Source organism: Nitrobacter vulgaris (assembly GCF_031453995.1).
Taxonomy (GTDB): domain Bacteria; phylum Pseudomonadota; class Alphaproteobacteria; order Rhizobiales; family Xanthobacteraceae; genus Nitrobacter; species Nitrobacter vulgaris.
In genome coordinates, this window is the sequence record NZ_JAVDPZ010000007.1 from 1 (window position 1) to 177,416 (window position 177,416).

The 177,416-nt window shown below is 60.3% G+C and carries 164 protein-coding genes, 1 tRNA gene, 2 pseudogenes and 1 riboswitch; of the genes and pseudogenes, 110 read left to right on the forward strand and 57 right to left on the reverse strand.

The genetic code is table 11. The annotated features are described in order from the left end of the window. The first annotated feature begins 126 nt into the window (after positions 1 to 126). The 3 genes from GGQ85_RS05955 (at position 127) to GGQ85_RS05965 (ending at position 4,045) form a co-directional block, all read left to right on the forward strand. Positions 127 to 405, forward strand: a complete 279-nt coding sequence (locus GGQ85_RS05955) for an RNA polymerase sigma factor (RefSeq protein ID WP_309773770.1) — start codon at positions 127 to 129, stop codon at positions 403 to 405. A gap of 111 nt (positions 406 to 516) precedes the next feature. Further along, a complete protein-coding gene (locus tag GGQ85_RS05960) occupies positions 517 to 1,479 on the forward strand; it encodes a FecR family protein (RefSeq protein WP_309773771.1) in 963 nt (320 codons plus the stop codon). Positions 1,480 to 1,591: 112 nt separating this feature from the next. Continuing rightward, positions 1,592 to 4,045: a TonB-dependent siderophore receptor gene (locus GGQ85_RS05965; RefSeq protein WP_309773772.1), complete on the forward strand. Its 2,454-nt coding sequence runs from the start codon at positions 1,592 to 1,594 to the stop codon at positions 4,043 to 4,045. A 208-nt stretch (positions 4,046 to 4,253) separates the two neighbouring features. Here GGQ85_RS05965 and GGQ85_RS05970 read toward each other — a convergent pair whose 3' ends face one another. Continuing rightward, positions 4,254 to 4,460: a hypothetical protein gene (locus GGQ85_RS05970; RefSeq protein ID WP_139372897.1), complete on the reverse strand. Its 207-nt coding sequence runs from the start codon at positions 4,458 to 4,460 to the stop codon at positions 4,254 to 4,256. A 466-nt stretch (positions 4,461 to 4,926) separates the two neighbouring features. Here GGQ85_RS05970 and GGQ85_RS05975 point away from each other — a divergent pair, with 466 nt between their 5' ends. Next, on the forward strand, positions 4,927 to 5,379 hold the full coding sequence (locus GGQ85_RS05975) for a MaoC family dehydratase (protein WP_079447316.1): 453 nt from the start codon (positions 4,927 to 4,929) through the stop codon (positions 5,377 to 5,379). After that, positions 5,376 to 6,293, forward strand: a complete 918-nt coding sequence (locus tag GGQ85_RS05980) for an HpcH/HpaI aldolase/citrate lyase family protein (protein ID WP_309773773.1) — start codon at positions 5,376 to 5,378, stop codon at positions 6,291 to 6,293. Before GGQ85_RS05975 ends, GGQ85_RS05980 begins: the two co-directional genes overlap by 4 nt. Positions 6,294 to 6,344: 51 nt before the next feature. Here the strand turns inward: GGQ85_RS05980 and GGQ85_RS05985 are convergent, their stop codons facing one another. Continuing rightward, positions 6,345 to 7,607: a serine hydrolase domain-containing protein gene (locus tag GGQ85_RS05985; protein WP_309773775.1), complete on the reverse strand. Its 1,263-nt coding sequence runs from the start codon at positions 7,605 to 7,607 to the stop codon at positions 6,345 to 6,347. A gap of 226 nt (positions 7,608 to 7,833) precedes the next feature. Between GGQ85_RS05985 and GGQ85_RS05990 the strand changes: the two genes are divergently transcribed. From GGQ85_RS05990 to GGQ85_RS06040, 11 genes are all read left to right on the forward strand, one after another. Then, entirely contained in the window at positions 7,834 to 9,054 is a 1,221-nt protein-coding gene (locus GGQ85_RS05990; protein ID WP_309773776.1) for an NAD(P)/FAD-dependent oxidoreductase, read from the forward strand. Between the two features lie 265 nt (positions 9,055 to 9,319). Further along, on the forward strand, positions 9,320 to 10,579 hold the full coding sequence (locus GGQ85_RS05995) for a Glu/Leu/Phe/Val family dehydrogenase (protein WP_079447312.1): 1,260 nt from the start codon (positions 9,320 to 9,322) through the stop codon (positions 10,577 to 10,579). Between the two features lie 136 nt (positions 10,580 to 10,715). Further along, positions 10,716 to 11,417, forward strand: coding sequence for a TetR/AcrR family transcriptional regulator (locus GGQ85_RS06000; protein WP_309773777.1), 702 nt, complete (start codon positions 10,716 to 10,718; stop codon positions 11,415 to 11,417). Between the two features lies 1 nt (position 11,418). Beyond that, positions 11,419 to 12,630: an efflux RND transporter periplasmic adaptor subunit gene (locus tag GGQ85_RS06005; RefSeq protein ID WP_079447310.1), complete on the forward strand. Its 1,212-nt coding sequence runs from the start codon at positions 11,419 to 11,421 to the stop codon at positions 12,628 to 12,630. A 98-nt stretch (positions 12,631 to 12,728) separates the two neighbouring features. Further along, positions 12,729 to 15,824, forward strand: a complete 3,096-nt coding sequence (locus GGQ85_RS06010) for a multidrug efflux RND transporter permease subunit (protein ID WP_079447309.1) — start codon at positions 12,729 to 12,731, stop codon at positions 15,822 to 15,824. Positions 15,825 to 16,018: 194 nt separating this feature from the next. Next, positions 16,019 to 17,272 carry an NAD(P)/FAD-dependent oxidoreductase gene (locus tag GGQ85_RS06015; RefSeq protein ID WP_309773778.1) on the forward strand — a complete coding sequence of 418 codons (1,254 nt, stop codon included), beginning with the start codon at positions 16,019 to 16,021 and terminating at the stop codon, positions 17,270 to 17,272. Positions 17,273 to 17,370: 98 nt separating this feature from the next. Then, positions 17,371 to 17,619, forward strand: a complete 249-nt coding sequence (locus GGQ85_RS06020) for a DUF6489 family protein (protein WP_079447350.1) — start codon at positions 17,371 to 17,373, stop codon at positions 17,617 to 17,619. Between the two features lie 200 nt (positions 17,620 to 17,819). Then, on the forward strand, positions 17,820 to 20,606 hold the full coding sequence (gene ppc / locus GGQ85_RS06025) for a phosphoenolpyruvate carboxylase (RefSeq protein ID WP_079447307.1): 2,787 nt from the start codon (positions 17,820 to 17,822) through the stop codon (positions 20,604 to 20,606). 33 nt (positions 20,607 to 20,639) lie between these two features. After that, on the forward strand, positions 20,640 to 21,989 hold the full coding sequence (locus GGQ85_RS06030; protein ID WP_309773779.1) for an amidase: 1,350 nt from the start codon (positions 20,640 to 20,642) through the stop codon (positions 21,987 to 21,989). 246 nt (positions 21,990 to 22,235) lie between these two features. Further along, positions 22,236 to 23,819 (forward strand): B12-binding domain-containing radical SAM protein, encoded by a 1,584-nt coding sequence (locus tag GGQ85_RS06035; protein WP_309773780.1) that lies wholly within the window; start codon positions 22,236 to 22,238, stop codon positions 23,817 to 23,819. Between the two features lie 324 nt (positions 23,820 to 24,143). Beyond that, complete coding sequence (locus GGQ85_RS06040; protein WP_309773781.1) at positions 24,144 to 26,510, forward strand: efflux RND transporter permease subunit; 2,367 nt, start codon at positions 24,144 to 24,146, stop codon at positions 26,508 to 26,510. A 41-nt stretch (positions 26,511 to 26,551) separates the two neighbouring features. Here the strand turns inward: GGQ85_RS06040 and GGQ85_RS06045 are convergent, their stop codons facing one another. After that, positions 26,552 to 27,052 carry a hypothetical protein gene (locus GGQ85_RS06045; protein WP_309773782.1) on the reverse strand — a complete coding sequence of 167 codons (501 nt, stop codon included), beginning with the start codon at positions 27,050 to 27,052 and terminating at the stop codon, positions 26,552 to 26,554. A 582-nt stretch (positions 27,053 to 27,634) separates the two neighbouring features. Between GGQ85_RS06045 and GGQ85_RS20815 the strand changes: the two genes are divergently transcribed. From GGQ85_RS20815 to GGQ85_RS06070, 6 genes are all read left to right on the forward strand, one after another. Next, complete coding sequence (locus GGQ85_RS20815) at positions 27,635 to 27,904, forward strand: hypothetical protein (protein ID WP_374708853.1); 270 nt, start codon at positions 27,635 to 27,637, stop codon at positions 27,902 to 27,904. A gap of 183 nt (positions 27,905 to 28,087) precedes the next feature. Continuing rightward, positions 28,088 to 28,966, forward strand: coding sequence for a squalene synthase HpnC (gene hpnC, locus GGQ85_RS06050; RefSeq protein ID WP_309773783.1), 879 nt, complete (start codon positions 28,088 to 28,090; stop codon positions 28,964 to 28,966). Further along, positions 28,963 to 29,796 carry a presqualene diphosphate synthase HpnD gene (gene hpnD / locus GGQ85_RS06055; protein ID WP_309773785.1) on the forward strand — a complete coding sequence of 278 codons (834 nt, stop codon included), beginning with the start codon at positions 28,963 to 28,965 and terminating at the stop codon, positions 29,794 to 29,796. The genes hpnC and hpnD overlap by 4 nt, the downstream gene beginning before the upstream one ends. Beyond that, the gene (gene hpnE / locus GGQ85_RS06060; protein ID WP_309773786.1) at positions 29,796 to 31,049 is read left to right on the forward strand and encodes a hydroxysqualene dehydroxylase HpnE; all 1,254 of its coding nucleotides are present in this window, start codon (positions 29,796 to 29,798) and stop codon (positions 31,047 to 31,049) included. The genes hpnD and hpnE overlap by 1 nt, the downstream gene beginning before the upstream one ends. Positions 31,050 to 31,062: 13 nt before the next feature. Further along, positions 31,063 to 33,027 (forward strand): squalene--hopene cyclase, encoded by a 1,965-nt coding sequence (gene shc, locus GGQ85_RS06065; protein ID WP_309773787.1) that lies wholly within the window; start codon positions 31,063 to 31,065, stop codon positions 33,025 to 33,027. Next, positions 33,024 to 33,911, forward strand: a complete 888-nt coding sequence (locus GGQ85_RS06070) for a phosphorylase (RefSeq protein ID WP_309773788.1) — start codon at positions 33,024 to 33,026, stop codon at positions 33,909 to 33,911. Before shc ends, GGQ85_RS06070 begins: the two co-directional genes overlap by 4 nt. A 168-nt stretch (positions 33,912 to 34,079) precedes the next feature. On the opposite strand, the gene hpnH is transcribed toward GGQ85_RS06070, so the two are convergent. Together hpnH and ispH are read right to left on the reverse strand one after the other, a co-directional pair. After that, positions 34,080 to 35,249 carry an adenosyl-hopene transferase HpnH gene (gene hpnH, locus GGQ85_RS06075; protein ID WP_079447298.1) on the reverse strand — a complete coding sequence of 390 codons (1,170 nt, stop codon included), beginning with the start codon at positions 35,247 to 35,249 and terminating at the stop codon, positions 34,080 to 34,082. Between the two features lie 45 nt (positions 35,250 to 35,294). After that, positions 35,295 to 36,221: a 4-hydroxy-3-methylbut-2-enyl diphosphate reductase gene (gene ispH, locus GGQ85_RS06080; RefSeq protein WP_309773884.1), complete on the reverse strand. Its 927-nt coding sequence runs from the start codon at positions 36,219 to 36,221 to the stop codon at positions 35,295 to 35,297. Positions 36,222 to 36,688: 467 nt separating this feature from the next. Here ispH and hpnN point away from each other — a divergent pair, with 467 nt between their 5' ends. Then, positions 36,689 to 39,277, forward strand: coding sequence for a hopanoid transporter HpnN (gene hpnN / locus GGQ85_RS06085; protein ID WP_309773789.1), 2,589 nt, complete (start codon positions 36,689 to 36,691; stop codon positions 39,275 to 39,277). Here the strand turns inward: hpnN and GGQ85_RS06090 are convergent. After that, the gene (locus GGQ85_RS06090; RefSeq protein WP_244553505.1) at positions 39,245 to 39,874 is read right to left on the reverse strand and encodes a DUF2147 domain-containing protein; all 630 of its coding nucleotides are present in this window, start codon (positions 39,872 to 39,874) and stop codon (positions 39,245 to 39,247) included. The two genes, hpnN and GGQ85_RS06090, sit on opposite strands and share 33 nt — an antisense overlap. 133 nt (positions 39,875 to 40,007) lie before the next feature. Here GGQ85_RS06090 and hpnO point away from each other — a divergent pair, with 133 nt between their 5' ends. Together hpnO and GGQ85_RS06100 are read left to right on the forward strand one after the other, a co-directional pair. Beyond that, positions 40,008 to 41,399 carry an aminobacteriohopanetriol synthase HpnO gene (gene hpnO, locus GGQ85_RS06095; protein ID WP_079447295.1) on the forward strand — a complete coding sequence of 464 codons (1,392 nt, stop codon included), beginning with the start codon at positions 40,008 to 40,010 and terminating at the stop codon, positions 41,397 to 41,399. A gap of 60 nt (positions 41,400 to 41,459) precedes the next feature. After that, positions 41,460 to 42,629, forward strand: coding sequence for a M20 aminoacylase family protein (locus GGQ85_RS06100; RefSeq protein WP_079447294.1), 1,170 nt, complete (start codon positions 41,460 to 41,462; stop codon positions 42,627 to 42,629). 45 nt (positions 42,630 to 42,674) lie between these two features. Here GGQ85_RS06100 and GGQ85_RS06105 read toward each other — a convergent pair. Beyond that, positions 42,675 to 43,161: pseudogene (locus GGQ85_RS06105) on the reverse strand (UdgX family uracil-DNA binding protein); the annotation flags it as partial. A gap of 118 nt (positions 43,162 to 43,279) precedes the next feature. Between GGQ85_RS06105 and GGQ85_RS06110 the strand changes: the two are divergent. The 3 genes from GGQ85_RS06110 to GGQ85_RS06120 are packed head-to-tail and all read left to right on the forward strand — an operon-like array spanning position 43,280 to position 48,967. Then, the gene (locus GGQ85_RS06110; protein WP_309773790.1) at positions 43,280 to 44,092 is read left to right on the forward strand and encodes an ImuA family protein; all 813 of its coding nucleotides are present in this window, start codon (positions 43,280 to 43,282) and stop codon (positions 44,090 to 44,092) included. Continuing rightward, a complete protein-coding gene (locus GGQ85_RS06115; RefSeq protein ID WP_309773791.1) occupies positions 44,001 to 45,608 on the forward strand; it encodes a DUF6504 family protein in 1,608 nt (535 codons plus the stop codon). Before GGQ85_RS06110 ends, GGQ85_RS06115 begins: the two co-directional genes overlap by 92 nt. Next, positions 45,605 to 48,967 (forward strand): error-prone DNA polymerase, encoded by a 3,363-nt coding sequence (locus GGQ85_RS06120; RefSeq protein WP_309773792.1) that lies wholly within the window; start codon positions 45,605 to 45,607, stop codon positions 48,965 to 48,967. The genes GGQ85_RS06115 and GGQ85_RS06120 overlap by 4 nt, the downstream gene beginning before the upstream one ends. A 131-nt stretch (positions 48,968 to 49,098) precedes the next feature. On the opposite strand, the gene GGQ85_RS06125 is transcribed toward GGQ85_RS06120, so the two are convergent. Next, a complete protein-coding gene (locus GGQ85_RS06125) occupies positions 49,099 to 49,386 on the reverse strand; it encodes a hypothetical protein (RefSeq protein WP_079447291.1) in 288 nt (95 codons plus the stop codon). A 258-nt stretch (positions 49,387 to 49,644) separates the two neighbouring features. Here GGQ85_RS06125 and GGQ85_RS06130 point away from each other — a divergent pair, with 258 nt between their 5' ends. Then, positions 49,645 to 50,892 carry a threonine ammonia-lyase gene (locus GGQ85_RS06130; protein WP_079447290.1) on the forward strand — a complete coding sequence of 416 codons (1,248 nt, stop codon included), beginning with the start codon at positions 49,645 to 49,647 and terminating at the stop codon, positions 50,890 to 50,892. A 93-nt stretch (positions 50,893 to 50,985) separates the two neighbouring features. Continuing rightward, positions 50,986 to 52,833: an acetyl-CoA hydrolase/transferase C-terminal domain-containing protein gene (locus tag GGQ85_RS06135; protein WP_309773793.1), complete on the forward strand. Its 1,848-nt coding sequence runs from the start codon at positions 50,986 to 50,988 to the stop codon at positions 52,831 to 52,833. A gap of 42 nt (positions 52,834 to 52,875) precedes the next feature. Here GGQ85_RS06135 and GGQ85_RS06140 read toward each other — a convergent pair whose 3' ends face one another. From GGQ85_RS06140 to GGQ85_RS06150, 3 genes are all read right to left on the reverse strand, one after another. Beyond that, positions 52,876 to 53,655: an enoyl-CoA hydratase gene (locus GGQ85_RS06140; RefSeq protein WP_309773794.1), complete on the reverse strand. Its 780-nt coding sequence runs from the start codon at positions 53,653 to 53,655 to the stop codon at positions 52,876 to 52,878. Positions 53,656 to 53,866: 211 nt separating this feature from the next. Beyond that, positions 53,867 to 54,724, reverse strand: coding sequence for a hypothetical protein (locus GGQ85_RS06145; protein ID WP_309773795.1), 858 nt, complete (start codon positions 54,722 to 54,724; stop codon positions 53,867 to 53,869). A 157-nt stretch (positions 54,725 to 54,881) separates the two neighbouring features. Beyond that, positions 54,882 to 55,991, reverse strand: coding sequence for a DUF2336 domain-containing protein (locus tag GGQ85_RS06150; RefSeq protein WP_309773796.1), 1,110 nt, complete (start codon positions 55,989 to 55,991; stop codon positions 54,882 to 54,884). A 368-nt stretch (positions 55,992 to 56,359) separates the two neighbouring features. On the opposite strand from GGQ85_RS06150, the gene GGQ85_RS06155 reads away from it, so the two are divergent. The 5 genes from GGQ85_RS06155 (at position 56,360) to GGQ85_RS06175 (ending at position 60,829) form a co-directional block, all read left to right on the forward strand. After that, positions 56,360 to 56,929, forward strand: coding sequence for a sigma-70 family RNA polymerase sigma factor (locus tag GGQ85_RS06155; RefSeq protein WP_079447286.1), 570 nt, complete (start codon positions 56,360 to 56,362; stop codon positions 56,927 to 56,929). Then, on the forward strand, positions 56,926 to 57,618 hold the full coding sequence (locus GGQ85_RS06160; protein WP_309773797.1) for a hypothetical protein: 693 nt from the start codon (positions 56,926 to 56,928) through the stop codon (positions 57,616 to 57,618). The genes GGQ85_RS06155 and GGQ85_RS06160 overlap by 4 nt, the downstream gene beginning before the upstream one ends. A gap of 60 nt (positions 57,619 to 57,678) precedes the next feature. Beyond that, complete coding sequence (locus tag GGQ85_RS06165; RefSeq protein WP_309773798.1) at positions 57,679 to 59,535, forward strand: S8 family serine peptidase; 1,857 nt, start codon at positions 57,679 to 57,681, stop codon at positions 59,533 to 59,535. Positions 59,536 to 59,915: 380 nt separating this feature from the next. Beyond that, complete coding sequence (locus GGQ85_RS06170; RefSeq protein WP_079447284.1) at positions 59,916 to 60,119, forward strand: CsbD family protein; 204 nt, start codon at positions 59,916 to 59,918, stop codon at positions 60,117 to 60,119. Positions 60,120 to 60,430: 311 nt separating this feature from the next. Next, on the forward strand, positions 60,431 to 60,829 hold the full coding sequence (locus GGQ85_RS06175) for a TIGR03809 family protein (protein ID WP_309773799.1): 399 nt from the start codon (positions 60,431 to 60,433) through the stop codon (positions 60,827 to 60,829). Positions 60,830 to 60,934: 105 nt separating this feature from the next. Here GGQ85_RS06175 and GGQ85_RS06180 read toward each other — a convergent pair whose 3' ends face one another. The 14 genes from GGQ85_RS06180 to GGQ85_RS06245 all read right to left on the reverse strand — a co-directional run bounded on the left by GGQ85_RS06180 (position 60,935) and on the right by GGQ85_RS06245 (position 73,343). Then, positions 60,935 to 62,302: a TIGR03808 family TAT-translocated repetitive protein gene (locus tag GGQ85_RS06180; RefSeq protein ID WP_309773800.1), complete on the reverse strand. Its 1,368-nt coding sequence runs from the start codon at positions 62,300 to 62,302 to the stop codon at positions 60,935 to 60,937. Between the two features lie 113 nt (positions 62,303 to 62,415). After that, complete coding sequence (locus GGQ85_RS06185; RefSeq protein ID WP_309773801.1) at positions 62,416 to 63,678, reverse strand: multidrug effflux MFS transporter; 1,263 nt, start codon at positions 63,676 to 63,678, stop codon at positions 62,416 to 62,418. A gap of 117 nt (positions 63,679 to 63,795) precedes the next feature. Next, positions 63,796 to 64,431, reverse strand: a complete 636-nt coding sequence (locus GGQ85_RS06190; protein ID WP_309773802.1) for a pyroglutamyl-peptidase I — start codon at positions 64,429 to 64,431, stop codon at positions 63,796 to 63,798. A gap of 55 nt (positions 64,432 to 64,486) precedes the next feature. Beyond that, positions 64,487 to 65,467, reverse strand: coding sequence for a methylmalonyl Co-A mutase-associated GTPase MeaB (meaB, locus tag GGQ85_RS06195; protein ID WP_309773803.1), 981 nt, complete (start codon positions 65,465 to 65,467; stop codon positions 64,487 to 64,489). A 9-nt stretch (positions 65,468 to 65,476) separates the two neighbouring features. Then, positions 65,477 to 65,875: a HepT-like ribonuclease domain-containing protein gene (locus tag GGQ85_RS06200; RefSeq protein WP_309773804.1), complete on the reverse strand. Its 399-nt coding sequence runs from the start codon at positions 65,873 to 65,875 to the stop codon at positions 65,477 to 65,479. Next, a complete protein-coding gene (locus GGQ85_RS06205) occupies positions 65,868 to 66,173 on the reverse strand; it encodes a nucleotidyltransferase family protein (protein ID WP_079447277.1) in 306 nt (101 codons plus the stop codon). Before GGQ85_RS06205 ends, GGQ85_RS06200 begins: the two co-directional genes overlap by 8 nt. Positions 66,174 to 66,210: 37 nt before the next feature. Continuing rightward, entirely contained in the window at positions 66,211 to 68,376 is a 2,166-nt protein-coding gene (gene scpA, locus GGQ85_RS06210; protein WP_309773805.1) for a methylmalonyl-CoA mutase, read from the reverse strand. Positions 68,377 to 68,382: 6 nt separating this feature from the next. Then, positions 68,383 to 68,847, reverse strand: a complete 465-nt coding sequence (locus tag GGQ85_RS06215) for a GFA family protein (protein WP_079447276.1) — start codon at positions 68,845 to 68,847, stop codon at positions 68,383 to 68,385. Then, positions 68,832 to 70,736 carry a methylmalonyl-CoA mutase family protein gene (locus tag GGQ85_RS06220; protein ID WP_309773806.1) on the reverse strand — a complete coding sequence of 635 codons (1,905 nt, stop codon included), beginning with the start codon at positions 70,734 to 70,736 and terminating at the stop codon, positions 68,832 to 68,834. Before GGQ85_RS06220 ends, GGQ85_RS06215 begins: the two co-directional genes overlap by 16 nt. Before the next feature lie 151 nt (positions 70,737 to 70,887). Beyond that, a complete protein-coding gene (folK, locus tag GGQ85_RS06225; RefSeq protein WP_309773807.1) occupies positions 70,888 to 71,379 on the reverse strand; it encodes a 2-amino-4-hydroxy-6-hydroxymethyldihydropteridine diphosphokinase in 492 nt (163 codons plus the stop codon). 8 nt (positions 71,380 to 71,387) lie between these two features. After that, positions 71,388 to 71,753 (reverse strand): dihydroneopterin aldolase, encoded by a 366-nt coding sequence (gene folB / locus GGQ85_RS06230; RefSeq protein ID WP_309773808.1) that lies wholly within the window; start codon positions 71,751 to 71,753, stop codon positions 71,388 to 71,390. Next, positions 71,750 to 72,625 carry a dihydropteroate synthase gene (gene folP, locus GGQ85_RS06235; RefSeq protein ID WP_374708851.1) on the reverse strand — a complete coding sequence of 292 codons (876 nt, stop codon included), beginning with the start codon at positions 72,623 to 72,625 and terminating at the stop codon, positions 71,750 to 71,752. The genes folB and folP overlap by 4 nt, the downstream gene beginning before the upstream one ends. Before the next feature lie 83 nt (positions 72,626 to 72,708). Beyond that, the gene (locus GGQ85_RS06240; RefSeq protein ID WP_079447272.1) at positions 72,709 to 73,116 is read right to left on the reverse strand and encodes a DUF4332 domain-containing protein; all 408 of its coding nucleotides are present in this window, start codon (positions 73,114 to 73,116) and stop codon (positions 72,709 to 72,711) included. Beyond that, the gene (locus tag GGQ85_RS06245) at positions 73,113 to 73,343 is read right to left on the reverse strand and encodes a hypothetical protein (protein WP_309773810.1); all 231 of its coding nucleotides are present in this window, start codon (positions 73,341 to 73,343) and stop codon (positions 73,113 to 73,115) included. The genes GGQ85_RS06240 and GGQ85_RS06245 overlap by 4 nt, the downstream gene beginning before the upstream one ends. A gap of 313 nt (positions 73,344 to 73,656) precedes the next feature. Between GGQ85_RS06245 and GGQ85_RS06250 the strand changes: the two genes are divergently transcribed. The 8 genes from GGQ85_RS06250 to GGQ85_RS06285 all read left to right on the forward strand — a co-directional run bounded on the left by GGQ85_RS06250 (position 73,657) and on the right by GGQ85_RS06285 (position 82,021). After that, positions 73,657 to 75,222 (forward strand): helicase HerA-like C-terminal domain-containing protein, encoded by a 1,566-nt coding sequence (locus GGQ85_RS06250; RefSeq protein ID WP_309773811.1) that lies wholly within the window; start codon positions 73,657 to 73,659, stop codon positions 75,220 to 75,222. A gap of 98 nt (positions 75,223 to 75,320) precedes the next feature. Further along, positions 75,321 to 76,652 (forward strand): glycosyltransferase family 87 protein, encoded by a 1,332-nt coding sequence (locus GGQ85_RS06255; protein WP_309773812.1) that lies wholly within the window; start codon positions 75,321 to 75,323, stop codon positions 76,650 to 76,652. 23 nt (positions 76,653 to 76,675) lie between these two features. Next, positions 76,676 to 78,082: a M20/M25/M40 family metallo-hydrolase gene (locus GGQ85_RS06260; RefSeq protein WP_309773813.1), complete on the forward strand. Its 1,407-nt coding sequence runs from the start codon at positions 76,676 to 76,678 to the stop codon at positions 78,080 to 78,082. 295 nt (positions 78,083 to 78,377) lie between these two features. Then, positions 78,378 to 79,163 (forward strand): hypothetical protein, encoded by a 786-nt coding sequence (locus GGQ85_RS06265; RefSeq protein ID WP_309773814.1) that lies wholly within the window; start codon positions 78,378 to 78,380, stop codon positions 79,161 to 79,163. Between the two features lie 129 nt (positions 79,164 to 79,292). Beyond that, on the forward strand, positions 79,293 to 79,706 hold the full coding sequence (locus GGQ85_RS06270; RefSeq protein ID WP_079447268.1) for a Ros/MucR family transcriptional regulator: 414 nt from the start codon (positions 79,293 to 79,295) through the stop codon (positions 79,704 to 79,706). A 275-nt stretch (positions 79,707 to 79,981) separates the two neighbouring features. Then, positions 79,982 to 80,863, forward strand: a complete 882-nt coding sequence (locus GGQ85_RS06275) for a hypothetical protein (RefSeq protein ID WP_309773815.1) — start codon at positions 79,982 to 79,984, stop codon at positions 80,861 to 80,863. Between the two features lie 170 nt (positions 80,864 to 81,033). Then, entirely contained in the window at positions 81,034 to 81,417 is a 384-nt protein-coding gene (locus GGQ85_RS06280; RefSeq protein ID WP_309773816.1) for a helix-turn-helix domain-containing protein, read from the forward strand. Then, positions 81,404 to 82,021, forward strand: coding sequence for a DUF6456 domain-containing protein (locus GGQ85_RS06285; RefSeq protein WP_309773817.1), 618 nt, complete (start codon positions 81,404 to 81,406; stop codon positions 82,019 to 82,021). The genes GGQ85_RS06280 and GGQ85_RS06285 overlap by 14 nt, the downstream gene beginning before the upstream one ends. 119 nt (positions 82,022 to 82,140) lie before the next feature. Here GGQ85_RS06285 and GGQ85_RS06290 read toward each other — a convergent pair whose 3' ends face one another. Together GGQ85_RS06290 and GGQ85_RS06295 are read right to left on the reverse strand one after the other, a co-directional pair. Continuing rightward, on the reverse strand, positions 82,141 to 82,572 hold the full coding sequence (locus GGQ85_RS06290) for a SufE family protein (RefSeq protein ID WP_309773818.1): 432 nt from the start codon (positions 82,570 to 82,572) through the stop codon (positions 82,141 to 82,143). Between the two features lie 76 nt (positions 82,573 to 82,648). After that, a complete protein-coding gene (locus GGQ85_RS06295; protein WP_309773819.1) occupies positions 82,649 to 83,065 on the reverse strand; it encodes a DUF5330 domain-containing protein in 417 nt (138 codons plus the stop codon). Positions 83,066 to 83,483: 418 nt separating this feature from the next. Between GGQ85_RS06295 and GGQ85_RS06300 the strand changes: the two genes are divergently transcribed. Continuing rightward, entirely contained in the window at positions 83,484 to 85,313 is a 1,830-nt protein-coding gene (locus GGQ85_RS06300; RefSeq protein ID WP_309773820.1) for a PAS domain-containing sensor histidine kinase, read from the forward strand. 22 nt (positions 85,314 to 85,335) lie between these two features. Beyond that, positions 85,336 to 85,899, forward strand: coding sequence for a peptidoglycan-binding domain-containing protein (locus GGQ85_RS06305; protein ID WP_309773821.1), 564 nt, complete (start codon positions 85,336 to 85,338; stop codon positions 85,897 to 85,899). A gap of 199 nt (positions 85,900 to 86,098) precedes the next feature. Here the strand turns inward: GGQ85_RS06305 and GGQ85_RS06310 are convergent, their stop codons facing one another. The 3 genes from GGQ85_RS06310 to GGQ85_RS06320 all read right to left on the reverse strand — a co-directional run bounded on the left by GGQ85_RS06310 (position 86,099) and on the right by GGQ85_RS06320 (position 90,720). Continuing rightward, a complete protein-coding gene (locus tag GGQ85_RS06310; protein ID WP_309773822.1) occupies positions 86,099 to 88,183 on the reverse strand; it encodes a TonB-dependent receptor plug domain-containing protein in 2,085 nt (694 codons plus the stop codon). A gap of 113 nt (positions 88,184 to 88,296) precedes the next feature. Beyond that, positions 88,297 to 88,491: riboswitch (cobalamin riboswitch) on the reverse strand. 225 nt (positions 88,492 to 88,716) lie between these two features. Next, positions 88,717 to 89,418 (reverse strand): ribulose-phosphate 3-epimerase, encoded by a 702-nt coding sequence (gene rpe, locus GGQ85_RS06315; RefSeq protein WP_079447256.1) that lies wholly within the window; start codon positions 89,416 to 89,418, stop codon positions 88,717 to 88,719. A gap of 303 nt (positions 89,419 to 89,721) precedes the next feature. After that, a complete protein-coding gene (locus GGQ85_RS06320; protein ID WP_309773823.1) occupies positions 89,722 to 90,720 on the reverse strand; it encodes a P1 family peptidase in 999 nt (332 codons plus the stop codon). A 149-nt stretch (positions 90,721 to 90,869) separates the two neighbouring features. Here GGQ85_RS06320 and GGQ85_RS06325 point away from each other — a divergent pair, with 149 nt between their 5' ends. Beyond that, entirely contained in the window at positions 90,870 to 91,604 is a 735-nt protein-coding gene (locus GGQ85_RS06325) for a cytochrome c biogenesis CcdA family protein (protein WP_079447254.1), read from the forward strand. Between the two features lie 101 nt (positions 91,605 to 91,705). Here GGQ85_RS06325 and GGQ85_RS06330 read toward each other — a convergent pair whose 3' ends face one another. The 5 genes from GGQ85_RS06330 to GGQ85_RS06350 form a co-directional block, all read right to left on the reverse strand. Continuing rightward, positions 91,706 to 92,821 carry a branched-chain amino acid ABC transporter substrate-binding protein gene (locus tag GGQ85_RS06330; protein WP_079447253.1) on the reverse strand — a complete coding sequence of 372 codons (1,116 nt, stop codon included), beginning with the start codon at positions 92,819 to 92,821 and terminating at the stop codon, positions 91,706 to 91,708. A gap of 181 nt (positions 92,822 to 93,002) precedes the next feature. Then, positions 93,003 to 93,746 (reverse strand): ABC transporter ATP-binding protein, encoded by a 744-nt coding sequence (locus GGQ85_RS06335; protein ID WP_309773824.1) that lies wholly within the window; start codon positions 93,744 to 93,746, stop codon positions 93,003 to 93,005. After that, entirely contained in the window at positions 93,743 to 94,579 is an 837-nt protein-coding gene (locus GGQ85_RS06340) for an ABC transporter ATP-binding protein (RefSeq protein ID WP_079447251.1), read from the reverse strand. Before GGQ85_RS06340 ends, GGQ85_RS06335 begins: the two co-directional genes overlap by 4 nt. After that, positions 94,576 to 95,901: a high-affinity branched-chain amino acid ABC transporter permease LivM gene (gene livM, locus GGQ85_RS06345; protein WP_173815991.1), complete on the reverse strand. Its 1,326-nt coding sequence runs from the start codon at positions 95,899 to 95,901 to the stop codon at positions 94,576 to 94,578. The genes GGQ85_RS06340 and livM overlap by 4 nt, the downstream gene beginning before the upstream one ends. A 70-nt stretch (positions 95,902 to 95,971) precedes the next feature. After that, a complete protein-coding gene (locus GGQ85_RS06350; protein ID WP_079447250.1) occupies positions 95,972 to 96,886 on the reverse strand; it encodes an ABC transporter permease subunit in 915 nt (304 codons plus the stop codon). Between the two features lie 453 nt (positions 96,887 to 97,339). Here GGQ85_RS06350 and GGQ85_RS06355 point away from each other — a divergent pair, with 453 nt between their 5' ends. Beyond that, positions 97,340 to 97,867 carry a hypothetical protein gene (locus GGQ85_RS06355; RefSeq protein ID WP_309773825.1) on the forward strand — a complete coding sequence of 176 codons (528 nt, stop codon included), beginning with the start codon at positions 97,340 to 97,342 and terminating at the stop codon, positions 97,865 to 97,867. Positions 97,868 to 97,920: 53 nt separating this feature from the next. Here the strand turns inward: GGQ85_RS06355 and pcaD are convergent, their stop codons facing one another. Continuing rightward, on the reverse strand, positions 97,921 to 98,703 hold the full coding sequence (pcaD, locus tag GGQ85_RS06360; protein WP_309773826.1) for a 3-oxoadipate enol-lactonase: 783 nt from the start codon (positions 98,701 to 98,703) through the stop codon (positions 97,921 to 97,923). A 179-nt stretch (positions 98,704 to 98,882) separates the two neighbouring features. On the opposite strand from pcaD, the gene GGQ85_RS06365 reads away from it, so the two are divergent. The 12 genes from GGQ85_RS06365 (at position 98,883) to GGQ85_RS06420 (ending at position 109,724) form a co-directional block, all read left to right on the forward strand. Further along, entirely contained in the window at positions 98,883 to 99,329 is a 447-nt protein-coding gene (locus tag GGQ85_RS06365; protein WP_309773827.1) for an SRPBCC family protein, read from the forward strand. A 129-nt stretch (positions 99,330 to 99,458) separates the two neighbouring features. Beyond that, on the forward strand, positions 99,459 to 99,944 hold the full coding sequence (locus GGQ85_RS06370) for a (2Fe-2S)-binding protein (protein ID WP_309773828.1): 486 nt from the start codon (positions 99,459 to 99,461) through the stop codon (positions 99,942 to 99,944). A 44-nt stretch (positions 99,945 to 99,988) separates the two neighbouring features. Further along, positions 99,989 to 100,795, forward strand: a complete 807-nt coding sequence (locus GGQ85_RS06375) for an FAD binding domain-containing protein (RefSeq protein WP_309773829.1) — start codon at positions 99,989 to 99,991, stop codon at positions 100,793 to 100,795. 33 nt (positions 100,796 to 100,828) lie between these two features. Beyond that, positions 100,829 to 101,734 carry an AAA family ATPase gene (locus GGQ85_RS06380; RefSeq protein WP_309773830.1) on the forward strand — a complete coding sequence of 302 codons (906 nt, stop codon included), beginning with the start codon at positions 100,829 to 100,831 and terminating at the stop codon, positions 101,732 to 101,734. A 13-nt stretch (positions 101,735 to 101,747) separates the two neighbouring features. Beyond that, positions 101,748 to 102,977 carry a vWA domain-containing protein gene (locus tag GGQ85_RS06385; RefSeq protein ID WP_309773831.1) on the forward strand — a complete coding sequence of 410 codons (1,230 nt, stop codon included), beginning with the start codon at positions 101,748 to 101,750 and terminating at the stop codon, positions 102,975 to 102,977. Then, complete coding sequence (locus GGQ85_RS06390; RefSeq protein WP_079447244.1) at positions 102,961 to 103,284, forward strand: XdhC family protein; 324 nt, start codon at positions 102,961 to 102,963, stop codon at positions 103,282 to 103,284. Before GGQ85_RS06385 ends, GGQ85_RS06390 begins: the two co-directional genes overlap by 17 nt. A 235-nt stretch (positions 103,285 to 103,519) precedes the next feature. Beyond that, positions 103,520 to 104,212, forward strand: a complete 693-nt coding sequence (locus tag GGQ85_RS06395) for an XdhC family protein (RefSeq protein WP_309773832.1) — start codon at positions 103,520 to 103,522, stop codon at positions 104,210 to 104,212. Further along, positions 104,209 to 105,813: an NTP transferase domain-containing protein gene (locus tag GGQ85_RS06400; RefSeq protein ID WP_309773833.1), complete on the forward strand. Its 1,605-nt coding sequence runs from the start codon at positions 104,209 to 104,211 to the stop codon at positions 105,811 to 105,813. The genes GGQ85_RS06395 and GGQ85_RS06400 overlap by 4 nt, the downstream gene beginning before the upstream one ends. A 308-nt stretch (positions 105,814 to 106,121) precedes the next feature. After that, positions 106,122 to 106,844: a TetR/AcrR family transcriptional regulator gene (locus GGQ85_RS06405; RefSeq protein ID WP_309773834.1), complete on the forward strand. Its 723-nt coding sequence runs from the start codon at positions 106,122 to 106,124 to the stop codon at positions 106,842 to 106,844. Beyond that, on the forward strand, positions 106,841 to 107,629 hold the full coding sequence (locus GGQ85_RS06410; RefSeq protein WP_079447240.1) for an HlyD family secretion protein: 789 nt from the start codon (positions 106,841 to 106,843) through the stop codon (positions 107,627 to 107,629). Before GGQ85_RS06405 ends, GGQ85_RS06410 begins: the two co-directional genes overlap by 4 nt. Beyond that, positions 107,626 to 108,570 (forward strand): ABC transporter ATP-binding protein, encoded by a 945-nt coding sequence (locus GGQ85_RS06415; RefSeq protein WP_079447239.1) that lies wholly within the window; start codon positions 107,626 to 107,628, stop codon positions 108,568 to 108,570. The genes GGQ85_RS06410 and GGQ85_RS06415 overlap by 4 nt, the downstream gene beginning before the upstream one ends. Beyond that, positions 108,567 to 109,724 carry an ABC transporter permease gene (locus GGQ85_RS06420; protein ID WP_309773835.1) on the forward strand — a complete coding sequence of 386 codons (1,158 nt, stop codon included), beginning with the start codon at positions 108,567 to 108,569 and terminating at the stop codon, positions 109,722 to 109,724. Before GGQ85_RS06415 ends, GGQ85_RS06420 begins: the two co-directional genes overlap by 4 nt. Before the next feature lie 18 nt (positions 109,725 to 109,742). Here the strand turns inward: GGQ85_RS06420 and bcsS are convergent, their stop codons facing one another. Next, positions 109,743 to 110,468, reverse strand: coding sequence for a cellulose biosynthesis protein BcsS (gene bcsS, locus GGQ85_RS06425; protein ID WP_309773836.1), 726 nt, complete (start codon positions 110,466 to 110,468; stop codon positions 109,743 to 109,745). A 148-nt stretch (positions 110,469 to 110,616) separates the two neighbouring features. Then, positions 110,617 to 111,420, reverse strand: a complete 804-nt coding sequence (locus GGQ85_RS06430) for a DUF72 domain-containing protein (protein WP_309773837.1) — start codon at positions 111,418 to 111,420, stop codon at positions 110,617 to 110,619. A 272-nt stretch (positions 111,421 to 111,692) separates the two neighbouring features. On the opposite strand from GGQ85_RS06430, the gene GGQ85_RS06435 reads away from it, so the two are divergent. From GGQ85_RS06435 to GGQ85_RS06460, 6 genes are all read left to right on the forward strand, one after another. Continuing rightward, complete coding sequence (locus GGQ85_RS06435) at positions 111,693 to 112,823, forward strand: glycosyltransferase (protein ID WP_309773838.1); 1,131 nt, start codon at positions 111,693 to 111,695, stop codon at positions 112,821 to 112,823. 7 nt (positions 112,824 to 112,830) lie between these two features. After that, entirely contained in the window at positions 112,831 to 114,327 is a 1,497-nt protein-coding gene (locus tag GGQ85_RS06440; RefSeq protein ID WP_309773839.1) for a glycosyltransferase family 39 protein, read from the forward strand. A 192-nt stretch (positions 114,328 to 114,519) separates the two neighbouring features. Beyond that, entirely contained in the window at positions 114,520 to 115,113 is a 594-nt protein-coding gene (locus tag GGQ85_RS06445) for a DUF4142 domain-containing protein (protein ID WP_309773840.1), read from the forward strand. An 870-nt stretch (positions 115,114 to 115,983) separates the two neighbouring features. Beyond that, a complete protein-coding gene (locus GGQ85_RS06450) occupies positions 115,984 to 116,811 on the forward strand; it encodes a hypothetical protein (protein ID WP_309773841.1) in 828 nt (275 codons plus the stop codon). Positions 116,812 to 116,820: 9 nt separating this feature from the next. Then, entirely contained in the window at positions 116,821 to 117,684 is an 864-nt protein-coding gene (locus tag GGQ85_RS06455; RefSeq protein WP_309773842.1) for a hypothetical protein, read from the forward strand. Between the two features lie 362 nt (positions 117,685 to 118,046). Further along, positions 118,047 to 118,430, forward strand: a complete 384-nt coding sequence (locus GGQ85_RS06460) for a hypothetical protein (RefSeq protein WP_309773843.1) — start codon at positions 118,047 to 118,049, stop codon at positions 118,428 to 118,430. A gap of 209 nt (positions 118,431 to 118,639) precedes the next feature. On the opposite strand, the gene groL is transcribed toward GGQ85_RS06460, so the two are convergent. Both groL and groES read right to left on the reverse strand, forming a co-directional pair. Next, on the reverse strand, positions 118,640 to 120,283 hold the full coding sequence (groL, locus tag GGQ85_RS06465; RefSeq protein ID WP_079447229.1) for a chaperonin GroEL: 1,644 nt from the start codon (positions 120,281 to 120,283) through the stop codon (positions 118,640 to 118,642). Between the two features lie 40 nt (positions 120,284 to 120,323). Beyond that, on the reverse strand, positions 120,324 to 120,641 hold the full coding sequence (groES, locus tag GGQ85_RS06470; RefSeq protein WP_079447228.1) for a co-chaperone GroES: 318 nt from the start codon (positions 120,639 to 120,641) through the stop codon (positions 120,324 to 120,326). 400 nt (positions 120,642 to 121,041) lie between these two features. Between groES and GGQ85_RS06475 the strand changes: the two genes are divergently transcribed. The 5 genes from GGQ85_RS06475 to GGQ85_RS06495 all read left to right on the forward strand — a co-directional run bounded on the left by GGQ85_RS06475 (position 121,042) and on the right by GGQ85_RS06495 (position 124,284). Next, positions 121,042 to 121,341: an usg protein gene (locus GGQ85_RS06475; protein ID WP_309773844.1), complete on the forward strand. Its 300-nt coding sequence runs from the start codon at positions 121,042 to 121,044 to the stop codon at positions 121,339 to 121,341. 192 nt (positions 121,342 to 121,533) lie between these two features. After that, positions 121,534 to 122,274, forward strand: coding sequence for a competence/damage-inducible protein A (locus GGQ85_RS06480; protein ID WP_309773845.1), 741 nt, complete (start codon positions 121,534 to 121,536; stop codon positions 122,272 to 122,274). Positions 122,275 to 122,374: 100 nt separating this feature from the next. Beyond that, positions 122,375 to 122,881 carry a xanthine phosphoribosyltransferase gene (gene gpt, locus GGQ85_RS06485; RefSeq protein ID WP_079447225.1) on the forward strand — a complete coding sequence of 169 codons (507 nt, stop codon included), beginning with the start codon at positions 122,375 to 122,377 and terminating at the stop codon, positions 122,879 to 122,881. 62 nt (positions 122,882 to 122,943) lie between these two features. Continuing rightward, a complete protein-coding gene (locus GGQ85_RS06490) occupies positions 122,944 to 123,573 on the forward strand; it encodes a hypothetical protein (protein WP_309773846.1) in 630 nt (209 codons plus the stop codon). Between the two features lie 105 nt (positions 123,574 to 123,678). Beyond that, entirely contained in the window at positions 123,679 to 124,284 is a 606-nt protein-coding gene (locus tag GGQ85_RS06495; RefSeq protein ID WP_309773847.1) for a 2-hydroxychromene-2-carboxylate isomerase, read from the forward strand. A 19-nt stretch (positions 124,285 to 124,303) separates the two neighbouring features. Here GGQ85_RS06495 and GGQ85_RS06500 read toward each other — a convergent pair whose 3' ends face one another. Beyond that, a complete protein-coding gene (locus GGQ85_RS06500) occupies positions 124,304 to 124,702 on the reverse strand; it encodes a hypothetical protein (RefSeq protein WP_309773848.1) in 399 nt (132 codons plus the stop codon). 155 nt (positions 124,703 to 124,857) lie between these two features. Here GGQ85_RS06500 and GGQ85_RS06505 point away from each other — a divergent pair. The 4 genes from GGQ85_RS06505 to GGQ85_RS06520 all read left to right on the forward strand — a co-directional run bounded on the left by GGQ85_RS06505 (position 124,858) and on the right by GGQ85_RS06520 (position 127,070). Continuing rightward, positions 124,858 to 124,946, forward strand: a tRNA-Leu gene (locus GGQ85_RS06505). 127 nt (positions 124,947 to 125,073) lie between these two features. Next, positions 125,074 to 125,256 (forward strand): hypothetical protein, encoded by a 183-nt coding sequence (locus GGQ85_RS06510; RefSeq protein WP_079447182.1) that lies wholly within the window; start codon positions 125,074 to 125,076, stop codon positions 125,254 to 125,256. Between the two features lie 45 nt (positions 125,257 to 125,301). Continuing rightward, a complete protein-coding gene (locus tag GGQ85_RS06515) occupies positions 125,302 to 126,558 on the forward strand; it encodes an aminopeptidase (RefSeq protein ID WP_309773849.1) in 1,257 nt (418 codons plus the stop codon). Continuing rightward, positions 126,555 to 127,070 (forward strand): twin-arginine translocation pathway signal, encoded by a 516-nt coding sequence (locus GGQ85_RS06520; RefSeq protein WP_309773850.1) that lies wholly within the window; start codon positions 126,555 to 126,557, stop codon positions 127,068 to 127,070. Before GGQ85_RS06515 ends, GGQ85_RS06520 begins: the two co-directional genes overlap by 4 nt. Positions 127,071 to 127,122: 52 nt before the next feature. Here GGQ85_RS06520 and GGQ85_RS06525 read toward each other — a convergent pair whose 3' ends face one another. After that, the gene (locus GGQ85_RS06525) at positions 127,123 to 128,331 is read right to left on the reverse strand and encodes an FAD-dependent monooxygenase (RefSeq protein WP_309773851.1); all 1,209 of its coding nucleotides are present in this window, start codon (positions 128,329 to 128,331) and stop codon (positions 127,123 to 127,125) included. Between the two features lie 7 nt (positions 128,332 to 128,338). Next, complete coding sequence (locus GGQ85_RS06530; RefSeq protein WP_079447202.1) at positions 128,339 to 128,584, reverse strand: zinc-finger domain-containing protein; 246 nt, start codon at positions 128,582 to 128,584, stop codon at positions 128,339 to 128,341. 308 nt (positions 128,585 to 128,892) lie between these two features. Between GGQ85_RS06530 and GGQ85_RS06535 the strand changes: the two genes are divergently transcribed. Next, a complete protein-coding gene (locus GGQ85_RS06535; protein ID WP_309773852.1) occupies positions 128,893 to 130,002 on the forward strand; it encodes a hypothetical protein in 1,110 nt (369 codons plus the stop codon). Positions 130,003 to 130,058: 56 nt separating this feature from the next. Next, on the forward strand, positions 130,059 to 130,811 hold the full coding sequence (locus GGQ85_RS06540) for an alpha/beta fold hydrolase (RefSeq protein ID WP_309773885.1): 753 nt from the start codon (positions 130,059 to 130,061) through the stop codon (positions 130,809 to 130,811). Here GGQ85_RS06540 and GGQ85_RS06545 read toward each other — a convergent pair. Next, positions 130,769 to 132,190, reverse strand: a complete 1,422-nt coding sequence (locus tag GGQ85_RS06545; RefSeq protein WP_309773853.1) for a hypothetical protein — start codon at positions 132,188 to 132,190, stop codon at positions 130,769 to 130,771. The two genes, GGQ85_RS06540 and GGQ85_RS06545, sit on opposite strands and share 43 nt — an antisense overlap. Positions 132,191 to 132,446: 256 nt before the next feature. Between GGQ85_RS06545 and cysE the strand changes: the two genes are divergently transcribed. Next, entirely contained in the window at positions 132,447 to 133,277 is an 831-nt protein-coding gene (cysE, locus tag GGQ85_RS06550; protein WP_079447178.1) for a serine O-acetyltransferase, read from the forward strand. A 320-nt stretch (positions 133,278 to 133,597) separates the two neighbouring features. Next, positions 133,598 to 133,816 carry a DUF3126 family protein gene (locus GGQ85_RS06555; protein WP_079447176.1) on the forward strand — a complete coding sequence of 73 codons (219 nt, stop codon included), beginning with the start codon at positions 133,598 to 133,600 and terminating at the stop codon, positions 133,814 to 133,816. Between the two features lie 9 nt (positions 133,817 to 133,825). Here GGQ85_RS06555 and GGQ85_RS06560 read toward each other — a convergent pair whose 3' ends face one another. After that, positions 133,826 to 134,533 carry a hypothetical protein gene (locus GGQ85_RS06560; protein WP_309773854.1) on the reverse strand — a complete coding sequence of 236 codons (708 nt, stop codon included), beginning with the start codon at positions 134,531 to 134,533 and terminating at the stop codon, positions 133,826 to 133,828. Between the two features lie 202 nt (positions 134,534 to 134,735). On the opposite strand from GGQ85_RS06560, the gene GGQ85_RS06565 reads away from it, so the two are divergent. The 3 genes from GGQ85_RS06565 to GGQ85_RS06575 all read left to right on the forward strand — a co-directional run bounded on the left by GGQ85_RS06565 (position 134,736) and on the right by GGQ85_RS06575 (position 136,206). Next, positions 134,736 to 135,065, forward strand: a complete 330-nt coding sequence (locus GGQ85_RS06565) for a DUF6949 family protein (protein WP_309773855.1) — start codon at positions 134,736 to 134,738, stop codon at positions 135,063 to 135,065. Between the two features lie 42 nt (positions 135,066 to 135,107). Continuing rightward, on the forward strand, positions 135,108 to 135,638 hold the full coding sequence (locus GGQ85_RS06570) for a gamma carbonic anhydrase family protein (RefSeq protein ID WP_309773857.1): 531 nt from the start codon (positions 135,108 to 135,110) through the stop codon (positions 135,636 to 135,638). A gap of 103 nt (positions 135,639 to 135,741) precedes the next feature. After that, positions 135,742 to 136,206, forward strand: a complete 465-nt coding sequence (locus tag GGQ85_RS06575) for an FKBP-type peptidyl-prolyl cis-trans isomerase (protein ID WP_079447173.1) — start codon at positions 135,742 to 135,744, stop codon at positions 136,204 to 136,206. Between the two features lie 172 nt (positions 136,207 to 136,378). On the opposite strand, the gene GGQ85_RS06580 is transcribed toward GGQ85_RS06575, so the two are convergent. The 3 genes from GGQ85_RS06580 to purB all read right to left on the reverse strand — a co-directional run bounded on the left by GGQ85_RS06580 (position 136,379) and on the right by purB (position 139,594). Then, entirely contained in the window at positions 136,379 to 136,999 is a 621-nt protein-coding gene (locus tag GGQ85_RS06580) for a transglutaminase-like cysteine peptidase (RefSeq protein ID WP_309773858.1), read from the reverse strand. A gap of 446 nt (positions 137,000 to 137,445) precedes the next feature. Then, on the reverse strand, positions 137,446 to 138,054 hold the full coding sequence (locus tag GGQ85_RS06585; protein WP_079447171.1) for a PilZ domain-containing protein: 609 nt from the start codon (positions 138,052 to 138,054) through the stop codon (positions 137,446 to 137,448). A 232-nt stretch (positions 138,055 to 138,286) separates the two neighbouring features. Further along, positions 138,287 to 139,594, reverse strand: coding sequence for an adenylosuccinate lyase (gene purB / locus GGQ85_RS06590; protein WP_309773859.1), 1,308 nt, complete (start codon positions 139,592 to 139,594; stop codon positions 138,287 to 138,289). A gap of 699 nt (positions 139,595 to 140,293) precedes the next feature. Here purB and GGQ85_RS06595 point away from each other — a divergent pair. Further along, positions 140,294 to 140,638: a DUF1491 family protein gene (locus GGQ85_RS06595; RefSeq protein WP_079447168.1), complete on the forward strand. Its 345-nt coding sequence runs from the start codon at positions 140,294 to 140,296 to the stop codon at positions 140,636 to 140,638. A gap of 126 nt (positions 140,639 to 140,764) precedes the next feature. Further along, the gene (locus GGQ85_RS06600; protein ID WP_309773860.1) at positions 140,765 to 141,718 is read left to right on the forward strand and encodes a Tim44 domain-containing protein; all 954 of its coding nucleotides are present in this window, start codon (positions 140,765 to 140,767) and stop codon (positions 141,716 to 141,718) included. A 148-nt stretch (positions 141,719 to 141,866) separates the two neighbouring features. Here GGQ85_RS06600 and GGQ85_RS06605 read toward each other — a convergent pair. The 4 genes and pseudogenes from GGQ85_RS06605 to GGQ85_RS06620 form a co-directional block, all read right to left on the reverse strand. Continuing rightward, positions 141,867 to 142,227: pseudogene (locus GGQ85_RS06605) on the reverse strand (GFA family protein). Positions 142,228 to 142,259: 32 nt separating this feature from the next. Beyond that, entirely contained in the window at positions 142,260 to 142,952 is a 693-nt protein-coding gene (locus GGQ85_RS06610) for a methyltransferase family protein (RefSeq protein WP_309773861.1), read from the reverse strand. A gap of 89 nt (positions 142,953 to 143,041) precedes the next feature. Next, positions 143,042 to 143,509 (reverse strand): hypothetical protein, encoded by a 468-nt coding sequence (locus GGQ85_RS06615; RefSeq protein ID WP_309773862.1) that lies wholly within the window; start codon positions 143,507 to 143,509, stop codon positions 143,042 to 143,044. A gap of 131 nt (positions 143,510 to 143,640) precedes the next feature. Continuing rightward, complete coding sequence (locus GGQ85_RS06620) at positions 143,641 to 144,573, reverse strand: class I SAM-dependent methyltransferase (RefSeq protein WP_309773886.1); 933 nt, start codon at positions 144,571 to 144,573, stop codon at positions 143,641 to 143,643. 222 nt (positions 144,574 to 144,795) lie between these two features. Between GGQ85_RS06620 and GGQ85_RS06625 the strand changes: the two genes are divergently transcribed. The 8 genes from GGQ85_RS06625 to GGQ85_RS06660 all read left to right on the forward strand — a co-directional run bounded on the left by GGQ85_RS06625 (position 144,796) and on the right by GGQ85_RS06660 (position 153,504). Next, entirely contained in the window at positions 144,796 to 145,386 is a 591-nt protein-coding gene (locus GGQ85_RS06625; protein WP_079447163.1) for an SET domain-containing protein, read from the forward strand. 386 nt (positions 145,387 to 145,772) lie between these two features. Beyond that, complete coding sequence (locus GGQ85_RS06630) at positions 145,773 to 146,942, forward strand: acetyl-CoA acetyltransferase (protein WP_309773863.1); 1,170 nt, start codon at positions 145,773 to 145,775, stop codon at positions 146,940 to 146,942. Positions 146,943 to 147,037: 95 nt separating this feature from the next. Further along, positions 147,038 to 148,531, forward strand: a complete 1,494-nt coding sequence (locus tag GGQ85_RS06635; RefSeq protein ID WP_309773864.1) for a CoA-acylating methylmalonate-semialdehyde dehydrogenase — start codon at positions 147,038 to 147,040, stop codon at positions 148,529 to 148,531. Positions 148,532 to 148,547: 16 nt separating this feature from the next. Then, entirely contained in the window at positions 148,548 to 149,693 is a 1,146-nt protein-coding gene (locus GGQ85_RS06640; RefSeq protein WP_309773865.1) for an isobutyryl-CoA dehydrogenase, read from the forward strand. Continuing rightward, positions 149,690 to 150,760, forward strand: a complete 1,071-nt coding sequence (locus tag GGQ85_RS06645; RefSeq protein WP_309773866.1) for an enoyl-CoA hydratase/isomerase family protein — start codon at positions 149,690 to 149,692, stop codon at positions 150,758 to 150,760. The genes GGQ85_RS06640 and GGQ85_RS06645 overlap by 4 nt, the downstream gene beginning before the upstream one ends. A gap of 33 nt (positions 150,761 to 150,793) precedes the next feature. After that, entirely contained in the window at positions 150,794 to 151,693 is a 900-nt protein-coding gene (mmsB, locus tag GGQ85_RS06650; RefSeq protein WP_309773867.1) for a 3-hydroxyisobutyrate dehydrogenase, read from the forward strand. Positions 151,694 to 151,764: 71 nt separating this feature from the next. Next, entirely contained in the window at positions 151,765 to 152,241 is a 477-nt protein-coding gene (locus GGQ85_RS06655) for a MaoC family dehydratase (protein ID WP_079447157.1), read from the forward strand. A gap of 30 nt (positions 152,242 to 152,271) precedes the next feature. After that, positions 152,272 to 153,504: a BaiN/RdsA family NAD(P)/FAD-dependent oxidoreductase gene (locus GGQ85_RS06660; protein WP_309773868.1), complete on the forward strand. Its 1,233-nt coding sequence runs from the start codon at positions 152,272 to 152,274 to the stop codon at positions 153,502 to 153,504. An 8-nt stretch (positions 153,505 to 153,512) separates the two neighbouring features. Here GGQ85_RS06660 and GGQ85_RS06665 read toward each other — a convergent pair whose 3' ends face one another. Together GGQ85_RS06665 and GGQ85_RS06670 are read right to left on the reverse strand one after the other, a co-directional pair. Next, positions 153,513 to 155,324, reverse strand: a complete 1,812-nt coding sequence (locus GGQ85_RS06665; RefSeq protein WP_309773869.1) for an ABC-F family ATP-binding cassette domain-containing protein — start codon at positions 155,322 to 155,324, stop codon at positions 153,513 to 153,515. A gap of 4 nt (positions 155,325 to 155,328) precedes the next feature. Continuing rightward, positions 155,329 to 155,802, reverse strand: a complete 474-nt coding sequence (locus tag GGQ85_RS06670; RefSeq protein WP_079447154.1) for a YaiI/YqxD family protein — start codon at positions 155,800 to 155,802, stop codon at positions 155,329 to 155,331. 354 nt (positions 155,803 to 156,156) lie between these two features. Between GGQ85_RS06670 and GGQ85_RS06675 the strand changes: the two genes are divergently transcribed. The 10 genes from GGQ85_RS06675 to GGQ85_RS06720 all read left to right on the forward strand — a co-directional run bounded on the left by GGQ85_RS06675 (position 156,157) and on the right by GGQ85_RS06720 (position 165,862). After that, positions 156,157 to 157,260 (forward strand): Ppx/GppA phosphatase family protein, encoded by a 1,104-nt coding sequence (locus GGQ85_RS06675; RefSeq protein WP_374708852.1) that lies wholly within the window; start codon positions 156,157 to 156,159, stop codon positions 157,258 to 157,260. A 119-nt stretch (positions 157,261 to 157,379) separates the two neighbouring features. Continuing rightward, positions 157,380 to 157,751, forward strand: coding sequence for a DUF2946 domain-containing protein (locus GGQ85_RS06680; RefSeq protein ID WP_079447197.1), 372 nt, complete (start codon positions 157,380 to 157,382; stop codon positions 157,749 to 157,751). Between the two features lie 92 nt (positions 157,752 to 157,843). Further along, the gene (locus tag GGQ85_RS06685; protein ID WP_309773870.1) at positions 157,844 to 160,228 is read left to right on the forward strand and encodes a TonB-dependent receptor family protein; all 2,385 of its coding nucleotides are present in this window, start codon (positions 157,844 to 157,846) and stop codon (positions 160,226 to 160,228) included. Between the two features lie 16 nt (positions 160,229 to 160,244). Beyond that, on the forward strand, positions 160,245 to 161,453 hold the full coding sequence (locus GGQ85_RS06690; protein ID WP_309773871.1) for a sialidase family protein: 1,209 nt from the start codon (positions 160,245 to 160,247) through the stop codon (positions 161,451 to 161,453). Further along, positions 161,450 to 161,944 carry a TlpA family protein disulfide reductase gene (locus GGQ85_RS06695; protein ID WP_309773872.1) on the forward strand — a complete coding sequence of 165 codons (495 nt, stop codon included), beginning with the start codon at positions 161,450 to 161,452 and terminating at the stop codon, positions 161,942 to 161,944. Before GGQ85_RS06690 ends, GGQ85_RS06695 begins: the two co-directional genes overlap by 4 nt. Positions 161,945 to 162,003: 59 nt before the next feature. Further along, positions 162,004 to 162,375, forward strand: a complete 372-nt coding sequence (locus tag GGQ85_RS06700) for a DUF2946 family protein (protein ID WP_309773873.1) — start codon at positions 162,004 to 162,006, stop codon at positions 162,373 to 162,375. A gap of 57 nt (positions 162,376 to 162,432) precedes the next feature. Next, positions 162,433 to 164,607 (forward strand): TonB-dependent siderophore receptor, encoded by a 2,175-nt coding sequence (locus GGQ85_RS06705; RefSeq protein WP_309773874.1) that lies wholly within the window; start codon positions 162,433 to 162,435, stop codon positions 164,605 to 164,607. Then, positions 164,489 to 164,755 carry a TonB-dependent receptor gene (locus GGQ85_RS06710; RefSeq protein WP_309773888.1) on the forward strand — a complete coding sequence of 89 codons (267 nt, stop codon included), beginning with the start codon at positions 164,489 to 164,491 and terminating at the stop codon, positions 164,753 to 164,755. Before GGQ85_RS06705 ends, GGQ85_RS06710 begins: the two co-directional genes overlap by 119 nt. Before the next feature lie 212 nt (positions 164,756 to 164,967). Then, the gene (locus tag GGQ85_RS06715) at positions 164,968 to 165,327 is read left to right on the forward strand and encodes a PepSY domain-containing protein (protein ID WP_309773875.1); all 360 of its coding nucleotides are present in this window, start codon (positions 164,968 to 164,970) and stop codon (positions 165,325 to 165,327) included. A 13-nt stretch (positions 165,328 to 165,340) separates the two neighbouring features. Further along, positions 165,341 to 165,862 (forward strand): copper chaperone PCu(A)C, encoded by a 522-nt coding sequence (locus GGQ85_RS06720; protein ID WP_309773877.1) that lies wholly within the window; start codon positions 165,341 to 165,343, stop codon positions 165,860 to 165,862. 6 nt (positions 165,863 to 165,868) lie between these two features. On the opposite strand, the gene GGQ85_RS06725 is transcribed toward GGQ85_RS06720, so the two are convergent. After that, entirely contained in the window at positions 165,869 to 166,204 is a 336-nt protein-coding gene (locus GGQ85_RS06725) for a copper-binding protein (protein ID WP_309773878.1), read from the reverse strand. Between the two features lie 248 nt (positions 166,205 to 166,452). Here GGQ85_RS06725 and GGQ85_RS06730 point away from each other — a divergent pair, with 248 nt between their 5' ends. Further along, the gene (locus GGQ85_RS06730; RefSeq protein WP_079447145.1) at positions 166,453 to 166,893 is read left to right on the forward strand and encodes a four-helix bundle copper-binding protein; all 441 of its coding nucleotides are present in this window, start codon (positions 166,453 to 166,455) and stop codon (positions 166,891 to 166,893) included. Positions 166,894 to 166,951: 58 nt separating this feature from the next. Then, positions 166,952 to 167,656: an RlmE family RNA methyltransferase gene (locus GGQ85_RS06735; protein WP_309773879.1), complete on the forward strand. Its 705-nt coding sequence runs from the start codon at positions 166,952 to 166,954 to the stop codon at positions 167,654 to 167,656. Positions 167,657 to 167,686: 30 nt separating this feature from the next. On the opposite strand, the gene GGQ85_RS06740 is transcribed toward GGQ85_RS06735, so the two are convergent. After that, complete coding sequence (locus tag GGQ85_RS06740; RefSeq protein WP_079447143.1) at positions 167,687 to 169,159, reverse strand: MFS transporter; 1,473 nt, start codon at positions 169,157 to 169,159, stop codon at positions 167,687 to 167,689. 115 nt (positions 169,160 to 169,274) lie between these two features. Between GGQ85_RS06740 and GGQ85_RS06745 the strand changes: the two genes are divergently transcribed. From GGQ85_RS06745 to GGQ85_RS06775, 7 genes are all read left to right on the forward strand, one after another. Continuing rightward, positions 169,275 to 169,523: a hypothetical protein gene (locus GGQ85_RS06745; protein WP_309773880.1), complete on the forward strand. Its 249-nt coding sequence runs from the start codon at positions 169,275 to 169,277 to the stop codon at positions 169,521 to 169,523. Positions 169,524 to 169,702: 179 nt separating this feature from the next. After that, complete coding sequence (gene guaB, locus GGQ85_RS06750; RefSeq protein ID WP_079447195.1) at positions 169,703 to 171,199, forward strand: IMP dehydrogenase; 1,497 nt, start codon at positions 169,703 to 169,705, stop codon at positions 171,197 to 171,199. A 209-nt stretch (positions 171,200 to 171,408) separates the two neighbouring features. Then, positions 171,409 to 172,026 (forward strand): hypothetical protein, encoded by a 618-nt coding sequence (locus tag GGQ85_RS06755; RefSeq protein WP_079447141.1) that lies wholly within the window; start codon positions 171,409 to 171,411, stop codon positions 172,024 to 172,026. 48 nt (positions 172,027 to 172,074) lie between these two features. Beyond that, positions 172,075 to 172,494 (forward strand): MAPEG family protein, encoded by a 420-nt coding sequence (locus GGQ85_RS06760; RefSeq protein WP_309773881.1) that lies wholly within the window; start codon positions 172,075 to 172,077, stop codon positions 172,492 to 172,494. 28 nt (positions 172,495 to 172,522) lie between these two features. Continuing rightward, positions 172,523 to 173,824, forward strand: a complete 1,302-nt coding sequence (locus GGQ85_RS06765) for an RsmB/NOP family class I SAM-dependent RNA methyltransferase (RefSeq protein ID WP_309773882.1) — start codon at positions 172,523 to 172,525, stop codon at positions 173,822 to 173,824. A 102-nt stretch (positions 173,825 to 173,926) separates the two neighbouring features. Beyond that, positions 173,927 to 175,546, forward strand: coding sequence for a glutamine-hydrolyzing GMP synthase (gene guaA, locus GGQ85_RS06770; RefSeq protein ID WP_309773889.1), 1,620 nt, complete (start codon positions 173,927 to 173,929; stop codon positions 175,544 to 175,546). A gap of 294 nt (positions 175,547 to 175,840) precedes the next feature. Next, positions 175,841 to 177,097, forward strand: coding sequence for a tyrosine-type recombinase/integrase (locus tag GGQ85_RS06775; RefSeq protein ID WP_309773883.1), 1,257 nt, complete (start codon positions 175,841 to 175,843; stop codon positions 177,095 to 177,097). Here GGQ85_RS06775 and GGQ85_RS06780 read toward each other — a convergent pair. Next, positions 177,063 to 177,350, reverse strand: coding sequence for a helix-turn-helix transcriptional regulator (locus tag GGQ85_RS06780; RefSeq protein WP_309773890.1), 288 nt, complete (start codon positions 177,348 to 177,350; stop codon positions 177,063 to 177,065). The two genes, GGQ85_RS06775 and GGQ85_RS06780, sit on opposite strands and share 35 nt — an antisense overlap. Between the last annotated feature and the right edge of the window lie 66 nt (positions 177,351 to 177,416).

The following is a 177,416-nucleotide window of genomic DNA, read 5'->3' on the forward strand; positions in this document are numbered from 1 at the left end:
ACTTCCGCCGCTTCGCCACCCGATACGACAGGCGAACAGAACACTTCACAGGCTTCATCAAGCTCGCAGCAGCCATGATATGGATGCGATGAATGTCGATCGGTTCTAGCACGCAGGCAGCGGCTCATGCCGCTCGTCGATAGCAGTGACGATGTCCTCAAGCATATTGTCGACGAATCGCCATCCCCGGAGCGCGTGCTGCTGTCGCGTCAGGAGTTGGCGCTCTTGCAGGCAACTCTCAATCAAATCCCGGAGCGGCCGCGCGAGGTGTTCCTGGCACGCCTCGAAGGCAAGACATTCGCCGAGATTGGCCGAACCATGGGCATCTCGCCGCAATCGGCGTTCAGCCAGATGCTCAAGGTCATGATGCACCTCAAGGCGGCGCTTGATCGGACGCACGAATAATTTTCTGCGTGCGTGAGATATCTCGCTCTCCAAATCGTCTCCAGATAATAGGAGCGCTATAGTTCAGCCGGTCCTGGGTCGTGTCCCAGGCCTGCCAAAGGAGCGTGTCTGATGGGGCCGGATCCCAATTGGACCGACGACAACGACTTCGGCGGAAATCTCGATCCGATATCGCAGGAGGCCGTGACGTGGTTCGCGACCATTCATGCTGACGAGGTGGCCAAGGCTGATCAGGTCGCTTTCCGCGCCTGGCTGCGACGGGACGAGCGCCATCGCGCCGCCTATGCGGAGGTCGAACGTCTATGGTCGGGAGCCGCAGAACTTCCGATCGTCCAGGCGCGCCGTCGCGCAAGACAGATGGCCATCACGCGCCGGACCCTCGGCAAAGGCGTGCTCGCTGCCATGGTCGGTGGGGGCGGCTGGGTCGCCTACCGACAGCATCCATTCGCGGACTACCGCACCGGCACCGGCGAACGCCGGACGGTAACCCTCGCCGACAATTCGACCGTGGAAATGGCCGGCGCGACAGCCCTGTCTGCCGATTTCAGTTCGCACCTTCGCCTGGTCACCTTGCATCAAGGCGAGGCTTTCTTCTCGGTTGCGCCCGAGAAATCGCGTCCATTCGTGGTTGAGGCGGCTGCAGGCCGCACGATGGCTGTCGGAACCTCATTCAATGTGGACTATATCTCCGACGACGACGTGCGCGTTACTGTCGCCCGGCATGCTGTAAACATCCGCGTCGGCGCGGCAGACGCGCGGTTGGACGCAGGATCGCAGCTCACATACAACCGCGAGAGCATCGGCGTTCCTCAGAGTATCGACCCGGCCTCGGAGCTTGGCTGGCGCGACGGCCGCTTGATATTTCTTTCGCAGCCGTTCGGACGGGTCATCGCCTCACTCAATCGCTGGCGGCGGGGCAGGCTGATGGTAATGGGAGCGGCCTTGGCCGCTCGTCCAGTCACGCTGATCATAGACCTCGAGAAATCAGGGAATATTCTCGCCACCCTTGAGGAGGCCCTTCCGATCCAGGTCGTCAATGTGACCCCCTATCTGACCCTTGTATTCGATGCCTGACGCCGCTCAGAAAAAAAGTTCGCGCCCAATCGGATAATCGCAAGTCTGCTTCGTCTAACCCAGTGGGGACGTCGGCATCATGCCGGCGTTAATCTGATGACGGAGCGCGACGATGGCGGGGCGGACTATTTCGAGGGTCAAGGCGACCAGGCTGATGACTTTGCTTGGGTCGTCGTCGATCGCCGTCCTGCTGCTGTCAGCTCCATCCGCATTTGCGCAGACTGCGTCTGCACCCGCTGTGGACACCATGCAACGGTCGATCACTTTCGCGATCCCGTCGCAGTCCTTGGCGACCGGCATCGTGGCCTTCTCGCGCGCCGCCGGCGTCGATCTCGTATTCGATGGCGCGGTGCCGAGCGGAGCGCGCACGCCGGGCGTCTCGGGCACACTCACCGTGCGCGAGGGCGTCAACCGATTGCTGGCCGGCACCGGACTGACCGCGCGGCTCACTGGCGCCCGCACGGTCCAGATCGTCAATCCTTCATCGGCTAGCGTTGGCGCGATGCCGGCCGGTGCGGTTGCGCTCGACACGATCGACGTGCAGGGCGAGAACCCATTGGGCCCCGTTAACGGGTATGTTGCCAATCAGAGCATGACCGGCACCAAGACCAACACCCCGATCATCGAGACGCCGCAGTCCATATCGGTGATCGGTAGGGAGCAGATTCGGGATCAGAACATCAACGCCAAGTTCGACGAAACGCTGCGCTACACGGCCGGTGTTTTCGGGGGTACGGCCGGCAGCGATCCGCGCAACGACTGGTTTCAAATTCGCGGATTCCAGGTGCAGGAACAAAGCACGTTTCTGGACAGTTTGCAGCTGACGTCCATGTCTTTCGCTACCTGGAAAATCCAGCCGTTCGGTCTGGATCGCGTTGAGGTTCTGCGCGGCCCCTCAGCCATCCTTTACGGCGGGTCCGGCCCTGGCGGCATCGTGAACGCCGTCAGCAGGTTCGCTGGTGAAGAGCCCACTCACTATATCGAGGCCGGCGTCAACAATTTCGGCAATGCCTACACCCAGTTCGATGTCGGTGGTCCTCTAAATGCAGGAAACGACGGAAAACTCTTTTATCGGATCGTCGGTCAGATCCGCGGCGGAGGCACGCAGGTCAACTTCATCAACGACGATAATTATTTCCTCCAGCCGTCGCTGACATGGATGCCGGATATCGATACGCGACTGACGATCTACGCTCAGGCGTCACACAACGTGACGCGCGGTCTGAACTTCCTTCCCTATGAAGGTACGGTGGTGAACGCTCCATTCGGTCGGATACCTACCAATCTCTTCGCCAGCGAACCAAGCATGGATACGCAACGCCGCGATCAGGCGATGGTCGGCTATCAGTTTGAGAAGCATCTGTCGGAAAACGTGACGTTCCGTCAGAATGCCCGTTATGGGTATGTGGACCTTTATAACGCGACGATGTTCGGAGGTGGATACTTAACCACGCCCGCCGCCGCAGATCTCTATCGAGATAGTTTTCTGGTGCGCAGCAAAGCGAGCCAGGCCAATATGGACAGTCAGCTCGAATCTCGATTCGAAACCGGCCCGGTGTCTCATAAGGTTCTCGGCGGGTTCAACGTGAAGCGCTTCACCCTTGATGATATGCAGGGTATTGAAGAGGGCTTGCCCATAAATCTGGTCAATCCTGTCTACACTCCGACCGCACCATTTAGCGGTGCGCCATATCGCGATGCGCATGTAACTCAGAACCAGGTCGCACTCTATCTTCAGGATCAGATCAAGTTCGATCGCTTGACGCTCGTCCTGTCGGGCCGCAACGATTGGGTTGGCACAATCGATAACGATCTTGCCAGGTCGTATCAGACCCGAGAGGACAGCAAGTTTTCCGGTCGCGGTGGCATTATTTATAATTTTGACTTCGGCCTGGCTCCTTACGCTTCGTATGCAACCAGTTACAATCCGATCATCGGCATCAATGGCGCCACCGGAAATATCCTCCTGCCGCAAACGGCCGTGCAATCTGAAGTTGGATTGAAATATCAACCGACGGGGCTTAACGCACGTTTCGGTGTGGCGCTATTCGATCTGAAACGCCAAAACGCGCTGACGACCGATCCGAACAACCCGCAACTGCAGATTCAAAACGGCGAGGTCACGTCCCGCGGCCTGGAACTGGAGGCCGTTGCCAACATCACGCGCGATTTCAAGATCACGGCCAGCTATACCAATTTCAATTTCTTTGTGAGCAGGGACCTGGACGCATCGCTGATTGGAACAGTGCCGGTCAGCACTCCGCGTGAACTCGCGTCGCTGTGGACTGACTACACCTTCCGCGAAGGAGCGCTAAGCGGCTTTGGCTTGGGAGGCGGCGTCCGATACGTCGGATCGTCTTTTGCGAATACTGCGAATACCCTTACCGTGCCAGCCGTGGTCCTTGGTGATCTGGCGGTTCATTATGAATGGGGGGATAACTGGCGGGCCGCAGTTAACTTCATCAACGTCGCCGACACGATCTATGTCGCGACATGCTCGAGTTCGGATTCGTGCTTCTACGGCGACCGGCGCCGCATCACGGGAAGCCTCTCGTACAAGTGGTAGCAGGCAGACGACCACCAGAAGCTGGACCTTTTGTCCGAAAAACCGGCAGCAGGCCACGAGAGTCCTTCACCGCTTCACGGAAACGGTGAGGCTCCATCTTTTGATCTGAGGCGTTTTCATCACGCGAACCGGTATCTCGGGGTCAAGCCCGAGGACATGCTTCGCTCGAAACGCTATAACACCAGCCGAGAGTGAAGGTTTCCGATGATTACCGTTCCACAGCGGGCGACGGGTTGATCGCGCGTTTGACCCACTGACCAAGGACATATGACACCACGAATATGGCCGTAGCGATCAACGCGATCGTTAAATCCGCGGCCTCGTCTTTAAGCGCCTTGGCCAGAATGTAGACGCCGGCGAGCCCGACTCCAAAGACAGCTAGCGAGGCGACTTCGGCAATAAATTTCCGGGTCAATTTTGTTTCCATGGGGATAGACTCTGGATTTGTGAGAACAATGCGGAATTGCCATCGCGCAGGGTCATGAGCCGATCGGGCTCCCCAATATAGAGCCTTTCCGCTCCTTACGGAATCAGAAGCAGAGCTCTATGAGTTGATTTGGCGCGTTTTCTTCATGCGAACCGGTAACCACTTCGCTCGAAAACGCTATAGAACATCACCGATGAAATATCGACGCCATTCTGGTTCGTAATCTCAAATAGCAATGAGATGAGTTGAGCCTGGCATGGCAGGTTCGCCTGCATCTATTCGTTTGATCGACGCCGTAATTCTTGATTGCCGGTCCGCTTACCTCTCATCCCCGGCGAAGCCATAAGTCCGACTCATTGCAGCCGATGGTAGCGGATGGCAAACTCCAGGCCAGCAGCAATGTTGATTCCGCTTGGTCGCGCGTTCAAATCCGATGGCGGGAGAGGAGAGCTGAATGGCCGGACTGTATTTCGAGCAGTTTTCCGTCGGGCAGAGGTTCGTTCACGAAATTCGGCGAACCGTCACCGACATGGACAATGTTCTGTTTTCCTCGCTCACCTGCAATCCGGCTGCGGTGCACATTGATCACGAATATGCCAAATCGACTGAATTCGGTAAACCTCTGATCAATTCCATCTTTACGCTGGGTCTCATCATTGGCCTTTCAGTGCAGGACACAACTCTCGGAACCACGGTCGCAAACCTCGGTATGGAGGAAACCAGGTTTCCGCGTCCGGTATTCGCGGGCGATACGTTGCGCGCGGAATCGAAAGTGGCTTCGGTTCGCGCCAGCAAGTCGCGTCCAACGCAGGGTATCGTCACGTTCGAGCATCGCGGATACAATCAGCGAGATGAGGAGGTGGTGTTTTGCCGCCGCAACGCGCTGATGATGCGGAGGCCGGCATGAAGTGGCGCTCGCTTCTTTTCGTCCCGGCCGACAGCGATCGCAAGTTGGCGCGGGCCAACACCTGCGGCGCGGATGCGCTTGTCCTTGATCTGGAAGACTCTGTCGCGCCCGGCCGCAAGGCGGTCGCGCGTGACGCAGTGAAGAGCTTTCTCGGTGCGACTGCTCGAGATTGGACGTTTCTGGTGCGGATCAACGCGCTCGGAACGGGCCTGACGCTGGCTGATCTTGCGGCTGTCGTCCGCCCCGGGCTGGACGGCATCCTGATTCCGAAGGTCAACGGCATTCAAGACGTCGAGCAGATCTCGCACTATGTCGATGTTCTGGAGGTGGCCGCGGGCATTCCGCCAGGGCATGTGAAGCTGCTGGCTATCGCCACCGAGACGCCGGCTGCGATGCTTGGCTTTGCCAGCTACGTCAGGCGGAATCCAGGTGCGAGCGCAAGGCTTGCGGCCATGACATGGGGCGCTGAAGATCTCAGCACCGCGCTTGGCGCGCTGACCAATAAAGAGCCGAACGGCGATTGGACATCTCCTTATCAGATTGCACGTGCCCAATGCCTTTTTGCGGCTAACGCGGTCGGCGTTCTTGCACTTGATACGCTGTACAGTGATTTCAAGGATCAGGCGGGCCTCGCCGAGAGTTGCCGTGTCGCCCGCCGCGACGGATTCGTCGGGCGACTTGCGATCCATCCGGACCAGGTTGCCACGATCAACGCCTGCTTCACTCCATCCGAAGCCGATCTGGCGCACGCCCGCCGCGTCGTCGCTGCCTTCGCCAGTCAACCTGATGCCGGCGCGGTGGGTATCGAAGGCAAGATGTATGACATTCCGCACCTGATCGCGGCGAAGCGGGCATTGGCCTCGGTCGGCGAGGCCGTCGACGATCCAAGCGTCAAGACTTGCAATCGTATTTGACGGTGTCTCTTCTAGCTTATCTGGAATGCTGACGCCGGGATGGTTGCAGCATCAAAGATTGGCGTCGGTAATGGCGGCGTACACCATGGTGCGAAGCTCTCGGCGGATCGGATACGCGCTCGAGGGTATCACCTGCGTCATGAAGATAGTGATCAGGTCTTCCGCTGGGTCGATCCAGAACGAGGTCGTTGCAGCGCCGCCCCAGGCGTATTCACCGGGGCTGCCGGCTATTAGCGTCTTTGCCGGGTCCATGGTGACGGAGAAGCCGAGGCCGAAGCCGATGCCGGCGTAGGTCGCTTCCGCAAACATCGATCGTGACATGTCCGGCAGATCGCGGTTGCCGGGCAGGTGATTGGTCGTCATCAGCGCCAGCGTTTTCGGCCCGATCAGCCTGACGCCGCCGTTGAGCAGCGCCTGGCAGAACGTGAGATAGTCGGCAGCCGTCGAGCACAGGCCGCCGCCTCCCGAGATGAAGCTGGGCAGCGAGAGAAAAGGGCTCTTGGCGGGATCATCCTGCAACGTCAGTCCGCTCTTCGCATCCGGCGAATGAGCCGACATCATGCCGCCGACCGTCGCATTGTAGCAGGCCGCGAGCCGTTGCGCCTTGTCAGCCGGCACGAAGAAGTCGGTGTCGGCCATTCCTAACGGATCAAAAATGCGCTCTTTCAGGAATTGTTCGAAGGAAATGCCGCTGATCTTGCCCACGAGGTAGCCGATCACGTCCGTGGAGACCGAGTAATTCCAGGCTTCGCCCGGCGAGAATTCCAGCGGAATGTCGGCAAGGCTTGCGATCATCGAATCAAGCGTGCCCGCAGGGTCGAGCGTGCCGATCTGCTTGTCGCGATACGCCGCGTCGACGTTGGTTCGCTGCTGGAAACCGTAAGTCAGCCCGGATGTATGACGGAGCAAGTCAATGATCTGCATGGGCCGCGTCGGCGGTTTGGTCATGAAGGCAGGCGCGGTGCCCGCCTGAAACACGCCAAGGTTCTTCCACTCGGGAATATACTTGTGAACCGGCTCGTCGAGCGCAACGAGGCCTTGCTCCACCAGCATCATGAAGGCGACCGACGTGATCGGCTTGGTCATGGAATAGATGCGGAAGATGGTGTCGTCCTTCAGCGCCACCCGGCGTTCGAGATCGGCAAAGCCCTGCACAGAATTGTGCACGAGGTTGCCGCGGCGATACACCATCAGCTGTGTGCCCGGAAACCGGCCGGCATCGATATATCGCCGCTTCAGATGGTCATCGATGCGCTGGAGCGCGGCGCCGGACATCCCTGAAGCTTCGGGAGAGCCGGGATTGAGGGCTGTCATCTGGGATTACTCCGGGGCAGGGGGCAAATTGGATAGCTCACGGCGTTCTACGGACGCAATGTGTCGCATTACCCGATCGTTTGCGAACCGCGGATCCGTGAGGAGTGGCAATCTGCGGCAGGTTCGTGCAAGAAAACGGCGCGGAGCGAAGCTCGCGGCAGAAAGATAACACTTGGGAGGCGATATGACGGACGTTCAGATCATTCCAAGCTGGTCGGTTTGACGAATGGTAGAAGCACCGATTCTGATCGTCGGCGCCGGCCATGCCGGCTTTCAATTAGCGGCGTCGTTGCGTCAGGCCGGGTACGAGGGACCCGTCAGCCTCATCAATGACGAGCCGCATCTGCCCTATCAGCGGCCTCCGCTCTCGAAAGCCTATCTGAAAGGCGGCGGTGGTCCTGATACGGTGATGTTCAGGCCGGAGAAATTCTATCACGATCAGCGCATTGAGCTGATTTCCGATCGCGTCGTCGCCATCGACCGCAGCGCACTTCAACTCGTCTGCGCCTCCGGTGCTTCCCGCGCTTACAAGCACCTTGTACTGGCAACGGGCGCGCGCAACCGCCTGCTCGACATCCCCAACGCCGGTCTGAAGGATGTCCTCTATCTCCGATCGCTCGACGAAAGCGAGATGCTGCGGCAGCTCTTTCCTACCAGGCAGCGAGTGGTGGTTGTCGGGGCGGGCTTTATCGGTCTCGAATTCGCGGCGACCGCGCGGGCGAAGGGCCTCGAGGTCGATGTCGTGGAGCTTGCGCCTCGCGTGATGGCGCGTGCGGTCACGTCGGAGATTTCGGAGTTCTTTCAGCGCCGCCACAGCGAGGCAGGGATTCGGATTCATTTCGGAGTGCAGGCGACGAGCATCACCAGCAACGAAGGTCGTGTGACAGGCGTTACCCTGAGCGACGGCAGGCCGATCGCAGCCGATCTCGTGGTCGTCGGCGTCGGCGTTTTGCCCAACGTCGAATTGGCGGCAGAGGCTGATCTTCCGGTGGCCTCCGGCATCATTGTCGATGAGCACCTGCTCACGGCCGATCCTAATATTTCAGCGATCGGCGATTGTGCGTTGTTTAAGAGCGTGCGCTTTGGTGCGCCGCTGCGGCTCGAATCCGTGCAGAATGCGGCCGATCAGGCTCGCTGCGTGGCGGCGCGGCTGACGGGTGATATGAAAAGCTATGACGGATTCCCGTGGTTCTGGAGCGATCAGGGGCCTGACAAGCTGCAGATCGCGGGCCTGACGACCGGCTACGATCAAGTCGTCGTGCGTGGCGACGCCGGGCAGGGGTCATTCTCCGCCTTCTGTTACAAGAACGGTCGCCTGATCGGAATCGAATCGGTCAATCGCGCCTCGGATCACGTCTTCGGCCGCCGCTTTCTGGCTGTGAACGGTTCGATCCCGCCGGAGCAGGCTGCCGATCCTGCTTTCGATCTGAAGCGGGCGCTTGCGTGAAATTCTGCCGACAATGGGGACATCGCCTGTCCCATGACAGGCTCGATAACCGGAGTGTCTATTGAACCATCGCACCATTCATCGAGCGGCAGTGATACTTTTATACGGCCTATATCTGGGTGGCGGATGTTATCGTTTGGTGGCGTGGCTATACTGTTCACAATCATGAAGTCATAGCAGACGGCAACTCGTCTCTCGGCGAGGCATATCCCGCAAATCAAAGGCCTGGGCACAGTCGCGAACCAGGATCACGAAGGAGAGAACGATGACGGTTTACGCCGGCCCGGTCTTCGACATGGCGGTTCAGCAGTTCGGAGTCATCGCCAATCATCTCTCCATCCCGATGGACGAGCGAGAGCGTATCCTGATGCCGAAGCGGGCCATCACGATTTCCTGCCCGGTTCATCGCGATGACGGATCGATTGCGGTCTTCGAGGGATACCGCGTGCAGCATCATCTCACGCTAGGTCCGACAAAGGGCGGAACGCGCTTTGCGCCGTGCGTGGATATCGGCGAGGTAGCGGCACTCGCCATCTGGATGAGTTGGAAATGCGCGCTGGTCGGATTGCCTTATGGCGGAGCCAAAGGCGGCGTCAGGGTCGATCCCCAATCGATCTCAATCCGCGAATTGGAAGGGCTATCGCGCCGTTACATGCAGGAGATGATTCCGTTCGTCGGGCCGCACACCGATGTAATGGCCCCGGACATGGGCACTAATGAGCAGGTGATGGCTTGGTTCATGGATACCTACTCCATGTATCAGGGCCGCACCGTCACGGAGATCGTCACCGGAAAGCCCGTAAGCTCGGGCGGCACGCTGGGGCGTCGCGAGGCTACGGGCCGCGGCGTCGCCCATCTCACCCGCCGCGTCATGAACGAACTCGGCATCGCGTTCGGTAGTGCGACCGCCGTCGTTCAGGGCTTTGGCAACGTTGGATCCCATGCGGCTCTCGAGCTTTACAACTCGGGCGTCAAAATCATCGCGGTGAGCGATCACACCGGTGCGCTTTATGACAGGAAGGGTCTGGATATTCCCGCGCTACTGCGCCACGCCGGGACGCATGGAAGTATCGCAGGATATTCCAATCAGCTTCAGTACGATCCCGCGGCGATCCTGACGCTACCGTGTGATGTGCTCGTTCCCGCCGCGGTGGAACGCGTGATTGATGCACATATCGCCGAGAACCTGAAATGCCGCGTTTTGGCCGAGGGCGCCAACGGGCCAACGACGCCTGAAGCGGATCTGATCCTGGAGACGCGTCAGCATGAGATTTTTCTGATTCCCGACATCCTCTGCAATTCCGGTGGCGTGGTGGTGAGCTATTTCGAATGGGTTCAGGATCTACAGCAACTGTTTTGGGAAGAAGACGAGGTGACGCGCCGCGAATATCAGATCCTGGATCGCGCCTTCGGGCAGATGGTCGATCGTGCGAAAAAGGACAATATCTCGCATCGCACCGCGGCAATGGCGCTCGGCGTAGAGAAAGTGCGGGCTGCGAAGGCAACGCGGGGACTTTTTCCGTAAACCTCTGACCGGACAGCCGCATCTACAGTTCTCCGGTATCGGGGGACCAAGCCCCTCGATCATTTTCGTTTTAATTGAAATGATGCGATGCAACATTTCTCTTGACTAAGATAGAGTGAGTGCTTACTCACGTCCCATGAGCAATCTGCGAATGACCAGCGATGTACGGCGGGAGTTGATCCTGAGCGCTGCGAAACGGTGTTTCGCGCATAACGGGTTCGCCGGTACGACAACCAAGAGCGTTGCGACCGCCGCCTCGATTTCCGAGGCGTTACTGTTCAAACACTTTCCCACCAAGGCCGCGCTCTATGCCGAAATTCTGGCTGAAGCCTGCCAGGCCGATCCGGCGCTGCATCGCTTGCTTGATCGCGAGCCTTCAACCGAGACGCTCGTCATTCTTATCCGCGGCATGGTCAAGCACTTCCTGAATGCCTCGGCTTCGCCGGATCAACAGGAGGCGCAGCGTCTGCGTCTCATGGTTTCAAGTCAGCTTGACGATGGTGAATTTGCCCGATTGCTATACAAAAAAATCCGAGACCTGATTGGCCAAGCTTTCACGGCCTCACTTGAGCGCGCGATTGCCGCCGGGGATGCGGTGCCGGTCGGGCGCGAGCCGCTCAATCTGTTTTGGTTTGCGCATCATACCGTTCTCATGATGGTTCTAACTGACCTTCCCTCCGTTCCAACCCTGTCATACGGCAGCGGACCCGACCTGGAGCGGCAGATTTGTGAGTTCATTCTTCGAGGGGTTGGTCTGAATGCAGCGGCAATTGCCTTGCATCTGGACCGGGAAGCTGTATTCAACGCCGCCCAAACGTCGGCCGCAGAAAGTGCATGACATGACGGTAAGAAGGGAAGGCAATACCGGCGACAAGACCATCGCACCGCCGCGTGAACTGGACGAGAAGCCTCGCACGCGCCCGGTGCGCATGATGCGCTGGTTTGTCATTGTAGGCGTACTGCTCGCGTTGCTCGTCGGCGGGTTGGTCGGATTCAACGCGTTCCGCGCGCACATGATCGCGCAGTTCTTCGCCAACAACAAGCCGCCGGCGGTGACGATCAGTGCGGTCGAGGCGAAGTCCGAGGTGCTGCCGAACCTGCAGCGTGCGGTCGGCAGTCTGGCCGCGGTGCATCAGGTCAACGTCACCTCCGACGTCAGCGGCCGTATCACCGACATCCTGTTCACCGCCGGCAGTCGCGTCACCAAGGGCACGCCGCTGGTGCAACTGTTCGACAAGCCGGAGCAAGGCGATCTGGCCAATTACAAGGCCCAGGCGACGGTGGCCAGGCTCGCGCTGGATCGGGCGAAGCAACTCGCTGCACGTCAGGTCGGCGCACAGGTAACGGTGGACACGACGCAGGCCGCGTTCGACCAGGCCAATGCCGGCATAGCCAAGACCGAGGCGATCATTTCGCAGAAGCTGGTGCGCGCGCCGTTCGATGGCGTGCTCGGCGTGCGTCAGGTGGAGGTAGGACAATTCCTCACTGCCGGCACACAGGTCGTGTCGCTGACCGATCTGTCGACGCTGTTTGCGAACTTCACCGTCACTGAAAAGGAAAGTGGACGGCTTTCCGTCGGCCAGACGGTGCGGGTGTCGGTCGATGCCTATCCGGGCAAAAAGTTCGAGGGCAGGATCACGACCATCGAGCCTCAGATAGCCACCGAAACCCGCAACATCCGTGTCCAGGCCACTATCGCCAACCCCGACGACATCCTTAAACCCGGCATGTTTGCCGATGTCATCGTGGTGCTGCCGGAGAAGCCGCCGGTTATCACGGTCGCGGAAACCGCAGTCGAGTACACCCTGTATGGCGACTCCGTCTATCTCATCAAGGAGAAGAAGGAGGATGACGGCAAGACCAGCTTGACTGTCGAACGCACCTTCGTGCGCACCGGCGATCGGATCGATGGCCGCGCTGTCATTGAGAAAGGGCTGCAGCCGGGCGACAAGGTCGCTGCGGTCGGCCAGCTCAAGCTGCAGTCGGGCGCCGCGGTCGAGATTTCGAAGGATCCGCTGCCGCAGATTCCGGAGAAACCGCCGCTGAACTGATTTCAGAAACGGGTCCGCCAAGGCGGCCCCGCATCGATTGAACGTCTCGCGGTTGTGCTTCGATCCACGGAGCGGCCACGCGTCAACGGAGCGCCTGCATGGCATTCACGGACATCTTCATCAAGCGGCCGGTATTGTCGGTCGTCGTCAGCCTGCTGATCCTGCTGATCGGCATGGCGGCGGCCTACAATTTGCCGGTCCGGCAGTATCCGAAGCTGTCCAACACCGTGATCACCGTCACCACGGCGTATCCGGGCGCGTCGCCGGATTTGATGCAAGGTTTTATCACCACGCCGATCGAGCAGGCGGTCGCGTCGGCCGAGGGCGTCGACTACATCACCTCGTCCTCGACCCAGAGCCAGAGCCAAATCAAGGTCTACGTCAAACTGAACTTTGATCCGAATGCGGCGCTCACTGAGGTTTTGTCGAAGGTCAATTCGGTGAGATACCTGATCCCGAAGGAAGCCAACGACCCGGTGATTTTGAAGTCCACCGGTGAAACTACGGCGGTGATGTATATCGGCTTCTCGAGCGACGAACTCTCTGGTTCGGCTATCTCCGATTACTTGACGCGCGTGGTGCAGCCGATCCTTTCGACCGTGGACGGCGTGGCTTCGGCCGACATCCTCGGCGGCCAGACCTTCGCGATGCGGGTGTGGCTCGATCCGATAAAGATGGCCGGACGCAATGTGACCACCACGGAAGTCGCCCTCGCGATCGCCGCTAACAACTTCCAGGCGGCGGCGGGGCAGACTAAAGGCTACTATACGATCTCCAACGTTTCGACCAATACCGACCTGCAAAGCGTCGAGCAGTTCAAGCGCATGACGGTGAAGGCCAAGGACGGCGGCTTTGTGCGCATGGAAGACATCGCCCAGGTGGAGCTTGCGGCGCAAAGCACGAACGCCAGCGTTGCTTTCAGCGGACAGCGCGCGATCTTTATCGGCGTGCAGGCAACCCCGCAGGGCAACCCGCTGAATATCGTCTCCGGAGTGCGGGCGCTGTTTCCGGACATCGAGCGGAATCTTCCTCCCTCGATGAAGATGAAAGTGGCTTACGACTCGACCAAGTTCATTACCTCCTCGATCCATGAAGTGCAGAACACGCTGATCGAGGCGGTTCTCATCGTTATCGTCGTGATCTTCCTGTTTCTCGCCTCGCTGCGTTCGGTCATCATTCCGGTGGTAACGATCCCGCTGTCGCTGATCGGCGTCTGCGCACTGATGATGGTGGCGGGATTCAGCTTCAACCTGTTGACGCTGCTGGCGATGGTGCTTGCGATCGGCCTCGTGGTCGATGACGCCATCGTGGTGGTGGAAAACATCCACCGCCATCTCGAGGAGGGCAAGACGGCGGTTCAGGCGTCCTTGCAGGGCGCGCGCGAAATCGTCGGCCCGGTCATCTCGATGACGATCACGCTGGCCGCGGTGTATGCGCCGATCGGCTTCCTCGGCGGTCTCACCGGCGCGCTGTTTCGCGAATTCGCTTTCACCCTGGCGGGGGCGGTGATCGTCTCCGGCGTCATCGCGCTGACACTGTCGCCGATGATGTGCTCGGTGCTGCTCAAGCACGGCGGGCAGGGGTGGTTCGCCACCAAGGTCGACAGGATATTCAGCTCGGTTACCGATTGGTACGGCCGGAAGCTGGATCGCGCGCTCGACTACCGGCCGGTGACGGCGCTATTCGCGGTGACGATCCTCGGGCTGGTCGGCTTTCTCTACATGAACACCTCGACGGAGCTGGCGCCCGAAGAGGATCAGGGCATCGTGTTCGCGGTCATCAAGGCGCCGAAATACGCCAACATCGACTACATGGATTTTTACGGTAACAAGCTCGATAAGGCATATGCGGAGTTTCCCGAGACCGACCTGCGCTTCGTGATCAACGGCACCAACGGCATCAACGATGGCATCGCCGGCATGTTGTTGAAACCGTGGGACGAACGCAAGCGCTCCGCAATGACCATCAAGCCGCTGGTGCAGGCTGAAATCAGCAAGGTTGAGGGCGTGAACGCTTTCGCCTTCAACCGGCCGCCGCTGCCGGGCGGTCCGGGCGGTCTGCCGGTCCAGATGGTGCTCTACAGCACATCCAGCTTCCAGACGGTCTATGAGGAGATGATTAAACTCAAGGAGGCGGCGAAGAAGAGTGGCCTCTTCATCGTCAGCGATAGCGACCTCGACTACAACCAGCCGGTAGTGCGCGTCGCTATCGATCGGACCAAGGCGAACGACCTCGGCGTCACCATGCAGCAGCTCGGCGGGACGCTGGCGACGTTGCTCGGCGGCAACTATGTGAACCGGTTCAACCTCCAGGGGCGCTCCTATCAGGTGATCCCGCAGGTGCCGCGCGGCGAGCGCCTGTCGCCGCAATCCCTCGATGGGTATTACGTGCCGGGAGCCGGCGGCCAGCAGATTCCGCTGTCCACGCTGGTCTCGATCAAGACTGAAACCGATCCCAATGCGCTGACCCACTACAACCAGCTGAATGCGGCGACCTTCCAGGCCGTGCCGATGCCGGGCGTGACGGTGGGCAAGGCCGTGGAGTTCCTCGAACAGCAGGCGAAAAACCTGCCGAAGGGATTCAGTCACGATTATCTCGCCGACGCACGACAATACGTCACGGAAGGCAATCAGCTCGCGATTGCCTTCGGCTTCGCACTCATCATCATCTTCCTGGTGCTGGCGGCGCAGTTCGAAAGCCTGCGTGATCCGCTCGTCATCATGATTAGCGTGCCGATGGCGATTTTGGGTGCGCTGATTCCGTTGTTCTTCGGTATCGCGACGATCAACATCTATACTCAGGTAGGCCTGCTGACGCTGATCGGCCTAATCAGCAAGCACGGCATCCTGATGGTCGAATTCGCCAACGAGCTTCAGCTCAACGAGAAGCTCAGCAAACGGTTGGCCATCGAGAAAGCGGCGCGGGTCAGGCTGCGTCCGATTTTGATGACGACCGCGGCGATGGTTACAGGTCTGCTGCCGCTGCTGACGGCGTCGGGAGCGGGCGCGGCGAGCCGGTTCTCGATTGGCCTTGTCGTCGTGGCCGGCATGATGATCGGAACGCTGTTCACCCTGTTCGTGCTTCCGGCTGTCTATGTCGCGATCGCGACCGATCATCTTAGCGGCACCAAGTCTGAACGTCGCAGGCAGATCGCTGAATTCGACATGGAGTCGAACGCCCTGCGACCGACGTGAGGATCGAAAATGTATCAGCGGTCATGATTTGCCGCGTTCACCGTGTCAGTCCCATCATCCCCGGCTCTTTGCATGTTCGCGAGGTCGGAGAACCACTGGCCACAACCGGGCGGTTTGCGCACCTGAACTTCAATACTTAAGTCTGAAGGACAACGTTCGGCAAAGCCGTGCGATTTTTGCGTTCGGAGAGCCGCGTGGCGCTAATCAAATCCGATGTTCTGGTCTTGGGTGCGGGAATTGTCGGCGTTTCCGCGGCGCTGCATCTTCAGAAGCGCGGGCGCGATGTCATCCTTGTCGACCGGCATGAAAGGGCCGGCGAGGAGACGAGCTACGGAAACGCTGGCTTGATCGAATGCGCGTCGGTTTTCCCGTACGTGTTTCCTTACGATCTGCGGCAGGTTCTGCGCTACGCGCTGAACCGGTTTCCCGAGGCGCATTATCGGTTTCGCGATCTGCCTGCTTTTTTGCCGTGGTTGATTCGTTATATTTTTGCATCCTCGCCTGAACGCGCGTTCCGCAGCGCAATGGCGGCGTTACCGCTGATTCAGCGCAGCCTTGTCGAGCATGAAACTCTGATCGCAGAAGCAGGCGTGCCCCAGCTTCTGCGCCGGACCGGCTGGATCAAGCTGTTCCGCTCGAACGCGACGCTGGACAAGGGCATCGCGGACCTCGAGCGCGTTCGTCGGTATGGCGTCGAAGGAGATGTTCTCGATGCCAAGGGGATCGCCGCACGCGAGCCGAATTTGTCGGGAACGTTCGCCGGTGCGATTCACTGGCCGGCGCCGGGCTTTATCCCGGATCCGGGCGCGCTGACGAAAGCCTATGCGGCGTTGTTCATGCGCCGAGGCGGCCGTTTTGTTGCGGCCGACGCGCGTACGCTGACGCAAAGTCAGGCGGCATGGCGCATCGAGGGCCCGAACGGAGCGCTGATGGGGCGCGAGGCCGTGATTGCCCTGGGGCCGTGGTCGGATGATGTCTTCCGCGGATTCGGCTACAACATGCCGCTCGGCATCAAGCGCGGTTATCACCTGCATCTGGCGCCGCGCGGCAATGCGGTGCTCAATCGTCCTGTTCTCGATTCGGATCTCGGCTATCTGTTGGCGCCGATGAATCAGGGCATCCGCCTGACGACCGGTGCGGAGTTCGCGCGGCGCGACGCTCCTCCGACCCCGGTGCAGATTGAACGGGCGCTGCCTCTGGCGCGCGAGTTGTTTCCCCTGGGTGAGGCGATCGATGCGACGCCCTGGATGGGGAGACGTCCGTGTATGCCTGATATGCTGCCGGTGATTGGAAAGGCGGCCCGCCATGCCGGATTGTGGTTCAATTTTGGACACCAGCATCACGGTCTGACCCTGGGTCCGGCAACAGGCCGGCTGCTGGCCGAAATGATGACGGGTGCCGCGCCGTTTGCAGACCCGAGACCGTTTGCCGCGGAACGCTTTCGCTGAATATTGGTCTGCGCCGCCGCACCGTTGCCGTGATGACTTGCGCCACAGGCGTCTCCATAGCGATACTGCGCCGCGTCGGCACATCTAAGGAGCGCTCCATGAAGGTGAATATAGAGTTCGAGTGTACACCCCTTGAGGCCCGTCAGTTTTTGGGGCTTCCGGACGTCCAGCCGATGCAGAATGCCGTGATGGACCAGCTTCAGCAAAAGATGGCGGAAAACATCGACAAGTTCTCGCCCGAAGCAATCATGCAAAACTGGTTTGATCCCAAGATGGCGGAGCGCTTCCAGGATATGTTCGTTAATATGTCGGGACTCGGGGCCGTACGGACAAAAGATAAAAAGTAGAGAAGCTTATCGCATTGGTTTCATTATAATATCGACTGTTGCGACTTCCGCACGCGCCACCATGCCGGGTGAGCATCCTCTCAGTTCGCCGGTCGGACTTAAGATCTGGCCGCTCATCTTTTGTGCATCGAACGGCCAGCATTTCTTGCATCGCAGCACGAAAATTGCGACTGAAGAACCGACTTTTCAGGAGCAGCGCGATGTCCAGTCTGATGCCGTTACCTCGTGCAGGTCAGCCGGAGTCTGACGCCGCCGTCCTTGATGCAAGGCTGCGCGACGATATCCGGCTGCTCGGGCGCATTCTCGGCGATACCGTGCGCGATCAGGAAGGACCGGATGTGTTCGATCTTGTCGAACACATCCGGCAGACTTCGATTCGTTTTCACCGCGATGACGATAAGCCCGCGCGGCGCGAACTGGAAGCCATCCTCGACGGCATGTCGACGGAGGAGACAGTCCTCGTCGTCCGCGCCTTCAGCTATTTTTCGCATCTTGCTAACATCGCCGAAGATCAGAACAATATTCGCCAGATGCGCAGTCAGACCCTTGCAGGCGGGGAGCCGCACCAAGGTCGGCTGTCGCACACGCTTGCTTGCGCCCGTGAGGCCGGGTTCAGCGGGGAGGAATTGCGAGCCTTTTTCGACAGCGCTGTGGTCAGTCCGGTGCTAACCGCTCATCCGACCGAGGTTCGCCGTAAGAGCACCATCGATCGCGAGATGGAGGTCGCGGCGCTGCTCGACCGGCGCGAACGGATGCAGCTCACTCCAGACGAATACGAGGCTAGTGAAGAACAGCTGCGCCGCGCGGTGCTGACCCTGTGGCACACCAATCTTTTGCGGCGAACCAAACTGACGGTGCTCGACGAAGTTGCTAACGGCCTGTCGTTCTACGACTATACGTTCCTGCGCGAGGTGCCGCGGCTGCACTGCATCCTGGAAGATCGTTTGCAGGATCCCTCCGACGGCAGCGCCACGAACGAGATTGCGTCGTTCCTGCGGATTGGAAGCTGGATCGGCGGTGATCGCGACGGCAATCCCTTCGTGACGGCGGACGTTATGCGCGGCACTCTCCAACGGCAGGCCTCGCGGATATTGCGTTATTATCTTGATGAACTGCACGAACTTGGCCGCGAGCTGTCGCTGGCCGCAGATCTCACGGATGTCTCGCCGGAACTACGCGTGCTGGCCGAACGAACGGCCGACACGTCGCCGCATCGCCGCGGCGAACCCTACCGCCTCGCGGTGTCCGGCATCTACGCGCGGCTTTCGGCCACGGCCATAAAACTGAAAGCGGACACGCTGCGCCCGCCGTATGGCGCGGCTCCGCCCTATGCGAGCGCCGCCGAATTTAGTGCTGATCTTGACGTTCTCCACCGCTCACTGACCGAAAATAACTCGGAGGTGATCGCGCGCGGGCGGCTGCGTTATTTGCGCCGTGCAGCCGACTGTTTCGGTTTCCATCTCGCCTGTCTCGACTTGCGGCAGAATTCCACCGTTCATGAACGAACGATTGCCGAACTACTCGATGCCGCCACGCCGGGCACGTCCTATCTGACCCTGGACGAGGAGGCCCGCATCGTCGTGCTTCTGCGAGAACTGCGCAGCGCGCGCCCGTTGACGTCCCCGTTCATCACATACAGCGACGAGACGCTGGGCGAGCTCGCGGTGTTTCATGCCGCCGCAGAGGCGCACAAGACGCTCGGCCCCGATGCGATCCCTCAATGCATCGTCTCGATGACCAAGGGCGTTTCCGACCTGCTCGAAGTCGCGCTGCTGCTTAAGGAATCCGACCTCGTCGACCCCGCGGGACATAGCGCCATCAACATCGTGCCATTGTTCGAGACCATCGAGGATTTGCAGGCCTGTGCCGGCATCATGGACCGGTTGCTATCGCTGCCGGTGTATCGCGCGCTGGTCGACAGCCGGGGTGGCTTGCAGGAGGTGATGCTCGGCTATTCCGACAGCAACAAGGACGGCGGCTTCGTCACGTCGGGTTGGGAGCTTTACAAGGCAGAGATCGGCCTGGTCGATGTGTTCGAGCGCCACGATGTGCGGCTTCGCCTGTTTCACGGCCGCGGTGGATCGGTCGGCCGCGGTGGCGGGCCGAGCTACGACGCCATCCTCGCGCAACCCGGTGGTGCAGTGAACGGCCAGATCAGGATCACTGAACAAGGGGAAATTATCTCCAGCAAGTATTCCAACGCCGAGGTGGGCCGCAACAATCTGGAGATCCTCGCCGCTGCAACGCTGGAGGCCAGCCTGTTGCAGCCGCGGCAGAGCGCACCGAGCCTTGAATACCTCGACGCGATGGAGTCACTTTCATCGCGTGCCTACACGGCTTACCGCAACCTCGTCTACGAGACGCCGGGTTTCGAGGACTATTTCTGGGCCTCCACCGTCATCAACGAGATCTCCACGCTGAACATCGGCAGCCGGCCGGCGTCGCGCAAGAAGACGCGCAAGATCGAGGACCTTAGGGCGATTCCGTGGGTATTCAGTTGGGCGCAATGCCGTGTGATGCTGCCGGGCTGGTACGGGTTCGGCAGCGCGATGGAGTCGTGGATAGCGGATCATCCCGACAAAGGCATGGCATTTCTGCAAGAGCTTTACGGAGAGTGGCCGTTCTTCCGCATGTTGCTCTCCAACATGGACATGGTGCTCGCGAAAAGCTCGATCGCGATCGCGTCGCGTTATGCCGATCTGGTGCCAGACGTGGAACTTCGCGAGGCTATCTTCGGACGCATCCGACGTGAGTGGCATCTCACCATCGACATGCTGCTCGCCATCACGGGGCAGGAGCGGTTGCTCGCCGGTAATCCGTTGCTCGAGCGCTCGATCCGCAACCGCTTCCCGTATCTCGATCCGCTCAATCATGTGCAGGTCGAACTCTTGAAGGACCACCGCGCGCAGTGTGGGGATGAGCAGGTGCTGCGAGGTATCCAGATCACCATCAACGGACTTTCCGCAGGCCTGCGCAATAGCGGCTAAGACACCATCCATCTATCCGTCTGCGAGTTTCGCATGTCAAATCACCCGACTCTGGCGACGCTCGCCGCCGATCTCGCGGCGGGCCGCACCACGGCACGCAAGCTGGTCGACGATTGCCTTGCGAAGATCGCCGACGAAGCGGGCGAGGGCGCGCGCGTGTTCATCCACATTGATGCGGACGGTGCAGTAGCTTCCGCCGAGGCCATGGACAGACTGCGCAGAGTCAATGCCGAGCCGTCGCCGTTCGCCGGCATTCCGGTATCGATAAAGGACTTGTTCGATATCAAGGGACAGGTGTCGCGTGCCGGCTCGCGCGCGCTCGACGATGCGCCGCCGGCGGCGAACGATGCGCCGGTGGTGGCGCGTCTGCGCCGCGCCGGCTTCGTGGTGATCGGGCGCACCAACATGACCGAGTTCGCCTATTCGGGTCTGGGCATCAATCCGCACTACGGCACGCCGAAGAACTGCTGGCGGCGCGACGTCGGCTATGTGCCGGGCGGATCGTCGTCAGGTGCGGCGGTATCGGTCACTGATGGCATGGCGCATGGCGCGCTCGGCACCGATACCGGCGGTTCTTGCCGGATCCCGGCGGCTTATGGCGGCATCGTCGGCTACAAGCCGACCGCGCGCCGGATTCCGCTCGATGGCGGTATCCCACTGTCGGTCACGCTGGACAGCTACGGCCCGATCGCGCGCTCGGTCGGCTGCTGCGCCGTATTGGACGCGGTGCTGGCGGCCGAACCCATCGCGCCGGTCGAGCCTCGCCCGATCAAGGGGATGCGGCTCGGGGTGCCGACCACGGTGATGCTGGATGATCTTGATTCCGCGGTTGCGCGGGCTTTCGAGCGTGCTCTGGACCGACTGGCCGGGGCCGGCGCCGCGATTGAACGCATTGCCGTTCCCGAATTCGCCGAGATCGCGGCGCTGAACGTCGGGGGCGGGTTCTCGGCGGCGGAAAGCTGGGCCTGGCACCGCGCTCTGATCGCGGAAAAGGCCGAGCTCTACGATCCACGCGTCCTCAGCCGCATCCTTCGCGGCGAAAGCCTCAGCGCCGCGGATTATGTCGATCTGCTCCGTATCCGCCGCGCGATCATCGCAGGCTTCGAGCGCCGCGTCACACCCTACGACGCGCTGATCGCGCCGACGGTAGCGATCACGCCGCCGATGATCGCCGATCTCACCCACGACGCGGCTTACACGAAAGCTAACATGCTATCGCTGCGCAATTGCGCGCTGATCAATACCCTCGATGGCTGCGCGATCTCGCTGCCCTGTCATCGCGAGGGCGATGCGCCGGTGGGGTTGATGCTGGCCGCAGCCGGTGGCTCGGATCGCCGGATTTTCGACCTTGCTGCGGGTATCGAGAAGATCGTTCGCGCCTAAACCACTCTGTCTCGTTCCCGCAAAACGCGGAACGCATTTTCGCGGATATCGCAGACCCTGGCTGGCATGGTCGGTAAGCCAGTCTTGGCCTTTTCAGCTTCGTCACATTGTTGAAGAAATTGTCGCTCACGTTTCGTGCAGCGCATTCCGTTAGCTCCACCTGGAACCATTGCGAGCTCCAAGAGTTAGTGAGGGTTCTTGCTTGATGCGCATTTGCAGGACGGGGAGATGCGCGGGGAAGGTGCGATGAGGGGCGTGAGTCAGTATGGCAATCGGCGCATTCTTTGCGTTTTCCCCCGCTACACGTCCTCGTTTGGGACATTTGAACACGCCTATCCGCTGACCGGTGGTGTCCAGGCCTTTATGCCGCCGCAGGGGCTTCTGCTGATCGCCGCCTATCTCCCCGCCGACTGGAAAGTCCGTTTCATCGACGAGAATATTCGCTTTGCCACGAATGAGGATTTCGAGTGGGCCGAAGCGGTGTTCGTCAGCGGCATGCACATCCAGCGCCAGCAGATGAACGATATTTGCCGCCGGGCCCACGCCTTCAATCTGCCGGTCGCGCTCGGTGGCCCGTCGGTCAGCGCCTGTCCCGACTACTATCCAACCTTCGACTACCTTCACGTCGGTGAACTTGGCGATGCCACGGACGATCTGATTGAACGACTGGCGCGAGATCCGTCACGGCCCGGGAGTCAGGTCGTCCTCAAAACCGCCGATCGGCTGGACATGGATAAATTTCCCATTCCCGCTTACGAACTGGCGGACATCAAGCGTTACTTCCTGGGAAGCATCCAGTATTCCAGCGGCTGCCCGTATCAGTGCGAATTCTGCGACATTCCCGGCCTGTATGGCCGCAATCCGCGTCTCAAACGTCCCGAGCAGATCACGCGCGAACTCGACAAGCTGCTGGAATGCGGCATCACCGGGTCAGTCTATTTCGTCGACGACAATTTTATCGGTAACCGGAAGGCCGCGCTGGATCTTTTGCCGCACCTGATCGAATGGCAAAAGAAGACCGGTTTCGTGCTGCGTTTCTCCTGCGAGGCGACGCTGAACATCGCCAAACGCCCGGAGATACTTTCGCAAATGCGTGAAGCATTCTTCGCCACGATCTTCTGCGGCATCGAGACGCCGGATCCCGTCGCGCTAAAGGCGATGCACAAGGATCACAACATGATGGTCCCCATCATGGAGGCCATCCAGACGCTGAACGACTACGGCATGGAGGTAGTGTCCGGAATTATCCTCGGACTCGATACCGACAAGCCCGAAACCGGACAGCATTTGCTGGATTTCATCGATCACTCCCAGATACCGCTGTTGACCATCAATCTCCTGCAGGCGCTGCCGAAGACGCCGCTGTGGGACCGTCTGAAACGCGAGAATCGCCTGATCGAGGACGAGGGCCGCGATTCCAACATCGATTTCCGGTTGCCTTACGACCATGTCGTGGCGACATGGCGTGATTGCATGGGGCGCGCGTACGAACCTGAAAAGCTTCTGGAGCGCTACGAGTACCAGATCCGCGAAACCTATCCGAAGCGAATCCAGCCGCGCACGCCGCAGCAGAGGTCATGGCGGAATATCAAGCTCGGTCTGACCATGCTTCGCAACATTTTCTGGAAGGTCGGCGTGCGCGGCGATTACAGGCGCGTGTTCTGGAAATTCGCGCTACGCAGGCTGGCTCGCGGCGAGATCGAATATCTCATCAGCTCGGTACTGGTTGCTCATCACCTCATCATGTTTGCGCGCTCGGCCTCTCGCGGCAAAACCAATGCCTCCTATTATTCTTTGAAACTGCGGGAAGCCGCGGTTCCCGCGGAATAAGCGACAGCGATCGCGCCGACCCCGCAGGCTGACAGCTCGAGCGTTCAGCAGGCCACCGAACGCTTCCCCGGTCTAAGGCGATGCCTGCGATGGCCACAGCGCTCGCTTGGAAGGCCCGCCCTTTCGACATCATTTCGCCGTGAGCGGCGCGGATGGGAGCATAATCGGCCCTTGCTTGTAGTCTATCCGGGAAACGGCTAAACGTTGCGCCCGAAAACCGGTGCATGCTGTCAAGATCGAGCGGATTGCCCGTGGTTTCCGTCAGCTCCAAAGTCTTTCTGGAAATTTGCTAGACGATGGTTTTCACGACAGGACGGACAGCGCATGCATGAGCGAAATCCCGATGCTGCCGATCTGACCAAACCGGCCAAACGGACGCTTAGCATCGCTTTCGGATTCGAGCGGATCGGGCTGCTTGCCATGCGCGCGCCGATCCTGTCCTGCATCGTTCTGCTGGCCATGGTCGTCGGCGCGGTGTTCGGAATCCAGCGGATCAAAATTGACGATTCGCTTAGCCAGTTGTTCCGTTCCGATACCAGGGAGTATCGTCAGTACGAGGAAGTCACCAAGCGTTTTCCGTCGACCGAGTTCGATGTGCTGGTGGTGGTCGAGGGCAAGACGCTGCTCGAGCGGGACAACCTCGAAAAGCTGCGGGATCTGGTCACCGATCTGCAACTGGTTGATGGCGTGCGCGGCCTGATCTCGTTGTTCTCGGCGCGTCAGGCGCCGGAGCCTGGCAAATTGCCTGCGGCGCTGTTTCCATCTGAATTGCCGGAAGGTGCCGATTACGACAAGTTCATCGAGACGGTGAAGTCCAACGAGATCATTCGCGGCAAGCTGCTGTCCGAGGATGGCACGCTGGCGCTGGTCGTGCTGTCGCTGCAACCGTCGATCGTCGGCGATAGCAAGTTGAAAACGACCGTTGGCCAGATCCGCAAGGTCATGGACGACGATCTCGCCGGCACCGGACTCACCAAAGAGCTGTCCGGCGTGCCGGTGATGCAGCTCGAAATCCGCAACGCGGTGGAGCGCGACGGGATTATCTATAATGTCGCCGGCATTCTGGCTGGCTGCCTGATCGCGATCGTGTTTTTCCGCAAAGTATCCTTCATGGTGATTGCGGCCTTTCCGCCGCTCCTTGCCATCCTGCTGTCATTGGGCGTTCTGGGTTGGGCGAATTTCAGCCTCAACATGTTCCTCAATGTGATGACCCCACTCATCATGGTCATCAGCTTTTCCGATTCGATGCAGTTGACGTTCGCGGCGCGCGATCGCTTGATCGCCGGCGAGGACAAGTATTCCGCCTTCCGCAATGCTGTCCTCGTGGTCGGGCCGGCCTGCGTCCTGACCCATGGGACCGCCGGAATCTCCTTCCTCGCGCTACAGTTTTCCAACTCGGATTTGATCCGCAGCTTCGGCGAGGCCGGCCTGATGGCGACGATCATCGCGCTCCTGGCGGTGCTGCTGCTGGTGCCGGTGTTCGGAGTTTTGCTTGTTCGTGACGAGCGGCGTTTCGCGGAGAAATTCAAAACGGCGGACTGGGGTGTGCAAGCGCTGCGCCGATTCTGTGCCTGGGTCGCGGTGCGGATGGTGGGGCGCCCTGGTTTCTTCAGCCTGCTGGCCCTGCTGGTGGTCGGCGGTCTTGCGGTGGTCTACGCCAACCTCGAACCGCGCTATCGGCTCGCGGATCAGGTGCCCGACAAGCAGCAGGCGGTGGCGGCCAGCGGCCGTCTCGATGCAAAGCTCACCGGCGCCAACCCGATCGATATCCTCATCGAATTTCCCAAGGGCGAGACGCTGTATTCGCCGCAGACGCTTGCCACCATCGCCGAAGTCCATAGGCTGGTGGAAGAACAGGCCGGCGTCGGCAACGTCTGGTCGCTTGAAACGTTGCGGCGCTGGCTCGCCGAAAAGGCCGGCAGCCACGACGTCGCGACGCTCAAGGAATATGTCAGCGTCATTCCCAAGCATCTGGTGCGCCGCTTCATCTCGGAAGACCAGACTGCAGTCGTGGTCTCAGGCCGTGTGCCCGACAAGGATTCCAGCCAGATACTGCCGGTGGTGGAAAAGCTCGACCACGCCATGGATGCGGTCAGGACAGCGCATCCCGGTTATGAAATCGCTGTCACCGGCCTGTCGGCCATCGCCGCTCGTAACAGCGCTAGCATGATCGAGAAACTCAACCACGGTCTGACGATCGAGTTTGCCCTGGTCGCGGTGTTCATTGGACTCGCATTCCGTTCGGTTGTCGTGATGTTTGCCTGTGTTCTGCCCGGGATTTTCCCGGTCGTGCTGTCCGGCACGGTGCTGTGGGCACTCGGGGAGGGGCTGCAATTCGCCAGCGTGGTGGCTCTCACGGTGTCGTTCGGCCTGGGGCTTAGCGCAACAATCCATTTCCTCAACCGCCTGCGATCGGAGAGCCAGCCGGGTATCGGCGCTGGTAAGGCGGTTGAGCGCGCAACCGTGCTGATGGGACCGGCGCTGATCCTCACCACCGTGGTGTTGGCCTGCGGTCTGGTCGTGACAGTGTTTTCGGATCTGCCGTCGCTGCGCCTGTTCGGTTGGCTCAGCGCCTTCGCCATGGTCGCCGCTCTTGTGGCGGACTTCCTGATCCTTCGCCCGACGGCGATGTGGTTGATTACCTTTGCTGAGCGTTTCCGCCGCGACAGCCAGGCGAAGCCGGCGAAATAAGTTTAAGGTGGCGGATCCAGACACTCTATCAGGTTACGGCCTCAGCTGCGTACCATGGTGATGGAAACGTTTCTGATTTCACCTTTAGAGGTGATCCAGACCGATTGCCTTTTGCCCTGGGTGCGTATCGTCAGGTTTGCGGCATAGCCGGCGGCTTGCGCGAACACTTCGATCTCGCCGCCTCCCGCGCGGCCGCGCATGGAGCCGAACAGATTGCGGCTGGCTTCGCTCCATTGCCCGGTAATCTCACTGCCATGGCTGACAACATTGCTGGAGAGATCGAACCTGTAGCTGTCGCTGGCGCAATGCAGGTTCTGGTTCATGGTCGTGCCTGTGCGGTCCACTCTGTAAGACGCTTTGCAGCGAATGTTCTCTTTCGATCCGTCTGACAGCGTGACCGTGCCTTTTCCAGACCAGTTTCCCCCGAAGCCTGCAAACGGAGCAGACTGGCCGAAGCTAGCCGGGGTGGACAATGCAAGGCCCGCGACAAGGCCCGCTGCACTCGCCGATCTCCGAATCAGCTTGATGGAAAACAGCTTCATGCCCGGTTTCCTATCAAAAGGTGCTTGGCAATGATTTCGTACTGTATCTTTAGTCTTACCGCGCCTCACGAGGTTCAATCTTCAAAGCCGAAGTTGCCGCAGTGTAGCCGCTATGAGCAGATTTGAACCGTCACCAAACTGAGCGGATGGCACTTGACTGACCATCGGCAAACCTGCCACGTGATTTTAGTCGATTATTTCAGGCGTGTTAGAAATTATCATTGGGAAAACTGTTGGGCTGCAGCGGTATCCGGCGGTCGCCGCAATTTTAGCCGCATTCGCAGCGCTTTTGGCATGAGGATGTGCTCAGGAATGGCTCAGGTTGATCGTGATGTGTGCCGCAGCAGACAGACGTTGGCAGCGTTGGCAGCGTCAACACGTTCGTATCCTCTTGCGAACTCTTTCGATATGGTATCGATAAAGGGTTTGTGACGTGATTGCCCTCCAAGATTTGAAATGCCTGTCATCCGGTATGCGCCGCGTTGTGCAGGATCGAACTCTCCCTCGTTGCAGTGAAGGATTATGATGTCCAAGATTTTATTCTCGTTCGCCCTCCTTTTATCATTCGGCTCGACCGTGGCGATGGCGCAGGTCCGAGGGCAACCGTATGGCGGGCAGTTCCAAGGACAACCGTACGGTGGGCAGTTCCAAGGGCTACCGCCCGGCGGGCAGGTCCAAGGGCAACCGCACAGCGGGACTGAAGCGGAACACCGCGCCTGCGCGCGGGACGTCAGCCGTTTCTGCCGTCCAGTGATGGATCAGGGCGATTTCGCGGTTCTCGCGTGCTTGCAGCAGAATCGCCCGAAAATCTCAAAGACGTGTAACCAGGTTCTGGCGAACCACGGCCAGTAAAGCATATCATCTCGCTTTATCCGTTCCCTTTTGTCGCAGCGCCGGACACTGGGGCTAAAAAGCGAAAGATAGCATTGGTTTAGCCCGCAATTTCCCCTATATGGAGCGCGGGCGACTCTCTGCCCGCCGGTTTCCGAACCGGCGGGAGGCCCGATTGCGATTCAGTCAACGTAACCGGTCCTGATGCTTGCCGCGAACCAACTGCGATCCGGAAAGACCCATCGCGACGAGAATTTTCCCGTCGCGTCATGGGTTATTCATCCGCGTCACCGCGGACTGATCCTCGCGTTCTACAATTTCGTCCGGACGGCGGATGACATCGCCGATCACGCTGAGCTTGGCGAAAAGGACAAGCTTGCCTGGCTCGATTTGTTCGAAAGTGAGCTTCTGGGGCAGGGGGATAGCCAGCCCGAAGCCGTGAACCTTCGCAAGGCGCTGGCGCAACGGTCGATGCCTCCGCGCCACGCCGTTGACGTGCTAAAGGCGTTCCGGATGGACGTCACCAAGCTGCGCTACGAGACCTGGGACGACGTGATCGACTACTGCCGCTATTCGGCGATGCCAGTCGGACGATTCATGCTCGACGTGCACGGCGAGAGCGAAGAGACCTGGGTCGCGTCGGATGCGCTGTGCGCGGGCCTGCAGATCAACAACCATCTTCAGGATTGCGCCAAGGATTACAGAAACCTCAACCGCGTTTATCTGCCGCGCGATGCGCTTGCTGCATCGGGCGCCTCCGTGGAGATGCTCGGGGACGACAAAGCCCCGCCGGTGCTCCTGCGATGCTTGCAAGCGCTTGCCGGACGAACCGAAGCATTGCTCAACCAGGGCCGGCCGCTCGCGGGTGAGATCAGGGATATGCGGCTAGGACTTGAAGTCGCCGTGATCCAGATGTTCGCCGACAGGATCGTCGCGCTGCTGAAGGTGCGCGATCCCTTGAGCGAGACGGTTCATCTGAAGCCCCTGCAATTGCTCGGCTACAGCGTCGCTGGCATCACCACGGAAATGCTCCGCCGTTCGGTTCGGCGGCGGCCGATGTCGAACCCGGCTGCTGGCGCATGACAATCGAGACGACAGATGCTAGTTCGGGAGCGACTGCCTCCAGCAGCTCGTTCTACGCGGCGATGCGTATCCTGCCGCGCACGCAACGCGAGGCGATGTTCCAGATCTACACGTTTTGCCGTTACGTGGATGACATTGCCGATTCGGATCATCCGCGGCCCGAACGGCAGGCCGCGCTTCAGCAGTGGCGTGACGACATCGATGCGCTCTATCAGGGGCAGGCCCCAGCGCGGTTGCGCGATTACGCCGCCTCCGTTCGCGCCTTTGGCCTGCGCCGCGAGGATTTCCTCGCCGTCATCGACGGCATGGAAATGGATGTGCTGGCGGATATCCTTGCGCCCGACGATGCCACGCTCGATCTGTATTGTGATCGCGTCGCAAGCGCCGTCGGGCGGCTATCGGTCCGGGTGTTCGGATTGCCAGAGCAGGACGGCATTCTGCTTAGTCACCATCTTGGCCGTGCACTGCAGTTGACAAACATCCTGCGTGACGTCGACGAGGACGCGGCGCTTGGACGGTTGTATCTTCCGCGCGAAGGCTTGCTTCAGGCCGGTATCAGCAGCTTCAATCCGGCCGCCGTGATATCGAACCCGGCGCTCCCGCAGGTCTGTGCCAAGCTGGTGGAGCGGGCGCGGGGACATTTCGCCAAATCGGACGAAATCATGAATCGCAACTCGCGTCGTGCCGTGCGCGCGCCGCGCATCATGTCGAGATACTATCACGCCATATTGGATCTGCTGGAGGAGCGCGGCTTTCAGTCGCCGCGGTTACCCGTCCGCGTAAGCCCCGCGGCGAAGATCGCCATTGTTCTCCGATACGCGTTGATCTGATGCAAAGAACCGTTCATATCGCCGGTGGCGGCATTTCCGGTCTTTCAGCGGGTGTGCGTCTGGCCGATGCCGGCTATCGGGTTCGCGTGTACGAGGCCGCGCAACAGGTGGGCGGCCGTTGCCGTTCCTATTTCGACGGCGCGACCAATCTCACGATCGATAACGGCAACCATCTGGTGCTTTCCGGCAACCACAGTGTGCTGGCCTATGCACGCAAGATTGGTTCCGAAGCTGGCTTGCAGGGGCCGCCGAAGGCCGAATTTCAGTTTATCGATCTTGCCGCCAATAAACGCTGGACCTTGCAGATCAACGACGGGCGGGTTCCGTTCTGGGTTTTCGACCGCAACCGCCGGGTGCCGGATACATCGCTCGCAGACTATTTTGCCCTCGCGCCGCTGATTTGGGCCAATGCCCGCATGCGAGTCGGCAATGCCATCAAGTGCGAAGGCGTGCTTTACAAACGGTTGGTGCTGCCGCTCCTGCTTGCGGCGCTGAACATCGACCCGCCCGACGGATCGGCGGGTCTCGCCGGTACGATCATTCGCGAAACGCTGCTGGCGGGTGGTCAGGCGTGCCGCCCGCTGATCGCGCGCGACGGACTGAGCTCGGTACTGATCGAGCCGGCGATCGACTACATTCGTGCCAGGGGTGGCAGCGTCGATATCGGCCACGAAGTACGGCAGATCACCATGGCGAACGATCGGGTTACGGCGCTCTCGCTGGGCGATCAGACCATCGCGCTCGACCCGGACGATGCCGTCGTGATGGCGGTGCCGCCGCGATCGGCAGCCACGCTGGTGCCCGGCCTGACGGTGCCGACGAAATTCCGCGCCATCGTCAATGCACACTTCCGCTTCGTTCCACCGCCACATCACCCCCCGATGATCGGCGTCGTGAATGGCCTGATTGAATGGCTGTTCGCGTTTCAGGACCGCTTTTCCATCACCATCAGCGGCGGCGACCGGCTGGTGGACATGCCGCGCGAGGAACTGGCGCGGGCGATCTGGAAGGACATCTGCGTGGTCGCGGGTATCGAAGCCGAGATGCCGGCCTGGCAGATCGTGCGCGAGCGCCGCGCCACATTCGAGGCCTCGCCCGAACAGGCAGCCCTGCGTCCGGGAGCGCTGACGGCGTGGAAAAACCTGTTCCTTGCCGGCGACTGGACTGATACGGGGTTGCCGGCAACCATTGAGGGATCGGTTCGCTCCGGAAACCGGGCTGCCGATCACGTTCTGAAAGCCCGTTCAATCTGAGACATCAGTCGCCATGAGTTCCATGAACGCAACGGCCGCGCCGATTGATGACGCCGTCCTCGGGGGCCGCATCGGCGCTGCCACCCGCGGACTGCTGAATTTCGAGCAGCCGGACGGTCATTTTGTGTTCGAGCTCGAGGCCGACGCGACCATCCCGTCCGAATACATCCTGATGCGACACTACCTCGGCGAGCCGGTCGACACAGTGCTCGAAGCCAAGATCGCGGCTTACCTCCGCCGCATCCAGGGCGCGCATGGTGGCTGGCCACTGGTGCATGATGGCCCATTCGACATGAGCGCCAGCGTGAAGGCCTACTTCGCACTGAAGATGGTCGGCGATTCCGTCGACGCGCCACACATGGCGCGCGCGCGCGAGGCGATCCTGTCCCGCGGCGGCGCGGCCAACGTGAATGTCTTCACGCGCTTTCTGCTCTCGTTCTTCGAAGTTCTGACATGGCGCAGCGTTCCGGTCCTGCCGGTCGAGATCATGCTGCTGCCGATGTGGTCGCCGTTTCATCTCAACAAGATTTCCTATTGGGCGCGCACCACCATGGTGCCGCTGATGGTTCTGGCCGTGCTGAAGCCGCGCGCGCGCAATCCGCGCGGCGTCGGCATTCGCGAACTTTTTCTTCAGGATCCGGCCACCGTCCGCACGCCGAAGAGAGCTCCGCATCAGAGCCCGGCCTGGTTCGCATTGTTCAGCGGTCTTGACTGGATCTTGCGAAAGATCGAGCCGCTGTTTCCCAAGTGGCTGCGTGCGCGCGCTATGAAGAAGGCAATTGGGTTCGTCGAGGAGCGACTCAACGGCGAGGACGGCCTCGGCGCGATCTTTCCGCCGATGGTCAATACGGTGATGATGTACGATGCGCTGGGGTTTCCGCCGGAACATCCACCGCGTGCGGTGACGCGACGTGGCATCGACAAGCTTCTGGTGATCGGCAAGGATGAGGCCTATTGCCAGCCCTGTGTATCGCCGATCTGGGATACTGCGCTGAGTTGCCACGCGCTACTCGAGTCCGGCGGACCCGAGGCCCTGAACAGCGCCGGCAAAAGCCTCGACTGGCTGCTCCCGAAGCAGGAGCTCGTTCTTAAGGGCGACTGGGCGGTGAAACGCCCGGACGTGCGACCGGGTGGCTGGGCATTTCAATATGCCAACGGCCATTATCCCGATCTCGATGACACCGCTGTCGTGGTCATGGCGATGGACCGGGTACGCCGTCACGACGGGAGCGATAAATATGACGAGGCGATCGCACGCGGTCGCGAGTGGATCGAGGGGATGCAGAGCCGGGACGGCGGCTTTGCCGCGTTCGATGCCGACAATCTTGAATACTATCTCAACAACATCCCGTTCTCCGACCATGCGGCGCTGCTCGATCCGCCGACCGAGGATGTCACCGCGCGATGCGTTTCGATGCTGGCGCAACTCGGCGAGACGACTGAAAGCAGCCCGTCCTTGGCGGCCGGAGTTGAGTACCTGCGCCGGACCCAGCTCGCCGAGGGATCCTGGTATGGCCGCTGGGGCCTGAACTACATCTATGGCACCTGGTCGGTTCTCTGCGCCCTCAACGCCGCCGGGGTGGATCGCCAGGATCCGGCGATTCGCAAGGCGGTGGACTGGCTGGTCTCGATCCAGAATGCGAATGGCGGCTGGGGCGAGGATGCGGTCAGTTACCGACTCGATTATAAGGGATTCGAGGGAGCGCCCACCACTGCTTCGCAAACCGCGTGGGCGTTGCTTGCCTTGATGGCTGCGGGCGAGGTCGAAAATCCTGCAGTAGCCCGGGGAATCGAGTACCTGATAGACACACAAGCAAAAAAAGGCCTGTGGGATGAGCAGCGCTACACGGCCACGGGGTTCCCACGGGTATTTTATCTGAGGTACCATGGTTACTCAAAATTCTTCCCGCTCTGGGCGCTGGCGCGGTATCGGAATTTGAGAAGCACCAACAGCAAGGCGGTAGGGGTCGGGATGTGAATTTGGGGGCGGCGATTGACGTATCCGCGGGCAATGCCTTTGACCCGCGGCCGGTATTGATTGTGACCGGTCTGGTTCAGGAAGCCCGCATCGCCGCGGGCCCCGGCATGACTGTCATTTGCAGCAGCAGCAATCCCCGGCAGTTGCGGGCGCTTCTCGCGGGGTTCGATCCGTCGACGGTACGCGGCGTGATCAGCTTCGGCGTCGCCGGCGGGCTTGATCCGTCTCTGAAATCGGGAGACGTCGTGGTTGCCACGGAAGTTGTGAACGGTACTTCGCGGTGGCGGGCAGGCCTTGCGCTCAGCGAGGAATTGATCAACGGCTCCGGTTTAGGCGGCCAGAAAGTGGTCCGCGCCGGGCTTGCCGGCGCCGAGCAGGTCGTCCTGGAGCAAGCCGGCAAGGCAGTGCTCCATGCTACGACCGGCGCTTCGGCGGTCGACATGGAAAGCCACATCGCGGCCGCCTATGCTACCGCGGCGGGTCTCCCCTTTGCCGCCTTGCGCGTGATCAGTGATCCCGCAACGCGGGCGCTGCCGGCGATCGCCCGCAACGCCATTAAGCCAAACGGCAACATCGACTTGAAGAAGGTGCTTCGTGGCCTTGCTCGAAATCCGTTCACCCTGGGCGCACTGGTATCTACCGGAGTCGATTTCAATCGGGCGCTCCGCTCCTTGCGCGGGTGCCGTAATTTTCTGTTAGGCGGCGAGAGTCTCGTTCCGGCGGATTATACGGCAACGCCGTCGGTCGCAAGACCGCGGGGGCCAGGCCATCGAAAAGGTCGTACCGGAGAGCCAATCCCGGCGCGAGGCTTTTCCGGTTTGCGAGCGAATGTGCCACAACCCCGTCCGGCTTTGATGGAATTGAAGCCGGGCTCGGCTCTTTAAAGTCAGATTCAAGAAAGTCTGATTTCAACGTCGTTGAATCAGACTCTCTTATTTCTTCTTACTTCTTTGCGATTGAGCATGATCTTGACCGAAAACCGGTTGCCGCTTTTCGGGATCATGCTTTAGCGGCTTCTTGATGCGAACCGGTGCCGCTAACGCTGGATGGCGTCACGCTGCGGTAGAAGCCTTTTGCTCTTTTGCTGCTTCTTTTGCAGCGGCGGCCGCCGCTTCATCCTTGCGGATCTCTGACAGCTTCTTTTGAACCTGCTCGGCAAAGATGTACTGCGCCGGACGCTGCTTGCTGAGGTCGATCTCGGGCGCCATCGGGCCCGTCGTCCGGACGCCGCGCAACGCCACCAACATCGTCTTGAGCGGATTGTTCAGAGCGGCGGTGGCGGCGGTCGGCTCGTAACCGCAATGCGCCATGCAGTTGGCGCACTTTTCGTACTTGCCGGTGCCGTAGCTGTCCCAGTCGGTGGTCTCCATCAATTCCTTGAAGGTCTTGGTGTAACCCTCGCCGAGCAGGTAGCAAGGCTTCTGCCAGCCGAAAATGTTGCGCGCTGGCATTCCCCAGGGCGTGCAATGATATTCCTGGTTGCCGGCAAGGAAGTCGAGGAACAGGCCGGAGTGCATGAAATTCCACTTCTTGCCCTTGCCGAGCGCGAAGACATCACGAAACAGCTTTTTGGTCTTGGTGCGGTTCAGGAAGTGCTCCTGATCGGGCGCGCGCTCATAGGCGTAACCCGGCGACATCGAGACGCCGACGCCAAGCTCGGCCGTAAAGTCGAGGAACTTTGCGATCTCTTCGGCAGGATAGTTGTCGAAAATCGTGGCGTTGACGTTGACGGTGAAACCGCGCGCCTTCGCCGCCTTGATCGCGGAGACCGCGCGGTCGAACACGCCCGTCTGACACACCGACTTGTCGTGGTGCTCGCGCAGACCGTCGAGATGGATCGAGAAGAACAGGTACGGCGAAGGCTCGAACAGATCGAGCTTCTTCTCCAGTAGCAGCGCGTTGGTGCAGAGCGAGACGAACTTCTTGCGCGCGACAAGGCCGCGCACGATCTCGCCGATCTCCTTGTGGATCAACGGCTCGCCGCCGGGAATAGCAACCATCGGTGCGCCGCATTCCTCGGCCGCGTCCCAGCACTCTTGAGCGCTCATACGACGGTTGAGGATCGCGTCGGGATAGTCGATCTTGCCACATCCGGAGCAGGCGAGATTGCAGCGGAACAGCGGCTCGAGCATCAGCACAAGCGGATAGCGCTTGCGGCCCAGCATCTTCTGCTTGATCAGATATCCGCCGATCTTCAGTTCTTTAAAAAACGGTATTGCCATCACAAGTGTTCTCTCTGGAGTTTACCAGCTTAAATTTGAAAGGGATCAGGCTGAGGTGAGTTCAGACGGGAGCCGGAATTCGATGTTTTCTTCCCGTCCCGGCAGTACCGAGACGGCTATCGGCCCGATGCGCTTCAAGGCCTCAATAACGTCGTCGACAAGGACCTCCGGAGCCGAGGCACCGGCCGTAATGCCCACGGCTTTCGCCCCTTTCAACCACTCCGCGTTGAGTTCGCTGCCATCAGCGATGAGGTAACTTGCAACGCCGACTTCGGTGCCGATTTCGCGCAGCCGGTTCGAATTTGAACTGTTGGCTGCCCCGACCACTAGAATAACGTCCACCAGCTTGCTGAGGTCCCTTACCGCAGATTGCCGATTCTGTGTTGCATAGCAGATATCGCGTGTGTCGGGACCCTGAATATCGGTGAAACGCTGCTGGAGTGCGAGAATGATGTCCTTGGTGTCGTCAACGCTGAGCGTCGTCTGGGTGATATAGGCCACCGGCGTATCGGACGGCAGCGTCAGGGCCGCGACGTCATCCACATCCTGAACAAGCAGGACGGGGCCTGGAACCTGTCCCATAGTTCCCTCAACCTCAGGATGGCCAGCGTGGCCAATTAAGATCAGGGTTCGCCCCTTGGACGTGTAGCGTTTGCCTTGGTTGTGAACCTTGGTGACCAGCGGGCAGGTGGCGTTGAGCACGGGCAGGCCGCGAGCAAAAGCTTCTTCTTCCACGCTCCGCGCAACGCCGTGAGCGCTGAACACGGTAACAGCCTTCGGCGGAACCTCCGACAGATCCTCGACGAAAATTGCCCCTTTATCTTTCAGGCTTTCCACAACGTACTTATTGTGAACGATCTCGTGGCGGACATACACTGGGGGGCCGTACTTCTCCAGCGCGCGCTCGACGATCTCGATCGCGCGGACGACGCCTGCGCAGAATCCACGCGGCTGTGCCAGCAGAATTTCAATTGGACGAGGATCAGTCAATTTGCACCTTATGCATTATGCTGTAACTCCACATAGAACTGAACGTTCTTCTAAATAATCCCACGCGCCTTCAAGAAATGTCACAGGTATATAATCTGCGGGTCGCGCTCTCTGGATTTCAACGCTATGATATATATGGCCTTTGCGTCAGAACAAAACGTTGCAATGACGCAGGCTTTTTAGCCGACGATTGATCCGGAACTGGAATTTCCGGTATTATGATATGGGGTACCCGCCCGAATGGCCCTCACTGATTCGTCACTTGCCGTCCGCGGAGTCAACGATATCAAAGCGCTTGAATCGTCGGCAAATCTCCCGAACTAGAACCCACCGCAGGTGTTGCGCACCTTATTCTCTGAAATAGCATACAAAAGTCGTTAGATCCGGCAGAAGAACCGGGCCGGGTCCGTTCATGTGCGTATACGTACATGGTAGCAGAAAGAAAGAATGTGCTGACAGGTATTGTTGTTTCGATCGTTAAGGCTTGCACACGGTTTGCTTGGGTTACTGCGTTGGTTGCGATCGTGCTGGCCGCCGGTGCTGTCTTCTATTCGGCGAAGTACTTTGAAATAAACACTGATATCAATAAGTTAATTTCGCCTGATCTGGATTGGCGGCAGCGTGACATTGCTTTCGAGAAGGCGTTCGACCAGGAAAGACTGATCCTTGCGGTCGTGGAGGCCCCCACGGCGGAATTTGCCAGCACTGCCGGTGCCATGCTGGCCGCGAGACTCAAGAACGACCACCGCAATTTCGAATCGGTTCAGCTACTCGGCGGAGGGCCGTTTTTCGAACGGAACGGCCTGTTGTTCCTTCCCACTGAGGAGGTCAAACAGCTCACGGGCCAGTTTGGCGAGGCCGCGCCGCTGGTCGAGATCATGGCCGGCGATCCGAGCTTGCGCGGGCTGACCGCTGCGCTCGAAACGGCGCTGGTCGGCTTGAAGCGGGGTCAGTTCGAGCTGGACAGCACGGCGCGGCCGTTCTCGGCGATTGCCCAGAGCGTTGAGGACGTCCTGACCAAGGGAAGCGGCACCTTCTCCTGGCGTCAGCTCGCAAGCGACCAGCCCCTGGCCGCTTCCGATCTCCGCTCGCTGATCCAGATCAAGCCGTACCTCGATTTCAATGCGCTCGAGCCGGGCAAGGATGCCACCGATGCGATCCGTAGAGCCGCCTTCGATCTGGATCTTGCCGGCAAGTTTAGTGCGCGCGTCCGACTGACCGGGCCGGTGCCGATCGCCAATGAGGAATTCGCCACCGTGCAGGAGGGCGCCATCGTCAACGGCGTGGGTACGGTGGTGATCGTGCTGGTGATCCTTTGGCTGGCGTTGCGCTCGCCGAAAATCATCTTCGCGGTGTTTGCGACGCTGTTCGTCGGACTCGCGGTCACGACGGCGGTCGGCCTCATGATGGTGACATCGCTCAATCTGCTGTCGATCGCCTTTGCCGTGCTGTTTATCGGCCTCGGCGTTGATTTCGGCATTCAGTACAGCGTCCGCTACCGTTCCGAGCGGTTCAAGACCGACGATCTGGAAAAGGCGTTGTTGGTGGCGGCGAAGCGTTCCTCGGTCCCGCTGTCGCTGGCGGCGATGGCGACTGCGGCGGGTTTCCTGTCGTTCCTGCCGACGGATTACAAGGGTGTGTCGGAACTCGGCAGAATCGCCGGCGTGGGTATGTTGATCGCGTTTCTCACAAGCATCACCGTTCTTCCCGCGTTGCTGCGTCTTCTGAACCCGCCGGGTGAGAAAGAGCCGGTCGGCTACGCGTTTTTGGCCCCGCTCGACCGTTTTCTCGAAGACTATCGCGTGGCGATCGTCGGCGGCACGATTGCAGTTGTCATTCTCGGAGCGCCAGCGCTTTACTTCCTGCGCTTCGATTTCAATCCGATCCACCTAAGGAGCTCAAAGGTCGAATCGATCGCCACATATCTGGATTTGCGGAGAGATCCCGATACCGGCGCGAACGCCATCAACGTGATGGTCAAGTCCGAGCAGGAAGCTCAGCAGGTCGAGGCCCGGCTCGCCGAAGTGCCTGAAGTTGCACGCACCCGGTCGCTCGATAGCTTTGTCCCGGCTGACCAGCCTGAGAAACTCAAGCTGATTGCGCGAGGCGCTAAAATTCTTGGTCCAGCGCTCAATCCGGATTCGATTGATCCGCCGCCCTCCGACGAGGAGAATGTCGATGCGCTGAAGAGCACCGCCGATAGTCTGCGGAAAGCGGCCGGCACTCATCAGGGACCGGGTGCCGCGGCCGCAAAGCGGCTGGCTGACGATCTTACCCGGCTGGCCGATTCGAACGAAGCCATGCGTGAAAAAGCGCAAGCCACCTTCGTCGAACCGCTCAAGATCATGTTCGAACAGCTTCGAAATTTACTGAAGGCCGAACCTGTCACCCTTGAATCCTTGCCGCCGGATTTCGTGAAGCTCTGGAAGAGCGAAGACGGCATTACGCGCGTCGAAGTGTTGCCGCGCGGAGATCCGGACCACAATGAGACGCTGCGAAAATTTGCCAGCGCTGTGCTCGCGGCTGCGCCCAACGCCATCGGCGGGCCGGTATCGATTCTCAAGTCCGGCGACACCATCGTTAAGGCGTTTATCGAGGCGGGACTCTGGGCTTTGATCTCCATCAGCATCCTGCTCTGGCTGGCACTACGCCGAATTACCGATGTGCTGCTGACACTGGTGCCGCTGCTGGTGGCGGGAGCGGTGACGCTCGAGATCTGCGTGATGATCGGGCTTCCTCTCAACTTCGCCAACATTGTCGCGTTGCCGTTGCTGCTCGGCGTCGGCGTGGCGTTCAAGATTTATTATGTTACGGCCTGGCGATCCGGCAGAACGAACCTGCTGCAATCAAGCCTCACGCGGGCGATCTTCTTCAGCGCCCTGACAACCGCGACCGCTTTCGGTAGCCTGTGGTTGTCGAGTCATCCGGGCACGGCAAGCATGGGTAAGCTACTGGCGCTGTCGCTCATCACCACCCTTGCCGCGGTGCTCTTGTTTCAGCCCGCGTTAATGGGCCGTCCCCGCGATGTCGGGAAGTAGACAGATATCGCCGACAGGATCGGTCGGCGGGGTGGCACTGGTAGCGGACTTTTGACCGATGGTCTTGTGCGCAGACTTCGATGGAGCGGTCTTGGCCATGCCTGCCTTCGGCGCGGTGCTGGCAGGACTGTGACTGTTGGACGGGCTGCTTGGAATCGGGGGGGCGGCGCGGGTCCAGGTCTCGCCGCCGCATAGGATGCCGAGCATGCAACCCTTGATCTCGAGCTTATCAGGGTCCAGCAGACGGATGCTGGCCGTTTGAAGCCGGCCGGTGGTTTTCGCGTCGTAGACCTGCCCCTCCCAAAGATCTTCGTTCGCTTTTTTCTTCATATCAAACAGCAATGGCATGCCGAGCGTGGGCCGGGTTTGCTTGGCGTGGTCGGCATTATTGCTGTCGACGCCCGGCTCTTTTTCCCAGGAGATCGCACCCCACATGCTGCCCTTGCATTCGGCCACCCGGACTTTGGCGACCCCGTCGGCAACCAGCCAATCCCCGGTGGGATCACCCGCGAGAGCGGACCCTAATCCCGCTGTCACCAGAGCGGTTGCGACAAGGGAGGAAATAGCGGAAGTTCTGCAATAATCTAAAATGCGCATGGTGTGTCCTGGGCGCTGCAACATGTTTTCAAGCCTGTGCTTAAGTAGAAGGGCTGGGGATCACTGACAAAGTCAAATACCGTGTTCGTGCTTTTCAGTTGACGAAGCGACCATCAACCGAACTATGTAGCGGATGCTATATCCAAATCTAGACGTTTCCGAGATGTTTGTGGAACGGCAGGCGCAGCGCAGCGCGATGCATGTCCGCCACCTCAATGAACAGCTTGTCAGGGTTCTGAAGACCATCGGCTACGACGTTGGTTTCCAAAGTGGGCAGGGCCAATATCTGGTCGATCGCGAGGGCGCACGTTACCTTGATCTATTGAGCGGATTTGGCGTTTTTGCGATTGGTCGGAACCATCCTGTGTTGCGGAATGCCCTGAAAGGCGTCCTCGACAGTGATCTCCCCAACCTTGTGCAAATGGATGTCTCCACGCTGGCCGGTGTTTTGGCTGAGCGGCTGCTCGTTCACGTTCCCTACCTCGACAAGGTCTTTTTTGCGAATTCCGGAGCGGAAAGCGTCGAGGCCGCCATCAAATTCGCGCGTGTCGCCACCGGACGGACGGGCATCGTTTACTGCGATCATGGCTACCACGGACTGACCTATGGCGCGCTCTCGCTGACAGACGACAAGAATTTCCGCGGCGGATTCGAGCCGCTGCTGCCCGATTGCAAAGTGATTCCCTTTAACGATCTCGCCGCGCTGGAGCAAACGTTGTCGTCGCGCCAGATCGCGGCCTTCATCGTCGAGCCGATCCAGGGCAAGGGCGTCAACATGCCCACCGATGAATTCCTGCCGGGAGCTGCCGCGCTGTGTCGGAAATATGGCACGCTGTTCGTGGCGGATGAGATTCAAACCGGCATCGGCCGGACCGGACGGTTTCTGGCCGTCGAGCACTGGAACGTCGAGCCGGATATGGTGCTGCTGGCGAAGGCGTTGTCCGGCGGTCATGTGCCGATCGGCGTGGTGCTGACCCGGAAGCACATCTTCGACAAAATATTCAACCGGATGGATCGCGCCGTCGTGCACGGCTCGACGTTCGCCAAAAACGATCTCGCGATGGCGGCAGGCATCGCCACGCTTGAAGTGCTGAAGGCCGAGAAACTGGTCGAGAATGCCGCGCGGCGCGGCGCGGAATTGCAATTGGCGCTCAACCGCATGGTGCCGGGTTACGAGCTTCTGAAGGAGGTCCGCGGCAAGGGCCTGATGATCGGCGTTGAGTTCGGGCCGCCGAAATCGCTGCGACTGAGGGCATCGTGGAATCTGCTGGAGACTGCCAACAAGGGCCTGTTCTGCCAGCTTATCACCGTGCCCTTGTTCAAGGATCACAAGATACTCACCCAGGTCGCCGGTCACGGCAGCCATACGATCAAGCTGCTGCCGCCGCTCATCATCAATGATGAAGATTGCAAGTGGATCGAGACCTCATTCGACAGCGTCATTGCCGCAAGCCATCAGGTTCCAGGCGCGATCTGGTCACTCGGCAAGACTTTGATGGATAATGCCGTTCGCAAGTCGGCGTGACGCCCTTTCGTCGGCTGAAAATGCTTTAGCGAAGATCCTCGCAACCCGATCGGAAACAAAATGCCTATCGTCAACCGCGTTGCCGATCTGCAATCCGAAATCGCTGGCTGGCGCAGGGATATCCACGCGCAGCCGGAGCTTCTGTACGACGTTCCTCGCACCGCCGCGTTCGTGGCCGACCGCTTGCGGGAATTCGGCTGCGACGAGATCGTGACCGGGCTCGGCAGGACCGGCGTCGTCGGCGTCATCAAGGGCAGACGCCCCGGTGGCGGGGAAGTCAAGGTGATCGGTCTGCGTGCCGATATGGACGCGCTGCCAATTCAAGAGGAAACCGATTTACCTTACGCCTCGAAGACAGCCGGCAAGATGCATGCCTGCGGCCATGACGGCCATACGGCGATGTTGCTCGGTGCCGCGCGTTATCTCGCGGAGACGCGGAATTTCGCCGGCGAGGCGGTCGTGATCTTTCAGCCGGCGGAAGAGGGCGGCGCTGGTGCCGCGGCGATGATCAAGGACGGGCTGATGGATCGTTTCAGGATTGATCAGGTCTATGGCATGCACAACAATCCTGGACTGCCGCTCGGCGCCTTCTCCATCCGGCCGGGGCCTATCATGGCGGCGACCGACAGCGTCGATTTCAGGATCGAGGGCCACGGCGGCCACGCCGCGCGTCCGCATCTCTGTATTGATCCGGTGCTGGCCGGCTCGCAGCTTGTCGTTGCCCTGCAATCGATCGTGTCGCGCAATGTCGATCCGTTGGAATCGGCGGTGATTTCCGTATGTGAGTTCCACGCCGGCAGTACCAGCAACGTCATTCCCCAAACGGCAGAGCTGCGCGGAACGGTCCGCACCCTGAGGGCGGATATTCGCGACTTGATGGAAAAACGGATTCGAGAGGTCGCCGCCGGCGTGGCGCTGACGACCGGCGCCAGGATCCATGTCAAATTCAGGCGCGGCTATCCGGTCACGGTGAATCACCCCGAGCAGACAGATACCGCGATCAGGATCGCAAAAGAGATTGCTGGCGATAATAATGTACACGGGACGCCGCCGATGATGGGCGCGGAGGATTTCGCCTATATGCTGGAAGCGCGGCCCGGCGCCTTCATCTTCATCGGCAATGGCGACAGCGCGGGCCTGCATCATCCCGCTTACAACTTCAACGACGACGCCATCGTGTACGGCACGTCGTACTGGATCAGGCTGGTCGAGACCACGCTGGCGGCATAAGGTGCTTTGCACACAGAACTTGCTATGCGCCGCTACCAGCGGCCATCACGCCGCCTTGTCGCGCTGCAGTTGTGTCGCGGCAATTTTCAGATCGCCGACAAAGCGCTCATATTCGCGGGCTCTGGCGTCCTGATCCGGCAGCCGCAGCAGATAGGACGGATGCACCGTCACCAGCGCCTTGCGTCCGTCGGCCATGTCGATCAGCCGTCCACGTGATTTGTTGATTGGCGTGATTTTGCCGAATACGCTTTGCGCCGCGGTCGTGCCCATCGCCACCACCAGCGGCCGGATTGATTGCCGCCAGCTCGCGCTCATACCATTGGCGGCACGCCCTGATTTCCGGCGTGTTCGGCTTCTGGTGCAGTCTGATCTTGCCGCGCGGCACGAACTTGAAGTGCTTCACGGCATTGGTAACGTAAACCTTCTTGCGGTCGATTCCGGCTTCCTTGAGTGCGCGGGCAAGCATCTGTGCCGCAGCTCCATGGCTCTCCAATCCTTTGGTTTCACAAACAAAAACGAGGTTGGCGATCTTGGCGAAAGCATCGCCGGAAAGTCCTGGTTGACTCTTGGCTTTGGCCGACATTTACTAGAACATATAGTGAACACTCAGGCTTGTCATCGGCTCTGATGTCACGGACGGATTTTTGATCATGCCTGGAACCGGAAGCAGCGCAGGGAAGCTTGCGCGCCTGCGTGACCGCATCGCGCGCATCGAGACCGATCACGGGGGCGGAATGCCGGACCGGGTGGCGCTCGGTCATGGCGAGGCGGATGCCGTGCTGCAGGGCGGGCTTGCGCAGGGTGCCGTGCATGAGGTGTTCGCGAAGGGGCGGCATAGCGCGGCGGCAACAGGGTTCATCGCAGGTCTTGCGCAGCGTGTCGGCAAGGATCGGCCGCTGCTCTGGGTGCGGCAGGATTTTGCCGCGCGGGAATCCGGTGCGCTGTCGATGCGTGGATGGCGGGAGATCGGCCTCGACCCCTGTCTTTTGGTGACGGTCCATGCGCCGGATGTGGAGAGCGCGTTGCGGACAGCGGCCGATGCGCTGGCCTGCGATGCGCTCGGCGTCGTGGTCATCGAGATTTGGGGGGAGACGCGTCTGTTCGATCTCGTCGCCAGCCGCAGGCTGACGCTGGCGGCGCGGGCCTCCGGCGTTACCGGGCTGCTGCTACGGGTGGCGGCAAGCCCGCTGCCTTCGACGGCGGAGACACGGTGGATCGTGCGCCCGGCGCGCTCGCCGCCAGGCGCGGCATGGCAGGCGTGGGGCGCCCCCGTGCTCGAAACACGACTTGTCCGTAATCGTCATGGCCAGACCGGCCAATGGATCATGGAGTGGAAGTGTGATGAGTGCCTCTTCCGTGACGTCTCGTTCCATGACTCCGAGACGCATCCTCAGCCTGTGGCTGCCGCGGCTGCCGACCGACCGCATCCGGCGCGAGTTATTGCGCTCCGGCGTGCCGGCTGAAGCAGGAGGCTCACAATCTGGCGCGGCAAAGACAAAGGGAAAGTCGCCCCATATCGTCGTTGCCAAACAAAACAACGCGCTGGTCATCACCGCGCTGGATGATGTGGCTGCACGTCTTGGCCTTGCGGTCGGGCTGCCGCTGGCCAATGCCCGTGCGATCTGTCCCGACATCGACGTGTTCGATGCTGACGATATTGCGGACGAGCAAACATTGAACGGCATCGCCGACTGGTGCGACCGCTTCACGCCGTTGGTGGCGCTCGATCCGCCGCACGGTTTGCTGCTCGACATTACCGGCTGCGCGCATCTGTTCGGCGGCGAGGCCGCGCTGATGAACGCGCTGTGCGACGCGCTGAGGCGACGTGGCTTTGTTGTGAGCGCGGCGATCGCAGGCACGCAGGTCTGCGCGCGAGCGTTGACGCGCCATGCCCATGGCCGGATTGTCGCGCCTGGCGCGGAGCTGGAAGCTGTTGCGCCGCTGCCGGTGTTCACGCTGGGGGCCGATGATGCGATCACGCGCGGGCTGCGCCGTGCCGGGTTGAAAACCATCGGCGATGTCGCTGCACGCGGCCGCCACGAGATCGCCGCGCGTTTTGGTGTCGCTTTCACAGCGCTCCTGGAACAGGCGCTGGGGCAAGGCGATATGCCAATTAATCCACGCAAGCCGCCGCCGGATTATATCGTCGAGAAGCGGTTTGCCGAGCCGATCACCACCGACGGCGCAATCGCGATGACGCTGGCAGGTCTTGCGCGCACACTCATCGCCGCGATGGAAAAGCATGGCAAGGGCGCGCGGCATCTGGAAGCGAGTTTTTTCCGCACCGACGGCGCGGTGCGAGTCATCGCAGTGGAGACCGGCCGCCCCGTCGCGCGCGGCGAAATCGTCGATCGCCTGTTCCGCGAGCGGCTCGATGCGCTGATCGATCCGCTCGATCCTGGTTTCGGCTTCGATCTGGTGCGGCTGTCCGCAGTGCGAACCGAGTCGGTTGTGCAGGAGCAGCGCGAGCTCGATACGCATGTTCAGGACAATGACGAAGTGTCGGCGCTGATCGACCGCATTGCCGCGCGCATCGGCAGCCATCGCGTCGTCGTGCATCTGCCACAGGATACGCATATTCCCGAACGCGAGGCTCTCTCATTACCGGCGCAACAGCATCTCGTGACGGCCATGCGCGCCGAGTGGCCCGCACGTATCGGGAACGAGCCGCCGCTCCGGCCGTTGCGGATGTTTGCGCGACCGGAGCCGATCGAGGTGAAGTTGGCGGAGGTGCCGGACAAGCCACCGCGTCATTTCATCTGGCGGCGTGTCACTCATACGGTGGTTCGTGCCGAAGGTCCCGAGCGCATTGCGATGGAGTGGTGGCGGACGCAGGAGGCAAGGCCGACGCGGGATTACTTTCGCGTCGAGGATGAAAGCGGATTGCGGTTCTGGCTCTATCGCGACGGTCTTTATGAAGCGGCTGAGAACGGCGATACCGCACCGCCAAAATGGTTTGTCCACGGGCTGTTCCCATGAAGCATCCGCGCGACATTCCACACTATGCCGAAATCGGCATTGCCACCAACTTCTCGTTTCTGTACGGCGGGTCGCACCCGCAAGAATATGTGCATCAGGCGAGCGAGCTGCGGCTGCCTGTCATCGGCATTGCCGATCGCAACACGCTGGCGGGGGTGGTGCGCGCCTATACGGAGCTGGGAAACCCCGAGGTTCGTTATAAGCCGCGGCTGCTGATCGGATCGCGTCTCGTTTTCATCGATGGGACGCCGGACATTCTTGTCTATCCCAGTGATCGCAACGCCTATGGCCGGCTCTGTCGGTTGTTGACCCGCGGCAAGCGGGCGGCGGAGAAAGGCGAATGCCATCTGAGGCTGGATGATCTGCTGGAGTTTTCCGAAGGCCAGCTTCTTGTGCTGACTTTGCAGCATCGTTTTGAAACGACGAAAGTCCTGAAGGTGCTGGACCGGTTGCGGCAGAGTCGCGCGGACGGCGTCTGGCTCGCGGTAAGTCTGCTCTATCGCGGTGACGACCGGCGCCGTTTGCAGCGATTGCAGCGGATCGCGGCCGCCGCCCGCGTGCCGCTGCTTGCGACCAACGAGGTGCTGTACCATCACCCTGTACGCCGTCCGTTGCAGGATGTCCTCACCTGCATTCGTGAAAAGATCACGATCGATGCCGTCGGGCGAAAGCTCGAAGCCAACGCCGAGCGGCATCTGAAACCGGCGCATGAGATGGCGCGGTTGTTTCGTGATATCCCGGAATCTATCGCCGAAACGGTGGCGTTCGCTTCGCGCATCGCATTCACCCTCGATCAGCTTCAATATCAGTATCCTGACGAACCGGTGCCCCCCGGCAAGACGGCGCAGTGTCATCTTGAAGATCTGACGTGGGCCGGCGTCGCAAAATATTTTCCGGAAGGGTCGGACGACAAGTTGCGTGCGGTGCTGCGCAAGGAACTCAACCTGATCGCCGAACTTAAATACGCTCATTACTTTCTCACCGTGCATGACATCGTGCAATGGGCGCGCAGCCAGAACATCCTGTGCCAGGGGCGCGGCTCGGCGGCGAATTCGGCCGTGTGCTATGTGCTCGGCATCACCGCGGTTAATCCGGCTGAGACCGATCTTCTGTTCGAACGGTTCATCTCGAAAGAGCGGCTGGAGCCTCCGGACATCGACGTCGATTTCGAGCATTCGCGCCGCGAGGAGGTGATGCAGTATGTCTATCGCCGCTATGGCCGCCATCGCGCCGCGATCATCGCCACCGTCATTCATTATCGGCCGCGCAGCGCCATCCGCGATGTCGGAAAGGTGCTGGGGCTGACCGAGGATGTCACGGCGGCGCTCGCCGACACGGTGTGGGGGAGCTGGGGCGATGATGTCAGCGACATGCAGATCAGGCAGGCTGGGTTCGATCCACAAAACCCGATGGTGCGCCGCGCTATTGCGCTTGCCACCGAGTTGATCGGATTTCCGCGTCATCTATCGCAGCACGTCGGCGGCTATGTGCTGACGCAGGATCGGCTCGACACCTATGTGCCGATCGGTAATGCCGCGATGGACGATCGCACCTTTATCGAGTGGGACAAGGACGATGTCGACGCCATGCGGATGATGAAGGTCGACGTGCTCGCGCTCGGCATGCTGACTTGCATCCGCAAATGCTTTGATCTGATCGCCGAGCACAAGGGGAAGCGTTACGAGCTGGCGGACATTAAGTCGAGGGACGACGACGAAGTCTATCAGATGTTGCAGCGAGGCGAATCCCTCGGCGTGTTCCAGGTCGAAAGTCGTGCGCAGATGAACATGCTGCCGCGGCTGAAGCCGCGCACATTCTATGATCTCGTGATCGAGGTCGCCATCGTCCGTCCCGGGCCGATCCAGGGCGACATGGTGCATCCCTATTTGAAGCGGCGAGCCATGAAGCCGGAGGATATCGACTATCCCTATCCGAAGGGTGGCAACAGGAATGAACTGCGCAACGTGCTGCACAAGACGCTCGGCGTGCCGTTGTTTCAGGAGCAGGCGATGCGGATCGCCATCGAAGCCGCGAAGTTCACATCTGAGGAAGCCAATGGCCTGCGCCGTGCGATGGCGACATTCCGCAACGTGGGGACCATTGGCTCCTTTCAGGAGAAAATGGTCGGCAGCATGATTGCGCGCGGCTACGATCCGATATTCGCGAAAAACTGTTTCGAACAGATCAAGGGATTCGGGTCTTACGGCTTCCCCGAGAGCCACGCGGCGAGCTTCGCGCAGCTCGTCTATGTCTCGTCATGGCTGAAGTGTTTCCATCCCGACGCGTTTTGCTGCGGTCTATTGAATTCGCAGCCGATGGGCTTTTACGCACCGGCGCAGATCGTCGGCGATGCCCGCAAGAACGGCGTCGAGGTGTGGCCGATCGACGTCTCGTTCAGCCATTCGCAGAACACTCTGGAAGAGCGTGTGGGCGCGCATCACGCGGTGCGGCTCGGCTTCCGTCAGATCGACGGATTCAAGTGGGTTGATAGGGATGAGGAGTATTTGAAACGAGACAAGATTCGGTCTCGGAATAACGAGTTAGACGACTGGGGAGAGCGTATCGTCGCCGCGCGGCGGCACCGCCCCTTCACCTCCATCGAGGATTTTTCCCGCGACACCAAACTGCCGAAGCGCGCGCTGATCCTGCTGGCCGATGCCGATGCTTTTCGCTCGCTCGGGCTCGACCGCCGTGCGGCGCTGTGGGCGGTGCGCCGACTGCCGGACGACGTGCCGCTGCCATTGTTCGAAAGCGCCGTCGCGCGCGAGCTGCCGGACGAACATGCCGCGCCGCTGCCCGGGATGCCGCTGCCGGAGCAGGTGGTTGCCGATTATCAGACCGTGCGGTTGTCGTTGAAGGGCCATCCGATGGAATTCCTGCGCGCGATGTTCACCCGCGAGCGCCTGGTGAGTTGCGCCGAGATTTGCCATGCCAATGACAGGCGGCGCGTCAAGTGTGCGGGCGTGGTGCTGGTGCGGCAGCGGCCGGGCAGCGCCAAGGGCGTCGTCTTCATGACGCTGGAAGACGAGACCGGAATTGCCAATATCGTGGTGTGGCCGAAGATCATGGAGCGTTACCGCAAGGAGGTGATGGGCGCGCGGCTGATCGAGGTGGAGGGCCATATCCAGAGCAGCCCGGAGCAGGTCGTACATCTTATCGCAAGCAAGCTGACCGATCGCTCAACCGAGCTGATGCATCTGGCGAACGATGCGCTCGTGCCCAGGCATCCGCTGCCGCCGCCGGTCACACCGGCCGAGCCGCTCAACGACGACCGCCGCGAACACCCCGACAATCCGGCACAGAGAGTTCGTCACCCGCGCAACGTGCGCATTCTGCCGCGCTCGCGGGATTTTCATTGAGTTATTCGTTATGCCGGGCATAGCCGCCCGGAAGGAAAACGGCATTGCTTCGCTTGCCTATGACCCCGGCATCCATATGGATTTCCGCTTCAAGTTCGGCAAATGACGGCCTCAAGCCTGATCGTGCCCTCTCACTCCACCGACGCGCCGACAGGCGGTCCGCCCGGTGGGCGATGCAGGAAGGTGATCGTCGCGAACGCGCCGAGCCAGGAGCCGACCGCGGCGAAGGCCACATAGACCCAGTTCTCGGTATAACTGATCACGGCGAAGGACGAGAGCAGGTACCAGATGCTGCTCCAGGTCGCCGCCGGAACGCGCCGTCGCGCCACCACGGCCGAGGTGAACATCACATAAACGGCATCGGTCGCCGCGGTAGCGAGTACGACACCCACGGCGGTCAAGGGATCAATAGCGGCCATGACAGCTCCTTGCATTCGCATAAACATGAAATAGGGCCGGTGCGCTGTCCCGCGCCGTATCGCATCGGCAGTTGACGTTGGATGGCAAATATTAATGCGCCGGTATGCATTTGCTGGAAATCAACGTTGCGATCGGCGCCGATTGATTATCGTCCGCCTCATACCCGAAAACGAAGACGCCGCCGGTACAAATAACGTATTTCATTTCTTGCGGCGGGTGACATAACCCGCAGTCGGACCATTCACGGAGAAGCAGGTATGAGCGAGGCGGAGCAGGGCAAATCCATCGGAATGGCGGAACTGAAGGCTGCCGCCGCTCGGCTCGCCGGACGAGTGATTCGTACGCCGCTGGTTCATTCGCGCACGCTGTCCGAAATCACCGGGGCCGAGGTCTGGCTCAAGCTGGAAAATCAGCAGTTCGTCGCCTCTTTCAAGGAACGCGGCGCGGCCAACAAGCTCCTCACGCTGTCGGCGGACGAAGCGCGGCGCGGCGTCATCGCCATGTCCGCGGGCAATCACGCCCAGGGCGTTGCCTATCACGCTCATAATCTCGGAATCGCCGCCACGATCGTGATGCCGAAATCAACGCCTTTTGTGAAGGTGTCGCGAACCAGGAAGCTCGGGGCGCGGGTGCGGCTCGAGGGCGAAATGCTGGCGGAGTCCGCCGCGTTTGCCCGGCAACTGGCCGCGGATGAAAATCTTGTCTTTGTCCATCCCTACAACGATCCGGCCGTGATCGCCGGGCAGGGCACGGTGGCGCTCGAGATGCTGGAAGATCAGCCGGCGCTCGATTGTATCCTTACGCCCGTCGGTGGCGGCGGACTGGTCGCGGGTTGCGCGATCGCGGCGTCGGGTCATGCGTCGGCGGTCGAGGTGATCGGTGTCGAAGTGGAGTCGTACGCCGCCGTGGCGCAGCATCTCGCTGGGCATCCGATCTCGGTCGGCGGCGCGACCATCGCCGAAGGCATCGCGGTGCGCGATGTCGGTTCGCTGCCGCTGGCGATCCTCCGTGAGTATGGCATCGAGGTGATGACGGTCGCGGAGCGTTTGATCGAGAAGGCCGTCATCCAGATGCTGGAGATCGAGAAGACCGTGACGGAAGGTGCGGGCGCGGCCGCGCTTGCGGCGCTGATGAGCGATCCCGGGCGGTTCGTCGGGCGCAAGATCGGCTTGATCGTCTCCGGCGGTAACATCGATACGCGCACGCTCGCCAACGTGCTGATGCGAGGGCTGGTCCGCGACGGCCGGCTGATCGATCTCGTCGTGGAGATTTCTGACAAGCCCGGAGCGCTGGCCGAACTCGCATGCGTCATTGCCGAACTCCGTGGCAACATCGTCGAGGTGCAGCACCAGCGTCTGTTCAGCGCTTTGTCCGCCAACATGACCGAGGTCGAGCTGGTGATCGAGGCGCAGGACACCGCGCACGGCAGCGCCATCGTCGCCGGCCTGGAAGCCAAAGGCGTGAGAGCGCGCCGCCGCGACCGGCTGGTGCTATCAAGGGATTGAGAACGCCATTACATTGGATCGTTGCAGCCTGCACCAGAACATGGAAGCGCATGGAGGCGTATCATACATGATGGACGTGCGGACGACGGCCTGATGCCCAGGATTTTCACCGATCCCGCCGCAATCGTTGATGACATCATCCGCGAGAACGGTTCTCGTCTGGTGGTGGGACTGCCGCTTGGGCTCGGCAAGGCCAATCACATCGTCAATGCGCTGTATCGCCGGGCGGAAGCCGATCGCAATCTCGACCTCACATTGTTCTCGGCGCTGACGCTGGAGAAGCCGCGGCCATCGAACGAGTTGGAAAAGCGTTTCATTACGCCAGTGATCGATCGCCTGTTCGGCGATTGGCCGGATCTCGATTACGCCACCGCTTTGCATAAGGGCGCGTTGCCGCCGAACGTCAAGGTCACCGAGTTTTTCTTCCTGGCAGGAAAATGGCTGCGCAACAGCTATGCCCAGCAACACTACATCGCCGCCAATTACACTCACGCCGCGTCCTATATCCTCGACCGAGGCCTCAACGTCATCACTCAACTCGTGGCGAAGCGCGTCGTCAACGGCGAGACGCGCTACAGTCTGAGCAGCAACACGGACACCACGCTCGACCTTCTGCGCGCCCGCGCTGCGGGCCGCGCGTCGTTCAAACTGGTGGGACAGGTCAACTCGCAATTGCCGTTCATGCCCGGCGCCGGCGATCTTCCAGCCAGCGAGTTCAGCGCGGTCCTCGACAGCTCCGCTACCGACTTTCCGTTATTCGCGCCACCGTCCGAGCCGGTATCCGACACCAAATATGCCATCGGCCTGCACGCGGCCGGGCTGATCAAGGATGGCGGAAGTTTGCAGATCGGCATTGGCCAGACCGGCGATGCGCTGGCGCAAAGCCTGATCGTTCGTCACCGCGATAACGCGCGCTTTCGTGAGATCGCCGCACGGCTTGCGCCAGACAGTGCAATGGCGGAGACCGCGCCGTTTGCAACTGGCCTTTATGGCGTCAGCGAAATGGTTTTCGAGGCGTTTCTCGGGCTGATTAAAGCGGGCGTGTTGAAGCGCGAGATCGACGGTGCGGTGCTGCACGGCGCGTTCTTTCTTGGACCGCAATCATTCTATCGCGCGTTGCGCGAGATGACGCCGGACGAGCGCGCCCGCATCCAGATGACAGCGGTGTCCTTTACTAATGAACTTTACGGCGATGAGGCCGCCAAGCGTCGCGCCCGAGTTGACGCGCGCTTCGTCAACAACGCGATGATCGCAACCCTGATGGGGGCTGCGATCTCCGATGGTCTCGACAACGGTCAGGTGGTGAGCGGCGTCGGCGGACAATACAATTTTGTGGCGCAGGCTTTTGCGCTCGAGGGCGCGCGCTCGATCCTCACTCTGGAATCGACCAGACGAGAGAAGGGCGGCGTGGTGTCCAATATCCGCTGGACCTACGGCCATGCCACCATTCCGCGCCACCTGCGCGATATCGTGGTCACCGAATATGGAGTGGCGGACCTGCGCGGAAAAGCCGATGCCGATGTGATCGCGGCGATGCTCAACGTAACGGACTCGCGTTTTCAGGATCAGTTGATGCGGCAGGCGATCGACGCCGGAAAACTGCCGCGCAATCACCGGATTCCCGCAGCGCATTGTGACAACACGCCGATGCGGATCGCAGCCGCGCTGAGCCCCGCGCGAACTGCTGGACTGCTGCCATCGTTTCCGTTCGGCAGCGATTTCACCGAGATCGAGCAGCGGCTGATACCGGCGCTTGAAATCTTGCGCGACGCATCACGTTCGCCGTTGGCGCTCATCGGGTTGCTGATGGAAGGATTGCGTCCCGGCGATGCATCGGTGCAACCCGCGCTTGCGCGTATGGGGCTTGATCATCCGAATACGTTTTCGGACAGGCTTTATCGTGCGCTTCTCAACGGCGCGCTGAAGGAGAGCAAGAAGTAAACACAGCGCCATCCTCGTCTCGCACCGAGCGATGACGCTAGGTCATCGGTTCTTGTTGTTCGGCTTGCGTTTCTCGATGAACGCCGCCATGCCTTCGGCGCGATCTTCCAGCGCGAAGGTCGAACGAAACAGGTCGCGCTCGACGTTCACGCCTTCCGACAGCGTCGTCTCGAAGGCGCGATTCACGGCGTTCTTGGCCATCGCTGCGGCAGGACGCGACATCGAAGCGATTTTTTTCGCCGCAGCCATCGCTTCGTCCATCAGTTTGTCAACGGGCACGACCCGGCTGACGAGGCCCGAGCGCTCTGCCTCGGCAGCGTCCATCATCCGGCCGGTGAGGCAGAGGTCCATCGCCTTTGCCTTTCCGATGGCGCGGGTCAGGCGCTGCGTGCCGCCGATGCCGGGAATGGTACCAAGCGTTATTTCGGGCTGGCCGAATGTCGCGGTGTCGGAGGCGATGATGATGTCGCACATCATAGCCAACTCGCAGCCGCCGCCGAGCGCATAGCCGCTGACCGCCGCGATAGTGGGCTTGCGGCAGGAGGCGATGCGGTCGCCCCCGATCGCTTTGAAGTCCTCGTTGAACATGTCGATGAAGCTTTTCGGCTGCATCTCCTTGATGTCGGCGCCGGCGGCAAAAGCCTTTTCGTTACCAGTGATCAGGATGCATCCGATTTCGCATTCGGCTTCGAATTCATCTACCGCAGCCGCTATTTCGCGGAGCACCGCGAACGACAGCGCATTGAGCATTTTCGGACGGTTCAGTTTGATGACACCGACCTGGTCCTTACTCTCGACGATGATGTGCTCGAAACTGCGCATGGTCCGTCCCGCGTTGTCATTAGCCGGTCGCGAAGGAGACGCGGCAGCGGACAATGTGCCTGCGGTCCAGTCGCGCCGCAAGCTTGCGGCAGCGAACACGAGGTCCACACCACCAGCAGGTCAATATACGTCGGCTTGAAAACTGGCGGCCCGCCGTCGGGATGACGGCGTAAAGTCTTGAAGAACGGGATCCTGGTGGCCCTATGTCGGATCAGGCCATAAACATCCGGGCGGCGGACCCGATCGTGAGCAAACCGCCGAAGGCGATGAAGATTTTGCCGATCAGAGAGGTATGGTTCCAGGCAGAGCTGTCGCTTGATGCCGCCTGGCCGGTATCGCCACTAGAGGGCGACGTGATGTCAATCGAGGCCAATGCCAGGTGAGGTGCGTCCTGATGGCTGTCGGCCAGGGCCCGGTCAATTTCGTTGAGTTCATCTGAGGGAACGATATCCACGGCGGCCGCAAGGGAGGGGGTGTTGTCGGCGTGTGGCGCTGCATCCCCCTGATTAGCCAGCATCTCGCCGGCGCTATTGGCAAGTGCGCTCGCTTGGACTTTTGGTGACTCGTCCTTGGACAAATCTTCCGTGGTGCCAGGGGAGATATCGGTGCTGGCGTTTGCGTTGGCGACCGTCGGCGGCAGCGGTATGTGCTTGTTGCTATCCTGGATTGCAGAGGCAGTTGTTTCCTCCGCTTTTTTATCGGTTTTTGATTCGGGCTTGGTCGATTTCCGCGTGCGCGTGGCTTGCCGCTTGTGCGATGGGTGTTTGGCAAGTTTGCCGGACCTGACCGGCGCCACCGCTTTTTCGGTATGGGCGGCGGCTACTCCGGTGGGTTCCGCCACGCTGTCTGTCGCGCGCATTGGCCCCGCGAAACCAAGTAAAAGTCCGGCTGCGATGATCAACGCCGAGCGCCCGCTAGCCCCGATGCTCATGACGATTTCTCCCCGGTATGTCGGTTCCCTGACCGGCAAAAGAAACGCCCGGAGTGGCCACATCGGGGCAAAAAAAGGGAATTTTTCGACCACTACGGGCCAAACCGCGGTGAAAGCACCGAAAATGAGGTAGCACATGCCTGGTTTTGGCTCTGGGCCCGCGGCAGGTGCGCCCGGTTATCGGTCTGGCTAGCCGTGTATCTCGGAAGAAGAAACCGGCTTTCGGATAAGGATTATGCTCGATCAAAGGATACGGGTATCGAAGATACGGCTAAAGAGTAACGCAACTCTAGTTCTAGCCATCGCCCGCAGCGGCCGCTTGTTGCGTTCGATGAAAGCGCAGTACCTGTTGCGCAGTGGACTGGCGCAGACATTCATAGGTCCGCTTCGCGGCATCGATGTTCGTCATCTCAACATGAGTCAGATCGCGGCGCATGTCGATGATGGTTTTCACTGTTGCCCAGGAGAGGCCGCCTACCTTAGCCAGAATAAGTACGCCCTCGGTTTGGGATTCGATCATCATTTTTTCGGCGTCTGCGATCGAGACATTGGCGAGACAGGCAATGGCGGCATTCGTTTCATCGAACTTTCTGGCTTCCGCAAACGCAGCGACTTCTTGCTCGTCCAACCGCCCATCTTCGTACAGCGACCTGACCAGCCCATGTGCGATCGTCGTTTCCCTGCTGATGGTCCCGGGCGCCGAGCGTGCTCGCCGCGTTACCTCGCTAACGACGACCGAAACGTCGTTTGTCAGATCTGGGTTAGCCGCCGCGAGACGCGCCCGCACCGTGGCGGAGGCCTTTGCGATCAGCTTCAAATAGTGATGCCGCGGGATCGACCGCCGCATTCCGACGCAGGTCGCGATGTCGTCGTTGCCTTCGGCGCGTTCGACCAACTGCGTGAAGCCAAGCTCGGAAAAATCAGCGCCCGGATTGTTAACGGTGCTTTTGACGACTTCGTCGTTGCCTCGCTCGATCAGAACATCGGTGACCGCGACGCTTAAAACCCTCCGCGTGGAGATCGCCAGCAAATGAGCCTGGCTTTTGCTGCGGACGCTCTCGATAAGCACATCATCGCTGAGCCGCTCGGATTGCGACAGCACGGGTGCGGCGACTTCGATCAGATCGTCGAAGGCGAGGACGTGAATGATCTGCGGCGGAGCCTTTGCAACGGGAGCCAGGCGTCTGGCAAGCAGCGCTTTCGCCGAACTCTCGATGTGCTGAATCAAGCAATTAAAAACGTCATCGAAGAGCGTGATTTGATCGTCGGAATAGTCGACCGTGTGGTTCAGGAAAAGGTCGGTGACTCGCTGCAGTGTTTCGATCCGCCGCGCGATTGTGCCATGGGTGAGAACGGTCTGGAGTTCCTCGAGCAGATTTGCCGACCCCGGCGATTTGGAAAGCATGGCTCTATCCTAGAGTTCTGCAGTGACGTTCCGATCGCGCTGATCCAGGATGACTGCCGCGGTAGACCACTGCGGAATCGAGCGATCGGAGCCAAACTATTCAAATGGCCCGTCGATGAGTAGCTGGGCGGGGAATTTGCGGCGAAAAGCCTTTAAGTTTGGTGTGTTTTTTTATCGGGATGTGCCTCGGATAGGTTGTTCTACGCGAAACGCTGCTCTTTATCAGATACCCATGGCGCTTGCCCTTTCGCCGATTCGGGCACAACCTAGCCGTGGCCGAACGGCTGATTGCTTGTAATTTGAGAAGATTTTACTTTGCCATTCGAACCTTCTTCCCCGCAAACCCGACCAATTCTACGAGACGGCAAGTGAGCACGACTCAGGCGGCTTCCGATGAAGCTCTAATTGCCAGGATCGCTCAAGGCGACCGCCTCGCCATGCAGGTGCTGTACGGGCGTCATCACGTCAGGGTCTTTCGTTTTGGACTGAGACTCGTGCGGAACGAACAGATCGCCGAAGACCTTATCAGCGAGGTTTTTCTCGATGTGTGGCGTCAGGCCGGCAAATTCGAAGGGCGATCCGCGGTCTCCACCTGGTTGCTGGCAATTATGCGATTCAAAGCCCTCTCTGCGCTTCGCCGCAGGAAGGATGCCGAACTCGATGATGAGACGGCCAATGAAATCGAGGATCAATCCGACGATCCGGAGGTGACGGTACAGAAGAAGGATACGGGAAACGCGCTCCGCAAGTGTCTGATGCAGCTTTCAGCCGAGCACCGAGAGATCGTCGATCTCGTCTACTACCACGAGAAATCGGTGGAAGAGGTCGCTGAGATTGTCGGGATACCCGAGAACACTGTTAAGACGCGATTGTTCTACGCGCGCAAGAAACTGGCCGGTCTGCTGCAGGCAGCCGGAATCGAACGAGGTTGGCCATGACAGCGGCGAAGAGGGTCACGGACGACGAGCCTGGAGATGTCGAGGCGCTGCTACCGTGGCATGCTGCCGGCACGCTGAGCACGCGTGACATACGCCGGGTTGAGGAAGCGCTCGCGCGCGATCCCGATTTGGCGAAGCAATATGCGGTGATCCGGGATGAATATGTTGAAACCATTTCACTCAATGAAAGCCTCGGCGCTCCGTCTTTAAGCGCGCTGCAAAAACTGTTCGCCGCAATCGACGCCGAGCCGGCACTGAGCGTTCCGATAGCGCGCCTCGGCCTGTGGGCGCGGGTTTCGCAGTTCTTTAGCGACCTGTCGCCGCGCACATTGGCGGCGGCCGGTGCGGTCGGAGCGCTCGTGGTTGTGCTCCAGGCCGGCGTGATCGCCGCGATGCTGACGAAGGACGATGGCGGCCAATTGTTTCGCACAGCGTCTCACAGCGCGCCGGATGCACCATTGACCCGCGGACTGGCCGTAGAAGCGGGACCGAAGGCGTTGGTACGGTTCGCGCCGGATGCGCGCATGTCCGATATTAGTGCTTTCCTGAACACCTACCAGGCCACGATTGTTTCTGTGTCCCGCAACGGCCTGTTCCAGCTGCGCTTCGATCAGCATAAGGATTTTCCTGGCCTGTTGGGCAAGCTCCAGAGCGAAGCGATCGTCAATCTGGCGGTTCCTGCCGAGTAGTGGACGTGAACTTTTTCTGACCGCACTCGGTTTCCGCTTTGCGGCGCCAGGGGAGCCACAATGGAGCACAGTGCGATGCGCCAGCGCATGACGGGCATAACGAAATGGAGCGCCGCGCTCTTTGCCCTGACAAGTTTGTGCTGGATCGCATGCGATGCTTCGACGGCACATGCGCAAGGTTATATGCAAGGATCCAGGGGCTCTCCGGGCTTCGGTACGCAAGGGCGCGCGCCGATGCCCTCGCCGGGTGGCGGACCGCGCGGCATGGGGCTAGGCTCCGGCCTGGGCTTGGGCTTGGGTTACGGGCTAATGCTCGGTGCCATCGGGACTTCCAGCAGAGCACCTTATGTCGAAGCACCTTACCGTGCCATCGAGCGCGACGGCAGTGTGAACGGCCGGCCATCGCGGCCCCAGCCCCGCAAAACAGTTGTCCGTGAACAGAAACCGCGAAAGCCAGTCATCGGGATCACGGCGTCAGGAATTTCCTTTATTCGCTATGCGCCTAATACATTTCCGGTTTGCTCAGGCGGCAATGGCGCGATGAGCGGCGACTGCAACGGCCGTCCGTTCGTGGCCGACCTCGGAGGCAATGGTCCGCCGGCCCAGGATCAGAACGGCGGGCCTCGCCGCAATGCGAGGCAGGCCGCAGTGACGCGCAACTATCTGCCCGGCGAGATTGTTGCTGAGACGGCCGCGATGCCGGATGCGCAACTCACTGCTCTGGCGCGGCGGCATCGGTTGCAGCGTGTCTTTTCTCAGAATTTTTTGCTGACGGGCAGTACGCTCAGTCTGTTCCGCATCGTCGGCCGCCGGCCGGTCGAAGATGTGCAACGTGAACTGCGCGCCGATGCGGCCGTGCGTTCGGCGCAGCCAAATTTCCGCTATATTCTCCAGGATCAGAAGACGGTGGTGGTGACCGAAGGCGATCCTGCGCAGTATGCGCTGGCAAAGCTACGGCTACCGGAAGCGCATGGGTTGGCACACGGCAACGGCGTCATTGTAGCGGTGATCGATTCCGCAATCGATGCGGATCATCCTGAACTCGCCGGTTCGATAGCGGCGAGTTTCGATGCACTCGACAGCAAAAGCGAGCCGCACGTGCACGGCACCGGTATTGCCGGTGCGATCGTCGCCCACGCGCGGCTGATGGGGAGCGCTCCGTCCGCCAAGATTCTCGCGATCCGTGCCTTCGGTGTGACGCAGGGCACGGCCGAGAGCGCCTCGTTCACCATCCTCAAGAGTCTCGACTACGCGGCGGCTCATGGTGCGCAGATCATCAACATGAGTTTTGCTGGTCCGAAGGATGCGCTGGTCTCGCGCGGCATTGCTGCGGCCGCGGCGAAAAGCATCGTCATGGTGGCCGCGAGCGGTAATGCTGGTCCGAAATCGCCGCCGCTCCATCCGGCCGCCGACGCGCAGGTGATCGCGGTGAGCGCGACCGACGCCGACGACCGGCTGTTCGCGGCCTCCAATCGTGGCAGCCACGTTGCAGTCGCTGCTCCCGGCGTTGATATTTTTCTTCCTGCACCGAACGGCAAATATCAGATGACGTCGGGGACTTCGTTCTCCGCAGCTTACATCAGTGGTCTCGCTGCACTGGTTCTGGAGCGTCGTCCAACGCTGACACCCGCCGAAGTCCGCGCCATTCTGACGACAAGCGCGCGCGATCTCGGTGTGCCTGGCCGTGACGATCTGTTCGGTGCCGGCGAGGCGGATGCGTGTCGCGCTGTGCAAGCTGTTCCGGAAAACGCGGTTCCGACCGCTGACAAAACCGCGCCCGTCACGGCCGTGTCTGATCCGGTGCCTGCCGCATCCAGTGCTGTTCCTGTGACGACCAGTGAGGCCGCGCCTTCAAGCGAACCGCAGCCAGCGCCGGTGAGTACGAATCCAGGCGGCACTGATTTGCCCGCGAAATAGCTAGAGCGTTTTGAGCGAAGTGAATGCTGGTTCGCGTGAAGAACACGCGTCAAATCAAAATCATAAAGCTCTGCTTCCGATTCATCAGAGTCTTTCCAGATCGTTAAAAAAGTTTCTGTCTTCCTTGAACGTTTTCAGGGGACTCGACGACAGAATGAGTGTGGGAGGCCAAACTCCCCTGAGGCTATATTAGGCGCGAGCGCCCATCCACCCCAGCGCCCATATGGCTTGACCCGCCCGGTTGTCCCCCCGGGCGGGTCTTCTCATTTCTGTGTCCTTTTGATGTGCCTGCGTTTGTTCTGCGCTCCTATGCACAAAAGACACATAGGAACAACCGAGTTGTTTCCGCGTTTCAACCCCGCAACAACAGGAGATTTGCGATGGATTGGAACCGTGTCGAAGGAAGCTGGAAGCAACTCAAAGGTGCGGTCAAGGAGCAATGGGGTAAGCTGACCGATGATGATCTTGATGTCATCGGTGGGAGGCGCGAACAGCTTGAGGGCAAAATTCAGGAACGCTACGGTTACCAGAAGGACCAAGCGAAGAAAGAAATCGATGATTGGTACGGTCGCCAGAAGTGGTGATCCTCAGCCCCGCCAAAAGGCGGGGCTTTTTATTGTGATTAGCGTTTCGGCGTAGGTCGGCAGCGTGCCATTCATCGCCGGAGCGAGCATAGTTTGTTTCGATCGTACGTTTGTGATCCCGCCACGCAGCATCTCCTTGCCGTTTGCGAGGCCGCCTGTAACACCCGTCCTGTGGACTGCTTCCACAATGGCGTCATATTCACGCCACAAAGCACTGGACTTCGCGCAGGTTTTCCACAGAATATCCCGCAAGCTTGAATGATTCGTTCGTTGCGTCTGCGTCCGTTTCCCTCCCTGCGGACTGTCCCCCAATGACTCAACGATACGATGCCGGGCGTACGCCCGACCACGCTCAAGATGTCCTCAATCGCTGGTGTGTACTTGCCGAACAGCGGCTCGATTTTCTGATCGAGCTTTATGAAAGCGGCAGGTGGCGACGTTACCATTCCGAAAATGCTTTCATGGAAAACCTGCGGGAGGCAAAGACCGTCGTCGAAGTCTGGCGAATGCTGGCGCGGCGTGAAGCCATGCCGGACAATCGCGCAGTCGACTGGTCGTGGCTCAATCGACCCTCGGACTCTCCCGCTATTCAGGGTGACACCGTGCCGGCTGGAGCTGCGGTGCCGCATGCAGCGCTGGCGATTGCCGGATCCCAAGACGACTCGATGCTTCGAGCGAACAACGATGTGCCGGCTGGAAAAGCGGCCTAGAGCCTTTCCGTTTCTGTTGGAATTAGAAGCGGGGCTCTGAGGTGACTTGCCGAGGCATGTGTGGCTTGAATCGTTGCCATCACCGCTTCGCTTGCCATCTCGATTTCAACGCACCGCGTTGGCGCCGATAACGATCTGCGCGTATTTCGCAGCGCCATTGGCTGCGAGGTCCGGCGTCACGGGCTTGGCGTGGTCAAGCCCCACCACCGCGCCGCGCGGCGCGTCTGAAATCACATTGGTGTTGACCAGCGCGGTACCAGCGCCGTCCGCGACCGAGACTCCGATGCCAATGAAGGTTTTACGGATCACGTTGCCTGTGATCGCGACATCGCGAAGATATTTGCCCCAGCCTGCCATGATGCCGAACGACGGCGCGTTCTCGATGACGTTTCCGGTCACTGACGTATCCGCCTCGACGTAAATGCCGATGCCGGCATCGTCGTCAGGGGCGGTGCCGATCGGACGCTTCGGCAACAGGTTGCGGATGATGTTGCCCTGAACGACCGCAAGCCGTCCGCCCTCATTGAAGTTGCAGACGGAGACGCCGACCGCCGCACCGTCCACGGTGTTGTTGGCGATCACGGCGCCCTCGAAGGCGAATTCGGAATACAACGCCACCTCGCGCACGCCGCTGATGCTGTTGCCGGTGATCTGGATGTTTGAGGCCGAGTTGCCGCGCACGGCGGAGTAATCGCAGTCGCTGATGCGATTGCCGCTGATGATGACGTTGCCGGCGCGAAACGCGTTGATGGCGTTGCCGTATTGGCCGGAGCCGCCTTGGCCGGCCTTGATGTTTTCGATCCGGTTGCCGGTGACGATCGAACCGTCGTCGCCGATGGCCGTGCGCAGGATCTCGATGCCGTTGTCTTTTGTCCCGAGAATGGTGTTGCGCGCGATCGTCAGCCCGAGCGCGTCGAAGGAGACAATCCCCGTCGTTTCAATTTTATCGATGACATTGCCGCTCATCTCACCGGCGACATTTTCGAGCCAGATGCCGTTGCCGCCGCTGCCTGTGATTGCGCAATCCAGAATCCGGACATCGCGCCCGCCAAGGCAATGGATCAAGCCGCGCCGCCCGGGGAGGGGAATGCCGTCTCCATCAAGGGTGAGGTTGCTAAGACCGATGTGGTCGGCACCCTCGGCTGCCAGCAGCGAAGCGCCGCCTGTGAACATCAGTGTGGTCGCGCCGCGCACGCCGATGAGTTGCGAGCCTTTGGCAAGTTGCAGCGGTCCGGTGCGGTAGACGCCGGGGGGCAGCGCGAGCGGCGCGTTGGCGCGGGTCGCCTCATCGATCGCCCGTTGCAGCGCGCGGGTCTGGTCGCCGGTTGCGTTGGGCCGTACGCCATAATGAGTGGCGTCGCGCCCGAGCGTCGATGTCAGCGGAGCCGCACGGACTGCATCCGCCGGCATCGCCACTGCACCGGCGACGCCTGCGGCGGAAGCTCCGAGGATATGGCGGCGATCGATATCCATGGATTATTGATCCTCTGAAGCCAAAGCAAACGCCTTACGTCTGGATGTAACCCGGAAAATGGGGATGACGGCTGGCGTGTGACGCCGAAGGTGAGCGATTGTTGGCGACAGGGTTAATGCGGTGGCGTCGGGACCATTGGATTGTGCGGCACGAACAATCGTCCGCGCTCGACGACGACGACCACGACGAAAGCGGCGATTGTGCAAAGGAAAGCGCCGGTCGCGAACGGCAGCATGGTGCCGTTGAAATCCTGCCCGATCAGGGCGCCGACGCCGCTGCCTAACAACGTTGTGATCGAGCCGAACAGGGATGATGCGGTTCCCGCGATATGGCCTTGCGGTTCCATCGCGAGCGCGGTGAAGTTCGAGAACATCAGCCCGAAAGCAAACATCGTGCCGATCGCGAACATCATATAGATCGGAAACGACAGCCAGCCCTGCCACGCGGTGAGCAGCGTCAGCGCTGCGATCACCACCGATCCCGTCAGAGCGCCGTGCGAGATCACCCGCATGCCGAACCGGCCGACAACGCGCGCATTCAGGAAACCCGCCGCGGCAAGGCCGGTGGCGATGGCGGCGAAGGCGAGCGGAAAAGAGTCGCCGAGACCGTAGATTCCGGTGAAGATCTGCTGTGAGCAGAACACATAGGCGAACAACACGCTCTGGATGCCGCCGGCGGCGAGTGCATATCCAATGGTCTGCCGGTTGGTGACAGTCTGGCGGAATGCGTCGAACACGCTTGCAGCGGTCAGCGGCTTGCGTCCCGCGGCCGGCAGGGTCTCCGGCAATCGGATTGCGCACCACGCCAGGGCGAGCAAACCGTAGGCGGTCAGCACCACGAAGATGCCGCGCCACTCTGCGAACAGCAGAATCGCTTGACCGAGTGACGGCGCAAGGATGGGCACCGAGATGAAAATCATCATCGCCAGCGACATCACGCTCGCCATGCGCCGTCCAGCGTAGCAGTCGCGCACGATCGAGGTGGCGATGACGCGGGCGGCCGAACTTCCAACCCCCTGCAGCACCCGCGCCAGCAGCATCATTTCAAACGAGGATGCGATCACCGACAACAGGCCCGCGGCGCTGTAGAGCAGCATTCCACCGATCAGGATCGGACGGCGGCCGAACCGGTCAGACAGCGGCCCCATGATGAACTGGCCTGCGCCGAAGCCGGCCAGATACACCGAGATCACGGCCTGGACGTGGTTGGGATTGGCGATCCCATAGGCATTGCCGACGTCCGGCATCGCCGGCAACATCATGTCTGTCGCAATTGGGTTGAGCGCCATGATGCAGGCGACGAGGGCGACAAACTCAGGAAACCCTCTCGGCTGATGGGCTTGTGATACCCACCCGTCCATATCGGTGTCGGTCATCGATTTGTCTCGGGAGATCGGTAAGCAGCCATATCGATGCCGCTGTTGCGCTGCACAATGCCTGTTTCGGACATGGCTGTCCATCGCCGAACGCAGGGGACCATGAGTTTTCGAGATTTACGCGCGGCGTACCTCCTTCACTAGCTCCAGCAATATAGCCTCGCCGGCATCGGCCAGATGCTCCAGCGTAATGCCGCCGGGGATGCGAGCCGAGCCGTCGCGCCTCAGCGGTGGAACATGAATGAATGCAGCGAGGCGCGGTCCCGTTTGATGATCGGCGGCCTCGATGGCGCGCCAGCAGAGGTAATTGCAAACATAGCTGCCGGCATCGCGCGAGGCGCGGGCGTCGATGCCGGTCAGGCGTGCCGCGCGCAGCAGCCTGAAAACATGCGGTCCGAACGCACGCGCATTCGCCGTGCCTGCGATCGAGCCCTTACGAACCCGCGCTCCGCGCCGGTCCGGCCAGATCGTGGTTATCGCGTTTCGCGCGCGGGTTTCGATCCGCAGCCAGGGTGTGCGCGCCGCAAGGCCGAACATCAAGAGCGCGTGCGGACGATGCGTTGCAAGAAGCTGCGGCAGTTCAAGATCCACCGTGGCGTATGCGACATCAAAGACGTCGGTCGTGATCGTGACGTCGCTCAGCGCGGGTCGACGCAGCTTTGCGAGTCGTTCGACCAGCGGTGGTGTTGGGTTGAACGGCGCGCCAGGAAACGGGCCGAAGCCGGTGATGAGGATGCGGAGACCTTTGCTCATTCCAAACTGGGTCCATTTGCTCTTTTCCCTCTTCCCTGCGGGAGAGGGTAATCCGTCATCTCAGCAGTTCCGCGATCTGACTCGCCCCCAGTCCCGGCGTGAGACGACCTTCGGCGACCGCGGTCTCGGTCGCCTTCACTTTTGCGCGCATCGAAGGATCGTTGCGCAGGCGCGCCGTCATGCGATCCTCGAACATCGACCACATCCACTTCACCTGTTGCAGGCTGCGCCGCTGCGTGAACTCGCCGGACGCGTTCATCGCGGCGCGGTGCTCGACGATTGTCTGCCACAGCTCCGGGATGCCTGATCCGGTCAGCCCCGAGTACGTCACGACCGGCGGAGACCAATGCTGCGAGCGGGGCGCGAGAATTTTTAGCGCGGAACGGTAGGACGCGGCCGCGGCATTGGCGCGCGGCAGATTATCGCCGTCGGCCTTGTTGATCGCGATCATATCGGCGAGCTCAACAATGCCCTTCTTGATGCCTTGCAATTCGTCGCCGGCGCCGGGCAGCATCAAAGCGAGGAAGAAATCCGTCATGTCGTACACGGCGGTTTCGGACTGTCCGATTCCCACCGTCTCCACCAGGATCACGTCGAAGCCCGCCGCTTCGCACAAAAGCATCGCTTCGCGCGTCCTCGCCGCAACACCCCCTAGCGTTCCCGCGGCAGGCGAGGGCCGGATGTAGGCCGCCTCGCATGCCGCCAGTCGCGCCATCCGTGTCTTGTCGCCCAAAATCGAGCCCCCGCTGCGCACCGAGGACGGATCAACCGCCAGCACCGCGATCCGGTGGCCACGCGCGATCAGGTCCATGCCGAGCGCGTCAATGGTGGTGGATTTGCCGACGCCGGGTGAGCCAGTGATGCCGACGCGAAGGGCATTGCCGGTCGCTGGCAGAAGTTCCTGCACCAGTTCGCGCGCGGTGGCCTCGTGATCGGCGCGGCGGCTTTCGATCAGGGTGATGGCACGCGCCAGCGCTGCGCGATTGCCGGCGCGGATGTTGGCGGCGAGGAGCTCGGGATTTCCGGCTACGTTCATCCCGCGAGTCTATTCGCCCGGTATGAAGCGATTGGGAATGCGTCGGTGCGGCAACATTTCAAACATCCGGTTTCGCACGATGGAGGAGAAATCCACTACGCGCTCCAACGAATCAAGATCGTCTGTGTAAATCGCCCATAAAACGTCGAGGTCTATTCGATGATAGACATGGCGGATAAAGTTGCCGAGATCAGCAACTTGCCGCCACGGAATATCCCGGTGTTCACTCTTCCAGTTTTCGGGAATGTGACGCGATGCCTCGCTGAGTATTTCAAGGAATCGTTCGAATGCTGCACGTGTTGCCATATCTGTGGCGACAGCATCGGGAGTCTTGTCGATTAACAGCTTCCTGATTTCCAGAATTGCATTCTTCATATCCATCAGGCGCCAATAAGTCCGGTCAGTCATTGAATACCTCAATGATTTCCGGTCGAATGGTATTTGCCAGTCCGGGCTCTAAGCTGCGCCGCATAAACATATTTGCGGAGAGGCCGAGTTCATCGCCGATGATATGCGATATACCGACAAGATCGATTAACGAAAACTTCGTCTCGGGTTTGATATCGACGAGAACGTCAAGATCGCTATCGGGCCTGGGGTTGCCTCGTGCACGTGAACCGAAGATCGCTAGGCGGCTTATCCCACGCTCCCGGAGCCGTGGTTGAAGCCTTCTTAGGCTAAGGATAATTTCTTCGCGATCGATCATTCCACTCGTTTATCACGATTCCGTTGAATCGTCTCCTTCACTCCGTCGCCGCGCTATGGCCGAGCTTCTCGGTGAGCTTGCGGATAAGGTCTTCGGCGGCGTCCGCGATCACCGTTCCGGGTGGGAAGATAGCCTCCGCGCCGGCCTGGTAGAGCGCATCGTAATCCTGCGGCGGCACCACGCCGCCGACGATGATCATGATGTCGTCGCGGCCCTGCTTTTTCAGTGCGGCCTTCAATTCCGGAACTGTCGTCAAGTGAGCGGCAGCGAGCGAGGACACGCCGAGAATGTGCACGTCGTTTTCGACCGCCTGCCGCGCGGCTTCTTCCGCTGTCGCAAACAACGGTCCGATATCGACGTCGAAGCCGATGTCGGCGAACGCGGAAGCGATTACTTTCTGGCCGCGATCGTGGCCGTCCTGGCCGATCTTGGCGACGAGGATGCGCGGGCGGCGTCCCTCGGCCTCATCGAAGGCGTCGATGAGCGCCTGCACCTTTGAAACCTTGTCGGACATGGCGACAGCCTCGCGCTTGTAGACCCCGGCGATGGACCGGATTTCGGCGCGATGCCGGCCGAACACCTTCTCCATCGCGTCGGAAATTTCGCCGACGGTTGCCTTGGCGCGCGCCGCGTCGATGGCGAGCGCCAGCAGGTTGCCGTTGCCTTCGCCGGCCGAGCGCGTCAGCGCCGCGAGCGCGGCATCGACATCCTCCTGCCTGCGCTCGCTGCGCAACCGTTTCAGCTTCTCGATCTGCAAGCCCCGCACCGTCGAGTTGTCGATCCTGAGCACGTCGATTGGCGTCTCGTGTTCGGGCTTGTACTTGTTGACGCCAATCACGACCTGCTTTCCGGTATCGATTCTGGCTTGCGTCCTGGCGGCCGCTTCCTCGATGCGTAGCTTTGGCACGCCGGCCTCTATCGCCTTTGCCATGCCGCCGAGTTCCTCGACTTCGCGAATGTGGCCCCAGGCCTTCATTGCGAGATCATGCGTGAGCCGTTCGACGTAATACGAGCCCCCCCAGGGATCGACGATGCGTGTGGTGCCGCTCTCCTGCTGCAGGAAAAGTTGGGTGTTGCGGGCGATGCGCGCGGAGAAGTCGGTCGGCAGGGCCAGGGCTTCGTCGAGTGCGTTGGTGTGCAGCGACTGGGTGTGACCTTGCGTCGCCGCCATCGCTTCGACCGCGGTGCGGATCACGTTGTTTAAGACATCCTGCGCGGTCAGCGACCAGCCGGAGGTCTGGCAATGGGTGCGCAAGGAGAGCGAGCGCGCATCTTTCGGATTGAACGGCTTCATGAGCTTGGCCCACAACAGCCGCGCGGCGCGCATCTTGGCGACTTCCATGAAGAAGTTCATGCCGGTCGCCCAGAAGAACGACAGCCGCGGCGCGAACCGGTCGATGTCAAGGCCGGCCTTGAGGCCCGCCCGGACATACTCGACGCCGTCGGCGAGCGTATAGGCGAGCTCGAGATCCTGCGTCGCGCCTGCTTCCTGCATGTGGTAGCCGGAGACCGAAATCGAATTGTACTTCGGCATCTTTTTTGAAGCGTAAGCGAAGATGTCGGAGACGATCCGCATCGAGGGCGCGGGCGGATAGATATAGGTGTTGCGCACCATGAATTCTTTGAGGATGTCGTTTTGAATGGTGCCCGAGAGTTTTTCCGCCGGCACGCCCTGTTCTTCGGCAGCTACAACGAACAGCGCGAGAATCGGCAGCACTGCGCCGTTCATGGTCATCGACACGCTTATCCGGTCGAGCGGGATGCCGGCGAACAGTGTGCGCATGTCGTAGATGGAATCGATCGCCACGCCCGCCATGCCGACGTCGCCCGAAACGCGAGGATGATCCGAGTCGTAGCCGCGGTGGGTGGCGAGGTCGAATGCAACCGACAGCCCCTTTTGGCCGGCGGCAAGATTGCGGCGATAGAAGGCGTTGGAATCCTCCGCCGTCGAGAACCCGGCATACTGCCTGATGGTCCAGGGCTGGTTGACGTACATGGTCGGGTAGGGGCCGCGCAGGTAAGGCGCGATGCCGGGCCATGTGTCAAGAAAGTCGATACCGACAAGATCGGCTTCGCTGTAGCTCGGTTTGACCGGGATGCCTTCTGGGGTCGGCCAGAATTCCGGAGATGGTTCGAAGCTGCCAGCGACAAGAGGCGTAACCGGCGCGAACGCGACGTCGGCGAAATTGGGGATGCGGGTCATCATTATTCAGTCTTGGTCCGGATGTTGGTGGCTGATGATGGTCGCCATCTTTTCCGGTCCGTAATTTTCGGTCGTGGTATGGCTCGGCAGGTTGACGATGGTCGCAATCCAGCCGAGCCGGGACTCCGTTCCGTATTGCCCGGTTGGCATCAGCAGGTCGGGGCGGTCGAATGCGCCGGTCATGATCTCGATGCAAGGACCGCCGATGCGGCTGAAACCCAACGGTGTGCCGCAGGCGGCGCAGAAAGCACGCTCCGCGATGGAGGATGATCGAAACGTCGCCGGAGTACTCTTGGTCCAGCGAAAGTTCTCGCGCGGGATCTCGGCAAAAGACGCAAATGGCGCGCCGGCGGCTTTCTGGCACATGCGGCAGTGACAAATGCTGATGCGCACCGGGGGGGCCGTCAGCGCGAAGCGGATGGCGCCACACTGGCATCCGCCGGTCTGTGACGGTTTCATCTTCTCGGCCATGATCGCTCCAGTCGCTGCCAGACGTCGTTCAGCGCCGCCAACGCATTGGTCCCCGCGAAGATGAAATCGAACACGCCTGCCTGGCGCAAGGCGGGTTCCAGCTCGTTTGGTTGGCCCACCAGATAGATATGGCTTGCACCTGCGGCATGAAAGGCCTGCACCGCGAGAGCAGCCTGTTCAGCATAGACCTGATCCGAGGAGCACAGGCAGACCATTTGGGCTCCAGACACCTTGAAGGCTTCGGCGAGCGGATCTTTTGCGTTCCCTCCGTTACCCGCCAACCCTGAATCGACCGCCTCGATGCCGCCGGCCTCGAAGAAGCTCCGGGCGAAGGTCACGCGGGCGGCGAAGTCGGCAGGGGCGCCGAGAGTGGCGAGGAAGATTTTCGGCCGCGCGCCGGTGGCCTTGAGCCAATCGTCGGAACGGTCGCGCAGCTTTTCGAAGGGGACAGCGAGCCGCATCGGCGCCAGCGCCTCGAAGATAATCCCTGCCTTGCCGCAAGGCTCGGGCGTGACCGGCCTGAGGTCGAGCACGTCGGCCGGCTTCTCATGCAGGTTAGGAAATTCGCTGGTGCCGGTGAGCACGTCGCGCCGTTTTGCGACGTTCATTTCGCGTGCAGCGCGCGTCATGGCAACGCTGCGCTGGATCAGGTTCTGTTCAAGTGCGGCGAAACCTCCGCCGGCTTTCTCAATGTCCTGAAACAGCGCCCAGCTCTTCTGACAAAGCTGCTGCGTCAAGGCTTCGATGCCGCCCGAGCCTGCCGCCGAATCTGCGACTTTGGCGAGGCTAGCTTCCTCTAGCAGGATGAGTTGCGTGTTTCGCGCTATACGTCGCGCGAAGTCATCGGGCAAGCCGAGTGCTTGCGTATGCGGGAGCACACAGACGCTGTCAGCGCCGCCGAGACCCGCCGAAAATGTTGCGACCGTGGCACGCAGCATATTCACGTAAGGGTCGCGCCGGGTCAGCATCCGCCATGCGGTTTCAGCGGCGATGAGCAAGGGCTTTGGCATGAGACCGCAAGCCTGCTCGACCCGCGCCCACAGGAGCCGTAGCGCGCGGAATTTGGCCAGAGTCAGGAGCTGGTCGGCATCGGCGCTGAGCCGAGCGTAGATCAGGCAGCGCGCTTCATCGAGGGCAATGCCGGCGCTTTCAAGAGCCCGAAGATAGGCCACCGCCGCCGCCAGGACGAAGGCAAGCTCCTGAGCTTCCGATCCGCCGGCGTCGTGGATCACACGGCCATCGGCGACAAAGAATGGCCCCTTGAAGCCCCTGTCGGCGAGCACCTTAGCGGCATCCGTCACCGCCGGAACGATCTCAACCCACGCGCCCGTGCTCGATCCGGATGTCGCGCAGGCGCCAAGCGGATCGAAACCAAAGCGGATATCGCAAGTGGTCGGACTAATTCCCTTCGATCCGATGTAGTCGGCGATTTGGAATGCGACCGCGCGCGATTGCGGGCCGATCTGCAACTCCATGGAGATGCCTGCATCGAGAAAAACACCGTCCAGCACTTTGGCAACGGCTTCTGCGGTCGGCGGCAGTCCGAAGCCACGCGCGCCGTTGGCGCCCGCGAACACCAGCGTCAGGCCGCCAGCGCCGTTGTCGAGGTCATGCAGCGCCTGTGCGTTGGCCTGTGCGGGATCGGGATGATCGATCCGCTGCATGATCTGCCATGGTGCCGCCGCCGCACGGCCGCCAATCGCTGACGCGCCTTTCGCCCGGGTATAGATCGGTTCGATCCTGAGACCGTCATAGGTCTTTCCAACCAGCTTCTCGAAGGGGGTGCCCTTCAGCACGTCATCGACCAGCTTGCGCCAGTCGGCTACTGTAGCCGGCGCGAAATCGGCTGCCAGCGGCGGATTCATAAACTCGTCGGAAGCAGCGGGCATTCGTGCGCTCGTTTCCGGGAAAATCTACAGCGTTTTCGAGCGAAGTGGATACCGGTTCGCGTGAAGAAACGCCTCAATCAGAAGCGAAAATGCTCCGGGTTTTCAAAATGCCACGCGGCGGCTGACAAGCCAAACGGTCGTTGCGGATCGGTCAGTGGAGGTCGGGGAGGCACTCGATTCCGGCGGTGGATATGTTGGCCAGCGCCTTGGCCGCCGTTCGCCCTGCAATCACGCGGTCCGGCGCGATTTCGGCCAGCGGAACCAGAACGAACGCGCGCTCGAAGAGGCGAGGATGTGGCAGCGTCAGTTCCGGTTTGTCGAGGATGGCGTCGTCATAGGCGATCAGATCGAGATCCAGCGTGCGCGGTCCCCAGCGCTTTTCGGTGCCGCGGTCGCGACCGAATTTCTTCTCGATCTTGTGCAGCGTGAACAGCAGCGCGTGCGGGTCGAGGCGGGTGTCGATCTCGATGCAGGCGTTGACGAAGCGAGCCTGGTTCTCGTCGCCCCATGGCGGCGTGGTGTAGTCGGACGAACGGGCAAGAAGTTCGGCCTGCGCCATGCCGCAGATGTTGGCGATAGCCTTGCGAAAAGTCTGCCGCACGTCTCCGACGTTTCCCCCGAGTGCGATCAGGACGCTGGCCATCGCGACAGCTATTCCCTGCTGCGGGTGAGCGAAATGCCGACGTCGTCGAAAATCGCCGGGATCGGCGCGTGCGGCTTGTGCACGGTGATTTTGATCGTGATCACGCGCGGAAAAGTAGCCAGAACCGCATCGGCAACAGCCCCTGCGGCACGTTCGAGCAGCTTGTAGTTGGCATCCTTGAACGCGGCGCTGGCTGTCGCCACCACGCCGGCATAGGACACCGTATCGGCGAGACGATCGGTGCGGGAGGATTCGGAAAGATCAGTCGATAGTTCGATGTCCATCACGAAGCGCTGGCCGACTTCGGTCTCGTGCTCCATGACGCCGTGCTGCGCGTGAATTACGAGGCCGCGTATAAAGATCGTGTCGGTCATGGTCCGGTCATCCCGACTGTTGTGGACTCGATGGCGTGCGCCACCCGCAGCGCCTGCACCGTGTCCGCCACGTCATGTGTGCGGATAATGCACGCGCCGCCTCTTGCCGCGATCAGATGCGCAGCGAGCGAGCCGCCTAGCCGTTCCTGCGGCTCTGACTGCACTACCGTGTTGATGAAGCGCTTACGGGACGCGCCCACGAGAATCGGAAATCCGAGTGTCTGCAATTCATTGAGCCGGGCCAGCACGACCATGCTCTGTTCCGGCGTTTTGCCGAATCCGATACCCGGATCGAGGACGATGTGGCCGGCAGGTATGCCGGCTTTCGCCGCGATCTCCAGCGATCGTTGGAAGAACGCCGCGATGTCCTGGATGATGTCGAGCGTATCGTCGGGCTTGTCCCGGTTATGCATGACAATGACGGGCGCATTGTGCGCCGCCACCACGCGGGCCATGTCCGGATCGCGCTGCAATCCCCAGACGTCGTTGGCGATTGCAACCCCGTTCTCAAGCGCCCACTCGACCATCGAGGACTTCATGCTATCGATGGATATGGGGGCTCCAAGCGCGACCACCGCAGCGAGCACCGGCTTCAGCCGCCGCATCTCCTCATCGTGCGAGACCGGCTGAGATCCGTAGGGGCGGGTAGATTCCGCGCCGATATCGATGATGTCGGCCCCTTCCGCGATCATGCGGCGCGCCTGCGCCAAGGCCAGGTCGGGCGTCATGAACCGGCCGCCGTCGGAGAACGAGTCGGGGGTGATGTTCAGGACTCCCATGACCGCCGGATACGGCCGCGACAGCAGCGCTTCGAGCGTGGGATGACGCGTCTCGTCCGCCACAGGTCTGGACATGGTATCTGCCGACGTCATGCGGTGGCTTTGCGCGGTCCAGCACATGCTGTCAAGGCTCGAAAAACCCCTTCAGAGGGTCGGGCAGTGCAGCAGCGGGCGGCTTAATAGGTGATCTTGAGTGGAAGCTTCCGCGCTTGCGCAATCAGCGTGCCGATCGACTTCTCCGAAGGAAGAACGCTGACAAGTCTGCGCTTGGTATTCACATCTTTCATGGCTTGAGCCAGACGGGCCGGGTTACGATGCGTCAATTCACGCACAGTGGTAACGCCCGCCGCGCGCAGCAGCTTGGTCTTCCCGTTGCCCATCCCCGGAATGCGCATGTAGTCGGCAAGATTGGCCCACTCCAGGAGTTGCTGTTCGCTGATGCCGGTCTTGGCGGAAAGCGCCTTGCGGCCTTTCGGCGTGCGCGCCGCCTCGAGGTAAGCATCGGTTGTTCTAATGCCGATAGATCTCAGCTTTTTGGCGTCGGGGGCGCTCAGCCCTTCGAGCTTGGAGATTGGATATGTCATGACGTTCGGCGGTCTAACGGTGCGTATTGAGGGCCGGCGAACGCCGAGCGGCCTATCCAGTTACGGGAAACCGCAATCGAGCTTTTCGTGTCGGTTTTCGTAACGATCGCTGATAGAACCTTGTCGCCAGCACCTTCTTTGCTGCGAAAGTCGGGGATCGCACCGACGACTGCTCCCGCGACAGCGGTGCCAACTGTCGCGGCACGCCGCTCCACCAGTTCGTTCATGGTACCCCGCCTCCACCGGTTGCTCGCCGGCTCGTTATTTATGTTTTCATCTTGATACCCTCGGGATGCGAAAGACAAGTCAGCAGGCAGAACAAACGCTCGTTGACCTGCAATCGCACGACGAGTGTTGCCGAGATGCAAGACCTGCGTACTCGATTATGCCGAAAACATCGCGGTCGCCGGTCATTTGCGAGTTAGAAAGCTTCTGCTCCGTTGGAAGATTTCGAGCGCCGCGTTGGGGTTCGCCGGTTTCAATCGGCGCGGAACTTGAAGTAGAATGATGGTTCGACGACGGGATCACGAAGAGGTGCTCATGGCGAAGACCGCGACCGGGATCGGCGATACCGATCAAGGTATCTTCATCGGCAAAGGTGAGCAGCCGGTGTGGCTGACGCTGGGCCTCGCCAACCGACACGGTCTTGTCACCGGCGCCACTGGAACTGGAAAAACCGTGTCGCTCCAGGTGATGGCGGAAGGATTTTCTCGCGCGGGTGTGCCGGTATTCGTCGCCGATATCAAAGGCGATCTGTCCGGCATTTCAGAGCCTGGCGCAGCCAAGGACTTCATACTCGAGCGCGCCAGGACGATGGGCCTTGGGTTCCAGCCCGATCAGTTCTCGACAATTTTCTGGGATGTTTTCGGTGAGCAGGGCCATCCGGTACGCGCCACCGTGTCGGAAATGGGTCCGTTGCTGTTGTCCCGCATGATGGATTTGAGCGAGGCTCAGGAGGGCGTGCTCAACATCGCCTTTCGGGTAGCAGACGAACAGGGGTTGCTTCTGCTCGATATGAAGGATCTTCGTGCCATCCTCTCTTTTATTGCCGAACATGCGGCAGAATTGACGACGCAGTACGGCAATGTGTCGAAGCAAAGTGTGGGAGCCATCCAGCGCCAGCTTTTGGTGCTCGAAAATCAAGGCGGCGACAAATTTTTCGGTGAGCCGGCACTGGATTTGAACGATTTCATGCGCACCGATCGCGACGGCCGCGGCATGGTCAACATCCTGGTCGCCGATAAGCTGATGCAGAGCCCGCGGCTTTATGCGACGTTTCTGTTGTGGATGTTGTCGGAGCTGTTCGAACAGTTGCCGGAGGTCGGCGATCCGCCAAAACCGAAGCTTGTGTTCTTCTTCGACGAAGCCCACCTTCTGTTCAACGACGCGCCCAAAGCGTTGATGGATAAGATCGAGCAAGTGGTGCGGCTGATCCGCTCCAAGGGCGTCGGGGTTTATTTCGTCACTCAAAATCCGATCGATGTCCCGGACAAGGTGCTGGCCCAACTAGGAAACAGGGTTCAGCACGCGCTGCGCGCATTCACGCCCCGCGACCAGAAGGCCGTCGCGGCCGCGGCGCAGACGTTCCGGCCAAATCCGAAGCTGAACACGGCGCAGGTCATTACCGAACTCGGCAAGGGCGAGGCTCTGGTGTCGTGCCTTGAAGGCAACGGAACGCCGGCTATGGTCGAGCGTGTGATGGTACGGCCGCCGTCTGCGAGGATCGGCCCGATCACTCCTGAGGAACGTAAAGCGATCATTGCCGGCAGCCCGGTGAAGGGAAAGTACGACACCGCGATCGATTCCGAATCGGCTTACGAGATGCTTCAGAAGCGGGTCGAGGGCACCGCGGCGACCGGCGCTGAGTCGAACGGCGGAGTTCTTGATCAGATCGGATCGATCGTCGGCAGCGTATTCGGGACCAACACGCCCCGCGGCAGATTGTCGACCGGGCAGGTGATCGCGCGCAGCGTCACCCGCTCCGTCACCAACAAGGTTGTCGGGGGGGTCGTCGCTGATATCGGCAAGTCGCTCGGCGGCTCGCTTGGCGGTTCGGTCGGTCGTGCGCTGGTGCGTGGCGCGCTCGGGGGGCTGCTGCGGCGTTGATCGCCCAGGCTGCTGTTTGGCTTTATGGTTGCGCCTTGGCAGAAGTGCGAGACAGTTTGCAGCCGGAAGCGCATCTGATAACGCAGTGCGCGCGGACGATGCCGCCGCGTGACAACGGAAAAATGCTCGTGCTGAGATGGCCATCGCTCCGGCGCCCGCTGGATGTCCTGTTTCTCGTGGCCTGCATCCTGCTGACTGCCGATGTTCTTGTCCCGGAAATCTGGGGACACGGCAAAACCAAGGATTATCCGTTGTGGTACTGGGCCGGGCAGCAGATCCTGCACGGCGGCGATCTGTATCCGCAAGGGCCGAGCGAAGGCTTCGCCTTCCTTTACCCGCCATTGTCCGCCATTCTGCTTGCCATACCGAGCACCTTCGGAAAGATTCCGCTGTATCTTGGACTGTGCCTTCTCAATGCCGCCGCATGGTGGATGACGGCGCAACTTTCCAACGCCATGACAGGGTCGGGCACGACGCCTAGTCCTTGGCTCGAGGCGTTGCCAGGCATCGTGACGATCCCCTTCGTCTTCGATATGTTCGATCTCGGGCAGCCCAACCTCGTTCTTCTCGCGATGATGCTGTTCGGATTCTGGTGTCTGTGGCAGGGACGCGGGTGGCTGTCGGGAAGCATGTTTGCGCTCGCGGCGGCCATCAAGGTCTTTCCCGTCGCCGTGCTACCGTATCTGCTTTGGCGCCGCCATTGGACGAGCGCGATAAGCATGGTCGCTTTCCTGGGCGTTTTGCTGTTTCTGGTGCCGGCTCCGATCCGTGGCTTCGACCGCAATGTTTCGGAGCTGACCACGTGGTACCGCGGAATGGTCGGATCGAACTCGGAGCATGGGTTCGGGCAGCGTGACGCCCAGAACTGGTCCTGGGTCAATCAGTCGATCATCGCCATCACGCATCGGCTGGTGCGTCCGGTCAATTATAACCAGATCGATCCCGCCAAACCGGCGCAATACATGAACGTGGCCAATGTCGATTACAAGACGGCGAACGGGATCGTGCTGGCTGTCTTCGCTGCGATAGGGCTGGGCTTTATCGCCATCATTCCGGCGCGGGCGAAAATGACGCAGCGATCGATCGCCGAGGAGGTCGGGATTCTGTTCTGCCTGATGACGCTCGCATCGCCGCTGGCGCGTCAGTATTACTTCGTTTGGCTGTTCTTTCCATTAACGATTCTGTTTCATCGTGCCGCGCTCGATTTTCGGCCAAAGGCGCGGGCGATCTCGCGTCTGGCGCTCTGCGCATCGTTTGCGCTGATGGCGCTGTCGCTGCCGGTGTTTCCGAAAATTCTTCAAGCCGCCGGAAATAACCTTGCGGCGACGTTCGTACTGATCGCCGCATTGGCGTGGCACATCCGTCACCCGTCATTGGCGAGTGGTCCGCATTCGGTCGCTTCGCCAGAAAAAATTCAAACGGTCGTTTAACCCGCAACTCAGGGGACAACAAAATGTCCGGCACGTCGCAACTCCAAACCATCCTCGATCACATCGACGCCGATTTCGACAACAGCCTGAACCGGCTGTTCGCGCTGCTCCGCATCAAATCGATCTCAGCCGATCCGGCATTTGCCGGCGATTGCAAGGCGGCGGCCGATCATCTCGCCGCCGATATCGGGACGCTGAAATTTTCCGCGGAGGTCCGCCCGACGGCTGGCCATCCCGCGATCGTCGCCAAGAGCAACGGCAATACCGGGTCGCGGCCGCATGTCCTGTTCTACGGCCACTACGACGTTCAGCCGGTCGATCCGCTGAATTTGTGGCATCGCCCGCCATTCGAACCAGTCGTCACGAGCCATGCGGATGGCCGCAAGATTATTGTGGCGCGCGGCGCGGAAGACGACAAAGGTCAGTTGATGACGTTCGTCGAGGCCTGCCGCGCCTGGATGTCGGTGACCGGTTCGTTGCCGCTCGACGTCACGATCTTGATCGAAGGTGAGGAGGAGGTTGGCTCGAAAAACTTCGTGCCTTTTCTCGAGCAGAACAAGAAGGACCTTGCCGCGGATTTCGCCTTGGTGTGCGACACCGGCATGTGGGACCCCGACACTCCGGCGATCACGACGTCGCTGCGCGGTTTGGTCTATGAGGAAGTGGTCATCAAGGCGGCGAACCGCGACCTGCATTCCGGCCTTTTCGGCGGCGGCGCTCAAAACCCGATCCGGGTTCTGACCCGAATCCTTGGCGGCCTTCATGACGATGACGGCCGCATTACAATTCCCGGTTTCTACGATGGCGTGAAGGATTTGCCGTCCGACATCCGCGCTCAGTGGGCTCAGCTCGATCTGACGCCGGATCGATTTTTGAAGCCGATCGGACTCTCGATTCCTGCCGGTGAAAAGGATCGTCTGCTGATCGAGCAGGTCGTGTCGCGACCGACCTGCGACATCAACGGAATTGTCGGCGGCTACACGGGAGAGGGGTCCAAGACGGTGATTCCGGCGCAGGCATCGGCGAAAATTTCGTTCCGTCTCGTCGAGGGTCAGGAGCCCAAAAAAATACGTGACGCTTTCCGTGCGTTTGTGAAGGAGCGCGTACCGGCGGACTGCTCGGTCGAGTTTCTCGATCATGCCGGCGCGCCCGCGATTGCGCTCGACTGGAACATGAAGCCGCTTGCGGCTGCGAAGCAGGCGCTGACCGATGAATGGAATAAGGAGGCGCTGCTGATCGGCTGCGGCGCGTCAATTCCGGTCGTTGCCGATTTCAAGACCTCACTGGGTCTCGACACGGTGCTGGTCGGCTTCGGCCTCGAGGACGACAATATCCATTCGCCCAACGAGAAATACGACCTGAAAAGTTTTCACAAAGGTATCCGGTCGTGGGCGCGGATTCTCGCTGCGCTTGCGGAAGCGCCGCGCTGAAGCCATCTTCGGGCTTCATGTGCAAACGCCGCCCGGAATTGGGCGGCGTTGGATTGACGTGTAGAGGATGGTGACTAAGCCTTACACCAAATCCGACGTCAGACAAGTTCGAACAGATCTGTTGTCCTGATCGCTGCTTCTAGCGTTCTTCTGCCGCTGAATTGAACCATTCCCGTCGTTTGCAGTTGACCTCATCGCCATCGTGTTGTCGGTAATGGGGAGCGAATTGGCGGGCGGCGAGGCCGATAGCTTGGCTATCAGGTGCTGTCGTCTCCTTGGGGGACGGAGCTTTTCGATGAGCGTGCTTTTAGTCGCCGGGTTCGTTGTATTCGTGGCCGGTCTGGTGACGATCGCCTTCGGGATTCCAATCAAGGAGTTCAGCTTCGGCGATACCCTGGTCGTATCCGGCGCGGTCGTGACCGGCACGGGCCTGATTATGATCAGCCTGTCGGTCGTCGTCCGCGAATTGCGAAGGGTCGCGGACCAACTCGGCTCCAGAGCGTTTGCTGATCGCGATGATAGTGCCCACGCGCCCATTCTGCCGGGCAGGCACATCGAAGAGCGCCCACCTTCGCTGCCTGACAGCGATCGGTTCGCTCCAAGCCTGGGCGATCGGAACGCCACGCCCTCCGTCATGTCGCCACGCCGGCAAGCGGACGTGCTCGACCGCGACCGCGAGACCGTTGTCGCGGTCGAGGATGCGGAGTTTCCGGCATCCTCCGACGAGCCATCGCAGCCGAAACCACGACGCAATCTTCTGTTTGCGTCCATGATGAAGGAGCGCGAGCGGGTGGTCGTGGACCAAGCCGGGCCGGTTGGCTCATCCGCGCCCGCGAGACATGCGCGTGATCCTGAGGCGCTCCGGCCAGCATCAAGAGTCGATCGCCCGTCCGCCCCTCCGGACCACAACGCGTCCTCCGTCACCGTGCTGAGGTCCGGTGTGGTCAACGGAATGGCCTATTCGCTTTATTCCGACGGTACGATCGACGCCCAACTGTCGGAGGGCACGATGCGCTTCGCCTCGATTGATCGACTGCGCGCCCATCTCGATCAAGGCTCCGACCGCCCGTCTCCCAAATAAAGTTCCGCGTGCGCGCCCTCCGTTCTTGTCATGCCGGCAGCAATCCGGTCATATTCCTTGGGGCGCAAAAGCCGATTCTGATCGCATTCCGAGCGTATCGATGCTTTACGATCCGGAAAATTTGAGATCATGAGCGATTCAGCGGGTAAAAGTTTTCTCGACCTCACGGCGGAGATCGTGTCCGCCTACCTTAGCAACAACACGACGCCGGCCTCGGAAATTCCCGCCCTCATCAGCCAAGTGCATGCCGCGCTGCTGCGCGTGTCGTCCGGGCGGGGCGAATTACCGTCGGAACCGACCAAGCCGGCCGTGCCGGTCAAGAAATCGATGACGGCCGACTACCTGATCTGCCTGGAGGACGGGAAGCGCTTCAAATCGCTCAAGCGCCATCTGCGGTCTCAGTACAACATGAGCCCCGAGCAGTATCGGGACAAATGGAAACTGCCTGCCGATTATCCCATGGTGGCCCCCAACTACGCGGTCACGCGGTCGCAACTGGCCAAGAACATGGGCCTTGGCCAGCAACGCCGGCGCCGGAAATAGCGCGAGCGGTTTCGGCTACCGGACGTTGGGGAATGCCTAGGGTGTCGCCGCGCCGCGTTCAGCGTTGAAGATGCGATGCATTCTGAGGACATCGTGCTGCGCGCAGAAGGCAAGCACCTAATGTATCGGAGTCCTACAGCCCTCGCTATCGCAAATGGTGCGCCGCTTCCTGCGGTGGAAATCTCGGACAAACCCAGCTTAACGGCTAGGTTTTTTCTCGGGCTTAGGACTCAACGCCGCCCTGGCAGTACGCTTCCTACTCCGTGAGTCGTCGCGTGGTCTATGCGGCATTGCCAATGCGTCTTGCCGCGCTTTCCAGCGCCATTTCATCAGATTTTTTTGCCATGACCGATGCTCGTCATAATTTCACCAGCAATCAAGAACCGTTTGAAAGCCCTAAAAACTTAGTCGATGGCGCTGAAGAACGCATCACCGAGCTTGAAACGCTCGTTAATGCCTCTGGCGAGTCTTGCGACTACGAAATTGTCACTCATACCGACCCAAAGACCAAAGAGAAGGTCGTAAAACTCCGACTCAAGCAGCGATTCCCGCCCAGGATTCGAACGCTTGCATCCGGAATAATCAAAGAAATGAGACTCGCTCTCGATCAAGCATTCTGTGAAGCGGCGATCGAGCTTGGCCGCTCCGACGCCAAGGACATCTATTTCCCCTTCGGGAAAAGTATCGAGGATTTGAACAGGGAAGTGCAGAAAAAATGTCGGGGCGTTGACGAACGACTCGTCAGGCACTGCCTGCTCTCTAAGCCACACTTTGGTGCTGGTAGTGACGGGCTTCTTTGGTCGATGAGCAGTTTGGCAGGAAAAGTCCACCGGGCCAGCATCGGGGCCGGATTTCATGACACCACATCCTTCGGAGAAGCGATCACCTACGCAAAAGGCCCGCTGAAAATTATCATCAACAAGTGGAACGACCTGCATAACGAGCTTGAAGTCGCGCGCCTCCCCGAGGGGAGCGAACTGCATGTTAAGAAGGATTTCCGCCTGCGCCTCCAAATAATCTTCGCGGGGGACACGCACGCCATGAGCTATCGCCCATTGGTTGAGACCATGCGTAAGTTGCATGGCATAGTTTGCAGCATCGTCTTGGGGATCGAAGCGGAGACCGCCCGCCTTTTGCGCGAGCGCGCCGCCCCTTAGTTTGCAGCCCTGTCTCAGGGAATATGCTGTCGGACAGTTGTTGTTTCGTCACATCCATTGAAATTAGGAATATTATCCGAAATTGTTTCAAGTTTAGCTGAAAAAATGCTATCCCCGGGTAGAGAACAGCCTCTAGGATATGTGATTATTTTCCTAGAAGGGCCTGTTCCATGCTTCTGACCTATCCGTCCTCGTCACCCACATCCCGCCGGCGGTCGCGAACCTCTGTAAGGCTGGTCTGTCACGATATCGCGCGACTGGTCGCCGGAGAGTTTGGTCTCGATGCTGCGGCGATGATATCGCCGACCCGCGGCGCGCCGCACGCCGCCTATGCCCGACAGGTCGCCATGTATCTGGCGCACGTTGGTTTTGCGTTGAGTTTCGAGGCAATCGGCCGCGCCTTCGATCGTGATCGCACCACGGTCTCGCATGCATGCCGCGTCGTGGAAGATAGCCGCGATGACCTCAGACTTGATCGCCGGCTCGCAGCGCTCGAAGCGATGTGCACGGTTTGCGGCGAACGCCTTGACGGACCATCCGATGACGGCATCTAATCGCGGCAGTAGTAAATCGTCGCGTCGCCCGAAAGAGCGGCCGGTTGAAATCGTGGATCGGTTTCGCGCGCAGCATCTCTCGCTTGCCGAGCGCGAGATCGTGACCGACGCTGGCATTGCGACCGTGATGGCCAACGACAGCGAGAGCCCTCTCGCCTGGCTCGCGCGCCGCAAGGGTCGCGATGGACGCGCCATGATCAGCCCCAATCAGTTCGCGGCCGGCGAAAGATTGCGCGCCGATTTTACGCGTGGGAATCTTACGCCGCGGGTGACCTCGAACTGGTCGGCGCCGACCGGAGGGCGCGGATCCGGAGCCGGCGCCTGTGAGATGACCGATCTGATCGTGGCTGCGCGGCAGCGCGTGCGGCGGGCGCTGGAGGCGTGCGGACCAGAATTTTCCGGCCTGTTAATGGACGTCTGCTGCTTTCTTCGCGGGCTCGAAGATGTCGAACGTGAACGCGGGTGGCCCCCGCGATCGGCGAAAGTCGTGCTGCAACTGGCACTGGACAGGCTGGCGACGCACTATGGTCTCCACGCGCGTGCAGAAACGAGCGCCCACGTCCGGACGTGGCTGGCAAGCGATGCAAGGTTTACAAGCGGCTAGCGGGTTTTCGAGCGAAATGGAATCCGGTTCGCGTGACGAAAACGCTCCAGGTGGGATCGCGCGTCGTTCGCGCGACCCACATTTCCTCTTGCCCGAAATTCGAAAGGCGAAAACCAGCCTCAGGCTGCGGCAGCCAGCGCTTCGCGCGCGTCCCTGCGAATGCGCTCAACCATCGCGCGCAGCCCGTTGGAGCGTTGCGGCGTGAGATGCTCGCGGAAGCCGAGGTCATCGAAGACGGCGATCGCGTCGGTGTCCAGAATGTCCTGTGGCTTCCTGCCGGAAAAAAGCGTGAGCAGGATCGCAATCAGCCCGCGCACGATATGCGCGTCGCTGTCGCCGACATAGGTCAGCACCGGGTGGCTGTCAGCGCCGCGACCGGCTTTGAGCGATAGCCAGACCTGACTGGCGCAGCCCTGCACCTTATTCGCCGCGGAGTGCTCGGCCTCGCTCATGGGCTCAAGGGTGCGTCCGAGTTCGATGACGTACCGGTAGCGGTCGTCCCACTCTTCCAGAAGCTCAAAGTTGTCCCTGATCTCGTCGATCGTCGTCATCACGGCTCATGTGTAATGTGTCCCAGCCGACTAATATAAGGCCATGGAGACATAAAATCGATATGGACCCGGCGATCTATGGGAATTGTTCCCTCGGGACGGTTTTCGGAGCAGCGAGACGCCATTCCGCCTGCAGATCCTCAGGCGTCAGGGTGTCATGCTGCGTGTCGCCGGAATCCGCCGTTTCGACGGAAGGAATGCCGTCGATCGACCCCGTATGGTCGGGAGGGCGCTTCTCCGTGATGATCCGGTAGAGCTTTCTCGCGCCGTCCTGCGCGCGCTGGCCGATTGCGGAGGCAGCCTGGCCCCCGACCTCGCAGACGCCCGGCTGACGTGTGCAGAATTGACTCATGTCCGATACGGCGGCTGTGGCGGCCGATACAGCGTCGGAAGCCCCAATCTTGGGTGCCTTGTTCGCCTCGGGCGCCTCATCCCTCGGCAGCAGCACGAGCACGAGCCCGAGCCAGAATGCCATGCGAAGCAGGAAAAACATGTCGCGTCCCTATGCGTTTTTGATCTTCGTCGCGTTGCGTTGAATTCCGCAATCTGTCCTTTCCTTATCAAACGGTCCTGAATCCCCCGTTTGCTCGGCGCGTCCGGGCAAACAAAAATCCCGCAAACGGCGGCAGAATTTGATTCGGCGTAAATTTTCGATTGATGCGTGTTTGCGAACCGCGGTCGCCGACGCGACGCCGGTCCTCGGCGTCATCGGTATATGGTAGCGGAAACCTTGCGTTCACCATTCGCACCGATGACGGCGTTGCAAGGCGACAAAGAGCCATCCGTGTGTGCTGTTTCGTGACGAAGTGAGCTTCGCCTTAGCGTTCGCTTAAGTTCACTCTGACACGTTGAGCCCACAAATGGAGGCGTTCCGGCGCGTCGGATACGACGTTAGCTGAAGCGCAAGCAACGTGACCGCATTGACCATCATCCAGGACCGTCTCGACGCGTTGCTGCATCCATCGGCGCGATACGACGCGTTGACGCGGGCGCGGCATCGAACCTTCATGGGACCGCGGCTGCTCGGCAGTCTCGTCGCGCTCGCGGCGTTTCCGATGTATCTGGCGATCCGCGGTGCACCGACGGCACTGGAAGTGGTGGCTTTCGCCTGGCTCGTCGTGCCGATTTTGTTGTCCTATTTCCTGTCACGCACCGGCCGCTACGAAGGCGCCCACGTGCTCTCGTCGATCGCGCTCGCCGGTCTCGTCATGATGATCGCGCTGCCGACCGGTGGGATTGAATCGTTCGCGGCCGTCTGGCTCGTTGTGATTCCGCTGGAGGCGGCGCTGTCCGCGTCCCGCCGTGTCGTCGTCTTCGCCGCGATGCTTGCAGTGTCGTGCGTGCTCGCGCTGATCGCGATGAGCTATTTTGATGTTTTCCCACTGCCCGATGCCGGCGCGACGGCGCATAGCGTCTTCATGGCGTTCGGTATTGCGTCCGCCATGCTTTATGCTGCCGGGGTGGCGTTCGGTTACGAAGCGCTGATGCGCACCGGCGCCTCATTGCTGAACGTCGAGGAAGACCGTTATCGCTTGCTGGCGCGCCACATGTGCGACGTGATTTCGCGTCACCGGCGCAACGGCGCCGTGCAGTTCATTTCGCCGGCCGCGGAAGCCCTGCTCGGCGTGCCGGTGTCGGAGTTACAGGACCATGGTCTGTTCGACCGGGTCCACGTTGCTGATCGCCCAGCCTATCTTACGGCGCTCGCGGCGGCTGCACTTGGCAAGGATGCCCAAAGCGTCGAATTCAGACTCAGGCGCGAAGTCGCGTCTGGTGCGAAATCAGAGGCGCGGTCTTCGGGGGATTTCATATGGGTGGAAATGCGGTGCCGGCCGCTAGAGCCGTCCTCCTTGGCCGAACCTGAAGTCGTCGCGGTGATGCGGGACGTCACCGACCGGAAGCAGCAGGAGCACGCACTGGATCTGGCGCGCACCGCGGCCGAACGTGCTGACGCTGCCAAGACACGGTTTCTCGCGACCGTGAGCCACGAACTGCGCACACCGCTCAATGCCATCATCGGATTTTCAGAGATGATCGTTCAGGAGGCGACGCTGCCGCTCGATGCCACGCGCCGCAAGGAGTATGCCCAGCTCATTAACGACTCCGGCCAGCATCTATTATCGGTGGTCAACAGCATTCTCGATATGTCGAAAATGGAGTCCGGGAATTTCGAGATATTGTCCGAGCCGTTCACGCCGCGCGAGGTGCTGCTCAACGGGAGCAATCTGCTCGCGCTCAAGGCGCGCGACAACGGTATCGAACTGGTCACGCGCGTTCCGGAAAATTTGCCACAGATGATTGGCGATCCGCGCGCGTTCAAACAAATCGTTCTGAATCTGGTATCGAATGCCATCAAGTTCACGGAGCGGGGCGGCCGCGTCACGATCTCGGCCCGCATCGAAGGATCGCGCATGGCGCTGCGCGTGATGGACAACGGCGTCGGCATCGCGCAGGAAGATCTTAAGCGGATCGGCGACCCCTTCTTCCAGGCGGGGAAGACCTATCAACGACGTCAGGAGGGGACTGGACTTGGATTGTCGATCGTCAAGAGTCTGGTCGTGTTGCACCAGGGCGAGATCGATGTGCAGAGCAAGGTACAAGAGGGGACCACGGTAACCGTCATGTTGCCGCTGATACTCGTGCCCGACGCGGAGTCGTCATCGAATAACATCGCGACGCTGACGCCGGCCTCCCGCTCCGGCAAGCAGGATCAAGATTACCGGGTGAGGAAGAGTGCCTAGAAAAATTGTTGAAGAGGGTATGATGCGGCCACGCCGTCGCAGCGTGGCAACCAGGAAGAGCGAAGTTGACGAGGAACGCGGTCTCGCGATGCGCGTGCTCCTGCATAGCCCGAAAGATCTGGTTGCCGGGTGCCTGGCTTTTACCGCCATCGGCGCGATCGTCACGAACGCCATGTTCCTGCAGGCCGGCCATCATCCGTCGCCGATATTTGGATCGGCTGTCACCATGCCGCTGGTGCAACAGAGCAATCCGCTGCCGCGGCCTCGACCAGTCGAGGCGGATCAGACGGGGACGACAGAACAGCATGCGAGTGCGGGAGATGCTCCCACCAATCCCGTCAAAACGACTGGGCTGCATAGCGATCCCGTCGCCGATCTTATCAATGCGAATCGCCGCGTCGCCGCCGTGCAGCGGATATTGACGGAATATGGCTATGGTCAATTTAAGCCGACAGGAACGGCCGGGCCCGAAACCCAGGCGGCGATCCGGAAGTTCGAGCAGGCTCGCCGGATGCCGGTGACCGGCCAGATGTCCGATCGTCTCGTGCGCGAGCTCGTTGCCCTGACTGGACGGCCGATCGATTAGACTACAGCGTTTCGAGCGAAGCATGTCCTCGGGCTTGACCCGAGGATGAATGACCTGTTCGTGTAAAGAAAACACGTCAAAACAAAAAGCTAAAGGCCCGGCTTTGATTCATCAAAGCCTTAAATAGCTTTAGCGAGCTCTTTTGTTACGTGGACTCGCGCCGCCTTTTCACTTCTCCTCGTCGGGGAGAGGTCGAGAGCTATCGCACCCCGTAACTTGCCACCCGGATGCCGCCAAAAATCGCAAGGCCCGGCGCAAGGAACCCGGTCGGATTTTGGTAGCGGGCATCAAAGAGATTATCGATCCGCCCGAATACCTTGACCTGGTCATTGACGGCATAGTCGCCACGCAAGTTCACCAGCGTATAGCCCGGCGCTACAATTCCGGAGATTGAACCGTCGCGGGTGACATCAATCCAGTCGTTGACGCGGAGCACGGTCGCCGACAGTGTCAATGCATCGAGGGGGAGCCAGGTCGCGGTTGCGCTCCACTTTTCCTTCGGTCGGCGCAGCAGCTGCATGCCGGTGGCGGCATTGACGGCACGGGTGAAGGTGTAATCCGCGCGAATTCCGAAACGCTCGGTGATCTGTGCCGAAACAAAAGTTTCGGTGCCTTCGGTCGTCGCGCTGTTCACGTTCACCAACGATGTGAACGTGGCATTGTAGTCGATCAGGTTGGTGATGTCGTTATGGAAGTAAGTCGAGCCGAACCGTACACGATCGTTGAACAGAGGTTGCTCGAAACCGGCATCGTAGCCGCGGCTATCTTCCGGTTTCAGGTTGCGATTGGCGAAGAAATTGAAGGTTGGAAAGTCCCGGAATAACTGGCTCAGCGAAGGCGCCTTGAATCCCGTGCCGTAACTTGCTTTCAGTTTCGTTTCCGTGATTGGAACAATGATCGCCGGTGCGACCCGGTAGGTCATACGCTCGCCGAACAGATCGTTGGAATCTTGGCGGACATTCGCAACGAGGAAAAGGCGGTTCGCGAGAGCTGATTGCAACTCGATGAAGCCTGCCTTGTTGCCGTTCTTGGCGGCAAGATCGGTGGTGTCGATGCGATCGGTCTGATGCTCGGCGCCGAAGACCAGATGGTTGTCACGCGCAATTTCGGCCACCGTGCGCCAGTCAAACTTGAGGCGCTCGCCCGTGGTGGTCGTGACCGGACTGCCGGGACCTGCGTCGTAGCCTCTGCTGTTGGTGTAATTGACACCGAAGTAGCTTTGGACGCGCCCATCGAACAGAGACCACACGGCTTCTTCGCGGTTGAAGAGTTGCTGGACAGCGTGTGTGCTCTGGGTGGCGTTGGGCGTGCTTGGAAATCCACCGTCGCCTGTGAACAGCAGCGTCGCGTCAGTATAGCGGACCACCGAGTTGACTGTCAGATTCTCATTGAGATCGACGCCGAGCTTGGTCGAATAGGTCATGTTGTCATAGTTGTTTCCGATCGCTTGCCGTCCGGGCGGGAGAAGCTCCGGCGGTGTGACAGGAACATCTCCGGCATGGAGATGGGCGACGTTGACCGCGTAGTTGAAGTTCTTTTCGGAGCCGCTCAATCCGAGCGTCTGGTTGAACGTTTTGAATGAGCCGGACTCGATTGACGCGGTGGCGCGCGGAGGACCTTCTCCCTTTTTTGTGATGATGGAGATCACTCCGCCGATTGCGTCGGAACCATAGAGTCCGCTTTGCGGGCCCCGGAGAATTTCCATCTGCTGAATGTCCGCCGCAAGAAGATGCGCATAGTCGAATGCGCCATTCGCGTTGCCGGGATCGCCGATGTCGATTCCGTCGAGGATCACCTTGGTGTGGTTGGCGTTCGTGCCTCGCATGAAAACCGAAGTCTGGGCGCCCGGTCCGCCGGCTTGCAACACATTCAGACCGGGAGCCGTCCTCAGGATATCCGGAACGGTGCGGTACTGCTGGGTCTGTATATCCTTCTCGGTGACGATGGTGATGGAGCTTGCCAATTGCCTTGCAGGCGTCACCACTCCCGTGGGGCTGACCACGGTCGAACCCATCGTGCCCGGAACGGGCGTCTCAGTGACAGGAGCTTGTCGAGGAGCGGAGCGGGCCACACGGCGCGATCGCGACGCCGCGCGGTGAGATGGCGGCCGTGAATCTGTCGTTCTATCCGGCGGCGGCGCGATCCGGATCGGAGGCAGCAGATTGGGAGAGGCGGATTGCTGCGCGCACGAAGGCGTCGTCAGGCCGACCGATCCCAGCGAGGCGAGGACGGTGGAGGCAAGCAGGCTTCTGCGATAAACCCCGGACAAGGAGGAGGCGGACATGGAGGGAACCTCGGCAGGACGTCGGTGGCACGTCACAGCGAACGAGGTTTCACGGGAGCCTATGCCGGCGCCGATGAAGCGGATGTCTGTAGTCCCCGACTGACATCTTCGCGTGTGACCACGGCTTGACGGCAGGTCTCCTGGCTCGCGGGTCGTTACCTGGCGTCGCCTTCCCGGGGCCGAGATATCCCAGTGGCGTGTGACGCAGATTCACCGCTTACAGTTGCGGGGGCAGCCGTGGCGTTAGGATGATCCCGCACCACGTTCCCTTTTGATCTCCCGAGGGAGAACCGTCGCCGATCTGTTTGAGGGGGAACAAAGTCGATGTCAATCGACGGAGCGACTCAGCTACGGCTTTTCCTCGTGGCGTTGCATATCCGCAGCAACAAGTTGCCGCCGGCGAGATCTGCTTTGTCTGCATTCTCGAGGCTGTATGTTGCCGATGCGAGCAAGCCGTCGGGGCAGGCGGACTTGCAACCCTTCCTGCTCCGGGCGCGGGCGAGAACTATACGCTGCCGGTACCGGCGTTTGCGTCAGACCACTTCGCCCCGTGCTGCCGCGGCGGCGCTGCGGATCGCGTCCATGTTCGCCTTGTAGGATTCCATCGTGCCGCCCTTGAAGACCGCCGAGCCTGCCACGAAGGCATTGGCGCCGGCGGCGCCGAGTTCGCCCGCAACGTCGGGGCCGACTCCGCCGTCAACCTCGATATCGATCGGCCGTCCAGCGATCATCGTACGCAAATCCCGAATCTTGCCGACTGCCGAGGAGATGAACTTCTGGCCGCCGAAACCGGGGTTGACCGACATCACCAACACCAGATCGACCATGTCGAGCACGTATTCGATGGTGGAGAGCGGCGTTGCGGGATTGAGTGTGACCCCCGCCTTCTTGCCGAGCGCGCGAATGGCCTGCAGCGAGCGGTGCAGGTGCGGTCCCGCTTCGACGTGAACCGTGATGTGATCACAACCGGCCTTGGCGAAGGCTTCGAGGTAAGGATCGCACGGCGAGATCATCAGATGGGCATCGAAGATCTTCTTCGTGTGCGGGCGCATCGCCTTGATGACATCGGGACCGTAGGAGATGTTCGGCACGAAATGGCCGTCCATCACGTCGAGGTGGATCCAATCGGCACCCCCCTGATCGACGGCGCGAACCTCCTCGCCAAGCTTCGAGAAGTCGGAGGCCAGGATCGACGGTGCGATAACGAGAGGACGCGGCACAAAAGTCTGGGACATGAACGTTTCCGAAAATTTCTGCGGAGCTTGAGAGAGCCCCGCGTAACATGAGCCGCGTCCGGGGGCAATGAGCGGCGTTAGCACCGGGTCGGGGGACGGAACGCGAGCACGAGGATTCTCTTCATGACGTTTCTCCATTGCTGAGATGCGCGACAGTGCGCACGAGGAGTATCCGCCGGTCAGATTGTCTAAATCTATACTTGAAACTAACCTTAAATACACAAAATAATACAATTATTTATACTATACATGAATTACATGCCGTCCTCGGTGGCGGAAAGACCTATGCACGCCAGATTGGAATCATCGATCAAACCGGTCCTTCCATGCCGGCAATGCGTTCGGAAACGGAAGTGCTTTTGCTTCATAGACGCCGCGTGCGATCGCGCGAGCCACCGTGTTGGCTGCGATCATTCCGAGTTCGGTCAATCCGATGAGCGGATCGATTCGCTTGGCTCCGGTGGCGGCAGCGAACACGATATCGCCGTCCAGGGGAGCGTGAACTGGATAAATCGCCCGCGCGAAACCGGTTTGGGCGATAATCGCAAGCCGTCTGGCTTGCGGTTTGGTAAGCACCGCATCGGTGATGACGATGACGAGCGTCGTGTTTTCGCCAGCGTTTGCTGTTGCGCCGCCCTTCAATCGCATTGCCAGCATCTCTGGCGTGAACGACGGCGGCAACCCGCGTCCGCCGTATTCGTCGCCGGATTCAAATGGCGCCGCCCAGAACCAGGGGCCGTCTCCGACTGTGACGCTACCGACCGCGTTCACCACGGCGAGCGCCGCCACCCGCACGCCACTTGGCGTGGCGGCCGAAGCGGAGCCGACGCCGCCCTTCAAATTGGCAGTCGTAGCGCCGAGCCCGGCGCCGGTGCTGCCGAGTGCAAAATCGTCCCCGGCAGCCGCTGCGGCGGCATAGCCGAGATCGCGATAGGGCGCAAAACGACCCCATTGTTTGTCGCCGCCGTTCAAGAGATCGAACACGACCGCGCCGGGCACAATGGGTATGACCGCGTCGCCGATCGCAAAGCCGCGCCGCTGTTCGGCGAGCCAGGCCTGAACGCCGCCGCCGGCCTCGATCCCGAAAGCGGAGCCGCCTGACAGCGCGAGAGCGTCGATCCGCTCCACCGTATTGACCGGGTCGAGCAGGGTGCTGTCGCGCGTACCCGGGCCCCCGCCACGCACGTCCATCGCCGCGACGACTGGGGTATCGAAAAGCACCGCCGTGACGCCCGACGCCAGCTTCGTGTCGTCTGCGTGGCCGACACGGACCCCGGAAATGTCGGTAAGAAGGTTCTTCATGGTTCAGTCTCGTTTGCGGCGATGGGAAACGGCCGACCGTCAGATGACGGCACGGGCGTGTCGGGGTCAATCGATCACGCCTGATCACAAATGTCGCGGAAGGAAGCGAAGCCCTTGCATCGTGGCGCGATGGTAGGGCAAGTAGCCGCATGATTCACGACGTTTCCTTTCCCGCCGCCATGGTCGCGGGCCTTGTCAGCTTCCTGTCGCCCTGCGTTCTTCCGCTGGTGCCGCCTTATCTGATCTATCTCACCGGCACTACCATCGAACACGTTTCTCACGACGAGACAGTGAAGGCCTCGAAGCGGGCCGTGATGCTCGCCGCGTTGATGTTTGTGTTCGGCTTTTCCACGGTCTTCGTCGCGCTAGGCGCCAGTGCGAGCTTCATCGGCAGCCTGATCCGGGCTTGGTCGGCGCAGTTGTCGATCGTTGCCGGCATCGTCATCATCATCATGGGCCTGCACTTTCTCGGACTGACGCGAATCGGCTTTTTGATGCGCGAAGGACGGCTCACGGCGCCGAAGCCGGTCGGGTTATGGGGCGCCTATGTGATGGGGCTTGCGTTCGCGTTCGGGTGGACGCCGTGCATCGGGCCGATCCTGGCGGCGATCCTGTCGGTGGCGGCGGCAGAGGACACCGTCGTGAAGGGAGCGGGTTTGCTTGCGGTGTATTCGGCTGGGCTCGGCCTTCCGTTTCTGCTGGCGGCATTCATGGTTGAACAGTTTTCTTCGCTGCTCAATCGGATGAAACGTCATCTCGCTAAGATAGAGCGTGGAATTGGCGTACTCATGGTGCTGACCGGCATCGCGTTTCTCACCGGAACGATCTCCAACGCTAGTATCTGGCTGCTGGAGACCTTTCCGGCGTTGCAGAATTTCGGATGATTGGACGAGACACCTGGCTTTACTCTCGCTCGGTAGGATGACGCGCGCAGTCTTCCCCGCGTTCGAGGGGACGATGCCAAGGATGAGATGAATGTCGCGGCTCAGATGGCGGGGTCGATCTCGGCATAGTTGCCCTTGTCGTCCCATTTGTAGATGACATAGCCCATCTGCTTGATGTCGCCCTTCGCATCGAATTCCAGCTTGCCGAGAATGGTATCCCACGCGCCTGCCTTGATGACTTTCATCACCTTCATAGGATCCGTCGTGCCCGCTTTGGCAGCGCCCTGTGCCCACACCTGCATCGCCGCATAGGTGTAGAGCGTGTAACCTTCCGGATCGACGCCCTTGGCCTTGAATTTCTCGACGATCGCCTTGGCTGTCGGCTTCTTGCGCGGGTCCGGACCGAAGGTGAACAGTGTACCCTCGGCAAGAGGGCCGGTAATGGATGCGAACTTCTTGTCGTTCATGGCGTCGCCCGCCATCAGGATGGTCTTGAGGCCTTGATCACGCATCTGGCGCAGGATTAGTCCGGCCTCCTGATAATAGCCGCCGACGAACACAAGATCGATGCTGTCGCGCTTCAGCCGCGAGACGATGGAATTAAAGTCCTTGTCGCCCTTATTGTAGGACTCGAACATCTTCTCCTGAAATCCGGCCTTGTTCAGCGCCTTCTTGGTCTCGTCGGCGAGGCCCTTACCGTAGGTTGTCTTGTCGTTAAGGATGGCGATGTTCTTGCCTTTGAAGTTTTCGACGATGTATTCAGCGGCGGCGACGCCTTGCTGGTCGTCGCGGCCGCAGACACGCAGCACGTTCCACAGCTTGCGTTCCGTGAACAGCGGGTTGGTCGAGGCCGGCGTGATTTGCAGTACATTGCCGTCGGCGTAAGCTTCGGAAGCCGGAATAGATGACGACGAGCAGAAATGCCCGGCGACGAACGGAATACCCCGGCTTGCGATTCTTTCAGCGATGGAGCGCGCTTGCTTCGGTTCGCAGGCATCGTCGCCGATGAACAGCTTCAGCTTCTTGTTGAGCACGCCACCCGCATCGTTGGCATCGGCAACGAACTGTTCGGCGCCGTTCTGCAACTGGCGGCCGAAAGCGGACTCGCTGCCCGTCATCGGGCCGGCCACCGCCACTGTGATATCCTGGGCGAAGGTCGTGGCCGAAAGCGCCAGCGAGGCGAAAAGGGTCAGACCGATCAGCTTCAATGATTTCATTCGAGCAGTCCTCGCGGAGGCGGATCAGGTGCCATGTTTGCCATTGTGCAGGCATTGTCCGATGATTTGCGGTCGGTGTCATGGACAAATTTCGAGCGCCACTCCGTGACCGCCACTTGGTCTCATCGGTCAGGGGAGCGATTCGGCATGCGCGCCATCGCCCAGCAAACTCGCGCTCACCTCAGGCGTGGCGGCCGCCTTCGAGATAGGCCGCGCGTATTTCCGGTCGTTGCAGCAATTCCATGCCGGCGCCGCTCATCGTGATCAACCCGTTGACCATCACATAGCCGCGATGGGCGAGGCGAAGGGCGTGATTGGCGTTCTGTTCGACGATCAGTACTGTGAGATGGTCCTCGCGGTTCAGCGTATGGATAGCGCTGAAAATCTGCCGGGTGATCAGCGGCGCAAGACCAAGTGAGGGCTCGTCCAGCAACAACAGGCGAGGTCGGCTCATCAGCGCGCGGCCGATTGCCAGCATTTGTTGCTCTCCGCCGGACAGCGTGCCGCCTCGCTGCGACATACGCTCCTGCAAGCGCGGGAACAATCTAAGCACGCGCTCCTGGCTGGCCGCTCGCTCAGCCTTGCTGCCGGGCGTGGCGTCCGCGCCCATCTGCAGGTTCTCCGCGACTGTCATGCGCGGAAAAATGCGCCGTCCCTCCGGGGATTGCGCGATGCGCAACCGGGCCACCTCGTGCGTCGGCATGGAGCTGATGTCCTGGCCATCGAACAGGATCTGGCCGGCGCGGGCGCGGGGGCGACCGAAGATGGTCATCATCAAAGTCGATTTTCCTGCGCCGTTGGCGCCGATCAACGCGACGATCTCGCCGGCCTTGATGTCGAGATCGATGCCCTTCAGTGCCTCGATCTTGCCATAGGCGGCGTGAAGCCCTTGAATGGCGAGCAGGGGCGTCGAGTCGGCGCTCATACGCCGCCCTCCATGACCGCGGTAGCCGTATCCTCGTCGGCGCCGAGATAGGCCGCGACAACCTTCGGATCGTCGCGCACCGCGCGTGGCGTGCCGTCGGCGATCTTGACGCCGTGGTCGAGCACAACGATGTGGTCGGAGATTTCCATCACCACGCTCATGTCATGTTCGATCAAAAGGATCGAAGTACCGAAGTCCCTGCGGATCGACAGCAAGAGCTCGCTCAAACTGGCACTCTCGTTGGCATTGAGCCCCGCGGCCGGCTCATCAAGACAGAGCAGTGCGGGATGCGTGCACATTGCGCGCGCGATCTCCAGACGGCGCTGGTCGCCATAGGGCAGATTGCCCGCGGCGTCATCGGCGCGTTGCAGCAGGCCAATGCGGTCGAGCCAGTCGCGAGCTGAGTCGATCGCCTGCTTCTCCGCGGACCGGAACGACGGAGCGCCGATCAGGCCAAGCAGGCCGAATCCGGACGCCCGCATCAATGCGTTGTGCTGCGCGACCATCAGGTTTTCCAGCGCCGTCATGCCGGGAAACAACCGGATGTTCTGGAAGGTGCGCGTTACCTTGGCATATTTGCAGATACGAAAGTCGTGCAGGCGATCGAGCCGGAAGGTCGCGCCGTCGTCGTGCACCAGGCGCATCGTGCCTCGCGAGGGCCGATAGAATCCGGTGACGCAGTTGAATACCGTGGTCTTGCCGGCGCCGTTCGGCCCGATCAGCGCAGTGATGTGGCCGCGCTGCGCGGCGAACGACAGTTCGTTGATGGCAAGGATACCTCCGAAGCGCATCATCAGTCCATCGACGGCGAGGATGGGAACAGGCGTCGTCATCCCTGACCTTCCTTCACCAGCGACGACGATATCTCTGTCCGTTTTTGCAGGAACACGGTTGGAGCGCGATGGCTGACCAGGCCGCGCGGCCGCCAGACCATCAACAGCACCATGACTCCGCCGAACACCAGCATGCGAAACTGGTCAAGGCCGCGAAACAACTCAAATCCCCCGATCATTGCGATCGCGGCGAGCGCCACGCCGAGTTGCGAGCCCATACCTCCGAGCACGACGATGGCGAGAACCAGTGCCGATTCCTGAAAGGTGAAGGATTCAGGACTGATGAAGCCCTGGCGGGTTGCGAAGAACGCGCCCGCAAAGCCGCCGAACATCGCGCCTATGGCGAAGGCCGAGAGTTTCGTCGTGGTGATGTTGATGCCAAGCGCCCGACAGGCGATTTCATCCTCGCGCATCGCTTCCCAGGCACGACCGATAGGTAGCCGTCGCAGGCGGATGGTGACCCAGTTCGTAAGCAGTGCCAGCGCCAGGATAAGATAGAACAGGAAAACCAGACGATGCGTTGGCGAGAACGGCACGCCGATCAATGCCGCGAAACCATCTTCGCCCGGCGTCAGGGGAATGCCGAACACGGAGGGGCGCGGGATGCCGCTGATCCCGTTCGGTCCGCCGGTGAGTTCCTGCCAGTTGAGAATGACCATCCGGATGATCTCACCGAACGCCAGCGTGACGATCGCGAGATAATCGCCGCGAAGTCGCAACACCGGGAAGCCGAGCAACACGCCCCAGAACGCGGCGAGCAGACCGGAGACCGGCAACAGCACCCAGAATGCCCACGGCCCGAGTTGCAGGAAGTCGATCGCGACGTAGGGATAGGTTTCCATGAAATGCGGAAACGGCAAGCCGCTTTGCGCCAGCAGCGCATAGGAGTACGCGCCGACCGCATAGAACGCGACGTAGCCGAGATCGAGCAGCCCGGCGAGACCGACCACGATGTTGAGACCCCAGCCCAGCATCACATAGGTCAGTACGAGGATCCCAAGGTCGAGCAGGTAACGCTGATTGTAGAAGATGACCGGCACCAGCAGAGCGAAAATCAGAAGTGCCGGCGTCAGCAGGCGACCCAGCATCGAGAACGTACGACGCACGGTTGCTGGCAGTTCGACACTTCCGACGGGTCCGATCCAGCGCTTTAGCGTTTCGACAATGATGCTGCCGACGAACACCGCGCCGACTGTGGCCGCGAGTTCGCCGAACCGGGTCCAGTAGGTCAACTGTCCCGAGGAGCCGGATTCTGTACGAATGCCGATCATGAGCGAGAACAGCACCAGCGCCAGGACCGCGCTCACGACCGCTTTCTTCATGATGAAGACGACACCACGATCGCGCGCCGCGGTTTGTTGGCTCAGAGCGGGCGCTGACACGTCCGGGCCGTCAGACTTTTTCGACTTCGGGACGGCCAAGCAGGCCGGTCGGCCTGAAAATCAGGACGACGATCAGGATCGAGAAGGCGGCGACATCCTTGTACTCGATCGAAAAGTAAGCTGACCAAAAGGTCTCGATCAATCCGATCGCGAGACCGCCGAGCATCGCGCCAGGCAGCGAACCTATGCCGCCAAGAACCGCGGCGGTAAATGCCTTGATGCCGGCGACGAAGCCCATGAAGAAATCAACCAGACCATAATACAACAAGTACATCATGCCGGCGACGGCAGCGAGCGCCGCCCCGATCACGAAGGTCATTGAGATGGTGCGATCGACGTTCACGCCGAGCAGCGCCGCCATGGTCTGATCCTGTTCGCACGCGCGCATATCGCGGCCGAAGCGCGTGCGCGACACAATGAAACTGAAGATCGCGAGCAGAACGATGGTGGTAACCACCACCACGATCTGGACATTGGATAGTTGGACTGCGAAATTTCCGGAATCGTGAAGCGTGTAGCCGCCGGTGATGAGCGGCGGAATGGGCTTGGCCTGCGCGCCTTGCGAAACCTGAGAAAAATTGAAGAGCACGAACGACATGCCGATCGCCGACAAGAGCGGCGCGAGTCGAAACGATTGACGTAGGGGCCTATAGGCAAGGCGCTCGACAACCCAGCCGTACACGGCAGTAACGGCCATTGAAACGAGGAGCATAACGAGCAGGATCAGCGGCACGGCGGAGAGGCCCAACGATATCAGGATGAGGAAGGTGATCATCGCGATGAAGCCGCCGATCATGAAGATGTCGCCGTGAGCGAAATTGATCATGCCGACGATGCCGTAAACCATCGTATAGCCGATCGCGATCAGCCCATAGATCGAGCCGAGTACGACGCCATTGATGAGTTGCTGGGCAAAATAGTCCATGCGCTGCCGTGATCTGCGTATCCGAATGCGACTATATCAGACGCGATGCTAGGCTCCGGCAGCCGGACCGGCGCGTCTTGAATCAGTGTCTAACAGTGGGAATCGAGGGCGGCAACCGCGGCAATTTCAGCGGGACCGGCGGCTGTGTATTTCTCCGGCGTTGTTTGCTCAGCGGAAGCAGCTCGTCGCGCGGGTGGGCGTTAAAAAGGCCAGTCTAACGGCAATTTGGCCGGCAAGCCGGCTGGAAAGCCGTCAAATCAGAGTTCCCAGTCTCCCGAAATCCAATCGATGCGGCCGGATTGTGCCTCCGTTCGCGTCGGCGTTGTCCACAGGGCTGGCGGGACTGTTAAGGTAAACAAAGGGTTTCCGTTGCGCCGCTCGGTTTACCCGACGTTAATCACCAAGGCCGCGCTGGTTCCCGACGCGGCGGCCACGCGATTAGCGGGATGGCGCATGACCAATTCCTGGCGCATCAGCACCGTCAACGGAGCGTTGCTGGCGCTCTATTTCGTTCCTGCCTGGACCTTCGTCGCTTTCAAGATCGTGGCGTCGCCGGTGCACGGACTTTACGACCTGGCCAATGTGTCGGTCGCATTGTTTCTCAGCGACCACCTCCATTTCGCGGCGATGGACCTTGTGCGTTTGGCCTGGCTCCTGGCGCTCGGCAAGATGACCGTCGTCGCGTTCTTCGCGGTGTTCCTGGTGATGACCACGCGCGCTTCGGTCCGGAAGTCAGGCAGCTTCGATGAGGTACTCGCGCTCGCGCTCGGCATCGGCAGCCTCATCGCCTTCGCCAGCATGGTGATGGCGTCACGAGTAGGCGAAATGGCCGCGGTGCGCCTGCATGCGACCGAACTGCTATTGCTACTTGGCGGTGCCATCCTGATGGCGGCCGAGCCGCCGTTCCAGCGCGATCCGCCGCCGGTGAGACGATGGCCTTCGCAACCGGAAGTCTGTCCTTCAACCAATGCCAGTTCCTGAACGATCGTGCTGGTTTCCTTGACCGCATGATCGGTTGCAGGGCGTTCATTTGACTACTGCTGCATCAGGAAGCCGGCCACTGCCTCTGTGAAAGCGTGTGATTGTTCGACGTTAGAGATATGTGCGGCGTCGAGGATGGTCATGCTGGCGGAGGGAATCTGGCTGCGGATGTATTCACCGGCCGCGACAGGCGTCGACAAGTCGTGCCGTCCGGCGATGACGAGCGTAGGGCTTTTGATGCGCGGCAGCAACGCGCGCTGATCCAGGGTACTCAACGCCTGACAGCAGGCGATGTAACCCTCCACCGGAGAGGCGCTCAGCATGGCTTTAATCTTCGCCGTGACCTGAGGTTCGCGTTCGCGAAAGCTTGCGGTCAGCCAGCCGCTGATTACGGTATCGGCGATTGCAGCGAGACCGCCATCCTTCACTGCCTTGATGCGGGCGTGCCAATTGGTCGGATCGGGATAGTAGCAGTTCGTATTGGCGAGAATGATCCGGTCGAACCGCTCCGGCGCATTTGCTCCGAGCCATTGGCCGACCATGCCGCCCATGGATAATCCGCACCAGTGCGCTCTTGCGATGTTGAGGTCGTCCAGAATTGCCAGCACATCCCGGCCAAAGCGCTCCATCGAATAGGGGCCGGGTGGTGCACCGGACTTGCCGTGGCCGCGCCGGTCATAGCGGACGATTCGGAACAGCTTCGACAGCGTCGCCATCTGCGGCTCCCACATCTGCAGCGTGCAGCCGAGTGCGTTCGACAGCATCAGCGTCGGGCCGCTGTCGCGCCCGTCGACGGAAACATTCAGCAGGCAGCCGTCGGCATCGATCATGGGCATTGTCGTTTCTCCTGCCAGACTCAAGCGTTTTAGTCGGGAGCGATCGGTTTCACCATCGAAAATCGCCACGCTTATGCGTGAGCTCTCCACCGCTGTCCTCTTTCTTTTGCGGCCGTCGTACTCTACGTCAGGGGTGAGCGCTTTCGAACAGTGTGGCCGCCGATCAAGGAGGCAAGCTCATGGCGATGACAATGAGCGGCGAAGTCGAGCTCGCAGCCTCTCGCGATCGTGTGTGGGCCAAGCTCAACGATCCCGAGGTCTTGAAAGCCTGCATTCCCGGTTGCGAGGACTTGATCAAGACCGACGCGAACCAATTCCATGCTGTCGCCAGGATGAAAATCGGTCCGGTATCCGCCCGCTTCAAGGGCAAGGTGACTCTTAGCGATCTCGACCCGCCGAACGGATACAAGATTGCAGGTGAGGGGGAGGGCGGCGTCGCCGGATTTGCAAAGGGTGAAGCAACCGTGGTGCTGGTCGATCACAATGGCGGCACACTTCTGAAATACGAAGCCGCGGCGCAAACCGGTGGCAAGCTGGCGCAACTGGGTCAGCGGTTGATCGGCGGTACGGCCAAAAAGCTGGCCGACCGATTTTTCGCGAACTTCGCCGAAGTCGTTCAGGGGTAAAGGCGGTTCAGAGCCTAAAGATCCGCTTCGGCGTGACCGGCGTTGCCGTGTATGAACCCATTATCGGCATCGCTCATATCGTGTATTGTGAAGAACGACCTTCCGACGTGCGACCGTAGAGAGTGTCAAATGGCCAAGATTTCGTTGATCGTGAACGGCAGGCCGGCCACTGCCGATATCGATCCCCGCACGCTGCTGGTGCAGTTCCTGCGCGAGAACCTGCACCTCACCGGCACCCATGTCGGATGCGATACCTCGCAGTGTGGCGCTTGCATTGTGCATCTCGATGGGAAAGCGGTGAAGTCATGCACTACGCTGGCGGTGATGGCCGATGGGCACGAGATCAAGACCATCGAAGGTCTCACAGCTGACGGGGCCTCGCTGCATCCGATGCAGGAAGCGTTCCGCGAGCATCACGGCTTGCAATGCGGCTTCTGCACACCGGGCATGATTATGACCGCGATCGATATGGTCCGCCGCAAGGGTTACGATCTTGACGATCGTACCATTCGCGAGGAACTGGAGGGCAACCTCTGCCGCTGCACCGGCTATCAGAATATCGTCACATCGATTGCGGCCGGCGCGATGGCGATGGCCAAATCGGATCTCGCATGAGCTTGGAGTTACACGCCGCGAGACGAGACCAGAGAACCTGAGCGATGTACGAATTCAAGTATCATCGACCGGCGACCTTGCAGCAGGCTGTCAACCTCCTGGCCGAGAGCGAGGACGCCATGTTGATCGCGGGCGGCCACACGCTGGTGCCGGTCATGAAGCAGCGGCTCGCAAGCCCCGCACATCTGATCGATCTTACGCATATCGAAGGTCTTGATAGCATCGAGATGAGGGAGGGCCTGCTGGTGATAGGTGCGACCGCGAAGCACGCCGATGTCGCTGACTCGCCGATCGTGGGCGAGGCTATCCCGGCGCTCGCCGAACTCGCCGGGATGATCGGCGATCCCGCTGTGCGCCACAAAGGTACCATCGGGGGCTCGCTGGCCAACAACGATCCCACTGCCGATTATCCGGCGGCCTGTCTGGCGCTCGGCGCCACCATCGTCACCAACAAGCGCCGTCTGAAATCAGATGACTATTTCCAGGGAATGTTCTCCACCGCGCTGGACGCGGATGAGATCATCACCCAGGTGATGTTTCCGCTGCCGAAGAAGGCAGCCTATCAGAAATTTCACAATCAGGCCTCCCGCTACGCTTTGGTGGGCGTGTTCGTTGCCGAGCGGCCGCCGGATGTGCGTGTCGCCGTTACGGGCGCCGGGGCCGACGGCGTGTTCCGCTTGGCGGCGTTCGAAGAAGCTCTGAAAAAAAGCTTCACAACAAAATCGCTCGAGGGGCTGTGCGTTTCCCCCGACGGCCTCAACAGCGACTTGCACGGCAGCGCGGAATATCGCGCGCATCTGATCGGTGTGCTTGCGCGGCGAGCAGTCGATGGCGCGAACGGTAAGGCATGACATGCGGATGCTCGCCGCGCTGGGCCAGATATCATGAAGGCGGTACTGCCATCTTCCGTCGATGCAACGCTCGCTCTGCTGGCGAAGCATGGCTATTTCGCCGAGCGTTCCTTGGCGACTGTCGTGTTTCTTTCGCTACGCATGGCGCGGCCGCTGTTTGTCGAAGGCGAGGCAGGCGTCGGCAAGACCGAGATCGCGAAAGTGCTATCGGCTGCACTGGGCCGCAGGCTGATTCGACTGCAATGTTACGAAGGATTGGATGTTGCCTCCGCCGTCTATGAGTGGAACAGCCACGCTCAGATGATTGCAATTCGGCTGGCCGAAGCGGCGGGTGATACTGATCGCGAGCAGCTTTCCAGCGACATCTTTGCCGAGAGATATTTGATCAAGCGGCCGTTGCTCCAGGCCCTGGAGCCGGATGTCGGCGGCCCGCCGGTACTCCTGATTGACGAACTCGATCGCGCCGACGAAGCTTTCGAAGCCTTTCTTTTGGAAATCCTCAGTGATTTCCAAGTGACGATCCCCGAATCCGGCACCGTCAAGGCGGTGACACCGCCGATCGTTATCGTGACTTCGAACAGGACGCGTGAAGTTCATGATGCGTTGAAGCGCCGCTGTCTCTATCACTGGGTGGACTACCCTTCCGCCGAGCGCGAACTTGCGATCGTCCGATCACGGGTAGCAGGTATCTCCGCCGCATTGTCGCAACAGGTCGTCGGCTTTGTGCAGGCGCTGCGCAACCGGGATTTCTACAAGAATCCGGGCGTCGCCGAGACCATCGACTGGGCGACGGCGCTGACCGAGCTCGATACCCGTTTGCTGACGCCGCAGGTCGTCGGCGATACCATCGGCGCACTCTTGAAATATCAGGATGATATCGGCCGGATGCAGGGCGACGCTTTGCAAAACCTATTGAAGGAAGCCGCCAGCAACCAATAAAAGCAGGATTCGCATGGCCATCCATCATCTCGATTCGCCGACCGGCCGTATCGCGGACAACGTTATCGGCTTCGCCCGCACGCTGCGCGCCTCCGGTCTTCCCGTGGGTTCGGCCGCCGTCATCGACGCGCTGAACGCATTGCGCTTGATCGACATCGGCAATCGCGCGGACGTTTTCAGTACGCTTCAGGCGGTTTTGCTGACTCGCCACGAACATGCGCTGATATTCGCCCAAGCCTTCGAGCTTTTTTTTCGTATCGCGGAGCAACGGAACAACATGCTGGACTCGGTCCCGCTGCCGGACCAGGCCAGGAAACCGCCGCCGTCTGCGTCTCGGCGCGTTCTCGAGGCATTGTCGCAGCCTGCGATCACGGGTGAGCGCGAGATGCCGCGGGAGCATGAGATCCGGCCTTCTGTCTCCGACCGCGAGGTGCTGCAAAGGAAGGATTTCGCCCAGATGAGCGCAGCCGAGATGGCCGAAGTGATGCAGCTGATCGCGAAGATGGAACTGCCGCAAGCCAAGCTGCGCACGCGACGCACCCGGCCCGATTCACGAGGATCGTCGCTGGATCTGCGCCGCACGCTGCGCGGCGGCCTACGCACCGGGGGCGAGATCGTCGATATTCATCGCCTCGGCAGGGCCGGCAAGTCGGCGCCGATCGTAGCCCTGCTCGATATCTCAGGCTCGATGAGCGAATATACGCGACTATTTTTGCATTTTCTCCATAGTCTCACAAATGAGCGTAAGCGCGTTTCGGTCTTTCTGTTCGGAACGCGGTTGACTAATGTGACGCGCGCGTTGCGTGCGCGCGATCCCGACGAGGCGCTGGCCGCTTGTTCCTCGGTGGTGGAGGACTGGGCGGGGGGAACGCGGATCGCGACCTCGCTGCACAACTTCAACAAGCTGTGGGGCCGGCGCGTGCTGGCGCAGGGCGCTATTGTACTGCTGATCACCGATGGGCTGGAGCGGGAAGCCGACTCCAAACTAGCGTTCGAGATGGATCGGCTGCACCGATCCTGCCGTCGGTTGATCTGGCTCAACCCGCTATTGCGCTATGACGGCTTTAAGCCCAAGGCGCAAGGAATTAAGATGATGCTGCCGCACGTTGACGAATTTCGTCCGGTGCATAGTTTGTCATCTATCGAGGGGCTAGTTGCTGCGCTTTCCCGGGCGCCGAGACCAACGGCCGTGGTCCCTCCGTCCCGCAGCTTGAACGAGTGGCATCATGCTGGATCGCGATGAAGACATTCTGAGGGCGGCGGAAAACTGGAGGAGAGCGGGCAAGGGCGTCGCGCTGGCAACGGTCGTTGAAACCTGGGGCTCTGCACCGCGTCCAGCCGGTTCGAGTCTCGTCATCAACGAAGACGGCACGTTTCTGGGCTCGGTCTCGGGCGGCTGCGTCGAAGGCACCGTGGTGACCGAGGCGCTGGACGTGATCTCCAGTGGGGCGCCCAGGATGCTGGAGTTTGGTGTCGCGGATGAGACCGCGTGGACTGTCGGCCTCTCATGCGGGGGCAGGATCCGCATCTTTGTTGAGAAAGTCGTTTAGTGTCATTGGTGTAAAGTTTCTTCCGTTATGATGGGATATGATGGGAGGCCCATCCGGGGACTTCGATCGAAAGGGCACTAGTGGTCCGATTCTGACATTTGGTTCGTGGGCTCGCCTAAGGTGGGCACCAAATGTCAAATCCACTCCACTAGTCTTGTAGTGCGAGAGTACCCCTGTTTTCCGAGTTCGAACGGGGGGCTGTGGATGTTTACGATCTCGGTCTCAGGCGTTTGTCGTGAAGCTTGCCACACTTTCAGCGATCAATATCGAGCGGGCCGCGCGGAGGCCGGTGATCGTGGTGACCGATATCGATAATGGCGAGCAGCGCCTTATAAACGCCGCTGACATTGCCAGCGATCCTTTGCATATCGAATTGGAACGACATCTGCGTATGGGCAAGAGCGGCACCATTGAAGTCGCGGGCCGGAAGCTGTTCCTGAACGTCTATGCGCCGACCGCCAAGCTTGTGATCGTCGGCGCGGTTCACATCAGTCAGGCGCTGGCGCCGCTGGCGCGTTCGCTCGGCTATGATGTCACCGTGGTCGATCCGCGCTCCGCATTTGCAAGTCCTGAGCGGTTTCCGGACGTGACGCTGATCGCCGAATGGCCGGACGTTGCACTGCCGCCGCTTAACATGGATCATTATACAGCCTTCGTTGCTGTAACTCACGATCCGAAGATCGACGATCCTGCGTTATTGCACGGGCTGAAGTGCGATTGCTTCTATATCGGGGCATTGGGTTCGCGGAAGACCCACGTTCAGCGTGCCCTCCGCCTGAAAGCACAAAACATTTCTAGTGCCGACATCGAGCGCATCCACGCACCCATCGGCTTGGAGATCGGCGCGATTTCGCCCTCCGAGATCGCCGTGGCCATCATGGCGGAAATCACGGCGCAGCTACGGCTGCCGAAAGCGAGCGCGGCATGAAATTTGGTCCCGCTACCCCGGACGACGCCATCGGCGGTGTCACCGTTCATACCTTGCGGCAGGGTACGTTTGTACTCAAGAAGGGCACCATTATCGGGCCAGTGGAGGTCGAGGCGCTCAACAGGGCAGGTGTGAAGGAGGTTGTCGTCGTTCGCCTCGATGATGGAGATGTATCGGAGGACGTGGCGGCGGCGGATGTCGCGAAAGCGGTTGCCGGCGATGGTGTCACGGTAGAACGGGCGTTTACCGGCCGGGCTAATCTGTTCGCGTCGCGGGCCGGCGTGCTGGTGATCGATCGCGTGGCCGTCAACCGCATCAACAATGTCGACGAAGCGATCACCTTTGCGACGCTTTCGGCCTACAAGCCGGTAGTCCAAGGCGAAATGATCGCCACCGTCAAGCTGATTCCGTTCGGCGTTGAAGCGAAGCTGCGCGATGCCGCGATTGCGGCGGCAGGCGGTGGTGTGTTGCGGGTTGCGCCTTACAGCATCAAGCGCGTTGGCATTGTCTCGACCATGCTCCCTGGCCTTGCGCCGAAGGTGATCGACAAGACATTGCGCGTCACCGCCGAGCGTATCGCGCCAGCGGGTGCGACGATCATCGCCGATCGTCGCGTGACGCATGACCAAACCGTACTGTCGGCGGCGATCACGGAGATACTCGATCTCGGCGCCGAGCTGGTTATCGTATTCGGTGCATCCGCGATTGCGGATCGCCGCGATGTCATTCCCGCGGCCCTCACCGATGCGGGCGGCGTGGTCCAACATTTTGGTATGCCGGTCGATCCGGGCAACTTGCTTCTGATCGGAAAAGCGCGTGGTGTGCCGGTGCTGGGTGCCCCGGGTTGCGCGCGGTCTCCCGTTGAGAACGGGTTCGATTGGGTACTGATGCGGCTGCTCGCCGGATTGAAGGTCGCGCGACGTGATCTGACCGGCATGGGAGTCGGCGGCCTGCTGATGGAAATCGTGACGCGACCGCAACCGCGTATCTCGCCTGCGACCGACACCAACAGCAATATTGCAGCGGTGGTCCTCGCCGCAGGGCGATCAACCCGCATGGGCGGCCCCAACAAGCTTTTGGCGGAGCTGAACGGCAAGCCGCTGGTCCGTATCGTGACCGAGCAGGTGCTGGCGTCAAAAGCATCGAGCGTTACGGTCGTAACCGGCCATGAAGCAAGGGAGGTCGAGCGCGCACTGCGGGGGCTCAACGTTACCTTTGTGTACAATCCGGATTTCTCTGCGGGTCTTGCCGGCTCGGTCAGAACCGGTATCAGCACGGTTCCTAAAGAGGCCGGCGGCGCCTTGATCTGTCTCGGCGACATGCCGCTGGTCGATGCGCAACTCCTCGATCGGCTGATCGCAGCGTTTGCTCCGGATCGGGGTATGCTAATAGCCGTCCCTGTCAGCGACGGCAGGCGCGGCAATCCGGTCTTGTGGTCGCGGCGCTTTTTCGGCGAACTGATGTCGCTCGAAGGTGACGTCGGCGCGTGCCATCTGCTCGCGCGTCACGCCGAGGCGGTGGCGGAAGTCTCAGTCGATGCTCACGGCGCCTTCTTCGACATAGATACGCCTCAAGCATTGGCGGCGGTTCAACGCGGCTGACAATGAGCTCCTGGACCGGCGCGCTGTCCGGACTTCAGAGAGGGTGCTGACGGGCGACGTCAGGCCCACGACCTGCATCGGAGAACTGTTCAGGACGCATCGACGCTGCAAAGCGGTGCGGTCCCGCTTTCAATCCGGTTTGCTTGCGATGCATCAATGAGATTTCCGCTCCAGGCCGGGTCCTCCGGCACTTCGGCTTCTCTAGATTTGCAAACTAGTTCAGACAGATAGGTCACATCACGGCGGATTGACTGCCCGGGGCAAAGTTTTATCTTTATTATGACTGACTGGTCAGTCATAATAATCTGATGAAAGCTGCAAAAACCAAACGACGAAACGCCGCCACTGCGAACTCCGCCAAAGGCCGATCTGCCACAAGCACAGTCGGTGCGACGACTTCCTCGCAGACGGGCAGGGCGGCTAACCCCCCGAACCGCGCAGCACGCGCAGCGCAGCGACGCGCGGCGATCATCGCGGCGGGACTCGATGAATTCACCGCGCGTGGTTTTGCCGCAACCCGTCTGGACGACGTGGCAAAGCGGGCAGGCGTCGCCAAGGGTACCATCTATCTGCACTTCAAGGACAAGGAGGCGCTGTTCCAGGAGCTTGTGCGCACGGCGCTCGTGCCGCTGATCGGAAATCTGATGACCGTGCCTGCCGCTGGCGGATCGGTACGCGAGATCCTTGAACGCTTCGCTGAGACTTTTGTCCGCGACGTTGCCGAAACCAAGCGCGGCGATATTGTTCGCTTGATCATGGCGGAGGGCACGCGCTTTCCGTCGCTCGCCGACTTCTACTTTCGCGAAGTCGTTTCGCGTGGCCTCGCGGGCATGCGCAAGCTGATCGAATACGGCATCGAGCGCGGAGAAATCCGCAATGCGCGCCTTGCCGACTTCCCCCAGATCGTCATTGCGCCTGCCATGGTCGCCGTGATGTGGCAAGGCCTGTTCGGCCGGCATGCGCCGCTCGATGCTGTGGCAATGTTGAAGGTCCATCTCGATCTGATCTTTGGCGAACGGAGAGCTTCATGACCGCGCTGCGTACAGTCGCGCGTGCCGGCACCGCGTTGGCGCTGGCGGTTCTCGTTGCCGGCTGCGGCCAGAAGCTGCCGCCCGGCTATCAGGGCTGGGTCGAGGCCGATATGATTTTTGTGAGTCCCGACGAGAGTGGTCGCGTCACCAAACTGAATGTGCGCGAGGGCGACGCTGTCGAGGTCGGCGCGCAGCTCTATTCGGTCGACGATGACCTGCAACAGGCTGATCTCAATCAGAACAAAGCGACGCTGGCGAATGCGCAGCAGACTTACGATCGTGCGGCCTCGCTGAGGAAAACCGGGGCCGGTACGCAGGCGACGCTGGATTCCGCCGTCTCGGCGTTGCGTGTCGCCGAGGCGCGGGTCAACACCTCGCAGACGCGGCTGTCGCGGCGCAAGGGCTTTGCGCCGGTCGCAGGGACCATACAGCAAATCTATTTCCGCGAAGGCGAGATGACGCCGGCGCAACGGCCGGTGCTGTCGATCATGCCGCCGGGTAACATGAAGGTCCGGTTTTTCGTGTCGGAGCCGGATTTACCGAAACTCAGGATCGGGCAGGATGTTCACATCACCTGTGACAACTGTGCGCCCGATCTGACGGCAAAGATCTATTTCATCGCCACTCAGGCCGAATACACACCGCCGGTGATTTACAGTCTCGAGGAGCGCAATAAGCTGGTGTTCCTGGTTCAGGCGCGGCCCACCAGGCCGGACAGTCTCCGCGTCGGGCAGCCGGTCACCGTGCAGATCGACGCCGCGCCACCCGGAGGGGTAGCACCATGATCCAGGCAGCCGTGAAAGCGTCCGACATCGCGATCGAGGTTTCCGGCCTATCGAAATCGTTCAACGGCCGCGAGGTCGTGCACGACCTGTCCATGCAGGTAAAGCGCGGAATGATCTACGGCTTCCTCGGCCCCAACGGGTCGGGCAAGACCACCACCATCCGCATGCTCTGCGGACTGCTGACGCCCGATAGCGGCGAGGGTACCTGCCTCGGCTACGATATCCGCCGCGATGCCGACAAGATCAAGCGCCGGGTCGGCTACATGACCCAGCGTTTCAGCCTGTATCAGGATCTGTCGGTGCGCGAAAACCTGGAGTTCGTTGCACGGCTCTACGGCATTCGCGGTGCGCCCGGCGCGGCGCGGGCCATGATCAAGCGGCTCGGTCTTAACGGCCGCGAGGAGCAGCTTGCGGGTGAATTGTCCGGTGGCTGGAAGCAGCGCCTCGCGCTTGGCGCCTGTACGCTGCCGAACCCGCAACTTCTATTGCTCGATGAGCCGACCGCCGGTGTCGATCCGAAGGCGCGGCGTGAGTTCTGGAATGAGATTCACGCGTTGGCTGCGGACGGTCTGACGGTACTGGTCTCCACCCACTACATGGACGAGGCCGAACGCTGTCACGAGATCGCCTATATCGCCTACGGTCATCTGCTTGCGCATGGCACCGTAGATGATGTGATCGCGAAATCGGCGCTCACCACCTACACAGTCACGGGCGGCGACCTCAATGGGCTGTCGGCCGAGCTCGCAGGCAAGCCGGGCATCGACATGGCCGCGCCGTTCGGTACCAGTTTACATGTCTCCGGCCGCGACAAGGCCGCCCTCGAACAGACGATCGCGGCCTATCGCAGTCGTGGCGATCTGCATTGGCAGCAGAGCGAGCCATCACTGGAGGACGTGTTCATCGAACTGATGAGTCGTTCGAAGGATAATTTCCAATGAGTGCCGCGAATGACCATTCCGCCGAAAGGGAAATGCCGTTCGGCTTCTGGCGGCGCAGCTACGCCATGCTGGTGAAAGAGTTTATCCAGCTTCGGCGCGACCGGGTATCGTTCGCGATGATCGTGATGATTCCGGTGATGCAGCTCATGCTGTTCGGCTATGCGATCAACACCACGCCGCGCCATCTTCCGACCGCGGTTCTGCTGCAGGAAGACAGCGACCTCGCGCGCTCGATTCTGAAGGCATTGGAAAATACGTCCTATTTCCGTTTCACGCAGGAGGTGCATGACGTCGATACCTTCGACAATCTCCTGAAATCCGGCACGGTGCTGTTCGGTGTCGAGATTCCGCGTGGCTTCGAGCGCGGGGTGCGGCGTGGTGATCGTCCGGCGCTGCTGGTTGCCGCTGATGCCACCGATCCCGTCGCCGCAGGTTCTGCGTTGAGCGCACTCGGCCCGGTCGTGCAGACCGCGCTCGCGCATGATCTGCATATTGGCGATCCACCCGATCCGCCATTCGAAATCCGGGCGCATGCGCGGTACAATCCGGCGGCGTCGTCGCGGCTGAACATTGTGCCCGGGCTCGTCGGCACCATTCTCACCATGACCATGCTGATTTTCACGGCCTTGTCGGTCACGCGCGAGATCGAACGGGGTACCATGGAGAGCCTGCTGTCGATGCCGATCACGCCGGTCGAGGTGATGATCGGCAAGATCTTGCCTTACGTGCTGGTCGGATTTATTCAAGCAACCCTGATCATCGGCATCGGCGTGCTGCTGTTCGGCGTCCCCGTCTATGGTAGCCTGACGTTGTTGGCGTTGCTCTCGACTTTGTTCATCACAACCAATCTCGCCGTCGGATACACATTCTCGACCATCGTGCAGAATCAGCTCCAGGCCATGCAGATGTCGATGATGTTCTTCCTGCCAAGCATCCTGTTGTCCGGTTTCATGTTTCCCTTCGCCGGTATGCCCGTGTGGGCGCAGCGTGTCGGGGAGTGCCTGCCACTGACGCACTATGTCAGGATTGTCCGCGCCATCATGCTGAAGGGCGCGACCATGCAAAACCTGAAGTACGACACGCTCGCGTTGCTGGCGCTGATGCTGGTGGCCATGGCGATCGCGGTGACACGATTCCGCCGCACGCTGGATTAGCCGAGGCTAATGGAAACATCACTTTCGAAGCAAAGCGCTGACGCGCCCGTAGATGCCACTGCGGTCGAAACTGTCTTCCACCAAGCCGGCGCCGACCGACCATTCCAGCATCCCCGTCTTGAAGCCCGTGAGGTGCGTGCCGATCCGGTATTGGGTGCTGAACCGATCGGTGGATACGGAGACTTCGGGTCCGATCCAGAACCGGTCGAACAAACGCCAGCCGGCCGCGGCGCGGGCGCTATACACCGAGTAGATGGTGGTGATCGCGCCGGAAGCAGCCACCATCATCGCTGGCGTGGGCTCCCACCATAGCTCGCTCGCTAACTGGCCGCCGAAGCGGCTTCCGCTCAGCTTGCCGGTTTGAACGTCGGGTTTGACCCCACGAATTTCCAGGGTTGGACCGGCAAACACCCTGATCTCGAGGTCACCGCGCTTGGTCCGCCAGCCGGGCAGAGCCGAGGCGCGGAAGATGTTGGTGGTGAAGCGCTGCGTCGCAGTGTCGTACCGTTCGAGATTGTCGGACATAAACAAACGAACCAGAAAACCATCGTTGTTCAAGTCACCTTTCGGCGCCAGCAGCATTCCGTTGTAGCCGGCCAGTCCGTTGCTCCAGAGATCAATGCCGCTGAAAAACAGGAATCGTTCGGGTCTGGAGCCACCGCTGAGATTATCGGTCAGCGGCGGGGTTACCGCAGGCTGGGCCATTGACCGACCAACGGCCGCCCACACCAATAAGGCGGCCATGCCAAATGCGCGCACGTTCCCCAACGTACCCGAGCCCCCACAAGCCCCAAACGCCCATACGTACAACTACTGATAGCAGGCGGGCAGGCAGTCGCGTAGGGAACAATATGGAAACACCCTCAAGGTTTTTTTAACCAACCGTTCTTCGTCACCTCAACCGTGCGATCAATTCCATCGCGCCCGCAGGTGCGCGGACCTTCCCTTCGTGGATCACGTAGGCGAACACGTCGCGCGCCACTTTCTTCGGCTGGGCCTCGCCCACGCGCGGCAGATCGTCGGGTTCGCCCCCTGTGGCCCAGCATTGAAAGCGCTTCGCCCAGGCATCGAGCTGCTTCGGAGGATAGCAAGTCTTGATCTCGTCGCTGCCTCTTTGCAGGCGCGCATAGACGAAATCCGCGACGGTATCGGCGATCGCCGGATACTTGCCGTGTTCGGCGAATACGACCGGCACTTGGAACTGCCGAAGGAGCGAAATGAAGGCCGGTGTGCAGAAGCTGTCGTGGCGAACTTCGACCACATGCCGCAGCGCACGTCCGTCCAGCTTCTTCGGCAAGACTTCGAGAAACTTGCCGAAATCGGACTCGTCGAAAGTCTTGGTCGGCGCAAACTGCCACAGCACCGGTCCGAGCCGGTCCCCCAGTTCCAGCACGCCCGAATCATAGAAACGTTTTACCGAATCGCCGGCTTCGGCCAGCACCCGGCGATTGGTGGTGAAACGCGGACCCTTCAGAGAGAATATAAAACCATCCGGCACCTCCCGCGCCCATTTGCGAAAGCTTTCGGGCTTCTGCGATCCGTAATAGGTGCCGTTGATCTCGATCGAGGTGAGCCTGGAGGCGGCGTATGTCAGCTCCTTCGCTTGCGCCAGCTTGTCCGGGTAGAAAGCGCCTCGCCAAGGGGCGAAAGTCCAGCCGCCGATTCCGACGTAGATATTGCCTGCTTTGCCCATCATATGGGACCTGCCTCTTGCGGATGTTCCGACCGTACCTACCTTAATGACAACGGCGATGTTGAAGCCCGCTCCGTCGCCGGAACGACCACGGGATAACTGGGTTGCGCCGGATGTACGCGCGCTCCGTTGTTCGTGGTCGTTGACTTCGGTCTGTTTCCATACATTTCCGGCTTTTAGCAGGATTCCCGGCTCGCGCCTGTTAGGGCTTCACGCCGGCTACCTTGATGCGCTCATCTTGGCATCGGCGGTCGCCACAGATATATGCTGGCGCCATGAATGAAGCCATGAGACCAGAGCCGGTCGAGCTATCAACCGGAATGCCGCGTCAGCTTTCGGTTGTCGTGCCCACCTTCAACGAGCGCGACAACGTGGTTGCGCTGTACGGAAAACTGTCCGCTGCGCTGAAGGGAATTGCGTGGGAGGTCATCTATGTCGATGACAATTCCCCGGACGGAACTTCGGACGTGGTGCGCGAGCTGGCTGCGGCGGATCCGCGTGTTCGCTGTATCCGGCGCATCGGCCGGCGCGGGTTGTCCGGCGCATGCATCGAGGGCATTCTGGCATCGAGCGCGCCGTGCGCCGCGGTGATGGATGCCGACCTTCAGCACGATGAAACCCGGCTGCCGGAAATGCTCGCGCTTCTGGAAAGCAACGTCGTCGACCTCGTCGTCGGCAGCCGCTACATCGAAGGCGGCAGTGCCGACAGCTTCGACAAGCAGCGCGCAGGCTTCAGCATGCTGGCAACCTCGGTCGCGAAGAAGTTGCTGCGCATCGAAATCGCCGATCCCATGAGCGGCTTTTTCATGATCCGCCGCGACCGCTTCGAACAGCTTGCGCCTGAGCTTTCAACCCAGGGCTTCAAGATCCTGCTTGATGTGATCGCAACTGCGCGCGGCGCATTGCGTGTCAGAGAGATTCCCTACACCTTCGGCTCGCGGTTGCACGGCGAGAGCAAGCTGGATTCGATGGTCGCGCTCGACTTTCTGGGCCTCGTACTGGCGAAGCTGACGCATGACGCGGTATCGCTGCGGTTTCTGCTGTTCGCGCTGGTGGGATCGGTCGGTGTCGTCGTCCATTTCGCTGGTCTGTTTGTCGCGCTCGAAGTGTTGGGATGGCCGTTTCCGCACTCCCAGGCCTTCGGCGCGATCCTGGCGATGACCAGCAATTTCCTGTTCAACAATTTCCTGACCTATCGCGACCTGCGCCTGAAAGGGCTCGGGATCTTGCGCGGCCTCCTCGTTTTCTATCTCGTGTGCAGCGTCGGCCTGCTCGCCAATGTCGGCGTTGCATTTTCGGTCTACGATCAGAAGCCGATCTGGTGGCTGGCAGGCGCGGCCGGCGCGCTGATGGGCGTGGTCTGGAATTACGCGGTATCCAGCCTATTCGTCTGGCGCAAGCGATAGCAGGGCGATGCATCCGGCCGAGACGCGGTCCGTCCGCGCCGTTGTTCTCACAGTCCTTGCGCTGGTGGCGTTGCGGCTCGTCTGCGCGGCGCTGACGCCGCTGACATTCGACGAAGCCTATTATTGGACGTGGTCGAAGCATCTGGCCGGAGGCTACTACGATCATCCGCCGATGGTGGCGGTCGTGATCCGCCTCGGCACCATGATCGCTGGCGATACCGAATTCGGCGTCCGGCTGGTGTCGGTCCTGTTGGCGCTGCCGATGAGCTTTGCGGTCTACCGCACAACGGTGCTGCTGTTCGACAGTGCGCGCGCGGCGGCGTCGGCAGTCGTTTTTCTCAACCTCATGTTGATGGTTGCTGCGGGAACCGTGATCGTGACTCCGGACGCGCCGCTGATGGTGGCATCGAGTTTCGTGCTGCTGTGTCTCGCGAAGCTGTTAGTGACCGGGCGCGGGGCCTGGTGGCTCGGGGTGGGGGCAGCCGTCGGCGCGGCCCTGCTGTCGAAATACACCGCGCTGGTCTTCGGTCCGGTGATTCTGATCTGGCTGTTGGCCGTGCCGGAGCTGCGGCGCTGGCTGCGGACGCCGTGGCCTTATCTCGGGGGTCTGGTGGCGCTGGCGATCTTTTCGCCTGTCCTGATCTGGAACGCCGAACACCATTGGGTGTCGTTCGCCAAGCAGTTCGGCCGCGCGCGTGTCGACCAATTGACCCTTCGCTATATCATTGAGTTGATCCCGACGCAGATCGCCTTCGCGACGCCGCCGGTGTTCGGTCTCGCCGCGATGGGGCTGTTTGCATTGGCGAAACGCGGCGAGGGCACGCTGGCGGCGCGAGTGCTGATCAATGCGATGGTGTGGACGCTGACGGTCTATTTTGTCTGGCATTCGTTGCATGGTCGCGTCGAGGCCAACTGGTTCGGACCGATCTATCCGGCGCTGGCGATCGCGGCGGCGGTGGCTTCCGATGTCGTGCGCTGGCAGTCGCGTGGTAGGCGCTTCGCAGATGCCTGCCGGCGCTGGGCGCTGCCGGTGGGTGTTGGGATGTTTGTGGCGCTGGTGGTGCAGGTGAACACTGGCGTTCTCTCGGGCTATCGGCGCGATGCTTCGGTGCGTAGCGTTGGCGTTGGTTTTCCAGAGCTTGCCGCGGAGATTGAGGCGATGCGCGCGAAAAGCGGCGCGCGCTGCGTGCTCGCTCAGGGTTATGGCGTAACGAGCTGGCTTCGTTTTTATCTGCCGAAGGGCACTTGCGTGGCGCAGCATTTCGAGCGCATCCGCTGGATCAACGCTCCGCTGCCAAATGCGGACCAACTCACTGGCAGGCTGCTTTATGTCGATGACGGATCGGCCAACTGGCCGCGCGTCGCGCAGTCTTTCAATCACGTCGAGAAGGTCGCGACCCTCGAACGCAAACGCGGGCCGCTGACGATCGAAACCTTCCAGATCGACGTGGTAGCGGAGCCCAAGGGCGATGTGCTCGCGCCACTGCCGCCGGAATTGAAGTAGCTGAATTCAGTTACAGGTGGCCGGGCGGCTGCCTCGATCTGAAAGATCGAGAGGATATGCAACCAACAAACCTGTTGGCAGCGTCGGAACCCGGTTGTGTGCCAGCCGTTGTCGCTTAACGAGCGCTCCGGAACCGCGATTGTCCTGCGGCCGAGCGGGGGCTGTTCCACACAACCAAAAAGGATTCGCGACATGAAAAAGATTCTGATCGCTCTCGCCGCCACCACCATGCTGACCGGAGTGGTATCTGCTCAGTCCATCAGCGAAAGAACCGGCGTCAACTCCGTGCTCGGCGTCGCGCCGTCCACGGCCGATTTCGTCAAGGAGGTCGCAACCAGCGACATGCTGGAAATCGAGGCCGCCAAGATCGCGCAGCTAAAGGGCAATGATGCGGAAAAGAAATTTGCCGAACGAGTGATCGCCGATCACACCCAGACCTCGAACGACCTCAAGGGTATGGTGAAAAGCGGCGACCTGAAGGCTGAGTTGCCGACCGCGCTCGACAGTTCCGCGCAAAGCAAGCTCGACAAGCTCAGAGTCGCGACACCTCAGGAATTTGCCGCACTCTACGATCCGATGCAGGTCGATGCCCATGAAGACGCGGTGTCGCTATTCGAGCGCTATTCCAAGAGCGGCGATAACGCCAATCTGAAGAACTGGGCCGGCAAGACACTGGAGACGCTCAAGAGCCACCTCGTCATGGCAATCAAGATGAATGAGGATCGGCGTTCGACGGTCGGTAGTTCGAAAACGGCGCCCGCGCCGATGCGGATGGACCGCAAGTAGGCGGCACGACCGCCTCGCATGTTGCGTTTGATTGTTGTGTAAGCAGCGCCGCGCGTGCGATGTGCGCGCGGCCAGACACGCGTCATCGCCCCTGTTGTTTATCGGCGCGGGGACGCCGTCGTGTTAATTCTCAAGTTCGCGCCATCGAAGACACGCGCTTGAGGTGTTCCTCATTCGCGCCATCGAAGAAGAGGGCGCGCGGAACGCCGGGTGCCCGATGCACCCGCGGCCTCGTGTGCGAAAGTGAAAAGCACACGAGCGTAGTCACCACGGTCACACCGGCTTCATCCGGCGTTCCGCGCGCGACGGTTTTTTCGGCTTGCTTCGCATGTCCCCCGGTGGGAGATCCTTTGTTACCCACCGTTGTCGTGGACGGGCTGGCTCCGCCTCATCGTAGAGAAGGCGTTGCGTTGCCGTGCCATGCTATGGCGTGAGGCATCACGCCGGGAGCACGCGACTTGGGCCGACGCGCGAAGCGATGTCAGTGAGGCGCATCTCCGCCCCGGCCGCATCGCACAGCGTGGTCGTCAACCGAAGGTCCGGTCTTCTCAGCGCGGCTTCCGAAGTTCAAACGCCCCTCAGTGAGGAAAGCGTTCTTGCTCTGGGCTCGCGCTCTCAAGACCTTATGCCTCCGGTCCGACGCTGCCGCGTCCACCGCATCCCGCCCCGCGTATCGTGACGATCGCGAGCCGCCCCTCTTAAGTGGGACGGGACGAATAGGAATATAATCTTATAGTCCAAGTTTGTCAATAGCTCTGGATCCTTGCTTTTGGAGTCTTGACTTTCGTAAGAGAAGTACAAAGCTTTGTACATACCGATTTTGTGTACTCACCATGTACTATTTGGAGAATTTTTATGACGAGAGAGGGATTGAAAGAGATAGAGAAGTTTCTCAAGAATCCGCCGCAAACCAGCCGGATCATTACAATCGATCCTGCATCGGCGGAAATCTTGTTAGAAGAACGCAATGAGGGAAATAGACCGCCCAAACCGAATAAGGTGCAGCAATTTGCATCCGATATGTCGGGAAAACGCTGGGGGGTGACAGGCGACACCATAAAGTTTGCGCCGGACGGTCGTTTGCTAGATGGACAAAATCGATTAGCTGCATGTGTAAGGGCGAATAAGTCATTCACAACGCACGTCGTCTTTAATATCGATTCTTCACTTTTCGGCAGGATGGACATAGGGAAGCCCCGCAATCCAGCGGACGTGCTCCATATAGCAGGCTACAAATACGCTTCTACCTTAGCTGCAGCAGTTCGCTGGGCGTACCTGCTAGATACCAATCCGTACAATCGCGAAACTCTGCGTCCAGAATTTGTGCTAGATTTGGTTCGCGATAGATATCCCGACATTGAACCCTTTTTGAAAGAGGGAAGAACCGTCAATCAGCAGTACGCTCATCCTGCGGGTCAGATAGCGGCCCTTATTTACAAGTTTGCAAAGAGCGACACGACAAAGGCTCATGATTTTGTGAGAGCGTGGTTGAGTGGTCAGCGGAACGGAAAATATCAAATCATTGACACCATGCAGGCCCTTCTTCATTCGCAGAAGGCAAACAACAATGGTCGTATACACGAGCTGACTCGCGCTGCGGTTATCGTCAAGGCATGGAACATATTCAAGGCCGGCCAAAAGGGTTCGCTTGCGCAATTGCAGTCAGCGATCACTAAACCTATCGAAACAATCGAATAGAGGTGGCCGATGTCTGAGCTTAACGGCGGTCTCCAGTTTGGAGGGCCTCACCTCACGCGCTTGCGAAACGATCAAACAGATCAAATCGCAAGGGTGACAGAATTACGTAGAGAAGCTGAATCTATCAAAGCGATAGTTTCGCGCGGCTACTATGGTAATGAAGCCAAGCGATTCTGGGCCATTGCAAAGAACGCGTCCTTTGTTCTTGATATTGCCAACCCCGAGTTAGCCCAAAGAGCGGGACTTGGCTCTAGCTTTTTCACTACCGTCGTTCGCGACAAACGCAATCCAAAATTACAGAATTTTCTCGCAGCGCTTGGTGTGATTGTCGAGCTTTCAAATGACAGATTGCGCGATGTGGATGCTGCAACAGATTTTGGGAAGGGCCTGAGATCTTTAATATCCGATCCTATTTCAAGCCTATCCAGAGATCATGTCGAAATCTCTCAGCTAGCAGTATCGCTAGCACGGATGGCCCGTGACGAAATTGTGCGAATTGCAGCAGAGCCTGCGAACCATCCGGACACTATTGCGAGACAAAAGAAAGAGGTGGAGCTTCTTGAGATTTTTGCGGAAGGGTTTGATCGGATTGCTAACCTATTATCGCAGTATTCGAAGCACCCGCATGACGGTCAACTTCTAGCCAATGCGGAGAATGCAGTTGTCATAGTTGGGAAGCAGCTGAATGGTTGGCTGCAAAGCAATGCCTCCGAGATTGCGGACTGGGCAATTCGGTTGCCAGTTCTCGTTGGCGGTGTTGCTGCCCTAGGGTGGGCGGGAGCAAACATGGTGGTGGGAACGACAGCCGTGGCGGCACTTGTTGGCGGCAAAAAAGTCGTTGAGGCAATTGGTGCTGTAAGGAAAGCTAGGTAATTCAACCCCGGCATTGCTGCTGGGGTTTTGCATTTTCGTATTCGCGTTGAGCGAGATTCCGGGTCTGCGGAGCGGCATGGGCGATGCAAGAGCATCGCCTGAGAATGCCGTACCGCGCCCGGAATGACGGACCTCCTCAGAAATCCATGCCCCCGCCCAGCATCGTAGGGGCAGGGTATTCTTCTTCGGCAGTTTGGCGACCATCCTTTTGATGGTGAAGAGCAGGCCACGGAGGCGTGGATGGCCCGAACAACACGTTGGGCATGTTTGATCGGTTTTGCCGGTGCGTGGGCTGAACCCGTGACGCCCGTCGGCGGACTCATATGAGACACTGTTAGCCAAGGGAAACCGAAACGAACGTCATGCCATACATCCTGTTCATCGCCGTGGTCGGCATCCTGCTGCTTTACGTCAGCGACGCGATTCCGCTGTCGAGTGTCGGCGGGCCGATGGTGATCGCGCTGGCTGTCTTTGTTGCGGCGCTGGCCGTCGCGATCCACGAGGCATGGACGAAAAGGCGGGGCGCGCTCGGCTGGATCGTCAATATCATTTCCTCATTTCTCGGGACGTTTGTGGCTGCCCAGGTTGGCGGCATGATAATGGTCATGATCCTCAGCCCGTTTATGGATGGGTCGTCGCTCGCGGCTTTGGGAGGGGCCGTGATGGCTATCTCGCTGGCCGGTACCATGGCCGCCGCGGTGCTGGGATCGTGGGGTGCGTTGGCGATTGTGAACCGCTGGCGGTAAGCGTCACACCTCGCGCGCGTATAAAAAAGTCGGGCCAGACAAATTCGCGGGTTTGTACCGCAAACAAAAACCCCGGCATCGCTGCCGGGGTTTTGCATTTCGTAACTGACTGAGAAGCGTGGATCGGAAATCCATGCCGCCACTGAAAGCCGGGCTTGCCCGGCTTTCAGCATATATAATTCAGGGGCGGCGATTTCTGACGCTGTGCGTCAGAAATCCATGCCGCCCATGCCGCCGCCGCCGCCCGGCATCGCCGGGGCAGCGGTGTTCTTCTTCGGCAGCTCGGCGACCATCGCCTCCGTGGTGATCAGCAGCGCCGCGACCGAAGCCGCGTTCTGGATCGCAGTGCGAACGACCTTGGTCGGGTCGATGATGCCCTTGGAGATCAGGTTGCCGTATTCGCCGGTCTGCGAGTCGAAGCCGTGCGAATACTGCTCCTTCTCGAGGATCTTGCCGACGATGACGCTACCGTCTTCGCCTGCGTTGATCGCGATCTGGCGGGCCGGCGCGGACAACGCCTTGCGCACGATCTCGACGCCGGTCTTCTGGTCGTCGTTCTGAGTCTTGATGCGCTTGAGCTGCTCGGAAGCACGGAGCAGGGCGACGCCGCCGCCCGGTACGATGCCTTCCTCGACGGCCGCGCGGGTCGCATGCATCGCGTCATCCACGCGATCCTTGCGCTCCTTCACCTCGACCTCGGTCGCGCCGCCGACGCGGATCACCGCGACGCCGCCGGCGAGTTTGGCCAGACGCTCCTGCAGCTTCTCGCGGTCGTAGTCCGAGGTGGTCTCCTCGATCTGCGCCTTGATCTGCGCCACGCGCGCCTCAATGTCAGCCTTCTTGCCGGAGCCGTTGACGATCGTGGTGTTTTCCTTGTCGATCATCACCTTCTTGGCGCGGCCGAGCATCTGCAGCGTGACGTTCTCGAGCTTGATGCCGAGATCTTCGCTGATCGCCTGACCGCCGGTCAGAATGGCGATGTCCTGCAGCATGGCCTTGCGGCGGTCGCCGAAGCCCGGAGCCTTGACGGCCGCGACCTTGAGGCCGCCGCGCAGGCGGTTGACCACCAGCGTCGCAAGCGCTTCGCCTTCGACGTCTTCGGCGACGATCACCAGCGGCTTGCCGGTCTGCACCACGGCCTCGAGCAGCGGCAGCAGCTCGTTCAGCGAGGAGAGCTTCTTCTCGTTGATAAGGATGTAGGCGTCGTCCATCTCAACGCGCATCTTTTCGGCATTGGTGACGAAGTAGGGGGAGATGTAGCCGCGGTCGAACTGCATGCCCTCGACGACGTCGAGTTCGGTCTCGAGCGACTTGGCTTCTTCAACCGTGATGACGCCCTCGTTGCCGACCTTCTTCATGGCGTCGGCGAGGAATTTGCCGATTTCGGAATCGCCGTTGGCCGAGATGGTGCCGACCTGGGCGATTTCTTCGTTCGAGGTGACCTTCTTGGAATTCCGGACGAGGTCAGCGACCACGGCGTCGACGGCCAGATCAATGCCGCGCTTCAGGTCCATCGGGTTCATGCCGGCGGCGACCGACTTGGCGCCTTCCCTCACGATCGCCTGGGCCAGAACCGTCGCGGTGGTGGTGCCGTCACCGGCCGCGTCAGCAGACTTGGAGGCGACTTCGCGCACCATCTGCGCGCCCATGTTCTCGAACTTGTCGTCAAGCTCGATTTCCTTGGCGACGGTGACGCCGTCCTTGGTGATGCGGGGCGCGCCAAATGACTTTTCGAGCACCACGTTGCGGCCCTTCGGACCGAGTGTCACCTTCACCGCGTTGGCGAGAATGTCCACGCCGCGCAGCATCTTGTCGCGAGCTTCGACGCCGAATTTGACATCTTTGGCTGACATATTGGATATTTCCTTTGAATGATTTTGAAGGGGATGGCGCTCAGGCGGCCTTTTTCTTGGCAGGCGCGGCGTCGGTGAGGACGCCCATGATGTCGGACTCCTTCATGATGAGAAGATCCTGGCCGTCGATCTTCACCTCGGTGCCGGACCACTTGCCGAACAGCACCTTGTCGCCGACCTTGAGATCGATGGGGATCAGCTTGCCGGACTCGTCGCGGCCGCCGGGGCCGACGGCTACGACCTCGCCCTGCGAGGGCTTTTCCTTGGCCGTGTCGGGAATGATAATGCCGCCTGCGGTCTTCTCTTCAGCGTCGATGCGCTTGACCACGACGCGGTCGTGAAGCGGACGGAATTTCATGCAGTCCTCCTAAGATATTGAAAATTTGGGATGTTCTGAGTTTTAGCAGTCAACACAAGCGAGTGCTAGCTAACCGGACAGGACATAAGCCCGGTGCAGGATGTGGGCAAGGGTCCGAGACGTATTTTTTAAGCAATCAAAGATGGAGACTGCCAGCGCCTGGTCGTCAATTTAACCCACCGTGCAGAGCATTGTTAGCAGATGCAGTAAGCTGCTGCTAGAACTTGGTTAATTGCTGGTTTCTTTATTTTTTTCATTTGTGATTCCGGCTTCGTATGTCACATTTTCCAGATGATCCGCGCATCAAAACCAGTCCAGACCGCGGATTACGGAGGAATGGAGCGTTATCGGGGAACCGGCCCGTCACTTCGCCGATAGCGCAGCCTTCAAGGAGGTTGAGATGGTCACGAAGCATGACGTGCAGTCCCGCGGCGTTTCGGATGATTTTCGTAAGCAAGTGCTCGGCTATGGCCTGACGACGGCCGAGATCCTGTACCGCCGCCCCGATCGCCAGTGGTTATTGCAGAGCTACGTCTGGCAGAATTACGACATGTTTCCGAAATTTCCGGTGCTGTGCGACTTCCTCGCTTTTTGGGAGAAGCAACTCGATGGACCGCTGGTTTTGGTGACGGTCGCGCATTCGAGGCTGATCAAGCCTGCTGAATTGCGCGCGGTGGATGGCGTGTTCTGTCTGCATTGAGGGCCTTGACGATGGAGCGCTGCGGCCTCTGTTGTTGCGCAGTCAAGGCGCACGTCTTGACGCTGGCGCGGCTGCGCGTCATGTGATGATCCCGAATGCGCGCCGTACGCTCCCGCAATGATGCGGCGGGTTCGCCATGAAGCGGCAGGTTCCGGGCGAGGGACAAGTACCTGCTGACGGCGAGGAGAGGTGATGGGTGATATTGTCACCGCGGGCGTTTTAGTGATCGGAGACGAAATCCTGTCCGGCCGGACGAAGGACAAGAACATCGGATTCATTGCGGAATACCTGACCAATATCGGAATTGACCTCAAGGAGGTACGCATCGTTGCCGACAATGAGTCCGATATCGTCGCGGCGTTGAATGCGCTTCGCGCGCGTTACACCTACGTCTTCACGACCGGTGGCATCGGCCCCACGCATGACGACATCACCGCCGACAGTATCGCGAAAGCCTTGGACGTTAGCATCGATTATCATCCCGAGGTGGTGGCGCGTTTCAAGGAGCGTTACCAGAAGCCCGGCGAGTTGAATGAGGCGCGGCTGCGGATGGCGCGGCTTCCCCGGGGGTCCGAACCGATTCAGAGCGCAACCATTCTGGCGCCCGGTTTCAGGATCGGCAACGTCATTGTCATGGCGGGAGTGCCATCGATCATGCAAGCGATGATGGATATCGTCGCGCCGTCGCTTCAGGTGGGCGAGCGGATGCTGTCGGAATCGGTGCGCGGCAATTGCCGGGAAGGTGACATCGGCACGCCGCTGCGCGAGATCGCCGAGGCGCACCCGGACACCACCATCGGCAGTTATCCCTTCCTCGACGAAAACGGCAAGCCGAACACGAGCCTTGTGGTGCGATCCCGCGATCAGGCCAAGCTGACGGCGGCAATGGACGCAATCAGAACGATGCTGACGGCACTCAAAGTGCCTCAGTAAATGACCCATCGGTTTGGCCTCTCGCACTCAGACCAAAAATTCTGGATATGATGAGCGAGATTTCTGCTCTTGCAAAAAGACTTGTGACGGAAACCAACAAGTGACTGCTAACAAAACGCCCAACAAGGCTTTTCCGGTGTCCTGGGACCAGTTTCATCGTGACTGCCGCGCGCTGACCTGGCGGCTGAACGAGACAGGACCCTTCCATGCAGTGGTCGCGATCACCCGCGGTGGTCTCGTCCCGGCAGCGATCGTGGCGCGCGAACTCGGCGTCCGCGTGATCGACACGGTGTGTGTCACAAGCTACGACCATATCCGCAAAGGCGAACTGAAAGTGCTGAAAGGCATCTCAGATGCGACCGCGAAACTCGGCGGCGGCACCGGCAAGGATCTTCTGATTGTCGACGATCTTGTCGATACCGGCGCTACAGCGCGAGTCGTGCGGAGCATGATTCCGGACGCACATTTCGCTACCGTCTACGCCAAGCCCCTCGGCAAACCGTTGGTTGACACGTTTATCACCGAGGTTTCGCAGGACACCTGGATTTATTTCCCGTGGGATCTCGACCTTGCCTTCGCCCCGCCGTTGCGTGACGGCGCAGCATAGAATTCTTCATCGTTCTCGCCGGCAACAGGTCAAGAAAACTCACGTCATGGTTCGAAAGGTTCATGCATCCTTTGCAAAACCGTGTCATGCCTTCAGGCGACATTGTCGCGGTGTCGCAGCGCGGCGCCTTCACCGGCAACCGTGGAATCATTCACGATCCGGCGACTCGGACGCTGCTGAAGCGGCGCTGGACCACCAAGGCGTGGATCGTCTGTGTCTGCGAGTTTCGTGGCCGCCGCCGTGATGTGATGGCGACGCGAAGCTGGACCGAGTTGTTCTTTCTCGATGAGGCGACAGCGTTCGCGGCAGGACATCGCCCGTGCTTCCATTGCCGGCGCGCGGATGCAAATGCGTTTCGTGCCGCGTGGAAACGAGGCAATCGCGCCCGCGATGCGTCAGCGCCTTCAATAGACGCAGTTCTTCACATGGAACGGCTCGACGGCCGCACGAAGCGACTGCATTCGCTTTCGATGCCGCTCAACGAATTGCCGGACGGAGCGATGGTGCGCGCGGGTGAACAAAATTATTTGATTGTGGGTGCACGACCGTTGCTGTGGAGCTTTGATGGCTATTGCGAGGCGAGCTTGCCGCTTGCAGGCCCCCGGTTGATCACGCCACCATCCACCATGCGCGCATTGCAGGCCGGCTATCGTGTGAAGCTGCATGAAAGTGTGACGATTCAATCCCATTGATCAATGTTGTGACATCGTGTCCGCCTTCACGTTGATCTTGAGCCATAGTTGACAAGACAGGGATGGTCGGGCCAAGCCGTGGCACGAAAATAAAGGAAGCAGTCCATGATCGAATTCTTCTTCGATTGCTCCAGTCCCTGGACCTATCTCGCTTTCCACAACATCCAGCCGCTGGCAAAGGAGTTCGGTGAGCAGATTTCGTGGCGGCCGGTTTTGGTCGGCGGAATATTCAATGCCATCAACCCGAGCGTCTATGCCTCGCGGGAAAATCCGGTGGCGGCGAAGGTTCGCTACATGAAGAAAGATCTCGCGGATTGGGCGCGGTTGGCGGGACTTGCGATCAAGATACCGCCGACTGTGTTCCCCGTAAACAGCATCAAAGCCATGCGCGGCTGTCTCTGGCTTGGCAACGACGCGATGGTGCCGTTCGCCAGATCGGTGTTTGAAGCCTATTGGCGCGATGACAAGGACATTTCGCGTGAGCCGGTTCTGGCCGAGATTTGCAGGTCCCTCGACATCGATCCTGAAAAGCTTCTGACCGGCATTGGAGATGAAGGCATCAAGAACGAACTCAAGGCTAATACCGACGAGGCGATCACGCGTGGCGCGTTCGGATCGCCGACGATCTTTCTTAGCAAGACCGATATGTATTTCGGCAACGACCGCCTGCCGCTTGTCCGCGAGGCGCTGCAACGAAAGAGCGCTGCGTAACACCCGCGACGCTTTTTTGTTATTTTTGCTTCTCCGTTGGAGCGAGAAACGTGCGAGCGCGCGTAACCAGTCGAATCTGCTCGGAGTTGTTAATTCGCATCGCTGCGACCAACTCGATCACCTTCTCGGCCTCCTTCAGCCTGGTTTCGGCGGCGATGCGACGCCTTCCTTCGTGGCCAAGTTGCTCGCCGATAGATCGGTGAGATTGATCCAATGCATCCCATTCCGCTTTGGCATTGCTCAGTGCCTGGATCTGGGCTTCGATGAGGTCGGCAGCTGCTTCACAAGCTTTTGCGGCATCCTTCACGACGACGCCGTGCCAAAGCTCGGTGAGGTTGCTCTGGTAGCCGTCCTTGAGCATCTCGGCGTCTTGCCGCAACCGCTCCACCAGGTTGGTCACATCGTCGGTTGGGATCATGGGTTCGTCTCCTGCCTCATTTCATCACCGAGTGAACGCATTTGCAGAACGCGCGAGCTGTTTTGCAATACCGCCATTGCATTTCCCCACTAAGTGTTTGAAAAGAAAGCGCACAGGCATGGCGGAATCGGTAAACGCAAGGGACTCAAATCACTGCCCCCATGGCGAAACTGGTAGACGCAACAGACTTAAAATCTGTAGTCCCGTCAGGGACGTACCCGTTCGACTCGGGTTGGGGGCACCACTTCTTAGACCCGCGTTGGCTCTGCTGAAAGAAGGACGCCCGGTGAGGGGCAGGGGATCGATGGCTGGCGAAATTTTACTCTGCCCGTAAGCGCACCGGTGACAGCGAAAATCTGGAGATAGGACAGGTGACCGATTATCGAGTCTACATCCTCAACGACAAGGGCCACATCCAGAGCGACACGCTCATAGTGAAAGCGGATGACGCTCAGGCGATCGAAGCTGCAAAGAAAATAGTGGGCGTTCGTCACGTGGAAATATGGGACGGGGAGCGCTTGGTCGGGCGTTTCAAAACGACGCCTGATAGTTAGTCCGCGGCCCTAATCAGGCCGCTCTGTTGCTTAGGATAAGCTCGCATGACCCAGCATCAGCGTCATATCGTTACGCCGATCGATCCGGTGAAGCTGGATCGTCTCGCGGAAGTCGCGGTCAAGGTCGGCCTGCAACTTGCGCCGGGACAGGATCTTTTAATCACCGCGCCCGCGGTGGCGCTGCCTCTGGTGCGGCGGATCGCCGAACATGCCTACAAGGCAGGGGCGGGGCTGGTGACGCCATTTTTCTCCGATGACGACATCACGTTGTCACGCTACAGGTTCGGGCCGGACGCGAGTTTCGATCGTGCCGCCAGCTGGCTCTATGAGGGCATGGCGAAAGCATTCGCGGCCAACACCGCGCGGCTCGCCGTGGTCGGCGACAATCCGATGCTGCTGTCGGGTGAGGATGCAGCGAAAGTCGCCCGCGCCAACAAGGCGAATTCCATGGCCTACCAGCCGGCGCTTGAGAAGATTGTCGGTTTTGACATCAACTGGAATATCGTCGCTTATCCGGGTACAGCGTGGGCAAGATTGATGTTTCCGGATGACAGCGTAGACGGCGCGGTGGCGAAACTTGCGGACGCGATTTTCTCCGCCTCGCGCGTCGACAACGATGATCCGATCGCGAACTGGACCGCACACAACGCGGCCCTGCGCCAGCGCACAGATTGGCTCAATAGCCAGCGCTTTCATGCTCTGCATTACTCCGGGCCAGGCACCGACCTCACGGTTGGCCTGGCCGACGGCCATGAATGGGTGGGCGGCGCTTCCGCGGCCAATAATGGCATCGTTTTCAACGCGAATATCCCGACCGAGGAGGTTTTTACCACGCCTCATGCATTGCGGGTCGAGGGGCACGTCCGAAGCACTAAGCCGCTGTCGTATCAAGGCACATTGATAGACGAGATCGCCGTCCGCTTCGAGCAGGGTCGCATCGTCGAGGCCAAGGCGTCGCGCGGCGCCGACGTGCTCAACAAGGTGCTGGATACGGATGAGGGCGCGCGGCGGCTCGGAGAGGTCGCGTTGGTGCCGCATTCCTCGCCGATTTCGAAAAGCGGCTTGTTATTCTATAACACATTGTTCGACGAGAACGCGGCGTGCCACATCGCACTCGGCCAATGCTATTCGAAGTGCTTCGTCGATGGCGAGAAGCTGTCGCCGGAGCAGATCGCGGCGCAAGGCGGCAACAAGAGCTTCATTCACATCGACTGGATGATCGGGTCAGGCGAGACCGATATTGATGGCATCAGCAGCGACGGCAGTCGTGTCCCAGTCTTTCGCAAGGGCGAGTGGGCGTGAACCGCCAACGCCTGATCGCACGAGCGGCCTCAATGGCGTCACGAGCCGGTGCTTTTTGGCAGTTCGGCGGGCGCTTGGCTCGGCTTGAATGGGGAACAATGCCCAACCGGATCGGCCGTCGTCGGCGGTTACCCGTGTTCATTACTGTGCTGATCATGGGCGGCGGTCTTGGCGGTTGCGCCAATCTCGGCGACGGTGCCGTCTCGGGCGCATTCGTCGATCCCGCGACGTATGATCTCTATGATTGCCCGCAGCTTGATGCGCAGCGCAAATCTCTGGCGGTGCGCACGGCAACGTTGCAGGGGTTGATCGAAAAGGCTCATACGGGTGTCGCGGGTGCCGCCGTTGCCGAAGTAGCGTATCGCAACGACTACATTACCACTCGTGCCTCGGCTAAACTTGCCGACGAAACGTGGCGACGGAACGGGTGTGACGCGGCTTCGACCGCGCAGCAGACGCCGGCGAGCGAGCCCCGCGTTGCACCGAGGCGCTCCGACGGCGCCGTTAAATGATCTCCGACGATCGGCCCAACGACGGACAGCGATGAGCCAGAGTCCGCTCGGTTCAGGGCTGCCAGCTATAGATCCACTCCTGACGCGCCAGCATACGCTGCGGTCCCATCGCCCTGATGGCAAGATCGCGCGCCAAAGCGGCGACACCTCGGAGATGGTAGATTCGCCCATTCAGTTGTGCGGTCTCTTGGACACGCGCAACGCGCGCGCGACGCAGCCTGGTATAACGCGCAAGTGCAGCCGCGACGCCCTCGGCGTTTTCGTTCGCGGCTTCGCCGAGACACTGCGCCAGAACCGCGGCATCCTCGATCGCCATACCCGCACCCTGTGCAACGAACGGCAGCATCGCATGGGCTGCATCGCCGAGCAGGGCGGTTGTATCGCGGTGCCACGCAGCCATCGGCGGAATTGTGAACAGCGCCCATTTGTGCCAGCGGTTCACGGCGTCGATCATCACGTGCGCCGGTTCAGGCCAGTGCGCTTGTGCGAACGTGCGTTTGATATCCGCACTATCTCCGGCAGCGTTCCCGCCGGGCTGATTCCAGCCGCCCGGCACGATTGCGATCAAGTTGATCTGGTCCCCGCCTGACATCGGATATGTCACGAGATGCGCATCCGGACCCATCCAGAGCTGTATGCGCGGCGCGGTCATGTCGTGCGGCAACTGTGCTGCCTCCACGGTCCCGCGCCACGCAATTAGGCCGGAAAACAGCGGAGCAGCGTCCGGAAAAAGCCGACTGCGCAAAGCGGACCACACGCCGTCGGCGCCTATAAGCGCCCACGCGGTCTCCTGAGCGCCAGCCGTATCGTCGCATACAGTTGCCTTGGCGCCGATAGCGAACGCGGCTGCGTCTTCAACCCTGGCGCCGAGACGCAATTCGATATCAGGATGGTCGTGAACCTGTTCCAGCAGCGCGGCCTGCAGGTCGGCGCGATGCATCACCCAATAGGGCGCGCCGGCGCGCAACGCGGCTGTCTCGCCAAGCGGGATACGGCAGATCTCGCCGCCGTGCCGCGCACTCATGATGCTGACAGCTTCTGGCGCGAGCGCGCGGGCGGATAGCCGCGCATGCAAGCCGAGTTCGATCAGGACGCGGGTTGCGTTCGGCGAAAGTTGCAGCCCCGCGCCGACCCCTTCGAGGCGTTCAGCGGTTTCGATGATAAGGACACGACAACCCTTCGCCGCCAGCGCAAGCGATGCCGTCAAGCCTCCGATTCCGGCGCCGGCGACAACGACGGTGCGTGACCGTGACCGTGTCACAGGCGGATCAGGCCGCCTTGTCCCTTACCACGCACTCTGGGGGACGGGACTGTCCGGCGCCGAGATCGGCCGCGAAACGGTACAGTGTCGAGCAATACGGGCAGATGACTTCGCTATCGTTGCCGAGATCAAGAAAGACGTGCGGATGATCGAATGGTGGATTGGCCCCGACGCACATGAATTCCTGCGAGCCGATTTCAATAACGGCGACGCCGGAATCGTTATGGAAGTGGGGGACTACGTGATCAGACATGCTTTCCACCTCAAGTCGTTGCGAGACATTGACGCGCCCATAACGCAACGAGATCGCGCGGCACCATACTGGCCGGCGCTTCGAATTCCTAGAGCATTTTCGCTTTTGATTGAATCAGAAGCTAAGCTCTAGATTGTTGTTTTGACGCGTTTTCTTCACGCGGACCGTGATCCATGTCGCTCGAAAACAGCGCTCGCCGGAAACAGATTTGCAAATTTTGGCAGTCCGTTATCCATGCAAATTCGACATATTCCTGTCGTTTGAGAGAAGTCCTTTTTTGATCGGAAAAGCTGTGCTTGAAAGGCGGCATGCGACGGCAAATTGGCAGCGCGATAACGGCAGCCGCGGTGTGTGCAACAGCGTTCGCTGTGTTGTTGCCACGCGCCACGGATGCCGGCGCCATGCTGATCGCGCAGGATGACCCCGTGCAGCTTGCCGATCTTCAGCTGGAATCCGCACTTCGAAACGATCCTGCGCTGATCGGGCGGAACGTCGAGGCGGCGCTAGCGGCGCAGGATCCAGATCTTGCAAACAGCTTCGTCGATCTTGCGGCGGCCAAGGGAATGCCGATCCCGGACAAACTGTCTCAACGCGTCACCAAGGCCGTCGGAGAAGAAAATTCCAGCCAAGGTATCGCAACGAGATTCTTCTCTGGGCTTGTCACAGGCAATGCCGTCGACGGGGCCAGTCTTTCGGGCACGCTCACCGGCGACCTTTGCGTATTTGGTGATGTCCGGGACATCGTGCGGGAGGGCAGGCATCTGGCGATGGGCGAGGATGCCGACCGGCTGCTGCTGGGGCTCGCCGCGGCAGGCGTCGTCGTGACGGGGGCCACCTTCGTGACCGTTGGCGGCGCAGCACCGGCCCGAGTCGGACTGACGCTTGTTAAGGATGCCAGGAAGGCTGGGCGGCTCGGTGAAGGTCTGAGCCGATGGGCAGGTCGTTCGGCGCGCGAGATGGTCGACATGCGGCAACTGCAAAATGCGGTCGCTGCGGGGTCGCTGGCGCGGCCGCGTCAGACAGCCGTCGCGATCAGGGCCGCGATCCGCGCCGAGAAGGCCGGCGGACTGGTGCGGCTCGCCAAGGATGTTGGCCGCATCGGTGAAAAGACCGGGACGCGCGGCGCGCTCGACATGTTGCGGATCGCTCAAGGGCCAAAAGATGTCACCCGCGCTGTGCGGCTCGCCGAGGCCAAAGGCGGACAGACCCGCGCCATCATCAAGATTCTGGGCCGGAGTGCGCTGCTACTCACGACCGGCGCGTTCAATCTGGCGATGTGGGTGCTTAGCGCGGTGTTCGCGCTGTTTGGTTTTCTGTCATCGATCAAGGCCACGACCGAGCGCCTGACGCTCTCATGGCTGCAACGTTCAAAAATCAGGCGTCTGCGCCGGCTGTCCGCCGCGCCGTCGCCGACGTAAACGTCTCATCGATCGTTGCTAGCCATCCCGTCTCCATCCAGATCACGGAAGCGCTGATGCCGAGCTTTCATCACGGCAATGTTGAAATTGCCTACCTCGACGAGGGCGATGGCGATCCCATCGTTCTTGTGCACGGCTTTGCGTCGAGCAAGAACGTGAATTGGGTGTATCCGACCTGGGTGTCGGAATTGCGCAAAAACGGATTTCGGACAATCGCGTTTGACAACCGCGGCCACGGCGATTCCAGCAAGCTCTACGATCCGGAAGACTATCACATCGGCACGATGGCGAGCGACATCACGGCGCTGATGGATCATCTTGCCATCGCGCGCGCGGACGTCATGGGATATTCGCTCGGCGCCAGGATGATGGGAATTCTGGCGCGGACCCGGCCTGAACGGGTGCGCTCCGGAATTTTCGGCGGTCTGGGTATCGGACTGATCAAGGGGGGCGGTCCGGGCGAAAGCGTAGCCAGGGCGCTGGAGGCACCGTCGCTGGATGACGTGACCGATCCGTTCGGCCGGACGTTCCGGGTCTTTGCCGATCAGACCCGATCTGATCGACGCGCCCTGGCGGCGTGTTTGCGCGGATCACGGCGGCTGATGACGGAAGCTGAAGTCGCCGGCATCGAGGTGCCAACGCTGATAGCGGTCGGCACGAAAGACGAGATCGCAGGATCGGCGCAGGAACTCGCGGACGTGATCCCCGGTGCGGAGGTGTTGAATATTCCCAACCGAGACCACATGCGTGCTGTGGGAGACAAGGTCTACAAGGAAGGCGTGCTGAGATTTCTGTCACGCCGGCCGTGAAGCCAACCGTAGCGATCGGCGAGGAATCTCGCCGCCGCGATCAGCACCACGAACGTCGCGATCCAGACCATGCGCGCGCCGTAGCGGTCGTGGGGGCCTGATATAACGCCGCAGATAAACGCGTTACCGAGCAATGCCACGCAAACCGTCGCTGCAAGAAGTTCGACGTCGTCGATACGCCGCCGCCATAACGCCGCCAGGGCTATTGCGGCTAGCAACAGCATCGAGGCGAGCGCGACCGGGACGTGAATCCAGTTAATGGCCGTGAATTTGATATTCCAGTGCTGCTGCTGCGCGGCGCGCATAGCCTTCACCTGCTCTGGCAAATAGCGTTCGATGATGCCGTAGGTGTGCGGGATCCATCCGGTATTGCCTTCGCCGGTGCTGACTTCCACGAGTTGCTCTGCCGTTGCTTCGGCCGCAGCTTCGGCCTGCCAGAGAGGGTAGGCGACCAGTGCGTGCGTGGCGATGAATTCCATCTCGCCGTTCATCCCCTCGAAGCGGCCGAGTTTGTCGAATATGGTGTCATTGCCCCAAAGGAAATCATCCGCTGTTGCCGGCAGTTGATCGCGGTAGGGGCAGAGCTTCAACTTGATCTTGTCGCAGTGGTCGTTGAGATAGCGTGCGACGATGCCGTCCTGCATCATGCGTCCGAACGAGACGGAGGCGCCACCGGGCGTCCAGGCAAGCCGGCCTGTCAAAAAGACATTGGCAGCCAGCAGCATGGCCGCGCCGGCAAGGATCGTCAGGGAACCCTGAACCAGCCCTGTGATCTGAAGCCTTGGGCCGAGTAATGGCTTGACGATCCATCCCGCACAACACAGTCCCAACAGGACCCCGAACGTCGCTGTGTGGCTCGCCGCCGCGAAGGACGTAAACAGAAACAGCGAGATCTTCTCGACGATCGAAAGCTTGCCGTTATGCACCACGAGGATGTAGAGCGCGAGCACCGCCAGCCCCGCGAAAATGTCGGTTAGCAGCATGCTGGCGAGCCACGGTAGCGCGGTGGCCGTGATGAGGATCAGGGCGATTGCGAGAAGCCGCAATGGCTGCGCCATGTTGAGCACGCGCAAGGTCAAATGCAGGATCCACAGCGTCAGCAGCGCCTGGCATACCAAATTGATCCAGAAGTACGAGCCCTGTCCCAAATGAAGGTAGATGCCATAAGCGTTCGAACGGCTGATCTCGAGATGGCCTTCATACCATCGCGCCAGATAGCCGCCCGTATCATATTGAAGCAGCGGATAGCCGTTCCAGATCGCTGGAGCGAGCAAAAGTACGGGAATGACGACGGCCGCGATCCAGCCCCACGGTATTTCCGCGTCACGCGTGTGTAAGACCGGGGTCGAAATGGACGTGTTCTCCGGTGGGCGGCGCATCATTCCGCCTATTGAGTGTTTCGTCGCACATGCATAATTTATTTGACGTAAATTAGTCCGACGTTGGCCTGAACGATGAAGATTTCCGATCCGTTTGGTGGCGCCGGGCCTCTCTCAGGGACCGAATATAGTACGAAGATTCAAGCCCTTAGATCGGTTAACCCTAGACGGGCTAAATGAATATTCTCTGAACATCAAGGACAACGACCCCGCAACATGTTAAACTGCGGGGCAAAATCGAGGTTGCGAGACGACCATGGCGATCCAGCACGTCAATTCGCAGAATCCGAAACTTGCTGCGCTCGATCCGATCTGGGATCGCATCCGCAGCGAGGCCGAAGACATCGTTCGCCGCGAACCTGAGCTGGCGGCCTTTATCTATTCCTCCGTTCTTCATCATGATCGGCTTGAGGCTGCGGTGGTGCATCGCGTCGCAGGGCGGCTGGACCATTCGGCCTTGTCAGGCGACCTGATCCGCCAGACCTTCGATGAGGCGCTCCGCGACGATCCCGATATCGGCAACGCGTTCCGCGCCGATCTGGTGGCGGTGTTCGACCGCGACCCCGCGACGTCGCGGTTCATCGATCCGCTGCTCTACTTCAAAGGCTTTCATGCCATCCAGACCCACCGCCTCGCGCACTGGCTCCAAAAGAAAGGCCGCAAGGATTTTGCTTATTACCTGCAGAGCCGTTCTTCCTCGGTGTTCCAGGTCGACATCAACCCCGCCGCCAAAATCGGCCGTGGAATTTTCCTCGATCATGCGACCGGCTTCGTCGTCGGTGAGACCGCGGTCATTGAGGACGACGTGTCGATCCTGCATGGCGTGACGCTCGGTGGTACCGGCAAGGAAAATGAGGACCGCCATCCGAAGATCCGCCACGGCGTAATGATCGGCGCCGGCGCGAAAATCCTTGGCAACATTGAGGTCGGACATTGCGCGCGCATCGCGGCCGGATCGGTCGTCGTGAAACCGGTGCCGCACAATGTCACCGTCGCAGGCGTCCCAGCCAGAACGGTCGGTCCGGCCGGCTGCTCGGAGCCCTCGCGCACGATGAACCAGATGCTGAATGCGACACCAGAATCATAAGCTTGCCAGCGCTCTTTCGAATCTGAAGTTCGCGGAGGCGCAGTGCAGCGGCGAACTTGGCTGCAAACACCGACGACCCGAAAATAGGAATCGATTTTCGGACGAGATAATGCGTGATTAAAAGTATATAGCCCGGAGCATGATCCCAACCTGAAGGGCCATGCCGGCGCAAAGTGGAAACCGGTTTCGGACAAGATCGTGCTCAATCCAAAGATTTAAACAAAGTTTATTCAACGCAGCTGATCGGACCCCGGAGTCAGAACTCTGCGGAGTTGAATGAGACTCTAGAACCCTGCGAACCCTCACATCTGGAGACTGCCGTGAACGTTCAGGAAGTCAGGAAACTCGACGCCTACCTCAAGCGTGTGTTCGGCAACCCCAGGATTCGAGTGGTGCCGCGTCCAAAGAAGGACGACTCGGCCGAGGTTTATATCGGCGAGGAGTTTATTGGCGTGCTATTCGTTGATGACGAGGACGACGATCGCTCGTTTCAGTTTCAGATGGCTATTCTTGAGGAGGATTTGGCCGACGTCGGTTAATTGTCGAAGCTAGTTTTGCAGCGGGTGTAGTTGCTGCACGAGCTGCTCCATCGCACCGGCAACGTCGCGCCATTCTGTTAGCCATTGACGTGGAAAGCGGAACGTCAGGTCGGCGCTCCCGATCCGGCGTTCGCTCAGGCACATGCCCGGCGTCATAGCATCGCGGGTACATCGCGCCACTAGCGCGGGCATCTGCGCTATGAGCAGATCTTCGCCCGCATACGGCGTTCCGTCGCGGAATGCACGTATCGATAGTCCGTCCTGAGACGGTGTGTGAGTGGCATCAAGATAACGCGGATAGATGGTACGCACGAGGATATCCGGTGCCAGCGAATCGTGATGGGCGGCAATCGACAGGAAGACGCGGTCGATCGGCTGCGGTCCATCTTCGACGGTCTCGGCGGTGACATGTCTCGGCGCATCCGGCGTTGCAAGCGAAGGATAGAGAAAATTCAGATCGATGCGCTCCTGCGGCCCCGAATGTCTCTGAATTTTCACACGGAAGGCGCGCTTCGGCACATTGAACACGGTTTGCCCGATGCTGACCGGCAATCGCTCATTGTTGTCAGGCGCTTTGGGAGTCCAGGTTGGCCACAACAAATAGGCGACTGCAGTGATCGCGGGCATCGCGATCATCACGGCTGCGAGTAGCGGGATCAGATGACCGGCCGGCGGTTTCCCGCGCGACCGGCGCGGGGCGGACGACAGCATGGCCATGCGACGGACATTTCCGAAAGGACGAATCAGCCGCGACTATGCCACGCAATGTGGAGTTTGCATGCGAGGTCAGCCGTACTGTGCCGGCGCGCAAGGTTGGTGCGCGTGCGTCGCGTTAACCCTTTCTTAAGGATAAGGTGGCGAGGCAAGCGGCATTTTGCGAAGGAGGGAACGCCGTAATCATGAACGGATGCCCTTTTCGATGTCGCCGGATGCGTTGAATTCCTTCTTTTCCCTGTGCATCGGATTCGCCATCGCGGGCGCGCTCGCCAGCGGTTATCAGGCGTTCGTCAAACGCCCCGCCGGCTTCGGATTGCTGCAGCAGGGTGTTGTTGCCAGGGCATTTGCTGCGGTGCCGTTCCTGGTCTTCGCTGCGCCCTTCATCATCATGCGCAATACACTTCGCGGACGACGCATCGAGCGGCGCCGTTTTGAGTTCGTCATGATGGCGACCGTGATCGCGGGTTTCTGGAGCCTGATGTCTGGTACCTGCGTGGTCATGACGCTGAAGGCGGTCGGGTTGCTCGCCTAAGCGCCGCCGTGGCACTGTCGCCGCTAGCTGGCAGGAGGCGTGATGGCGATTTACGAACTCGATGGGCAGGTGCCCGACCTGCCGGAAAGCGGGCGCTATTTCATCGCCGAAACCGCCGCGGTAATCGGCAGGGTTCGCCTCCGCGACAATGCGAGCGTGTGGTTCGGTGCGGTGCTGCGCGGCGATAACGAATGGATCGAAGTTGGAGAGGGTTCCAACGTTCAGGACGGGTGCACCTGCCATACCGACGAGGGATTTCCGCTGACGATAGGAAGCAACTGCACGATCGGCCATAACGTTATTCTGCACGGCTGCACCATCGAAAATGGTGCGCTGATCGGTATGGGTTCGATCGTCATGAACGGCGCGCGGGTCGGTCGCGGCTGCATCGTCGGCGCGGGCGCGCTCATTACCGAAGGCAAGCAGTTTGCGGAGTACTCTCTCATTGTCGGCGCGCCGGCGCGCGTGACCCGCACGCTTAAACCTTCCGAGATCGAGGCGATGGGAAGCGGCGCGAAATTCTACGCCGAGAACGGCCTGCGCTTCGGAAAGGGCCTGAAGCGAATCGGCTGAAATCCTCGGTGGAACCCGCTGACGAAAGTTGCAAAAAGCCGTGGTCGTCGCTTATTCCTTGGGCTAGATGTGGGCGCCGATAACAGGCTGGAGAAATGCAGCGATGCGGGCGTTTCGATGTGCGGGCGTTTTGACATTTGCAATTGCGATTGCGTCGGGCGGAATCGTTCTGATCGATGCTCCGGCCACAGCAGCGGCCCAAACCGCGGAGAAAACCATGACAACAGCATCGGGTTTGCAGATCACGGACACCAAAGTTGGGGAGGGCCCTTCGCCTCAGCCGGGCCAGGTTTGCATCATGCATTACACCGGCTGGCTCTATAAGGACGGGCAGAAAGGTGACAAGTTCGACAGTTCGGTGGACCGCAACGAGCCCTTCGAGTTTCCAATCGGAAAGCGTCGCGTGATCGCAGGCTGGGACGAAGGCGTCGCCTCTATGAAGGTCGGCGGCAAGCGCACGCTGATCATTCCGCCGGAGCTCGGTTACGGAGCGCGCGGCGCTGGTGGTGTCATTCCGCCCAATGCAACGTTGATTTTTGACGTCGAGCTGCTCGGCCTGAAAGGCTGAGCCGCTTCGCGCGGCCGTCGCGCGGTAGCGCACAGAACCGTTCTTGGCCTTATAGGGTGCGCTGAAGCTTTCCTAAAAAAGGGGTGCGGCCAGCCTTTTGGGGGAAGGCTGGCCGCGCGCGAGCCGGTCTGGGGACGGGGAGGGGTATGACCGGGTCGCGGGTCTCTTATTGTTATCGAGAACTGGCCGTCGCGACCGCCGGGTGGTTATCGTCCAGCGCAACCCAGACATCGGGGTCGCTTTGCGATTGTCGTTTCATGAAGCGATAGCCGGTCTTCATCCAGGCCAGGACGTCTTCATTCTGGTTGTCGAGAATGAACTCCCCCTTGTCTGTTTTAACGGTCAAGACGGCATGGCCGTCGCCCTGCTTGTCGCGGACCACCGTGACCAGCAACGCCTCACGCGGCCACCCAGCGTCGATCAGCATCTTGCGCTTCAACAGGACGTAGTCTTCGCAATCCCCGTGGCCGTCGGTGGGAAGCGACCACTTTTCGACGACGCCCCAATGATCCTTGTCCGTCATCGGTTTGACGGTTTCGTTGACCCAGCGGTTGACCTTCAGGAGATCGCGCCAGGCGTCAGGCGTTAAGACGATATCACGCGGCTGCGTTGCGCCGGTGCGGCATTCCTTCGGATTGTCGCTGCAGAATTCAACCCAACCGATCGGCGCCCGTGTGGTGTCGCCGAGACTCGCATAGAGCTTTTCTGCTTCCGCGGCCCCCGCTGGCGTTGCCATTCCCCACAGGATGGCGCCAACCACCGCCAGTCCCATTCCCTGACCCCTGTTGAGCATTGTGGCCCCCGTTTCTTGTTGGGACCACATTTCGCACAAAGGATTTGCGCCGGCGCTAAATGCTCAAAGTGCATTCGATGCAAATGCGAGTAAAGTTCGCCGCTAATTGAATCCGTACTTGAATCGAAATTGACTCAAATTTTAGCGATCATCATCGATTCAAATTTTAGATATTAGCGATTGAAGCCCGATTGAATCGCGGTTTCCGCATCGGAACGCGCCTGCCGTTAACCCTGAGATCGCGAGCTTCTGCCGTGGCAGAAGCGGACAACGAGGATCGCAAGGCGGGGGTTTGCGAGAATGGCCGTTTACCGGGCGGTGACGTTATCTTCGAGAGTCGGGATGTTGCTCGTGAAATGAACTCGAGCGCGAAGCCTTCCTTTCATGACTGGGCACTGGCTGGAGAAAAAAGGAAGTACCGAGAATTAAATCCCGAGAATGGCCGTTTACCGGCCGCTGACGCTGGCTTCCAGAGTATCGGGATGTTGTTCGTGAATGAACTCGAGCGCGAAGCCCTCTTCCAGATTGCGGACAACGCGGGCGAGCACCTTGCCGAGTGCGACCTTGGACTGTAGCGGGGGTCGTTTTTCGGCCGAGACGGCGGCCCCCGACATCGAAAGGTCGATGATCCGGCAAGTCAGCCTTGTGCCGTCTTCAAGTGTGAGGGTCGCGATGGGGTTGCGCGGCACGATGCGTTCGTGGCGGCGATCTTCCGGAAGATTGAGGATGTCGCGATTGGCAAGCCAGGTGAGTTGCGACGCCAGCTTGTCTCGTTTGCGTGGGGTCGCGCTGACGCTCATGGCGAACCCGCTGTCGATAATCCGGGTAATCTTGCCTTCGACCCGGCCGATGTGGTCGAGATAGACGATGACCCGGTCACCGACGTTGCCGATACCGGGGGCCAGCATGGCCAGCCCGCCGGGGGACATGTTGATAACCTGGCAGGGGAATTCGCGCCGATCCGGCAGCATATAGCGACCCAGCAGGTGAATCTTGACCCGCTGAAATCGCCGGCGCTCAACCGGCAGGTTCGAGATTTTCTGCGCCAACGCCATAAATCGATCGGTCCGCGGGTTGACCAACAGTCGGTATGAATAAACCTTAGGGTTGTCAGGGTTAACGCGGCGTTAGCGTTTCTGAGCGGTATAGCCCGAACGCTGACTGCACAAACGGGCTTCGATCGACACCAAGACGGCTCATGCCGCGTCTACGAGAGGCGCGACAAGGCTCGCTTCTTCGAGCTCGGGGCAATATCTGGCGCGCTTACGATAGAGGATTGCGGCACGCTCACGCACTTCCGAACACCCGTTTGAAGATCGTATCGATGTGCTTGAGGTGATAGTTGAGGTCGAACTGCTCGGCGATCTCAGCGGCGGTGAGATATTTCGTCACATCGGCATCGTTCTTCAAAAGCGTCTGGAAGTCGCCTTCGCCGCGCCACACCGGCATGGCGTTCCGCTGAACCAGCTTGTAGGCATCTTCGCGGCTCGCGCCTTTTTGGGTGAGCGCGATCAGCACGCGCTGCGAATGCACGAGCCCGCCAAGCCGGTCGAGGTTCTTTTGCATGGTGGCGGGATAGATCAACAGCTTGTCGATGACGCTTGCGAGGCGGTTGAGCGCAAAGTCCAGCGTCACGGTGGCGTCCGGGCCGATCATGCGTTCGGCCGAGGAGTGCGAGATGTCGCGCTCGTGCCAGAGGGCGACGTTCTCCAGGGCCGGTGTCACATAGCCGCGCACCATGCGGGCAAGCCCGGTGATGTTCTCGGTCAGCACGGGGTTGCGCTTGTGCGGCATCGCTGACGACCCCTTCTGCCCCTCGGAGAAGAACTCCTCGGCCTCCAGCACCTCGGTGCGTTGCAGATGGCGGATTTCGATAGCGAGCCGTTCCATCGAGGAGGCGATGACGCCCAGTGTGGCGAAAAACATCGCGTGGCGGTCACGCGGGATCACCTGCGTCGACACCGGCTCGGGGGTTAATCCCATCGCTCGGGCAACGTGTTCCTCCACGCGCGGATCGATCTGGGCGAAGGTGCCGACCGCGCCTGAGATCGCGCAGGTCGCGATCTCCTTGCGGGCCGCCGTCAGGCGTTCCTTGGCGCGTGTGAACTCCGCATAGGCGTAAGCGAGTTTGAGCCCGAAGGTCACGGGCTCGGCGTGAATACCGTGCGAACGGCCGATGGTCGGCGTCATCTTGTGTTCAAACGCGCGGGTCTTCAGCGCCCCGAGCAGCTTATCGATGTCGGCGATCAGGATGTCGGCAGCGCGGGTGAGTTGTACGTTGAAGCATGTGTCGAGCACGTCCGATGACGTCATGCCCTGATGCACGAAGCGCGCCTCGGGACCGACAATTTCTGCAAGGTGAGTGAGGAAGGCAATGACGTCGTGCCTGGTTTCGCGCTCGATCTCGTCGATGCGCTCCACATTGAACGTCGCATCCTTGGCTTTGGCCCAGATGGTTTCAGCAGCTTGCTTAGGGATCACCCCGAGTTCGGCCTGGGCGTCCGCCGCGTGAGCCTCGATCTCGAACCAGATCTTGAAACGGGTCTGCGGCTCCCAGATCGAAGCCATTTCCGGACGGGTGTAACGAGGAATCATCGACGATCCTTGAGGTTTTCAGGGATTATGCCGCGCTTTAGCAGAGCTCTCGGAAGGAAACAAACGGTGCGTGGAAGGTCGAACCAGGACGTGTATTCATAAATCCGGGATCGTCCGCTTGTAAGAAGTAGAGCAGACACAGTCTGACCGGCATGGGACCGTCTGCAACTGATCCAAAGCGGTCATCCTCATGGCGTTCGTGCCATAGCCTCGGCTACGGTATGATCGTATCAATGCGCAAAAACGGGGGACGCGACCCCATGCATGTTAACTTCAAAAATAGTTCTTTGCTGATTCTGGCGATTACAGCCGTCGCATGTTCGAGGACAATGTTTGCATTCTTCAATGACCCTGAGGGCCCAAATCTCCTCGTGGTTATTGGGATGGCCGCTGCCATCTACCTCGTGTCTTCAGCAGTCTATCTCTCAAACGTCTACCCGTCGCTTACAGGGTTCAAAAGAAGTTTGGCGACGATTTTCATCCAGATATTCATCGCAACGGGCTTTTACTTGGGATTGCGCTGAGATCGATCTGGAACCGCGTGATATGCGTAACTTAATGAACGCTATTGGCCCCTTTCGGACTGACGCGATGTCGGACTTGAGTCGGTTGCGTGCATAGGCGGACAGTCCGCCGGTCGTTCGAGTTCATGAGCACACGCCCTAGCGCCGCTCTCGCGAACGGCTTATCGTCATCCTCATGCGTTTGAAATCGAGCATTTGGGTCGCCGCCTACCTGCGCCGTTGCCAGTCCGAGGGCGTTTTCGGAGCGGTATGCCGCCGGGGAGCTGATGAGGCCGGCGCTGTCTTCGTTAAACTGGCGTTTCTCGACGGCAATGCGATGCTTTACGGCCCTGCGCCGCAGGCCGTATACGATGACAGCCGTCCCATTGAGCGTGTATTCGCTCCGTCTTCAGCCGAGCCCATCGCCGAGCAGGCGGTCGATGAGCGCCTGGAGAGAGAAGTTCGATTCGATCCGGATGCCTGGATCGTTGAAATCGAAGACAAAGCAGGGCGGCATTTTCTCGACCTGGCGTCGAAATAATGAATTCAGCTTACCAGACGTTGCCGCGACGGTGGGCCGCAGCTTTGTGACTCGATAAGACTTTTCTTTTGACCGGGGCTACCCATTTTAAGGGCCAGATCCTGCCGAAAGAAAAAGGAACAACTTATGAAATTGGCTAAGTGGGCGTCCGGCGCGATGAAGGCTTTTGCCGTCGTCCTGTCGTTGGCGCTTCCCTTGATGTTAGCGGTCTCTGCAGCGGACGCGCGCGTCGGCGGAGGCAGCAGCTATGGATCGCGCGGCTCGCGGACCTTCTCTGCGCCGCCGATCACCAATACCGCGCCGAACGCGGCGCGTCCGCTCGATCGCACCATGAGCCAGCCCGGCCGTCCGGCCGCCGGTGCTGCGGCTACTGGCCGTTTTAACCGGCCGGGCATGGGTATGCTCGGCGGTCTCGCTGCCGGTTTCCTCGGTGCGGGACTATTGGGTTTGCTGTTCGGCGGCGGCCTGTTCGGCGGTCTCGGAGGCCTGTCGTCCATCATCGGCCTGGTGCTTCAGATCGGCCTGATCTATCTCGTTGTCCGCTTTGCGATGTCGTGGTGGCAGCGGCGTAATGCGCCTGCGTATGCCGGATCGGCGCCTGGACCGGCGCCTGGGCCGGCTGCTGCTCAAACGAACGCCCGCAGCGGTCTCGGTTTCGGTTCGATGTCCAGCGCCGCGCCGCTGGAAATCACGCCGTCCGACTACGAATCTTTTGAGCGCCTGCTCGGAGAAATCCAGGCCGCGTGGTCGAACGAGAACGTCAACACCCTGCACACGCTGGCAACGCCGGAAATGGTGTCATATTTCACCGAAGATCTCCGGGCCAACGACGCCCGTGGCGTCGTCAACAAGGTGTCGGACGTCAAGCTTCTGCAGGGCGATCTCGCAGAAGCTTGGCGCGAAGGAGTTACCGATTATGCCACGGTGGCGCTGCGTTACTCGTTGATCGACAAGACCATCGAGCGCGCCAGCGGCCGCATCGTCGAGGGCAGTGACCAGCCGCAGGAGGCGACCGACATCTGGACGTTCGCGCGTCGGAGCGGAGGAAAGTGGGAGTTATCGGCAATCCAGCAGACCTGACCGGTCAGGACGATCATTCAAAAGAAGGCGCCGCGATAACCTCGTGGCGTCTTTTTGTTTGCGTTGAACGAAGAGCCTTGGTTAGGGCACGTTTCACGCGAATCGGAAGTTACTTCGCTCGAAACCGTTGTAGCAAACGTGCAGCGTTTCAGAGGCTGCGTCCGTCAATCGGTGTCAATGTGAGACGGGACAGATCGAGACCGTCGATGCAACTCACATTGAGAGCGACCACTTCAGTCCCGTCCGGCTTTTTGCCGCGCGCGAATACCTCAACACCGCAGTCGATGCAAAGCTGATGCCGGATCACGTGCTTGTTGAACAGGTACTCCTTGAGATTATCTTCGCCCGCCCTGAGTTGAAAATCTTGTGGCGCAAGATAAGGTGATGTGCAGTCCCTTCTTGGTGCAGATCGAGCAGTTACATGCGGTCACCATGGCAAGATCTGTTGTGCACTCGAAGCGCACCTGACCGCAATGACAGCCGCCGGTGTATGTTTTCACGTCGGGCATTTGGCTCTCCGGTCCAGAACGAACGGATCAGACTACCAGATTCCGGGCAACAATCGGTAGCGGACTTGCTCGGTGTAATCCCGATAGTTCGGCAAGCCGGCGAGCAGGGTGCTTTCCTCGATCACCACACGCCCTGCGAACAGCCCGATGAAGATCGGCGTGATTGTGGCGCCCCACCATGATCCCAGCAGCAGCGAAACCCCGAGGAAAAAGAAGATCGCCCCGCTATACATCGGATGCCTGACAAGCGCGTAGGGGCCTGTGCGGATCACTTGATGTCCGCGCTCGGCCTGTATCTTCACCACCGGCGCTGCGAATGCGTTCTCCCGCATCGCCCAGAACGAAATAGCGAGCGACAGCATGAACAGCACAAATCCGAGAACCTGAAATCCGGTACTCATGCCCGACCACCGATAACGTTGATCGAGGCCCATGACGATCAGCCAGATCATGCTGACCAGCCCCATTACCAGGATGAAGACCTTGTCCGCATTCGGCTGGTCCTTCTGAATCATTGGGCGCATGCGTTCGGTCAGCAGCCCGGGATTGATCTTCACAAACCAAAATCCACCGATGATACCGAGAATACCGAGCGTCGCGAGAAACAGCCAGGCGGCAGGCCAGTCCACGCTGCCTGCGGGGACGAACAGCAGCATGCCCAGTGTTACGATCCACACCGTGTTCTGGGTCATCAACCGGCGGATTAGGTTGCGCTCTTCATCCATGCATCCACATTACCACATTTCGCGGCGAACCTGCGACAGGAAGCAGAGAATTGGTTCCTTTTCGGGAAAGGTTGGAAATTGTTGGTTCGTCACTCGTCGTTGCCGCGGGATACTGCGATGGCGGCGCTGGTTTTGGTGCGGGTGCAATGCATGTTCAGCCGCCGATAGCGCATCTGTACGTCGTCGCCGCGTAACAGACCCATGCGCTTGATGCATCGGGTGACGCCTTTCAACGTATCGGCGATCGGGATCGTGAAGATAATGGCAGAGGCTCGCGCCACCAGATCGTAAAACTCAGGTTTCGGCTTGCGGCTATCCGTGCCGGCGATCAGTTCGTTGGTAAACTTGCGGTTAGGGCAACCGAGGATCAACTGCGTGGTCGCGGGATGCGACAGGAAAATAGCGTTGGCGGCGGTCTTGCCGACATGCAAGCCGTCGATCTGACTTTTAAGTTGTCCGGCCAGATCGTCACAGCGATCAGCTAGGGCCGGTAAAGGGGCAAGCATCGTTGCTGCGGCAAGATAAAGGCGGGTGAGGCAGCGGCGCAGGCTTGTCATTCAACGATCTCCCGAGGAAAACGATCAAGCTGGTGGGTACGCGCGGATAGATTTGCACTGGAGCCGGCGAAATTGTTCCTCAGCGCCTGGTGGCATATTCCTGTCATGATGATCACGAGGCGAGGCACCGATTACGGCTCCAGCGTCACTCGCAAGCCGTCATCGCTCTCGACGTGAACGTAACGCGGCGCGATCGGACGGCCGCGTCCGCTGGCCACGGTTACGATGTCTTCCAGCGGAGCGGCGCGCGCATCTTCCTCCGGCCGGGAAAGGATCAAATCCGCGTGAAACAAACCCTCGGATTCAAGCCCCGTTGAGTCGATTTGGGCGGCTGCGAGAGTTGTAAGGCTGCTCTCGAATTCCTCGGCATCGCGAAAACGGCGCTGGACAAAAGTCACGCCGCTCAGCTTTTCCGTTACCAGGCCGCGCTGTGCGAACGTCGTCGCAAGCGCGTCATAAGGAAACATTCGCAGCACGAAGGAAATGATCCATGGTTTCTTCTCAGTCGCACCGAGAAGCTTGCCGAATGTCTTTTCGGTGACATAGCCGATGCATCCCGTTGACAGGATCACGTCGACGGGGCGGACAATGCGCGCGTCTTCCGCGGAAAGCGGCTGGTTTTCGAGGTCGGCGACGATGCCATGATCGAGAAGCCCGACGCGCGTCGCGTAGCGAATTGCTGGCGCCGATACATCAAGGCCGATAAACCGGGCGAGGCCATGATCGGGCCAACTCGCATAGAAGTTGCGATCGAGCAGCATCAACTCTTCGGGGCTGATTGCCTTTACTTCGCGCCGGGCGTAGCGGTGGCGCAAACCTCCGAAAGTCAGCGGAAAACGATGCACGGCGGCGTTGATGCCGTATGAGCAGCCGACATCGAGCACGACCGGTTCAGCTTTGCTGACAGAAGCCTTGGCGGATAGTATCTGGCGGATAACCGGCTCGGCTACATCGGTGATCATATAGTCGAGATCGCCCAGGATCGAGAAATACGATCTTGGGTCGTCCTGAATGTAGATATCATCGAAGACTGCTTTGGCTTGATTGATCCGGGAGAATTCCACCTTTAACAATGCTCCGTCCTTAGTTTCGAAAAGTCCAACTGTCGTTCACGCTTCTAAACGCGAGTTGCTTATTGCAGAAACCAAGGCGAAGATAAACCCATCTGCGGTTATGGAAGATCAGCACGTAGGGACGGAGCCACCTGACAATAGCTACGGAATCATGCAAAACTAACGTATCCACGAAGCCTGACATCATCATTGAGCATTTCAGTTTAGCCCATCATGCCCGACATATCTCTGAACAAGCCTTATCGTATTGGCCGCTCCCGCACGGGGCTCGGTCTCTTCGCCACCAAACCAATCAAGAAGGGCACGACGATCATCCGGTATATCGGGCCGCTGCTCGACTGCAACAAAGAGAAGGACGATGCGGTCGAGAACAAGTATCTCTTCCAGATCACCAGCCGCTGGACCATCGACGGTTCGCTGCGCAAGAACATCGCACGCTATATCAACCACTCCTGCAAACCGAATGCGGAGTCGGACGTCCGCAAGATCAAGCGGCGCGTCGATATTCGCGCCATCAAGGACATCGCGCCCGGCGAGGAAATCAACTACGATTACGGCACCGACTACTTCAAGGAGTATTTGAAGCCGATCGGCTGCAAGTGCGACTCCTGTGAAAAGAAACGCAAGAAGTTGCGTGCGGCGGCGCGCGAGGAGAAAAAGCATTCACGGGCGAGGGCCGAAAAGCGCGCAGGCGTCGGAGGCAGTCGCAGAAAGCTGAACGGGCATAAGGCGCGCTCCGCAGCTCCGAAGAACTCGAAGGCGCGGTCGGCAGCTAAGGACGGAAGATCAAAGAAACGTTCATAAAGAACGGCGCTGATCATCCTGTTATCGCTCAGTCGGTCATCTTAATCTTGCGGTGGCCGGGTTCAAAGCCGTCTAGTTGTGCCGTTGAGAACGGACATGGAGTGCGCGGCCATATAAAGCGCGCAGCGTGACGGCAGGTTCGTGAATGACCGCTCCGCCGGGTTGCCCGGTTTGTTTCGCAAGGCGCCGCTCTGTCCCGCTGTCCAGCTGGGAACGCATGGTCAGTCATATGTTGGGGTGAAAAATCCCACTATCGCCCTGAAACCCGCGTTTCCGACAGACTATATCTCGGCATAAGACCAGAGCGGGAAGAGGAGCGTGTGTGGTGACGATCCGCTCGCATCCCGCTCTAAAACAGATACGGGCCAGCACATGGGAGCAGGACCATGACCGCCAACATTGTGGGGTGGGCGCATACGCCGTTCGGGAAACTGGACACCGAGACCGTCGAAAGTCTTGTGGTGAAGGTGGCAACCGACGCGTTGGCCGATGCAGGCGTTTCCGCAGGCGAGGTTGATGAGATCTTGCTCGGGCATTTCAATGCCGGTTTTTCACCACAAGATTTTACCGCGGCTCTCGTCCTGCAAGCTGATCCAGAACTCCGCTTCAAACCGGCGACGCGCGTGGAGAATGCCTGCGCCACCGGGTCGGCGGCGGTGCATCATGGTGTCCGCGCGATTGCGTCCGGTGCGGCGAGGATCGTGCTGGTGGTCGGCGTTGAGCAGATGACGCGGACGCCCGGTCCGGAGATCGGCCGCAATCTGCTGCGCGCCTCCTACCTCCCCGAAGATGGCGATACCGTCGGCGGGTTTGCCGGCATTTTTGGCAAGATCGCGCAAGCCTATTTCCAGAAATACGGCGACGCTTCGGATGCGCTGGCGATGATCGCAGCGAAGAACCACAAGAATGGCGTCGCCAATCCTTACGCGCAACTGCGCAAGGATTTCGGTTACGACTTCTGCCGTTCCGAGAGCGAGAAGAACCCGTTCGTGGCGGGGCCGCTGAAACGTACTGACTGTTCGCTGGTTTCGGATGGCGCGGCCGCGTTGGTGCTGATGGATGCTGACATGGCCAGGTCGGCGCGCAAGGCGATCAGCATCCGCGGGACCGGCCACGCGCAGGATTTCTTGCCGATGTCGAGGCGCAACATTCTCGAGTTCGAGGGTTGCACGGTGGCCTGGCAGCGGGCGCTGGCGAAGGCCGGCGTTGCGCTGTCCGATCTTTCTTTTGTCGAGACTCACGATTGCTTCACCATTGCCGAACTGATCGAGTACGAGGCCATGGGTCTGACGCCCAGGGGACAAGGGGCGCGCGCCATCAAGGAAGGCTGGACGCAGAAAGATGGCAAGTTGCCGATCAATCCGTCGGGCGGCCTGAAGGCCAAAGGCCATCCGATCGGCGCCACCGGAGTTTCCATGCATGTGATGAGCGCAATGCAACTCGCAGGCGAGGCACCCGATGGCATGCAGATCAGAGGCGCTAAACTCGCCGGCATCTTCAACATGGGTGGCACGGCAGTTGCGAACTATGTTTCGATCCTCGAGCCGGTTCGATAGTTTCTAAAGCGCGCATCGTTCAAGACGCGCAGCGAATAAGAATATACGGATCAGGATGTCACGACTGGACTCTTGCAAACGAGCCGGGAGGGAGCATGCGTACCATCGGGCACTTTATCGGCGGTAAGAATGTCAAGGGTGCATCGAAACGTTTCGCCGACGTGTATCAGCCGATGACGGGCGAGGTGCAGGCCAGGGTCGCATTGGCATCGAAAGCTGAATTGCGCGAGGCCGTGGAGAATGCCAAGGCTGCGCAGCCGGCTTGGGCAGCGACCAGTCCGCAGCACCGAATCCGCGTGCTGATCAAGTTTCTCGAACTGGTGGCGCGCGACAATGATGCGATGGCGGAACTGCTCGCCCGCGAACATGGCAAGACCATTCCCGACGCCAACGGCGACATCTTCCGCGGCGTGGAGGTCGTTGAATACGCCATCGGCATTCCCGAGTTGATGAAAGGCAGTTTCACCGAGAACGCCGGTCCCGGCATCGACAGCTATTCGATGCGCCAGCCACTTGGCGTCGTTGCCGGAATCACGCCGTTCAATTTCCCGGCGATGATTCCGATGTGGAAGTTTGCGCCGGCGATCGCCTGTGGCAACGCCTTCATCCTGAAACCTTCCGAGCGCGATCCAGGTGTGCCGATGCGGCTGGCCGAACTTATGTTCGAGGCCGGTTTGCCGCCCGGCATTCTTAATGTCGTGAACGGGGATAAGGAGGCGGTCGACGCCATTCTTGACGATCCCGATATCGCGGCCATCGGCTTCGTCGGCTCCTCCTCAGTCGCGCATTATATTTATTCTCGTGCTGCCGCGACGGGTAAACGGTGTCAATGTTTTGGCGGCGCCAAGAATCACATGATCATCATGCCTGACGCTGATATGGATCAGTCGGTGGATGCGCTGGTGGGGGCGGGCTATGGCGCAGCCGGGGAGCGCTGCATGGCGGTATCGGTCGCGGTGCCGGTCGGCAAAACAACTGGCGACCGGCTAATGGAGAAGCTAATCCCGCGCGTGGAGAACCTGAAGATCGGACCGTCCACCGATGCATCCGCCGATTTCGGTCCGCTCGTCACCAGGTTGGCGCTGGAGCGTGTCAGGAACTATGTCGAGATTGGCGTCAAGGAAGGCGCTACGCTGGCGGTCGATGGTCGCCGCTTCAAAATGCAAGGCTACGAGAACGGCTTCTACATGGGTGCTTGTCTATTCGACAACGTCACCAGGGACATGCGGATCTACAAGGAAGAGATTTTTGGTCCCGTGCTCTCGGTGGTGCGCGTCAATGATTTTGACGAAGCGGTGGCTCTGCCGTCGCAGCACGAATACGGCAACGGCGTGGCGATCTTCACGCGCGATGGCGACGCTGCGCGCGAGTTCGCTTCCCGCGTCCAGGTGGGAATGGTGGGCATCAACGTGCCGATCCCGGTGCCGGTCGCCTACTATACGTTCGGTGGCTGGAAGCGCTCGGGCTTCGGCGATCTTAATCAGTACGGTCCGGATTCAATTCGGTTCTACACCAAGACCAAGACCGTCACCTCGCGCTGGCCCTCCGGCGTCAAGGAAGGGGCGCAGTTCGCGTTCCACAGCAAGTGACCGGCAGGGATCACGTATGCAGTTCGCGCTGACTGAGGATCAGATCGCTGTCCGCGATATGGCGCGCGACTTCGCCGCTGAGAAGATCGCGCCGTTCGCACTCAAATGGGATGAGGAGAAGCACTTTCCGGTCGCGACGATGCGGGAGGCAGCGGCGCTCGGTATCGGCGGCATCTATATTAGGGATGATGTCGGCGGCTCAGCCTTGAGCCGGCTTGATGCTGCGCTCATCTTCGAGGCGCTAGCGCAGGGTTGTCCCACCGTATCGTCGTTCATTTCGATCCACAACATGGCGTCGTGGATGATCGATGCCTACGGTTCGGACGAGCAGCGGCTCAAATGGTTGCCGAAACTCTGCACCATGGAGCTGCTGGCGAGCTATTGTCTGACTGAACCTGCCGCGGGATCGGATGCGGTTGCCTTGCGGACCCGCGCGACGCGTGACGGCGATCATTACGTTGTCGACGGACAGAAGCAGTTCATCTCCGGCGCTGGTGTCAGCGACCTTTACGTCGTGATGGTGCGTACTGGAGACGACGGGCCTGGCGGTATCTCGACGCTCGTGGTCGAACGCGATACGCCGGGTGTCTCGTTCGGCGCCAACGAACGCAAGATGGGATGGAACGCGCAGCCCACCCGAGCGGTGATTTTCGAGCGCGCGCGAGTGCCGGTCGCAAACCGTCTTGGCGACGAGGGCGTCGGGTTCAAGATCGCGATGGCAGGACTCAACGGCGGACGGCTGAACATCGCGGCGTGTTCGCTCGGTGGCGCGCAATCGGCGCTCGACAAGACGCTCGTTTACATGAAGGAGCGCATGGCTTTCGGGAAGCGGCTTGACGAATTCCAGGCCCTACAATTCAAGGTCGCCGACATGGCGACCGAGCTGGAGGCGGCGCGAACGTTTCTGTGGCGGGCAGCTTCCGCGCTGGATCAGGAGGATACTGACGCCACCATGCTGTGCGCGATGGCAAAGCGGCTCGCTACGGATGTCGGCTTCGAGGTCGCCAATCAAGCGCTGCAACTCCACGGTGGTTACGGCTATCTCAGCGCGTACGGCATCGAGAAGATCGTGCGCGATCTGCGCGTCCATCAAATTCTCGAGGGCACCAACGAGATCATGCGCGTGATCGTGTCGCGCAAGCTGATCGAGGGTACGCGATGAGGGTTCTTGCTGACGAGCCGGATTTGATCGTACGTCGCGAGGGGAACGTGGGCGTTGTTCGCCTCAATCGTCCGAAGGCAATCAATGCCGTCACCCTGGAAATGTTTCGCGAGATGCACAAGGCGCTGGACCAGTTCGAGGCAGACCCTGCCGTCGGTTTGGTTCTTCTTGAGGGCGCCGGCGAGCGCGGCTTGTGCGCGGGAGGCGATATCCGCTCGCTCTGGGAGAGTGCGAATGTCGGGGGCGATCTCGGCAAGGAGTTCTGGCGCGAGGAATACTTGCTCAATGCCCGGATTGCAAAATTTCCAAAACCCTATGTCGCCTTCATGGATGGCATCGTGATGGGCGGCGGTGTGGGATTGTCGGCGCATGGCGGGCACCGCGTCGTTACCGAGAGAACCAGGCTCGCCATGCCTGAGGCCGGTCTCGGATTCTTTCCGGATGTCGGAGGAACCTGGCTGTTGTCGCATGCGCCTGGTGAAATCGGAACCTATTTCGGACTGACCGGCCAGAACATGAACGGGCCCGATGCGATCTACGCAGACTTCGCCGATGTAGTTGTGCCGTCACGAAAACTTGCCGCTCTGCGTGAGACCTTAGCCGCGCTCGACCCCGGTGCAGATTCATCTCGCGTGAAAGCAACGATCGCCGGCTTTGCGAATGGCGACGCTGGCAGTTCTGTCGCGGCCATCCGGCCGCGGATCGATGCATGGTTCGCCCATGGTCGAATGGACGATATCATGGCGGCGCTGCAACGCGACGGGTCTGAACTGGCCCGGTCCACCCTCAAGACTCTCAGCGAGAAATCGCCACGCGGCCTTGTAGTGACGCTGAAACTGTTGCGGCTTGCGCGCGCCTCGGCCACGCTGGAGGATTGCCTTGCACGAGAATATCGTGCCGCGCTCGCAGTCTTTACGAGTGACGATTTTCGCGAAGGCGTTCGCGCTGCGATCATTGACAAGGATCGAAATCCAAAGTGGTCGCCCTCAACGATCGAGGAGGTTACGCCGGAGATGATTGCGCCGTACTTTGCGAATGTCGGCGCGGACGAACTTGTGTTCAATTAGATATAAGAACAAGTGACTTCGACTGGAGGCAGCATGGCGGCCATTGCGTTCATCGGTCTCGGCAACATGGGTGGACCCATGGCGGCTAATCTCGTCAAGGCCGGCCACAAGGTAGCCGGTTTCGATCTCGTTCCGGCGTCGAGAGATGCGGCAAAAGCGAATGGAGTGATGATTGCCGGCAGCGCAAGGGCTGCGGTGACAAACGCGGACGTCATCATCACCATGCTGCCGATCGGGAGGCATGTGGTGTCGGTTTGGACCGATGTTATGCCCGCAGCCACCAGGGGCGCGCTGATGATCGACTGTTCGACCATCGATGTCGAAAGCGCCCGGCGGGTCCATATGTTGGCGGCCAGGGCTTCTCTGCATTCGGTCGATGCGCCGGTCTCGGGAGGCGTCGCGGGCGCTCGCGACGCGACGCTGACTTTCATGGCTGGCGGCGAAGTTGAGTCCTTCGAGGCGGCGAAGCCGTTTCTTGAAGCGATGGGCAAGAAGATCATCCATTGCGGCCGTGACGGAGCGGGACAGGCCGCCAAAATCTGCAACAACATGATCCTGGGTGTTTCAATGATCGCGGTGGGCGAGGCCTTCGTGCTTGCGGAAAAGCTCGGCCTGTCTCGCCAAGCGCTGTTCGATGTCGCCTCGACAGCGTCGGGCCAGTGCTGGTCGCTCACGAGCTACTGTCCGGTGCCGGGGCTGGTTCCGACCTCGCCCGCGAATAACGACTACAAGCCGGGCTTCGCCTCGGCGATGATGCTCAAAGACCTGACGCTTGCGCAGGAGGCGGCGAAATCTACCGGCGCGGTGACGCCGCTTGGACAGCACGCGCAGGACATCTACAAGGCGTTCGATGCGGCCGGAAACGGGGGGGTCGATTTCTCCGGAATCATCCGGCATATCCGCGCCCTTGCGGAAAACATGGGTGGCCGATGACGATGCGAGGGTGACTTTCTAAAAACTTCGAGAGCTCAGAGCTCGGGTCAAAAGCGGGGGAGACGTAAGCTGTGAACGAGGTCTGGAAGCAACCATCGGTCTCGCTCGAAGCCTACAGGCAAATGATCGGTCAGGAGATCGGCGCTTCGTCATGGCACCTGATCGACCAGAAGCGGATCGATCTCTATGCTGACGTGATCGAAGACCGTCAGTTTATCCACGTCGACCCCGAGAGGGCCAAGGAAACAGCGTTCGGCACGACCGTTGCACATGGATTCCTGACCATGTCGCTGCTCAGCGTCATGTCGCATGAGGTGATTCCGCCGGTCGCCGGTGTGACCATGCGGGTGAACTATGGCTTTGACCGGCTCCGGTTCATATCGCCGGTCAAATCCGGATCGCGCGTCAGGGGCCGTTTCACGCTCACCGAGGCGACGCTTCGCAAGCCCGGCGAACTGCTGTCGCGCACCGCCGTCAGCGTCGAGATCGAGGGCGAGAAGCGGTTGGCGCTTGCCGCCGACTGGCTTGCGCTCCTGTACTTTTCCTGACGGCGCGGAACTAGGGCACATCTTTTTTCGATGCGTGACGTCCTCCAAACCCAAGCTGCGATTTTGGGCGCTGGTCCCGCCGGCCTGATGGCTGCGGAGGTTCTCGCGCGCGGGGGCGTGCGCGTGACCGTGTTCGACGCCATGCCGTCAGCGGGCCGCAAGTTTCTGATGGCGGGGCGCGGCGGCCTCAATCTGACGCACAGCGAGCCGCTGCCGCAATTCCTCGCGCGCTATGGCGCGGCCGTACCCTATCTCAAGCCGGCTATCGACGCGTTCACGCCCGAGGCGCTGCGAAAATGGGCCGACGATCTCGGACAACCGACTTTCGTTGGGTCGAGCGGTCGCGTGTTTCCGAAAGCGCTCAAAGCGTCTCCGCTGTTGCGTGCATGGCTGAAGCGGCTTGATTCTCTTGGCGTAACGCTGGCGCTGCGGCATCGCTGGATGGGCTGGGATCGCGACGGCCGCCTTAAGTTTTGGACGCCTGATGGCGAGCGCATGGTGGCAGCAGATGCGACGATCATGGCGCTTGGCGGCGCGAGTTGGCCGCGACTTGGCTCTGATGGCGCGTGGGTCGAACAGCTCGCGTCCAGAGGGATTGCCATGTCGCTGCTTCGACCGGCCAACTGCGCGTTCACCGTGGCATGGAGCGGCTTCTTCCGTGATCGCTTCGAAGGCCAACCGCTGAAGAACGTCGCGCTGTCGTTCGGTCCGCACACTGTGCGCGGCGAGGTGCTCATCACGCGTGACGGCATCGAGGGTGGAGGAATCTATGCCCTCTCTGCGATGCTGCGCGAACACATCAACGTTGCGGGGAACGCCGTTCTGCACATCAACCTCCGACCTGATGTACCGACTGATCGACTCGCCGTGCGGTTGAACGTGCCGCGCGGAAAACAGTCCATGTCTAACTGGCTGCGCAAAGCCGCTGGCCTTGCGCCGGTCGCAATCGGACTATTGCAGGAAGCGGCGATCGCTTCCGGACAGCAGTCGGGAACGATGCCACCGCCAGCGCTTGCAGCGTCGATTCGTGCCGTTCCGATCACGCTGACTGGCGTCGCGCCGATCGCGCGCGCGATCTCCTCCGCTGGAGGAATTGCGTTCAGCGAGCTTGACGGCGACTACATGATCCGCAGGTTGCCGGGCGTGTTCGCCGCCGGGGAAATGCTGGACTGGGAAGCGCCGACCGGCGGCTATCTGCTCCAGGCTTCGTTCGCGACCGGTGCGGCAGCCGGGCGAGGTGCGCTGAAGTGGTTGCGGCATTAGTCTGGCTCTCAGGCTTCCTCGATCTCCTCGCGAAGCATTTCCAATTCGAGCCAGCGATCCTCAGCTAATTGCAACTCTGTTTGCGCCTTGGCCAGCGCGCCGGAAGCCTTGTCAAAGGCTGCGCGATCCTTCGCATAGAGGTCTGGATCGTCAAGGTGTTGCTGCTGCTTTGCGATCTCGGTTTGAAGTTTTGCGATGGATTTCGGCAGCGTCTCGAGCGCATGTTTCTCATTGAAGCTGAGCCGCCGCTTGCCGGGGGTGACTGCAGGTGCGTTCTTCGCAGAACGCTCTATCTCAGACGCCGGAGTGGATTTCGGCGCCTCACGCTTCAGATCGGCGCCGCGCTGCGCCAGCATGTCTGTGTAACCGCCGGCGTATTCGACCCAGCGGCCATTGCCTTCGGGGACGATCACCGAGGTCACGACGCGATCCAGAAAGTCGCGGTCGTGACTGATGAGGATGACGGTGCCCTCGTAGTCGCCGAGCATGTCCTCCAGCACGTCGAGCGTTTCCAGATCGAGATCGTTGGTCGGCTCGTCCAGCACCAGCAGGTTGGATGGCTTTGCCAGCGCGCGTGCCAGCATCAGGCGTCCGCGCTCCCCGCCGGACAACGCCTCAAGCGGAGTTCGCATCTGCTCCTGGGCGAACAGAAAATCCTTCATGTAGCTGACGACGTGCTTCGGCTTTCCACCAACCATGACGTGATCGCTGCGCCCCCCGGTCAGCGCCTCCATGAGCGTCGATTTCGGGTCGAGGCTTTCTCGGTGTTGGTCAAGCGTCGCCATTTCGAGATTGGCGCCGAGCCGGATCGTGCCGCCGTCTGGCGTCTCGGCTCCAGTGAGCATGTTGATCAGCGTGGTCTTGCCTGCGCCGTTGGGACCGACAATGCCGATGCGGTCGCCGCGCTGGATGCGGATTGAGAACTGATCGACGATCGTTCGCTCATAGGACTTCCCGATGCCCTTTGCTTCGATGACGAGCTTCCCGGACTTGTCGGCCTCGGCCGCGGCGAGGTTCGCGCTGCCGGCTGTGCCGCGATAATCGCGACGTTGCCGACGCAGTTCATGGAGACCAGCGAGCCGCTTGACGTTGCGCTTGCGACGGCCCGAGACCCCATAACGCAGCCAGTGTTCCTCGGCTACGATCTTGCGGTCGAGCTTGTGCTGGTCGCGCTCTTCTTCGGCCAGAACCTCGTCGCGCCATTCCTCGAAATTCGCGAAGCCTCGGTCGATCTGCCGGACCCGGCCGCGATCGAGCCATGCGGTGCTGCGCGAAAGATTGGCCAGGAAGCGCCGGTCATGGCTGATGAGAACCAGCGCGCCGCGCCGCGCGCCGAGTTCACCTTCCAGCCATTCGATGGTGGTGAGATCAAGATGGTTGGTCGGCTCATCAAGCAACAGGATGTCGGGCGAGGGCGCCAGCACGCGCGCCAGCGCAGCGCGCCGGCCTTCTCCACCGGAAAGATGCGCGGGATGCTCCGCGCCGGTGAGGCCGAGCTGTTCGACCAGATAGCGCGCTTGATAGGGATCGTCGCCGGGGCCCATCCCAGCCTCGACATAGGCGAGCGTGGTTTCAAAGCCGGAGAAATCCGGTTCCTGCGGCAAATAACGTACGGTGGCGCCGGGCTGCACGAAGCGGCTGCCGCCGTCAGACGCCATGAGGCCTGCCGCAATCTTCAAGAGTGTTGATTTGCCGGAGCCGTTACGACCGACCAAGCAAAGCCGTTCGGATTCCGATACCGTGAGTTCGACGCCGGACAGCAGCGGTGTGCCGCCAAATGTCAGCGCGATATCTTTTAGCTGAATCAGCGGCGGCGCCATCGTCTCAACCCTGCTGTGTCGCGCAGGTGCGCTGGATACGGCGGATGGCTTTGTCGAGCTCCGACAGGAATGCGGAGCGGTCGCGTGGCTGGAACGAGCGCGGGCCACCCGTCACTTCGCCGCTCGCGCGTAGGTCGGTCATCAGGTTGCGGACTGCGAGCGTCATCCCAATCGACTGCTCCGTGAATGGCTTTCCGTTCGGCGCGATCACGCTAGCGCCCGCCTTGACGCAGCGGCTCGCCAGCGGAATATCCGCGGTGATGACGATATCATTCTTGCCGGCGCGTTCTGCGATCCAGTCATCGGCAGCATCCATGCCCGGCCCCGCCGCAATTCGCTCGATCAAGGGGTCGTCAGGCACACGGATATACGTACCTGCGACCACGATGACAGGTACGCTGTGACGTACCGCGACGCGATAAATTTCGTCCTTCACCGGACACGCATCGGCGTCAACGTAGATGCGAATGGAGGTCAATGGCGGATCATCAGCTGCGCGGACATCATGGCAGCGCGTGTTACTCCATGTGAGGGAGGATTGCGAGCGGGCGAGCTAAAGCCTCCGATTGGCGCACAAGAGGGTGCATGCTGCCGTCAACGATATATCTGTGGTTGTACGAAATTGATTTTGCGACGCAATAGAGCGGGGAAGTTGTAAAATTGCGCTTGGCTTTTGATGTTTTCCTGTTTGCTCCCGGTCAAATTGTCCCGGCGATCCGAATGACCCTGACCTAGGAGTCTATGGGCGGTTGCGCTCGCGGTCTGCGCTGCTAAACTTCCGGGAAAAATATTGTCTCGTAGGCCGCTCGAGTGGCCGCGGAAAGACGGATACATGGATGATGATATCCAGCGTTGCGTTGATACCGGATCGCGCGACAGCTTTCTGGGATTGGAAGCCGCGATGACCGCGGCGAGCGCTATCCGTTCTTCGCCGAGCGCCGATGCCGGCGTTTATGCTGCCCTCGATCTCGGCACCAACAATTGCCGGTTGCTGATCGCCTCTCCGACAGGCGGCAGTTTTCGCGTGATCGATTCATTTTCGCGAATTGTCCGGCTAGGCGAAGGCATCTCATCGACCGGGCATATCAGCGAGGCGGCGATCGAGCGGACTATCGCCGCGCTCGCCATATGCCGCGACAAGATCCGCGTCAGGAAAGCGGGCCGCCTGCGGCTGATCGCGACAGAGGCGTGCAGGGCGGCGTCGAACGCCGAGAATTTTCGTAGCCGCGTTGCTGCCGCCACGGGCATTCAGCTCGAGGTGATCGATCGGGAGACGGAAGCCGCACTTGCGGTAATCGGCTGCTCGCCGCTGGTTCATCCGAAAGCGAGCGGCGCGATCCTGTTCGACATCGGCGGCGGCTCGACGGAGCTCGTTCGCATAGAGCGCCGTCGCGAAGGCGACCTGCGCACCATGGCGTGGATGTCGCTTCCGGTTGGTGTCGTAACGCTAGCTGAGCGTTTTGGCGGGCACGACATAACGCCGCAATCTTACGCTTCCATGGTGAATGAGGTCACCGGCCATCTTGCGGTGTTTGCGGCTGCCCATGGCCGCGATCTCTACGGAATGCACCTTCTCGGCACCTCGGGCACGGTGACGACGCTTGGCGGTCTCCATCTCGGCCTGGCGCGCTACGATCGCCGCAAGGTTGACGGTATCTGGATGAACGATATCGAGGTGACCCAGGTCATCGCGCGGCTCTGCGGCATGGATTATGAAAAACGGGTGGCAAACGGCTGCATCGGGATTGAGCGTGCCGATCTGGTTCTGGCGGGCTGCGCCATCCTGGATGCCATTCGACGAGCCTTTCCTTTGCCGCGTCTGCGGGTAGCGGATCGTGGTCTGCGGGAGGGTATGCTGGTCGAAATGATGCGCGAAGATGGCGCACTCAACGGAGCTGACCACCAAAAGGATGTTTCTCCGGATTGCCGGGCGTGACCCGGTAATCTATCCCGAACAGCCCCTACCGATTTGAATTCGATGGGCCGAAATCGAGAGGGTCGTCTAGACACCCGAATTCCGGCATGATAGTTCCCGGCAGCGAAAGGCTGGGGATTATGCGTCGGCGGCTGGGGCGATTTCTTCCGATCGTCATGTTTGCGATGCTGGTGCAGATATTTGCACCCATTGCCGCATGCCTGGCATTCAGCACCGTCTCTGCCGCCCCGCTAGCGGGTGCGATATGTTCGCATGCCGCCGCGGATACGAGTTCTCCGCAACACCGTGAGACCGACCCTCAGCAGACACACGGCGTCTGCTGTACGTTGTGTGTGGTCCACGCCGCAACCCCACCTCCCGACTCGCAAGCGGCTGCTGTCAGCTTCGCACGTGACGCAACCGCCGTCGTCTGGCGCGGCTTGGGATTCGGGTTGCCGCCATTCGCGGTTGCCTCCCACGCGCAGGCGCGTGCTCCTCCGGCTATTTCCTGATTCAGCAAATCCGCACGATCGCCGTGACTGCGGCGGTGATCCGGTCTGTTTGATTAAATGCTCAGGGCGATCGCCCGCATCGGGAATATCCTATGTTTTGCTCTCGTTTCTTTTCGGGCGCTGGCGCGCTCGCATTGCATTCGGCGTTGCTCGCTGTTTGCAGCGATGCTGCCGCTCAGACTGCCGCCCAGACACTTCCGGGCATCACGGTCGAAGCGCCGCGCCGTGCCCAGGCCAGTCCGCGCAAAAAGCGCTCGGTCGCCCACCGCGACGCTCCGAGATCATCTCCCCGGCCGCAACCGGCTGTCGTCGTAAGGCCGCCGCCAGTCTCTACAGATACGCAACTTGCGATCCTTCATCAGGCGCCGACCGGGCAGCCCCAGACAACGATCGGCCGCGATCTATTCGCCAACAGGCCCGCGTTCTCCGTGGCCGACGTGTTGCGCGACAGTCCCGGCATTTCCATCAAGCAAGGGAACGGTCCCAGGGACTTCGGCATCTCGATTCGCGGGTCGAACGCGCGCAACGGCTTCGCCATTCGCAATCTGGTGATCTTTGATGACGGCTTCCCGGTCACACAGCCTGACGGACTGTCCCGCAGCGACCTGATCGATCCTCGCGCCTACGGGGCCATCGACGTCATTCGGGGGCCGTCGTCCGCACTCTACGGCAATTATGCGACCGGCGGTGCGCTGAACTTCAGGACCCGTCGCGGCGCCGACATCAACGGCGTCGAGTACGGCGTCGATGGCGGGAGCTACGGATACCTCAACAACTATCTGACTGCCGGCAAGAAAGTCGGAAACTTCGAAGGCTCTCTGTTCGCAAGTGACGCGCGTAGCGATGGTTTTCTGGGCAACAGTTGGTTCAACACTCAGACCGTGAATTTCCTGGGGACACTACAGGCGACGCCGGACGATCGTTTCACATTCAAGCTGATCAACAACACGCTGGATACGCGCCTCCCGATCCGGTCCTCGCTCAATCAATTCTACACCAACCCCTTTCAGCGAGGCTGTGAAACGGCCGCAACGGCCGCTCCCGGCTGCGGCACGATTACGTTGTTCAATAACGGCTTCAACACAGCCAACGGGACCAGTCGCCAAACGGCCGAGCAGGCCAGGCTCGGCCGCGACGATCGCCGGACGATCGTGGGCGGACGCTGGGAGCATGATTTCGATAACCAGACCACCTGGCGCAACCAATTCGTGTTCGACGATCGCAATATCAACCAGCCGACCGGCGCCACGAGCGCGATCGGCGATTACCCATCCTATAACTTCATGAGCGACCTCGTCAGGCGGAGCGATCTCCTGGGAATGGATTCCACCAGCTACCTTGGCGCGTTTTACAACACCCTGAGTTGGTCGGGTGACACATACAATGTGGCGCCTGGAGGAACGCGCGGTCAGTTACAGTCGAACGTCACCGGAGAGCACACCAACTATGGTGTCCGTGCGCGCGAAGAACTGCGGCTCACCAACGCATGGACCGCTATTGCGGGGATCGGGTGGGAGACAACCCATTTAAACGGCGTCAATACAGCTTACACCTATACCGGGCCAACGGGTATTACGACCACGACCATCAGAAGCACGGATCGCCAATTCCAGAACACCGCGCCGGAATTCGCGCTTCAATACCGCGCGGACAAAGACTGGCTTCTCCGTGCGCGGGTCGCGACCGGCTACGGAACGCCACAGGTCGGCAACCTGTTCGTGCTGCCGAACGGTCAGAACGGCAACAATACGCAGCTCAATCCCCAAAAGAATCTCGGCTACGATCTCGGCTTCGACTGGACGCCGGACCCCACGATCAGGGTAAGTGCGACAGGCTTCTACGAGTTTTTCCGCGACGAACTGGTCACGCAGGCAACGCCCCTCAACTCGCCCAACTCAAGCTATACGTTCAACGCCCCGAAATCCGAGCACCGTGGCTTCGAACTCTTGGCGCAATGGCGTTTCCTGCCAAGTTGGCGTGTGACCACCGCCTATACCTATCTCGACCAAGTCTACACGAGCTACACCGAGAATATCACCAATGGCGCCGTTTTCGGTTTCAATCGCGCGGGCAACAAGATTCCCGGTATTTCGCCGAACGAGCTGACGGCACGGCTTTCCTATGACCAGCTCTCGGGCGCCCTGAAAGGCGTTGGCGCGTTCGTCGAGTTTCAGTGGAGGGACGCATTCTATATGGACAATGCCAATCTCCTGAAAGCGCCCGGCTACGAACTCGTCAATCTGAATCTGCACTACGACAAGCCCCTGCAATCGGAGTATCTCAACTCGCTTCATGCTTATTTCGAGGTGCGGAACGTCTTCGACAGGACATATGTAGCGTCCGCCAATAACATCGCGAACACGGTAACCGGGGTGGGCGTTCAAAACCCCGCGAGCGTTTTGGCTAACACCGGCGGCTCCATCTATGCCGGGTCGCCACGCATGTTCATCGCCGGAATGAGATTTGCGTTTCGATAGCAAAGGTGACCTGACCATGATCAGAACAGCAATCGTCGTTGCGATCGCGATCCTCTGGCAGGGCGTGGCAAACGCGCAGATGAGCCATCACCACGTATCAGAGGCCGCCTGTGATACGACCGAACTGCGATGCGCGACCAAGGTCACGCCCGCATTCGCCCCAGACGGGACCTTGTGGCTGGCGTGGATGGCAGGTGGGCGCATACTGGTGGCGAGCTCCAAGGATCGTGGAAAAACCTTTTCAGCGCCGGTCGCGGTCGTTGATCGGCCGCTCGAGCTCGATTGGGGACCTGATGCGCGTCCCAAGATGGTCGTTGACCAGCACAACCGGATCGCCATCGCCTTTTCGATTTTCAGGGATAAGAACTTCAACGGCGAGGTGCTGTACACACGCTCGGTCGATGGAGGTCACAGCTTTAGCAAGCCGGAATCCATTACATCGAACAAGGAAAGCCAACGCTTCGAGCAGCTCGCACTGGATGCCGACGGTTCGGTCTTCGTGGCCTGGCTCGACAAACGCAATCGGGCGCAAGCGCGCGCGGCCAATCAAACATATAAGGGAGCGGCTTTGTTCTTCGCATGGTCGAAGGACGGCGGCGGGTCGTACACCGAGGCTCGCATGTTGAAGGACAGCACTTGCGAGTGCTGCCGGATCTCGGTGGCATTCGCGGGCTCTGGCCGGCCCGCTGTACTGTTTCGCAATATCTTCCCGGACAGCGTTCGGGACCACGCGATCGTCACCCTCGGGGATCCAGCTACGCCGGGAGAGATCCATCGCGTCAGTCAAGACAACTGGAAGACCGAGGCGTGCCCGCACCAGGGGCCGAGCCTCGCCATTTCGCCGAAGGGAATCTATCACGCGGTCTGGTTCACCGGCGGCGAAGCGCGAAAGGGTTTATTCTATGCGCGCTCGACGAACGGCGGACAGACGTTTTCCGAGCCCATGGCTCTCGGCAGGCCGGACCGGAGCGCGTCACGCCCCTACGTCTTAGCGAGTGCCTCTGGCACCGCGATTGTCTGGAAAGAGTTTGACGGCGAAAAGACGGCCGTAAAGCTTATAAGGTCCGGCGATGATGGGAAAAACTGGTCGCAACCGCAGGTCGTTGCTGAGACAGTTGACGCGTCTGATCATCCTTTGCTTGTCGGGAATGGACGCGAGGTCTTCTTGTCCTGGATGACCAAGGCCGACGGCTACCACATCATGCCGATCGAGGGCGCACCATGAAGCGTCACTTGTTGCTGTTCGCGTTCGCTCTGACACTTCTCTCGCAACCCCTCGCGGCGCACGATCAATTGCGCTCGTTCCAGCGCGGAAGCTGGCAAGCCATCCTCGATGCGCATGCCGGTCGTCCAATGATGGTCAATTTCTGGGGCGTCACTTGCGGCCCCTGCAAGGTCGAGTTGCCGCTGCTCGGGAAGTTCGTCAGAGACAATCCGGGTGTCGACGTCGTAACGGTCAATGCCGATTTCGTTCCGAACCCGCGCGAAGCCGCACTCTCAATGCTGCATAAGGCCGGACTATCTTCGGTCGAGAACTGGACCTTCAGCGACGGTTTCGTCGAACGACTACGTTATGAGATCGATCCCAGCTGGCAAGGCGACATCCCTCGAACGATGTTGATTGCGCGCGATGGCAAAGTCACGACGGTTGAGGGCATTGTCGATCTCGCCAAGATAAAGAAATGGTTCGGAAGCCAGATGATCGAAACAAGATGAGGGAGATCTGCACTGAACTCTCAAGAAACCTGAGCGGGTGGCGGAAAGGCTGAGGGATTATGCGTCGGTGGCTGGGACGATTTCTTCCAATTGCCATGTTTGCGATGCTGGTGCAGACATTCACGCCAATCGCGTCGTCCCTGGCATTCAGCATAGTCGCCGCCGATCCGCTGGCAGGTGCGATATGTTCGGTCGCTCCCGATGCGAGCTCTCAGCAAGACCGTGAGACCGACCCGCAGCAAACTCATAGCGCCTGCTGTGCATTGTATTGCGTCGTCCACGCCGCGACACCGCCCGCCGACCCCCAAGCCGTCGCCGTCAACATTGCGCGTGACGCAACCGCCGTCTTCTGGCGCGGTCTGGCCTTCGGGTTGCCGCCATTCGCGATCGACTCCCACGCGCAGGCGCGCGGTCCTCCTCACATCTCCTGAGCCAAAACAAACTGCACCAGAAGTGCTTCTGTTTTCCGTCTCGGAGAGAGAAAAGTCATGTCTATCCGTTTGTTCGTGCGCTGCTGTGCGGCGCGCGCAACGTCTGCTGTCGCGATTTCCTTTGTGGTCAATGGCGCCGCGGCGCAGGAACGGCCCGCGCCGCGAGGTGAGGGCGTCACGCTGCCGCCGATCACGGTGGTTACGAGCCAGGTTGCGAAGCGCAAACTGAAACGCACCGCAGCCAGGCCGGTGGCGCGGGCTATCGCAACGTCCAGCCAGCCCGCGCGCACCGATGCGCCGGCTGCCGCGACGCTAGCGGAGAAGGGGACCGGTTTCGGCACACGAACCGGCGACAGCGTCGGTAAGGGTTACGCGATGCCCTACGCCACCAGCGCCACCAAGATAAACGGGCGGGTGTTTGAGACCCCGTATTCAATCCAAACCGTTCCGAGCGACATTATCAGAGACCAGGCCGTGACGACGATCAGCGAAGCGCTGAAGAACGTCAGCGGAGTGCAGATCGACCGTCAAGGCGTTTACGACGGAATCACGCTGCGCGGCTTCGCGCAGGGTTTTGATCGATGGATCTACCGGGATGGCGCGCCGTTCCGGAATTCCAGGTTCGACTTCGCGAATATCGATCGGGTCGAAGTGTTGAAGGGAACGGCGGGCGGCATCTACGGACGCATCGATCCCGGCGGCCTGATCAACATGGTAACCAAAAAGCCGCTTGCGACGCCATATTACTCGATCCTGCAGGAAGTCAGCAATCTCGGCTATCGCACCGCCGCAGATGCTACCGGCCCGCTCACAAAGGACGGCTCGCTGCGCTATCGCGCCATCGCGGCGTTTGAGGATCGCGACTCGTTCCGTGATTTCGTTGACTCTCGGAACGTTCTGCTATCGCCTTCCTTCAGTTGGGACGTGACGCCGACCACCGAGCTTTATGTGAACTACGAATACAGGCGCATGGAGCAGGTATTCGACCTCGGCATTCCCGTATACAATAATGTGATCCCGGACGTTCCGCGCAGCCGCTTTTATGGACTGAAAGATCAGCCCCCTAGCGTAATCGAAACTCATCTGGTCGATGCGATCTTGACACAGAAGCTCGCCGAAGGCTGGACTGCGAAAGTACGCGGGACCTTCAACCATGACGTGACGCTGTCTTACGATTCCGAGCCGGGTGGATCGCTCGTGGCTCCCGGTTTCACCGACATTTATTATTCCAAGTTTGTCGGTGTTTCCGACAGCCATTTCGTCGAGGCGTCGATCACGGGCGACACCCAGATCACGCAAGACATTCGCAACCGTCTGTTCGCAAGCGCCGAATCTTATCACAACGAACAAAATTCGGGGCGCAACGGCACAACCGATCCAGCGATCGTTCGCCCGCTCAGTATTCAGAACCCGGTCTACCAGAGCTGGCGGGAAGTCGCTGACCTTCCGCTGACGATCGGAGCGCCATCCTTTACGGAGTGGCGCGCTGTCAGCTTCCAGGACCAGGTGACCTTGTTCGACAGGCTGGATCTGATTGCCGGCGGCCGCTGGGACTGGAGCAATGCCGGTAGCGGATCGTGTGCATTGAGCGGCGGCGCGACGGGCTGTCCGCCGTCCACGCCGTTGGACGCCAAGACGTTCGACGTCTTCAAGCCCCGCGCCGGCATTAACTTCCGGGTCACGCCGGAGGTCGCCCTGTTCACCAGCTATTCGGAATCGTTCGGCCCCATTGTCGGATTTGGGAGGCTTTCGGATGGCTCCTTGCCTGATCCGAGTGAAGCCAGGCAATACGAGGCTGGCGCGAAGTTTCAAACGTCCGATGGCCGCCTCAACGCTACGGTGGCCACGTATGACCTGACCAGAACCAACATCGTAACGCCCATACCGGGGAACCCGACTTTTGTGAATCAGATTGGCGAGGCACGCTCACGTGGCGTCGAGGTGGACGTCGCCGGACATCTGACGGAACGCCTTCAGGTGATGGCCAACTATGCCTACACCGATGCGCGCATCACCAAGGACACGACGCCCACCGGCGATCCGGGTAACGTCGGGCATAGACTGTACAACCAACATCCCCCTTCACCAGGGCGGCATCTGGCTTCAGTACAGTCTGCCGTCGGGGTGGCGATTTGGCGCGGGCGCTTTCGCGGCAAACAACCGATGGGGCAACAACGAGAACACGTTCAAGATCGGCGACTACATTCGTGTCGACACCAACGTGTCCTATAGCTGGGATACCGGCTTCGGAAAGGCGACGGCGCAGTTCAACGTCACCAACCTGTTCGATGAAAGGTATTACGCAAGCGCCACGTATACGCCGGGAGTACTGCCTGCGCCGGGGCGCACCTTCATCGCCCGGTTGAGGTTCGAACACTGAACGAGGACTCTGCGACCGGAGCGCGCGCCGGACCAGCGTGCGCGTTCGCCGCTCACAGATTGCCATGAATGGGTTCGCGATGCGCAGACGCTTCTGGGTGTTGGTCCATCGATACGTCGGCCTCTATCTTGCGTTCTTTCTCGTTATCGCCGGTACGACCGGAAGTCTTCTGGCTTTTTTAAAGAGTTGACGGCCGGCTTCAGCTCGATTTGATGCATGCCGAAGCCGATGGGCGCGACATGATCGATCCGTTCGAGTTGCGGGAGCGCGCGCTCCTGCACGCGCCGGGCGTCTTTGTCGACAGTGTCGATCTGACACGAACGCCCGAGCATAGCTATGTGGCTTGGGTGCGCCACCGTGCCGAGCGAGAGCCGGATGACACGCCGTTCAGTGTTATCATTCTGGACCCGTATTCAGGGCGGGAGCTGACGCGCCGCGTGCAGGGAAATTCCTGGCCGCCGACAGCCGAGGCGATCATGGAGTTCGTCTATGCCTTGCATTATCGATTGTTGCTGAACCAGATCGGAATCTGGCTATTCGGAATCGCGGCTCTGATATGGACGGCGGCTTGACGGAGATCAGGCAATGCTCGATCTTTTTCATTGGCAGTTCATCATGAGTGAAACAGGGTCAATGACATCGAAACTCTTCTGCGTTGCGGTCGCCTGTGCTTTGCTGGCAACCGCGAGAGCCGCCTCAGCGGAGGATTTCAAAGCAGGTGATATTGTGATTTCGCGCCCGTGGTCGCGAGCGACGCCGGCGGGAGCGCAAGTCGGCGCTGGCTATCTCGTCATTGAAAACCGTGGGAGTTCGCCTGACCGCTTCCTCGGTGGCTCGGTGGAGGCTGCAACGGGTTTCGAGCTTCACGATGTCGTGCTCGAGGGCGGCGTCATGAAAATGCGTCAGCTGACGGGCATCGATCTGCCACCAGGAAGTTCCATTGAGGCAAAGCCGGGCGGACTTCACATCATGTTCGTGGGCCTCTTGCATCCGCTGGCTGCGGAAGAGAAGGTTCGAGGTGCCTTGCAGTTCGAGCACGCTGGTAGAATCGAGGTAGAATTCAAGGTAATCGGGATGGGAGCGCGGCCGCCGGGCGGCGGCGATTGAGGAAACTCATTTGGCAGGCTCGATAACTTTGATATCTCGAATTGTATAGGTCTTGCCTTCGAGTTGGAATTCGACCTTGTCGCCCGGCTTCACGTGATCGCTCAATGTGCGCGGATCGACCTGGAACAGCATTTCCATCGCTGGCATTAAGCCCTCGATTTTTTGGTGGTTGATCGTCAGCGAGCCGGTCGCCGGATTGATCGCCGTCACAACTCCAATCCCTCGATAAAGGCCATTCGACGGTTCTTGAGCCTCAACCAGCAATAACTGTGTGTGCGGAAACCCGGCGACCGGATGGTCTCCAGGAAAGAAAGCTTCAACCCTCTCGAGATGGAGGGTCATCACCGTGGTCGCGGCTACGACTGCGCACCTGAAGATAAGTTTTCTCACGACATATTCCGTTCTCAGGCATGGGCGTCCGCGCACGCGCGTTCGCGGGCCACAGAGACTTACATGAGAAACGCCGGTTTGGGAAAGTGGGGTCCGCCGGTCGTCTCGCACCCTATCGCGTCCGCTTGATGTGAGGCGGTCGGGATTATACTGTCGTAAGGTTCCAAGATGGTATCGATTCAATCAGCGAGGAGATAATCATGCACCGTCGAGAATTCGTGGCTACCATGGGGACTGCGGCAGCAGTTTTATCGGCGGCGCAGGCCTTCGCCGTCCCCGCAAGTGCGGCGCCAGCCGAATCGATGCATCCCACGAAATACAAAGCTCTCGAGGAGGCGACCAATCATTGCGTCTCCAAGGGAGAGGCGTGCATGCGGCATTGCCTCGGCATGTTGAGCATGAAGGACACGAGCATGGCCGGTTGTACGAACGCGACCTATCAGATGATGGCCGCATGCGGCGCATTGCGGACGCTGGCAGCCGTCAACTCGTCCTACGTTCCCGCTCTTGCCAAGGTCATTGCGCAGGTGTGCGTCGACTGTCAGAAGGAATGCGAGAAATTTCCGGATGTGGCAGAATGCAAGGCGTGCGGCGACTCTTGCAAGACCTGCGCCGAGGAATGTCGCAAGATTTCCGCTTAACGTCTTCCAGCCTGTCGGCGCGCGGGAGGTTGTGCGAGTCCGGGCAGGATGGTTAGACATGGCGAAAGATACCACCGGCCGGCTGCACGTGACCGTCAAAACCGGCGGTAAACGAAAGCTGTCGTCCAAGCTCTGGCTGGAGCGGCAGCTCAACGATCCCTATGTGGCGCAGGCGAAGCGTGAAGGCTGGCGTTCCCGCGCGGCCTTCAAGCTGATCGAAATGGACGACAAGTATCATTTCCTGAAACCCGGGCTGGCGGTGGTCGATCTCGGCGCGGCGCCCGGCGGCTGGAGCCAGGTGGCTGCAAAGCGTGTCGGTGTCGCCGAAGGCAAAGGTAAAGTGATTGCCATCGATCTTTTGGAGATGCCGGAGATCGTCGGCGTGACGTTTGCCCGGCTCGATTTCCTTGACAACAGTGCCCCCGACAAGCTGCTCGCGATGATGGACGGGGGCGCGGATATTGTGCTTTCCGATATGGCCGCCAACACCACCGGCCATCGCAAGACGGACCAGCTCCGGATCGTAGGTCTCGTCGAGAGCGCGGCGGCATTTGCAGTCGACGTGCTGCGGCCCGGTGGGACGTTTATTGCAAAAGTCTTCCAGAGCGGGGCGGACGCCGGTCTGCTTTCGCAGCTCAAACGCGACTTTCATACGGTCCGGCATGTGAAGCCCGCTGCGAGCCGGCAGGATTCATCGGAACGCTATGTCGTGGCGACGGGCTTTCGCGGGCGGCCGCCTATGACGGCCGCTGATCGAGCTTAAAGCGGGTCAGAACCGCAAACCTGTTGTGCTTCAGCTCAGCTTCTGATCGCGGGCGGTAACTGTTTCGCGAGAGGTTTCCTCCTCAGCCTCGGATTCCCGGGTAGGATCGGAAATGACCACCATGCGCCGACCGGAAACCTGATGGCCGGAATCGGCGGGCATCCGCACGAAATAAAAAGTGGACATCGCTGAAAGCACGGAGACGACGAGAAATCCAGAGCCGAAATCGGCTGCTGTCAATTCCGTGCTGTGATGGTACAGCATCGTGGCTTCCACCGAGAAGGCGCCGATGGCGACGCCCGTCGAAATCGCCAGTTGCTGACTGACGCTGGCGAGCGTGGTCGCGCGGCTCATTCGTTCCGGCTCGACGTCCGCATAGGCGAGGGCGTTGATCGCGGTAAATTGCAACGAGCGGAAGAAACCGCCGACGACCAGAATGATCATGATCAGCAGCAGCGGCGTCGTGATAGTGAACAGCGCGCAGGCGGCGAGGAAGACGGAACTGACGACCGCGTTGACAGTCATGATGTTGCGGAAGCCGAAGGCGCGGATGATGCGGGCGGCGAGTGTCTTCATGCCCATGGCGCCGACCGCCGATGAAAATGTCACGAGCCCAGAGCCGAAAGGCGACAGGCCGAAGCCAACCTGCATCAGAAGCGGCAGCAGGAACGGTAGCGCGCCGACGCCGACGCGAAACAGGAACCCGCCATACATGCTGGCCCGGAACGTCGGCAGGCGCAGCAGAGTGAGATCCAGCACCGGCGAGTCGGTGCGTCTTGCGTGCATCATATAGGCCGCCATCGAGACCGACCCGACCCCGATCAACGCAGCTACAACCGTCCATGGCAGGAGGTTGAGACCGGCGACTGAAAGCCCGAAGGCGATGCCGCCGACCCCCACGCCCGCCAGCACCATTCCGTAAAGGTCGAAGCGTTCGGGATTGTCGCTGCGGATCGGGTCGATGTAGCGCTGCGCCATGAAGATACCGACCAGGCCGACCGGAATGTTGATCAGAAAAATCCAGTGCCATGAGAAATAGGTGGTGATGAAGCCGCCCAGCGGCGGACCGATCACCGGCCCGATCAGGGCGGGCACCGTCACCCAGGCCATCGCGTTGACGAGCGCGCTCTTGTCGATCGAACGCAGCAGCACCAGCCGGCCGACCGGCGTCATCATTGCACCGCCCAGCCCTTGCAGGGTCCGAGCGATCACAAAATCCGTCACCGATGAGGATAGCGCGCAGCCGATTGAGCCGATCATGAACACCACGATGGCCGCGCTGAAGACGGAGCGCGCACCGAACCGGTCCGCGGTCCAGCCGCTTGCCGGAATAAATACTGCCAGCGACAGGAGGTAGGACGTGATCGCGAGCTTCAGGGTCAGCGGGCTGGTGCCGATGTCGGCGGCGACCGCCGGCAGCGATGTCGCAATCACCGTCGAATCCATGTTTTCCATGAACAGGGCGGCGGCGACGATCAGCGGGATCAGGCGTTCTTTGTTCATGCAAGTGCTGAGGGCAAGCGGATGGGAGGCGGGCTGTAGCACCGATTTGGGCCGGCGCGCTATTGCGGAGCGGCCAAGCGTTCCTAAATCCTTGGTGTGTTTGGGAGGGCCAACGATGATCTATGTGCTCGCTGCCTTGCTGCCGCCGCTCGGACTGCTGTTCAACGGTCAGCCATTCTCGGCAATCCTGAACGTGGTCGTGATCGTGTTCTGCGTGATTTTCGGGCTGATTTTCCCCGTCCTTTTCCTGGTGCCGTCAGCACACGCCGTGATTGCTGTCTACATGAAGCGGGAGGATCGCCGGCACCGTGAGGTGGTCGACGCGATCCGGGAGCATGGGCCGCCTCCGAACTATCCGCGTTGAACGGGCGGGAAAAGCCCCTGCATGGCAGCCAGACGCTTTGATTCCCGGGATTGCCGTGCTATCGACCACCGCCAATCCATTCGATGGAACTTAATTCGTCGGCGACGCTAGGGCGTCGCCGACCGGCCATTCCATTCTGATGGGTTTCGCGGCGACCGCGCCGCCCAATGGAGTTGGCGATGGCGCTTGGAAACGGATTTCGGGATATCAAAGAAGCCTACACGTTCGACGACGTCCTGCTCAAACCCGGTGCGTCCGATATCCTGCCCTCCGAAGCCGATATCAGTTCCCGCGTTACCCGCGCCATTCCACTCAACATCCCGATCATGGCCTCCGCCATGGATACCGTTACCGAGGCGCGCATGGCGATCGCGATGGCGCAGGCCGGAGGCCTGGGTGTCATCCATCGCAATTTCGATGCGGAAGGCCAGGCCGCGCAAGTGCGGCAGGTGAAGAAATTCGAGTCCGGCATGGTGGTCAATCCGCTGACCATCGGCCCGGACGCGATGCTGTCCGACGCGCTTGCCCTGATGAGCGATCACGGCTTTTCAGGCATTCCGGTGACGACCGGCGGTAGCGGGGCCTCTCCGGGCAAGCTTGTCGGCATTCTCACCAACCGTGACGTCCGCTTCGCGACTGACCCGCGGCAGAAAGTTTCCGAACTAATGACGCACGAAAACCTCGTGACGGTGCGTGAGGGCGTCAGCGAGGAAGAAGCCAAGCGGATGCTGCACCAGCATCGCATCGAGAAACTACTGGTCGTCGACGAGCAGTACCGCTGCGTCGGTCTCATCACCGTCAAGGACATGGAAAAAGCGGTGGCGCATCCGCTGGCTAGCAAGGACGCGCAGGGCCGGCTGCGGGTCGCTGCGGCAACCACGGTCGGCGAAGGCGGTTTCGAACGCACCGAGCGACTGATCGATGCCGGCGTCGATCTGATCGTCGTGGATACCGCGCATGGTCACTCCAGCCGCGTGCTGGAAGCGGTCAACCGCATCAAGCGGCTGTCGAACGCTGTACAGGTCATCGCGGGCAACATCGCCACGACGGAAGGCGCGCAGGCGCTGATCGATTCCGGTGCCGACGCCATCAAGGTCGGCATCGGTCCGGGCTCGATTTGTACCACCCGTATCGTTGCTGGCGTCGGCGTGCCGCAACTCAGCGCCATCATGGATGCGGTCGAGGCGGCGAGTAAGGCCGACGTGCCGGTGATCGCCGACGGGGGCGTCAAGTATTCCGGCGATCTCGCCAAGGCGCTCGCCGCCGGTGCGGATATTGTCATGGTCGGCTCCCTGCTGGCGGGCACCGACGAAACGCCCGGCGAGGTGTACCTGTGGCAGGGTCGCTCCTATAAGGCCTATCGCGGCATGGGTTCGGTGGGAGCGATGTCGCGGGGGTCAGCGGACCGCTATTTCCAGCAGGACATCAAGGATACGCTGAAGCTCGTTCCGGAAGGCATTGAGGGACAGGTGCCTTATAAGGGACCCGTCGGCAACGTCATGCACCAGCTTGCTGGCGGCCTGCGCGCGGCTATGGGGTATGTCGGCGCGCGCAACATCGCCGAATTTCATGGCAAGGCGCGTTTCGTCCGCATCACCGGCGCGGGCTTGCGCGAAAGCCACGTCCACGATGTCACGATCACGCGCGAAAGCCCGAACTATCCAGGCGGCAGCTAGCATCCTCAATCGAAAGTTTACGCGCAGCACTCGCAAAATGAAGCGAACTTCGCGCCTCGGTGAGGGTAAATCGCCCAAATTGAGCCGCACAGCGGCGCGAAAACGGGTTACTGTGTACTGCCGAGATTTCCTGCGCCGGGGATAGCGCTTTCGTTGCGCCGTTTTTCCGGAAATGACATTAACGGACCATCACAAGAGAATCTAAGAACATGGTCGATTGGACAGACGACAGAATTGGGGAGCTCTCAGATTCCGGTCTCAAAAACCTGCTGGCGAATGCAGAGCGGAAATCGGTCGATGATCTTGTCGCGCGATGCCAGGCGGAGCTCGAAAAACGAAATGCTCTGAAGCCGCGGAAGGCTGCGAAGGCGCGCACCGGTCTGAAGGATTTTGAGCACGAGATGTCGTCGCAGCTTGCTGCCATCGGCCGGCGAATGGCGGAGAAATACGATCTGTCGGAAGAAACCGCGAAGGCGAAGTCAGCCGGCGTCAAGGGCTTCCGGGCGCACAAGCTGGTTGGTGGCGATGGCTTGGCCAAGCTCGGTGGATTGCAGCGCGCGGGATTCGTCGCGGTCGATCGCTACATCTCCTATCGGCGCGGCAACGATATCGTCTCCCTCGGTGTGTTCCTGCCCAAGAATCAGGACATGTCGGAACACAAGTTCTTCGTGATCGCGCCGCAGGCGATGCTCGACGGTGGCGCGCCGGTTGATGCCATCCGCGACAACCACGGCCAGAAGCAGTCCGCCGACGGCGCGCTCATGTTCGATGATCTGGAAGCCGCCGCTGCTGCTTTCGACAAGGTTCTGGCCACGATTGCGGCCTGAGTTCATCCCGTCCTTGCCAAGTCGCGGCGCAATCCAGAGGCAAACGAGATGTCTGTTCAAGCGGTGCTTTTGCCCGTTTTCGTGTTGGTCGGGCTGACGTTCGCCTTGCTGATGGGAATGGCTGTTGCACGGACGAGGTCTTTGAGGTTGGGGGAGACCCGGTTCGAAGATATCGCGCTGCGCGAGCCGAACTGGTCCGCACGCCCCACGCAGATCGCAAACTGCTTCAGCAACCAGTTCGAAATACCAGTACTGTTTTACATCCTGATCGCGTTGGCGCTACCGCTTCGTCACGCCGATCTTGTCATCGTGGTGCTGTCCTGGGTATTCGTCATCACCCGGTTCGTGCATGCCGGCATCTTCGTGACCTCGAACAATGTGCCACAGCGGGGATTGGCGTGGTTCGTGGGCGTGGTGGTGCTGCTGGTCATGTGGATTTATTTCGCGCTCCGCATGATGCTCGTGTAGGCCTCGCCGCCAAGATCGGAAGTCGACCATGACACCCGCCGCGCGGCTCTCCGCAGCAATCGAAGTGATTGAAGCTATCGACAACCAGCGGGTACCGGCCGCGAAGGCGCTCAAGGAGTGGGGCACCGCACACCGCTTCGCGGGCTCCGGTGATCGTGCCGCAGTCTCCGGACTGGTCTACGACATGTTGCGCCGTCAGGCTTCCAGCGCCTGGATCATGGATGACGACACCCCACGCGGCCGTCTGTTCGGAATGTTGAGGCTGGAGCGCGGCATGAATACCGACGCTATCGCGTCGCTGTGCGACGGCAGTCGTTTTGCGCCCGGACCGCTGACCGATGGGGAGCGGCAGGCGTTGACCTCGCGCTCGCTGCTGGACGCGCCCGCCCATGTCGCTGGCGACTATCCGGAATGGCTCGACCCTTACTTAATCGAGGCGTTCGGCGACGATCGCGCGGCGGAGACGGCCGCGATGGCGCGCCGCGCGCCGCTGGATTTGCGGGTCAACACGCTGAAAGCAAAACGCGAGAAGGTTTTGGGATCGCTGCGACATCTCGGCGTGACGGCGACGCCGTGGTCGCCGTTCGGCTTGAGAATCATGCTGGGCGCAGATGCGCGCAATCCCGGCATTCAGGCCGAGGAAGAATTCGTCAAGGGTGACGTCGAGGTGCAGGACGAGGGTTCACAAATCGCGGCGCTGCTGTCCGGAGCCAAGCCGGGCGAGCAGGTGATTGATCTCTGCGCCGGCGCTGGTGGCAAGACGCTGACGCTGGCCGCCATGATGCAGGGCAGGGGCCGTCTTATCGCGACCGATCGCGACAAGCGGCAGCTTGCGCCGATCCATGAGCGGCTGTCCCGCGCCGGGGTGCATAACGCAGAGGTCCGGACCCCGAAAGGGGAAGCCGAACCGTTGTCCGATATCAGGGAATCGGCCGATCTGGTGCTGATCGATGCGCCCTGCACTGGGACTGGCACCTGGCGGCGCAATCCCGACGCGAAATGGCGCATGCGGCCCGGCGCTCTCGACATACGTTTGAAGGATCAGGCTGAAGTACTTGAACGGGCAGTCGCTTTTGTCAAACCGGGCGGACGTATCGCTTACGTCACTTGTTCGGTATTGCCGCAGGAAAATGGCGAGCAAATCCTTAAGTTTATCGACCGGCATTCAGATTTTAGGGTGATACCGCCGTCGCAGACCGCGTCCGTGCTGTGGGACAAGGCAGACGATTTTCTCGCAGCGGTTTATTTGTCGGACGAGGGGCTTCTGATGACACCGCGGCGGACGGGAACGGACGGGTTTTTCGTTTCGGTGATGCGGCGACAGGGATAGGGAGCGCGCCACCCTCCCTGGTCGCATGGGGAGAGGCGGAAGCGTGTGTGTTCTCTTCCTTTCCCCGTTGCGACCCCGCAGCCGCTCGCGTATTTGCTTGCCATGATAGGCAGTTCATCCGCGCTTCCGTCCGCCGAGCATTCCCCTCACGCGATCTCCGCGCACGACAAGATTCTCATCATCGATTTCGGTTCTCAGGTCACGCAGCTGATCGCGCGGCGTGTGCGGGAGGAGGGCGTCTATTCTGAAATCGTACCCTTCCAGAAGGCAGAAGCAGCCTTTCTTGAGATGAAGCCGAAGGCGGTGATCCTGTCCGGCGGGCCGGCCTCAGTGCTCGACAAGGAGGCGCCTGCGGCACCGATGGCGATCTTCAAGGCCGGCGTGCCGGTACTCGGCATCTGTTATGGCGAGCAGACAATGGCCCGGCAGCTCGGCGGCACGGTCGAGGCCGGCCATCATCGCGAATTCGGCCGCGCTGTCATCGAGGTCACCGATGCCTGCGTGCTGTTCGACGGCGTCTGGGAGAAGGGCGGCGCACACGATGTCTGGATGAGCCATGGCGACCGGGTAACAAAGTTGCCCGAGGGCTTCCGGGCCGTGGCGAAAGCGCCGGGCTCGCCGATCGCGGTGATCGCCGACGACGCGCGCAAGTTCTACGCGATGCAGTTCCATCCCGAGGTGGTGCATACCCCCGACGGGGCAAAACTGATCCGCAATTTCGTCCGCAAGGTCGCCGGGTTGAAAGGCGACTGGACCATGCGCGCGTTCCGCGAGGAGGCGATCGAAAAGATCAGGGCGCAGGTCGGTCAGGGCCGGGTGATCTGCGGCCTGTCCGGCGGTGTCGACTCCTCGGTGGCGGCGATCCTGATCCATGAGGCGATCGGCGATCAGCTCACTTGCGTGTTCGTCGACCACGGCATGCTAAGAAAGGACGAGGGCAAGACGGTGGTGGATCTGTTCCGCCATCACTACAACATTCCGCTGGTCCACGTTGATGCGTCGAAGAAATTCTTGGGTGAGCTTGCTGGCGTTACCGATCCGGAAGCGAAGCGTAAAACCATCGGCCGTCTCTTCATCGACGTGTTCGAGGCGGAAGCAAAAAAGATCGCAGCCTTGGGAAAAGGATCGGCTGACTTCCTGGCCCAGGGCACGCTCTATCCTGATGTGATCGAAAGCGTGTCGTTCACCGGCGGCCCGTCGGTGACGATCAAGTCGCACCATAATGTCGGCGGCCTGCCTGATCGCATGAACATGAAACTGGTCGAGCCGCTGCGCGAGCTGTTCAAGGATGAAGTGCGCGTACTGGGGCGCGAACTGGGGTTACCGGAGATTTTCGTCGGCCGTCATCCGTTCCCGGGGCCGGGTCTCGCGATCCGTTGCCCCGGCGAGATCACCCGCGAAAAGCTGGATATCCTGCGTGAGGCCGACGCCGTCTATATCGACCAGATCCGCAAAGCCGGGCTTTATGACAAGATTTGGCAGGCGTTCGCCGTGTTGCTGCCAGTGAAGACGGTCGGAGTGATGGGCGACGGCCGGACCTATGACTATGTCGTTGGCCTGCGCGCCGTGACGTCGACCGACGGTATGACCGCGGACTTCTATCCGTTCGACATGCAATTCCTCGGTGCGACCGCGACAAGGATCATCAATGAGGTCAAGGGCGTGAATCGCGTGGTGTATGACGTGACGTCAAAGCCGCCCGGCACAATCGAGTGGGAATGATTCAGGCCCATCCAAACGCCGCCGAATCTACGCTGAGACACGACTTAACACACTGAAAACAAAAATAAATCTTTCCTATGCCTATCGATATCTATCGGTGGGCATAGATGGCGTTCGGCGGCCTCGCTGACGGGCCTCGCCCCCATTGATCAACCGGAAAAACGAAAGTACCGTCAGGAGCAATGAGGCTCATGACGGTACTTTTTCCGATATAAGGCGCTGAAGTATAAGAGTTTTCTACGCCATCGGCCTCCAAAAACCGCGTGACAGTACTTTTCCGCGAGGAGACCCGAAATGTTGACCGATGCAGCACTCAAGTGCTTGAAACCAAAAGCCAAAATGTACAAGGTATCCGATCGTGACGGCATGTATGTGCGCGTCGCACCGTCGGGTGCCATCTCGTTCAGGCTCGACTATCGGCTGAACGGCAGGCGGGAGACAGTCTATCTCGGCAGATATGCTCGTGATGGAATATCGCTCGCCAAGGCTCGAGAGCTATGCATCGATGCGCGCCGGGCGATTGCAGAGGGGCGGTCCCCCGCCATCGAGAAGCAGCGGGAGAAGCGCCGGATCAAGGAAGCAAAGAGCTTCGGCCAGTTCGGCGAGAAATGGCTGACCAATGCGACCATGGCCGACAGCACGCGCGCGATGCGCCGCTCCATCTTCGAGCGCGAGCTCATGCCCGTCTGGCGGAATCGTCTCCTGACAGAGATCACACCTGACGACCTTCGCGCTCACTGCGGCAAGATCGTCGAACGGGGTGCTCCTGCCACCGCCATTCATGTGCGGGATATCCTGAAGCAGATCTACGGCTATGCCATTCTGCACGGCGAGAAGGTCGCCAACCCGGCCGATGACGTCGGTCCGGCCTCGATCGCCACCTTTACGCCGAAGGACCGCGCTCTTTCGCCCGCAGAGATCCGCATCATGTTCAAACAGCTTGAGCATGTTGCGACGCTGCCGACGATCCGCCTCGGCATGAAGCTGTACCTCCTCACCATGGTCCGGAAGAGCGAGCTGCAGGATGCAGTATGGAACGAGATCGATTTCGACAACGCCGTCTGGACGATCCCGAAGGAGCGCATGAAGCGGTCGAAGCCGCACAACGTCTACCTGTGCCGACAGACGTTGGACATCATGATCGCGCTCAAGACCTGCTCCGGCAACTCCCGATATCTGTTGCCGTCCCGGTACGACGCAGACGCGCCAATGTCTCGTGCGACCTTCAACCGGATCACCTACGCCGTCGTCGAGCGAGCGAAGAAGGAGGGGCTGCCACTGGAGCCTTTCACGGTCCATGATCTGCGGCGGACCGGCTCGACGCTGCTAAACGAGCTGGGCTTCAATAGCGACTGGATCGAAAAATGCCTGGCGCATGAGGACGGGCGTTCATCGCGCGGCGTTTACAACAAGGCCGAGTATGAGGTGCAGCGTCGGCATATGATGCAGCAGTGGGCGGATACGGTTGATGCCTGGATCGATGGCCGGAAGTATGCCCCCACGCTTCTGCCGCAAGCTATGCCCGTGATGGAGCTTGATCCCGCCCTTTGACCGGTCGGGTTTTGCGCTTGGTGACGTCAGGGTGCTGTGCTCGACGGATCGGCGCAGCCCGCCGTGCCATCAGCCAGGCCTCGACCTCGGCGAGGTCCCATACGATACAACGCGGCGAGAGGGCGAACCGACGGGGAAACTCGCCCCTCTGTTCCATCTCGTAAATGGTGCTGTCAGCCATCGGCACCATCTCGCGCAATTGGTGCCGCCGGATCGTTCGTCTGATGTGCGTGGCGGTGACAAAGTAGGCCACGGAGCGCCGGCGTGATGTCGGTGCGGGCGGAGTAAAAACCGTCCAGTGGCTAGGTTGATCCCTTTG

Bases quoted from the DNA above. Each gene is read 5' to 3' on its own strand.
- GGQ85_RS05955 (WP_309773770.1), top strand. From the start codon at position 127: ATGCCGCTCGTCGATAGCAGTGACGATGTCCTCAAGCATATTGTCGAC.
- GGQ85_RS05960 (WP_309773771.1), top strand. From the start codon at position 517: ATGGGGCCGGATCCCAATTGGACCGACGACAACGACTTCGGCGGAAAT.
- GGQ85_RS05965 (WP_309773772.1), top strand. From the start codon at position 1,592: ATGGCGGGGCGGACTATTTCGAGGGTCAAGGCGACCAGGCTGATGACT.
- GGQ85_RS05975 (WP_079447316.1), top strand. From the start codon at position 4,927: ATGGCCGGACTGTATTTCGAGCAGTTTTCCGTCGGGCAGAGGTTCGTT.
- GGQ85_RS05980 (WP_309773773.1), top strand. From the start codon at position 5,376: ATGAAGTGGCGCTCGCTTCTTTTCGTCCCGGCCGACAGCGATCGCAAG.
- GGQ85_RS05985 (WP_309773775.1), bottom strand. From the start codon at position 7,607: ATGACAGCCCTCAATCCCGGCTCTCCCGAAGCTTCAGGGATGTCCGGC.
- GGQ85_RS05990 (WP_309773776.1), top strand. From the start codon at position 7,834: ATGGTAGAAGCACCGATTCTGATCGTCGGCGCCGGCCATGCCGGCTTT.
- GGQ85_RS05995 (WP_079447312.1), top strand. From the start codon at position 9,320: ATGACGGTTTACGCCGGCCCGGTCTTCGACATGGCGGTTCAGCAGTTC.
- GGQ85_RS06000 (WP_309773777.1), top strand. From the start codon at position 10,716: ATGAGCAATCTGCGAATGACCAGCGATGTACGGCGGGAGTTGATCCTG.
- GGQ85_RS06005 (WP_079447310.1), top strand. From the start codon at position 11,419: ATGACGGTAAGAAGGGAAGGCAATACCGGCGACAAGACCATCGCACCG.
- GGQ85_RS06010 (WP_079447309.1), top strand. From the start codon at position 12,729: ATGGCATTCACGGACATCTTCATCAAGCGGCCGGTATTGTCGGTCGTC.
- GGQ85_RS06020 (WP_079447350.1), top strand. From the start codon at position 17,371: ATGAAGGTGAATATAGAGTTCGAGTGTACACCCCTTGAGGCCCGTCAG.
- ppc (WP_079447307.1), top strand. From the start codon at position 17,820: ATGTCCAGTCTGATGCCGTTACCTCGTGCAGGTCAGCCGGAGTCTGAC.
- GGQ85_RS06030 (WP_309773779.1), top strand. From the start codon at position 20,640: ATGTCAAATCACCCGACTCTGGCGACGCTCGCCGCCGATCTCGCGGCG.
- GGQ85_RS06035 (WP_309773780.1), top strand. From the start codon at position 22,236: ATGAGGGGCGTGAGTCAGTATGGCAATCGGCGCATTCTTTGCGTTTTC.
- GGQ85_RS06040 (WP_309773781.1), top strand. From the start codon at position 24,144: ATGCATGAGCGAAATCCCGATGCTGCCGATCTGACCAAACCGGCCAAA.
- GGQ85_RS06045 (WP_309773782.1), bottom strand. From the start codon at position 27,052: ATGAAGCTGTTTTCCATCAAGCTGATTCGGAGATCGGCGAGTGCAGCG.
- GGQ85_RS20815 (WP_374708853.1), top strand. From the start codon at position 27,635: ATGGCGCAGGTCCGAGGGCAACCGTATGGCGGGCAGTTCCAAGGACAA.
- hpnC (WP_309773783.1), top strand. From the start codon at position 28,088: ATGCTTGCCGCGAACCAACTGCGATCCGGAAAGACCCATCGCGACGAG.
- hpnD (WP_309773785.1), top strand. From the start codon at position 28,963: ATGACAATCGAGACGACAGATGCTAGTTCGGGAGCGACTGCCTCCAGC.
- hpnE (WP_309773786.1), top strand. From the start codon at position 29,796: ATGCAAAGAACCGTTCATATCGCCGGTGGCGGCATTTCCGGTCTTTCA.
- shc (WP_309773787.1), top strand. From the start codon at position 31,063: ATGAGTTCCATGAACGCAACGGCCGCGCCGATTGATGACGCCGTCCTC.
- hpnH (WP_079447298.1), bottom strand. From the start codon at position 35,249: ATGGCAATACCGTTTTTTAAAGAACTGAAGATCGGCGGATATCTGATC.
- GGQ85_RS06090 (WP_244553505.1), bottom strand. From the start codon at position 39,874: ATGCGCATTTTAGATTATTGCAGAACTTCCGCTATTTCCTCCCTTGTC.
- hpnO (WP_079447295.1), top strand. From the start codon at position 40,008: ATGCTATATCCAAATCTAGACGTTTCCGAGATGTTTGTGGAACGGCAG.
- GGQ85_RS06100 (WP_079447294.1), top strand. From the start codon at position 41,460: ATGCCTATCGTCAACCGCGTTGCCGATCTGCAATCCGAAATCGCTGGC.
- GGQ85_RS06110 (WP_309773790.1), top strand. From the start codon at position 43,280: ATGCCTGGAACCGGAAGCAGCGCAGGGAAGCTTGCGCGCCTGCGTGAC.
- GGQ85_RS06115 (WP_309773791.1), top strand. From the start codon at position 44,001: ATGACTCCGAGACGCATCCTCAGCCTGTGGCTGCCGCGGCTGCCGACC.
- GGQ85_RS06120 (WP_309773792.1), top strand. From the start codon at position 45,605: ATGAAGCATCCGCGCGACATTCCACACTATGCCGAAATCGGCATTGCC.
- GGQ85_RS06125 (WP_079447291.1), bottom strand. From the start codon at position 49,386: ATGGCCGCTATTGATCCCTTGACCGCCGTGGGTGTCGTACTCGCTACC.
- GGQ85_RS06130 (WP_079447290.1), top strand. From the start codon at position 49,645: ATGAGCGAGGCGGAGCAGGGCAAATCCATCGGAATGGCGGAACTGAAG.
- GGQ85_RS06135 (WP_309773793.1), top strand. From the start codon at position 50,986: ATGCCCAGGATTTTCACCGATCCCGCCGCAATCGTTGATGACATCATC.
- GGQ85_RS06140 (WP_309773794.1), bottom strand. From the start codon at position 53,655: ATGCGCAGTTTCGAGCACATCATCGTCGAGAGTAAGGACCAGGTCGGT.
- GGQ85_RS06145 (WP_309773795.1), bottom strand. From the start codon at position 54,724: ATGTGCTACCTCATTTTCGGTGCTTTCACCGCGGTTTGGCCCGTAGTG.
- GGQ85_RS06150 (WP_309773796.1), bottom strand. From the start codon at position 55,991: ATGCTTTCCAAATCGCCGGGGTCGGCAAATCTGCTCGAGGAACTCCAG.
- GGQ85_RS06160 (WP_309773797.1), top strand. From the start codon at position 56,926: ATGACAGCGGCGAAGAGGGTCACGGACGACGAGCCTGGAGATGTCGAG.
- GGQ85_RS06165 (WP_309773798.1), top strand. From the start codon at position 57,679: ATGGAGCACAGTGCGATGCGCCAGCGCATGACGGGCATAACGAAATGG.
- GGQ85_RS06170 (WP_079447284.1), top strand. From the start codon at position 59,916: ATGGATTGGAACCGTGTCGAAGGAAGCTGGAAGCAACTCAAAGGTGCG.
- GGQ85_RS06175 (WP_309773799.1), top strand. From the start codon at position 60,431: ATGACTCAACGATACGATGCCGGGCGTACGCCCGACCACGCTCAAGAT.
- GGQ85_RS06180 (WP_309773800.1), bottom strand. From the start codon at position 62,302: ATGGATATCGATCGCCGCCATATCCTCGGAGCTTCCGCCGCAGGCGTC.
- GGQ85_RS06185 (WP_309773801.1), bottom strand. From the start codon at position 63,678: ATGACCGACACCGATATGGACGGGTGGGTATCACAAGCCCATCAGCCG.
- GGQ85_RS06190 (WP_309773802.1), bottom strand. From the start codon at position 64,431: ATGAGCAAAGGTCTCCGCATCCTCATCACCGGCTTCGGCCCGTTTCCT.
- meaB (WP_309773803.1), bottom strand. From the start codon at position 65,467: ATGAACGTAGCCGGAAATCCCGAGCTCCTCGCCGCCAACATCCGCGCC.
- GGQ85_RS06200 (WP_309773804.1), bottom strand. From the start codon at position 65,875: ATGACTGACCGGACTTATTGGCGCCTGATGGATATGAAGAATGCAATT.
- GGQ85_RS06205 (WP_079447277.1), bottom strand. From the start codon at position 66,173: ATGATCGATCGCGAAGAAATTATCCTTAGCCTAAGAAGGCTTCAACCA.
- scpA (WP_309773805.1), bottom strand. From the start codon at position 68,376: ATGACCCGCATCCCCAATTTCGCCGACGTCGCGTTCGCGCCGGTTACG.
- GGQ85_RS06215 (WP_079447276.1), bottom strand. From the start codon at position 68,847: ATGGCCGAGAAGATGAAACCGTCACAGACCGGCGGATGCCAGTGTGGC.
- GGQ85_RS06220 (WP_309773806.1), bottom strand. From the start codon at position 70,736: ATGCCCGCTGCTTCCGACGAGTTTATGAATCCGCCGCTGGCAGCCGAT.
- folK (WP_309773807.1), bottom strand. From the start codon at position 71,379: ATGGCCAGCGTCCTGATCGCACTCGGGGGAAACGTCGGAGACGTGCGG.
- folB (WP_309773808.1), bottom strand. From the start codon at position 71,753: ATGACCGACACGATCTTTATACGCGGCCTCGTAATTCACGCGCAGCAC.
- folP (WP_374708851.1), bottom strand. From the start codon at position 72,625: ATGACGTCGGCAGATACCATGTCCAGACCTGTGGCGGACGAGACGCGT.
- GGQ85_RS06240 (WP_079447272.1), bottom strand. From the start codon at position 73,116: ATGACATATCCAATCTCCAAGCTCGAAGGGCTGAGCGCCCCCGACGCC.
- GGQ85_RS06245 (WP_309773810.1), bottom strand. From the start codon at position 73,343: ATGAACGAACTGGTGGAGCGGCGTGCCGCGACAGTTGGCACCGCTGTC.
- GGQ85_RS06250 (WP_309773811.1), top strand. From the start codon at position 73,657: ATGGCGAAGACCGCGACCGGGATCGGCGATACCGATCAAGGTATCTTC.
- GGQ85_RS06255 (WP_309773812.1), top strand. From the start codon at position 75,321: ATGCCGCCGCGTGACAACGGAAAAATGCTCGTGCTGAGATGGCCATCG.
- GGQ85_RS06260 (WP_309773813.1), top strand. From the start codon at position 76,676: ATGTCCGGCACGTCGCAACTCCAAACCATCCTCGATCACATCGACGCC.
- GGQ85_RS06265 (WP_309773814.1), top strand. From the start codon at position 78,378: ATGAGCGTGCTTTTAGTCGCCGGGTTCGTTGTATTCGTGGCCGGTCTG.
- GGQ85_RS06270 (WP_079447268.1), top strand. From the start codon at position 79,293: ATGAGCGATTCAGCGGGTAAAAGTTTTCTCGACCTCACGGCGGAGATC.
- GGQ85_RS06280 (WP_309773816.1), top strand. From the start codon at position 81,034: ATGCTTCTGACCTATCCGTCCTCGTCACCCACATCCCGCCGGCGGTCG.
- GGQ85_RS06285 (WP_309773817.1), top strand. From the start codon at position 81,404: ATGACGGCATCTAATCGCGGCAGTAGTAAATCGTCGCGTCGCCCGAAA.
- GGQ85_RS06290 (WP_309773818.1), bottom strand. From the start codon at position 82,572: ATGACGACGATCGACGAGATCAGGGACAACTTTGAGCTTCTGGAAGAG.
- GGQ85_RS06295 (WP_309773819.1), bottom strand. From the start codon at position 83,065: ATGTTTTTCCTGCTTCGCATGGCATTCTGGCTCGGGCTCGTGCTCGTG.
- GGQ85_RS06305 (WP_309773821.1), top strand. From the start codon at position 85,336: ATGCGGCCACGCCGTCGCAGCGTGGCAACCAGGAAGAGCGAAGTTGAC.
- GGQ85_RS06310 (WP_309773822.1), bottom strand. From the start codon at position 88,183: ATGTCCGCCTCCTCCTTGTCCGGGGTTTATCGCAGAAGCCTGCTTGCC.
- rpe (WP_079447256.1), bottom strand. From the start codon at position 89,418: ATGTCCCAGACTTTTGTGCCGCGTCCTCTCGTTATCGCACCGTCGATC.
- GGQ85_RS06320 (WP_309773823.1), bottom strand. From the start codon at position 90,720: ATGAAGAACCTTCTTACCGACATTTCCGGGGTCCGTGTCGGCCACGCA.
- GGQ85_RS06325 (WP_079447254.1), top strand. From the start codon at position 90,870: ATGATTCACGACGTTTCCTTTCCCGCCGCCATGGTCGCGGGCCTTGTC.
- GGQ85_RS06330 (WP_079447253.1), bottom strand. From the start codon at position 92,821: ATGAAATCATTGAAGCTGATCGGTCTGACCCTTTTCGCCTCGCTGGCG.
- GGQ85_RS06335 (WP_309773824.1), bottom strand. From the start codon at position 93,746: ATGAGCGCCGACTCGACGCCCCTGCTCGCCATTCAAGGGCTTCACGCC.
- GGQ85_RS06340 (WP_079447251.1), bottom strand. From the start codon at position 94,579: ATGACGACGCCTGTTCCCATCCTCGCCGTCGATGGACTGATGATGCGC.
- livM (WP_173815991.1), bottom strand. From the start codon at position 95,901: ATGAAGAAAGCGGTCGTGAGCGCGGTCCTGGCGCTGGTGCTGTTCTCG.
- GGQ85_RS06350 (WP_079447250.1), bottom strand. From the start codon at position 96,886: ATGGACTATTTTGCCCAGCAACTCATCAATGGCGTCGTACTCGGCTCG.
- GGQ85_RS06355 (WP_309773825.1), top strand. From the start codon at position 97,340: ATGACCAATTCCTGGCGCATCAGCACCGTCAACGGAGCGTTGCTGGCG.
- pcaD (WP_309773826.1), bottom strand. From the start codon at position 98,703: ATGCCCATGATCGATGCCGACGGCTGCCTGCTGAATGTTTCCGTCGAC.
- GGQ85_RS06365 (WP_309773827.1), top strand. From the start codon at position 98,883: ATGGCGATGACAATGAGCGGCGAAGTCGAGCTCGCAGCCTCTCGCGAT.
- GGQ85_RS06370 (WP_309773828.1), top strand. From the start codon at position 99,459: ATGGCCAAGATTTCGTTGATCGTGAACGGCAGGCCGGCCACTGCCGAT.
- GGQ85_RS06375 (WP_309773829.1), top strand. From the start codon at position 99,989: ATGTACGAATTCAAGTATCATCGACCGGCGACCTTGCAGCAGGCTGTC.
- GGQ85_RS06380 (WP_309773830.1), top strand. From the start codon at position 100,829: ATGAAGGCGGTACTGCCATCTTCCGTCGATGCAACGCTCGCTCTGCTG.
- GGQ85_RS06385 (WP_309773831.1), top strand. From the start codon at position 101,748: ATGGCCATCCATCATCTCGATTCGCCGACCGGCCGTATCGCGGACAAC.
- GGQ85_RS06390 (WP_079447244.1), top strand. From the start codon at position 102,961: ATGCTGGATCGCGATGAAGACATTCTGAGGGCGGCGGAAAACTGGAGG.
- GGQ85_RS06400 (WP_309773833.1), top strand. From the start codon at position 104,209: ATGAAATTTGGTCCCGCTACCCCGGACGACGCCATCGGCGGTGTCACC.
- GGQ85_RS06405 (WP_309773834.1), top strand. From the start codon at position 106,122: ATGAAAGCTGCAAAAACCAAACGACGAAACGCCGCCACTGCGAACTCC.
- GGQ85_RS06410 (WP_079447240.1), top strand. From the start codon at position 106,841: ATGACCGCGCTGCGTACAGTCGCGCGTGCCGGCACCGCGTTGGCGCTG.
- GGQ85_RS06415 (WP_079447239.1), top strand. From the start codon at position 107,626: ATGATCCAGGCAGCCGTGAAAGCGTCCGACATCGCGATCGAGGTTTCC.
- GGQ85_RS06420 (WP_309773835.1), top strand. From the start codon at position 108,567: ATGAGTGCCGCGAATGACCATTCCGCCGAAAGGGAAATGCCGTTCGGC.
- bcsS (WP_309773836.1), bottom strand. From the start codon at position 110,468: ATGGCCGCCTTATTGGTGTGGGCGGCCGTTGGTCGGTCAATGGCCCAG.
- GGQ85_RS06430 (WP_309773837.1), bottom strand. From the start codon at position 111,420: ATGATGGGCAAAGCAGGCAATATCTACGTCGGAATCGGCGGCTGGACT.
- GGQ85_RS06435 (WP_309773838.1), top strand. From the start codon at position 111,693: ATGAATGAAGCCATGAGACCAGAGCCGGTCGAGCTATCAACCGGAATG.
- GGQ85_RS06440 (WP_309773839.1), top strand. From the start codon at position 112,831: ATGCATCCGGCCGAGACGCGGTCCGTCCGCGCCGTTGTTCTCACAGTC.
- GGQ85_RS06445 (WP_309773840.1), top strand. From the start codon at position 114,520: ATGAAAAAGATTCTGATCGCTCTCGCCGCCACCACCATGCTGACCGGA.
- GGQ85_RS06455 (WP_309773842.1), top strand. From the start codon at position 116,821: ATGTCTGAGCTTAACGGCGGTCTCCAGTTTGGAGGGCCTCACCTCACG.
- GGQ85_RS06460 (WP_309773843.1), top strand. From the start codon at position 118,047: ATGCCATACATCCTGTTCATCGCCGTGGTCGGCATCCTGCTGCTTTAC.
- groL (WP_079447229.1), bottom strand. From the start codon at position 120,283: ATGTCAGCCAAAGATGTCAAATTCGGCGTCGAAGCTCGCGACAAGATG.
- groES (WP_079447228.1), bottom strand. From the start codon at position 120,641: ATGAAATTCCGTCCGCTTCACGACCGCGTCGTGGTCAAGCGCATCGAC.
- GGQ85_RS06475 (WP_309773844.1), top strand. From the start codon at position 121,042: ATGGTCACGAAGCATGACGTGCAGTCCCGCGGCGTTTCGGATGATTTT.
- GGQ85_RS06480 (WP_309773845.1), top strand. From the start codon at position 121,534: ATGGGTGATATTGTCACCGCGGGCGTTTTAGTGATCGGAGACGAAATC.
- GGQ85_RS06490 (WP_309773846.1), top strand. From the start codon at position 122,944: ATGCATCCTTTGCAAAACCGTGTCATGCCTTCAGGCGACATTGTCGCG.
- GGQ85_RS06495 (WP_309773847.1), top strand. From the start codon at position 123,679: ATGATCGAATTCTTCTTCGATTGCTCCAGTCCCTGGACCTATCTCGCT.
- GGQ85_RS06500 (WP_309773848.1), bottom strand. From the start codon at position 124,702: ATGATCCCAACCGACGATGTGACCAACCTGGTGGAGCGGTTGCGGCAA.
- GGQ85_RS06515 (WP_309773849.1), top strand. From the start codon at position 125,302: ATGACCCAGCATCAGCGTCATATCGTTACGCCGATCGATCCGGTGAAG.
- GGQ85_RS06530 (WP_079447202.1), bottom strand. From the start codon at position 128,584: ATGTCTGATCACGTAGTCCCCCACTTCCATAACGATTCCGGCGTCGCC.
- GGQ85_RS06535 (WP_309773852.1), top strand. From the start codon at position 128,893: ATGCGACGGCAAATTGGCAGCGCGATAACGGCAGCCGCGGTGTGTGCA.
- GGQ85_RS06540 (WP_309773885.1), top strand. From the start codon at position 130,059: ATGCCGAGCTTTCATCACGGCAATGTTGAAATTGCCTACCTCGACGAG.
- GGQ85_RS06545 (WP_309773853.1), bottom strand. From the start codon at position 132,190: ATGCGCCGCCCACCGGAGAACACGTCCATTTCGACCCCGGTCTTACAC.
- cysE (WP_079447178.1), top strand. From the start codon at position 132,447: ATGGCGATCCAGCACGTCAATTCGCAGAATCCGAAACTTGCTGCGCTC.
- GGQ85_RS06560 (WP_309773854.1), bottom strand. From the start codon at position 134,533: ATGGCCATGCTGTCGTCCGCCCCGCGCCGGTCGCGCGGGAAACCGCCG.
- GGQ85_RS06565 (WP_309773855.1), top strand. From the start codon at position 134,736: ATGTCGCCGGATGCGTTGAATTCCTTCTTTTCCCTGTGCATCGGATTC.
- GGQ85_RS06570 (WP_309773857.1), top strand. From the start codon at position 135,108: ATGGCGATTTACGAACTCGATGGGCAGGTGCCCGACCTGCCGGAAAGC.
- GGQ85_RS06575 (WP_079447173.1), top strand. From the start codon at position 135,742: ATGCGGGCGTTTCGATGTGCGGGCGTTTTGACATTTGCAATTGCGATT.
- GGQ85_RS06580 (WP_309773858.1), bottom strand. From the start codon at position 136,999: ATGCTCAACAGGGGTCAGGGAATGGGACTGGCGGTGGTTGGCGCCATC.
- GGQ85_RS06585 (WP_079447171.1), bottom strand. From the start codon at position 138,054: ATGGCGTTGGCGCAGAAAATCTCGAACCTGCCGGTTGAGCGCCGGCGA.
- purB (WP_309773859.1), bottom strand. From the start codon at position 139,594: ATGATTCCTCGTTACACCCGTCCGGAAATGGCTTCGATCTGGGAGCCG.
- GGQ85_RS06595 (WP_079447168.1), top strand. From the start codon at position 140,294: ATGCGTTTGAAATCGAGCATTTGGGTCGCCGCCTACCTGCGCCGTTGC.
- GGQ85_RS06600 (WP_309773860.1), top strand. From the start codon at position 140,765: ATGAAATTGGCTAAGTGGGCGTCCGGCGCGATGAAGGCTTTTGCCGTC.
- GGQ85_RS06610 (WP_309773861.1), bottom strand. From the start codon at position 142,952: ATGGATGAAGAGCGCAACCTAATCCGCCGGTTGATGACCCAGAACACG.
- GGQ85_RS06615 (WP_309773862.1), bottom strand. From the start codon at position 143,509: ATGACAAGCCTGCGCCGCTGCCTCACCCGCCTTTATCTTGCCGCAGCA.
- GGQ85_RS06625 (WP_079447163.1), top strand. From the start codon at position 144,796: ATGCCCGACATATCTCTGAACAAGCCTTATCGTATTGGCCGCTCCCGC.
- GGQ85_RS06630 (WP_309773863.1), top strand. From the start codon at position 145,773: ATGACCGCCAACATTGTGGGGTGGGCGCATACGCCGTTCGGGAAACTG.
- GGQ85_RS06635 (WP_309773864.1), top strand. From the start codon at position 147,038: ATGCGTACCATCGGGCACTTTATCGGCGGTAAGAATGTCAAGGGTGCA.
- GGQ85_RS06640 (WP_309773865.1), top strand. From the start codon at position 148,548: ATGCAGTTCGCGCTGACTGAGGATCAGATCGCTGTCCGCGATATGGCG.
- GGQ85_RS06645 (WP_309773866.1), top strand. From the start codon at position 149,690: ATGAGGGTTCTTGCTGACGAGCCGGATTTGATCGTACGTCGCGAGGGG.
- mmsB (WP_309773867.1), top strand. From the start codon at position 150,794: ATGGCGGCCATTGCGTTCATCGGTCTCGGCAACATGGGTGGACCCATG.
- GGQ85_RS06660 (WP_309773868.1), top strand. From the start codon at position 152,272: ATGCGTGACGTCCTCCAAACCCAAGCTGCGATTTTGGGCGCTGGTCCC.
- GGQ85_RS06665 (WP_309773869.1), bottom strand. From the start codon at position 155,324: ATGGCGCCGCCGCTGATTCAGCTAAAAGATATCGCGCTGACATTTGGC.
- GGQ85_RS06675 (WP_374708852.1), top strand. From the start codon at position 156,157: ATGGATGATGATATCCAGCGTTGCGTTGATACCGGATCGCGCGACAGC.
- GGQ85_RS06680 (WP_079447197.1), top strand. From the start codon at position 157,380: ATGCGTCGGCGGCTGGGGCGATTTCTTCCGATCGTCATGTTTGCGATG.
- GGQ85_RS06685 (WP_309773870.1), top strand. From the start codon at position 157,844: ATGTTTTGCTCTCGTTTCTTTTCGGGCGCTGGCGCGCTCGCATTGCAT.
- GGQ85_RS06690 (WP_309773871.1), top strand. From the start codon at position 160,245: ATGATCAGAACAGCAATCGTCGTTGCGATCGCGATCCTCTGGCAGGGC.
- GGQ85_RS06695 (WP_309773872.1), top strand. From the start codon at position 161,450: ATGAAGCGTCACTTGTTGCTGTTCGCGTTCGCTCTGACACTTCTCTCG.
- GGQ85_RS06700 (WP_309773873.1), top strand. From the start codon at position 162,004: ATGCGTCGGTGGCTGGGACGATTTCTTCCAATTGCCATGTTTGCGATG.
- GGQ85_RS06705 (WP_309773874.1), top strand. From the start codon at position 162,433: ATGTCTATCCGTTTGTTCGTGCGCTGCTGTGCGGCGCGCGCAACGTCT.
- GGQ85_RS06715 (WP_309773875.1), top strand. From the start codon at position 164,968: ATGCATGCCGAAGCCGATGGGCGCGACATGATCGATCCGTTCGAGTTG.
- GGQ85_RS06720 (WP_309773877.1), top strand. From the start codon at position 165,341: ATGCTCGATCTTTTTCATTGGCAGTTCATCATGAGTGAAACAGGGTCA.
- GGQ85_RS06725 (WP_309773878.1), bottom strand. From the start codon at position 166,204: ATGACCCTCCATCTCGAGAGGGTTGAAGCTTTCTTTCCTGGAGACCAT.
- GGQ85_RS06730 (WP_079447145.1), top strand. From the start codon at position 166,453: ATGCACCGTCGAGAATTCGTGGCTACCATGGGGACTGCGGCAGCAGTT.
- GGQ85_RS06735 (WP_309773879.1), top strand. From the start codon at position 166,952: ATGGCGAAAGATACCACCGGCCGGCTGCACGTGACCGTCAAAACCGGC.
- GGQ85_RS06740 (WP_079447143.1), bottom strand. From the start codon at position 169,159: ATGAACAAAGAACGCCTGATCCCGCTGATCGTCGCCGCCGCCCTGTTC.
- GGQ85_RS06745 (WP_309773880.1), top strand. From the start codon at position 169,275: ATGATCTATGTGCTCGCTGCCTTGCTGCCGCCGCTCGGACTGCTGTTC.
- guaB (WP_079447195.1), top strand. From the start codon at position 169,703: ATGGCGCTTGGAAACGGATTTCGGGATATCAAAGAAGCCTACACGTTC.
- GGQ85_RS06755 (WP_079447141.1), top strand. From the start codon at position 171,409: ATGGTCGATTGGACAGACGACAGAATTGGGGAGCTCTCAGATTCCGGT.
- GGQ85_RS06760 (WP_309773881.1), top strand. From the start codon at position 172,075: ATGTCTGTTCAAGCGGTGCTTTTGCCCGTTTTCGTGTTGGTCGGGCTG.
- GGQ85_RS06765 (WP_309773882.1), top strand. From the start codon at position 172,523: ATGACACCCGCCGCGCGGCTCTCCGCAGCAATCGAAGTGATTGAAGCT.
- guaA (WP_309773889.1), top strand. From the start codon at position 173,927: ATGATAGGCAGTTCATCCGCGCTTCCGTCCGCCGAGCATTCCCCTCAC.
- GGQ85_RS06775 (WP_309773883.1), top strand. From the start codon at position 175,841: ATGTTGACCGATGCAGCACTCAAGTGCTTGAAACCAAAAGCCAAAATG.